Annotated in this window: 211 protein-coding genes, 1 tRNA gene, 1 pseudogene and 1 riboswitch (2 of these 214 cut by a window edge); of the genes and pseudogenes, 89 read left to right on the forward strand and 124 right to left on the reverse strand. The window is 56.0% G+C overall.

Annotated features, from left to right (window positions below; genetic code table 11):
• Both OSH04_RS12035 and OSH04_RS12040 read left to right on the forward strand, forming a co-directional pair.
• On the forward strand, positions 1 to 370 hold the final stretch of the coding sequence (locus OSH04_RS12035) for a YggS family pyridoxal phosphate-dependent enzyme (RefSeq protein WP_009454526.1). The gene continues 434 nt to the left of window position 1, outside the view; the window shows 370 of its 804 coding nt (coding positions 435-804); its start codon lies beyond the left edge, outside the window; its stop codon occupies positions 368 to 370.
• Entirely contained in the window at positions 367 to 636 is a 270-nt protein-coding gene (locus OSH04_RS12040) for a hypothetical protein (RefSeq protein WP_035267915.1), read from the forward strand. Before OSH04_RS12035 ends, OSH04_RS12040 begins: the two co-directional genes overlap by 4 nt.
• Before the next feature lie 141 nt (positions 637 to 777).
• On the opposite strand, the gene OSH04_RS12045 is transcribed toward OSH04_RS12040, so the two are convergent.
• Together OSH04_RS12045 and OSH04_RS12050 are read right to left on the reverse strand one after the other, a co-directional pair.
• Positions 778 to 2094 carry an MFS transporter gene (locus tag OSH04_RS12045; protein ID WP_266108540.1) on the reverse strand — a complete coding sequence of 439 codons (1317 nt, stop codon included), beginning with the start codon at positions 2092 to 2094 and terminating at the stop codon, positions 778 to 780.
• Between the two features lie 268 nt (positions 2095 to 2362).
• Positions 2363 to 3502 carry an FAD-dependent monooxygenase gene (locus tag OSH04_RS12050; protein WP_009454531.1) on the reverse strand — a complete coding sequence of 380 codons (1140 nt, stop codon included), beginning with the start codon at positions 3500 to 3502 and terminating at the stop codon, positions 2363 to 2365.
• A gap of 413 nt (positions 3503 to 3915) precedes the next feature.
• Between OSH04_RS12050 and OSH04_RS12055 the strand changes: the two genes are divergently transcribed.
• The 7 genes from OSH04_RS12055 to OSH04_RS12085 all read left to right on the forward strand — a co-directional run bounded on the left by OSH04_RS12055 (position 3916) and on the right by OSH04_RS12085 (position 12023).
• On the forward strand, positions 3916 to 4395 hold the full coding sequence (locus OSH04_RS12055) for a MarR family winged helix-turn-helix transcriptional regulator (RefSeq protein WP_035267922.1): 480 nt from the start codon (positions 3916 to 3918) through the stop codon (positions 4393 to 4395).
• Positions 4396 to 4474: 79 nt separating this feature from the next.
• Entirely contained in the window at positions 4475 to 5638 is a 1164-nt protein-coding gene (locus OSH04_RS12060; protein ID WP_009454535.1) for an NnrS family protein, read from the forward strand.
• A gap of 167 nt (positions 5639 to 5805) precedes the next feature.
• Positions 5806 to 7728, forward strand: a complete 1923-nt coding sequence (locus OSH04_RS12065; protein WP_266108541.1) for a PIG-L family deacetylase — start codon at positions 5806 to 5808, stop codon at positions 7726 to 7728.
• Positions 7729 to 7973: 245 nt separating this feature from the next.
• Positions 7974 to 9407 carry a hypothetical protein gene (locus tag OSH04_RS12070; RefSeq protein ID WP_239055540.1) on the forward strand — a complete coding sequence of 478 codons (1434 nt, stop codon included), beginning with the start codon at positions 7974 to 7976 and terminating at the stop codon, positions 9405 to 9407.
• A gap of 303 nt (positions 9408 to 9710) precedes the next feature.
• Positions 9711 to 10190 (forward strand): hypothetical protein, encoded by a 480-nt coding sequence (locus OSH04_RS12075; RefSeq protein WP_021446677.1) that lies wholly within the window; start codon positions 9711 to 9713, stop codon positions 10188 to 10190.
• A gap of 53 nt (positions 10191 to 10243) precedes the next feature.
• On the forward strand, positions 10244 to 10855 hold the full coding sequence (locus OSH04_RS12080) for a superoxide dismutase (RefSeq protein ID WP_266108543.1): 612 nt from the start codon (positions 10244 to 10246) through the stop codon (positions 10853 to 10855).
• Between the two features lie 232 nt (positions 10856 to 11087).
• Positions 11088 to 12023, forward strand: a complete 936-nt coding sequence (locus tag OSH04_RS12085; RefSeq protein ID WP_009454544.1) for a helix-turn-helix domain-containing protein — start codon at positions 11088 to 11090, stop codon at positions 12021 to 12023.
• Between the two features lie 46 nt (positions 12024 to 12069).
• Here the strand turns inward: OSH04_RS12085 and OSH04_RS12090 are convergent, their stop codons facing one another.
• The 12 genes from OSH04_RS12090 to OSH04_RS12145 form a co-directional block, all read right to left on the reverse strand.
• Positions 12070 to 13179: a class II histone deacetylase gene (locus OSH04_RS12090; RefSeq protein ID WP_009454546.1), complete on the reverse strand. Its 1110-nt coding sequence runs from the start codon at positions 13177 to 13179 to the stop codon at positions 12070 to 12072.
• Between the two features lie 108 nt (positions 13180 to 13287).
• Positions 13288 to 13902: an ABC transporter ATP-binding protein gene (locus OSH04_RS12095; RefSeq protein ID WP_247966873.1), complete on the reverse strand. Its 615-nt coding sequence runs from the start codon at positions 13900 to 13902 to the stop codon at positions 13288 to 13290.
• 291 nt (positions 13903 to 14193) lie between these two features.
• Positions 14194 to 15036 carry a ZIP family metal transporter gene (locus OSH04_RS12100; RefSeq protein WP_371477530.1) on the reverse strand — a complete coding sequence of 281 codons (843 nt, stop codon included), beginning with the start codon at positions 15034 to 15036 and terminating at the stop codon, positions 14194 to 14196.
• A 365-nt stretch (positions 15037 to 15401) separates the two neighbouring features.
• Positions 15402 to 16943, reverse strand: a complete 1542-nt coding sequence (locus OSH04_RS12105; RefSeq protein ID WP_239055539.1) for a GTPase — start codon at positions 16941 to 16943, stop codon at positions 15402 to 15404.
• On the reverse strand, positions 16943 to 18205 hold the full coding sequence (locus OSH04_RS12110) for a GTPase (protein ID WP_009454555.1): 1263 nt from the start codon (positions 18203 to 18205) through the stop codon (positions 16943 to 16945). Before OSH04_RS12110 ends, OSH04_RS12105 begins: the two co-directional genes overlap by 1 nt.
• A 17-nt stretch (positions 18206 to 18222) precedes the next feature.
• On the reverse strand, positions 18223 to 19386 hold the full coding sequence (locus OSH04_RS12115; protein WP_266108545.1) for a benzoate/H(+) symporter BenE family transporter: 1164 nt from the start codon (positions 19384 to 19386) through the stop codon (positions 18223 to 18225).
• Positions 19387 to 19483: 97 nt separating this feature from the next.
• Positions 19484 to 19759, reverse strand: coding sequence for a muconolactone Delta-isomerase (gene catC / locus OSH04_RS12120; RefSeq protein ID WP_009454559.1), 276 nt, complete (start codon positions 19757 to 19759; stop codon positions 19484 to 19486).
• 33 nt (positions 19760 to 19792) lie between these two features.
• The gene (gene pcaD / locus OSH04_RS12125; protein ID WP_035267943.1) at positions 19793 to 20596 is read right to left on the reverse strand and encodes a 3-oxoadipate enol-lactonase; all 804 of its coding nucleotides are present in this window, start codon (positions 20594 to 20596) and stop codon (positions 19793 to 19795) included.
• Positions 20593 to 21261, reverse strand: a complete 669-nt coding sequence (locus OSH04_RS12130; RefSeq protein ID WP_035268747.1) for a 3-oxoacid CoA-transferase subunit B — start codon at positions 21259 to 21261, stop codon at positions 20593 to 20595. The genes pcaD and OSH04_RS12130 overlap by 4 nt, the downstream gene beginning before the upstream one ends.
• 26 nt (positions 21262 to 21287) lie before the next feature.
• A complete protein-coding gene (locus tag OSH04_RS12135) occupies positions 21288 to 21983 on the reverse strand; it encodes a 3-oxoacid CoA-transferase subunit A (RefSeq protein WP_009454565.1) in 696 nt (231 codons plus the stop codon).
• A gap of 125 nt (positions 21984 to 22108) precedes the next feature.
• Positions 22109 to 23044 (reverse strand): catechol 1,2-dioxygenase, encoded by a 936-nt coding sequence (catA, locus tag OSH04_RS12140; RefSeq protein ID WP_009454566.1) that lies wholly within the window; start codon positions 23042 to 23044, stop codon positions 22109 to 22111.
• Positions 23045 to 23112: 68 nt separating this feature from the next.
• Complete coding sequence (locus tag OSH04_RS12145; protein ID WP_026482747.1) at positions 23113 to 24288, reverse strand: muconate/chloromuconate family cycloisomerase; 1176 nt, start codon at positions 24286 to 24288, stop codon at positions 23113 to 23115.
• Positions 24289 to 24431: 143 nt separating this feature from the next.
• Between OSH04_RS12145 and OSH04_RS12150 the strand changes: the two genes are divergently transcribed.
• From OSH04_RS12150 to OSH04_RS12160, 3 genes are all read left to right on the forward strand, one after another.
• A complete protein-coding gene (locus OSH04_RS12150; RefSeq protein WP_060185892.1) occupies positions 24432 to 25304 on the forward strand; it encodes a LysR family transcriptional regulator in 873 nt (290 codons plus the stop codon).
• A 107-nt stretch (positions 25305 to 25411) separates the two neighbouring features.
• Positions 25412 to 26287, forward strand: coding sequence for an alpha/beta hydrolase family protein (locus tag OSH04_RS12155; protein ID WP_266108546.1), 876 nt, complete (start codon positions 25412 to 25414; stop codon positions 26285 to 26287).
• Between the two features lie 33 nt (positions 26288 to 26320).
• Complete coding sequence (locus OSH04_RS12160) at positions 26321 to 26791, forward strand: MarR family winged helix-turn-helix transcriptional regulator (RefSeq protein ID WP_266108547.1); 471 nt, start codon at positions 26321 to 26323, stop codon at positions 26789 to 26791.
• A 195-nt stretch (positions 26792 to 26986) separates the two neighbouring features.
• Here the strand turns inward: OSH04_RS12160 and OSH04_RS12165 are convergent, their stop codons facing one another.
• Positions 26987 to 28657 carry a 2-isopropylmalate synthase gene (locus OSH04_RS12165; protein ID WP_266108687.1) on the reverse strand — a complete coding sequence of 557 codons (1671 nt, stop codon included), beginning with the start codon at positions 28655 to 28657 and terminating at the stop codon, positions 26987 to 26989.
• 285 nt (positions 28658 to 28942) lie between these two features.
• Between OSH04_RS12165 and OSH04_RS12170 the strand changes: the two genes are divergently transcribed.
• Positions 28943 to 29779, forward strand: a complete 837-nt coding sequence (locus OSH04_RS12170; RefSeq protein ID WP_247965493.1) for an AraC family transcriptional regulator — start codon at positions 28943 to 28945, stop codon at positions 29777 to 29779.
• 221 nt (positions 29780 to 30000) lie between these two features.
• Here OSH04_RS12170 and OSH04_RS12175 read toward each other — a convergent pair whose 3' ends face one another.
• From OSH04_RS12175 to OSH04_RS12190, 4 genes are all read right to left on the reverse strand, one after another.
• Positions 30001 to 30189 (reverse strand): hypothetical protein, encoded by a 189-nt coding sequence (locus tag OSH04_RS12175; protein WP_009454580.1) that lies wholly within the window; start codon positions 30187 to 30189, stop codon positions 30001 to 30003.
• On the reverse strand, positions 30182 to 30730 hold the full coding sequence (locus OSH04_RS12180; RefSeq protein WP_009454582.1) for a zeta toxin family protein: 549 nt from the start codon (positions 30728 to 30730) through the stop codon (positions 30182 to 30184). The genes OSH04_RS12175 and OSH04_RS12180 overlap by 8 nt, the downstream gene beginning before the upstream one ends.
• A 186-nt stretch (positions 30731 to 30916) precedes the next feature.
• Positions 30917 to 31114 carry a YgaP family membrane protein gene (locus OSH04_RS12185; protein WP_009454584.1) on the reverse strand — a complete coding sequence of 66 codons (198 nt, stop codon included), beginning with the start codon at positions 31112 to 31114 and terminating at the stop codon, positions 30917 to 30919.
• Between the two features lie 87 nt (positions 31115 to 31201).
• Positions 31202 to 31513 (reverse strand): ArsR/SmtB family transcription factor, encoded by a 312-nt coding sequence (locus OSH04_RS12190; RefSeq protein ID WP_009454586.1) that lies wholly within the window; start codon positions 31511 to 31513, stop codon positions 31202 to 31204.
• A gap of 119 nt (positions 31514 to 31632) precedes the next feature.
• Between OSH04_RS12190 and OSH04_RS12195 the strand changes: the two genes are divergently transcribed.
• Positions 31633 to 31977: a carboxymuconolactone decarboxylase family protein gene (locus tag OSH04_RS12195; protein WP_266108548.1), complete on the forward strand. Its 345-nt coding sequence runs from the start codon at positions 31633 to 31635 to the stop codon at positions 31975 to 31977.
• A gap of 21 nt (positions 31978 to 31998) precedes the next feature.
• Positions 31999 to 32373 carry a DsrE family protein gene (locus OSH04_RS12200; RefSeq protein WP_266108549.1) on the forward strand — a complete coding sequence of 125 codons (375 nt, stop codon included), beginning with the start codon at positions 31999 to 32001 and terminating at the stop codon, positions 32371 to 32373.
• 105 nt (positions 32374 to 32478) lie between these two features.
• On the opposite strand, the gene OSH04_RS12205 is transcribed toward OSH04_RS12200, so the two are convergent.
• From OSH04_RS12205 to OSH04_RS12255, 11 genes are all read right to left on the reverse strand, one after another.
• Positions 32479 to 32940: a GNAT family N-acetyltransferase gene (locus OSH04_RS12205; protein WP_266108550.1), complete on the reverse strand. Its 462-nt coding sequence runs from the start codon at positions 32938 to 32940 to the stop codon at positions 32479 to 32481.
• Positions 32941 to 33076: 136 nt separating this feature from the next.
• Entirely contained in the window at positions 33077 to 34117 is a 1041-nt protein-coding gene (locus tag OSH04_RS12210; protein ID WP_266108551.1) for a hypothetical protein, read from the reverse strand.
• 4 nt (positions 34118 to 34121) lie between these two features.
• The gene (locus OSH04_RS12215) at positions 34122 to 35312 is read right to left on the reverse strand and encodes an MFS transporter (protein WP_021446681.1); all 1191 of its coding nucleotides are present in this window, start codon (positions 35310 to 35312) and stop codon (positions 34122 to 34124) included.
• Positions 35309 to 36502 carry an acyl-CoA dehydrogenase family protein gene (locus tag OSH04_RS12220; RefSeq protein WP_137430953.1) on the reverse strand — a complete coding sequence of 398 codons (1194 nt, stop codon included), beginning with the start codon at positions 36500 to 36502 and terminating at the stop codon, positions 35309 to 35311. The genes OSH04_RS12215 and OSH04_RS12220 overlap by 4 nt, the downstream gene beginning before the upstream one ends.
• Positions 36499 to 38160 (reverse strand): AMP-binding protein, encoded by a 1662-nt coding sequence (locus OSH04_RS12225; protein ID WP_137430952.1) that lies wholly within the window; start codon positions 38158 to 38160, stop codon positions 36499 to 36501. The genes OSH04_RS12220 and OSH04_RS12225 overlap by 4 nt, the downstream gene beginning before the upstream one ends.
• The gene (locus tag OSH04_RS12230; RefSeq protein ID WP_266108552.1) at positions 38157 to 39974 is read right to left on the reverse strand and encodes a CoA transferase; all 1818 of its coding nucleotides are present in this window, start codon (positions 39972 to 39974) and stop codon (positions 38157 to 38159) included. The genes OSH04_RS12225 and OSH04_RS12230 overlap by 4 nt, the downstream gene beginning before the upstream one ends.
• Positions 39975 to 40057: 83 nt before the next feature.
• Complete coding sequence (locus OSH04_RS12235) at positions 40058 to 40330, reverse strand: MoaD/ThiS family protein (protein ID WP_003801260.1); 273 nt, start codon at positions 40328 to 40330, stop codon at positions 40058 to 40060.
• A 74-nt stretch (positions 40331 to 40404) separates the two neighbouring features.
• Positions 40405 to 40812, reverse strand: coding sequence for a Mov34/MPN/PAD-1 family protein (locus OSH04_RS12240; protein ID WP_009454601.1), 408 nt, complete (start codon positions 40810 to 40812; stop codon positions 40405 to 40407).
• 19 nt (positions 40813 to 40831) lie between these two features.
• A complete protein-coding gene (gene moeB, locus OSH04_RS12245) occupies positions 40832 to 42004 on the reverse strand; it encodes a molybdopterin-synthase adenylyltransferase MoeB (protein WP_266108553.1) in 1173 nt (390 codons plus the stop codon).
• A gap of 160 nt (positions 42005 to 42164) precedes the next feature.
• Positions 42165 to 43400: an MFS transporter gene (locus OSH04_RS12250; RefSeq protein WP_266108554.1), complete on the reverse strand. Its 1236-nt coding sequence runs from the start codon at positions 43398 to 43400 to the stop codon at positions 42165 to 42167.
• Positions 43401 to 43405: 5 nt separating this feature from the next.
• The gene (locus OSH04_RS12255; protein WP_203144804.1) at positions 43406 to 44440 is read right to left on the reverse strand and encodes a class I SAM-dependent methyltransferase; all 1035 of its coding nucleotides are present in this window, start codon (positions 44438 to 44440) and stop codon (positions 43406 to 43408) included.
• Positions 44441 to 44615: 175 nt separating this feature from the next.
• On the opposite strand from OSH04_RS12255, the gene OSH04_RS12260 reads away from it, so the two are divergent.
• From OSH04_RS12260 to OSH04_RS12305, 10 genes are all read left to right on the forward strand, one after another.
• A complete protein-coding gene (locus OSH04_RS12260; RefSeq protein WP_021446683.1) occupies positions 44616 to 45593 on the forward strand; it encodes a helix-turn-helix domain-containing protein in 978 nt (325 codons plus the stop codon).
• A gap of 316 nt (positions 45594 to 45909) precedes the next feature.
• Positions 45910 to 49077 carry a TonB-dependent receptor domain-containing protein gene (locus OSH04_RS12265; RefSeq protein ID WP_266108555.1) on the forward strand — a complete coding sequence of 1056 codons (3168 nt, stop codon included), beginning with the start codon at positions 45910 to 45912 and terminating at the stop codon, positions 49075 to 49077.
• 64 nt (positions 49078 to 49141) lie between these two features.
• On the forward strand, positions 49142 to 50017 hold the full coding sequence (locus OSH04_RS12270; protein ID WP_266108556.1) for a Slam-dependent surface lipoprotein: 876 nt from the start codon (positions 49142 to 49144) through the stop codon (positions 50015 to 50017).
• Positions 50018 to 50132: 115 nt separating this feature from the next.
• Complete coding sequence (locus OSH04_RS12275; protein WP_266108557.1) at positions 50133 to 51620, forward strand: surface lipoprotein assembly modifier; 1488 nt, start codon at positions 50133 to 50135, stop codon at positions 51618 to 51620.
• A gap of 454 nt (positions 51621 to 52074) precedes the next feature.
• Positions 52075 to 52677: an ATP-dependent Clp protease proteolytic subunit gene (locus OSH04_RS12280; RefSeq protein ID WP_009454612.1), complete on the forward strand. Its 603-nt coding sequence runs from the start codon at positions 52075 to 52077 to the stop codon at positions 52675 to 52677.
• Between the two features lie 21 nt (positions 52678 to 52698).
• Entirely contained in the window at positions 52699 to 53319 is a 621-nt protein-coding gene (locus OSH04_RS12285) for a glutathione S-transferase family protein (RefSeq protein ID WP_009454614.1), read from the forward strand.
• A gap of 110 nt (positions 53320 to 53429) precedes the next feature.
• Positions 53430 to 53837 carry an NUDIX hydrolase gene (locus OSH04_RS12290; protein WP_266108558.1) on the forward strand — a complete coding sequence of 136 codons (408 nt, stop codon included), beginning with the start codon at positions 53430 to 53432 and terminating at the stop codon, positions 53835 to 53837.
• Positions 53838 to 53998: 161 nt separating this feature from the next.
• The gene (locus OSH04_RS12295; protein ID WP_336972337.1) at positions 53999 to 54424 is read left to right on the forward strand and encodes a DUF2946 family protein; all 426 of its coding nucleotides are present in this window, start codon (positions 53999 to 54001) and stop codon (positions 54422 to 54424) included.
• A 51-nt stretch (positions 54425 to 54475) separates the two neighbouring features.
• Entirely contained in the window at positions 54476 to 55012 is a 537-nt protein-coding gene (locus OSH04_RS12300; RefSeq protein ID WP_083053694.1) for a YcnI family copper-binding membrane protein, read from the forward strand.
• A gap of 47 nt (positions 55013 to 55059) precedes the next feature.
• The gene (locus tag OSH04_RS12305; protein ID WP_266108559.1) at positions 55060 to 56682 is read left to right on the forward strand and encodes a copper resistance CopC/CopD family protein; all 1623 of its coding nucleotides are present in this window, start codon (positions 55060 to 55062) and stop codon (positions 56680 to 56682) included.
• Between the two features lie 16 nt (positions 56683 to 56698).
• Here the strand turns inward: OSH04_RS12305 and OSH04_RS12310 are convergent, their stop codons facing one another.
• Complete coding sequence (locus tag OSH04_RS12310; RefSeq protein ID WP_266108560.1) at positions 56699 to 56827, reverse strand: hypothetical protein; 129 nt, start codon at positions 56825 to 56827, stop codon at positions 56699 to 56701.
• A gap of 27 nt (positions 56828 to 56854) precedes the next feature.
• Complete coding sequence (locus OSH04_RS12315; RefSeq protein WP_266108561.1) at positions 56855 to 58084, reverse strand: glycosyltransferase; 1230 nt, start codon at positions 58082 to 58084, stop codon at positions 56855 to 56857.
• A gap of 100 nt (positions 58085 to 58184) precedes the next feature.
• On the opposite strand from OSH04_RS12315, the gene OSH04_RS12320 reads away from it, so the two are divergent.
• Positions 58185 to 58790, forward strand: a complete 606-nt coding sequence (locus OSH04_RS12320) for a TetR/AcrR family transcriptional regulator (protein ID WP_203144809.1) — start codon at positions 58185 to 58187, stop codon at positions 58788 to 58790.
• Positions 58791 to 58955: 165 nt separating this feature from the next.
• Here OSH04_RS12320 and OSH04_RS12325 read toward each other — a convergent pair whose 3' ends face one another.
• The 4 genes from OSH04_RS12325 to OSH04_RS12340 form a co-directional block, all read right to left on the reverse strand.
• Positions 58956 to 59498, reverse strand: coding sequence for a TetR/AcrR family transcriptional regulator (locus OSH04_RS12325; RefSeq protein ID WP_137430943.1), 543 nt, complete (start codon positions 59496 to 59498; stop codon positions 58956 to 58958).
• On the reverse strand, positions 59495 to 60031 hold the full coding sequence (locus OSH04_RS12330) for a dihydrofolate reductase family protein (RefSeq protein WP_266108562.1): 537 nt from the start codon (positions 60029 to 60031) through the stop codon (positions 59495 to 59497). The genes OSH04_RS12325 and OSH04_RS12330 overlap by 4 nt, the downstream gene beginning before the upstream one ends.
• 188 nt (positions 60032 to 60219) lie before the next feature.
• On the reverse strand, positions 60220 to 60606 hold the full coding sequence (locus tag OSH04_RS12335) for a hypothetical protein (protein ID WP_031232143.1): 387 nt from the start codon (positions 60604 to 60606) through the stop codon (positions 60220 to 60222).
• 156 nt (positions 60607 to 60762) lie between these two features.
• Complete coding sequence (locus OSH04_RS12340; protein WP_257113317.1) at positions 60763 to 61017, reverse strand: hypothetical protein; 255 nt, start codon at positions 61015 to 61017, stop codon at positions 60763 to 60765.
• 93 nt (positions 61018 to 61110) lie between these two features.
• On the opposite strand from OSH04_RS12340, the gene OSH04_RS12345 reads away from it, so the two are divergent.
• Both OSH04_RS12345 and OSH04_RS12350 read left to right on the forward strand, forming a co-directional pair.
• Complete coding sequence (locus OSH04_RS12345; protein ID WP_035267993.1) at positions 61111 to 61899, forward strand: AraC family transcriptional regulator; 789 nt, start codon at positions 61111 to 61113, stop codon at positions 61897 to 61899.
• 81 nt (positions 61900 to 61980) lie between these two features.
• Positions 61981 to 62904, forward strand: a complete 924-nt coding sequence (locus tag OSH04_RS12350) for a LysR family transcriptional regulator (protein ID WP_266108563.1) — start codon at positions 61981 to 61983, stop codon at positions 62902 to 62904.
• Positions 62905 to 62961: 57 nt separating this feature from the next.
• Here the strand turns inward: OSH04_RS12350 and OSH04_RS12355 are convergent, their stop codons facing one another.
• Together OSH04_RS12355 and OSH04_RS12360 are read right to left on the reverse strand one after the other, a co-directional pair.
• A complete protein-coding gene (locus OSH04_RS12355) occupies positions 62962 to 63894 on the reverse strand; it encodes an NAD(P)H-dependent flavin oxidoreductase (RefSeq protein ID WP_266108564.1) in 933 nt (310 codons plus the stop codon).
• A gap of 3 nt (positions 63895 to 63897) precedes the next feature.
• Positions 63898 to 64443, reverse strand: coding sequence for a cytochrome b (locus tag OSH04_RS12360; protein ID WP_266108565.1), 546 nt, complete (start codon positions 64441 to 64443; stop codon positions 63898 to 63900).
• A gap of 591 nt (positions 64444 to 65034) precedes the next feature.
• Here OSH04_RS12360 and OSH04_RS12365 point away from each other — a divergent pair.
• Positions 65035 to 65412, forward strand: a complete 378-nt coding sequence (locus tag OSH04_RS12365) for a globin family protein (protein WP_266108566.1) — start codon at positions 65035 to 65037, stop codon at positions 65410 to 65412.
• A gap of 6 nt (positions 65413 to 65418) precedes the next feature.
• The gene (locus OSH04_RS12370; RefSeq protein WP_266108567.1) at positions 65419 to 65808 is read left to right on the forward strand and encodes a tautomerase family protein; all 390 of its coding nucleotides are present in this window, start codon (positions 65419 to 65421) and stop codon (positions 65806 to 65808) included.
• Positions 65809 to 65823: 15 nt separating this feature from the next.
• On the opposite strand, the gene OSH04_RS12375 is transcribed toward OSH04_RS12370, so the two are convergent.
• The 5 genes from OSH04_RS12375 to OSH04_RS12395 all read right to left on the reverse strand — a co-directional run bounded on the left by OSH04_RS12375 (position 65824) and on the right by OSH04_RS12395 (position 71530).
• On the reverse strand, positions 65824 to 67257 hold the full coding sequence (locus OSH04_RS12375) for an efflux transporter outer membrane subunit (protein WP_266108568.1): 1434 nt from the start codon (positions 67255 to 67257) through the stop codon (positions 65824 to 65826).
• A 9-nt stretch (positions 67258 to 67266) separates the two neighbouring features.
• Entirely contained in the window at positions 67267 to 68196 is a 930-nt protein-coding gene (locus tag OSH04_RS12380) for an efflux RND transporter periplasmic adaptor subunit (RefSeq protein WP_266108569.1), read from the reverse strand.
• Entirely contained in the window at positions 68189 to 68383 is a 195-nt protein-coding gene (locus tag OSH04_RS12385) for a DUF1656 domain-containing protein (RefSeq protein WP_035268004.1), read from the reverse strand. Before OSH04_RS12385 ends, OSH04_RS12380 begins: the two co-directional genes overlap by 8 nt.
• Positions 68376 to 70481, reverse strand: coding sequence for an FUSC family protein (locus OSH04_RS12390; protein WP_266108570.1), 2106 nt, complete (start codon positions 70479 to 70481; stop codon positions 68376 to 68378). The genes OSH04_RS12385 and OSH04_RS12390 overlap by 8 nt, the downstream gene beginning before the upstream one ends.
• Before the next feature lie 116 nt (positions 70482 to 70597).
• Positions 70598 to 71530, reverse strand: a complete 933-nt coding sequence (locus tag OSH04_RS12395) for a LysR family transcriptional regulator (protein WP_115635198.1) — start codon at positions 71528 to 71530, stop codon at positions 70598 to 70600.
• Positions 71531 to 71662: 132 nt separating this feature from the next.
• A riboswitch (TPP riboswitch) is annotated at positions 71663 to 71781 on the forward strand.
• A gap of 44 nt (positions 71782 to 71825) precedes the next feature.
• Here OSH04_RS12395 and OSH04_RS12400 point away from each other — a divergent pair.
• Positions 71826 to 72299: an NUDIX hydrolase gene (locus tag OSH04_RS12400; protein WP_060185924.1), complete on the forward strand. Its 474-nt coding sequence runs from the start codon at positions 71826 to 71828 to the stop codon at positions 72297 to 72299.
• Positions 72296 to 73120: a bifunctional hydroxymethylpyrimidine kinase/phosphomethylpyrimidine kinase gene (gene thiD, locus OSH04_RS12405; protein ID WP_266108571.1), complete on the forward strand. Its 825-nt coding sequence runs from the start codon at positions 72296 to 72298 to the stop codon at positions 73118 to 73120. Before OSH04_RS12400 ends, thiD begins: the two co-directional genes overlap by 4 nt.
• 78 nt (positions 73121 to 73198) lie before the next feature.
• Here the strand turns inward: thiD and OSH04_RS12410 are convergent, their stop codons facing one another.
• Positions 73199 to 74416 carry an MFS transporter gene (locus OSH04_RS12410; protein ID WP_266108572.1) on the reverse strand — a complete coding sequence of 406 codons (1218 nt, stop codon included), beginning with the start codon at positions 74414 to 74416 and terminating at the stop codon, positions 73199 to 73201.
• A 61-nt stretch (positions 74417 to 74477) separates the two neighbouring features.
• On the opposite strand from OSH04_RS12410, the gene OSH04_RS12415 reads away from it, so the two are divergent.
• The 5 genes from OSH04_RS12415 to OSH04_RS12435 all read left to right on the forward strand — a co-directional run bounded on the left by OSH04_RS12415 (position 74478) and on the right by OSH04_RS12435 (position 79969).
• The gene (locus OSH04_RS12415) at positions 74478 to 75476 is read left to right on the forward strand and encodes an AraC family transcriptional regulator (RefSeq protein ID WP_338150066.1); all 999 of its coding nucleotides are present in this window, start codon (positions 74478 to 74480) and stop codon (positions 75474 to 75476) included.
• 301 nt (positions 75477 to 75777) lie between these two features.
• Positions 75778 to 76497 carry a response regulator transcription factor gene (locus OSH04_RS12420; protein WP_035268013.1) on the forward strand — a complete coding sequence of 240 codons (720 nt, stop codon included), beginning with the start codon at positions 75778 to 75780 and terminating at the stop codon, positions 76495 to 76497.
• Positions 76490 to 77884 (forward strand): sensor histidine kinase, encoded by a 1395-nt coding sequence (locus OSH04_RS12425; RefSeq protein WP_266108574.1) that lies wholly within the window; start codon positions 76490 to 76492, stop codon positions 77882 to 77884. Before OSH04_RS12420 ends, OSH04_RS12425 begins: the two co-directional genes overlap by 8 nt.
• 111 nt (positions 77885 to 77995) lie before the next feature.
• Positions 77996 to 78445 carry a tripartite tricarboxylate transporter TctB family protein gene (locus OSH04_RS12430; RefSeq protein ID WP_081251521.1) on the forward strand — a complete coding sequence of 150 codons (450 nt, stop codon included), beginning with the start codon at positions 77996 to 77998 and terminating at the stop codon, positions 78443 to 78445.
• A gap of 3 nt (positions 78446 to 78448) precedes the next feature.
• Positions 78449 to 79969, forward strand: coding sequence for a tripartite tricarboxylate transporter permease (locus OSH04_RS12435; protein ID WP_021446689.1), 1521 nt, complete (start codon positions 78449 to 78451; stop codon positions 79967 to 79969).
• A 108-nt stretch (positions 79970 to 80077) separates the two neighbouring features.
• Here the strand turns inward: OSH04_RS12435 and OSH04_RS12440 are convergent, their stop codons facing one another.
• Positions 80078 to 81619 carry an MFS transporter gene (locus OSH04_RS12440; protein ID WP_266108575.1) on the reverse strand — a complete coding sequence of 514 codons (1542 nt, stop codon included), beginning with the start codon at positions 81617 to 81619 and terminating at the stop codon, positions 80078 to 80080.
• Between the two features lie 171 nt (positions 81620 to 81790).
• Here OSH04_RS12440 and OSH04_RS12445 point away from each other — a divergent pair, with 171 nt between their 5' ends.
• Positions 81791 to 82672 (forward strand): LysR substrate-binding domain-containing protein, encoded by an 882-nt coding sequence (locus tag OSH04_RS12445; protein ID WP_035268022.1) that lies wholly within the window; start codon positions 81791 to 81793, stop codon positions 82670 to 82672.
• Between the two features lie 67 nt (positions 82673 to 82739).
• Here the strand turns inward: OSH04_RS12445 and hisI are convergent, their stop codons facing one another.
• The 7 genes from hisI to zigA form a co-directional block, all read right to left on the reverse strand.
• Positions 82740 to 83216 (reverse strand): phosphoribosyl-AMP cyclohydrolase, encoded by a 477-nt coding sequence (hisI, locus tag OSH04_RS12450; RefSeq protein ID WP_235332420.1) that lies wholly within the window; start codon positions 83214 to 83216, stop codon positions 82740 to 82742.
• Positions 83217 to 83244: 28 nt separating this feature from the next.
• Positions 83245 to 83703, reverse strand: coding sequence for a ferric iron uptake transcriptional regulator (gene fur, locus OSH04_RS12455; RefSeq protein WP_115635190.1), 459 nt, complete (start codon positions 83701 to 83703; stop codon positions 83245 to 83247).
• Between the two features lie 25 nt (positions 83704 to 83728).
• On the reverse strand, positions 83729 to 85123 hold the full coding sequence (locus OSH04_RS12460; protein WP_266108577.1) for a dihydroorotase: 1395 nt from the start codon (positions 85121 to 85123) through the stop codon (positions 83729 to 83731).
• Positions 85120 to 85677: a SufE family protein gene (locus OSH04_RS12465; RefSeq protein ID WP_266108579.1), complete on the reverse strand. Its 558-nt coding sequence runs from the start codon at positions 85675 to 85677 to the stop codon at positions 85120 to 85122. Before OSH04_RS12465 ends, OSH04_RS12460 begins: the two co-directional genes overlap by 4 nt.
• Positions 85574 to 85849 carry a membrane protein insertion efficiency factor YidD gene (yidD, locus tag OSH04_RS12470; protein WP_266108580.1) on the reverse strand — a complete coding sequence of 92 codons (276 nt, stop codon included), beginning with the start codon at positions 85847 to 85849 and terminating at the stop codon, positions 85574 to 85576. Before yidD ends, OSH04_RS12465 begins: the two co-directional genes overlap by 104 nt.
• Positions 85850 to 85978: 129 nt before the next feature.
• A complete protein-coding gene (gene folE2 / locus OSH04_RS12475) occupies positions 85979 to 86911 on the reverse strand; it encodes a GTP cyclohydrolase FolE2 (protein ID WP_266108581.1) in 933 nt (310 codons plus the stop codon).
• Positions 86912 to 86977: 66 nt separating this feature from the next.
• A complete protein-coding gene (zigA, locus tag OSH04_RS12480; protein ID WP_277614458.1) occupies positions 86978 to 88201 on the reverse strand; it encodes a zinc metallochaperone GTPase ZigA in 1224 nt (407 codons plus the stop codon).
• Positions 88202 to 88739: 538 nt separating this feature from the next.
• On the opposite strand from zigA, the gene OSH04_RS12485 reads away from it, so the two are divergent.
• Positions 88740 to 90452, forward strand: a complete 1713-nt coding sequence (locus OSH04_RS12485; protein ID WP_266108582.1) for an anti-phage dCTP deaminase — start codon at positions 88740 to 88742, stop codon at positions 90450 to 90452.
• Between the two features lie 199 nt (positions 90453 to 90651).
• Here the strand turns inward: OSH04_RS12485 and OSH04_RS12490 are convergent, their stop codons facing one another.
• Positions 90652 to 91353 (reverse strand): helix-turn-helix transcriptional regulator, encoded by a 702-nt coding sequence (locus tag OSH04_RS12490; protein WP_266108583.1) that lies wholly within the window; start codon positions 91351 to 91353, stop codon positions 90652 to 90654.
• A gap of 71 nt (positions 91354 to 91424) precedes the next feature.
• Here OSH04_RS12490 and OSH04_RS12495 point away from each other — a divergent pair, with 71 nt between their 5' ends.
• Positions 91425 to 91790 (forward strand): VOC family protein, encoded by a 366-nt coding sequence (locus OSH04_RS12495; protein WP_266108584.1) that lies wholly within the window; start codon positions 91425 to 91427, stop codon positions 91788 to 91790.
• 108 nt (positions 91791 to 91898) lie between these two features.
• Here the strand turns inward: OSH04_RS12495 and OSH04_RS12500 are convergent, their stop codons facing one another.
• The 3 genes from OSH04_RS12500 to OSH04_RS12510 form a co-directional block, all read right to left on the reverse strand.
• Entirely contained in the window at positions 91899 to 93611 is a 1713-nt protein-coding gene (locus tag OSH04_RS12500; RefSeq protein ID WP_266108585.1) for an acyl-CoA dehydrogenase family protein, read from the reverse strand.
• A gap of 21 nt (positions 93612 to 93632) precedes the next feature.
• On the reverse strand, positions 93633 to 94280 hold the full coding sequence (locus OSH04_RS12505; protein WP_035268038.1) for a TetR/AcrR family transcriptional regulator: 648 nt from the start codon (positions 94278 to 94280) through the stop codon (positions 93633 to 93635).
• A 295-nt stretch (positions 94281 to 94575) separates the two neighbouring features.
• A complete protein-coding gene (locus OSH04_RS12510) occupies positions 94576 to 95121 on the reverse strand; it encodes a TetR/AcrR family transcriptional regulator (RefSeq protein ID WP_266108586.1) in 546 nt (181 codons plus the stop codon).
• Positions 95122 to 95225: 104 nt separating this feature from the next.
• Here OSH04_RS12510 and OSH04_RS12515 point away from each other — a divergent pair, with 104 nt between their 5' ends.
• On the forward strand, positions 95226 to 95828 hold the full coding sequence (locus OSH04_RS12515; protein WP_266108587.1) for a DJ-1/PfpI family protein: 603 nt from the start codon (positions 95226 to 95228) through the stop codon (positions 95826 to 95828).
• 241 nt (positions 95829 to 96069) lie between these two features.
• On the opposite strand, the gene OSH04_RS12520 is transcribed toward OSH04_RS12515, so the two are convergent.
• The 3 genes from OSH04_RS12520 to metE all read right to left on the reverse strand — a co-directional run bounded on the left by OSH04_RS12520 (position 96070) and on the right by metE (position 100638).
• Positions 96070 to 97098, reverse strand: coding sequence for a methionine synthase (locus OSH04_RS12520; protein ID WP_009454664.1), 1029 nt, complete (start codon positions 97096 to 97098; stop codon positions 96070 to 96072).
• Between the two features lie 29 nt (positions 97099 to 97127).
• The gene (locus OSH04_RS12525) at positions 97128 to 98105 is read right to left on the reverse strand and encodes a DUF1852 domain-containing protein (protein WP_035268048.1); all 978 of its coding nucleotides are present in this window, start codon (positions 98103 to 98105) and stop codon (positions 97128 to 97130) included.
• A gap of 241 nt (positions 98106 to 98346) precedes the next feature.
• The gene (gene metE, locus OSH04_RS12530) at positions 98347 to 100638 is read right to left on the reverse strand and encodes a 5-methyltetrahydropteroyltriglutamate--homocysteine S-methyltransferase (protein WP_266108588.1); all 2292 of its coding nucleotides are present in this window, start codon (positions 100636 to 100638) and stop codon (positions 98347 to 98349) included.
• Positions 100639 to 100749: 111 nt separating this feature from the next.
• On the opposite strand from metE, the gene OSH04_RS12535 reads away from it, so the two are divergent.
• The gene (locus OSH04_RS12535; RefSeq protein WP_247965530.1) at positions 100750 to 101664 is read left to right on the forward strand and encodes a LysR family transcriptional regulator; all 915 of its coding nucleotides are present in this window, start codon (positions 100750 to 100752) and stop codon (positions 101662 to 101664) included.
• A gap of 35 nt (positions 101665 to 101699) precedes the next feature.
• Here the strand turns inward: OSH04_RS12535 and OSH04_RS12540 are convergent, their stop codons facing one another.
• Positions 101700 to 102266: a MarR family winged helix-turn-helix transcriptional regulator gene (locus tag OSH04_RS12540; RefSeq protein WP_338150067.1), complete on the reverse strand. Its 567-nt coding sequence runs from the start codon at positions 102264 to 102266 to the stop codon at positions 101700 to 101702.
• A 157-nt stretch (positions 102267 to 102423) separates the two neighbouring features.
• On the opposite strand from OSH04_RS12540, the gene OSH04_RS12545 reads away from it, so the two are divergent.
• From OSH04_RS12545 to hpaI, 4 genes are read left to right on the forward strand one after another with little or no spacing between them, the layout of a single operon-like run.
• Positions 102424 to 102876, forward strand: a complete 453-nt coding sequence (locus OSH04_RS12545) for a VOC family protein (RefSeq protein ID WP_035268061.1) — start codon at positions 102424 to 102426, stop codon at positions 102874 to 102876.
• Between the two features lie 24 nt (positions 102877 to 102900).
• Positions 102901 to 103611, forward strand: a complete 711-nt coding sequence (locus tag OSH04_RS12550; protein ID WP_266108589.1) for a flavin reductase family protein — start codon at positions 102901 to 102903, stop codon at positions 103609 to 103611.
• Positions 103595 to 104398 carry a 2-oxo-hept-4-ene-1,7-dioate hydratase gene (gene hpaH, locus OSH04_RS12555; RefSeq protein WP_254003058.1) on the forward strand — a complete coding sequence of 268 codons (804 nt, stop codon included), beginning with the start codon at positions 103595 to 103597 and terminating at the stop codon, positions 104396 to 104398. Before OSH04_RS12550 ends, hpaH begins: the two co-directional genes overlap by 17 nt.
• A 24-nt stretch (positions 104399 to 104422) precedes the next feature.
• Positions 104423 to 105187 carry a 4-hydroxy-2-oxoheptanedioate aldolase gene (gene hpaI / locus OSH04_RS12560; protein ID WP_266108590.1) on the forward strand — a complete coding sequence of 255 codons (765 nt, stop codon included), beginning with the start codon at positions 104423 to 104425 and terminating at the stop codon, positions 105185 to 105187.
• 899 nt (positions 105188 to 106086) lie between these two features.
• Here the strand turns inward: hpaI and OSH04_RS12565 are convergent.
• The 4 genes from OSH04_RS12565 to guaA all read right to left on the reverse strand — a co-directional run bounded on the left by OSH04_RS12565 (position 106087) and on the right by guaA (position 112465).
• A complete protein-coding gene (locus tag OSH04_RS12565; RefSeq protein WP_266108591.1) occupies positions 106087 to 108510 on the reverse strand; it encodes a TonB-dependent siderophore receptor in 2424 nt (807 codons plus the stop codon).
• A gap of 132 nt (positions 108511 to 108642) precedes the next feature.
• Positions 108643 to 109803, reverse strand: coding sequence for a FecR family protein (locus tag OSH04_RS12570; RefSeq protein ID WP_266108592.1), 1161 nt, complete (start codon positions 109801 to 109803; stop codon positions 108643 to 108645).
• Positions 109804 to 109877: 74 nt separating this feature from the next.
• The gene (locus OSH04_RS12575; RefSeq protein WP_060185943.1) at positions 109878 to 110375 is read right to left on the reverse strand and encodes an RNA polymerase sigma factor; all 498 of its coding nucleotides are present in this window, start codon (positions 110373 to 110375) and stop codon (positions 109878 to 109880) included.
• Between the two features lie 503 nt (positions 110376 to 110878).
• Positions 110879 to 112465 carry a glutamine-hydrolyzing GMP synthase gene (gene guaA, locus OSH04_RS12585; RefSeq protein WP_083053949.1) on the reverse strand — a complete coding sequence of 529 codons (1587 nt, stop codon included), beginning with the start codon at positions 112463 to 112465 and terminating at the stop codon, positions 110879 to 110881.
• Positions 112466 to 112626: 161 nt separating this feature from the next.
• On the opposite strand from guaA, the gene OSH04_RS12590 reads away from it, so the two are divergent.
• The gene (locus OSH04_RS12590; RefSeq protein ID WP_088452648.1) at positions 112627 to 113517 is read left to right on the forward strand and encodes an alpha/beta fold hydrolase; all 891 of its coding nucleotides are present in this window, start codon (positions 112627 to 112629) and stop codon (positions 113515 to 113517) included.
• Here the strand turns inward: OSH04_RS12590 and OSH04_RS12595 are convergent.
• The gene (locus tag OSH04_RS12595) at positions 113514 to 114320 is read right to left on the reverse strand and encodes an AraC family transcriptional regulator (protein WP_247965559.1); all 807 of its coding nucleotides are present in this window, start codon (positions 114318 to 114320) and stop codon (positions 113514 to 113516) included. The two genes, OSH04_RS12590 and OSH04_RS12595, sit on opposite strands and share 4 nt — an antisense overlap.
• Positions 114321 to 114405: 85 nt before the next feature.
• Here OSH04_RS12595 and OSH04_RS12600 point away from each other — a divergent pair, with 85 nt between their 5' ends.
• Positions 114406 to 115311: a DMT family transporter gene (locus tag OSH04_RS12600; protein WP_266108594.1), complete on the forward strand. Its 906-nt coding sequence runs from the start codon at positions 114406 to 114408 to the stop codon at positions 115309 to 115311.
• A 491-nt stretch (positions 115312 to 115802) separates the two neighbouring features.
• Here the strand turns inward: OSH04_RS12600 and guaB are convergent, their stop codons facing one another.
• The 9 genes from guaB to OSH04_RS12645 all read right to left on the reverse strand — a co-directional run bounded on the left by guaB (position 115803) and on the right by OSH04_RS12645 (position 129642).
• Positions 115803 to 117263 (reverse strand): IMP dehydrogenase, encoded by a 1461-nt coding sequence (guaB, locus tag OSH04_RS12605; RefSeq protein ID WP_009457979.1) that lies wholly within the window; start codon positions 117261 to 117263, stop codon positions 115803 to 115805.
• 43 nt (positions 117264 to 117306) lie between these two features.
• A complete protein-coding gene (gene purL, locus OSH04_RS12610) occupies positions 117307 to 121368 on the reverse strand; it encodes a phosphoribosylformylglycinamidine synthase (protein ID WP_266108595.1) in 4062 nt (1353 codons plus the stop codon).
• A 232-nt stretch (positions 121369 to 121600) separates the two neighbouring features.
• On the reverse strand, positions 121601 to 122194 hold the full coding sequence (gene greB / locus OSH04_RS12615) for a transcription elongation factor GreB (RefSeq protein WP_009457980.1): 594 nt from the start codon (positions 122192 to 122194) through the stop codon (positions 121601 to 121603).
• A 17-nt stretch (positions 122195 to 122211) separates the two neighbouring features.
• On the reverse strand, positions 122212 to 123060 hold the full coding sequence (locus OSH04_RS12620) for a 3',5'-nucleoside bisphosphate phosphatase (RefSeq protein ID WP_060185962.1): 849 nt from the start codon (positions 123058 to 123060) through the stop codon (positions 122212 to 122214).
• Positions 123061 to 123066: 6 nt separating this feature from the next.
• Positions 123067 to 123963, reverse strand: a complete 897-nt coding sequence (locus OSH04_RS12625) for an alpha/beta fold hydrolase (RefSeq protein ID WP_266108690.1) — start codon at positions 123961 to 123963, stop codon at positions 123067 to 123069.
• 121 nt (positions 123964 to 124084) lie between these two features.
• The gene (locus OSH04_RS12630) at positions 124085 to 126553 is read right to left on the reverse strand and encodes a DNA internalization-related competence protein ComEC/Rec2 (protein ID WP_266108596.1); all 2469 of its coding nucleotides are present in this window, start codon (positions 126551 to 126553) and stop codon (positions 124085 to 124087) included.
• A 200-nt stretch (positions 126554 to 126753) separates the two neighbouring features.
• Positions 126754 to 127587 (reverse strand): TatD family hydrolase, encoded by an 834-nt coding sequence (locus tag OSH04_RS12635; RefSeq protein WP_266108597.1) that lies wholly within the window; start codon positions 127585 to 127587, stop codon positions 126754 to 126756.
• A 74-nt stretch (positions 127588 to 127661) separates the two neighbouring features.
• Positions 127662 to 128375: an ABC transporter ATP-binding protein gene (locus tag OSH04_RS12640; protein ID WP_009457989.1), complete on the reverse strand. Its 714-nt coding sequence runs from the start codon at positions 128373 to 128375 to the stop codon at positions 127662 to 127664.
• Positions 128368 to 129642 (reverse strand): lipoprotein-releasing ABC transporter permease subunit, encoded by a 1275-nt coding sequence (locus tag OSH04_RS12645; protein WP_266108598.1) that lies wholly within the window; start codon positions 129640 to 129642, stop codon positions 128368 to 128370. The genes OSH04_RS12640 and OSH04_RS12645 overlap by 8 nt, the downstream gene beginning before the upstream one ends.
• A gap of 42 nt (positions 129643 to 129684) precedes the next feature.
• Here OSH04_RS12645 and OSH04_RS12650 point away from each other — a divergent pair, with 42 nt between their 5' ends.
• Positions 129685 to 130632, forward strand: coding sequence for a hypothetical protein (locus OSH04_RS12650; RefSeq protein ID WP_266108600.1), 948 nt, complete (start codon positions 129685 to 129687; stop codon positions 130630 to 130632).
• A complete protein-coding gene (gene recJ / locus OSH04_RS12655) occupies positions 130614 to 132323 on the forward strand; it encodes a single-stranded-DNA-specific exonuclease RecJ (RefSeq protein WP_266108601.1) in 1710 nt (569 codons plus the stop codon). The genes OSH04_RS12650 and recJ overlap by 19 nt, the downstream gene beginning before the upstream one ends.
• A 177-nt stretch (positions 132324 to 132500) precedes the next feature.
• Here the strand turns inward: recJ and OSH04_RS12660 are convergent, their stop codons facing one another.
• Positions 132501 to 133424, reverse strand: coding sequence for a DMT family transporter (locus OSH04_RS12660; protein ID WP_266108602.1), 924 nt, complete (start codon positions 133422 to 133424; stop codon positions 132501 to 132503).
• A 347-nt stretch (positions 133425 to 133771) separates the two neighbouring features.
• Between OSH04_RS12660 and OSH04_RS12665 the strand changes: the two genes are divergently transcribed.
• A complete protein-coding gene (locus OSH04_RS12665; protein ID WP_035268109.1) occupies positions 133772 to 134704 on the forward strand; it encodes a bile acid:sodium symporter family protein in 933 nt (310 codons plus the stop codon).
• Between the two features lie 119 nt (positions 134705 to 134823).
• On the opposite strand, the gene OSH04_RS12670 is transcribed toward OSH04_RS12665, so the two are convergent.
• The gene (locus tag OSH04_RS12670) at positions 134824 to 135735 is read right to left on the reverse strand and encodes a DMT family transporter (RefSeq protein WP_035268110.1); all 912 of its coding nucleotides are present in this window, start codon (positions 135733 to 135735) and stop codon (positions 134824 to 134826) included.
• A gap of 694 nt (positions 135736 to 136429) precedes the next feature.
• Between OSH04_RS12670 and infA the strand changes: the two genes are divergently transcribed.
• The 5 genes from infA (at position 136430) to lysS (ending at position 142013) form a co-directional block, all read left to right on the forward strand.
• A complete protein-coding gene (gene infA / locus OSH04_RS12675; RefSeq protein ID WP_009458008.1) occupies positions 136430 to 136702 on the forward strand; it encodes a translation initiation factor IF-1 in 273 nt (90 codons plus the stop codon).
• 111 nt (positions 136703 to 136813) lie between these two features.
• Positions 136814 to 138523, forward strand: coding sequence for a methyl-accepting chemotaxis protein (locus OSH04_RS12680; protein WP_266108603.1), 1710 nt, complete (start codon positions 136814 to 136816; stop codon positions 138521 to 138523).
• 111 nt (positions 138524 to 138634) lie between these two features.
• Positions 138635 to 139739, forward strand: a protein-coding gene (gene prfB, locus OSH04_RS12685; RefSeq protein WP_115635138.1) for a peptide chain release factor 2 whose coding sequence is annotated in 2 segments (ribosomal slippage) — positions 138635 to 138715 and positions 138717 to 139739 — 1104 coding nt in all. Because the reading frame shifts where the segments join, the coding sequence is not laid out codon by codon here.
• Between the two features lies 1 nt (position 139740).
• Positions 139741 to 140478: an SDR family NAD(P)-dependent oxidoreductase gene (locus OSH04_RS12690; RefSeq protein ID WP_266108604.1), complete on the forward strand. Its 738-nt coding sequence runs from the start codon at positions 139741 to 139743 to the stop codon at positions 140476 to 140478.
• A gap of 11 nt (positions 140479 to 140489) precedes the next feature.
• A complete protein-coding gene (gene lysS / locus OSH04_RS12695; protein ID WP_035268111.1) occupies positions 140490 to 142013 on the forward strand; it encodes a lysine--tRNA ligase in 1524 nt (507 codons plus the stop codon).
• A 163-nt stretch (positions 142014 to 142176) separates the two neighbouring features.
• On the opposite strand, the gene OSH04_RS12700 is transcribed toward lysS, so the two are convergent.
• From OSH04_RS12700 to uvrB, 8 genes are all read right to left on the reverse strand, one after another.
• Positions 142177 to 143193, reverse strand: a complete 1017-nt coding sequence (locus OSH04_RS12700) for a Bug family tripartite tricarboxylate transporter substrate binding protein (protein ID WP_266108605.1) — start codon at positions 143191 to 143193, stop codon at positions 142177 to 142179.
• A 289-nt stretch (positions 143194 to 143482) separates the two neighbouring features.
• Positions 143483 to 144361 (reverse strand): methylglyoxal synthase, encoded by an 879-nt coding sequence (locus OSH04_RS12705; RefSeq protein WP_026482837.1) that lies wholly within the window; start codon positions 144359 to 144361, stop codon positions 143483 to 143485.
• Between the two features lie 6 nt (positions 144362 to 144367).
• The gene (locus OSH04_RS12710) at positions 144368 to 144691 is read right to left on the reverse strand and encodes a HesB/IscA family protein (RefSeq protein WP_003801383.1); all 324 of its coding nucleotides are present in this window, start codon (positions 144689 to 144691) and stop codon (positions 144368 to 144370) included.
• Positions 144692 to 144745: 54 nt separating this feature from the next.
• Positions 144746 to 145129 carry an iron-sulfur cluster scaffold-like protein gene (locus OSH04_RS12715; RefSeq protein ID WP_035268113.1) on the reverse strand — a complete coding sequence of 128 codons (384 nt, stop codon included), beginning with the start codon at positions 145127 to 145129 and terminating at the stop codon, positions 144746 to 144748.
• Positions 145126 to 146319 (reverse strand): IscS subfamily cysteine desulfurase, encoded by a 1194-nt coding sequence (locus OSH04_RS12720; RefSeq protein WP_035268115.1) that lies wholly within the window; start codon positions 146317 to 146319, stop codon positions 145126 to 145128. Before OSH04_RS12720 ends, OSH04_RS12715 begins: the two co-directional genes overlap by 4 nt.
• A gap of 33 nt (positions 146320 to 146352) precedes the next feature.
• Complete coding sequence (gene iscR, locus OSH04_RS12725) at positions 146353 to 146829, reverse strand: Fe-S cluster assembly transcriptional regulator IscR (RefSeq protein ID WP_021446710.1); 477 nt, start codon at positions 146827 to 146829, stop codon at positions 146353 to 146355.
• Positions 146830 to 146970: 141 nt separating this feature from the next.
• Entirely contained in the window at positions 146971 to 147462 is a 492-nt protein-coding gene (locus OSH04_RS12730) for a low molecular weight protein-tyrosine-phosphatase (protein ID WP_026482840.1), read from the reverse strand.
• A 297-nt stretch (positions 147463 to 147759) separates the two neighbouring features.
• Entirely contained in the window at positions 147760 to 149781 is a 2022-nt protein-coding gene (gene uvrB, locus OSH04_RS12735) for an excinuclease ABC subunit UvrB (protein WP_009459107.1), read from the reverse strand.
• A gap of 84 nt (positions 149782 to 149865) precedes the next feature.
• On the opposite strand from uvrB, the gene OSH04_RS12740 reads away from it, so the two are divergent.
• The 3 genes from OSH04_RS12740 (at position 149866) to lexA (ending at position 152465) form a co-directional block, all read left to right on the forward strand.
• Positions 149866 to 151068, forward strand: coding sequence for an amino acid aminotransferase (locus tag OSH04_RS12740; RefSeq protein WP_009459106.1), 1203 nt, complete (start codon positions 149866 to 149868; stop codon positions 151066 to 151068).
• Between the two features lie 71 nt (positions 151069 to 151139).
• Complete coding sequence (locus OSH04_RS12745) at positions 151140 to 151700, forward strand: GNAT family N-acetyltransferase (protein ID WP_266108607.1); 561 nt, start codon at positions 151140 to 151142, stop codon at positions 151698 to 151700.
• A 105-nt stretch (positions 151701 to 151805) separates the two neighbouring features.
• Entirely contained in the window at positions 151806 to 152465 is a 660-nt protein-coding gene (gene lexA, locus OSH04_RS12750; RefSeq protein ID WP_009459104.1) for a transcriptional repressor LexA, read from the forward strand.
• Positions 152466 to 152909: 444 nt separating this feature from the next.
• Here lexA and lon read toward each other — a convergent pair whose 3' ends face one another.
• From lon to tig, 4 genes are all read right to left on the reverse strand, one after another.
• Positions 152910 to 155375, reverse strand: coding sequence for an endopeptidase La (gene lon, locus OSH04_RS12755; RefSeq protein WP_009459101.1), 2466 nt, complete (start codon positions 155373 to 155375; stop codon positions 152910 to 152912).
• A gap of 273 nt (positions 155376 to 155648) precedes the next feature.
• Positions 155649 to 156950 carry an ATP-dependent Clp protease ATP-binding subunit ClpX gene (gene clpX, locus OSH04_RS12760; RefSeq protein WP_009459099.1) on the reverse strand — a complete coding sequence of 434 codons (1302 nt, stop codon included), beginning with the start codon at positions 156948 to 156950 and terminating at the stop codon, positions 155649 to 155651.
• A gap of 100 nt (positions 156951 to 157050) precedes the next feature.
• Positions 157051 to 157704: an ATP-dependent Clp endopeptidase proteolytic subunit ClpP gene (gene clpP, locus OSH04_RS12765; RefSeq protein WP_021446711.1), complete on the reverse strand. Its 654-nt coding sequence runs from the start codon at positions 157702 to 157704 to the stop codon at positions 157051 to 157053.
• Positions 157704 to 159014: a trigger factor gene (gene tig / locus OSH04_RS12770; protein ID WP_009459092.1), complete on the reverse strand. Its 1311-nt coding sequence runs from the start codon at positions 159012 to 159014 to the stop codon at positions 157704 to 157706. The genes clpP and tig overlap by 1 nt, the downstream gene beginning before the upstream one ends.
• Before the next feature lie 173 nt (positions 159015 to 159187).
• Between tig and OSH04_RS12775 the strand changes: the two genes are divergently transcribed.
• Both OSH04_RS12775 and OSH04_RS12780 read left to right on the forward strand, forming a co-directional pair.
• On the forward strand, positions 159188 to 160399 hold the full coding sequence (locus OSH04_RS12775) for a CaiB/BaiF CoA transferase family protein (protein ID WP_266108608.1): 1212 nt from the start codon (positions 159188 to 159190) through the stop codon (positions 160397 to 160399).
• 123 nt (positions 160400 to 160522) lie between these two features.
• A tRNA-Leu gene (locus OSH04_RS12780) sits at positions 160523 to 160607 on the forward strand.
• A gap of 1444 nt (positions 160608 to 162051) precedes the next feature.
• Here the strand turns inward: OSH04_RS12780 and OSH04_RS12785 are convergent.
• The gene (locus tag OSH04_RS12785; protein ID WP_266108609.1) at positions 162052 to 163485 is read right to left on the reverse strand and encodes an MFS transporter; all 1434 of its coding nucleotides are present in this window, start codon (positions 163483 to 163485) and stop codon (positions 162052 to 162054) included.
• Positions 163486 to 163598: 113 nt separating this feature from the next.
• Here OSH04_RS12785 and soxR point away from each other — a divergent pair, with 113 nt between their 5' ends.
• Positions 163599 to 164087, forward strand: a complete 489-nt coding sequence (soxR, locus tag OSH04_RS12790; RefSeq protein ID WP_083053739.1) for a redox-sensitive transcriptional activator SoxR — start codon at positions 163599 to 163601, stop codon at positions 164085 to 164087.
• Positions 164088 to 164244: 157 nt separating this feature from the next.
• On the opposite strand, the gene OSH04_RS12795 is transcribed toward soxR, so the two are convergent.
• The 3 genes from OSH04_RS12795 to OSH04_RS12805 form a co-directional block, all read right to left on the reverse strand.
• Complete coding sequence (locus OSH04_RS12795; protein WP_026482851.1) at positions 164245 to 164781, reverse strand: AmiS/UreI family transporter; 537 nt, start codon at positions 164779 to 164781, stop codon at positions 164245 to 164247.
• Positions 164782 to 165160: 379 nt separating this feature from the next.
• A complete protein-coding gene (locus tag OSH04_RS12800; protein ID WP_407066159.1) occupies positions 165161 to 166069 on the reverse strand; it encodes an arsenic resistance protein in 909 nt (302 codons plus the stop codon).
• 104 nt (positions 166070 to 166173) lie between these two features.
• Positions 166174 to 166416 carry a hypothetical protein gene (locus OSH04_RS12805; RefSeq protein ID WP_009455761.1) on the reverse strand — a complete coding sequence of 81 codons (243 nt, stop codon included), beginning with the start codon at positions 166414 to 166416 and terminating at the stop codon, positions 166174 to 166176.
• 131 nt (positions 166417 to 166547) lie between these two features.
• Here OSH04_RS12805 and OSH04_RS12810 point away from each other — a divergent pair, with 131 nt between their 5' ends.
• Entirely contained in the window at positions 166548 to 166973 is a 426-nt protein-coding gene (locus tag OSH04_RS12810; RefSeq protein WP_251197139.1) for a hypothetical protein, read from the forward strand.
• Positions 166974 to 167007: 34 nt separating this feature from the next.
• Here OSH04_RS12810 and OSH04_RS12815 read toward each other — a convergent pair whose 3' ends face one another.
• Positions 167008 to 167931, reverse strand: a complete 924-nt coding sequence (locus tag OSH04_RS12815) for a DNA/RNA non-specific endonuclease (RefSeq protein ID WP_266108610.1) — start codon at positions 167929 to 167931, stop codon at positions 167008 to 167010.
• A gap of 186 nt (positions 167932 to 168117) precedes the next feature.
• Complete coding sequence (locus tag OSH04_RS12820; protein WP_083053741.1) at positions 168118 to 168516, reverse strand: DUF1090 domain-containing protein; 399 nt, start codon at positions 168514 to 168516, stop codon at positions 168118 to 168120.
• 350 nt (positions 168517 to 168866) lie between these two features.
• Between OSH04_RS12820 and OSH04_RS12825 the strand changes: the two genes are divergently transcribed.
• Complete coding sequence (locus OSH04_RS12825) at positions 168867 to 169205, forward strand: DUF202 domain-containing protein (protein WP_230940604.1); 339 nt, start codon at positions 168867 to 168869, stop codon at positions 169203 to 169205.
• Positions 169206 to 169301: 96 nt separating this feature from the next.
• On the opposite strand, the pseudogene OSH04_RS12830 reads toward OSH04_RS12825, so the two are convergent.
• Positions 169302 to 171089 (reverse strand): annotated as a pseudogene (locus OSH04_RS12830) (SLC13 family permease); the annotation flags it as partial.
• A gap of 154 nt (positions 171090 to 171243) precedes the next feature.
• Positions 171244 to 172050 carry a sulfite exporter TauE/SafE family protein gene (locus OSH04_RS12835; protein WP_009455740.1) on the reverse strand — a complete coding sequence of 269 codons (807 nt, stop codon included), beginning with the start codon at positions 172048 to 172050 and terminating at the stop codon, positions 171244 to 171246.
• Between the two features lie 106 nt (positions 172051 to 172156).
• On the opposite strand from OSH04_RS12835, the gene OSH04_RS12840 reads away from it, so the two are divergent.
• On the forward strand, positions 172157 to 172924 hold the full coding sequence (locus OSH04_RS12840; RefSeq protein WP_226349275.1) for an AraC family transcriptional regulator: 768 nt from the start codon (positions 172157 to 172159) through the stop codon (positions 172922 to 172924).
• Positions 172925 to 173044: 120 nt separating this feature from the next.
• Here the strand turns inward: OSH04_RS12840 and OSH04_RS12845 are convergent, their stop codons facing one another.
• Positions 173045 to 173950 (reverse strand): hypothetical protein, encoded by a 906-nt coding sequence (locus OSH04_RS12845; protein ID WP_009455739.1) that lies wholly within the window; start codon positions 173948 to 173950, stop codon positions 173045 to 173047.
• Between the two features lie 274 nt (positions 173951 to 174224).
• Between OSH04_RS12845 and OSH04_RS12850 the strand changes: the two genes are divergently transcribed.
• The 5 genes from OSH04_RS12850 to OSH04_RS12870 all read left to right on the forward strand — a co-directional run bounded on the left by OSH04_RS12850 (position 174225) and on the right by OSH04_RS12870 (position 179616).
• A complete protein-coding gene (locus tag OSH04_RS12850; protein WP_266108611.1) occupies positions 174225 to 174443 on the forward strand; it encodes a hypothetical protein in 219 nt (72 codons plus the stop codon).
• Between the two features lie 376 nt (positions 174444 to 174819).
• Positions 174820 to 175638 (forward strand): 2,3,4,5-tetrahydropyridine-2,6-dicarboxylate N-succinyltransferase, encoded by an 819-nt coding sequence (dapD, locus tag OSH04_RS12855; RefSeq protein ID WP_026482863.1) that lies wholly within the window; start codon positions 174820 to 174822, stop codon positions 175636 to 175638.
• Positions 175639 to 175640: 2 nt separating this feature from the next.
• Positions 175641 to 176777 carry a succinyl-diaminopimelate desuccinylase gene (dapE, locus tag OSH04_RS12860; protein ID WP_266108612.1) on the forward strand — a complete coding sequence of 379 codons (1137 nt, stop codon included), beginning with the start codon at positions 175641 to 175643 and terminating at the stop codon, positions 176775 to 176777.
• A complete protein-coding gene (prmB, locus tag OSH04_RS12865) occupies positions 176771 to 177694 on the forward strand; it encodes a 50S ribosomal protein L3 N(5)-glutamine methyltransferase (protein WP_088452598.1) in 924 nt (307 codons plus the stop codon). The genes dapE and prmB overlap by 7 nt, the downstream gene beginning before the upstream one ends.
• Entirely contained in the window at positions 177691 to 179616 is a 1926-nt protein-coding gene (locus OSH04_RS12870) for an ABC-F family ATP-binding cassette domain-containing protein (protein WP_088452596.1), read from the forward strand. The genes prmB and OSH04_RS12870 overlap by 4 nt, the downstream gene beginning before the upstream one ends.
• A 327-nt stretch (positions 179617 to 179943) precedes the next feature.
• Here OSH04_RS12870 and OSH04_RS12875 read toward each other — a convergent pair whose 3' ends face one another.
• Positions 179944 to 180585, reverse strand: a complete 642-nt coding sequence (locus OSH04_RS12875; protein WP_137430897.1) for a TetR/AcrR family transcriptional regulator — start codon at positions 180583 to 180585, stop codon at positions 179944 to 179946.
• Between the two features lie 85 nt (positions 180586 to 180670).
• Between OSH04_RS12875 and OSH04_RS12880 the strand changes: the two genes are divergently transcribed.
• Entirely contained in the window at positions 180671 to 181885 is a 1215-nt protein-coding gene (locus OSH04_RS12880; protein ID WP_266108614.1) for an arabinose transporter, read from the forward strand.
• 117 nt (positions 181886 to 182002) lie between these two features.
• On the opposite strand, the gene OSH04_RS12885 is transcribed toward OSH04_RS12880, so the two are convergent.
• Genes OSH04_RS12885 through OSH04_RS12895 form a run of 3 tightly spaced genes read right to left on the reverse strand, consistent with a single transcriptional unit; the run spans position 182003 to position 185100 of the window.
• The gene (locus OSH04_RS12885; RefSeq protein WP_266108615.1) at positions 182003 to 182386 is read right to left on the reverse strand and encodes a DUF4148 domain-containing protein; all 384 of its coding nucleotides are present in this window, start codon (positions 182384 to 182386) and stop codon (positions 182003 to 182005) included.
• A gap of 42 nt (positions 182387 to 182428) precedes the next feature.
• The gene (locus OSH04_RS12890; RefSeq protein ID WP_035268147.1) at positions 182429 to 183955 is read right to left on the reverse strand and encodes an MFS transporter; all 1527 of its coding nucleotides are present in this window, start codon (positions 183953 to 183955) and stop codon (positions 182429 to 182431) included.
• A 2-nt stretch (positions 183956 to 183957) separates the two neighbouring features.
• Complete coding sequence (locus OSH04_RS12895; RefSeq protein ID WP_060185989.1) at positions 183958 to 185100, reverse strand: HlyD family secretion protein; 1143 nt, start codon at positions 185098 to 185100, stop codon at positions 183958 to 183960.
• A 98-nt stretch (positions 185101 to 185198) separates the two neighbouring features.
• Here OSH04_RS12895 and OSH04_RS12900 point away from each other — a divergent pair, with 98 nt between their 5' ends.
• The 3 genes from OSH04_RS12900 to OSH04_RS12910 all read left to right on the forward strand — a co-directional run bounded on the left by OSH04_RS12900 (position 185199) and on the right by OSH04_RS12910 (position 188263).
• Positions 185199 to 185846 (forward strand): TetR/AcrR family transcriptional regulator C-terminal domain-containing protein, encoded by a 648-nt coding sequence (locus OSH04_RS12900; RefSeq protein ID WP_266108616.1) that lies wholly within the window; start codon positions 185199 to 185201, stop codon positions 185844 to 185846.
• A gap of 23 nt (positions 185847 to 185869) precedes the next feature.
• Positions 185870 to 186247, forward strand: coding sequence for a hypothetical protein (locus tag OSH04_RS12905; RefSeq protein WP_266108617.1), 378 nt, complete (start codon positions 185870 to 185872; stop codon positions 186245 to 186247).
• Between the two features lie 69 nt (positions 186248 to 186316).
• On the forward strand, positions 186317 to 188263 hold the full coding sequence (locus OSH04_RS12910; protein WP_266108618.1) for an alkaline phosphatase D family protein: 1947 nt from the start codon (positions 186317 to 186319) through the stop codon (positions 188261 to 188263).
• Between the two features lie 32 nt (positions 188264 to 188295).
• On the opposite strand, the gene sorU is transcribed toward OSH04_RS12910, so the two are convergent.
• The 6 genes from sorU to purN all read right to left on the reverse strand — a co-directional run bounded on the left by sorU (position 188296) and on the right by purN (position 195984).
• Positions 188296 to 188604, reverse strand: a complete 309-nt coding sequence (sorU, locus tag OSH04_RS12915) for a SorU family sulfite dehydrogenase c-type cytochrome subunit (RefSeq protein ID WP_052159170.1) — start codon at positions 188602 to 188604, stop codon at positions 188296 to 188298.
• A 53-nt stretch (positions 188605 to 188657) separates the two neighbouring features.
• Positions 188658 to 189878, reverse strand: coding sequence for a SorT family sulfite dehydrogenase catalytic subunit (sorT, locus tag OSH04_RS12920; RefSeq protein ID WP_277614459.1), 1221 nt, complete (start codon positions 189876 to 189878; stop codon positions 188658 to 188660).
• A 391-nt stretch (positions 189879 to 190269) separates the two neighbouring features.
• Positions 190270 to 192564, reverse strand: a complete 2295-nt coding sequence (locus tag OSH04_RS12925; protein ID WP_266108619.1) for a UvrD-helicase domain-containing protein — start codon at positions 192562 to 192564, stop codon at positions 190270 to 190272.
• Positions 192561 to 193787 (reverse strand): DesA family fatty acid desaturase, encoded by a 1227-nt coding sequence (locus tag OSH04_RS12930; protein WP_026482877.1) that lies wholly within the window; start codon positions 193785 to 193787, stop codon positions 192561 to 192563. The genes OSH04_RS12925 and OSH04_RS12930 overlap by 4 nt, the downstream gene beginning before the upstream one ends.
• Before the next feature lie 101 nt (positions 193788 to 193888).
• Positions 193889 to 195154 carry an RsmB/NOP family class I SAM-dependent RNA methyltransferase gene (locus OSH04_RS12935; RefSeq protein WP_042488026.1) on the reverse strand — a complete coding sequence of 422 codons (1266 nt, stop codon included), beginning with the start codon at positions 195152 to 195154 and terminating at the stop codon, positions 193889 to 193891.
• A gap of 173 nt (positions 195155 to 195327) precedes the next feature.
• Positions 195328 to 195984 carry a phosphoribosylglycinamide formyltransferase gene (gene purN / locus OSH04_RS12940; protein WP_009455720.1) on the reverse strand — a complete coding sequence of 219 codons (657 nt, stop codon included), beginning with the start codon at positions 195982 to 195984 and terminating at the stop codon, positions 195328 to 195330.
• A gap of 49 nt (positions 195985 to 196033) precedes the next feature.
• On the opposite strand from purN, the gene OSH04_RS12945 reads away from it, so the two are divergent.
• The 6 genes from OSH04_RS12945 (at position 196034) to rlmF (ending at position 203227) form a co-directional block, all read left to right on the forward strand.
• A complete protein-coding gene (locus OSH04_RS12945) occupies positions 196034 to 196999 on the forward strand; it encodes a bifunctional riboflavin kinase/FAD synthetase (protein WP_266108621.1) in 966 nt (321 codons plus the stop codon).
• A complete protein-coding gene (gene ileS / locus OSH04_RS12950; protein ID WP_266108622.1) occupies positions 196989 to 199829 on the forward strand; it encodes an isoleucine--tRNA ligase in 2841 nt (946 codons plus the stop codon). The genes OSH04_RS12945 and ileS overlap by 11 nt, the downstream gene beginning before the upstream one ends.
• A complete protein-coding gene (lspA, locus tag OSH04_RS12955) occupies positions 199822 to 200355 on the forward strand; it encodes a signal peptidase II (protein ID WP_035268158.1) in 534 nt (177 codons plus the stop codon). The genes ileS and lspA overlap by 8 nt, the downstream gene beginning before the upstream one ends.
• 20 nt (positions 200356 to 200375) lie before the next feature.
• The gene (coaBC, locus tag OSH04_RS12960) at positions 200376 to 201560 is read left to right on the forward strand and encodes a bifunctional phosphopantothenoylcysteine decarboxylase/phosphopantothenate--cysteine ligase CoaBC (protein ID WP_266108623.1); all 1185 of its coding nucleotides are present in this window, start codon (positions 200376 to 200378) and stop codon (positions 201558 to 201560) included.
• A gap of 73 nt (positions 201561 to 201633) precedes the next feature.
• Positions 201634 to 202095, forward strand: coding sequence for a dUTP diphosphatase (dut, locus tag OSH04_RS12965; RefSeq protein ID WP_042487854.1), 462 nt, complete (start codon positions 201634 to 201636; stop codon positions 202093 to 202095).
• A 136-nt stretch (positions 202096 to 202231) separates the two neighbouring features.
• Positions 202232 to 203227, forward strand: a complete 996-nt coding sequence (rlmF, locus tag OSH04_RS12970) for a 23S rRNA (adenine(1618)-N(6))-methyltransferase RlmF (RefSeq protein ID WP_266108624.1) — start codon at positions 202232 to 202234, stop codon at positions 203225 to 203227.
• 118 nt (positions 203228 to 203345) lie between these two features.
• Here rlmF and OSH04_RS12975 read toward each other — a convergent pair whose 3' ends face one another.
• Together OSH04_RS12975 and OSH04_RS12980 are read right to left on the reverse strand one after the other, a co-directional pair.
• Positions 203346 to 203990: a DJ-1/PfpI family protein gene (locus OSH04_RS12975; RefSeq protein WP_266108625.1), complete on the reverse strand. Its 645-nt coding sequence runs from the start codon at positions 203988 to 203990 to the stop codon at positions 203346 to 203348.
• Between the two features lie 32 nt (positions 203991 to 204022).
• Complete coding sequence (locus tag OSH04_RS12980) at positions 204023 to 204178, reverse strand: SDR family oxidoreductase (RefSeq protein WP_407066160.1); 156 nt, start codon at positions 204176 to 204178, stop codon at positions 204023 to 204025.
• Positions 204179 to 205071: 893 nt separating this feature from the next.
• Between OSH04_RS12980 and OSH04_RS12985 the strand changes: the two genes are divergently transcribed.
• Positions 205072 to 206001: a S1 family peptidase gene (locus OSH04_RS12985; RefSeq protein ID WP_266108626.1), complete on the forward strand. Its 930-nt coding sequence runs from the start codon at positions 205072 to 205074 to the stop codon at positions 205999 to 206001.
• A gap of 155 nt (positions 206002 to 206156) precedes the next feature.
• On the opposite strand, the gene OSH04_RS12990 is transcribed toward OSH04_RS12985, so the two are convergent.
• From OSH04_RS12990 to clpS, 11 genes are all read right to left on the reverse strand, one after another.
• On the reverse strand, positions 206157 to 206894 hold the full coding sequence (locus OSH04_RS12990; RefSeq protein WP_266108628.1) for an ABC transporter ATP-binding protein: 738 nt from the start codon (positions 206892 to 206894) through the stop codon (positions 206157 to 206159).
• On the reverse strand, positions 206891 to 207727 hold the full coding sequence (locus OSH04_RS12995) for an ABC transporter ATP-binding protein (RefSeq protein ID WP_266108629.1): 837 nt from the start codon (positions 207725 to 207727) through the stop codon (positions 206891 to 206893). The genes OSH04_RS12990 and OSH04_RS12995 overlap by 4 nt, the downstream gene beginning before the upstream one ends.
• Positions 207724 to 208830: an ABC transporter permease subunit gene (locus OSH04_RS13000; protein WP_021446748.1), complete on the reverse strand. Its 1107-nt coding sequence runs from the start codon at positions 208828 to 208830 to the stop codon at positions 207724 to 207726. The genes OSH04_RS12995 and OSH04_RS13000 overlap by 4 nt, the downstream gene beginning before the upstream one ends.
• The gene (locus OSH04_RS13005; RefSeq protein WP_021446749.1) at positions 208827 to 209759 is read right to left on the reverse strand and encodes a branched-chain amino acid ABC transporter permease; all 933 of its coding nucleotides are present in this window, start codon (positions 209757 to 209759) and stop codon (positions 208827 to 208829) included. The genes OSH04_RS13000 and OSH04_RS13005 overlap by 4 nt, the downstream gene beginning before the upstream one ends.
• A 128-nt stretch (positions 209760 to 209887) precedes the next feature.
• Positions 209888 to 211045, reverse strand: coding sequence for a branched-chain amino acid ABC transporter substrate-binding protein (locus OSH04_RS13010; protein WP_009455707.1), 1158 nt, complete (start codon positions 211043 to 211045; stop codon positions 209888 to 209890).
• Between the two features lie 129 nt (positions 211046 to 211174).
• Positions 211175 to 214948, reverse strand: a complete 3774-nt coding sequence (putA, locus tag OSH04_RS13015) for a trifunctional transcriptional regulator/proline dehydrogenase/L-glutamate gamma-semialdehyde dehydrogenase (RefSeq protein ID WP_266108630.1) — start codon at positions 214946 to 214948, stop codon at positions 211175 to 211177.
• Between the two features lie 111 nt (positions 214949 to 215059).
• On the reverse strand, positions 215060 to 215674 hold the full coding sequence (locus tag OSH04_RS13020; protein ID WP_009455706.1) for a PqiC family protein: 615 nt from the start codon (positions 215672 to 215674) through the stop codon (positions 215060 to 215062).
• Entirely contained in the window at positions 215671 to 217323 is a 1653-nt protein-coding gene (locus OSH04_RS13025) for a PqiB family protein (protein ID WP_115635109.1), read from the reverse strand. The genes OSH04_RS13020 and OSH04_RS13025 overlap by 4 nt, the downstream gene beginning before the upstream one ends.
• A gap of 10 nt (positions 217324 to 217333) precedes the next feature.
• On the reverse strand, positions 217334 to 218623 hold the full coding sequence (locus OSH04_RS13030) for a paraquat-inducible protein A (protein WP_031232230.1): 1290 nt from the start codon (positions 218621 to 218623) through the stop codon (positions 217334 to 217336).
• Between the two features lie 3 nt (positions 218624 to 218626).
• The gene (clpA, locus tag OSH04_RS13035; RefSeq protein ID WP_035268183.1) at positions 218627 to 220948 is read right to left on the reverse strand and encodes an ATP-dependent Clp protease ATP-binding subunit ClpA; all 2322 of its coding nucleotides are present in this window, start codon (positions 220946 to 220948) and stop codon (positions 218627 to 218629) included.
• A gap of 93 nt (positions 220949 to 221041) precedes the next feature.
• A complete protein-coding gene (clpS, locus tag OSH04_RS13040) occupies positions 221042 to 221365 on the reverse strand; it encodes an ATP-dependent Clp protease adapter ClpS (RefSeq protein ID WP_026482895.1) in 324 nt (107 codons plus the stop codon).
• Between the two features lie 165 nt (positions 221366 to 221530).
• On the opposite strand from clpS, the gene OSH04_RS13045 reads away from it, so the two are divergent.
• Together OSH04_RS13045 and OSH04_RS13050 are read left to right on the forward strand one after the other, a co-directional pair.
• Positions 221531 to 221776, forward strand: coding sequence for a cold-shock protein (locus OSH04_RS13045; RefSeq protein ID WP_003801483.1), 246 nt, complete (start codon positions 221531 to 221533; stop codon positions 221774 to 221776).
• 46 nt (positions 221777 to 221822) lie between these two features.
• Positions 221823 to 222293, forward strand: coding sequence for a DUF192 domain-containing protein (locus OSH04_RS13050; RefSeq protein ID WP_026482896.1), 471 nt, complete (start codon positions 221823 to 221825; stop codon positions 222291 to 222293).
• On the opposite strand, the gene pcaF is transcribed toward OSH04_RS13050, so the two are convergent.
• Both pcaF and OSH04_RS13060 read right to left on the reverse strand, forming a co-directional pair.
• Positions 222294 to 223499 carry a 3-oxoadipyl-CoA thiolase gene (gene pcaF, locus OSH04_RS13055; RefSeq protein WP_266108631.1) on the reverse strand — a complete coding sequence of 402 codons (1206 nt, stop codon included), beginning with the start codon at positions 223497 to 223499 and terminating at the stop codon, positions 222294 to 222296. It lies immediately after the preceding gene.
• Between the two features lie 383 nt (positions 223500 to 223882).
• A complete protein-coding gene (locus OSH04_RS13060; RefSeq protein ID WP_266108632.1) occupies positions 223883 to 224704 on the reverse strand; it encodes an acid phosphatase in 822 nt (273 codons plus the stop codon).
• A gap of 254 nt (positions 224705 to 224958) precedes the next feature.
• Here OSH04_RS13060 and bfr point away from each other — a divergent pair, with 254 nt between their 5' ends.
• Complete coding sequence (gene bfr / locus OSH04_RS13065) at positions 224959 to 225423, forward strand: bacterioferritin (protein ID WP_026482898.1); 465 nt, start codon at positions 224959 to 224961, stop codon at positions 225421 to 225423.
• A gap of 139 nt (positions 225424 to 225562) precedes the next feature.
• On the opposite strand, the gene sodB is transcribed toward bfr, so the two are convergent.
• Together sodB and xseA are read right to left on the reverse strand one after the other, a co-directional pair.
• Positions 225563 to 226141, reverse strand: coding sequence for a superoxide dismutase [Fe] (sodB, locus tag OSH04_RS13070; protein ID WP_009455685.1), 579 nt, complete (start codon positions 226139 to 226141; stop codon positions 225563 to 225565).
• 54 nt (positions 226142 to 226195) lie between these two features.
• The gene (gene xseA, locus OSH04_RS13075) at positions 226196 to 227542 is read right to left on the reverse strand and encodes an exodeoxyribonuclease VII large subunit (protein ID WP_239055459.1); all 1347 of its coding nucleotides are present in this window, start codon (positions 227540 to 227542) and stop codon (positions 226196 to 226198) included.
• Between the two features lie 425 nt (positions 227543 to 227967).
• On the opposite strand from xseA, the gene OSH04_RS13080 reads away from it, so the two are divergent.
• The 5 genes in view from OSH04_RS13080 to kdsB are tightly spaced (at most 1 nt apart) and all read left to right on the forward strand, a layout consistent with a single transcriptional unit that may run on beyond the window.
• Positions 227968 to 228573, forward strand: coding sequence for a MotA/TolQ/ExbB proton channel family protein (locus tag OSH04_RS13080; protein WP_035268192.1), 606 nt, complete (start codon positions 227968 to 227970; stop codon positions 228571 to 228573).
• Complete coding sequence (locus tag OSH04_RS13085) at positions 228573 to 228977, forward strand: ExbD/TolR family protein (RefSeq protein ID WP_083053770.1); 405 nt, start codon at positions 228573 to 228575, stop codon at positions 228975 to 228977. Before OSH04_RS13080 ends, OSH04_RS13085 begins: the two co-directional genes overlap by 1 nt.
• Positions 228974 to 230053 carry a tetraacyldisaccharide 4'-kinase gene (lpxK, locus tag OSH04_RS13090; RefSeq protein ID WP_266108634.1) on the forward strand — a complete coding sequence of 360 codons (1080 nt, stop codon included), beginning with the start codon at positions 228974 to 228976 and terminating at the stop codon, positions 230051 to 230053. The genes OSH04_RS13085 and lpxK overlap by 4 nt, the downstream gene beginning before the upstream one ends.
• Entirely contained in the window at positions 230053 to 230238 is a 186-nt protein-coding gene (locus OSH04_RS13095) for a Trm112 family protein (protein ID WP_266108635.1), read from the forward strand. The genes lpxK and OSH04_RS13095 overlap by 1 nt, the downstream gene beginning before the upstream one ends.
• Before the next feature lies 1 nt (position 230239).
• Positions 230240 to 230686, forward strand: partial view of a 3-deoxy-manno-octulosonate cytidylyltransferase gene (kdsB, locus tag OSH04_RS13100; protein ID WP_088452562.1) — the 5' portion only. It continues 318 nt past the right edge of the window; the window shows 447 of its 765 coding nt (coding positions 1-447); the start codon lies at positions 230240 to 230242; its stop codon lies off the right edge, out of view.

Here is a 230686-nt window from a genome sequence, read left to right on the forward strand (position 1 = left end):
GCAGGTAAACACCTCCAACGAGGACAGCAAGTTCGGTTTACCCCCGGAAGAAGTCCATGCTTTTGTGCGCGAATTACCACAGTTTTCTGCTTTGAAAGTCAAAGGCCTGATGACCTTGGCCTTGATGGACGCTGACCCGGAACGGGTACGGCCTTGTTTTGCCCTGCTGCGCAATTTGCGCGATCAATTGCGCAATGACATTGCCCACGCGGAAAACATCCGTGAGCTATCCATGGGTATGTCGGGTGACTATGAAGTCGCTATTTCCGAAGGCTCCACGATTGTGCGCGTTGGACAAGCCATTTTTGGTGCACGCGCCACGCCCAATAACTTTTACTGGCCCGTCTCCGATACGGCAACAACATCATGAATCCACTACGCCTGATCATCCGCCAAAACGGTAAAGAAATCGGACACTTTGAGTCCAGCCCCTGCTGCCCGCCCGAGCAACTGATTACCGTGGCTCGCCACCTGATGACGCTGCCTGACAGCGAACTGGAACTGCAACAAGCCAAAGGCGAACACCGCATCCTGGATAGCGGGCCGCATGGCTTGCGCGTGCTCAGCGCACAGGTTCTGTACGAAACCGTTGATTTGCAAGCCTGGTTACAGCAAGGCAGCAAAGTTACTGCCTGAATCTGATCGGTACCCGGCCATAAGCCTGCTACCCTGATTCGGCAAAGCGGCGTACCCAAGACGCCGCAACCATAAAAAAACATACCCGGCTATTCGCCGGGTATGTTTTTTGTGTTTCAGACAACAGGAGCGAACGGAGACTTAGCGGTTCACCTGTTTGGCTGGCAAGGCGAATGCCAACAAGCAGCTCACCATCAAGCTACCGGCAAACAGCCACAAAGCGGCGCTGCCCGAGCCTGTCAGGTCGGTCACCCAACCAATCAGGGAGTTGCTGACCAGACCGGCGATATTAGCCAAGGAACATGCCAGAGCAAAACCGGTCGCTGCGGCAGTGCCTTTCAGAAACGTCGCTGGCAAGCTAAAGAACACAGGCACAGCACCCATAATCACAGCCGAAGCCACGGTAAAGGTCAGAACGGTCAACCAGGCATGATGAGCCACAAAGGTACTGGCAACCAGCGCAACCGCACCGATAGTCAGCGGCACGATCAAGTGCCAACGGCGTTCACGGCAACGGTCCGAGCTGGCACCAATCATCAGCATGCCCACCACACCGGCCAGCGATGGAATCGCCGTCATCAAGCCAATCTGGAAAGGATCCTGCACACCTGCCGCACGGATAAAGGACGGCATCCAGAAGCTGATGGAGTAGGTACCCAATAGAATGGAGAAGTCGATCCCGCCCAGCATCCACACCTTCAGGTTGAAGAAACCATCTTTAAAGCTGTGCTTGACACCCTTGCCTTCGGCATCGTCGGCAGCCAGGTCAGCAGCCAGACGAGATTTTTCATCATTACTCAGCCATTTCGCAGACTGATAGTTGTTTGGCAAGGCCCAGAAAGTCAGGAAACCGAGCAGCACGCTAGGAATCGCCTCCAGAAGGAACAGCCACTGCCAACCACGCCAACCGTTCATGTGATCAAAGTGACCAATAATCCAGCCGGACAAAGGACCACCAATCACGCTGGACAAAGGCAGGCCAATCATGAACAAGGCAATGATCTTGCCGCGTCGGTACGTAGGAAACCAAAGGGTCAGGTAATACAACACACCTGGCAGGAAACCGGCTTCTGCCGCACCCAGCACAAAACGCAGAATGTAGAACTGCGTCGGCGAGGTGACAAACATGGTCAGGCCAGAGAGCAGACCCCAGGTGATCATGATGCGGGCAATCCACAGCTTGGCACCCACACGTTCCAGAATCAGGTTGCTGGGTACCTCAAACAGGATGTAGCCCAGAAAGAACAGGCCAGCACCCAGACCGTAAGCCGTTTCACTCCACTGCAAATGATCGAGCATCTGCAGCTTGGCAAAACCCACGTTGATGCGGTCCAGATAAGCAGCCAAATAACAAAAGCACAGAAAGGGGATCAGACGCCAGACGATCTTCTTATAGAGATCTCCGTTTCCGTCCCGACCTGCAGGCACAGCCGTGGGACTTTGGATGGATGAATGCACCTTGTATATCTCCAGATAATTATTGGTATGCCTGGTGAACCAGAAAACTGCCTAAGAACAGCGCCTGACAGAACACAGCAGGGCCCTGAACGCGTCCGCATTCCCCCCATTGGGCTGCAGACCGTTTACAGATGAAGAATGATGTATCAACGGTGACTCCCTGCTGGACATGCCTGCTCTATCTATAGAGACAGGTCAGACACAACGGGACCCGATCAGATTGATGCGCTGAGCCCGGATCGCTCCCGGACTCAGCACCGGGCACTGCTTAGCTGGACTTCAGGTCCTGACCGTACAGGTCGTAGCCGTAAACCCAGGCCGGATCTTCTTGCGTGCGCAAGAAGGTATTGGCGTTGGAGACAGACTGAACACGAGTCGCACGCTCTTTGCGGTTGAGCTCGTACAGATCAAAAGCCGTACGGAAATCCGACAAGCCGGTCTCTTGCAAGCAGCGCGTCAACATGGCGGCATCTTCAATCGCCATGCAAGCACCTTGAGCCATGTGAGGCTTCATGGGGTGACATGCATCGCCCAACATGACCAAACGACCACGGCTCCACAAAGGCAACGGATTACGGTTACGCAATGGCCACTTGGTAATGCTTTCAGTCGATTTGATCAGGTTCTGAACCGTGGAATGATAGCCTTCAAATGCGGCCAGCATCTCTTCTTGCGAGCTGTCTACGTAAGCGCCCTGGAAATCCCAGGCAGGATGTGGCACGCCAGTCACAAAATAGTATTCATCACGTTTGCCAGTGGTGTAGTACACCATCATGTGACGGTCGTCTGTCCACCATTTCACACAGTCCTCGAACTCGTCGGCAAAGCGGGCCAGGTTTTCGCCACGGATCAGGGCACGGTGTGCCACCCAGCCGCTGTAAATCGGGTCTTCTACACCCAGCAGGGTTTCACGGATCTTGGAGTGGATGCCATCGGCACCAATCACAATGTCAGCCGTTACGCTGGTGCCATCGGCAAATTCCAGCAAAACGTCGTCACCACGGTCCACCAGATTTTGCAACCGCTTGCCAAAGTGCACGGTGCCCGGCTTGATGCTGTCAATTTGCAAAGCGTGCATATCGCCACGGTGCACGGTGATGTACGACGCACCGTATTCTTTCTTGGCAAATTCACCCAAAGGGATACGGGACAGGTAGTCACCCGTTTCGCCATCACGACTGAACCAGAAATCCGGGTGCGAACCCATATCGTCCAGCGCTTTTTCCAGACCCATGCGGCGGAAGATCTTCATCACGTTGGGGCCCACGTGGATACCGGCACCCAAACGCGAGAATTCTGGCGCCTGCTCAAATACTTCTACCTCAAAGCCAGCTTGCTGCAACAGAGTCGCCGCAGCGGCTCCGCCAAGACCGGCCCCTACAATCGCAATCTTGACTGTTTTTTCCATCGTTAGCTCCAAATCACGGCACTCATCAAAAGTGCTCACCACATGTTTTTTAGTAGTGTACACACTAAGTTTAAGCATGAAAACAGGTGATTGAGCTAGGGTTTATACCTATCCAAAGGGGATTTAAACAGCCTATAAAGAAGCTTTAAACAAGCTATTAAAACAACAATATCAACAAGTTAATTAAAAAATCAAAAACAAAAACGAGCCTTGAATATCCATACTTCAAATTTATTTAATTTTCCGATTTAACAGTGTGTAGACTCATTTATTGCGGTGCACACCCTGAAATAACAGATGCTTTAAACGCGAAATAACTGATCTGGATCAGACGTGAACCGGTCCTCGGGAAGGTATACTTGCTCAGTTGTTCTTTAACTGGCCTGCCCATTCCACAACAAGACAGAAAGACTATGCAGCCTACCTCCCCCGTTTCTGAGCCTCAAACCTTGTCCTACGATGTCACCGAACAAATCGGCCACCTGCTGCGCAAGGCGGGCCAGCGGCATACGGCCATCTTTCAGCATTACGTGGGCGACAGCCAACTAACTGCGATTCAGTTCGTGACGCTCTGCGCTCTGCGCGACCATGGACCCAGCTCGCAAACCGAGCTGGTCGAAGCGACGGCGGTCGACCAGGCCACCATACGGGGGATTATTCAGCGCCTGAAATCACGCAACCTGATTGAACTGGCACCGGACAAGGACGACAGACGCAAGGTCATTGTGGAGCTGACCCAGGAAGGGCTGAACCTGCTCGATCGTGTCATCCCTCGCGCCCATACCATCAGCGAACTGACCATGGGCAATCTGAACCCCGCAGAACGCGTGGCCATCGTCTATCTTCTGCGCAAAATGATAGACAGCACCCTGGATATGAGCGACAAAGAATAAGGCTGAACATCACTTGAAGAGACTATGTTTTATTCGGCCTTTAAGATATATTTAAAATACATCTTATAACTGATCTGCCATGACTCCTTTGACTGCCTCCCCCGCCTCTACCCGCCCAGAATGGCGCGCATTCCTGGAACTGGGATTTCGTCCCCTCTATCTTTTAGCCACGCTTTGGGGCGCTGCCAGCATTGCGCTCTGGCTCTATACGCCCGGCTGGCTGGCCAATGCGGCCATCCCTTCCCTGTACTGGCACGCCCATGAAATGCTCTGGGCCTTTATCGGCACCATTGCCGTGGGATTTTTGCTGACTGCCAGCGCCACCTGGACGGGGCAACCCACCTTGCGTGGCCCCTCTTTAGGGGCCTTGTGTCTGATCTGGATTCTGGCGCGCTTCAGCCTGCTACTTCCCCATGGCATGATGGCGGCATTGCTGCTCGATGCCCTCTTCTTTGCCATTGCCGCAGCTGAACTGGGGCGCGTCATCCTGATCGCCCGCAACAAGCGCAATTACGGTATTCCGCTCGCCATGCTGGCTTTGGGTCTTAGCCATGCTCTGTTCATGTACAGCCTGATGCAAGGGCAAGACCCCATGCCCTACTTCTACAGCGGCTTCTGGACCATGGGCTTGATCACCTTGCTGATTGCCCGTCGCATCATCCCCTTCTTTGCCATGCGCGCCTTGCCGGGCCTGAGCCTGCCTGCTCAAACTCGTAGCGGCCATTGGCAAATGGGCTTGAGTGCCATCGCCATTGCCTTGTCGCTAAGCCCCTGGCGTTTGCCTTTAGCCCTGGTTCTGGCCGCTTTGGGCTTGATCGCCTGCTTTCAATGGGTACGCTGGAAACCCTGGGCCAGCCGCAACACGCCGCTGCTGTGGATTCTGTACCTGGGCTATGCCGGTCTGGCACTGGGTCTATTAAGTGCTGCGGCGTATGAGGCAGGCTGGATTCTGCGCGCAGCCTGGCCGGTACATATTGTGGGTCTGGCAGGTTTCAGCGTGATGATTATTGGCATGCTGACCCGTACTGCCCTGGGTCATTTAGGCCGCCCCTTGCGTGCCACACCCAAAGTGGTGCTGGGTTACGGTTTCCTGATTGCCGCCTGCGTCTTGCGCTTGCTGGCCCTGATCCCAAGCAGTTGGAGCCTGCCCTTGCTGCATGCGGCTGGCCTATGCTGGATTCTGGCCATGCTCAATTACCTGCATCAGTTTGCCCCCATGTTGATTCGCCCCAGATTGAACTGATCGCAGCGTCGGCGCCACACTTTAAAAAGCAAAGTCCCTGGCACCGTTTATCTTTATTTTCTGCCTGACCGTGCCTGCTTATACTAAGCAGGCACGTTGTTTGCACCCTCTGCAAGCAACGCGGGACGGATCGTTCTGATCCTTGTTTATTCCGCGCTCTCATCCTCATGTATCTCGCCTTTTCGGCTGGTCCTTCCCTGAAACACAGGCTGCTTGGCGGACTGTGTGCTTTGCTCTTGTCGTTTTCTGCCCAGGCCGCCGACGCTTGTCACGGCAGCCGGGATCTGGTCGTCGTGGGCCATATGGATGACGATCTGCTGTTCATGAACCCGGACCTGTCCAGCAATATCCAGGCAGGTGGCTGCATGCAGGTTCTGTATCTGACCGCCAGTGAACGCAAAGGCGGGCTGGAATATATGTACAGCCGCGAGCAAGGTGTGCGCGCCGCCTATGCCTATATGGCCGGGCTGGTCAATGAATGGCAGCAAACCCGCTTGATGGTCGGCAGTGCCTCGATCGCGCAATTTACCTTGCGAGCCAGGCCGGGCATTCAGCTTAGTCATTTACGTCTGCAAGACCCTTGGCTGGGCCCCGGCTGGGGAAGCCTGACTCCCTTGAGCCGTGCAGAATCCGTACCCGGCCAAACCGTACAAACACTGGATAGTCCTCAACAAACATTGAACCGCGAGCAACTGGTTCAAACGCTGGCGGCCTTGATACGACTGTATCGGCCTACCAGCGTTCGCTATCTGGATGACACCAATCCCGTGCCTTACACCCAGCTGTGCTGGCGTTGTAGCGGACACGGGCACCCGGACCATATCGCCAGCGCCCGACTGGTTCGGGAAGCCATGCTGGCCGCCCCCGGCAATTACGCGCAAATTGGCTATGTGGACTACCCGATTCAAGAACAGGCCCGCAATCTGACCTTGAATGAAATCCACAGCAAAACCGAGATTTTCCGGCGCTACGCCTGGCATGATCAACACGCCTGCAAAGGCCCCGCTGTGTGCCAGGAACCCGCTGGTCCTGCCGCCGCCTGGGTACAACGTAGTTACTACACCAGCCGTGCCGACTATCCGGCCAGCCTGTTAAGTGACAAGGAAGGCAGGCTCAGCTTTTTCGTCTCGGGTGAACAAAACGACGCCATCAATCAATGGGATGTGCAAGAACAGCGCTGGACCACCCTGGGCGGACGCACAGCGGATGCCTTGAACGCCTTCCAGTATGCAGACGGCAGCCCCGGCCTGTTTGCACGCGATGCAAGCGGGCAAGTCTGGTTCAGCCGTGCCCCCGATGAGGACGACTGGCTCGCCTGGCAAAAAATACCCGGCCCACGCGTACTGCACACACCGATGGTCAGCCGCCGTGACAGCCAGGCTTTGGCCATGGGCACCGATGGCCGCTTTTACTGGAGCGCCGCCCGTCAGCCTGATTACGGCTGGAGTGCCTGGAAAGCCCTCCCTGTACTGGAACAGCCCGCCTACCCCGCCACTCTAAGCCTGGATAAACAGGGACGCACCCATGTCTTTGCCAGCAATCTGCAAGGCCAGCTTTTCCAGACCTCTCAGCAAAATGATTCGAAATGGCAGGCCTGGCAAGCGATTCCGGTCCCTCCCATCAGCGGCGGACTGGCTTCTATCCTGAATGCGCAAGGTCAGATTGAGCTGTATATGCGCGATCGCCAGAGCCAGCACTTGCAGCGCCTGAGCCAAGACAGCCAGCAGCGCTGGTCTCATCCGCAAGATCTGGGTTTGAACTACGTAGGCACGCCCGCTCTTAGCCTGGGCGAAAAAGAACAGGTTGTTGTGGCGATTCAAAAGAGTCCGGGTGGTGCCATTGTGCTGCTTGATCAAGAGCAGGAACAGGAAGTGGACAAGCAATCCGCGTCCCAGCCCGTTCTGTACAAACAAAACGGCACCCTTTACCTGGCCAGTCGTCCGATTGGTCCCGAGCAGCGCTATCGATTATTGGAACGCCGTCACGGCAAATGGGTGCAAGTAGCACTGACCCAGGCTCCACCACCAGGAGGTGGACAGTCCTTTAGCGAGGCCCCTGCCTTCATCAGCCAAGACTATGTGCAGCCTTGAGGAGCGAAGCATCCGCTTAAAACGTAACAAAGTACGCAGGCATGCGCCGGGCTTTCAAGACAAAGCCGGGCCAGGAAACGAATCCAGTTATTGATCCAAGCCCCAACCATAAACCCGGAATCCAGGGCCATATCGTAGTATCTTGTTGCAACAGTGTGCGCTGGCTCTCTCAGCTCCAGTACAATCGCCCGCTAACGGCTGCCGGCTTATCGGTGCCTTACTCTTTTAGCTACTCTTCAGAGATCATGAAGCCAACTACCTTATTTGCAGCCCTGTTGGGCGTCGTCATCGGCGCCGGTGGCGCGATTTATTACGCCAAAAACGTACCCGTACCGGCCAGCGGCCCGGTCAGCAGCGCCCCCAGCAGCATAGGTGCTGCTCAAACCCTGGTATTGGGCCAATCCGTCTCCGGCGAATTGACCAGCAAGAGCTTCTTGAACCTGAGCGATGGCGTACGCAGCAGCCTGTTTGATGTGAAGGCTGAAGCCGGCCAGATCATCAAGATCAGCGTAAGTGGCCCCCTGCGCCCGCAAATCAGCGTGCTGCGCAACGGCGAACTGGTCACTCGTACTCAGCGCTGCGAAGACTGCCCCGATAGCGAAACCAAAGGCCAGGCCACCACACTGGGCTTCAAGGCGGATTTCAACGACACCTACCAAGTGGTTGTCAGCGGCTTCAACACCAGTTCCTACGGTCCGTTCCAGGTCGTCGTCGATACCCTGAAAGCCTACACCGGCGAGCCTTTGACTCAAGACCAGACCATTCATGACTGGGCACTGGGCGGCCAGAAGCGTTACCGCTTGAATATCGACAAGGACGGCTTGTACAGCCTGGCCATGAAGGCCGAGCAAAACAGCATGGACGCCTATCTGAAGCTGATGGATCGTCGCGGCATGGAATTGGCCTCGGACGATGACAGCGGTGGCGGTACCGATGCACGCTTGCAGGTGTACCTGAAAGCCGGTGAGTACATTGTTCAGGCCAGCTCGGCCATGGGCGCACAAAACTTCCAGGGCGGCTTCTCGCTGGAGATCAAGCCCGAAGAAATGACCGGCGAGATCGAGCTGAAAAACGGCGACAGTCTGACTCTGGACGGCGATGGCAAAACCGGTCTGTTCACGGGTGAAACCCAAACCTACAGCTTCACCTTGTCCGAACCCAAACTGGTCACCGTGCAAATGGACGCCCAAGGCTTCCAGGCCACGATGGAAGTAGACTCCACCAGTGCCAACCAATACGGTGATGAAGCCGGCCAACAACGCGTCCGCGGCGTACTGGCTGCAGGCGAACACCAGGTGAAGATTTCTGGCTCCAACCAGGCTGGTCTGTTTGCCCTGTCCGCCTCGGCTGATGAAGTCCCTGCCAATGCCGGCGGCGGAACCATCCGTGTGGGTGAGCCTCGCCAGGCTCTGATGCTGCAAGGCATCACCAGCGACAGCTACCAGTTGACCGTACGTCAACCTGGCAGCTACGTCATTGACATGACCTCGCCTATCTTCGATACCTACCTGGTGCTGCGTAAAGACGGTCAAACCGTTGCTGAAGACGATGATAGCGGCGGCGACATGAACGCACGTCTGGAAGTCCAGCTGGAAGCGGGCGAATACGAAGTCAAAGCCATGTCCTTGGGTAGTTACGACCAGGATATGGAATATGAGCTGTCGGTAAAACGTCGTTAAGACGGTTCAGACAAGCGGAAATCAAGGCTGAAAGCTCCCGGGCTTTCAGCCTTTTTTCTTGTCCTGCAGCCAACTGGGGCTTGATCTGAAACAAGAATATTGACGCTACAGGGTATACACCTAAGCACGCTCACCCTGCCCACAAAGCCGCACTGATATTGGCTTTAAGAAGTGCTCCCCCTCCTTTTTTGCCTGACGTTTGATCTGCTTACGATTTGCTTTTGGGATTACCTTGATAATATAAATGCAAATCATTATCATTAATTTCATTATTGATGCGCTACCTTTTATCAGGAGCAATGCATGCAGACACTCGCCCAACAGTCCCAACACGCTCTTACCCAACGCGACGAACTGGCCTCCTGGCGCAATTTGATCACACAGGGCAACCAGGCCTTTCAATCCCACAATTACACCGATGCCATCACGCACTATCAGCAAGCTCGTGCGTATGTGAAACCGCTGCTGTTTGGCTCTTGCGAAGGGGCCGACGCCACCATTGCCGCCTGGGTCATTGCCCATTTGAATCTGGCCGATGCCTGCGAGCAACTGGGTCAAAGTGACGAACAGGGTCTGCACCTGTGCACAGCTCATGAAACCTTGTGCTGCGCCGCTGCCAATACCCGTCTGGCGGACGACTGGCGCATGGCTGCCTGGCAACACAGCCGCCGCACTTATGCCGAACTGGCCCGCTATGCGCGACGCTACCCCCATCATGTCCCTACCTGCTCTGCCCTGTTCTTAGGGGCGGTCAGCCCGCAGGAACGCTCTTTTTCTCATTAGTTTCATTCTGTCCCCCAGGCGCCACCGGCCTGGGGTTTATCGAGGAGTGCGTCTTGTCTTACACCTTACCTGCCCTGCCTTATGCCTACCATGCTCTGGAGCCGCATATCGACACCCAGACCATGGAGATTCACTACAGCAAACATCATCAGACCTATATCAATAATCTGAATGCGGCACTGGAAGCGGCCAACTTGCCCTACCCGCCTATTGATGAGCTGGTAGCCGGGCTGGACACCTTGCCTGAATCCCTGCGCAATGTCGTGCGCAACAATGGTGGCGGTCATGCCAACCACAGCTTGTTCTGGACCGTCATAACGCCCGATGCCGATAGCACCCTTCCCAACGATCTGGCTTATGCCATAGACCGGGATCTGGGCGGTTTCGAGTCATTCAAGGATGCCTTTACCAAAGCGGCGATCTCACGTTTTGGTAGTGGCTGGGCTTGGCTCAGTGTCACCCCGGAAAAGAAGCTGGTGGTAGAGAGCACCGGCAATCAGGACAGCCCGCTGATGCACGGCAACACACCCATACTGGGCCTGGACGTGTGGGAACACGCCTACTACCTGAAGTATCAGAATCGTCGGCCTGAATACATTGCGGCCTTTTTCAATGTGATTAATTGGCCCGAAGTGCTGAGAAGATACCTGGAAGCCGTTAAATAAAGCGGTTTTACGCCCCGTCAAACCCTGTCACCTTACTCGGAGACAGGTAGCAACAAGCACTTTAGCTTGTCGCCTTTCCAAGCAACCCTCCACTTTCGGAGGGTTTTGGCTTTAGGGGCACATCCCTACACAGTCCAGCATCCACGCCTGGGTTTGGCCCAATTGCGCAGTGCATCACCAAACGCTATGTTGATTGTTAGCGCCCTTACCACACACATCCCCAGGCCCCCACATGTTGAGTCTCTGCGATCGTATTCAATCCCTACGTTCCCTGTTTCACTTCGATGCGGTGCAGCTTCTGGGCTGTGCACCACAAAGCCGTACGCATCTGGAATTGCATTGTGAAGGCTATAACCTGAACTGTGCCTCTGCCTTGGGGACAGGCTTTCCGCAAATCTATCCACCCGGATTTACGGCGCAAGCCTCTCCCCACGATTTGCTACCCCCCTCCATTTCCGAGTGCTCGGACACCATGGATCCTCCTTTTCGCAGCACTGCTATCTATACCGATGCTCTGCTGCGTGGTGGATTTCAGGATGGCATGACGGTAGAACTGCAGCGAGGGGATTCCTATCTGGGGATGATTCACTTTTCTTCCCAACAGGCCGGCAGCTTCAATCGCCACGTCCGCACGCTGGCGCTGGGCGCAAAAATCCTGCTGGAAGAGGCCATGCAAAACATGGTCGCGCAAAACGGCATCGTCTTGCATTTGGTGCCACAGGCAGGCAGCCTGATCATGCGTGAAGACATGCTCTCCAATGCCTCCCAATTCAGCCCCGCACTGGCTAAAGCCTTGTCCTTCATGGGCCAGGAGACCTCAACCTTGCAAGCGTTCTGGTTGGAGGGCAAACGAAGCTATCGACTGCAAGCACAGCGTTTTCCCAAGGGGGATGTTCTGGTTCGACTGGTCCCCGCTCCCTTGCCCGCCGCGCTCAGTGCCAAGGAAATGCAAGTACTGGGCTGGCTGGTAACGGGCTATACCGACCGGGAAATTGCGGCCAGTCTGTTTTTAAGCGAACGCACTGTGCATTCGCATGTCACGTCCTTGCTGCGCAAGCTGGGCATTACCAGACGCACAGAAGCCGCTGTTAAAGCGGCTCTGAATCACTGGTATGTGCCGGATGCGCATGGTGCTATCCTGGCTGCCGTGCCCGGACTCTGCCATTAAACGACAAGGTCCGGGGTAGCGTTCAAACCATGAACATCACAGCGTATTAGCGTAGACCGCTCAACAAGCCTGCGGCTTCGTCCACGCAAGCACGTTCCGCATCCAGTAGCGTATCGCCGCCCATCCCGCCCAGAAAGTCCGCGTAAGGATCAGCCAGCGTACGTACACCGGTCAGCTCCTCGATGACAGCCTGACCGCAGAATGGCAAGTAATGCGGGCTGTACCCCCCTTCCTGCACAAAAGCGATACGACCTTCGCACACTTCCTCGGCGCAGTCGATAATTTGACGCGCCATCTGACGGAAACCGGAAGCCGTCACCATCATGCGTGCCAGCGGGTCCATCATGCTGGCATCAAAGCCCGAGCCCACGATAATCAGCTGCGGTTTATAGGCGCGCAGCGCAGGCAACACCACTTTTTCCATGGCATAGAGGTAAGCGGCATTCCCACCACCGGGAGGCAATGGGATATTCAGGTTGTAGCCCAAGCCTTCGCCCTCGCCGCGCTCAGTCGTAAAACCGCTATTGGCCGGGAAGCAAAGATGCTGGTGCAGGGAAATGGTCAAAACCGAAGGGTCATTCCACCAGATATCCTGCGTACCATTACCGTGGTGCACGTCCCAATCCAGAATCGCGACACGATCCAGGCCCAGTTCTTCGCGAGCGTACGCCGCGGCCACCGAGGTGTTATTAAAAATGCAAAAACCCATCGCACCAGCACGGGGTGCGTGGTGGCCGGGTGGGTTTACCAGTGCGTAGCCATTACTGACTTCACGACTGACCACTTTCTTGACCATCTCAATGGCGCCACCGGCAGAAAGCATGGCAATTTCAAGGCCGCCATTACCCATGGTGGTGATGCCGTCGCCGGTGTCGCCGCCGGTTGGCAAGGCACTGACACGCTTCATGTTTTCCAGATGCTCTGCCGTATGCACACGCAAAATATCCTTGTCGCGTGCAGGCTTGGCCTGGATGCTAGTCAGATGATCAATTTGCCCGGAGGCGCAAACCAGCTCGTGAAAGCGGCGCTTCGTATCGGGATGGGCCAAGTGGTGGCTGATCGGTTGTAAACGGGCCCCCAGATTGGCCGAGGCAAGACTGCCCGTCCCCGTATCTACCCAGCCGTAAAGAGTGTTCCAAATATATCCTGTTGCCATGTCGTCTCCTTTCTTTTGGTTTGTTTGGCAGAACCATAGTAGGGATCTGAACGGCGGAAAGAATCCGTAGGATTGCCGAATTTATGGGCTGACGGCCCCCCCCAAGGTCTAAACCAGCTCGGCAATATTGATTATTTCTGCTCCGCAAGCCTCAACCAACTCGGCATCGTAGCTGGCGAACAGCACAACACGGTCTTGCGACCAGATCTGGAACTGCTCCGCCAAAGCGGCACGAGCCTGCGTATCCAGGCCATTGCTGGGGCCATCGGCAATGATCACTGCCGGGTCACCCAAGGCCGCCGCCGTCAGAAATACCTTGCGGCGCGTGCCTGTCGACATCTGCTCAAAGCGCTTGTCCAAGTGTGGCTCCAGCCCTAATCGGCAGGCCAGATCCAGCGCATTGTCATCCACATGGGTGTTCTTTTCTGCGGCGATTTGCGCCAACAGTTCACGGCCCGTCTGGGACGGAAACAGCATGCAGTTGTCGGGTACATAAGCCATACGAGCGCGGGCTTGTCGGGGCGTTTGCATCAGCGAGTGCCCGTCTATCCACACTTCCCCCGCATCCGGTTCGAGCAAGCCTGCAATGATGTTCAGCAAGGTAGATTTGCCGGTACTGTCTTCTTCACAGAGCGCCACGCAGCCAGGCTGAAATGTATGAGTCAGCCCCTTGAAAACGGGGTAGTCGCCATAGTTTTTACTGAGATTGTCTATGCGTAGCATGCTGGAAGTCACTGCCAAAGAAGCGCCTGGGCAGACAAAAGATGCTCTGACGAGGCGGGATAAAAAAACAAGTACGGGACTGCCCCGAACAGGGGCCTTAGTATAGGTCTTTATGGGCTGATGTTTGGACTGCTTGCTGTGCTGTGGCCATGCAGGGTTCAGCAACTATGGAGCAAAAACCTTGTCGGGCACAGCCTTGCCAGGCATTCATGCGCGGGTCTACAGCCAAAACCAAAAAAATAGCCTGAAACAAGACAAGCTTGTTCAGGCTATTTCTCCGCGTGGACTTGCTTATCCCAAGGCCGTATCCAGCAACATCATCAAGACAAAACCGATCATCAAACCGCCGGTTGCAAAGGTTTCATGTCCTTGCCGGTGCGATTCGGGAATGATCTCGTGGCTGATCACAAACAGCATGGCACCCGCTGCAAAGCCCAGACCAAAAGGCAGAAGCACCAGCGAGCTGCTGACGGCCACCGCACCCAGCACGGCCCCAACCGGCTCAACCAGACCACTGGCCATACCCAAAACTACCGAGAAGGTACGGCTATAACCAGCAGCCAGCAAGGCCAGTGCCACCACCAAACCTTCAGGCACGTCCTGAATGGCAATACCCGTGGCCAGCGCATTGGCGCGCACACCTTCATTACCCACATAGCCCACGCCAATGGCCAAGCCTTCCGGGAAGTTGTGCAGCGTAATGGCGATCACAAACAGCCAGGTACGGCGCAGCTTGGTGGACGTCGTACTGCCAGGACCTTCACGCCCTTTGATGAAGTGTTCGTGCGGCAGGATGCGATCAAGCAGCATCAAGGCTGCAGCCCCCAACAAGATGGACAGGCCCACGGCGGAGCCCGCGCCCCAGGCACCACCGCCAAACACTTGCTGGTTCTGTGCCGCTTCCAGACCCGGCAGAACCAGCGAGAAAGCACAAGCGGCCAGCATCACCCCCGCCCCAAAGCCATACAGCGTATCTTGCGTACGCTGCGACATGGTTTGAGAAAACATGACGGGCACGGTGCCCAGTGCTGTGGCCAGTGCCGCGATGGAGCCGCCCACCAGGGCCTGCAAGACCACCGGGTGATCTTGTGCGTACAGCCAGAACTGATGACAGAGCGCCCAGACGCCCCCCATGGAGATGATGAGTCCAACCCACAGGCGCAGGTGTTGGCGCCAGTTAGGCGAGCTTCCCTTATTGGGTGAAAAGTAGTGGCTTGTTTTCGGTTTCATAGCCGTGCGCCCCCAGAAAATTACGCAATCCAGGTTTGCCTGATACAGACGCAAAGAGCCGTAAAACGGCTCTTGCAAAGGCATGGATGCTGTACAAACCATCATAGCGACTTCATCTTCGATTTAAAACATAAATATCGAAATGCTAACAATTCTCATTAGCGTTTCAACAAATAAGCCACAATCCATGAAATCAGCTTGGGGTTTGACAGCCATCCAGCCTGTTATCTGCGCTTTGCATGGCGATGCAAAACCGAATGAATACTAGCTCAGGCAGTATGCAATTGATGCTTGATTGCCTCCAAAGCCTGGGCCTGTTCAGCCACAGCATTTTCCAATTGAATCAGCTCTTGCTGGAGCTGTTCCAGACTTTGCTCGGCCTGCTCCACGACCTGTTCCGCCAGCTCCTGGGCACTATTCATCACCCCATCACTCAAGCTCATGTACAGACGGTTGTAGTCGATCAACGGCGCTTGCCCTTCCCCCTGCTCCTGGAACACTTCATAGCCAATATGCGCAGGCAGATTCAGTGTCGGCACGTCTGGCTGCATCAACTGGAAATTCGCCAGGATAGTCTGGCTTAACTCCGCAAACGCCTCGCTCAAGTTCTGGCCAAGTTCGGTACGCACAGCGGCAACATCTTGCTGGGCGGCATGTTTTTCCAGTACTTCGGGCAATTGGGGCACCACTCGCCGCCAGGTGCCTTCTGTCAGAGCTTGCACGGCTCCTTGCAGCACCAGCGTTTGCTCTTCAATACGCTGACGCAATTGGGTAGCGGCCTGCTCCAGCGTTTGCGTCAAGGGACTCAGAATCACTTCTTCTATATGGTGCAATTGCAGCTCGGCAGGTTTACGCTGCTTGTATGCCAAGGCAGGCTTCAGCAGGTTCTGCACTGCCAGATACAAGCGCTCGAAGCCCGCCTGCTCCAAGCCCTGCTCTTCATCCTGCTGACTGCGCGCCATATGCACGGACAGGGACAAGGCCGGTTTGAGCAAGTCACTGCTCAAGCCCCAATGGTTCAGGGCCTGCGCTGCCCGCGTCATCACGTCCTCTTCCTGCAACTGGCGGTTATCGGCCGTCTTGTTGCAAAGCACTTTGACGATCTCGTCGTCGATCTCATCTTCCTCGATGCGATCGCTGCGGGTAATCACCGGCAGCAAGGGCTTGTTGCGGCGCAATTCCACCAGCAAATCGCCCAACTCCTGTACTTGCCCCGGTGCGCTGGAACTGCTCAGCCACAAGAGCGCATCCGTGCTTTCCAGAAACTGCTGTGTCAAAGCGGCGTTGTGAGCATTAGCCGAGTGCAGGCCGGGGGTATCCAGCAACACCAGCTTCTCGCCCAGACACACCCCTTGCAAAGCAACCGTGGTTTCCGTTGCCCCTTCCTGAAAACCCTCAGGCATGGGCTGCATCTGCCCATCGGCCAGACGGAAGAAATCCACGCTATGACCCTGACGACGAAAGCGGTCCGCCAGGAAATTACACAAGGAGCTTTTACCGGCATTAAAGGAGCCAAACACCAGCAACATAATGCGATCGCGGAAACGATCCGCCAACTCCTGCGCGGGTGCCAATGCAGACCAGGAAGCCGCCCAGGCCTCTTTTTGTTCTTGCAACTGCTGATTCAGTTGTCGAGCACTGTGCGCCAATGTCCCCTGCTCGGCCAATGCCGTGCAGGACAAGGCTTGCGCCACGGTCGTCTGGCCCAAATCCGCCAGCCACTGCTCCATCTTGGCAATAGCGGGCTGCATATCCTGACTGGCAGGATTGAGCTGCGCAACCGCCTTGATAAACGTGCTTTCCACCGACATTACGCATGCTCCAATGTGGACAGACCTTCCAAAGCCTGACGCGTTTGCTCAAGCTGATTTTCAGTCGCCTCGATCTGCTTCTCCAAAGCAACACGGCCATCCGAGACTTCAAAATAATGGGTGAAATCCTGAACCAGCTTGTCGCGACCCGCCTGCTCGCAGAAAATACGACGCAGATCATCTCGGTACTTCACCGACACACCCATCACCGCAATCATGACGGTATCCATGCTGCGCACCGAGGTACGTTGGGCCGCTGGCAAGCCTACGGCACCGTATTCCACCAGATGCCCATTGATCGCAATACACGCACGCGAATAGGCAATCTGCAAACGGGCACGCTCTTGCTTGCCTGCCGTCATCTTGAAACCAAACTCGAAGGTATCCGGCACCAGGGAATGATCCACGCCGGGGGCATTGACTACCGGCTCCAGATCCTTCTCGATGCCTTCCAGAATCGTGCGCAGACCGTCCACAAAATCAATGTGCTGCTGCTTTTGCGTCTGCTGCAGGCTATGCAGGCTTTGCTCTTGCGTTTGCTGCAAGGCGTTCAGTTCTTGCGTCAGCTCGGTCAGCAAGGCTTCACGCTCGAACTCGCGGGCTTGCGGCACACGTTTCAAGGCCGCTTCCAAAGAAGCCTGCAAAGCGGGAATTCCGCTTTTCTCCAGCATGCGCTGCTTGCCCCCATCACGGCCCTGGCGATAGCGGGTGCTGGACACGGGGTGCAGTGTCACACCGGCACACTGCTGCTGAATCGCGCCCAGCACTTTCTCTTGCTGCTCGTCATCGGCCAACTGGTCAATCTGGCTGATGACCATCAGGTTCTGACGCTGGGAGCGTTGATGGTCTGCGGCCAGCTCTTGCAGCAAATTGTTTTCCAGCGCGTCCAGCTCGCCCTCTTTGGCCGCGTGGACGAACAGACGAATATCCGCCTGCAAACCCATGGCTTCACGCGCCAGAGCATCGTCCTGCAAGGCCACGTCTGCGTACAGACCGGGCGCATCCAGCCAGCGCACCCCTTCATGCACATGCTCGGCCAATGCGACAGTTTCACGGCGATCAGCCACATTGAAAACATCACTGCCCATCAACTCATTAAGCAGACGACTTTTGCCGTGATTGTATTTACCGACTACGGTCACCGTTGGCGGCACGTTCAATTGCAAGAGAACGCGCAAACGATCCAGATCCCAGCGGCGCTGTGGCAACACGGCCAACACAGGCTCCAATACTTGATCAAGGGATAGTGCCAACTGATTCATAGTCTCTTCCTTTTGTTTCACTTATGTTTGGACCCAAGCAGGCGATAAGCCACCAAGCCAAACACCACGCCCCAAAATGCAGCGCCCAGTCCAAACAAGCTCATTCCTGATGCGGTGGTTAAAAATGTGATGACAGACGGCTCGATATAGCCGCTTTCACTGACCATCACCCGCACATTGGCCACAATGGCCCCTATCAACGCCAGACCCGCCAGGGCTGCAATCAAGGAGGCGGGCAAAGCCGTAAACAAATACACAATCGAGCCGGCAAAGGTGCCGCCCAAGAGATAAAACACGCCATTGGCAATACCAGCCACATAGCGCTTGTCGGGATCAGGATGGGCATCCTTGCCCGTACACAAAGCGGCGGTAATGGACGACAGCACAATGGTGATGCCCCCAAAACAGGCCACCAACATCGAGGCCAAACCGGTGCCAGCCAACACGGGGCGCGATGGCGTGGGGTAACCCGCCAACTGCAAGACCGCCATGCCGGGCAGATACTGCCCCGTCAAACTGACCAGCACCAAGGGCAAGGTCAGGCTCAACAAGGTCGCGATATTGAATTCCGGAGTAACCCACACCGGGCGGGCCAGCTCCAGCTGGAACGCTTCCATATGCACTTGGCCGCTGGCCATGGCCATCACAAATCCGGACAAGGCCACCAGCACAATCGCGTAACGCGGCAAAAAACGCTTGCCCAGCAAGTACACCGCCAACATCACCAATACGATGGCGGGCATGTCGCTGCTGGACTTGAACGCCGCCATACCGAACTGGAGCAAAATACCGGCCATCATGCCCGCAGCAATGCCCTTGGGGATGAAGGAAAGAATCTTTTCAAAACCGCCTGTCAGACCAATGACGACGATAATCAAGGCAGCGCTAAGATACGCCCCCACCACTTCAGGCATGGTGATGCCTGGAAACAGAGTCAGCAGCAAAGCCGTTCCCGGTGCGGACCAGGCTGTAATAATGGGCAGCTTTAAATACGCGCTCAGGAGCAAACCGCTCAAACCAGCGCCTATGGAAATCGCCCAAATCCAGGAGATCAACTCCGCGTCAGCAATTCGGCCCACTTGTGCGGCCTGAATAAAGATCAGCAAAGGACCGGCATAGGCGATCAACACCGACAAAAATCCGGCCACCCAGACCGACGCCGATCCACTTTTTAATCCCATCGTTTTGTCTCCCCAGTCTTTTTGTTTGAATTCTCAACTTTACTCGGTGCTCAGGCTGCGCTGGGATCGCAGCCTGAGTTTTTTACTGCTGCGTAACTTAAATAGCCGACGGGTGCGTCGCCAAGGGAGTCACGGAAATCTGCATGTAAGGGAACAAGGGCAAGGCGCTGAGCAGATTGTGCAGCTCTTCATTGCTCTCGACATCGAATACGCTGTAGTTGGCGTACTGACCCACCACGCGCCAGATATGCGGCCACTTGCCCGAGCGTTGCAGATCCTGCGAGTAGGCTTTTTCTTCAGCCTTGATACGGGCAGCCTCTTCGGCTGGCAGGGAGTCAGGGATATCAACAATCATGTGAACCAGATAAAGCATGGTGTTCCTTTCTAAAAACAAGCGCTCGGGCACTCAGGCCTGGGCTAAAAAATTCAATACGGCGCGCTCGAAGGCTTCGGGCGCTTCCAGATTGGACAGATGCGAGGCCGGTACGACCGCCACTTTGGAGCCAGGAATATTGGCTTGCATGGCCTGGGCATCGGCCACCGTGGTGACCGGGTCCCACTGGCCAGCGACCAGCAGGGTCGGTGCCGAAATACGGCTGATCTGATCACGCAGATCCGACTCGGCCAAGGCATCGCAGCAGGCGGCGTAACCCAGCGGGTCCAGCTTGGCCAGACTATCCTGCATCGCTTTTACCAGCTCCGGCGATTGCCGGATGAAGGCTTCGCCAAACCAGCGCGAAGGCGCCGAATCCGCCAAAGTACGCATCTGGGCGGCGCCGCCTTGACGCAAGGCTTCGGCACGTTCCTGCCAGGCTTGAGCGGTACCAATCTTGGCAGCGCTATTACACACGATCAGCGCATTCAAACGCTCCGGGGCATTCACCCCCAACCACAAGCCGGTATGACCGCCCATGGACAGACCACAAAACGCAGCCCGCTCAATATCCAGCGCATCCAGAATCGCCAGCACATCACGCCCCAAGTCCTTGAAGCGGTATGGGCCAGGCGTGACCGGACTGCCGCCATGACCACGGGTGTCATAACGGATCAGACGATAGGACTGGGCGAAACCTGCCACCTGCGGGTCCCACATCTCTTGCGTGGTGCCCAGGGAGTTGCTCAGAATCAGGGCCGGGGCCAGCGGATCACCTTCCACGCTGACGCGGAACATGCCCCGCTCGGTATTCAAGGCGCTGGGGCTGACCGTCATTGGCCCTCTCCCTGCTTTGCCGCGGCAATGGGCAAACCAATCATTTCTTCCAGCGCTTCATGCGTCAAACCAGGCACCAGATCAATCAGCTGCAAACCTTCTGGCGTGCAAGCCAGGGTGGCCAAATCGGTATATACGCGCTTCACGCAAGCCAGGCCGGTCAAGGGATAGCTGCATTGTTCAACCAGCTTGCTGACGCCTTGCTTGGTCAGCACATCCATCATGACCCAGGTTTGCTTGGCACCAATGGCCAGATCCATGGCACCGCCTACGGCGGGAATCGCGCCGGGCTCACCCGTGCTCCAGTTGGCCAGATCGCCGGTTGCCGACACTTGGAAAGCGCCCAGCACACAAATATCCAGATGGCCGCCACGCATCATGCCAAAGCTGTCGGCATGATGGAAAAACGCGCCACCGGGCAGCAGCGTCACCGCTTGCTTGCCCGCATTGATCAAATCGTAATCTTCCTGCCCGGCGGCCGGTGCCGGGCCCATGCCCAGGATACCGTTCTCGCTGTGCAGTACCACTTCCACACCAGCGGGCAAATGGTTGGCTACCAGAGTTGGCATGCCAATACCCAGATTCACATAGGCGCCGTCATGGATGTCCTGGGCGACGCGCTGCGCCAATTCGTCTTTACTGCGGCGCTGATAATTGAGCGTCATGCTGTCCCCCTTCATGCTCTGTCCGTTCATGCCTTGAACCCACCTGCTTCTGTGCGACTGCGTGGCACCACCACGACGCGACGCACATGAATGCCGGGCGTCACAATGGTTTCGGGGTCCAGTTGACCCAGTTCCGCCAGCTCAAACACACTGGCAATGGTGGTACGAGCTGCGGTCGCCATGACCGGACCAAAGTTGCGCGCCGCCATGCGGTAGGTCAAATTCCCCCAACGGTCCCCCCGCTCGGCCTTGATCAGGGCGACATCTCCATGAATGGGCTCTTCATAGACATGCCAGCGACCATTGATCAAACGTGTTTCCTTGCCCTTGGCCAGTTCTGTGCCATAGCCTGTCGGGCAGAAAAAGCCACCGATACCCGCACCGGCGGCGCGCAATCGTTCGGCCAGATTGCCTTGAGGCACCAACTCCAGCTCGATCTTGCCGCTGCGATACAAGTCATCAAATACCCAGGAATCAGCCTGACGGGGGAAGCTGCAAATAATTTTGCGTACCCGGCCTGTTTTAAGCAAAGCCGCCAGCCCCACATCGCCATTACCCGCATTGTTGTTGACGATAGTCAGGTCGCGAGCACCTTGCTCGATCAGACCGTCGATCAACTCTGTGGGTATGCCAGCCGTTCCAAAACCACCGACCAGAATCGTGGCGCCGTCCTGCACATCATGCAAAGCCTGTGCAACACTGCTTACCTGTTTATCGATCACTCCGTTCTCCGTATAAAGCACTGACGCTACGGATGGGCTCAGCCCTTACGTCAGGCACAGCAAAAACAAGTCAGCCCAGGGCCTGGTTTGACTTGGCAAACACAGGCCCTGGACTGAAGCAAGACTTAGGCAGCCAGACGTGGACGATTCACGATCTGGTTGTCCTTGCCATCGACCAAGGGGGTCAAGGAAATATCAAACACGATCTCTGCAAAAGGACCATCCAGGTTTTCGGCAGCGATGCGGGCAGGATCCGTGTGCTCGGTCAGCGGTGGCACCAGACCATCGCGAGTAGCGTAGGCGAAGTCGTCGTACACCAGCGGATCGCCGTCGATATTGATCTGCGTGGTCAGCTTGCGGTGGCCAGGAGCCGTCACAAAGAAGTGAATGTGCGCAGGACGGTTCCCGTGGCGGCCCAGCTCGTTCAGCAGGCCTTGGGTAGGACCATCCGGAGGACAGCCGTAGCCCTTGGGCACAATGCTCTGGAACTTGTAGCGACCGTTTTCATCGGTAATGATGGTGCGGCGCATATTGAAGGGTTGTTGCTCGCCGGTGGGGTCAAAGTGCGAGTAAAAGCCTTTGGTATTGGCATGCCAGACTTCAACCTGAGCACCCGCAATAGGCTTGCCGTCCGCACCAGCCACGACGCCGTGCATGATCAGGGTTTCGCCAGCGGTATCGGAACCGTCATCCAGGCGAACAAAACCTTGCGCCACAGGAGCGCCCGACACGTACAAAGGACCTTCAATGGTGCGTGGCGTACCGTTGTCCAGACCCAGTTCCTTGTCCATGGCGTCCATGCGCATGTCCAGAAAACGGTCAAAGCCCAGACCGGGAGACAGCAAACCGGCTTCGCTGGCCGTACCCAGACGGTTCAGGTAAGCCACGGCTGCCCAGTACTCGTCGTTGGTGATTTCCAGATCTTCAATGGTCTTGAACAGATCGCTGATGATGCGGTACATGATCTGCTTGACGCGTGGATTGCCACCGGGCTGATCCAGGCCAGAGGCCAAACGCAGGAAGTCTTGTACATCGGGGGTGTCAAAAATTTTAACGCTCATTCTGTGTCTCCTAATATCCTGAAAAAAGTGTTCCAAGCAAAGCCGCTACGACTGGCTTCTTATTGCGCCTAGGCAGCCGAGCCAACACTGACTTGTGTCCTGTCGCGGCGGAAATACTGGACACGATCCTCGTCCAGTACGATACCCAAACCCGGCCCTTGAGGTATCTGTAATTCAAAATTGCTGTAATTCAGTGGCTCTGCCAGGATTTCCTCGGTCAAGAGCAAGGGCCCGAACAGTTCCGTGCCCCACTGCAATTGGTTCACTGTGGCAAACACATGGGCTGCGGCAATCGTGCCGATCGCGCCTTCCAGCATGGTGCCACCATACAATTCAATACCAGCGGCTTCGGCAATCGCTGCTACTTGCAAACCTGCACGCAACCCCCCGGACTGTTCAATCTTGATCGCGAACACGTCGGCGGCACCATCACGAGCCAGTGCAAAGGCGGAGGCCGGGCCGGTCAGGGATTCATCGGCCATCAAGGCAATCGGGAAGCGACCTTTCAGATCGGCCAGAGCATCAGCACGACGCACTGGCTGCTCCACCAGCGAGCACCCGGCATCGACCAGGCCAGCCATACCATACTGAGCCTGCAAGGGGCTCCAGGCCATGTTCACATCTACGCGAACATCGGCGCGATCACCCATCGCTTTCTTGATAGCCGCTACATGCGCCACATCGTCCTTTACCGGGCGGCGACCAATCTTGAGTTTGAAAATACGGTGACGAGCCTGCGCCAGCATGCGCTCGGCTTCATCAATATCCTTGGCGGTGTCACCCGAGGCCAGTGTCCAGGCAACAGGCAGGCTGTCGCGCATGCGGCCACCCAGCAGGTGCGAAACCGGCAGACCGGTGCGCTTGCCCAGGGCATCAAACAGCGCGGTTTCTACCGCACTCTTGGCAAAACGGTTATCCTGAATCGCCGTGTTCAAGCGAGCCATCAAAGCCGGCACGGCGCTGGCATTGGCGCCCAGCAGCAAGGGAGTGAAGTAGGTGTCGATGGCCAGCTTCATACCTTCGGGCGACTCGGCACCGTAGGCCAGACCACCAATGGTCGTGCCCTCGCCTACACCCACCGTACCGTCCGAACAGTACAAGCGCACCAGCATCAAAGTCTGGCCTTGCATGGTCGTCATCGCCAATTGATGAGGACGGATCGTAGGCAGATCCAGCAGCAAAGTCTCCACCCTTTCGATCAGGGCTGGAGCTGCTAATAGTTGAGAAGATCGCGTGTGTTCCATGCCTTGATTGAACACGAAGCAGGCCCGTTATTTCCAAGACTAAATAGGTCTAGTTCTATACCTTTAGAGTATAGTTTCTGATATAAATATTAAAAATCAAGAAACTAAACACCATCAATTCAGCCTAGGTATGGTTTTCCCTTATGGATCTACGTCAGCTCAAATATTTTGTGGCCGTTGCCGAAACCCGCAACTTCACACGGGCGTCCGAGCGCCTGCACATGGCCCAGCCCCCGCTTAGCCGACAGATCCAATTGCTGGAAGAGGAGCTGGGCGTCACACTGCTGCTGCGCAATAACCGCCCCTTGCGGCTGACCGAAGCCGGACGGGTATTTTATGAGCAGGCCTTGCAGATCTTGAGCCGGGTCGATCAACTGGTGCATACGACACGGCAAATCGGACTGCATCAGCGACAAACCCTGTCGATAGGCTTTGTGGCTTCTACCCTGTACGGCGGCCTGCCCGCTTTGATGCGCAAGCTGCGACATCAATATCCGGAAGTGGATATGCAAACGGTAGAGCTCACCTCCATGCAGCAGTTGGAAGCCTTGAAGTCAGGACGGATTGATGTGGGGTTCGGACGGATACGACTGAATGATGCGTCGGTGCAAAGAACGGTGTTGCGGGAAGAACAACTGGCCCTGGCCATTCCCCCCAGCTCGGATCTGGCCAATTCAGACAAGCCATTGAGCCTGAAAAAAGTGCAAGGCCAAAAGCTGATTGTGTATCCCAAAGAACCCAGACCCAGCTTCGCGGACCACGTTCTGCACCTGCTGCACGATCACAGCGTGCGCCCAGCTGAAGTTTATGAGGCCGGGGAAATTCAAGCGGCCTTGGGATTGGTGGCTGCCGATTCTGGCTTGTGCTTGATCCCAACCTCGGCTCGTCTGCGCAACGATCTGCACTACCGCTTGATCGAAGAACCGCAGGCGACTTCACCGATTATCTTGACGCACAGGATGAACGATCAGGCTTGGTATATCGAGGCGATCAAGGGGTTGGTCGCTGAAATGTAAGGTCTGACTGTCGTCACTAACAACCCCCTTCCCCTTTGGGCCCGGATTGACTCACTTCTGAAGCCACTCTAATATCATTAACACGTTAACCAAAACTAGAGACAAGCATGCAACAGGTGACGATTCAGCAGGCTGGAAGAGACCCGATCAGCGCGACCTTATGGCCAGCTCCTGATGCCAAAGCGTCCATCATCATTCACCCCGCCACCGGCGTCCCACAGGATTTCTATCGTCCTTTTGCAGAACATCTGAACAGCCTGGGATTCATTGTTCTGAGCTACGACTACCGGGGTATCGGCCGATCTCGTCAGAAGGATATACGCCAATGCGATGTTTCCATGTCCGAGTGGATGCTGGAGGATGCGGTTTACGTCACAGACTGGGTCGTCCATCGTTTTAACGGCTTGCCCATGTTGGCTGTTGGTCATAGCGTTGGCGGCCATGCGATTGCTATCTCCCCCGCGACTCGCTCCGTGAAAGCTGCCGTGATGATTGCGTCACATGCGGGGGTTACCGCTTTAATTGAAAAGCCCATGGAGCGCTTTCGGGTGGGGCTGATCATGCGGGTACTTACTCCCGTACTGTGCGGCCTTTACGGCTATATGCCGACCCGGCGTTTGGGCTTTGGCGAGGACCTTCCACGTGGCGTCATGCAGCAATGGAGCCGCTGGACGCAAAAGCCCCATTATTTTTATGACGATCCACAGCTGGATGCCAAAGAACGCGCTAGCCAGGTCGATATTCCCTTGCTGGTTCTGGGTTTTGATGATGACCCCTGGGCCAATCCGCGAGCTATTTCCCGGCTGTTGGAACCACTAGGCAAGGCCCGTATAGAAAGGCATCAACTGGAGCACAAGCAGCTGGGTTTGGCGCATATTGGTCACATGGGCTTCTTTCGTAAACGCAACGCCGAGGCACTTTGGCCTATAGTGGTCGACTGGCTGATCGCACAAAGCGAATCCGGCCCCGCATCGAATTCCTGACGTCTAACCGATATCTATCCAGCCATCGCCACAATGAGCCAGAAATCACAGCCACGTTTTGTCTTTTTGTTGAACCATGCCCACAAGGCTTTGCAGCGCTGGATTCAGAAGCAGCCCTCGACATGGACAGATATCAGCGCGGCCCAAGTTGGCATGCTGTTCTTGATTCGCTCTCAAGGCTCGGTCACGGTGGGAGAAGCAGCCAGCGCCTTGCAAGTCGCACCGGCTGCGATTACCGGACTGTCCAAACGCATGCAGGCAGCAGGCCTGATTCAACGCCTGACGGACGATGTGGATACACGCAAGATTTGCCTGACGCTGACTCCCGCCGGAGAAGAAGCCAGCATCAAGGCCAAATCAACCTTGCAGGACTTGAATCAGCAACTATCCGACGGCTTTACGGAGGATGAACTGAAGGTGGTGGCACGCTGGTTAAGCCAGGTGGTGAATCTAGACCTGCCCACAGACAAGAATGTTGATCAAAAAGACGAACTGCCTGCTTGATCGCATTTACTTGAATGTAAAGAGTGTCCGTTTTTCGTAAGCCAGGGACGTGAATGCGGTTTTATCCGCTCGCTATGTGAAGCAGTCTTCAAGCAGAGTCGCCCCCTGACTCAGAGCCACTTAGCCGTCAAAAGTGGCCCGCGCTGTTGTGTTACACACAGGAGCTAGCGCGGCCCACCGCAGCTTGATGGCTGCTTAAGCCTCGACCTCCTCAAAACGTGCCGCCACATTCATCACCGCCATCACGCTGGCCGTAATGATATTCGCGTGCTTGCCCACACCAAATTTCGAGCCAGGCACACCGGGCATGACCGCTTCCACAATCGCCATCGCGCAAGCGTCCGCTCCTGAACCCAGGCTGCGCTCCTCGTAACTATCGATACGCAAAGGCAGGTTCAAGGCCGCCACTGTCGCCGCAATCGGGCCATTGCCCGTTCCGGTATAGATTTCAGTCTCGCCATTGGCATTGACGCATTGCAGCTCTATACCCTGCTGCCCTTGTGCCTCATCGAACAGGCGATGTGCTCGGTAGCTGTTGTTCCCCTGGCGCTGATTGGCTTGCAAATAGGTGGTCTCAAACAGTTCCCAAATCTGCTGGCTGTTCAGCTCCGTTTCGCTGGAATCGGCAATCTGCTGAACAATGGCACTGAACTCCACCTGCATGCGGCGCGGCATCACAATGCCGTAGTCGCGTTGCAGCAGAAAAGCGATGCCTCCTTTGCCGGACTGGCTGTTGACACGCACGATACTGTCGTAGGTGCGGCCCAAATCCTTGGGGTCGACTGGCAGATAAGGTACACGCCAGGGGGCATCTTCTTTCTGCACCGCAAAGCCCTTGGCAATCGCGTCCTGATGGGAACCGGAAAAGGCGGTAAAGACCAGATCGCCCACATACGGGTGACGTGGGTGAATGGGCAAGGACGTGGCCTCTTCCGCGATACGCGCTACTGCCGAGATGTCAGAGAAATCCAGATTCGGAGAGATACCCTGGGTATACAGATTCAGGGCCAAGGTCACCACATCCAGATTGCCACTGCGCTCGCCATTGCCAAACAGACACCCCTCGACACGCTGTGCGCCGGCCAGCATGGCTTGTTCAGCGCAAGCAACGCCCGTTCCGCGATCATTATGCGGGTGTACCGACAGAACGATATGTTCGCGCCTATTCAAATGGCGATCCATCCATTCAATCTGATCAGCAAAGACGTTCGCTGTCGTCACTTCCACCGTGGTGGGCAAATTGATAATCATGGGCCGCGCTGGACCCGCGTCCCAGGCATCAATAGCCGCATTGCAGACAGCCAGCGACACCTCCAGCTCTGCCATGCAGAACGTTTCAGGTGAGTATTGCAGCACCCACTCCGTTTCCGGGTGCTTGGCCGTCAGGCGCTTGAACACCTCCACATGGTGACGCACCATCTCGATGATTTGCGGCACCTCCATCTTGAAGACGATTTCCCGGAAAGCGGGGGCAATCGCATTGTAGAAATGCACAATCACACGACGCGCGCCCGCCACGCTGCGTACCGTGGTCTCGATCAAATCCTCACGCAGTTGGGTAATGACCATAGGCGTGACGTCGTTCGGGATCATGCCCTCGTCAATCAGTTGCCGGACGATATCAAAATCGGTTTGCGAGGCAGACGGAAAACCCACCTCGATTTCCTTGAAACCAATGCGGACCAGCTCCTGAAACAGGCGCAATTTGCGGTCGCGATTCATGGGTTCGAACAGGGCCTGGTTGCCGTCGCGCAAATCGGTAGACAGCCACACGGGCGCTTGGCTCAGGGTGCGCTGCGGCCACTGGCGATCGGGCAAATTGACGACAGGAAAGGGACGGTATTTGTGGGAAGGATCAGTCAGCATGGGAACCTCGAATATAGGGAATGACATACCTGGCTTCCCTACTCCAAGGAGCTGGCTACAGTCGGGGTCTGGGGAAACCAGGATAGGACCATTCGCACACACAGGCGCACGGACCCCGACCGGATGTCAGGGCTAGTAGGCCTAGCGATAGCAAGTGCAAATGAGTCACGACAGGTTCAATCCCAAAGTGCTTGATGAAGACGATAAAAGCACTTTAGACTGCAAGACACTTAGCCTTCTATCAAAAAATAGTCATTTGTTTTATTTTTTTGGACATTCCTGAATATGGGCTACGCATCCCCTGAACGCGGTGGGCGAGCACTGGACTTGTCTCACTCCGATACGTCGCCCTTGCTGGTCAGCGGGGTAATCGAGCATTACCCTGCCGGCCATGAAGTCCCCCGCCATCGCCACCACCGGGGGCATCTTTTGTATGCCACGGAAGGGGTGCTGCTGGTACAGGCCGACACCGGCCAGTGGCTGGTGCCCCCGACCACCGCCGTCTGGTTGCGACCCGGCGTGCCGCATCAGCTCAATGCCACCACCGCCGTGAATGTGCATGGTTTATTTATTGATGAAATTCTGGCCGCACAATTACCGGACCACGATTGCGTGATCCATGTCACACCACTGGTGCGTGAATTGATTGCAGCACTGGTGCGGGTGATTCCGCAAGAGAACCCACCGTTACGAGACGCCTTACTGGGACAGCTATTGATAGAAGAGTTGCGCGTGCTGCATCCCCTGCCTTTTCATTTGCCCTGGCCGGAAGAGGAATTGATGCGACGGATTTGCGAAGACCTGGTGCGCTCGCCAGCCCAGCAAAAAACGATGGATGAGGTGGCGCAGCAATACGCCTTGACGCCGAAAACCTTGCATCGGCGTTTCCTGAAAAGCACGGGGATGAATCTGGGGAAATGGCGGCAACAGATGCGCTTGATGGCCTCGATCCAGTTTCTGCTGCAAGGCAGGTCCATCACGCAGGCGGCGCTGGAAAGTGGCTATGAAAGTTTGAGCGCTTATTCAGTAGCCTTTAAAAAGACCTTTGCTTATCCGCCTTCGGAGTTTTTGGCGACCTTGAGCCAGTACCCTGATAGGGAGCATGATGCGGGCATGGTCTGAAGCCAATCTCGACGACAAGGATGTCTGGCAGATTGGAGTAACTACTTAGTCTGCCAGCCTGCTTTCTGGCTGATTCCATGCGCTATATAGATATTCATGCGGCCATCTCAGGCCTGCCTACAAGACCCATCGCCCTCTTGAGTTCCTCACAACACCAGATGTTCAGCAGAAACAAAAGTACGACGCGAGCAGGCTAGGACCGCGATCGCAGCCCAGCGTCGTCAACTCTTGCAGACTTCCTGCCGCAGTTGCTCTGCCGAGAGCTTGATCATCTTGCCGTTCTCTACCAAGACCACCGAGGTATTGGTTTGCATGGCCACAAAACGTGCCGACTGCGCTGCACGCTCCAAGGCGGCCAACGAAGCCCGCAAGTCCGGGTTTTTTGCTTTGGAAATATCTTCTTTATTCATCTTTCTCTCCCCACTCCAACAGGACTGGCACACTGCCTGCGTTATCGTACAAAACCCAATCATCCACGGTATCCCGATAATGATGCAGGAAGTTCTTCATGCCAGCCGCAAAGCGGCGACGAATGACGGGCTCAGGGATGTTATGGCCACCCTGACGTACCCGTTCTGCCACCCGCGCGATCGCCATATCCGCATCGGGCAGACTTAAAAAATACAAGCTGACGCGATAGCCCTGCGCCTGCCATTTTTCAATATGGCGCACATAGCCTTGGCCAGACAAGGTCGTTTCCAGCGCGAAGCTCTCGCCCAGGCGAACTGCTTCTTTCAATTCGTCCAGCATCAAACGCCCCGCTTTGATGGCCGCGCTCTCTGGCGCAAAAGGCGACAAACCTGCAGCAATCAGATCTGCATTGATAAAGCGCAGCACCTCCGCCTCGGCCGGGAGGAAAGAGCGCGCAAACGTCGTCTTGCCTGCCCCGTTCGGGCCAGCAATGATCAGAATCTTTTTGCTCTTGCCCGTGTCAGCGTTGTTGCCAGACATAAATACACCTAAACAATGTCCACATTAAACAGATTTGTATCATACATTGGCGAAAAGGCCAGCCAAGCACCTTGCTTTGGCCGCCACGCATCCGCGAGACAAGGCTGTTTTTCAGGCGATAAAAAGGCTCCTTGAGCATACAAGGAGCCGGCGGGAAACCCCTGCTACCAGGCAGTAGAGCTTGCTTTACTGACGCTTTTTCAGCGGGCAGGTGCTCAGGCCCAGCATGGGGTACAGCGGGCAAAAACCGACCAGCCCCGTGATCAGAGGAATCAGGCCCAGCCAGCCCCACCAGCCGATGACGTTCGTGACTGCCAGCGCAATCAGCACCACACCCACAACGATACGAGCAATACGATCCAAACCACCTACATTGCTTTTCATGGCGAATCCTTTTAACAAAGAAGCAAGGGGAAAACGGGTCGGGCGATGGCCTGCAGGCGATGCGCCCCGCCCCTGATGCCATCAGGCTCAGGGACAGAAAATATCTTTCAAGGTGCCAATCAAGGTGGCGACATTCGGGTCCTCAATGCGGTAATACAGGGTTTGCGCCTCGCGCCGGTAGCTGACCAAACCTTCCTGGCGCATGCGCGCCAAATGCTGCGACAGGGCCGAGGGGCTTAACGCCACCATCTCGTTCAGTGCTCCCACACTCATCTCGCCTTGCTGAATCAAGAGACACAGAATCACCAGGCGTTTGGGATTGCCCACCGCCTGCAACAAAGCGGCCGCTTGATCAGCGCTCTCTTGCAACAGCTCGATGTCGGATTTGCTTTGGATCATGGTTTATCCAGCTTTTCTTGCGCATTAATTTAGATAAATCTTAATTTAGCATATACTGAATTAATACAGTCAACAATTTCAGCATTCCTTTGCTTTTGTTAATACGACAGGAGTCATGCATGAGTGAAACTAGCTACAAGCAACTGACCCAAGGCATTTCCAGCAATCTGGCGCAGCTACGTCAGACCCAAGCCGACGTGATGAAAGGGTTTGGAGATCTGGGCAAGGCCGCCATGACAGGCGGCGCCCTCGATGCCAAAACCAAAGAATTGATAGCCTTGGCAATTGGCGTAGCCACCCATTGCGAGGGCTGCATAGGCTTTCATGGCAAGGCCTTGGCGCAGATGGGAGCCAGTCTGGAAGAAGTACATGAAGCCTTGGGGGTTGCGATCTATATGGGCGGTGGTCCATCCGTGATGTACGCGGCCAATGCCGTTGCCGCATTCAATGAATTCAAGTCTTGAACCGAAACAAGGAGAATTGTGATGCCTAAACCCGCTGCTTTTGTATCGACGCTGTTCCATGCCCAGGGCAATCCCGACAAAGTAACCGTGGCCCTGACCATGGCTGTCAATGCGGTTCAGAAGGGACATAGCGCCTGCCTGATTCTGATGGCTGAAGGAGTCACGCTGGGTGTACCCGGTGCCGCCGACCCCATCAGTATTGGCGCCCCCTTTGAACCGGCAGCAGAGCTGTTGAAGAAATATCTGGAGCAAGGTGGACGCGTGGCCGTGTGCAAGTCCTGCATGCTGCATAACGGCCTGAGCGCCGAGCAGATGGACCCGCGCTTTGAAATCATTTCCGCGCCGGATGTGATCGACCTGCTGATGGGCGCAACAGGCTCTTTGCAGATTTCCTGATACGCTGCTTCCTCAGATGCAAAACAGGCCAAACCATTTTTGTGTTTTGGCCTGCTTTTTCAATACAAAATACTGGCATTCAATTCAGCAAGTCTGCCTTGGCCCCTATGCTTCTGGCTCTGTATTAGCCAGAGAAACGTACACAATCTCCGGGTCGCCTTCATCCAGATTTTCAATCACGCCGCTACGTCGAAAGCCCAATTTCTGAAACATGCCATGCATGGCCTGATTGGATTGGTTGGTAGAAGAAAACAGCTTTTCTGTCTGACTAATCTGCCGGAAATATCGCAGCAAAGCCGAGCCAATCCCCTGCCCCCGACCAGACTCCCCCACCATCAGCATCTCGACAAAGCCGTGGCCAAAGAAGTGGTAATTCAAGACGCCATAGCCCAACAAGATGCCTTCTCGCTCAGCCACATAACACTGCGATTTCTGAATCCAGCCCTGAATCTGCAAGGCACGCTCAGGCTCCTGCGACGCTACCGTGTCAAGGGCCAGCAAACCTTCATAATCTGCCTGAATGGCGGATCGGATCTGTATAGAAGTTTGTTCTTTTACGACTGCCATAGGAAGAAAACCCGCTCCTTGTGTTTGATGCTTTCCTGCATTGAAAGGCCATCAAGAACACTCAAGCGCACATCATACCGATAGAGCTTCCCCCTTGAGCATCCAAGGGGGCATACAAGCTATCTATGGCCGCTCTTCAAGCCGAATGCGCCAACAAAGCTTCCAGCAAAAAGAAGCTGGCGCAGGCCGATTCCACCAGTTCAGACTGCCCCGGCGCAACTTTGTAAAGATGCCCCACAAAACGCCCTGTTTCACTTAACTCAGGGGTCAGCAAGGCATCCAGATACAAGCGCGATTGCTCGTGCAGCCATTGTTGTTCCGGCAGAATCTGCCACAGCTCATACATAGCCAAAGAAGCAATCGCCCAGGCTGAACGGTCTACCGGACTTAGTGGGGACTCCTGTGTCAAAAAGCCATGCGCAAATCTCCCCCAACGCTCGTGCCAATATCGGCAGGCATTCAGGGCTGCTTGAGCATAGGACTTTCTGTCATACAAGCGCGTTGCGGTTGCCATTCCCAACATGGCCCAGGCCTGCCCTCGTTGCCAGGTTTCAGCGCCCTGCTCGGCCAACACATCGTTCCCGCGTAGCAAGACCGTATCCCGCCAGGCTCCGCTGCGCTTTTGCAGATAACGCAGGCAGGCATCCACATGCCATTGCCCAAACTGACGCGCCACCGGCCCGCCCTGCGCATCCAGCACTAAAAGCGTAGGGGCCAGAGCATCCACATTCAACATGTGATTGCCCGCCTCCCCGCCCCCCATCCCGGAACCCAAAGGCCAGAAGCCACTGGAGGCATCAAAGCTGTTCAGCAGAGCTTGTGCAGCCTGATCGACATGGGCTTCGGCCTCTCTATCCCCATGCCAGATGCTGCCCAGGCCGGAGCCATACCAGAACACAAAGCTTCGATTGATGCTGGGCTCTTCCAGCCAGACTTGCAGCTTCTGACTCCAGTTCAGCGCCTGCTCCTTATCCTGCTCCTGACCGCTGATCAAGGCGCGTCGCCACCACAAGCCCGCCCAGAAGCCCCCTAACCAGGAGCCACGTCGCGACAAGGTCCATTGCTCGGATGAGGACTGTCTGAACAAGGGAAACTGCTCCCCACATTGCTCTGCAACCTGGTCCATATTCGCAAAAATGGACTCGATGCTGGCTGATCCCAATACCTCTACAGACATTCCATCATTCCCCTTTCGCCATGCGACGAACCTGGTACAAAATCAGGCACAACAAGCTGGCGCATACCAGAATACCCATCAGGAAAGGCCAGGCAGCGGCAAAGCCTTCGGGCGAGCGCAGCAGCACACCAAACAGTGGCGGACCAAAGGCAAAGCCACCAAAAAACCCGACGGACAACAGCCCTGCGGTACGAGCCGGCGCCCCAAAACGGGCATCCCGCAGCAACATGCTCATGGCAATGGCATTGGTGGCAACCAGGGTCAAGCCAATGGCTAACACCCCGGCTCCCAGGGGCCAGAGTCTGTCCGGCGCGGCCATCATCATCAGCAACAAGGCCACAATCGGGATGACAAACAGGATGCCCAGCAACAAGGTTTCATCCCCAAAGCGGGCAGCGATAGGCGTCAAGAGCACTCGGGACACAATCCCCATTACCCCAAAGCCACTGACCAGCATCCCTATCCAGTACGGCGACACGCCCAGTTGCTGCGCAAATACGCCCAGAAAAGTGATGAAGGACGATAGCACCAGACCCGCGCACAGCTGAATGGCCATTAACAGCCAAAGTTGTTGGCTGGGCCAGGGCAAGCGCCAGGACATGCTGCCGGCTGCGGTGCTGGCTCTGGCTGGCAAAAGCTGCAGGGCAAAGTAGGACAGGCACAGCATGGCAGGTACCCACACCACAAACGCCCCCCGCCACCCCAGTTTGTAGGCCAGGGTGGGTAGGACCAGACCGGCCAGCAAGGCCGACGCCTGCACGCCGGACTGCTTGATACCAACCAGCCCCGCCTTGCGCTCTGCCGGTACCAACTGGGCAATGGCCTGATTGGTCACCGGGTTGGCCAAGGACTGCGCCAGGCCGCACAAGAGCAAGGCCGTCAGCACACCCCAGAAACCCGGCAACACCGCAATCAGGCTAAAGGACATGGCCACCAGCAGGAACAGCAAAAACAAACCGTGCCGATTGCCCATGCGCTGCACCAAGGCCCCCGCCCACGGCGAAAGCAAGGCAGCCAGCCCAAAGGTGCTGGTGGTCAACCACCCCAGTTGCTCGCGCGAGATGCCCAGATCCTGAATGATTTGCGGACCCAACACGCCGATGGCGTAAAACACCATCATGGGCATGCCCATCGCCAGAGTCATCAAACTGGCCAGCACCCAGGGTGAACGACTTGCCCGTGTCGATAGCATCATGCGACTGCCTTGTTCATATCTGCCATCTCTTGTGTGGCGTAGTGGGCTTGCAGCAAGTGCTTGCCAACGGTACTGATCAAGGCGTCGTCCGCCCCATCCAGAATATGCGTGGTACGTGCTGCCCGGTAGATGCCAGACAAGGGACTCCAATCCGCCAGCCCTTCTGCCCCCATGATCTGGATAGCGGAATCTGCCGCCTCGCTGACCGCATCCGACGCCGCCAGCTTGGCCACATTCACCTCCACCGCATTGGGCAAACCCGCGTCGAACTTGACAGCCGCTTCACGCAGCAAGCAACGGGCCGAGGTAATGGCCCGGTACACCTGATAGACCCGCGCCCGAACCAGTTGCTTGTCCGCCAGACGGGCCAGTTCTCCGCGCTCCGAATGAATGCGCTCGCACATGATTTCAAAGCTGCGTTGCGCCAAACCCAGCCATTGCACGGATCGCAAAATACGACCCAGGGCCAGACGCTTTTGCATCAGGGCAATGCCCTGCCCGGCGCTGCCGAGAACATAGTCCTCCGGCACGGTCACATTGTTGAACAGCAGCTCGTTCTGCCCTTGATAACGCCCCAGCAAAGGCAAGGGACGCACGACTTTAAATCCCGCCGCATCCGTGGGCACGATCACCATGGACAAGGACTCATTCACGGGACCGTCCGCGCTGCGCGCCACCACGGTCGCGAAGCTGGCCTGTTGCGCCCGACAAATAAACCACTTGCGGCCATTCACATGCCATTGCCCGTCTTTCAGGCGAGCCTGACATTGCATGGTGGCCGGAATCGAACCAATGCTGTCCGGCTCGGACATGGCGTAGCTGGACACCGCATCCCCCTTGAGCAAGGGCGTCAGAAAGCGCTGTTTGACGCTGGCCGAGCCATGATGGCTCAACATATACGCATCCAGCGTGGCATCTGCCCCGAAAATGCCAGGGCCATATTCAGAGCGTCCTTCCTGTTCGGCCACAGGCAGGTACTCAACCAAACTGGCGATCCGACCACCACGATGCATGGGGTAGAAACTGCCGAACAAACCCGCCTGTTGAGCACGACGTGTCAGGTCCAGAGTCAGCTCGCGGGCCAGATTATCCCCCTGGGCCAGAATGCCCTCGTTGGGGATGATCTCGGTATCCACAAACTGCCGCAGCTTGCGGCTCAAGGCTGCGCTGGAAATGGCAAGGTGGTTCATGCTGCTATCCCCGCTGCAGTCTTGGCCCCAGAGCCCAATGCAGCAGCATCAGCGGCCAAGGCGCGCTTGTCGATCTTGCCTGCAGGCGTCAGCGGCAGGCTGCGGTAAAAGCGCAGATACTCCGGCAGCTTGTTCACTTCCAGCCCCTGCTCACGCAAGAAGTCGGTAATCTCTTTCAGGGAGAAACGTGGCACGCCTTCACGCACCGTCACGCACAAGCAAATACGCTGGCCCAGATCCGCGTCGGGAACCGGCACGCAAGCCACAGTGACTACATCCGGGTGAGCCATGACCAGGCCTTCAATTTGCACCGGGCTGATGTTCGCGCCACCACGAATAATGATGTCTTTCTTGCGACCTGCCAGCACCAACTGCCCTTGGGCATTGATATAGCCCAGATCGCCCGTTTTCACCCAACCCTGTTCGTCCCGATACTGGGCATCCAGTTCCGGGGCGTTCACATATTGCATGGGGCTCAAGGGACCACGAGCGGTAATTTCGCCTACTTCGCCTTGCGGCACTTCGGCACCCTCATCGTCAATCAGGCGGATCTCGCACACTTGCGGATTAGGGGTCCCCACACTGCTCAAGACCACGTCGATGGGATCGTCCAGCGTGTTGTGGCAGTTCACCCCATCGGCCGAGCCGTACAGACTGATAAAGCCGCAATCAAACGCTTCCACGCAACGACGCACCGTGGCTTCATCAATCACTGAACCACCCACAATCAAGCCGCGCAAGCTGGCTTTATCGGCCTTCTCCAGCTCAGGCGCTGCCGCAATACGCTGGAACATGGTGGGCACGCCCAGAATAAAGCTGGGTTTGAAGGCATTGATGGCGGCAATCGCGCTAGGCACATCAAACTTGGGCAAGACCACCAAAGACCCCCCCAACCAGCACAGCACACCGAAGGTGGCCGTAGAGCCAAATGAAGAACCCAGCGGCACCAAATACATGCCCCGGAACTCCACATCATTAGGGGAAATGCGTTGCAGGAATCGGCCCCGCCCACCCACCAGCGCATTATGCGAATAGGCCACCAGCTTGGGCTCGGACTCGGTGCCCGAGGACACCAGCAAACGCACTGGCGAATTGGGGGACACCACCGGCAATTCGGACAAGGCCAGGGGTTCGCCCTCGAACAGAGAATCCAAAGTCATCCAGCCCGGACGCGATGGGCCTTGCACAATCAGGACACGCAAGGACAGCAGCGTAGGCCGCAAGGATTCGATCACTTCGCACAAATCAATGCCTGCATATTCATGCGGCACAATCACCGCCCGTGCATCGCAACGACGCACCAGCGACTGAATATCCAGCTTGCCCCGTCCGGGTGGGAAAGGCGCGACAATCGCCCCCAAAGCCGCGGCGGCCAGGTCAATGGCGCAGCAAACCCAATGGTTGCTGAGCTGATACGCCACCACGTCGCCCGCCATAATCCCTGCACGACGCAAGCTGCCTGCCAGACGCAAAGCCGCGTCCATCAAGGCGCTATAGCTGATATTGCCTTGCGGCGAGAGCACCGCCAGTTTGTCCGGATGAGCCTGAGCTTTTTCCGCAAACAGCGTAAAGACCGGCTTGTTCGGGTAGGTACCGTCCTCTATCCAGCGTTGGCGCAATGACGCAGGGACCAGATCGATGATGCCAGCGTGATTCATAAAAACCTCCAGGGAGAATTAACAGACGAATAGCCCTTGTCATGGAAATGGGACGCCAGGCGTGGATCAGCACGCAGTTGCGCCAGATTGCTATGGACGCGGCGGGCCGGTATGCCCAGCACATCCAGTTGCGTTTCCAGGCTACGGGCAGACTGGGACAGAAGACGATCCGGCAAGGCCGTCCAGACAGCATCGGGCGACACATTCAGCCACCCGGCCAGGGCATGCAGATGCGCTTGATCCTGGCAGTCGATGACGATGAAGCCCTCGCCCGTCTGGAACACCGCCGACACGCCAGTTTTACTGATGGGAGAAACGGCCTGGGCCAGATGATCGGCCGTGGCCAACAAGGAGCTGTCTACCCGCAAGCCCGAGCCGCTCAGGCCCCGGCGCAGCAAGGCGGCACTGATACCCAGCGCGGCCATCACCCCGCCCAGCACATCCAGCACCGTAAACAACGACCCGCCCCGTGCATCCGAGGTTTGAGATATGGTGTGAGCAATGCCCGACCAGGCTTGCACCGTGAAGTCCGTCCCCGGCGCATCCACTTGCTCCTGGCCCCAACCGCCCGCATAGGCGTAGACCAGATCCGGGCGCACCGCGTGCAAGTCCTGGGCATCCAGTTGCAGCTCGGCCGCCTTGCCCGGCGCCCAGTTATGCAGGAACACATCGGACTCGCTCACCAGCTCGTAAATGGCCTGGCGGCCTTGAGCCGACTTGATGTCCACTTCCTGCACCGTCTTGAATTGATTGAGCGCATCAAAGCGCACCGAGCAGCCATCCACGCACGGGGGCATGGCGCGCAAGGGATCGCCACCGGGCGGTTCCAGACGAATCACCTCCGCCCCCAGCAGCGCCAGCAAGTGACCGGCAATAGGCCCTTGAATCCGACGGCAGGACTCCACCACCCGCAAACCACGCAGGGGCAAATCGGCCTTGGACGGCAAGGTGCTCAATGAGCCGGGCGCGGCATGAATCTGATGCTGCCACAGACCGGCCAAGGCCGCGTAATCACTATCGCTCTGGCGTTGAGCCGGTGTACGTACCGGCAAGATGGCCATGCCGGTCTGCAAGGCCAGTTCCTGCAAACGGGCAAAGTTCAGGGCTTGCAGACTGCTTAAACATGCCGCTGGCATAGGGCACACCGCCTTGGCATAGCGCAGCAAAAACGCTTTCCAGGCCTGACCGGCCAGATCGGCCGGTACGCCCACTGCTTCCCAAAAGGCGCGCCAGGGTCGCGGGTCCAAGGTTTCCAGTTCAAAGACCACGCCGTCTTGCGAAACAAAGGGGGGCCGCAAGCCGGGATCGTAACTACCCGCCAATAACTGTTCGGGATCTTGAGCCGCCGTTGCCCCGGCCAGATACTGCCCGATACTGAGCAGGCCGCAGCCCAAGGGCGAAACCGACACCGTAGAAAAACGCCCGCCGCGCAATTGGCCCAAGGCCGCCGCCAAGGTCGCTTGCAGGGTCATGGCTGAACTGAGCACGGCCAGATAATCCAGGCCCAGCGTGCCCGAAAGCCCACTGGAGCGTCCATGCACGGACAAGATACCGCTGGCAGCCTGCATGCTCAGCTCGCTGATCGCGGCTTGCGTCATGCCGCCCGCCTCGGCTTCCAGATGCGTGCTAATCGTTCCAAAATCAGGCGAATACAGACTGAATGCTGCTTCGTCTTGATGGCCTGCGGATTGTCCTTGTTCAGATAAACCCAGCAATCGAGCCTGACGGCTCAAGGCAGCAGGCAAGCCCGGCCAATATGGGGGCTGTGAGCCCATCTGCCAGCGTAATCCGCAGCCATGTAGTAATTCAGACATAGTTCCAAACCAGAGTGATGCGCACGCCAAGCGCTGATTGCAGAAACCAGCGCTTGCACCATGAAAATCCAGACCAGATGGTCTTAGCCCCCTGCTACGGCAGGCAGTACGGTCAGGCTGTCGCCAGCACGAGTGGCGGTTTTCAGACCATCACTGAAACGGATGTCCTCTTCGTTCACGTAAATATTCACGAAACGGTGCAGGTCTTCGCCGCTCATCAGGCGCGCCTTGATGCCGGGAAACTGGCCTTCAAGATGCTCGATCACTTCGCCTACCGAAGCGCCCTGGGCCTGGACTTTCTTCTCGCCGTTCGTCAGTGGACGCAGCAAGGTCGGGATAGAGACTGAAATGGACATGCTTAAAACTCCTTTGAAATAGTGGTTTCCAACAGCCGGGACGCACGCCCCCCTTGGGGGAGCGACGCTGTTCCCTAGACAATCACGATGGTTTCTTCGGTCACACCGCCGTCGATAATCCGGAAGGATCGAACCGGCACGGTGGCCTGATCCCAGGTGGACACGATCAGGTAATGCAGTTCGGGATGGCCCGCAAAATCGATGTCATCCTTGCTCGGGAAAGCCTGGCTGGCGGTATGAGAGTGATAGATCACGCAGCACTCCTGATCGTCCTCATCCAGACGGCGGTAGACCTGAAATTGCTCGCGCGAATCGAACTGATAAAACACCTCCGAGGCCGCCCGGTTTTGCATGGGCAGCACACGCTCGGCCACCAGCGAACCCTCCTTGGCGGCGATCAGTCCGCATGCCTCGATGGGGTGATCCTGCTTGGCATGATTCAGAACTTGCTCCAGAGCAGAGCGACGAATCTGCAAGGCCATGATGTGCTTCCTCCCGAACTTAGTAAGACGCCAATTCGGGAGCGACCTGCTCCACCCAAGCCAGCACGCCGCCTTCCAGATTGCGCACCTTGGGGGCCTTCAACTTGATCAGCTCTTCGCACACCGTCTTGGAGCGCGCACCGGAGCGGCACGAAATCACCAGATCCGTATTCGGACCAAAGGCAGCCAGAATCTCGGCGGCGACGGTGGGCGATTTGGGCATCAGAATCGCGCCAGGAATATTCACGATTTCCCATTCATTGGGATCGCGCACGTCCACCAGGACAGGGGCCTGCTCTTGGTCCAGCCGTTCTTTCAGCTCCAGCACAGTCATGACAGGCACGGGGATGGCCATGGCATCAGCCGGTGGATTCAGGCCGCAGAAGGTTTGGTAATCGCCCAGCTCGGTCACGGGCTTGCGATTGGGCAGGCGGCGGATGGGCAGTTCGCGGTAGCACATATCCAGTGCGTCATAAGCGATCAGGCGGCCGATCAAAGGATCGCCAATGCCGGTAATCAGCTTGATGGCTTCGGTGGACATGATGGAGGCAATCGAGGCGCACAAGACACCAAACACACCGCCCTGCGCGCAAGACGGAGCCAGCTCGGGCGGTGGGGGCTCGGGGTACAGGTCGCGGTAGTTCAAACCTATGCCACCGGGCGCGTTTTCCCAGAACACCGAGACTTGGCCTTCAAAGCGGAAGATCGAACCCCAGACATAGGGTTTATCGGCCAGCATGCACGCATCATTGACCAGATAGCGGGTCGCAAAGTTGTCGGTGCCGTCCAGAATCAGGTCGTAGCGCGAGAACAGCTCGACCGCCATGTCAGGTTCCAATCTGTCGGTATACGTTTCTACCTTGATATGGGGGTTGAGCTTGTGAATCGCACGCTTGGCGCTTTCCACTTTCAGCTCGTCAATGCTGTCTACGGTGTGAATGATCTGGCGCTGCAGATTGGATTCATCCACCCGGTCAAAGTCGATGATGCCCAGTGTGCCCACCCCGGCTGCGGCCAAGTACAGCAAGGTGGGCGAACCCAGCCCCCCTGCCCCGATAACCAGCACTTTGGCATTTTTGATGCGGCGCTGGCCTTCCATGCCCACATTGGGAATCAAGAGGTGACGGCTATAACGGTTAACCTCTTCGCGGCTTAAAGGCTCACCGGGCTCAACTAATGGGGGCAAGGTCATAATGACTCCTGGTTAAATACATATGAATACGAACAAGACTTATTCTCAAATATGACTGAAAATGACACAATAGCCTTTGGGTTCTAATTTCTATGCGAAACGGAGCAAAAACGATGAACGCCAGCGCAACCTGCACACGCTGGCGTTTTCAGACCCTGACTTACTGGCTACGCAGCAAAACTTCGGTGCTGGCACCGACGCTGTGGCGAACGCGCCAAGCCAGTACAAAGGCGAACAGAACACCCAAGGTGAGCACGCCCAGCATGACAACCTGACCGAAACGGTCCAGCACGATGCCGGCGACAATGGGAACGGCCATACGGGCCAAGGTGAAGATGGTCGACTGCAAACCGTAGTCCGATGCATTGCGCTGTCTACGGGTAAAGAACATGGTCAGCCCAAAAAGCAATGCCGACACAGCCCCCATGCTGGCCGCAATCAACAGGGCGCTGCTGATCAGCCACACCGGCCCCAGCTTGGCCCAGACGGAAACCATCAACAGAATCAGAGACAGCAAGGCCGCCAGCAGATAAATCGGAATGGCACGCGCGGCACCCAGAAATGACGCCAAACGTCCGCCAATCAGGCTGAACACGGCACCGGTAATGCCACCGGCAATCCCGACCGTCCAGGCCACCTCTTCCAAGGGCATGCCTTGGTCCAGCATCAAGGGTTTCAGGTAAAACCAGACAGCGCCAATAAAGGGAAAACTGGTCAGTAACAAGCTGGTCCATTGCTTGGCTCCCTCCTGCCCGAAAAAGCTGACCCAATCGGCAACAAAACCGGGCGGTGCCTGCTCGGTCTCAGCCGCTTGCAAACCGGCTTTGGAACGCAAGAAGACAAAGGGCAAACAACCAATCACCAGCCCCAGGCCCATCAAGGCGAACGGTGCCTGCCAACCCCAGCGGGCCTGCACCAGCACCATCACTCCCGCCCCGACAATCGCGCCCAGAAACAAGGCGGCAGAACGAATACTGCCCGCACGCAACTGCTCGTCACGCGGCAGGTATTGCACGGCCAAGGCATTCAAGGGAATGTCCATCCAGGTCGCCACAATGCTGATGGCAAACGTCAGGGCAAAAAGCAGGGTCCGCTGATCAATCAGATTCTCGCGGCCTATGCCCACATACAAAGCCAGCAACAGCACAGCCATCAACCACAGCCAATGCACAAAATGTCCGCCACCCAGGCGGACACGCTGCACCGGCATGGCCAGCACCAGCTTGAAAATGGCGGGCAAGGCCGCCAGCTGGAACAAGCCTATCTCGGTGCCGGACCAGCCATGCTGTCGCATCACCAGGGGCATACCCAGCATCAGGTAAATACTGGGGACGGCCAGCACCAGATTCATCCAGCCAAACAGCAACTGCGCCTCCCATGCTTTCCACGTCTTCATTCTCATCACCCTTTGCACGCCTTGCGCGCAATCAATGCAGTGACGGGCGCAACCGGAAAGCGCACCTCATCAAACTGCTGAACATCATCAAATCCGGCTTGTTCCAGCAACTGGGCCAACTGCCCTTCCGGCAGCACGTGGCGGCCTTGCATGCGCATATGCAGGTAGTAATGCAAAATCCGTTTGGCCTTGCTGACCTCGGTATGCACTTCGGCGTGACAGCACACCAGCACCCCACCGGGGCGCAGCGCGCGATACAGACGGGCCAGCAAAGCAGGAATATCCGGTACAAAATGCAGCACGGAAGAGCACCAGATCAGGTCATAATCCGCCCCGAAATCGTCCACCAGCAGATCACCGGCCAAGGTGCTGACACGCGCTTCCAGACCGGCACCAAGAATTTTTTGCTGGGCGACAACCGCCGCCGCTTCGTACTCGAACACCACGGCATTCAAGTCCTGCTGCTGTTGCGCCAAGGCGATGGCTACCAGTCCTGGCCCACCGCCCAAATCCAGCAAACGTTGCGCCTGCCAGAACTCCGGCACGGCTCCAAAAATTTCACAGGCCACCTCGGCCGTCACCGCCGTTTGTTCCTGGGCAATTTGTGAACGTGCCGCCGCTGCCCAGCCTTGCTGAATCAATGCCGGATCCGCTGGAGGCGATTTGCCATTACGCAGCAGCTCATCGAGCTGATTGCCCACCTGACGCAAGACGCCATGCCGAAACAGCAAGGCATCGCCACAATATTGCGCCGAACCCGGATTCAGATAACGCGCCGTTTGCGGCAGGCTGCGATAGCGTCGCGGACAGGTCCACTGACACTCCAGCAGCTCCAGACTCCACAGCAACTCCAGCAGGTAGGCGGTGTTGTCGGCGTCCCACTTGAGCACAAGCGCAAGTTCCTCCGCAGCGATAAACTTATCCAGATGCGCAAACACGCCATACCCCAAAGCCAGGTTCAAGGCATCTGCACTTAAACCCGCCAATTGCGCGTCCCAACAGGCTTGCAGAGCATGCGACTCCAGCAATTGCTCCGACAAAACGACTTCTCCTAGCGATCGATCCAGCACTGTTTTTTACCTCCGTGAATTTCACAATGGCCCTTCCCTCTGCCATCACAGCTAGAAATGATATATATTTAATGAGAATTATTTGCATTAAGATCTATGCTGAACGGAGCAATTCATATGCGAGGCGCTTTTAGCAGGAGAAATGATGAACACGCGCAAATTTGGCTATCGCTTAACCACGGATGAACCCAGGTCATGCCGCGCTCTGAGCGATGGCCGAGTCCGGCTGCAACTACCCGAAGAACTGGGCCACTGCTATTCCGAATGCGTGGAACTGGAACAAGGGTTCTTGTTGGGCCGCTTGCACTATCACCCCAGCCGATCGCTGGTTGAAGAGAGCAACGGCCCCCATGCGGGCCGTGTCATTGTGGTGACGGTGGGTCTGCAAGGACAGTCGGCCTATCAGGGTCGGGAGAGCTCAGATCTGCTGTTCAAGGCAGGCCATACCACGGTGACGGCTTTTCGATCCCTGCGGGGGGAACGCCACTATCAAGAGGACCAATCCGTATCGCAATTACGACTGGTCATCAGCGAGGCGGCCTTGAACAAATACGTGGGCCCGGAACGCGCCACCCAGTTGATGGATTGCGTGGGACTGCACCGTCTGTCCTTTCATGCCAGCAGCCAGGCCACCATGGCCCATGCGGCGGCACTGGCACGCTATATGCAGCCGTGCACCCCGGAGCAGCCCATTCATCACCACAGGCTGAACCTGCAAATCCATGCACTAAGCTTGCTGGCCGAGCAGTTCAACCGCCTGGCTCCGCCCGACGCCCCCAACAGCGCCCCGCTGTCGGTGGATGATATTCAGCGGGTCGAGCGAGCACGCGATTTGCTCAGCTCGCAACTGGACCAGCAAATCACGGTGGAGTATTTGGCGACGACGGTGGGCATTAACGAGCACAAACTTAAAGAAGGTTTTCGCTATCTGTACGACAACACGCCTATCGGCCTGCTGCTGGAACTACGTATGCGCAAAGCCTATACCTTGCTGGAGTCCGGCCAACAAGTGGCCCAGGCCGCCTGGCAAGTCGGCTACAAATACCCCAATAATTTTTCCGTCGCCTTTACGCGCTACTTTGGCCGCTCACCCAAATCCATTTTTGGCAACAAGCGCGCCTAAACCTTTGTATTTCCGCTGTTTTCGGCCTCTGCATTCATAGAGGCCCACCCTTCTTTCGGGCCGCCCCCTGCGGCCCTCTCCCTGAAAAGTTCCCCTCCTGCTTTGACAAATTCCTGCAGTTGCCGCGGATTTCCGGTCCTGCATAGGAATTGCTCCGTCCTGCATATCAATCTAAGTGATAATTATTCTCATTAATGTGAATAATATCCCCGTGCCTTTCCTCACCTTTTGAGACAAGGGGTGAGCCTGGCCAGCAAACGGGAAGTACTTCCCCACGACAGATTGTTATTTTTCGCACGGAGCCCTGGTTCGTTTTATGTCCGCTACCCTTTCACCCTACACAAAAAAACACGCGCTCAAGCCGTTGGTGTATGCCTTGATTCTGGCCTCCTGGGCCGGGCAGACACAGGCCCAAAGCGTGGGCAGCGCCCCACCCTCCTCCCGTCAGGACGAGAGCCAGGAAGACACGGACAGAGCCACTCGTCTGGACACCATTACCGTCGTGCGTGAAACCCGCGATGAGGCCGGCAAAACCGATGTATTCGAGAAAGACGTCTCCAATGTGTACGCCGGCAAGGAAGAAATCGAGCTGTACAAGGGCAGCTCCGTGGGGGATTTATTCAAGGGCCTGAACGGTGTGTATGCGGGGGACTCGCGCAATAGCGGCGCGCTGGACCCGAACATTCGCGGTATCCAGGGTGAAGGCCGTATTCCCCTGACGATTGACGGCACGGAACAGGCAACATCAGTCTGGCTGGGACCGGCCGGGGTGGCCAACCGCAACTATGTTGATCCCAATATGATCAGCAGCATTCTGGTGGAAAAAGGCGTGTCGGCGACCTCGGGCGCCAGCGGGATTGGCGGATCGGTGCAGATTCGGACGCTGCAGGTAGAGGATATCGTCAAACCGGGCGAGAGCTTCGGGATTGAGCTGAAGGCGGAGACAGCGACGAATTCGACCAAGCCGAATGAGCGGGCATTTGGGATATTCGGAAAGGACTATCGCGATATTCCGGGGGCAACCTTTCATAAAGGCGGCACGAATGGGGTTGTTCTACCTGACAACATCTCGCCAGACCGTATGCCGAAAGTCGGAAATAGCGGCAAGAACTTCAATTTTGAAGACCACTCCTATCGCCTGGCCATCGCCACACAACAAGAAAATTTTGACCTGCTCGCCGCCTACAGCTACCGCAGTCGCGGCAACTATTACAGCGGTAAAAAAGGTAGCAACAAGTACGAGAACGACACCTGGCGAGAGGATGCAAATAGCGACTACAACCCGTCGTATTCCTTCCCCAGAGTAAGTTACATCGCCAAGTACTACCGTCCTGGTGAAGAAGTTCTGAACACATCCAGCGAACTGGAAACCACGCTGCTGAAAGGCACGTTGCGCCTGCCTCACGATCAAGCCATTGATATGAGCTATATGCGCAGCAACCATACCTTTGGCGAGAACGTGCCCTGGAACGTGGTCTGGGCCATCCACGCCCTGGATGGCCAGGGTGAAAAAAAGCTTCTCCAAACCGAAAACCCCTATAGCAAGGTCAAACAAGACACCTGGAACCTGAACTACTCCTGGAATCCCGAGGGCAACCGTTTCATCAACTTGAAGGCGGGAGCCTGGATTACCCAAAGCGATAGTGAGCGTCATCAGAATGGCGACATCATTTATGGGATTCAAGGCCAAGGTCTTAATTACGGACGCGATGGGGACTGGGACAACTACACAAATTGCCATGTCCTGGGCACAAATGGTTCTGAATGCGCTTGGGTACCTCCTACCGCTCCAGAAAAGCTGCCCAATACAGATGGGCGTTTCAACATCATCCCCAGAGCTTTGCAAATTACCGACCATAGGCGTAGTGGGCTGAACCTTAGCAACGCCATGACTTTGCACCCAACTCTGGATCTAAGCTTATCGGCTGATTTCACACGAGAAAAGCTCAAGCAGCATGACGCTTCGGAGAAGCTCGAGAATCTGAACGAACTGACCTGGGGTGTGAACCACATGGGGCCTCGATCAGGCACCCGGCAGCAATGGAATTTTGGTTTTAACTTCGACTGGCGGCCTGTGGACTGGCTTCAGGTGAATGCTGGTGCACGCTATAGCGACTACTGGTCGTACGACGACAAGCTGGCCGAGATGCGTAGCCAGCAACATAAGGACTGGGCTATTCAGCCTGCCCTGAAAGGCTATAACTACCAGGTTCAGCGCCTGATGACTGATCAGGAAGCTGCTTCGGTTGAGAACAAGATTATTCAAAACCTGACCCCTTTGTATGAACAATACAAAGAAGACTGGCAAACCATGTACGACTTCGATCCAAGCATGGTTGACGGCCCCCTGATCCCTCCAGAAGAGTTCATGAGTGACCAGCTTCAACGCGGAAAGATCAACGGGTATCGCTACACCAACGAAGATATCTATGTTCCGTCTGGAACAACGCACAAAGGCTTCACAGCCAACAACCCATTTACCAATGGCTCGATCGACGTCACAGAACAAGTTACGGATGCTCAAGGCCATACGGGTCCCGTCGATAAATATATTGCTTCACCCAGCAATCGCAAGCCGGTATATCAAGACGAATCTGAAATACCCAATAAATGGGAAAAACCCAAAAAACAAAAAGACCATGCTTGGGTTCCTCACATTGGGCTGACAGCCTTCATTACAGACGATATTCGTCTTTATGCCCGTTACAACGAATTTGTACGCTTTCCAAGCCTGTTCGAGTCCTCCATGGCCTTGGCTGGCGGCAGCAAACGCTCGACCGGAGCAGCGAATCGTCCTGAGCATGCCTACAACTGGGAAATCGGCTATGTCCACAATCTGAGCAGCTACTTCCCAAGCCTGGAATATGCAGACGTCAAGATCAATTACTTCAACAACCGGATCAAAGACTATATAGACCGGGACTGGGACTTCAATACCGTGCAGTTTGACGAGAAAAAGATGTCCGGTATTGAACTGCAAGCTCGCGTGGATAGCGGTAAATACTTTGCGAACTTTGGCGGCACATACCGCTTGAAGCAACAGCTCTGCGACGCCGACTACGCCCAGACATTTATGCCCATCCCTGGAGCCGCAGGAAGCGACACCATTCCTGCCTGCGTTGATGGAGGCTTCCCTCGCACCTTTGCCAGAACCAGTCTGCAACCGCAGTACTCCCTGAACCTGGATGTCGGTGCACGCTTGCTGGAAAAGAAACTACTGCTCGGAGCACGTGCGGTATATCACAGCGCTGCGAAAAACAAAGATGAAGCCCACTTTGGCCTGGGCTGGGGATTGAATAGAGCGAACTACTGGAACCCCATTCTGGTCTTGGATGCCTACGCCAGCTATCAGGTGCAGAAGAACCTGAATGTAGACGTGGCGATCAGCAATCTAACCAATCAGTACTACCTGGACCCCATGGCCCGCACCTCTCTTCCGGCCCCTGGACGAACAGTGCGCGTCGGTATGACAGCACGTTTTTAAGTCAATCGGTTTTTTTGGTCGTTTTCGTAAAAACGCCCTTTTTCTTCACTTAATGGAGTTCGTAATGAAAGCAAGTCTGAATGTACAAAAACTGGCTATTGTTTCGGCTTTCCTGCTGGCCTCCGCCAGCAGCTTCGCAGCCCCCGTAGCGGGTGGTTCCTCAAAAGCATTTGTAGTGGCTGATAAGCCATCCACAATGATGGCTCAAGGCGAAGCTGGTATCTCCATGCCAGGTACTGACCCATATGACGCCACCAAACAATCTGGCGTAGTGAGCTTCAAAAGCGGTCCCATTTGGCAAACCAATACCGTACTGGGCAATGTAGATGGGCATGGTTACATTGAAATGCCCGTTGGTATCAAGATCTCCGAGACTTGGCGCCACACTATTAGCAGCGGTGTAGGTGCTGGCACCCAAATCTACGCCTACCGCCAAATGAACACCCCCTTGGAGAATTACCCGCACTTCGGTGGTGAAGTCGTTGCCAAGGTTCCCGGGCAAGAAGTGTATTTTGGTGAGTGGGCTCCACGTGTAGCCAACCCAAGCCAAGGTAGCAGCACCGATCTGAATATGAACCATGCTGATCGCACCGTCTTCTACACCGGCGAAAATCCAACCACAGCCATGCCTAACCTGGTTAACGTGAAATACGACGTAGTGGGTGTACGCAAGTTTGATCCTGCTACCAACGGCGGTGTATCCACCGGCACGCTAACAGCGAACTACGGTGGCGGTAGTGGCACGCTGGCAGGGGCACTGGGTGGAGTCAACTTCAATGGCACAACCATCGCCTCCAACGGTACCTTCGACAAGACCTTCAGCAACTCGGCAAAAATTGAAGGCCAGTTCTACGGCGCAGCCGCTGACGCCTTGGCAGGTATTTACTACAACCCAGCCAACGGTACCAATGACATGGCCTTCGGCGGTGCAAAACAGTAATCCGCCTATGACAACACGCTAGTTTTGCCATAAGAAAAGGGGGATCGACAAGCTCGATCCCCTTTCTCTCCGGACCCTGCGTCCATCTCCCCTTTTTCTTGCAAGGTTTTCATTCATGCATGGGCGAGCCCTTCCCCTTTTGTGCCTGCTGCTGGCCATGGCATCCAGCGCGGTGCAAGCCAACGACGACGATACGCGCCGACTTCTGAATCAAATCGACCGCAATCTGAACGAACGCGAACGCTCCCATTTAGTGGAAGAAACCCCGCCCGATGTGGACCCGTCGGCCCTGATCACCATCAACGGCACAACCTATAGCGTCGATGCCACGCTGACCGATCTGGAACCGGCCATTTATGTCGCCATCAATCTGCAACAGTGGGCCAAGGTGGATCAGTTTGTAGAAAAATATCAGGAGCTGCCCGGCCACAACCCTGCCCTGGTGCTGATGGCTCAAGGAGTGGTGGCCCGTAGCAAGGACAATCACAGCCTGGCGATCAGCAAGCTGCGCCAGGCTCAGGAAAGCGATCCCACTATGATGCGCGCCAAGCTGGAGCTGGCCCGCGTACTGTTCGAGGACTATCAATCCAGCGAAGCCAAGGAGCTGTTCAGCCAGATTTCCTCTGCTGGTATCCCAGAAGAAGTACGGCCCGTGATCGAAGGCTTCCAGGGTGCCCTGCAAGACCGCAATGCCTGGCACGGTTCCGCCTCGATTGGCTTGGGCTACAACAGCAATATCAACAAAGAAAACGGCCAGCAAGACACCTTCTTTACCTGCTATTTCTTTGGGTGCTTTCCGTCAGTGCGCAAGATGCCGGACCCGGTCAAATCCACCGCCATGGTCTACGACCTGACCTTGAACCGGCGTTTCCAGCTAAGCGGCAACCACAACCTACTACTGCGCGGCCTGAGCTACGGCAATCTCTACGACAAGCACAAGGAAGCCGAGCCCAAGAATATTTATTACAGCGACAACACCAGCATTATTTACGCGGGCTACAACTATCAGGACGCTAAAAACGATCTGTCGATTACGCCCTTGTTCGAGAACAATTACACCAACCGTCGCACCAGCTATCAGTCCTGGGGCGGGCGCGTGGACTGGAAGCACAATCTTAGCGACAGGCTGCAAGTAGGCGTGAATGCCCAGCACAAGAGCCTGTCCTACAAAGGCGATTTACGGCAGTACTTTGAAGGCGTCAAAGAGAACCAGATAGGCTTGTACGGCTCGTATCTGATTGATGCCAAAACCGTGGTCTACGGGGGCCTGAATTACAACCGTAATCTGCAGTCTCAGCAAACCGCGCAAAGCCGCAGCTATATGGCAAACCTGGGAATTTACAGGGCCTTTGATGCGGGTTTCAATATCAACGCCACGGCACTATACCGGCAGACCCGACACGATGCCGAGGACTTGTTCCTGGGCGGGCTGCGCAAGGACCGTCAGCAGATTTATATCCTGAACGTAGGCATGCCGCGCTTTGCGTTCAAAGGCATTACGCCCAATTTGTATGTGAAACACACTTTCAACAACAGCAATATCGACTGGGCTTTCAAATACAAGCAAACCGAAGTCGCGCTGAAGCTGGAAAAGCGTTTTTAAGCAAGGACTTCTTCGACCTCGGCGGCTGATCGGGTGCCGTCCCTTTTTAGCATCAAGCGCCTGAAGCGACAGGTATCTTTTTTAGTGACAGGGAGCGTCGTGCCACTGTTGAAAGAAGCGTTTTCAATGAGGTATCGGGGTTCTGTGGCAGGTCTCAAGGCCCAGTGGCCGCGTGTAGATCAGCCCTTCCCGTGATGCTGCTCCAGGAGACAGGGCGATAAGGTCTTATTCCCTGGATCAAACACTTAACAAGCATGAGACTATATGAACTTGCGGGGCAGACCGCCCTGCATTTGCTTTGTCTGCTTGCGTTGCGCCCTATTGCGCCCCCAGCGCGGACAAAAAAAACCACAAAAATTGCCAAGTGAAAGCCCGGTTGACCATCAGTCGGGATATAGTCGAGCAATCGATTTTCCTTAGCAGACAGAATACTTATCCCTTGGAGTCTTTCCCCATGCTTGGCCAAGAAAAAGAAACTCGCTCTGATACCAGCCCTCAAGACAGCGCCTTTCTGGAAGAAAAAGCCTTCCGCGCCCGTACTGTGCTGGTCTTTGGCACCATCACGGATAAGCTCGCCTCGGAAACCGTGCGCAAGCTGCTGGCGCTGGATGCCGAATCCACCGCCCCTATCACCATGATCGTGTCCTCGCCCGGTGGTCACCTGGAGTCCGGCGACGCCATCCATGATGTGGTGCGTTTTATTTCCTCGCCCGTCACCATGGTGGGTACCGGCTGGGTGGGCAGTGCTGCTACCCACCTGTTCCTGGGCGCCGCCCGCGAGCGTCGTGTGTGCCTGCCTCAAACCCGTTTTCTGATTCACCAACCCAGCGGTGGCGCCGGTGGTCAGGCCAGCGATATGGCCATTCAAGCCCAGGAAATCATGAAAGCGCGTGAACGTATCGCCCAGGTGATTGCCCGTGAAACCGGCCAGCCTATCGAGCGTGTGCGTGACGATATCGAGCGCGACAAATGGATGAGTGCCGAGGAAGCCATTGAATATGGCCTGATCTCACGCATTATCGAACGCCGTGACGAACTGCTGCCTGCCAGCAAGTAATGACCATTTGAGGGCCCCATCATGCTGACTATTCTTGGCAGAGAATCCTCCATCAATGTGCGCAAAGTCATGTGGACCTGCGCGGAGTTGAATCTGGAATTTGAGCGGCAGGATTGGGGCATAGGCTTCAAGGACGTCAACACGGACGAATTCCGTGCGCTGAACCCCAACGCAAAAATCCCCGTCCTGCTGGATGGGGAACGTGTGCTGTGGGAATCCCATACCATTGTGCGTTATCTGGCCAACCGCCAGGCACCGACGGCCTTGTATCCGCAAGATGCCTGGCAAAGAGCCAAGGTGGATCAGTGGCTGGACTGGCAGGCCTCCGAGCTGAACCCGACCTGGACATATGCGTTCTGGAGTTTGGTGCGTCAATCGCCCAAGCATCAGGACGCCGCACAGGTTCAGGCATCCTTGGCTGCCTGGACCCAGGTAATGGGAATTTTGGAAAGACACTTGGCGCAGACCCAGGCCTATGCCGCCGGAACGGAATTCACCCTGGCCGATATCATTCTGGGCCTGTCCATTCACCGCTGGCTGAATACGCCGTTTGATCGCCCGGTACTCAAGGCAGTCGAAGACTACTACCACCGCCTGGCCGCGCGGCCTGCCTTTATAAAGCAATGTGCCGGTTTCCCCTAAGCGGTACTTTGCCTTAGCTGACCAAAGCCGCCCACTATGTTCGCGGCTTTTTTATGTGTCATTGACGCTCGAGGCCACTTGACGCCCTTTTAAAAACTAGAGATGTAGACATGGACGAAACCATACGAGTTGGCTGCGGTGCAGTCATTATGCAAAACGACAAAATCCTGCTGCTCAAGCGTGTGCGTGCACCAGAAGCTGAGCACTGGGGGATACCGGGCGGCAAAGTGGACTGGCTGGAAACCCTGGAGCAAGCCGTTACACGGGAGATTATGGAAGAAGTGGGTTTGCGTCTGGAGACTCTGGAGCTACTGGTCAATGTGAACCAGATTGATGCCGACAAGGGCGAGCACTGGGTGGCGCCAGTTTATTTGGTCAAATCCTTCACCGGCCAGGCCGTGGTGCAGGAGCCTGAGAAGCACAGCGGCATGGACTGGTTTACATTGGATCAACTGCCAGAACCCTTGACGGTGGCGACCCAGGTGGCGGTGGCTGAAATCAAGAAACGTAGGGAGTGAAACTGCCAAGTCAGAAGCAGCACTGATACCAAGGTGGGCGGCAGGATCAGGAACAAAGACAAAGATAAACCAGCCAGATCAAGATCCACGTGTAGTTTGGTGCCAGATAACTGGCGAATGCCTCATCAGTCGGCCCCCACTTTTGTAATATACTTTTCCGCATGCGCGCCCTGGGTCCCCGTTTCGTTTCCCGCGAAATCCGAGTTTGGCAACTTCTATTTTGCCTGGCTCTGCTGGCCTACGTCTGTCGCGCCATCGTCCCGGCAGGCTACATGCCTACCCGCTCAGGACAAGACAATGGCTTTGCCATTACCTTCTGTACGGCTGGCAATGCTGCCAATACGCTCTGGATTGATCTGGTCGGCCAGGATGGCCAGGCGGATTCCGATACGCATCACAATCAACAGGACTGCCCCTTTGGTATCGCGGCCTCCCCCGCCTTGTTGCCGACCCTGGATGCGCCTGTTCTGATCAGCCTGATCAGGTACCGGCCGGTTTTGTTAGCCCAGAGCAACCAAACCCTGCCACCGCTGCCTGCACAAGGCCCTCCTTTAGGTTCACGCGCCCCGCCTTTATTCCTCGCTTGATGTGTTCCCGTCCTTTGACGGTTTCTCTTTTTTATCTAGCCGAGGTTTTCAATGTCGATTTCTTCTACGTCTTTCCGTGCCACTCTGGGCATGGCTGCCGTGCTGTTCGCGTCTTCCGCTGTGGCACACGTTTCCCTGCAAACCAAGCAAGCCCCGGTGGGCAGCAGCTACAAGGCGGTTCTGTCCGTGCCGCATGGTTGCAAAGGCTCTGCCACCACCAAAATCCGTGTCCGTATTCCTGAAGGTGTGGTCGGTGTCAAACCACAACCCAAAGCAGGCTGGACGCTGGAAACAGTAAAAGGTGACTACAAGCAGGCTTACACGCGTTGGGGTGCCAAGGTCAGTTCCGGTGTTCAGGAAGTGGTCTGGGCTGGCGGCCCTTTGCAGGACGAGCACTATGACGAGTTCGTGTTCATCAGCTACCTGGCCGATGAGCTCAAGCCCAATAGCACGCTCTACTTCCCGGTTGTTCAGGAATGCGAACAAGGCGTGGAGCGCTGGATTGATCAAGCAGCTCCGGGCACCAAGGAAGCGGCTGACCATTCCGACGCCCCTGCTCCTGCGCTGCAACTCTTGCCCAAGCCTTAAACACCCAGGCGGCTGGTGCCCTTGGGCATCAGCCTGAAGGAGATCTTATGCAAACGCAGACCCTGCGTAGGCAGGCAGCTTGCCACCCACTGCTCGTGCTACTGCTTGCCTTGCCGTTGCTGGTCTGGGCGCCGGTGCTGTATGCCCATGCCTCCTTGGTCGCCAGCAAACCCGATAGCAGCACGGTGCTGGCCCAGGCTCCCAGTACAGCCAGCCTGAGCTTCAATGAGACCGTATCGCCCTTGCTGATGAAGTTGATTCGTCCGGATGGTTCCTCCAAGGAGCTGGAGGACGTTCTGACACAAGACCAGCGACTGGAACTGGCCTTGCCGCCCATGGAAACCGAAGGCACGTACGGGCTGAGCTGGCGGGTTATTTCTGCTGACGGCCATCCCGTAGGCGGAACGCTGACGTTTTCCATTGGGGCGCCCAGCTCAAATCTGGTGGACAGCACCCACAGCAATCCCCTCAGAAATGGACTGATCTGGCTTGCCCGACTTCTGGGCTATGTGGGCCTGTTTACGGGGATAGCTTGGGTGGTCTACCGCGCCCTGGCTCCAGCATCAAACAACACATCAGCGAGTCAAGCTCATATCGCGCCACGCATGCTGACTTTAGGGGCCGTCGCCTTATTGCTGAACCTGGGCTTGGTGGGTGTCGATGCCCTGGACTTGCCTCTGTCCGCCCTGTTCGGCACGGCCGCCTGGCAAACGGCTGCATCGACCTCCATGGGCCTGGCGGTGCTGCTGGGCTGGCTAGCTCTGGCCTGTGCCGCCTTATCCTGGAAAGCGACACACTCCGCTAGCCAGAAAGGGCTGGCTGCTTTGGCGCTGATTCTTCTGGGAGCTTCCCTGGCGTCCAGCGGACATGCCAGCACAGCAGATCCCGTCTGGCTATCTCGGCCCAGTGTCTGGCTGCATGTCGTGGCGCTGACACTGTGGATTGGTTCCTTCCTGCCTTTGGTTTATGCACTTCAGCATGCTCAAGAATGCCGCTTGCTGACGCTGTTCTCGCGCTGGATTCCCGCTGTCCTGCTGGTTCTGGTCCTGAGCGGAGCCGCGCTGATCTACGTGCAATTCGATCAACTCGCTTCGCTATGGGAAAGCCGATATGGACAAGTGCTCAGTGCCAAGCTGATTCTGGTCCTGCTCTTGCTGGGTTTGGGAGCCTACAACCGCTATCGTCTGACTCAAGCCGTCTTGCAACAGCGTAGCGATGCCCGACAGGCTCTGCGACGTGTGGTTCGTCTGGAATATGTGTTGGCGGTGCTGATCCTGGCCGTGGCCGCATTATGGCGCTTCACCCCGCCCCCGCGCGCCCTGGCCCAACTAGTTCCACCCAGCGTTTCCAGCCATATTCATACCGAAGCCGGTATGGCAGATCTGTTGTACATCCCGGCCTCCACCCAGCACCCAGCCATTCTGACCGTCTCTTTATACGAGCCGGATTTCAGTCCTCTGAAGGCTCAAGAAGTGGAGGTGATTTTCAGCAACCCGCAAGCCGGGGTGGAGTCCATTACCTTTCCGGCGGAACTCACGCGGCAGGATCAATGGGAAGTGAGTAATGTCGAGCTGCCGCATCTGGCCAGCTGGAATATTCGTATTCAGGTGCTGATTTCAGACTTTGAACGCATACACCTGGATAGCACGCTGGATTTGCAAGCCAATTAAACCCGGCGTCCCGGAATCAGAACGGCTTCATAAAACGTTTGGTGGCCTCAATAAAGGCGCGAACATTGGGATGATGTTTGCGCCCGCCTTCAAACAGTAAAGACACCGGCAAGGCAGGCGCTTCATCATCGCGCAGCAAAGGCACCAGGCGCCCTGAATCAGCTTGCCCTGACTAGCGCATCAAGGCTTCGATCGCCTCAACGGCCACCGCGACCCCATCTTCCTGCGCCATATCCCGCGCGATCTGTTGAGCGCGTGCTCGCACCGAGTCTTGCTGAGCAAAGGCCAAAGCCGCTTGCAGTTGAGCGCTATTGACCCGTTTGCCCGATAAAGGCTCCGGCGCGACACCCAAGATCGCCAGCCTGTGCGCCCAAAAAAACTGATCACCGGCAAAGGGCAAAACAATGGACGGCACACCCGCTCTGGCTGCTGAATGCGTGGTTCCCGAGCCGCCATGATGAATAACAAGGGACATGCGGGGGAATAAATGCTGATGCGGCACCTCGCCCACCTTGAAGAAATTGTCTGGCAAGACCGCCTCTTGCATACCACTCCAACCGGGGCTGAACACCACGCGGCGACCTTGCATGGCTTCAATCATCATCTGGATAAAGTGCGCGCGATCAAACCCGGCCATGCTGCCAAAACCTATATAAATCGGTGCCTCCCCCGCTGCCATAAAAGCTTCCAGCTCCGCATCCATCGTCCAGTCCCCAGACGGCATGATCCACTGACCACACAAGCGCGCATTGTCTGGCCAGTCCCTGGGCGGAGCCAGCAAGCTGGGAGAGACACCGTACAACATGGGATGGTCGGACCAGACCTTGTTCTGGGCGGGCAGCCCACAGATTTGTTGCCGTGCCTGATTGGTAACTCGCTTGAACGCCCGCCACAGTAGTGCATTTACCCACTCATGACTGCGTTTGTTCAAAAAGCGCGGCACCTTGGTCGGTGGCAAGAAGGGAGAGGGAAAGGCGGCGGTGGGAGTGATGGGTATCAGCCCGGTACCAATGGCCTTAATGCCGCGACGCTCTGCCACGGACAGCCCCACAAAAGCGGCCAAACCCGAAACGATAATCGCGTCACAACCCTCGCTGGCATCCAGCACGGTTTGCATCCAAGCGGGTGTGTTGACATTGGCAATCGCCGACAGCGCCTTGGCCGTTTGTTGAAAACCGCCCTTTTCCTGCACCGCACTGGACAGAATCTGCCCAGGCATCAGGGCCTGCCGTATATCACCGGCCAGAGGCAGACATGGCATACCCAAGGTTCGAGCAGAGCTTAAAGTACCACCGTCCGCCAGCAGGCAGACTTCGTGCCCCGATGCCATCAAACCCGCCGCCAAGGTGGCAAGCGGACGTACATCCCCCTCGGTACCATAAGTCACAAGCGCAAATTTCATGATCTGGCCTTGATAGCGATAACAGCTCGCGATAACAGCAATGGCATCATAATATTGCACGTCGTATACTTATGCAATTCGTATACTTTTTTAAACTGACATGACTACAGACCATGATCCGGGTCGCCGGGAACGCAAACGCCTGCTCATGCTGGAACAGATACGCCAGACAGCGGCCACTCTGTTTGAGCAGCACGGCTACGAGGCTGTGACCATGGAGCAGATTGCAGACCGGGCCGATATCGCCAAGCGCACCTTGTACAAACACTTCCCCAGCAAAGAGGCGGTGCTGGCGTTTCATGTGGATGCGCAGCTAAAGCAGGATCTGGCCTATCTGCAACATGAGGTGGCTCAGTGCCCTACGTTTCAGGCACAGGCTTTGTGCATTCTGCGTGCCTCGGCAGACTGGTGCACCGAACACCCAGAGTTCTTGAGAGCCTATCTGCGCCATCAATTGCTGAATACAGGCACAGCCAGCAAGGACAGTGACATCACTCAAACCTGGCAGGCATTGATTGCCTTAGCCCAAGACTCGGGGGAGTTGAATCCGTCACTAAGCCCCGAGCAATTGGCCCACTGGTTTCATCACCTGTACTTCGGAGCCATGCTGCGCTGGCTGAATCAGCCCGAGCTGTCCTTGCATCAGGAATTCGAGGACATGACCCAGTTGTTCTTGCAGGGTGCGGCAGTAAAAGGCACGGGATAAAAAAGGCAGGAAGGGCCCCTGCTTTTTCGTGACTGACCTGACGAATCAGAATCAAGTCACGTCATCGTAAATAGCGCGGCAAATCAGAATCAAGCCGCACTATCATGACTAAGCAGGCAAATCTGAATCAAGCCATGCCATCGTGACTATCCAGGCGAATCAGGTTCAAGCCGTACCATTCAGCGCCATCAACAAGCGATCCAAAGCCTGCTCATAAACACGTTGCGCCGCTTCATCTTTCGTAATAGAAGCAGGCAGACCGCTACCATGGGCATGGTCGATCAAGATGCCCAGCCATAGTTCCGGCTCCTCGGTGCAGTCCGCCAGTAAGCTCCGCAAGCGCTGGGTAATCTCCTGCGTCACCCCGGCAAAGGCAGCTGGATCACTGAAGATGGCCACGGTCAAATGCGGATGACGGCTAACCGCCTGGTGATAGCGCAGCAAAATCCGGCGCAGTTCCGAGCCTTCCTGCTCATCCAGACCTTGCAGCACCTGGGCATACACCCGGTCGGACAAGACGCGCAACAAGCCTGCCCGATCCGGCACGTGGTTGTACAGACTCATGGGGGTCACGCCCAGACGGGCGGCCAAAGCACGCATACTCAAACCTTGCTCACCGCCCTCGTCCAGAAGCGCCAGCCCAGCGTTCAGAATATCGTCCAATGTCAGGCCGGCGCCTCCAGCCGGACGTCCTCGCCCCCGGCTCATGACTTGAACTGATAACGAGACTGTACCAAGCCGGAAGGAAAGCTCTGGCTGGACAGCAAACGCCAATCCATATCCTGATTCACATCGCCAAACAGTCGGCGGCCTTCACCAATAAGAACCGGCATGGTGGAAAGAATCATCTCGTGCACCAGACCAGCCCGCAAGAAGGACTGGATAAGCTGGCCGCCGTCTACATAAATACGTTGCAGATTTTCCGCTGCCAATTGCTCCATCAGTTGCTCGGGAGTCTGGCGGGAGAAACGGACTTTGCCTTGCAGATGCTCAGGAACCGGCGTATCGGCCAGTTGTCGGGACAAGACCACCACAGGCAGCTGGTAAGGCCAGACGTCAAAAGTCAGGACTTTCTCGTACGTCCCGCGCCCCATGACCACCGCGTCCTTGTCCGCAATAAAGGTCATATAGCCGTGATCTTCCGCAGGATCGCTGCGCTCCAGTAACCAGGCAATGTCGCCGTCCGGTTTGGCGATGAATCCGTCCAGGCTGGTTCCGATGAAAACGTATGCAGTGCTCATGATCTACCCTTTATATATACGGTGTATATTTTATAGATAAATCTGCAACTGGAAATAAAAATCTGCGCTCAGCTCTCTCCCGCTCCAGCGCTGTCTGCCTTAGCGCACAAAAAACAGGCCGCATCACACGGCCTGTGGTCCCTCTTTTAATCGAATACCCTCTTTCTGGCAGCCATGCCGCCCGCAATTTAACGGGCCAGCAAACGGCTGGCCTCAAGCCTGGCTTCGCCTTCATCAACGACAAAGCTGAATTGCAGGCCCAGCACCCGGCCCAAGGTCTGCTGTGCCAGGCGTGCGGCGGCAGGAATGGCCCGCCCCTTGCTGATCACCACCATGCCAGCGCACAAATCCTTCAAGCGCTGCTTGTTCTGCTTGAAGAACAAGGCGCGTTGCTTGCGATCCTCGTGGCTTTCCTCATGGGCATGGTCCCCACCGCCCAACCTGTCGGTCAGCAAGACAAAACGTTGGCCCCGATTCAACAAGGCCTCCAATTGATCCTGCGCCTGTTGCGGCGTTTGCTGCGAGCTGTGTTCCCTTAGAAACACCAATGGAAACTGCGTGTCATCAACTTGCATAAGCGGCTCCTTGCCATCAATAAAGACAGCCAACATCGAAGCGGCGCACGCCCAGATGCGGAGGGCTTCCGAAAGCATGCATCAAGCCGCTAGGTAAATACAGCCAAGCGGTATCGCGCAACAAATACGGTCGAACCGTTGCGCCTTCACCTCTCATCACAGTCTGGACTCCACAAAATCGCGCAGTTGGGGATCTCGAATCTCCAAGGCATCAAACAAGCCTAGTGCTTTCAGAGCCGGCAAGGCCGCCACAATATCGTTCAAGGCGCGCTGGCGTTCAGCGTCGCTGACATCAGGCTGGCGCAAGGCGGCAGCATTAGCCAGAAACGCGCCTACCGTGCCTTTACGAATGGTGGTGCCATCAATCTGAACTTCACTGGCGTGATCGGGAAGAATGTCATGGGCTTGCATGTGTCACTCCTTTATTCATCAAGGTTTTCAGTGTAAGCAGAAAGGTTTTGGCAGCTGTACACTATATCGGTCAATAGATAACAAAATTACGCCATGCCTGAACGCAAGATTGGTTTGCATGATTTTCTGAACTTTCCCGAGCACCCCGTCCTGTTCGCCGTCACCGGCAACCATGACTCGGAGCTGTCCTCGCGCCCCCATCAACACGCTCGCGGGCAGTTGTTCGGCTCCCTGCGCGGCCTGCTTTCCGTTGGAGTGGAGGACGCCGTTTGGGTAGTACCCGCCATCCATGCCGTCTGGCTGCCGCCGCACGTCCTGCACTCGGGCCAATCGCATGGCCCTTTTCATGGCTGGAGCGTCTATATAGACGAAGCGGCCTGCGCCGATCTGCCTTCCCAGGCCTGCACCTTGCGCACCTCCGGCCTGCTGCGTGAAGCCGTGCTACGCGCCTGCTCCTGGGATTTGATTCCCGCCGCGCCCTTGCCCCAAGCCCAGGCTCATATTGCCTCCGTCATTCTGGACGAAATCCGCAGTCTGCCCATCGAACCTTTTGGGCTGCCACTCCCCCAGGACCCGCGCTTGCAACGCATTGCCCGTGCCCTGATTGCCGACCCCAGCAACAATCAAGGCATGGAACATTGGGCGGACTGGGCGGCTGTCAGCCTGCGCACCTTGAGCCGCCGTTTCGTGACAGAAACCGGCTTTAACTTCACCGCCTGGCGTCAACGCGCCCGCCTGATGCGCTCCCTGGAAATGCTGGCAGCCGGTGCCCCTGTCGCCACCATTGCCTACGATCTGGGGTATTCCAGCCCCAGTGCCTTTATCAGCCTGTTCCGACGCAGCTTTGGTCACACCCCGGCGAACTACCGCAATCAACTGTAAGCCCCTCAAACCGCTTTACGACTCATCAGGAATGCCATAAAGTGATTGAGTAGAAATCCACGCATCACTTTCAGACATGGGATGGCCGAGATGGAAATGCGCCAATTACAGATTTTTTGTGCGGTTGCAGAGCATGGCAGCTTTACTGCCGCTGCCCAGAAGGTGCACACTGTGCAATCGAACGTCACCATGCGCATCAAAGAACTGGAGGCCGAACTGGAACAGCCATTGTTCATACGCCAGAAAAGTGGTGTGGTGCTGACTCCGGCTGGCCATACCTTTCTGGCCTACGCCCGCCGTATCTTGCAACTGACCGAAGAAAGCCGTGCCGCCCTGCAAGACACCGGCACTCCCAGCGGTCTGCTGCGTCTGGGCTCCATGGAGACCACGGCCGCCATCCGTCTGCCCCAGGTTTTGACCCAATACCGCGAACGCTATCCCCAGGTTCAGTTGTCCTTGCAAACCGGCACCACGGCCGAGCTGATCAAGGCCATTGAGACCCACCAGTTGGACGGTGCGTTTGTCGGGGGCTTTCATCAAAATGCGGCTCTGACTCAGGAAGAAGTGTTTGAAGAAGAACTGGTGCTGGTCAGCAGCAAGGCGGTGGAATCCCTGCCTGCCCTGATTGAAAAAATTCCCCAACAAACCGTACTGGTCTTTAGAACCGGCTGCTTTTACCGTTCCACACTGGAACACTGGTTTTATCAGGCCGGTCTGGTGCCCAATCAGATCATGGAAATGGGCACACTGGACGGCATTCTGTCCTGCGTGGCCTCGGGCATGGGTATTACCTTGCTGCCCAAAGCCATCGCCCAGAACGGCAGCTTGCGCCTGCCCGTGCAATGTCACGAACTGCCGCCTGAGGTTGCGCGTGTCAAAACCGTGTTTATCCGTCGTGCTGATGCCAATCCTGGCTCGGCTCTACGCAGCTTTGTGGCCCTGGCTCAAGCGCAGTTCGCCCAATTACCCAAACTGGATCAAGGCGAAGCCGCACTGTTGAGTTGACCGGTCAGCCTGTGGGTCTGTCCAGCCGCTCCGCACAGGCTATGCAGCTGTAAAGCGTCAGGACAAGCCCAAAACCAGCTCCTCGACCCGCTTTGCCGCAGGCACAATGCTGTGGATCTTGCCCACGCCCTGACCGGCATACAAAGACAGTTTCCTGGCCATTCTGTCCTTATCAATTGCCCGCGCCCCACCCCCGACCAGACGCAGCACATTCCACTTGTCACGGTTGGGAATCACGCGATGCGGCGTGCCATAGGTCCAGCCAAAAGAATAGCCGGTGCGATATTCCGTATCGTCCGTGCTGGCTTCCAGAATCTTTTGCTTGTAGAGCGGATGCGCGTTGGACTCCTCGCTGGCCAGAAAGGCCGTGCCCACCAATACGCCGGAAGCCCCCAGGCTCATGGCCGCCCTGACATCCTGGCGGGTCGTAATCCCGCCTGCCGCCAGTACGGGACGACCTTGCGCACAGTCCAGAATCGCGGGTAGCAAAGACATCAGGCCAATCGTGCCGCGATTCAGATGGCCACCACCCTCACTGCCTTGGGCGACGATGATGTCGGCCCCATGTGCAATCGCTTTGCGAGCCAAAGCCGCCGTGCCGGTTTGTACCATCACAATCATGCCGGCGTCTTTGGCACGGGGAATCATGTCGGCGGAATAGTCCTCGGCATAGAACAGCGACAGGATGCGAGGCCGCTCCTGCAGGATCACTTGAAACTGGGCCTCGAACACCTCCGGGCCACCAAACTGCGGCACTACATTCACCCCGAAAGGCTGGTCCGTCAGTGCCCTGGTTTCGCGCAGCCATTTACGCAGCATCAAAGGTGCCAGGCGCAAGCCGCCCAACACGCCCATCCCGCCCGCATTCGCTACCGCCGCCACCAATTGCGGCCCGGAAATCGCAGCCATGCCCGCCAGAAAAATCGGGTACTGCACTCCGCACATATCCGTAATGACATTGCCCGCATAGTCTCGATTTGCTTCGCTCATGATTTACAACTCCACCTGTTTGCCCAAGATGCGACGCAAGGCCAGATTCTTCAGTACAAAATGGTTTTTGAATGCCCCGAAAAGGTGCAAGACTAGCCCCGCCAAAAAAGCCGTGGCGCCAATATTGAACAGCACATCAACCACGGCCTTGACCTGCTCATTCGGGCTGATCACGGTCGGTAACGCCAGGCCACCGGGCAACTCCACCGCCACGCCAGCCGCCGCACGGGACAGCCAAACGGCGACGGGCAGCAGCACCATCGCCAAGGCCAGGGCTGTCGCCACGGAACGGGCCACTATTACCTCCACCTGGTTGGGCGAGCCCACCGGCAAGGGATGAAAAGAGGTCACACGTGCCCAGAAGCGGTAGATGGAGATCAGAAACAGCAGCGTCCCCAGCAGATTTTGCAGCTGCACCAGCCGCACCTCACCGGGGCTTTGGGCCATGGCCACCCCCAAGCCCAGAATGGAAAACAGCAAGACCGCTACAAGCCAGTGCAGCACAATAGTGATGGGCGAGAACCTGAGTCCGTTGTCGCGCAATTGCATGATTAGCTCCTTGAAAAGGTCACCGGGGGCAAGTCCTCTACAGTGCAATACCGAGAGTGATACGTCGTGAGCCACCTGCCCAACAGGTACAAGCGGCCAGTGTCGGCAGTCACCTTGTCGCCTGCAGGCCTGGGCCTGTGTCACAGTGGCCTCAGAGCCTTGGCTGTGCCAAGAACCGTCGTTTAGAAGCCCTGACGATAGGCGCAGCAACCAATCAAGTAAAATGATGAATACTGATTAATAAAATCTTTTTTAGTGATTTATAAACAGAAAGTTCTTCTCAGAACGCCAGGCGGCAGGCGTGCAACCTTCATCATCAAACCATCCAAGGGCAACAAGTAACACCCGCTGGTAGTTCGCAAGAAACCGCAGGCTCATCCAGGCCTCGCCTACATGAATCTCTTTTTGATCATTATTAGTGATTCATAAAATCATTATTCATCATTTTACTTGATTCATTCAGTCTTCTATCTTCCATATCGATAGCCCTGCTATCCCGCCCTCAAACCAGGAGACTGAAACCATGACTCGCCCAGCTGCCTATCTTGAACACTGTAAAAAAAGCCACGTCTTGCCCGGCTTTTGAATCTTATGGTGACGGACGCTCAACGCGACATCATCAAGACCGCTGCCCCGCTGCTGGCAAGCGGCGACAAAGCCCTGACCACCTATTTTTATGAATTGATACTGCGCGACTCCCCACCGATGAGCCCCTTGGCCAGCCAGATCGCCAACAATCACCTCGCTCTACAGATCCAGCCCGAGCATGACCCAATGATGGGCACTTGCCAGCTGCAAGCCGTACGCGAAGAGCTGATCGTGAGGATGAAAGGCAACAAGCTCATAGATGGATGGGTCGCCGCCTATCAACAGTTGTCGAATTTGCTAATCGAAGCCGAACGTCTGATTTACGACGATATGGCTATCACTTCCGGCGGCCTTGCAGACCGCAGTCCCAATCAAGAATGAACCATCATGCCACTACTGAAATTTGATCTGATTCAAGGCCGCAACGACAAAGAGCTGCGCCTGCTGCTGGACACCGCGCATCAAGCCATGGTGCAAGCCTTTGATGTTCCCGCCAGCGACCGCTACCAGTGCGTGACCCAGCATCGTCCCGGCGAGCTGATACTGGAAGACACCGGCCTGGGCTATCCGCGTAGCGACAAGGTGGTACTGCTGCACATCGTGTCCCGCCCCCGCAGCGAGAATCAAAAAATTCAGTTCTACCGTTCGCTGGCAGAGCGGCTGGAGCAGAACTGTGGCGTCTCGCCCAATGATCTGATCATCGCTCTGGTCGAGAACAGCGATGCAGACTGGTCCTTCGGGCGTGGACGAGCGCAGTTTTTGACGGGGGAGCTGTAATGCGATTGCTGCGTCTCAGCTTTCCTGCCAGCCTGCTCCCAGGGATTTATACAGAGCAATGGCAGCCAATACCTCGTCCCACTGGCTAAGCGTCAAGGCATCTCGTGCCTGATTGGCGCTACGCTGTGCCACCAGGATCGGCAAGTAGGCGCTTAAGCCTGCTTTATACAGTTGCGTCGCGTGCTCCAAAGCCTGTTCGCTATCGAGCAGTGCGGCCTGCAAGGACTTCTGACGTTGTACCTGGCTATGCAGAGAGGTCAAGGCATCTTCCACCTCCCGCAAAGCCAGATGCACATCACGCTCATAAATCAGTTCAGCGGCTTGCGCCTTCGCTTGTGCCGCTTCGATGCCCGATTGCGCAAGGCCACCATCGTACAAGCTGTGCTCCGCTTGCAGCCCTGCCGCCCACAACAGACTGGCACTGGAAAAGATGTCGTGAATCACGCTGACGGCAGTCCCTATTCCCAAGGGAATCCGGAACGTCGGAAAGCGTTGTGCCTGGGCTTGACCTATATGTGCCGTGGCCGCAGCCAAACGCCGTTCATCTGCTCGCAAGTCTGGCCGGGAGCGAATCAGATCCGAGGGCAGGAACGCGGGCAATTGCGGCGGCACGGGCAAGGCAGGCGCGGGTTGCGTCAGAACCGCATGCCAGTCGCCCGGAAAGCCGCCCGCCAACACACCAATGCCATGACTGAAACGGGCAATGTCGGCTTCCAGTATCGGGAGCTGCGCCTGTGCCATTTCACGCTCGGCTCTGGCCTGCAAAAGTTCAGACTGACGAGCCAACCCGCGACGTCGGGATTGCTCCACCAACTGTTCGGTATCGCGCAGATTGCGCACATTGTCCCTGGCAATATCCAGCCGTCTTTGCGTCGCCCGCAAACCGGCGTAATGGCTGACCAACTCGGCAATCAAGCTGACCTGCAAAGCACCGTGGTCCTGCGCCAACGCTTCAATACCGGCATCGGCGGCCTCTATCGCCCGGCGAGTGCCACCAAACAAATCCAGCTCCCAACTGACATCCAGCCCCAACTGCCAATTTCGTAACTCCCCTCCAGGTGGCGAGTCCAGAGCTTTACTATTGCGGCGCGCCTGCCCCGACGCCCCGGCTGATACCTGGGGGCCAAGATCGGCTGCAATCTGGCCGCGTTCCGCCTTGGCCTGCTTCAAACGAGCCACAGCAATATCCAGATCCTGATTACGGCTCAACGCTCTTTCCACCAGCGCATCCAGCGTCGGGTCCTGGAATTGCTGCCACCAGCGACGCAAGCTGTCCTGATCCTGCCTGGCAAAGCCTGTTTGTTCATGTAGCCACGTCGCAGGAAGCGGCTGTTTGGGCTCCATATAATCCGGGCCTACCGTCGTGCAAGCTGACAAACTCAGGAGCAGCAGCACATAGGGTAAAAAGCGGCGTGCGCGGTGACGTTCAGGCATCAAAAAATTATCCATGCCTGCCTCTTAAAGCCAGCGCTGCAAAAAGGAACTGATGCGGCCCTTTGCACTGCCCGCATCCAGCGCGGGGCCGACAGCCACACTGCCTGTCATCCCGGCCGCCAACAGCACATCCGCCGGCAAATCATCAAACTCCACCCGTACCGGAATCCGTTGCGCTAAACGAATCCAGCTGAAGTTGGGCTCCACGCTGGGCAAGCCCTGCGCATCCGCTTGCTGATTGGCATCGGTAATTCCGCGCCCGATGCTGCTGACATGGCCTGCTATCAAGCCTTCATAGCCCATCAAACGAATGCATGCCTCCGCTCCCGGCTCAATACCTTGCAGCTTGGTTTCTTCAAAATAGCCCGTCATCCAGAAGCTATGGGCATCCAGCAAAGCCATATTGGCCTGCCCCGCCACCGCATAATCACCCGCGTTCAAACGCAGGCGAGTCACATAGCCATCAACAGGCGCGTACAGTACCGAACGCTCCAGGTCCAGCTTGGCTGCGTCCACAGCCAATTGCCGACTGCGCTGCTCGGCCTGGGCAATACGCACTGCGTGCTGGGCTTGCTGAATTTCTTCAGCAGGCAGCAGGCTTTCCATACCGCGACGGCGCTTGGCCTCTGCCGCCCTCTGGTTCAGGATGGCTGTTGCCGCCGCCAGTTCGGACTGCGCCTGCTCCAGCGCCAGCTGAAAACGCTCGGGGTCCAGGCGATACAAGACATCCCCCTTGTGAACCCGCTGATTATCAGTAACCGCCATCTCCCGCACCGTCCCCGAGACTTCGGGCGCGATACGCACAATTTGTGCGCTGACCCGGCCATCCCGCGTCCAGGGCGCCCGCACATAGGCGTTCCACAAAGCCATCAGCAAATAGGCTGTTATCAACAGCAAGAAGGCCGTCAGCACAAACCGGCTGACTGGCTTGATCAAAGCAGGAAATTTAGACATACAGAATCAAGGCCGAGACAAGGGACAAGGACAAGGCAAACTCAAACAAGGCCGGGTGCCAAACATGGCGCAACACGCCTGTGTGCACCAGCACGTAACGCAACCCTAGATAAATAGGCACCGCCAGGCAGACGTAGACAAAAAAAGGCGGGACATACATGCCCGCCAGGGCAACTTCACTAAGCATGAACAGCACTTCCTGATTGAAGGGAAACAGACGCCGGGTGGCGCTCCAGCAGCATCGCAATATCCAGCAGCACAGCAGCCAGACGCAGGCCATCATGTTGCGGCTCAGCGTCCCGGCACTGCACGGCCTGAGCAAGACGCCGGGCATGGCGCGCTGCCAAACGGGGTCGATCAGCCCGGCGAGCCATATGACGCAAGGTAGTTTTCAGGGGCTGGGACACATGGGCAGGCACCTGGGCTTGTCGTACATACGACTGCAAGCGCAGCAGTTCCCAACCCAGATGCACGCTGTCCAGAGCCTGCGACAAGGCTTGCTGCATTTGCGCAGGCTGCGCCTTTAATCCGGCTCCCAATTGCGCAAGGCGATGTTGCTGTCGCCAGCGCCAGATCTGCGGTTGGAAACGTTTGCCCCGCAGAACCGCCAGACTGTTGGCGCGAATACGCATTTGCAGACGGCTTAGATCCCGACTCAGTTTGCGAGGCCAAAACAGCTGAAAACCCAGCAAGGTAAAGAAAGTGCACAGCAACCAGGCCACAGAACCATTCACGAACAGTTCGAAGTCGTAGTGCATGGGGTTGGATGGCGCTGCCAAGGTCGTAAACGACACCAGATAGGCCACACCGACCATGGCGTATTTGGGCACCGTGGTGGCATAAATGGCGGGTAACCAGAACAGCGCCAGCACAATCAGCAGCAGTGGCAAGCCTTCGATCAAAGGCAGGACCACAAAGGTGCATAAAAAGGCCGCCACAATCGAAAGCGCAATGCCCTTGATAAATGCCATCGCCGCCGCAGGTGGGTTAGGTGCCGGGGACAACAAGGCGCAGGCTGCCGCCAGACCGGCCAGCATCATATTGCCGTCCGTCCAGCCCGTCAGAATCCAGAATGTGCCCCCCAAGAGCACCGTCAGCATGGCGCGAACCCCGTTTTCCAGTGCCAGCGAAATATCCCGATAAAAAGGAATGGCGGGATATGTGCTTTTCGTGGGCAAACGATATAGAGCACGCAGACTATCCAGGGCCGCCAGATAATCATCCAACTGCTCAATCAGACGATCTCCGGCAATCAGAAACGGGGCCGGTTCTGCCAGGCGCTCCAGAGGGCCGGTATTCAAGATTTCCTGCAAGCGGGCACGCAGCGGCATCAACACTGCACGGGCTCGCTCCAAACCGTCCGGGCCCTGTGAAACCAGTTGGGCAGCCTGCTTCCAGGCCTGCTCCCATTCTTGCCGCAAAGCCGCCAGTACGGGCATGGGAGTCAAGGTTTGCGGAAGCGGGCCCGCACCTCCCAACATGGCGGAAAACAGGCAGGCAATGGCATGCCGCAAAGCGGTCGCCCGGGCAGCCAAATCGGCAGACTCCGCCTTGCCAACCGACAGCAAATCATCCGCCCCGTACACATCCATCATCAATTGATGCCGTACACGCTCCTGGTCACTCTCTGTCGTCGTGCACGCATGAAGGGCCGGCTGTCTGCGCGCCAGAACACGGGCTGTTTCCGAGGCCAGGCGCAATAACTGGGCCTGCAAGCGACTGCGTACGCTACGGGTACTGAACAAGGCAGACACCACGCCCAGGCACAGCACGCCCACCAGCACCGAGGAACCCCGCCCAATAACATGATCAAAGCTCAGTTGCGCTTGCCCCATGGCGCCGTATACCGCCAGGCCAACCGTATAACCTGCCAAGGCCGCCCCGTAAGACTTGTAGTGGCGCAGCAAACCCATGGCCATCACACACAGGCCCAGCCAGAACGCAAAGCCCAGCAAGAACAGCCAAGGTTGCTGCCCGAAGGCACTCATCAACACAAAGGCGGCCAGCATTCCGACCAGCGTGCCCAGCACCCGCCAGGTCCCCTTGCCTATCACCGCGCCTTGCACCGGATTGATCACCAGTAGCACGCTGGATGCGGCGGAAAAAGGCGCATGCAGATCCAGCAAATAGGCTACTGACAAGGCCAGCCACGCGGCCAGAATGGAACGCAGGATGTAGCCTGCACGAGGGCTGGTGATATCCACGGAACTGAGGGCCAGACCCATCCGACCAAGAAAGGCTTTCAGCCCGGAGGCAGACTGCGGTGAGGGACTGGCAGACGACACAAGAGGACTCTTTACAGTGATGAATGAAAATCACTATAAAAGTCCCCAATGCGTCCGAAAAGTGAATTTATTGCACTCATTCAAGTGCGTGAAACGCACTTGAAAACCAATTTAAATTACAGCTTGCTGCGTTTGGCCGTCTGCGCATCGTCCTCGGTACACAAGCGATGGATGGTCGTGCGTAACCATTGGTGGGCCGGATCTGTCTGCAAGCGCATGTGCCAGGCCTGCACCAACATGGCTGTCTCCATGGGCACAGGCAAATCAAACACTCGGATCGCCAAGCCCGCCGCTTTGGCACTGCTTGCCAGATGCTTGGGCAGCGGCAGCAAAAGATCGGAGTCATGCAAGGCAAACAGCGCGGTGTAGGGATTGGATACCACCAGGGCCACATTGCGCTGCAAGCCACTGGCCTGCAACAAGGCATCCAGGTTGGATCGGCCCTTGCCCCGCCGCGACACATTGATATGGTCCCAGCGCACAAAGCGTTCCAGCGAAATGTCTTTGTCGAAGATAGGATGGTGCTCCCGCGCGACACCCACAAAATGCGTCGTGAACAAGGGCTGTACGTGAATATCCGGCGCCAGCTTGCGTGAGGCGCTGATGAACAGATCAATACGGCCACTACGCAAGGCGTCGTCATCCATATCGTCCTCTTCGGGAGACAGGCGCAGCATGGCTTTGGGCATTTCCTTGGCCATGGCCTCCAGCAAATGGCCCAGATGCACATTCACAAATTCGTCCGTCGCACGCACATTGAAACTGCGCTCCAGGGACAGCAGATCAATCTCGGTATTGGAACTTAACACCTGGGTTGCCTGCTCCACCGCTGCCCGCACTTGCTCGCGCAAGGCATAGGCTCTGGGTGTAGGCAACAGCTTGCGCCCCACTTGCACAAACACGGGATCATCCAGCGTATCCCGAATGCGGCTCAAGGTTCGGCTCATGGCAGGCGGGCTCAGATTCATGCGCCGTGCCGCTCCCATGACGCTGCCCTCCTCCAGCAAGGCATCCAGTGCGAACAATAAATTCAGGTCAGGGCGAGCCATAGTCGAAGCCTTTCAAGGTTGCGTCAAACGAAATCGTAATGCCATTCAGATGATACTCAAAGCATGCACCCGCCTGCCATGTCTGGGTACGAAGACAGGTATACTCGCCCAGACCGTTTTTACAGGGACGGTCTTTTCACCGAGGGGAGCCTGGCGAGCAGGCTGAGAAACTGCCCGAGCAGATTGCACCGCAGTGACCCGTTGAACCTGATCCGGGTCATGCCGGCGAAGGGACGGGTATGTACCTGCTCGCCGCTTGCTGCCGGATGGCTATCCTTGACTAGGAGTTGCTATCTTGTCTTCTGACCACTCCCCCTCCCCCGTCGGCCCGGTTGCCGCCACCCTGGCTGCCGTCATCCATCAAGACCGGATTTTGCTGATACGTCGCGCCAATCGGCCCGATGCAGGACGTTGGGCCTTTCCCGGCGGCAAGATTCGCGCGGGCGAAACCATCATGGCGGCGGCCCACCGGGAACTGGCCGAAGAAACCGGCGTACAAGGCCAGGCCCTGCAGATCTTTGATGCGCTGGATGTATTTGACCGCGAACCCAGCGCCACACCTTTGGCCTATTCGCATTTCATTCTGATTGCCGTGCTGTTCCGCTGGCAGCAAGGCGAGCCACAAGCGGGCGATGATGCGCTGGACGCACGCTGGTTCAGCAATGCGGAACTGGACAGTCTGGATGTGGCACACAGCTTTGATGTAGTCCGAGTTGCCCGTCGGGCACTGGCATTGGCTGCCACTCAAGATCAAGCAGGCCAAGCATGATTCCCAATGTCTTGAGTATTGCGGGCACGGACCCGACCAGCGGTGCCGGTATTCAGGCTGATCTGAAAGCCATGTATGCCTTGGGCGCTTACGGCATGAGCGTGATTACCGCCGTGGTCGCGCAAAACACCCAGGGTGTGCGGCGTTTTGTGGCGCTGGAGCCGGACTTTGTGGCGGACCAGTTGGATGCGGTGTTTGAGGATGGGCGCGTGGATGCCATCAAGATCGGCATGATCGCCACTGCAGGGATTGCGGAAGCAATTGCAGACCGCCTGCACCATCACGGCCTGGACTGCCCGGTTGTGCTGGACCCGGTCATGGTCGCCAAAAGCGGGGATCGTTTGCTCAGCCCCGAAGCCGTGTCCATCGTGCGCGACAAGCTGCTGCCCATGTGTACCCTGCTTACCCCCAACTTGCCCGAAGCGGGCGATCTGCTGCACAAACCGGAACCCGCCTCGCTGCAAGAGATGCACAGCACCTTAAGCGAACTGTGCTTGCTAGGCCCTGAGTGGGTGCTGCTCAAGGGCGGTCATCTGGATGGCCCGGACAGTGTGGATTTGCTGCAAGGTCAGGGGCAAAGCCATGTTTTTCAGTCGCCTCGCATCCCGACACGCAACACGCATGGCACGGGCTGTTCGCTGTCCTCCGCCATTGCTGCCCTGCTACCGGGCCGCAGCGTGCCGGCTGCGGTAGGCTTGGCCAAGGAATATTTGAATGGCGCTTTGGCCGCGGCTGACCAATTGCAGATCGGCCTGGGGCAAGGTCCGGTCCATCACTTCCATGCTTTGTGGCCAAAGCTGGAACCCCTCAAAACATCTTGAACTCAAAAGCCAGGCCGATTTCAACCTGTGGACCGCAGCACATCAAATCGGCCCGGCTCTCTGGCCCAGGCTCCCCTTTTAATGTGCCCGCTCCCCACTGGGGTAGGCCGGCCAGTCCGCTGTAACCCGTAAAGCAATCAAAAGCGCAGCAAACAGCATCACCCCCCCGCCCGTGAGGAACACCATAGGAACACCGCCCAGGCCGAACATGAAGCCACCCACTGCCGCCCCCGCAGCAATCGAAGATTGCACTGCTGCCACCACCATGCCGCCTGCGACTTCCGCCTGATCGGGCATGGCACTGGCCACCCAATTGGACCAGGCCACTGGCACACCTCCGAAAGCCAGTCCCCACAACGCCACCAGCCACATCAAGCCCATATTGTGCACCGGCAGCCAGACCATGCCCCAGGCCGCCAAACCCACCAAGGCGGGCATCACGACCAAAGTCACCCGCAAGCTGCGTTCCATCAGCCAGCCCGCCAACAAGGTGCCTACGAAATTCGCCAGTCCGAAGCCCAGAAGCATCAAGGCCAAGCCATCCATATCAATAGAGGCAAAGCCTTCCAGCGCCGGACGAATAAAGGTGAACAAGACAAACTGCCCGCCATGGGCCAGCACACAGGCAAACATACCAATCGCAATACCGGGTCTGCGCAGCAAATCCAGTACCGTTGCGGTGCGTGCATGCTGACGCGGTGCCATGCTGGGCAAGGTCAGCCACTGAAACACCAAGGTCAAAACACCAACCGCCGCTGCCGCAAAGAACGCGCTGCGCCAGCCGAACAGGCTCCCCAGATAACTGCCTAAAGGGACCGAAACCACCGTCCCCACGGCAATCCCGCTAAAAATAATCGACAAGGCACGCGGCACTAATGTGTTCGGCACCAAACGCATGGCAACGGCTGCCGCCATGCTCCAAAAGCCGCCCAGGGCAATCCCCAGCAAGACCCGCATCAAGAGCAACACTGTCAGGCTGGAGGACAGCGCCACCAGCAAGTTCGATGCAATCATCAGCAGCGTAAAACCAAGCAACACATTACGCCGGTCAAAACGACGGGTCAGCGCTGGAACCAGCAGGCCCGAAAACAAAGCGACCACCGCCGTTACTGTGACGGCCTGCCCTGCCAAGCCTTCCGATACACCCAAATCTACGGCCATCGGTGTCAGCAAGCTGGCGGGCAAATACTCCGCCGTCAACAAACCAAACACACCCATGGCCAATGAAAATACAGCCACCCAGGCAGGTTCCATGACCGGGGCCCGCAAACTGGCATTACACACATCACGACTCATCGCTACTTCCCTGGAGAAACAAAAACAGCTCCCAGTCTAGAGATCAGAAACCGGATGATCTATGATGATCAGTCTTGAAAATTTGATCGAAACGCCGAACATGACCGAGCAAGAACAATTCGCCCTGTCCTCCGACCTGATCAGTGAACTGCTGACCGGTATGCGCTTGCGTGGGGTGCAATACCGCCGGATTCAAACTGGGCCTCATTTTGGGCTGGGTTTTGAAGAACGACCCGGTCATGCCTACTTTCACTTTCTGGCTGTAGGTTCGGCATTTCTACGTACCCGTGATGGCAAGATTCACAAGCTTTCAGCAGGCAGCACCGTGTTTCTACCGCAAGGTGAAAGCCATCAAATCCTCTCCAAAGAAGAAGTCTCGGTTCAACACATAGACAGCTTTGAGGCCGCCCCACTGGGACAAGCCGTCAGCGGTGTCAGCACATGCCCTAGTTCCTACCCCACCCCTAGCGCAATTTTGTTCTACGGTTGCATGGAGTTTGATCTGGGCGGCATGCACGGACTGGGCAAACTCATGCCCAGCGCCATGATTGCCAATACTGGGGCCCAAAACTACCCTGGCCTGCTGCCCATTCTGGATTCCATGAAAGGGGAAATCTGCGCGGGCCGCATTGGCTATGCCGGCATCATGGCCCGCTTGGCCGAAGTGGCGGCCGCCATGATTGTTCGCGGCTGGATTGAATCCGGCTGCGGCAATGCTTCCGGCCTAGTGGCTGCCTTGCGCGATCCTCGCTTGGCACGTTCCATTCTGGCCCTGCACCGCCAACCTGGCTACGAATGGACAGTGGCAGAGTTGGCAGCACAATCTCACCTGTCTCGTTCCGTCTTTGCCCAACGCTTTCAGGCCACCTTGGGCATGTCTCCACTGCGTTACGCCACAGAATTACGCATGGGTCTGGCCAGCCAATGGCTGAGTCAGGAAAAACTGTCTATTGAAACGATTGCCCAGCGTTTGGGCTATACCTCGCAGGCGGCGTTCAGCCGGGCCTACAAGCGTCTGAAAGGACAGGCTCCCGGTGCCAGTCGGCAGTCCAGAACCTGACCCGCCCCCTCCTTCCCGGACAGACGCTTTAGCCACCGGACAAGCATCCCAGACAATTTCCGGCGCATTTCTGGATTTCCAGCCCGACAGCCCTGAGATTTTTATTAGAATAATGTGCTGACTAATTACTCCTATAATTCAGAGCACATGACGGCGTTAACAGGATGAATCAATATTTATATTTCCTGACATCAAACATTACCGTTTTGTCATGTTCACCTCATAGTCGGCATTAGCCTTTTTGATCAATCCATTTCTGGAATGGATGAGTCTGCCACTTCATAAATCTCCGAGAAGCCAAATGTGGAATTGTTTACTGATTGAAGACGACCGGGAAAATGCTCGGTATTTAGTGAATGGCTTATCCGAGCTGGGCTATTCGGTGGTAACCAGTCATGATGGCGTTTCCGGTTTGGAAAATGCCATGAAAGACGTATGGGATGTGATTATTCTTGATCGCATGCTTCCCAATAATGTCGATGGCCTGTCCATTCTTTTTACTTTGCGATCTTTAGGTAAAAAAGTCCCCGTACTGGTATTAAGTGCCTTATCCGGTGTGGACGATAAAGTTGATGGTTTGAAAGCCGGTGGCGATGATTATTTAATCAAGCCCTTTTCCTTTCAGGAATTGGCCGCCCGCCTGCACGCCCTGATACGCCGCAGCAGTGACAATGCAGAAATCAAGAATCTGCAGGTGGATGATCTGGTCATGAATATCCGCAACCAGAAAATCTCCCGTGGCGACGAGGTGCTGGAACTACAACCTCGCGAAATCAAGCTGCTGTCCTACCTGCTGATGAACAGCCACAAGATCGTTACCCGCACCATGCTGCTGGAAGTGGTCTGGGGCTACAACTTCGACCCCCAATCCAATGTGATTGATGTGCTGGTCAGTCGTTTGCGGCGCAAGGTGGACAAGGAAGGCGCCACGCCCCTGATCCATACCGTGCGTGGCCGTGGCTATGTACTTAGCGACAAGGACAGCATCGACGGTTTCAAGCTAAAGCGCTGCGATGATTGATTTCATCAAACGCCTGTGGGAGTCCACCTCCTTCCGGCTGACCTTGAACTACAGCATCCTGGCCATCTTCACCACGCTGTTTTTAATCGGCTTCTTCTACGTTCAGGTGTTTGGAGCCTTGCGCGACGAGCACCTGCGGCAAATCAACGTCGCCGTACAGCGGCTTAGCATTGCCTACGAAGTCGGCGGGCGCGAAGAGATCCTGCGCATGATCGAGCTGACCCTATCGGACCGGATTGATTCGGGCCAGGAAATCTATCTGCTGCTGGACGAATTCAATCACACCCTGGTGGGCAATATCAGCGAGATCCCCGGCCTGAACAACCTGCCAGAACGACAAGTGGTGGAAGTGCAGATCAAGCATATCGACGCGCTATCCGAAGGCAATGTCCGCGTCACCAAACTGTCCGGCGGCGAAACCCTGGTGGTCGGCCACGAGCTGGGCACCTTGATCGAGCTGCGCGCCATGCTTAGCCGCATCATCGTAACCTCCATGATCCTGGCCTTGATGCTGGTAATTCTGGGCGCCTATGTCTTTAGCAATGAGCTGAAATACCGCGTGGGCCGCATCCGCCTGCTGACCGAACAGGTGGGTGCGGGGGATATTTCCAAGCGCATCACCTCCGAGAGCGAGGACGTCTTTGGTCTGATCCACCACGACATCAACCGCATGCTGGACAAGATCGAGAGCCTGATGCAAGGCGCGCGGCATATCTCCGATACCGTGGCCCACAATATCCGCACCCCGCTCACCCGCATCGTTGGCAAGCTGCGTGAAACCCAGAACCTGCCTGGCGTCCCGCCCCATGTCCGGGAGGCACAACAAGACGCGATTGAAGAAGTAGAGAACCTGAGCGTGCTGCTGGGCAAGCTGCTACAAATTGCCGAGCTGAATGCCGGTGTGCAAAGACAGAACTTCAAGGCCTGCAATCTGGAAGTGATTGCCGAAGACGTACTGGACCTGTACAGCTTCTTTGCTGAAGAGAAAGGCGTCACGTTGCAGAAAAAAAAAATCGACAGAGTCATTATTAATGGCGACAGCAATTTATTAGCCAGCGCTTTAGCCAATCTGGTTGATAACGCCGTTAAATATGCTCATAGCCATGCCAGCGTAGAAATTAAAAAGCGCTTTGACAATAAAGTCTCCATCATTGTGGAAGATGATGGCCCGGGATTACCAGAAAGCGAATATGAAAACGTAGGCAAGTATTTTTATAGATTCAATAATGATAGTGAAGGATTTGGATTGGGATTAACCAGCGTTGCCGCCATTATTGAATTGCACCGGGGCGAGCTGATTTTCTCCAAAGGAGTATCCGGCTTGAAAGTCACCATTGTGCTGCCTGTTCAAGCCTTACCAAACCATTCAAACATGACCAAAAGGTAATGAAACTGTCACCCTAAGCCCTCTCCTGCTCCGCTAAGCTAGCCTCATTTTTAATCGCTCTTTTTCAGGGTTTATAAAAATCATGCTTGCTTTAGGGGAATGAGGAGATTCATGAGCAGACAAAAATATTATTCAGCCGGCCTGATGGTGGGAGTAGGCGTATTTACCGTCCTGATGGGACAGAAATACTCCTTGGGCACCATGGCCCGCATGGGACCGGGCTACTTCCCGTTTCTGCTGGGCATCGTGATGATTGTGCTGGGCGCTCTGTACCTGTTTGTAGAGACCGCCGCACACGATGATGAGCAGGAGGAAGACTACGGCCCGCCGCAATGGCGTGGCTGGCTGGCCATTGTGGGCGGCATCATCGCCTTCATTATTCTGGGTCGCTACGGCGGACTGGTTCCCGCCACCTTTGCCCTGGTGTTCATCTCTGCCATGGGCGACAAGGAACATTCCTGGCTCACCGCCCTGCTGCTGTCCATTTTCGTGACGCTGCTGGGTGTGGTTATTTTCTCCTGGGGGCTGGAGCTGCAATTCCCCCTGTTCACTTGGGGCTAAGCCATGGAAATTCTATCTAACCTGATGCACGGCTTTAGCGTTGCCTTTCAACTGGACAACCTGATGTGGGCCGTGTTTGGCGTGTTCATGGGGAACCTGATCGGGGTGCTGCCCGGCATGGGTGTGCTGGCAGCCATCTCCATCCTGCTGCCCCTGACCTACGCCATGACCCCGACCGCCGCCCTGATTATGTTGGCCGGTATTTACTATGGCTCCCAGTACGGTGGCGGTATTACTTCCATCATGCTGAATCTGCCCGGTACCGCCTCGCACGCAGTGGCGTGTCTGGACGGCAACCCCATGGCCCGCAACGGCAAGGCCGGATCGGCCCTGTTCATGTTGATGTTGTCCTCCTTTTTTGGAGCCACCATCGGCATTCTGGCCATGATTCTGTTCTCGCCCGCGCTGGTCGATATTGCCTTCAAATTCGGCCCGGCTGAATACTTTTCCATGATGATGCTGGGCCTGCTGGCCGGCGCCACACTGGCCAAAGGTTCTGCCATCAAGGGCGTGGCCATGGTCGTCATGGGTTTGATCTTTGGCGTGGTCGGTACGGATGTGAACAGTGGTGTATCGCGCTTTGACTTCAATATTCCGGAACTGCAGGACGGCTTGCAGATTGTGGCGCTGGCCATGGGCCTGTTCGGTATTGCGGACTTCCTCAAGAACATCAATCGGATCAATAGCGGCCACACCAAGGCCATTGGTAAAGTCTCCACCCGTTCCCTGCGTCCGGAAAAAGGCGATATCAAGCAATCCAAAGGCGCTCTGGTGCGCGGTACTGCGATTGGTGCGGCTTTCGGGATTCTGCCCGGCACCGGCCCGACCATTGCGTCTTTCATTGCCTACGCCACGGAAAAGAAAGTGGCCAAGAACCCCGAGCGCTTTGGACGTGGTGCGATTGAGGGCATTGCTTCGCCCGAAGCCGCCACCAGTGCCTCTACCCAGACCAGCTTCATTCCTACCCTGAGCCTGGGTATTCCCGGCGACCCGGTCATGGCCTTGATGCTGGGCGCGCTGATCATTCACGGCATCCAGCCTGGCCCGCAAATGGTGGTCGAGCATGCCGATATGTTCTGGGGCCTGATCGCCAGTTTCTGGGTGGGCAACATCCTGCTGCTGGTGCTGAACCTGCCCTTGATCGGCATGTGGGTGCGCCTGCTGTCCGTGCCCTTCAAGTACCTGTACCCCGCTGCCCTGTTCTTTGTGTGCGTGGGTGTCTATAGCACCAACAACAACCTGTTCGATGTGAATATCGTGCTGCTGTTTGGGGTGCTGGGTTACTTCTTCATGCGCCTGCGCTTTGAGGCGGCCCCCTTGCTGCTGGGCTTTGTCTTGGGACCGATGGTAGAAGAAAACTTCCGCCGCGCCCTGCTGCTCTCGCGTGGTGATCCGATGATCTTCCTGGAGCGCCCGATCAGCATGGTCTTTATCATTGCGTGCATCTTGCTGATGCTGGGACTGAGCTACTCGTTCTGGCGCTCGAACAGCCAGAAGAAGCTGGGAGCCCTGGCCAAGGCTTGAAGCGCTGGCAACCACTAGTCATGGAAAGGTCGGCTAAACGCATTGCTTTTACCGCAGCCTCCATAAGAAAAAGCCGGGCTCATTTGCCCGGCTTTTTTGTGCCTGCCCCTATCCAGGACTGCAACACGCCTGTGCACTCATCCTGGCGGAACCAAACACCAGATGACTTAAGGCCGCCAAAGCAAAGGCAGTTAGCGCACCGTACACCATGACCCAGCCAAAACCAGCAATCAGGGCTGCATGAACCGCCTCGACAGGATCGGCGGCATTCGCCAGCAAGGCGCTGCTTTGCGACACGATATTGATGTCGCCAGAGGCTACTTTTTCAGCCAGATGACGCAGTTCGCCATCAACAGCAATACCCAGGCGAGCACGCAGATCACTCATGATGCCTTGCACCAGCACAAACCCCATCACGGCGATATTGAAGGCCAGGGAAATCATGCGGGCACTGGTATCCGCCCCCGACGCCATACCGGCGCGTTCAGCCGACACCGAGGCGGTAATTACATTGGTGGTCGTAGTATTGGCCATGCCCAGACCAATCCCGGCCAGCACACAGCCTGGCAGAATCAGCCAGCCCGGTTCATCGGAAACACTGCCTATCTTCATCACTACAAAGCCCAGGCCAATCAAGAACAGACCTAGCGTAATGACTCCACCCGGCTGCCAACGCTGTGCCAGACGCTCGGCAAACGGAGGCACAAACAAGGTCGGCAAGGTGTACGCCAACAAGGCCAGGCCAGTTTGCACACTGTCATACCCCAGCCCCACATGAAAGTAGATGGGCAAATAGATGATGAAGGGCCAGAAGCTGAAGTTCTGCCCCATCGAGCCCAACAAGGCACCGGAGAAACTGCGGATACGAAATACGGAGAACTCCAGCATGGGCCTAACACTGCGCTGCTCCACGATTACAAAGGCAATCAGGCTAAGGACGGACAGGGTAATAATGCTCAAGGCTGGCAGGCTGGCAAAGCCCAGCACCGGCCCCTGAGTGACAAACAGCACCAGGCAAAACACGGCCAAGGACAAGGTGGCAATACCGGCTACGTCCAAGGTGCTGGCGCCCGGATCACGCGACTCCTGTACGCCAGCGCGCGCCAGCAGCAAGGTAATAATGGCCAGCACGGCGTGAATCAAAAACACCCATTCCCAGCTGGCCAGAGTCAGAATCAGGCCACCCACAATAGGCCCAAAACCCAGCCCGGCACCAAAGACCACACCCCACCACGCAAAGGCCTTGCCACGCTGTTGTCCGTCCCGAAACTGGTTCGACAAAATCGCGATCTGGCAGATCAGCATCATGGCAGCGCTCAAGCCTTGCAGAAAACGTGCGCCAATCAGAACAGCTGCACTTTCCGTCAGTCCGCACACCAGGGAAGTGATCCCGAACGCCACAATCCCGATCGTAAAAATGCGCTTGCGGCCGTAGCGATCCGCCAAAGTGCCTACCCCCATCAGAATGGTCGTCATGGCAATGGTGTAGGCTGCCATCACCCATTGCAGTTGCCGGAAACTGGCCCCCATGACCTGTTCTATGGTGGATAAAATCGGCGGCACGCTGGAGATCTCCAGGCCCAGCATCAAGGCTGACAAGCACACGGCAGCCAAGGCGTAGCGGCCCTGACTCGAGATAGAGGGAGTCATCGTTATCTTTCCAAAAAGTCGTCAATACACGTCGCCGTCCCGGCGAGCCAAAGTGCGGACACCAAAACCCAAAAGCTCGGGACCGCTCAGTCAGGAGAGATAGTAGGGACGGGCCAGCCATTCATCAATGCTATGATCGGGCATATCAGAAACAACAAATATGGATAGATCATGAGCCGCCCTGTTCTGGATGTGGAATCCGTACAAGCTTTTGTGAGCATTGCCGAGTTCCAAAGCTTTACCAAAGCCGCAGAAGCCTTGGGCACCACACAAGGCGCGATCAGCGTGAAGCTGAAACGCCTGGAAGAGCGCCTGGGTTACAAGCTGATCGAACGCACTCCAAGGCTGGTACGGCTGTCTGCTCAAGGTACGGTTTTCATTAATCCCGCACGGGAATTCATTGCTGCACACGACCGCGCCAGAGCCGCCCTGCTCTGCGATTGCCGCCGCTTTCGTTTGGGAATTGCCCAGCACGTTGCCGGGCCGGAAGTCCCTACTTTGTTGTCCCGTTTGAATGAACGAGACCCTGCCCTGACGATTGAAGTTCGCCTGGAAAGCTCGCATCGCTTGCTGGAAGATTTTGACAAGGGAGAGCTGGATGCCGTCATCGTGCGCCAGGAGGATCATCGCCGTGACGGAGAGGACCTGGGGCCTGAACACTTTGCCTGGTTTGCGGCACCCTGCTTTCATCAGCAAGAAGGCAAACCTTTACGGCTGGCCGCCCTGGCTCCCTGCTGTGGCGTGCGGGATATTGCAACACACGCGTTAAGCACTGCCGGGATTGAGTGGAATGAAGTGTTTGTGGGCGGTGGCCATGCGGCCGTAATGGCGGCGGTCTCTGCCGGTTTGGCGGTCGCGGCATTTTCATGCCGCCTGGCGCCGCCAGATGCAATTGATGTGGGCCAACGTCTGGGACTGCCAGCCCTGCCCCCTTCCCGGATTGTGCTGCACTCAACACTGACGGATCAACGCTCGCGGGAAGCCTTGCGGACCTTGGCAGCGGCGTATCGGGAGCATCGCTCTACCCGACTGACGGGGGCTGCATCGTCCTGATCAGCACAGGTTCAGGCGGCCAGAAGTAAACGTGAAATTCGCCCAGCCCCGCCAGCATGAGCACCCTTTAAAGCACAGTGGGATTGGGCACATCCCCATACACGTCTTTGGGATCAAAGGTCTTGGCGGACTCCACAAAGACCAGATCCTGACCCTTGCTATGCTCGACACCAACCGGCACCTGTCTGTAGAAACAGGAGTAATAGCCTACGTGGCAACTGGCCCCGGAACCGGCTACCCGCACACGTAACCACACCGCATCCTGGTCGTCGTCGATACGCATTTCCTCTACCGTCTGCACCAGTCCACTGCTGGCACCTTTATGCCAGAGCATTTGACGCGAGCGGCTCCAGTAATGGGCTTCACCGGTCTGTATGGTTTTTTCCAGGGCTTCCCGGTTCATGTAACCCAGCATCAAGACCTCGCCATTGTTAGCGTCTGTCGTGATGCAGGCAATCAGGCCCTGTTCGTCAAATTTGGGGGCCAGTTCGTGGCCCTCCTCCACCTGCTCTACCGAGATTCGGCGGTTTATTTGTACTGCCATATTGTCAGCAGATCTTGTGTCTTGTCCTTTAGCCTTCATGTTTTCTCCTTGTCATCATGGGTTCCGGGCGATATTCACAATCCGGATTCAGGCAGCGTCCGTACACCACATGACTATGTTCCATAACCTGAAAGCCCCGCTCTTGAGCAATCATTTTTTGCTGCTGCTCGATCGTCTGATCATGAAACTCCTGCACACGCCCGCAGTCCGTGCAAATCAGGTGATCATGGTGTTCGCCATCGTCCAGCTCATACAGCGCCCGGCCGGATTCAAAATAAACCTGCTTTAGCAAGCCTGCCTGTTGCAGCTGGGTCAGTACACGGTAGACAGTCGCCAGGCCAATCTCACTGCCTTGCCGGATCAGTTGGCGATACACATCGTCTGCCGTCAAATGACGAATGCCGGGGGCCTGGAATATCTCAAGAATCTGGATACGAGCCGTCGTCACCTTCAGGCCTCGCTCTTTAAGCTCTTTTGAATCCGTCACGACGTACTCCTTGCTGAATGGGCGGTTAAGGGACTTCCAGAAAACGCAGCGGCCTGCCTTGCGCCTGCCCTTCCAGGACTTCATCACGAACAACACAATGACCGCGCACAATGGTGTGAATCGGCCAGCCCACAACTGGCATGCCGTCGTAGGGAGACCAGCCGCTGACGCTGGCAATCCAGTCATTGCGGACGCGGCGGCGTGCCTTCAAATCCACAATACTGAAATCCGCATCAAAACCCAGGGCTATGCGTCCCTTGCCTTCCAGTCCAAAAATCCGGGCAGGTCCGGCACTGGTCAAATCCACCAGTCGCTGCAAACTCAGGCGGCCTGCGTGTACATGGTTCAACATCACGGGCAGCAAGGTTTGCACGCCAGTCATGCCACTGGGTGAGGCGGGATAGGCTTGAGACTTTTCCTGCAAGGTATGAGGTGCATGATCGCTGCCAATGACATCCACCACGCCCGAACGAATCGCCTGCCACAGCGCGTCTTGATGAACCTGCCCGCGCACCGGGGGATTCATTTGCGCCAGGCTGCCCAGACGCTCATAACAGTCGGGAGCTTGCAGACTGAGATGGTGTGGGGTGACTTCCACCGTTACGCGATCTTTGTGCGCGGCCAGAAACTGCATTTCCTCTGCGGTAGACACATGCAACACGTGCAATCGGCGCTTCTCCTCTTCCGCCAGACGAACAATGCGTTGGCTTGCCTTCAAGGCACTTTCCACATCACGCCAAACCGGGTGTTGGCGCACGTCGCCACTATCCAGGGCGATATATTTTCGTTCACGCAGCCTGGCCTCATCCTCGGCGTGTACTGCCAGCCGTCTGCGACCATGACGCAAGATGCGACGCAGCACGTCGTCCTCATCCGCTAATAGGTCTCCAAAGGAGCTGCCCATAAAGACCTTGATGCCTGCACAACCTGGGAGCTGTTCCAGTTCCTGCAAGGAATCGGCATTCAAGGCAGAGCCACCGATATAAAAGGCATGATCACACCAGCTTCGGCCTTGAGCAGCATCCAGCTTGGCTCGCAAATCGGCAGCACCCAAGGTCAAGGGATAGGTGTTGGGCATTTCAAAAACCGCCGTCACGCCGCCCAGGACTGCGCCCCGTGTACCCGCTTCCAGATTCTCTTTGTGCTCCAGCCCCGGCTCTCGGAAATGCACCTGACTGTCGATCACCCCTGGCAAAACATGCAGGCCATTAAGGTCCAGCACACAGTCTGCACTCCAGCCGGGCAACAAATCACCAAGAGCCGTAATCCGGCCTTGCGCACAGGCGATGTCGAGACGCTCGGCCCCATTAGGTGTCATTACCGTAGCGCCACAGAGCAGCAAATCGGCATGACGCCGATCACGCTGCTTCGCTATCTCTGCGGTCTGGGCGTTAAAAGCCTGAGGAGTTTCTGGAATCATGTTTGTGTCTTTGCTGCTTCTGCATCCAGAGCATCTTGTGCCGTCAAACGAATCCGCTCCATCATGTGAAACAGGCCATTGGCGCGATTCGGTGACAAATGCTGCTCCAGCTCGATTGCCCGTAAAAAGTCGGGGGGATGGGACAGGATTTCTTGCGGCAAACGCCCCGAATACACCTTCATCAATAAAGCCAACAAGCCGGTGGCAATGGCGGAGTCACTACGGGCCTGAAAGAACAACTTGTGATCACGCAACTCAGACACCATCCAGACCTGTGCCTGACAGCCATGTAAACGGTTCGTCTCGGTACGCCATTTCTCCGGGAAGTCCGGCAAGGAGCGGCCCAGATCAATCAAGTATTCGTAGCGCGCCACCCAGTTACCCAGGCACTGGAAACTGTCCACAATGGCTTGCTGGGTTTGGGCGATGGACTCTTCTGGTGCTGCTTCCTTATCCACGGCCGTCTCCTGTTTGCTTGGGCTCTTGGCGGCCCCGATCACCAAAAGCCGGAACTGGGTCGTGTCCGCCCGGATGCCAAGGGTGACAACGGACAAGGCGCCGCGCAGCCAGCCAAGTTCCTTTGAGAGGGCCATGCGTCTGCAAGGCCTGAATCGCATATTGGGAACAAGTTGGATAAAAGCGGCAACGTGGCCCCAGCAATGGGCTCATAAAAAGCTGATAGCCGCGAACAAGCAGGACCAGAGCAGAGACAAGAAAGGTTTTCATCGCAGCTCCGAAACACGGGGGCGAAGCACAAGGTCAATCGTGATCTTGCTTGCCTGCTCCAGCAGCAAGAAAGTTTGACTCTTGGGCTGTGTCTGGCACGGAGCAACAAGGGCTAAAACACTCATGGCATCACGCCCCACTCAGTCGCGAAAAAGGCATCCCTTCTGACAAGGGGGTTTTGAACGCCACCGCATCATGGGGATGCAAGCTCTCCAGATGTCGGACCTGAATATCAGGATTCTGATAGTCCACCAAGGCCGCTTCTATACGACGCGCCGCGTCTTCCACAAACATCAGGTTCTGACCATTCAAGGCGGCAAAGGCTTGCTCGTCTGCTCGTTTGACGGCGGTTTGCAAGGGTGTCGCCAATGACTCTTCAATACGATCGATCAGCGTCAAAAACCCAAAGTCCTCACTGTCTTCCGATACTTGAATCTGAACCAAAGCCTGACTTCGTTGGCTATGGGGAGTGGCTAGGCTGGCGTGATTGTGCAACCAGGCAGCTACCTCATCTGCATGCAAGACAGGTTGCTTTCCAAAAGCCTGCATAAAGCCCTGTTCAATCAACTGCCGAGCCAGCGCAGCCGAACAAGGACAGGTCGATGAATAAGCTATCTGAACCTGCACCTTGCACACAAAGATACCGTCCAAAAGTCTGGCTTCCAGCACAACGGGATAGGACTTCCAGCCGGCCAGCCCCTGCGTGACCAAGGCAGGCCGTCGCACCAATAAATCAAAGCGAAAACACAGTCGTGCACTGCGCGTGCCACAGTCCTCCTGGCTATCCACCATGCTTTGCAAAAGACACCGCAGCCCCAACGGTGACAAGACTTCCTCTGGCGGCAAGTCATTCAGCAAGCGGTACAGCCTGGACATGTGTATCCCTTTCACATGCGCCAAGGGCAAATCAACCTGAGCATCCACCCGCGCATGCAGCTGCTGCTTATAGCCTGGTTCGAACACGGTAATGGGTAAATCGATTCCCTCCATACCCACCCAGGAAAGCGGAGTCAGGCTATGGGAGGAATCATTCAGGGCCGGGTCGGGAAGTACAACAGTCATACTCAAGGTCCAATCAAAAGGGCTTGCTCACGCCGGCAGGGGCCTGGCAAGACCTCAACAACGCCATCAAGGCCAGTCTGCAAACGAATTCGTCCATGTTGTCCAAGTACTGGGGCCACTGGCCATTTCTTCATCGCTTAACAGGCAGGCGTCGAAACGGGCGCGCAGTGCCGTCTCGTCCATATCCATGCCAATAAGAACCAGCTCCTGACGCGCGTCCCCGACTCGCTCATCCCATTTTTCCTTGATCAGCGCTACCGCTTCGGGATCCTCCGGCCAGCGTTCAGGCGGCATGGACGCCCACCAGTAACCCGCCACGTGATAGCGAGCCACCGCGCCAGCCTGTGACCAGGAGCCCGCCAGAGTCGGGAAGTTCGCCAACCAGAAAAAGCCTTTGGAGCGCACCACCCCAGGCCATTCGCTTTCGACCAGTGCCTTGAAACGCTGCGGGTGGAATGGACGGCGGGCGCGGTAAACAAAATTGCCTATGCCGTACTCTTCGGTTTCCGGGGTATGAGTACCACGCAATTCCTGCAGCCAGCCTGGCGCTTTGGAAGCCTCTTCAAAATCGAACAAGCCGGTGTTCAGAACGCGGTCCAAAGGCACCTGGCCGAACTCGGCTGTTTCAATACGAGCACGGGGATTCAGACTGTTCAGAATGGCCATCAGGCGCTCGCGTTCTGGCTCGCTGATCAAATCAATCTTGTTCAGAACCAGCACATCACAGAACTCGATCTGCTCAATTAACAGGTCCACAACGGTACGCGCATCTTCTTCACCCAAAGATTCGCCACGGGACTGGATGCTGTCTTGCGAGCTGTAATCGCGCAGAAAGTTAAAGGCGTCCACTACCGTGACCATAGTGTCCAAGCGCGCGACTTCACCCAGGCAGCGGCCATCCTCGCCCTCAAAGGTGAACGTTTCAGCCACGGGCAGTGGCTCTGAAATGCCGGTGGATTCAATGACCAACTGATCAAAACGCCCTTCCTTGGCCAGACGGTCCACCTCCAACAACAAGTCCTCGCGCAAGGTGCAGCAAATACAGCCGTTGCTCATTTCCACCAGTTTTTCATCGGTACGCGATAGCTCGGCACCACCGTCACGAACCAAAGCGGCATCAATACTGACCTCGCTCATATCGTTCACGATGACGGCCACGCGGCGGCCTTCGCGATTGTTCAGGATGTGGTTCAGCAAAGTCGTCTTGCCCGCCCCCAGGAAACCGGACAAAACCGTTACGGGAATGCGGGCTGCGGGATCGACTGGCGTGTTATCGAGGGTCATCGTCATTTCTCTTCTTCCTTGAGGCATCAATGGGCCGTTCCTTGCAGAGGACTTCTGTCAATTTTGTGATGTTATAACATAACAATAATTGACCAAGAAAAAACCCTCTTGCAAGGAGGGCTTGATCGCCTTAGAGACAATTTGCCCTTCTCTTTGTAAACAACATCCAGCTGCTAGAGCTGAGCCACTTGTGGGCCAACACATAAGTCCGTTAACTACCCGCACCCTTCAAGCCCAAACTCTCTTCTGTTGGTGCTTTGAGGTCCGATAAAACCAATAACAATCCACGCAACATAAACGTCGCGCTGACATTCGGCCTGCGAATCTTCCCTATCAATCCCCCAGCTCTCTAAGACAACTAGAAGTTAGAAGTCTCGAAGAAAGAGAAATGGTGAGGGTTTAAAAATGATACAAAGATTTTTGATCCATACCCAATATAAAATCGCCAGAAACCAAAAAAATACAACCAATAAATTTCATTTGACTTATAAAAAAAAATAAATTATATATGGGGCTAGTAAAAACACCTTAAAAGGAAGAGGAAATGAGAGACCAGAAATTCATAAGTGAATTATTTTCTGAAAATAGTGAGTTTATCTTAGTAGGTTTAACAGGTAGAACAGGCTCTGGATGCACTACCACCGCTGATATACTAGAAAACAAGAAAATATCACTTCCCGAGTTAGAGGACATAGATGATTTTTATCAAGGATTAGACAAAAAAAGATACTCAATAGTAAAAAAATTTGCGGAGGAAAACTGGCATGGATTTCACTCAATAAAAGTAAGTGATTTAATATCCATGTACCTAATAAACATGGGAGAAAAAAAACTATCTGAATTTGTATCTAAAAAAATAACTACCAAGAAAAACAAAACAAATGAAATAAGATTAGAAACAATAGAAAAAAACAAAGAGAAAATAAAAGACCAAATAGGAAAAATACTAAATCACAATGAAAAGACAGAATCTATAATATCGGAAAAAGAAGATTTTTCTGAAACCATAAAATTAACCAGAAAAATAACTGAAAACATAAAAAATGAGCTAAACAAAATCGAAAAAGGTTTATATGTATCAGTCTACCAATCAGCAGGAAAATCGATAAGAAGAATAGGGAAAGTAGATATAGACTATGAAAAACAAAAATTCATACCAAAATCAGTTTTCCATCTACCAGAAACAATTAACAGAGCAATAAAAATAATAAGAAAAAAAGAAAAAAAAGCATACATAGTAATAGACGCAATAAGAAACCCATACGAGGCCAAATTCTTCAAGGATAGGTATGCAGCATTTCACTTGATTTCAATAAATGCGCCAGATGAGCATAGAACAAAATACCTTCAAGCACTACATAAATTCTCTGCAGAACAAATTGAAGCAATCGACACTGAAGAATCAGGAAAAGGGAATGGAGAATACAAACACCTAACCAACCCAGATGTAAAAAAATGCATTGAACTATCAGATATTCATATATATAACCCAAAAAATGAATTTGACAACACAAACATACTAAAAGCGCAACTAGCCTGGTACATATCGCTCATGCAGCATCCAGGCCTCATTTCGCCTACATCCATGGAGAGAGTAATGCAGGTCGCCTATTCCGTCAAACTCAACTCAGGATGTATATCTAGACAGATTGGAGCGACAGTGACCGACAAAGAAAACTCAATAAAATCGGTTGGCTGGAATGATGTCCCCAAAGGCCAAACTCCTTGCTCAATGAGATCATTAGATGGATTAATGAGCAAATTCGATAAAAAAACATATAGCTCATACGAAAGAAACAACAAAGATTTTAGAAAAAAAGCAAAAGAAAAACTGGAAAAATTTGAAGCAAAAGAAAATAAAATAGAAGTATTTAAAGGAAGAACCCTATCCTATTGCTTTAAAGATATTCACAACAGCATAGACAACAAAGGAAATCAAGTCCATACTCGAGCCTTACATGCAGAAGAAAATGCTTTTCTACAATTAACAGGAAGTGGAGTAGATGGAATAAAGGGTGGAAAACTGTATACAACAGCCAGCCCTTGCGAACTCTGCGCAAAAAAAGCTTACCAACTGGGAATATCAGAAATAGTTTTTATAGACCCATACCCGGGAATAACAAAAGATCATATTATAAATATTGGAAACAACCCTCCAAAACTAATTCAATTTAGAGGATCAATAGGAAAGTCATACCATAGACTATACGAGCAAGTAATTCCAATAAAAGATGAATTAGAAAACATGCTGGACTAAAATATACCCCCCTTTAAAAAAAGGGGGGTTAAAACAATAGCAAAATAATAATATCTGCAAAATTAGGTTTTCACTGCATCTTATTATGATTTATTCCATAATAAGAAAATCAGGAAAAATTAATTTTTATAAATTTAAATCAGATTTGATTCGATATAAAATTAAAAAATTATCAAAAAAAACAACAATAAATAGAATTTTAACTATCAAACACGTAGCGTAGCTCTGTTTGTGTTGCGCGCCACTGCTTGAACAAATCAACCCGATGCCGGGGATAAGACTCCTCCAGACAGACCAAGCGCTGTATCCTGTCCGTCCGGAAATGCCGAAAATCCCCTTTCAATTCGCACCAGCCCACCAGAATCCGGAAGTGCTGAAAGTAGCCCAAGGAAAAAGGCCAGATCACTCTCTCCGATTCCTGATCTGCCCCGTCTATATAAGTGATGCGCAGCTTGCGCTGCAAACGAATCGCTGTACGCGCAATGCCGAGATCAACAAGCTCAGCATCCTGAATCACTCTAGGCCCAACCCGTAAAGCGGTGCTGTCCAGGCTGTCTCTCAAGCTATCGGGCAAGACCGCAGAGATCTTGGCCATGGCATCGCCAGCCGCTTTGGTCAGCGGCTCGTCCGCAAACTTTTCTACCCAGCGAAAACCCAGTATCAAGGCCTCCAGCTCTGCTTGAGAAAACATCAAGGGTGGCAGCATGAAACTAGGTCGCAGCACATAACCGACTCCCGGCTCCCCTTCTATATCGGCACCTTGCGCCTGCAAGGAAGCAATGTCCCTATATAAGGTCCGAATGCTGACGCCCAACTCTTGGGCCAGCCGCGCACCACTCACCGGACGTTTGTGCCGGCGTAGCACTTGTAAAAGGGAAAGAAGTCGTTCTGCTCGGGCCATGCCAGATACTGCCATTTTTTGGCAGTATGGTCACCCATAATGATCTGCTCAATCACCTTGTTGGAGCGATCATGAATCACCCAAACCTTTTGCTGCTCTATGTCCAAGACCCCACCGCAAGCAGCCTTTTCTATGAAAAGCTGCTTCAAAAAGAGCCCGCTGAATCCTTCCCCACCTATGTCGCGTTTGAACTGAACAAGGGCCTGACCCTGGGTTTGTGGTCTACCCAGGCAGCCAGCTTTGTCTCATCCGGAACTGGGCATCGCTCCGAGCTCTCTTTTTTAGTGGACGATGATGCGGCTGTTGATCAGCTGTATCAAAACTGGGTGACAGCGGGTATCACCATAGAGCAAGAGCCCATGACAGCCGTTTTTGGGCGCACATTCGTTGCACTGGACCCGGATGGACACCGATTAAGGGTCTGCACAGCAGCGTAAGACTGACGCTGCATTACTTGCAAAGCCGTCGGACTCCAAAGAACAAGGGCTATCCCGGACTTGATACAGATAGCCCCTGCTCACTCCAGGCTCTACAAACAGCACAAATCAATCTGTCACCATCGCTCTGCGCATAATTTTCTGCGCGACTGACGAAGATGCCATCGTTCCCAAGGTACCGTAATGCGCTCCCCAAGCCCCCACTTCCCCGCCGCTACGCGTACTTAAAAACACATCCGCCACTTCTTGAGAGCTATAGCGCAGCAGCTCGGCCGCCTGCAAGACGCGGGCGACGGCTTCGGTCATGGGGCGGGCCAGGAACTCATCCTCGATTGCCGCCCGAACCAAACGCTCAGTGTGCTGTACCAGTGCATCGAATCGCTTGTCTTGCCCGGCCAAGGGTCTGATTTCATTGAAAGCCGCCTCCACCGTAAGCGGATCTCTGATCATGGCGCGCCGCACATCCATGCACATCATATTCGCCGTCCCTTCCCAAACACTGTTCAAGGGGGCCTCTCGATACACACGGGCCATGGGGTTTTCTTCAATAAAGCCATTGCCGCCGTGACATTGCAAAGCCTCATTCGCAATGGAGGGGGCACGCGAGCAATTGAAGTACTTAGCCGCAGGCGTGGCCACCCGAGCCAGCAGCCTTTCGTGGTCACTGCTTTGCATCAGGTCAGTGGCCTTGGCCACGCGCAAGGACATCAGCGTCGCTGCTTCCACTTCTACCGCCATATCCGCCAGCACATTGCTCATCATGGGCCGATCGGCAATGGAGGTTCCAAAAGCCTTGCGTGATGTCGTGTGACGCAGGGCCAAGGTCAGCGCCTGTCGCATCAAACCCGCCGAGCCAATCGCAAAATCCAGACGTGTCAAATGCGAGTGCGACAGAATTTCCCGAATACCGCGCCCTTCTTCCCCAACCCGAATTGCCAGCGTGCCCGCATACTCCACTTCACTGGACGCGTTGGAACGATTGCCCGCCTTGTCCTTCAGGCGTTGTACAAAAAAGCGGTTATAGCTGCCGTCCGGCAAGGTACGGGGCAAAAAGAAACAAGTAACACCGCCATTGACTTTAGCCAGCGTAAAAAAGCCATCAGACTGCGGCACTGAGCAAAACCACTTATGCCCCGTCAGCTCATACCAATGCGCTGTAGCGCCGTGATAATCCGCGCTATGGGAGAAGCGCGCAGTAGTCTGCGTCTCACGCAGATCTGAACCGCCCTGCTTTTCTGTCATCGCATAGCCAATGACCACCGAGGGTTTATCCCCCACTTCGCGACGACTGTATTCGTAGCGCGTCCCGTTGAGCTTGTCCGCCCAGATCGCCAAAGCAGGTTCAGCCTCGAAACCGGCATACGCCGCATACGCCATGCCGGTCGGGCAACCCGTACCATGCTCCACCTGATTCCACAGATAGGACAAGACCGCACGAGCGAAGTGGCCGTTTTTCTCTTGCGTACGCCAGCTTAAATTCGGCACCTCGTGCTGCCAGGCCAGGGTCATCAATTCATGCCAGCTGGGGTGAAATTCCAGCCAATCAATCCGGTTGCCGAAACGATCATGCGTTTTAAGTTCAGGGATATGACGGTTCGCCAAACGGGCCAACTCCTGAACATTGTCATCACCAGCCACCGCCCCCAAAGCCTGACAACGCGATTCGGCCCACGGAGCTTCGCGGCGAATGGCCTCAGTTAAAACCTGATCGCCCGTAAAAGCATTGAAACCACTGGCGGGCAGAGCCTGATTCAAAACCTGATGCGTGCTGTAACGATCCTCGGGCGCATTCAAAATGCTGGGGGGAAGCGCTTGGTTCATGGTTGTCTCCGAACTGTTTTTCTAAGGCGTGGCAGAAAGGACTGCCACGCTGGCGCACGCCATCTGGGCAATCTGGTCAGCCAGCGCAGCCACTTGGCGCTGGTAACTGTCCGTGCCATCGTGCTGCTGACGGCTTAAAGGAGAAAGCGGGCCAATCAGCCCTTCCATGAAACCGCCCACAATGACGGTAGCCGCAATATCGGGCTGCACATCCTGGCGCATTTCCTGGGCATCTTGCCCCATGGAAACAATGGAGTGAATGACCTGGCTGATCGCGGCGCGATACACCAGACGAGCCGCGTCGATTTCCTTATCGCATGGCTCGGCAATCAAGGCATACGCCAGACGAGGATTACGCATGGCGCGTTTTACGAATGTTGAGACTGCGGCATGCAGGCGCAGCATAGAGGCTCCGTCAGCCTGCGCAATGTCTGTGAGTACATCCACCTCCCGCTGAGACACCTGCGACAGCACTTGCGCGAACAACTCGGCCTTGGACGGGAAGTAGCGATAGACCGTCCCAGTGGCCATACCCGCCGCAGCCGCCACACTGGCCACCTGGGCTTCCTGCCAGCCACCTTCACTGACCAAAACACGAGCGGCTTCCAGGATACGGCTACGATTGTCTTGCAGACGAGCTTCAACGGCGGGGGTTTGACGATAGGCCATAAAGAAGTGAACCTCGATTCATTACATGAGTGAATCCTAGTTCATTTCTTTATGGTGGACAAGAATTTCTTTACTCTGGGGAATCTACAGTCGCAGCGACTGGGCATTGCCGGCTGCTTGGAGAATTCGTTACTTGAGGCCTAGGGCCTAAGACTTAGCGTGCAGGTTTGGCGGTTGGCGGTTGGCGGTTGGCGGTTGGCGGTTGGCGGTTGGCGGTTGGCGGTTGGCGGTTGGGCATTAGTGTTATTCATCGCTCTGCCCTTTTTCCCGCCCTCCCCCTTTTCTGCCCGCCCCCCTAAAACCTGGAGCGCGGGCGAAACAAAGCCAAGGCATCGCCCAGCAAGTTGGCGAAACGCGCCGCGTTATGGCGTACACCCGATTGCTGTCCGCCTATAAAACACAAATGCACCATCTCACCCACAATCTCGGAATGCTTGGGCAAGAGAAAAGCGCTTTTCGATGTGCTGATCGCAAAAGCCAAACGCCTGGCATCAACACGCGTCTGATACTCGGCAACCACGGGATCATGCAAAGCCCATGCACGGATAGCAACTTCACGATTGGGCTGCTTATCTGCTGCGATGTGAATGTAACGCTTCAAGACCTGCGTAGGCCCCGCCCCTTGCGCTGCATAGTCCAACATGCGCTCGGTATAATCCTGCTCCCAGGCCGAGAGCAGCGCCCGTACAAAGTCCTCGCGGCTACAAAAATGGTGGTAGAACGAGCCGCGCGTCACATTCAAGCGGCGGGCCACCCGTTCCGCTGAAACCCCGCTATGGCCTTCCAGGTCCAGATTGTTTAAACCGGCCTCAATCCAATCGTCTCTCGTCAGCTTTCTCATCGCGGGAACATACAGGCTGTGTATGGTGATTAGTGGATAAATAGACTACGAAGCCTCACGATGACCGCCCCGGCACAACGGCGGTCCTTCTCATGGAGCTTGTAATGAAAGAAATAGCACTGATTGCCTTTGACCAATTCACGGACATAGACCTGTTCTTGATGTGGGACCTGCTAGGTCGAAACACACAGGACTGGCGTGTCAAAATCTTGGGCACGACGCCTATTTTACGGTCTGCGCATGGTTTGGAAATACAGACGCACGGCCCTGTATCCGAAGCGAGCCGTGCCAATGCCGTCCTGTTCAGCAGCGGTAAAAAGGGAGTGCCTGCGGCTATGAGTAATCCGGACTTTTTGCCCAATTTGCATCTGGACCCAGAGCGGCAATTCATAGGTTCGATCTGCGCAGGCGTGTTCTTCCTGGAGCGCTTGAACTTATTGCCCCAGCGTCGGGCTACGACACATCCAGATGCACGCGCTTTATTAAATGGTGTCGATCTGGAGCCGGTCGACCAAGCCTTGGTTTGCTATGGCAAGGTCGCAAATGCAGGCGGATGCCTGGCATCTTTATATCTTGTGGGTTGGCTGGTGGAATCGCTATTTGATAAGCAGAAGCGAAAAGAAACCCTGCTGCCGGTCTATCCGGTAGGGCAAGAGGCGCTTTATGAAGCATTAGTGGAGCGGAGTATCCAGGAAGCACACATTTAATAGCGTGGGAAGGTACTGAGCAAACCGGTCAAACTGTCCCAGCGAGCCAGCATTGCTGCTCAATAGCAACCACTACCAGCCCCGATCCACTCAATCTTCGCCCTGATGCCTGCATTAAAAACGACCTATCTCTCCTTCATCTGCGCCAATAAAACTGCCCCCAGCAACAGCAATGGCAAAGCCATCAATACTGTTTGCTGGGGGCAGTCTGAAACTCGCTAGCGCGAAGGTATCAAACCAATCAGGCCGACAGTTCCTTGCGAACGATTTCAGCACCGGCGCTCAGGGCGTGCAGCTTGCCACGAGCCACGGCGCGTGGCAAAGGTGCCATACCGCAGTTGGTGGAGGGGTACAGCTTGTCAGCGTCCACAAACTTCAGCGCCTTGCGCAGTGTGTTGGCCACTTCGTCAGCGGTTTCAATCACGTTGGTGGCCACGTCAATGGCGCCAACCATCACTTTCTTGCCACGGATCAGTTCGATCAAATCCATAGGAACGTGGGAGTTCTGGCATTCCAGAGAAATGATGTCGATCTTGGATTGCTGCAGCTTCGGGAAGGACTCTTCGTATTGACGCCATTCCGAACCCAGGGTCTTTTTCCAATCGGTGTTGGCCTTGATGCCGTAACCGTAGCAAATGTGCACGGCGGTTTCGCATTTCAGACCTTCAATGGCACGTTCCAACGTAGCAATACCCCAGTCATTCACTTCGTCAAAGAACACGTTGAAAGCAGGTTCGTCAAACTGGATGATATCCACGCCTGCGGCTTCCAGCTCTTTGGCTTCCTGGTTCAGGATCTTGGCAAATTCCCAAGCCAGTTTCTCACGACTCTTGTAGTGGTTGTCGTACAGCGTATCGATCATGGTCATGGGGCCAGGCAGCGCCCATTTGATCGGCTGCGAGGTTTGCTGGCGCAGGAACTTGGCATCGTCCACAAATACGGACTTGGGGCGATTCACAGCACCGACAACGCTTGGAACGCTGGCATCGTAACGGTCACGAATACGCACGGTCTCACGCTTTTCAAAGTCCACGCCTTCCAGATGTTCGATGAAGGTAGTGACAAAGTGCTGGCGGGTTTGCTCGCCGTCGCTAATCAGATCGATACCGGCGTGCAATTGTTCTTGCAAGGACAAGCGCAGTGCATCTTTCTTGCCTTCGACCAGGTCCTCACCTTCCAGTCTCCAGGGCGACCACAGTTTCTCGGGTTCAGCAAGCCAGGAGGGTTTAGGCAAACTGCCAGCGGTGGAGGTGGGTAGCAATTTTTTCATAATTAAATAACCTTGTTGTTTTTGATGAATCAAAGCGCGTAACTGGCTGCCCATTGATCAAGAATAACTTTGTATGGCTTGATAAAACTCTCTTCGGTAAACCGGCCCTGCTCAACCGCCAGACGGCTACGTTCTTCACGATCGTAGACAATTTGCGTAACCGAATGATCCGCATTTTTCAGGCTGGGCTGATAGCGCATTCCTGCTGCCGAATTGGCATTGTAAATCTCGGGGCGGTAGATTTTCTGGAATGTCTCCATCGTGCTGATGGTACTGATCAATTCCAGATTCGTGTAGTCACTGAGCAAATCACCACGAAAGTAAAAGGCCAAAGGCGCAACGCTATTTGGGGGCATGAAATAACGAACCTGCAAACCCATTTTCGCGAAGTACTCATCGGTCGGCGAGAACTCATTTTGCTGGTATTCGACGCCCAATACCGGATGCTGATTACCTGTACGGTGGTAGACCTTGCTGCTGGATACGCTCAGGCAAATCACGGGGGATTTGTTGAAGTTTTCCTGATACAGCGTGGAGTTCACGAAAGCCTTGAACAACTTGCCATGCAAGTCACCAAAGCCTTCCGGGGCGCTGAAACCGTTTTTGTTCTTGTTGTGCTCCAGCAGAACCACACTGAAATCGTAGTCACGCACATACGAAGAGAAGTTGTTACCCACAATCCCTTCAATACGCTTGTTTTCCTTGTGATCAACGATACTGGTTTTCAGAATTTCGATGGTCGGAAACGTAGAACCATTGCCTTCAACATCAATATCAACAGAGACGATATCCAGTTCAACTGAATAACGGTCCCCATTCGGGTTGTCCCAATGCGCCAAACTATTGAAGCGATTGTCGATCATCTTCAGAGTATTGCGCAGGTTTTGCTGACGGCTTTCACCACGGGCCAAATTGGCAAAATTAGTGGTGATACGTGTGTTATCAGCTGGACGGTAGTTTTCATCAAAACGGATGCTTCTGATGCTGAACGCGAATTCTTTATTCATTTTTATGTATGCCCTAATTTCTGATTTCAATCTCGAATTTATTTTTGAGCCAAGTCATTGATCTTGAAAAATAAATTCATCTTATTTATGTACACTCTGTGCTGATTGTCTGAGCTGCTTCGGGGGGCTGCACTGCTTACTCTCTTCTTCCTGGTGAAGCCAGAAAACAGGTTTGAATCAGCCTCAAAAAAAGTCCCGGCATTTGGCCGGGACTTTCCGCCAAACTCAGCTCATGACCTGATCAGGCACTTGCCCGCAAAACTTTCGCTGCGGCCACCATATTGGTCAAAGCGGGAATCACCTCAGCCCATTGACGTGTCTTCAAACCGCAGTCGGGGTTCACCCACAAACGTTCTGCTGGCACGCGCTCGGCGGCTTTTTTCATCAAATTCACAATGTGCTGCTCGGTCGGAATATTGGGCGAGTGAATGTCGTACACACCAGGGCCGATCTCGTTGGGGTACTGGAAGTTCTCGAAGGCTTCCAGCAATTCCATGTCCGAGCGGCTGGTTTCAATGGTGATCACGTCCGCATCCATATCGGCAATGGAAGAAATGATGTCGTTGAATTCCGAGTAACACATATGTGTGTGGATTTGCGTCTCATCGCCCACGCCGTTGGCGGTGATGCGGAAGCTTTCCACGGCCCAGTCCAGGTAGCTTTGCCATTGCGATTTACGCAGAGGCAAACCTTCACGCAAGGCGGCTTCGTCAATCTGAATCACATGCACACCGGCTTTTTCCAGATCCAGCACTTCTTCGCGAATGGCCAGCGCCAGTTGCAGGCAAGAAGCCGAGCGAGGCTGGTCATCACGCACAAAGGACCAGTTCAAGATCGTCACGGGGCCGGTCAACATGCCCTTCATGGGTTTTTGAGTCAACGACTGGGCGTAGGTGATCCATTCCACCGTCATGGCTTGAGGACGGCTGATGTCACCAAACAGGATGGGTGGTTTCACGCAGCGCGAACCGTAGGACTGCACCCAACCGAACTGGCTGAATGCGTAGCCGTCCAGCTGCTCACCAAAGTATTCGACCATGTCGTTACGCTCGGCTTCGCCGTGCACCAACACGTCCAGACCCAGTTTCTCCTGCTCACGCACGCTGCGCTCAATCTCGGCACGCATTGCGGCCTGATAGCTGTTTTCGTCCAAACGACCGGCCTTGAACTCGCTACGAGCACGACGGATTTCTGCCGTTTGTGGGAAAGAACCAATCGTGGTGGTGGGGAATGCGGGCAGTTTCAGGAATTCAGCTTGCTTGGAAGCACGCTGTTCGTAAACGCTCTTGCGCTTGCCCAGCTCGGCCGAGATGCGCGCCACCGCTGCTTTCACAGCAGGATTATTCACACGGGGCGAGTTGCGACGGGCAGTCAAAGCGGCCAGGTTATCGGCCAGCTCTGCCTTGACGGCATCACGCCCTTGGCTCAAGGCTTTACCCAATACACGCAGTTCATCCAGCTTTTGCAAAGCAAAGGCCAACCAAGACTTCACATCGGCATCCAGCTTTTCTTCGCTGTCCAGATCAACCGGCACATGCAGCAGCGAGCAGGAAGGAGCAATCCACAAACGATCACCCAGTTGCTTGGCGATGGGCTCAACCCAGTCCAGTACAGCGGTCAAATCTGTTTTCCAGATATTGCGACCATTGATCACGCCCAGGGACAAGACCTTGTCGTCACCCAAAAGCTTGAGCAGTGCATCCACACCATCACGATCATTAATGGCATCCACATGCAAACCGGCAACAGGCAAGCTGGCGGCCAAAGCAGCATTTTCCAGCAACTGACCAAAGTAAGTGGCTACCAGCAACTTCACGCCAGCAGCTTTCAGTTGCTGATAAGCGGTCTTGAACGCTTGCTGCCAATCGGCATCCAGCTCGGTAACCAGAATAGGCTCGTCAATCTGCACCCACTCAACGCCGGCTTTAGCCAGCGTCTCCAGCAATTGGACATACACGGGCAGCAAGCGATCCAGCAGAGCCAGCTTGTTGGATTCATCCTTGGCCTTGCCCAGTGCCAGATAGGTCACGGGACCAATAATCACAGGCTTGGCTTTCACGCCTTGAGCCTTGGCTTCAGCCAGCTGCTCCAGCAAACGCGAAGCGTCCAGCTTGAACAGGGTGTCAGCCGTAAATTCGGGGACGATGTAGTGATAGTTAGTGTCGAACCATTTGGTCATTTCACCAGCCGCCACACCACCGCAGCAAGCGCTATGATCTTCCAGACCTTTGGCCGAACGACCGCGCGCTACGCGGAAATAGTTATCCAGCTCGTCACCATGAAAGCCCTGCACACGCTCGGGCAAATTGCCCAGCAAGAAGCTGGCATCCAGCACCTGATCGTAAAAAGAGAAATCTCCAACGGGCACCAGATCCAGACCCGCCTGGTTTTCCCAGTGACGCTGACGCAGTTGTGCGCCCAGAGCCTTGAGTTCGTCACGCGAAGATTCGCCCTTCCAGTAAGACTCCAAGGCGAACTTCAGTTCCCGTTTGGCGCCAATGCGCGGAAAGCCAAGATTATGAATCGTCGTCATGTGCTGCTCTCTAAAGGCCAGTGGATGAATGAATGACTTGCATTGTAGGAAGCCGTATCAATGAAGTAAAATGGTCTTATCTCACCAACCCATGAATATCATTCACGTATCATGTTAGAGCGCATCCACCTGGCCGTTGTGCAGCAAGTTGACAAGCAAGGGTCCCTGACCGCCGCCGCTGCCGTGCTGCACGTTACCCAATCTGCCCTTAGCCACACCATGCGAAAACTGGAGCAGCAACTGGGCACAGAAATCTGGCGTCGCGAAGGCCGCAGCCTGCAACTGACTCAAGCCGGGCAGTATCTGCTGGCCGTCGCCAACCGCGTCCTGCCGCAGCTGGATCTGGCAGAAGAACGCCTGGGCCAGTTCGCTCAAGGCGAGCGAGGATCACTGCGCATCGGCATGGAATGCCACCCCTGCTATCAATGGCTGCTTAAGATCGTCTCGCCGTACCTTAGCGCCTGGCCAGACGTGGATGTGGATGTGAAGCAGAAATTTCAGTTTGGCGGGATCGGTGCGCTATTTGGGTATGAAATTGATCTGCTGGTCACCCCCGACCCGCTTTACAAACCCGGCCTGAAGTTCGAGCCCGTATTCGACTACGAGCAGGTGCTGGTAGTGAACAAGGCCCATGCCCTGGCGAATGTGGACTACGCCAAGCCTAAGGACCTGGACAGGGAAATACTGATTTCCTATCCGGTGGACATAGACCGGCTGGATATCTACAACCAGTTTCTGCTGCCTGCTGGTATCGCCCCCCGACGTCATAAAACGATTGAGACGACGGACATCATGATGCAGATGGTTGCCAGTGGCCGTGGCGTAGCGGCGCTGCCGCGATGGCTGGTGGAAGAGTATGCGGAGAAACTGGACGTAGTGCCGGTCAAGTTGGGCAGGCACGGCATCGCCAAGCAGATCTTCCTGGGGATGAGGGAGACGGAAACGGTGATTGATTATCTGCAGGCGTTTATGGAGCTGGCTCGGGGGTCTGGGCCGGGTGGTGGACACAGCGATAATCGGCTTTAAGCACTAGATTAAAAGCCTGTCTGCCGTACTGCTGCTTAGCGACGGCCCGTTTTAGCGCCGGACTTGAGCTGGGTCCAGAGTTTGGCGAGCAGCTTTTGTAGTACCTCGCACTCCTCTTCATCCAGACTGCTGGTTAGCGATTCGCACATTTGCCAAAACGCCGGCAGTGCTTCGTCCACCAACTTACGGCCTTCATCCGTTAACTCCAAGGCAAAACTGCGTCGGTCCTCGGTACTTAACTTGCGGCGCAGCAGATCGCGTTTTTCCAGCCAGTCCAGTAAGGATGTCACTGTGGAGCGCGTCACACCGAAATACTCCGCGATGTTGGACGGAGTGATCGCCTGGCTCTCCACCAATCCGCGCTCTGCCAGACTGAAAAACATCAGCACATCGAATTTGTTCTCTGACAGCCCGAATGACGCAAGGCGGCTGTTAGCGCTTTGCTCAATATCGTCACACAGCCACAGCATCAACAAGCCTAGCCCTGCACGGCTTGGGTTGGTGGTTTCGTCAGCACTTGCTCGCATCAGCTCCAAGTGCGGACGTACTGCCTTAAGAGCGGTGAAAGATGGCGTAGAAGCAGATGTTTTGGGCCGTTGCATGCTGGATCAGGATCAATACCAAAGGGAAGGTGGGGAATCATAGCGCATAGAAATAGTACCACTTGCGTATAATACGATAGTCGTACTATATTTCCATTGCTTCACCACAATCAAAGGCCAAGCCTCAATTAAAAAATCCCGAAGGAGCCTATACACCATGAAAGTAATTGAACTGCACCATGTTGGTTTCGGCGTCAATCATGCGCAGGCCGATGCCATGCTTGATTTCTATCGCAACGTGCTGGCTTTGCCACAAGACCCGTCTCGCTGGAAGATTCCTGGCATTTACGGTTCCTGGTTCAACCTGCCCAATGGCACCCAGCTGCACATTCTTGGCTGCGAAGGTGTTTCCCAGTACGCCAAAGGACCAGATCAGGACCCAGTCTCGAATCACTTTGCCCTTGCCGTCGAGGACATACTCGCCGCCGAACAAGAACTGGTGGAGCAAGGCATCGAGTACTTCACTCTCGACAATGTTGCCTCTCCCAACCTCAAACAGTTGTTCCTGCGCGATCCTGCAGGAAACCTGATCGAGCTGCATCAGGCCACGGCTCGCAGCGCAGGTGTCGCAGAAAATGAGCAGCAAACGGGCCCCATCGCCAATCGCTAAATGTATAGCTAGCAGGAGTGAGACATGTATTTCGATATGGAAGCTTTAAGCAGCGCGCAACGTAGCAAGCTGGTGCACTCTACGGTGATTCCCCGACCCATCGCATGGGTAAGTTCGTGCAGTACCTCAGGTGCGGTCAACGTCGCGCCGTTTTCGTTTTTCAATGTGATGTCCGGAGATCCACCGCTGCTGTGCCTTTGCATCGGTTCGCGCGCGGGTGAACTCAAGGACACAGCACGCAACATCGTCGACCAGGGCGAATTTGTGGTCAATCTGGTCTCGGAAAACATGGCCGGGCGCATGGCCATCACCTCCATAGACTTTGAGACCGGGCTTAATGAAGCCGAAGAGGCGGAGCTTGAAATGCTCCCGAGCCAGCAGGTGGCCGTACCAAGAATCGGATCGAGTCCATGTTCGATGGAATGCAAGGTACGCCAGTTGATTGATATCGACGGTATACGCACCTTTGTACTGGCAGACATCGTGGGCGTACACCTGTGCGATGAGGCCGTTACCGATGTCACAAGAATGTTCATCGACCCCTTGCCCATGGCCTTGATCGGGCGTCTTCACAGTCCTGGCTGGTACTGCAAGGTATCAGCCGATTTCCAGCTTTTAACGCCCTCTCCCCTGCAATGGCAGGCCCTGAAAGACCAGGGGCAGGCGCAGCAGTTGTTGAGCTGGCAAGCCCCCGCCCCGACACATTCCGGAGGCCCAGATGTTGAATGCAAATGAAGTGCGCCAAAGCGCCGAATACCTGGATAAGGCCGAGCGCTCTCGCGAGCAGATACGTCAGATTTCGCTGAGCTATCCCGAGATGAGCATCACCGACGCTTATGCCATCCAGCATGCCTGGGTACAGATGAAGCTTGCCCGTGGCCAGCGCATCGTCGGCCACAAGATCGGCCTCACCTCAAGGGCGATGCAAATGGCTTCACAGATTGATGAGCCAGACTACGGTGTGCTGCTCGATGACATGCTCTGGGGCGATGGCAGTGAAATCCAACGCGATCAGTTAATCCATCCCAGAGTGGAAGTGGAACTGGCTTTCATCCTGAACCGCCGCTTGGCGGGCGAGCAGGTAACACTGTTAGATGTGCTGGACGCCACCCGCTACGTGATGCCTGCACTGGAAATCATTGATGCGCGCTCCGAACAACTAGACCGTGAAACCAGGCGACCTCGACGAGTGGTCGACACCATTGCCGACAATGCGGCAAATGCAGGCGTGATCCTTGGTGGCCGTCCAGTGCGTGTGGATGATCTGGACTTGCGCTGGGTGGGCGCATTGCTGATGCGTAATGGCGTGATCGAAGAAACAGGCCTGTCGGCAGGTGTTCTAAACCACCCCGCCAACGGGGTTGCATGGCTATGCCACCGCCTGGCGGCATTCGACAGTGGCCTTGAACCGGGACACATCGTGCTCTCGGGCTCTTTCACCCGTCCCGTGCATGCCAACACGGGCGACACCTTTCATGCGGACTTCGGACCACTGGGCAGCGTCGGCTGCCACTTCGTCTGAACCATCACTCTTCAAGATTCAGCTATGCATAACTCCTTCAAACAAGCGCTTGACAAGAACGATCCGGTCATTGGCCTATGGCTGGGCCTGGCCAACGCTTACACCGCCGAATTACTCGCAGGTAGCGGATACGACTGGCTGGTGATCGACAACGAGCACGCCCCCAACACCGTGCCCTCCACCTTGGCGCAATTGCAAGCCTTGGCGGGCACACCGGCGCACGCGGTTGTCCGTGCCGCGAGTGATGACACCGTAGAAATCAAACGCTTACTTGATGTGGGGGCCCAGACCCTGCTCATCCCAATGGTCGAAAGCGCCGAACAAGCCACGCGTATCGTCGCCGCCACGCGCTATCCCCCGGTTGGGGTACGCGGCGTCGGAGCAGCCCTGGCGCGAGCTTCACGCTGGCAACAAATTCCCGATTACCTGGCCCAGGCGGATGCCCAGATTTGTACGCTGGTGCAGGTTGAAAGCATGGCGGGTCTGGCAGCCCTGCCCGAGATTGCACAGGTCAGCGGCGTAGACGGAGTCTTCATCGGTCCCGCTGACCTAGCGGCGTCGATGGGACATTTGGGTAATCCTGGACACCCTGAAGTGCAGCAGGCAATAGCCACCGCTATCGGTGAGATTCGTAAAGCAGGTAAAGCGGCAGGTATTCTTAGTGGCGACGCGGCTCTGGCTCGCACTTACTTGCAACTGGGGGCCGTGTTTGTCGCGGTAGGGTCGGATGTTGGGTTGCTGACAAATGGTGCGCGGGCTTTGCGGGAGGCGTTTCGGGATATTGCGTAATTTTCTGTCTTTGAGTGTTTGTGGAAAAGCTGCTTGGAGGGGGTAGGCTCGGGGTAAGGGGGCCTGCCCTGCAGGCTGTGTTTACGGCACTATGTGTTCAAACAGTCGAATGAGCTTGAATAGCGTATAGCGTCGCTGATGCCTGTTTATAGGTCTGCTCGACTTGTTCAACTTGTTCGGTCACATGCAAAAAAGCCATAATTTAATTACGTTAGGCACGTCTAGCGCATTGCCGAGCCTGTCCGTATTTCTGTGGGCGAGGCGTTTTAAAAGTTGTTATCCCCGTGCCGCAGTAAACCGTTCGCCGAACATGATAGCAAACTGGTTCATAGCAGCTTTCCAGTCGAAGGTTGCTCTGACGAACTTGGCCAGCACGTTGCGTAGCGCCAGACTGTTTGGGAGTGCTGGCAAGTCAACCGACGTTTGATGGCGCCAGTGCTGAAGGTCGGTACTAAGACTTTGCCAGCATCGGGATCGATGGCCAGAATTTCGTTCTTACCCCTGCCTGACCTATCTCATACTGGTAACAGTGTCATAAGTGGCACGGGCCGTCCAGATGCCTTCGCTGAGGATGTGGTGTATACGAGCATATTCGCCGCAGCATCGACGATCCAGATCAGACCACGTTAGACAGGGTGGGGAACGGAAAAGCGGTTGTGCGGGTCATCGACGATGGCCTTGCGTATGTGGGCAAAAATTTCTTCGCCTTTGACGTTTGTTTTCGGCTGCGCCAACTAAATCTGGTCTTTAGGGATGGCATGTGTGGCATCCGCCGCTGAGAACGATCCCTCCATCAGGTTGTCTAAATAGAGCGTAGAGGTAGTGTTATTCAGGCCAGGTGCAAAACAATGCCGTGCCACCCAGGGCGAACAACGGCGGACGCTATTCCACCCTACGAACTAGAACTTGTATTGCGCCGTTAGCATGAAGCTACGCGGCTCACCCAGCAGATTGCCATTACGAGGGTAACTAACAGTGCGGTAATAGTATTTATCGAACAGGTTATTGACGTTCAAGCGCAAGTCAAGATGAGAGTTCGGGCTGTATCCGATCATGGTGTTGACAATACCATAAGCGCCTTGTCTGACCGCTGGCCCCTCCCCAGCAATAGAGCTGTGCACCGCACTCTGAAAGCGCGCCGATGCACCAACCCGCCAATTGGCCAGCGCCCCAGGCAGTTGGTACACCGTGGATAAGGTCAGCAAGTTGCGAGGCGTCGTCGTGGCATAAGCATCACCCGCTTTACCATTGACCGAATCCTTACGGTATTCGGCCTGCTGATACGCATATCCGGCAAACACGCTCCAGGCGTCTGTCAGATTACCGGAGACTTCCAGTTCCACCCCACGGCTACGAATTTCACCCGCTGCCGCGTAGCATGATTGCCCCGAGCGACACAGCAACAAAGGCAGGCTTTCCGGCAAATTACTTTGGTTAATCTGAAAAACGGCCAGACTGGCATTAAGCCTGCCGTCTAGGTATTCGCCCTTGATGCCCAGCTCATAATTGGTACCCTCAACGGGGTCAAGCAAAGCGCCTGAAGTCGAACTGTAATTCTGTGGCCTGAAGATACCGGTGACCGAGCCATATACCGTGTGCTGCTCAAACAGATCATAGGTCAAGGCAGCATAAGGGGTAAACTCCCCTTTAGCCTCATAGGCTGTCTTGCCAAGGTAGGTGCCGCTTTTGAGAGTCTGATCCAGTTCATACCAACTGAAACGCCCGCCAGCGAATAGATTAAGCCCATCCAGCAAATTGAACTTGCCCGTGAAATACGCACCATACTCTTTCACATCTCCGTCACTCGACCACATCCAGTTCATTTCGGGCATAGGTGGGGCTACGGTGTCCTGCCAGTGCATCGGGTCAAAGCCATACTCATAGGCGCTCGGCCAACCGCCGGGGCCGTCGCTATCGACGCGATGGCGATAGTTGGCACCCACGGCCAACTGATGAGATCTTCCGAACAAAGTGAAAGGCCCTGTCGCACGTAAGTCCAACGAGGTATTCTTATGGTGGTAGCGATACTGCCCGATGTTATAAAGAAACGTATCCTCCGCACTACGCCCCAGCAATGAAGTACCTAACATATCCAGCTTGCCATCTAGGTACTGTCCCTTCAAAGACACATCCCAATCATTCTCAAACGTGTGCTTGAGCTCACCGAAGAAATTCACATTTGTCTTGTTCCAGTATGACCAGGTCGGGCTGGCGCGCACCGAACGATCAAAGTCATAAAAGCTACCGTCAGCACGCGTGGGCAAACCGTTCCAGTCAGCGCCAGGGTTGTCTTCCTTGTTGTAATACCCCCCCAAGGTCAGCAAAGTGCGGTCGGTCAAATCCGCCTCTACGATGCCATAGAACAGCTTGCGCTTGTGGCCATACCCTTGAGTGAACGTATCGGCATCCTGCAAAGAGGCCACTACGCGGCCGCGCAAGGTGCCACTGGCGTTCAGGGGACCGCCTGTATCCACGCTACCCGAATAATCATCCCAACGCCCCAGTGCCGCCGTCAAGGAGGTCTGCCAGGTCGACGTCGGCCGTTTACGTACCAGATTAATGGATGCCGACGGATTTCCTGCGCCTTCCAGCAGGCCCGCCGCCCCCCGCACAACCTCGATACGGTCGTACATAGCCAAACTGGCTGATCCCAGGGTATCCGAATCGTGATCAACCGTCAGACCATCCACCTGGATATTGGATACATCAAAACCTCGAGCACTATACGTATTGCGTTCACCACCCGTGGCCTTCACCGTCATCCCTGTCGTAAAGGCCAAGGCATCCTCCACTGAGGTCATGCCCGCATCCGTCATACGCTCGCGCGTCACCACACTGACCGACTGTGGAGTTTCGCGGATGGACAAGGACAAGGGAGTGGCCGTGTTCATGCTGCCAGTCGTATACGAGCCGGTGCCTTCGGTGGTAGGGCCAAGCTGACTGGCACTGACCGTCACAGCGTCCAGGATTGGCACGTCATCGGCGCGCGTAGCGGCTTTTATGACAATGCCGCCACCCTCCTGCGTGGCAAGCAGTCCGCTGCCGGAAAGCATCTGATCCACCGCCTGCTGCGCCGTCAGCTCGCCTCTGACCGCGCGCGCAGTTTTACCCGACACGAGTGCTGGAGAAAAACCAATTGCTGTACCAGTAGCTGCCGACAGTTCGTTGAGCGCAGACGATAAGGGTTGCGCAGCAATGGAAAGCGTAACCGCTTGTGTGCTGCTTACGGTAGCCTGTGCATAGGTGATGCCCGGCGTAGCCAGTGCAAACGTGATGGCCAACGCAAGCGGGGCCAGACGGAAATGAGGGTGCGCCAACGGCATAGAAACGTCCTTTACAAATCGAGTAATGAATAAAAATACGACTCACTACCCTTAAAGACGCACCAGCCCACCCGAAACTACACCTGTGTCACGATCTTTTTTTTTTGCCCAGCAGATGTAGGGTCAACAAGCCTAGCGCTGCAAGGTGATTTCAAACTTTCCGGCTTCGCGGGGTACCAGCCTGACGGGCAGGATCTGTCTCACCATCCGGGCAAACTCATCGGGGCGGGTCACCTGAAAACTGCCGCCGATGGGCATGGCGGCGACAGCCGGATCACGCACTACCAGCCCCGTCGAGCCGTAGCGCTCCAACTCCACCAAAGCATCGCCCAGTGATGTATTCTCGAAGTGCACCAGCCCTTTGCGCCACAGTGCAATGCTACCTGGTGCAACTGCAGAGACCTTGCCCATGTGGCCATCCGCCGCCATGCTCAGACCTTGCCCTGCTACCAAGTTGACCTCGGCACCGGCCCCTCTGCCAAACCAACCACCCACGTCAGCCACTCGCACATGCCCTTCTTCCACCGCGACGTTGACAGTGTCGGCATCCATGCCCGTCTGGCGATAGCGCACGGAGAAACGTGTCCCCACAACGGTGACTCGCGCACGGCCCACCAGTACCTGAAAGGGGCTGTCACGATCAGGCGCGACGGAAAACATGACTTGCCCCTCTTTAATACGCACCTCACGCCGATCACGGTAAAAGATGACCTTCGCCTGCGTTTCTGCATCGAGCACTAGCACGCTGCCGTCGGGCAAGGCAATCGTCTGGCTTTGTCCGCGCTTGACCGCGTACTGCGTCGAGAAGAACCGACCCTGCCCCCATTGGTGCCAACTGATACCAACGGCCAAAAACGCCACGAAACAGAACGCGAACCAGTTTCGGCGTGATGACAGGCCAAAGAGTGATGACCACCTGCCCAAGACGTTAACGGATTTTTGGCGCCGGGCCGTATTCCTATCAACATGCTCGAACTGGCCCGAGGCATGATTGAAACAAGATGGACGCCCCTGAGCCATGTGCTGCGTCTGCTGTGCTGATGCGCTATGCAGCACCATCATGCCGTCATCAAGATGGGCATAGGCAGCGGCATGTGCCGGATCCGTATTCAGCCATAGCTGGAATTCTGCCTGCTCGGCAGCGCTCAAGCCCCTCTCCCAGCGGGTATGCCAATCCACGGCGGCAACATGCACAAGATCTTGCTGACGAAAGAACTCTTCATACTCGCGCGCCTCCACAGCCTCATCAAATGGGACTGAAGATGCATGCGAGGATGGAGAAAAACGGCTCATATTATTGGTATAGACGCACTATCAGGGGCAAAACCACACCCCCACCGGAAATGTTGGCCACGGAAAGCATGTACTCAATTGTCACTATCGAGCTCCTCCCGGCAAGCCATGCAAGCGAGTTTACCGCGCTTGATGTAACGATCCACCATGCTGACCGACACGCCCATACGGTCAGCAATCTCCTGATTGGTGATATCTTCGAACAGATACAGGAAAAAGGCTTCGCGGCACCGGGGCGGCAAGGCTTCGATAGTGTCGAGGTAGGCTTGCACGGTTTGAGACGCAGCATAGGCCTGCTCGGGCTGCAGCGCTTGCGGGCCGCGCGGCTGATCTGCTTCCAGCAAGGCATGAATGTCGTCGTGCTGGCGGATGCTGGCACGGCGTTCCCAGTCGATTCTGGTATTTAACGCCACCTGACGCAGCAATGCGCCGGGCTCGCGAATGGCCTCACCGGTCTGCTGCATGGCCAGCACGCGCGCATAACTTTCTTGCGCCAGGTCAGCCGCGATGTCACGGTCACGCACCTTGCGCATGCAAAAGTTCAGCAAATCTCTGTAATAGCGGGCTAACACGGCTCAGTCAAAGTCACATCCATACGACGGGCCCCGTCGTACTATGCATGTGCTGCGGCTGGCTCTATCGCACCAGAAGAAGCGGACGAACGAAGGGTTACTTATTGTACGCCACAGATGTTAATAATTCTCATGTAGATATAGAATATCGAGCACTTTCTGCTTACAACGCTCTCGCGCATCGGATTGACACTCCGCATTGACGGCCTATCTCTCACAAGTCACCGTTGCCCCACACCGTGGCGACAAGCTCAAATCCGAACTGTTCTATTTGCATTGCTTCCTGAGCATCGAGCAGCTAGGAAACAGCATCCGTCAATACATCCACTATTACAAACATCACTGCATCACACTTTACGCAAGGCTTATGAGGTCGCGGCTCGGTAGCTATTTGCATCTTAGCGGCCTAGGAATGCCAGACAGAATTGCGCAAAAAAGCCCGCAATTACGCGGGCTTAGCGGATTTTTATGCCATCAGGAGCCTGGCCGTGCCAGACGCGGGATCACTCCCACTCAATCGTCGCTGGCGGCTTGCTGCTGACGTCGTACGTCACACGGTTAATGCCACGCACTTCATTGATGATGCGACCAGAGGTACGCTTCAACAAGGAGTATGGCAATTCAGCCCAGTCAGCTGTCATGAAGTCGGTGGTCTGCACGGCACGCATGGCAACAACGTACTCATAGGTACGAGCATCGCCCATTACGCCTACGCTTTTCACTGGCAAGAAGACGGTGAAGGCCTGGGAAGTCAGGTCGTACCAGTTCTTGCCGGTTTCTTCGTCAACCGTGTTGCGCAGCTCTTCGATGAAGATGGCATCGGCTTGACGCAGCAGATCTGCGTATTCGCGCTTGATTTCACCCAGAATACGGACACCCAAGCCTGGGCCTGGGAAGGGGTGACGGTAGACCATTGCTGGCGGCAGGCCCAGGGCTACGCCTAGTTTGCGCACTTCGTCCTTGAACAGTTCGCGCAGGGGTTCCAGCAGTTTCAGGTTCAGCGTATCTGGCAGGCCGCCCACGTTGTGGTGGGATTTGATGCCAGTGGCTTTACCGGATTTAGCGGCGGCGGACTCGATTACGTCCGGGTAGATTGTGCCTTGGGCCAACCAACGGGCGTTGCTGAGTTTGGCGGCTTCTTCCTGGAAGATTTCCACAAATTCACGGCCGATGATCTTGCGTTTGGCTTCTGGGTCAGTCACACCGGCCAGTTTGCCCAGGAAGCGGTCGGAAGCGTCGATATGGATGATCTTCAAACCCATATTGTCAGCGAAGGTGCTCATGACTTGCTGGGCTTCGTTCAGACGCAGCAGGCCGTGGTCCACGAATACGCAGGTCAGCTTGTCACCGATAGCCTGGTGGATCAGAGCGGCAGCGACGGAGGAATCCACACCGCCGGACAGAGCCAGAATAACTTCTTCGTCGCCGACTTGTTCGCGGATATTGGCAATAGCCTCTTGCACGTAGTCGGGCATGTTCCAATCGCCCACGCAGCCGCAGATGTCGCGCACAAAGCGCTCGAACAAGGCGCCGCCTTGAACGGTGTGGGTGACTTCGGGGTGGAACTGAACCGCGTAGAAGCCGCGATCTTCATCAGCCATACCGGCGATGGGGCATGTAGGCGTGGAAGCCATCAGCTTGAAGCCGGGAGGCAAGGCGGTCACTTTGTCGCCGTGGCTCATCCAGACTTTGAGCATGCCGTGGCCTTCTGCCGTAGCGAAATCCTGGATACCATCGAGCAGCTTGGTGTGGCCATGGGCGCGGACTTCGGCGTAACCGAATTCACGCTTGTCCGAACCTTCGGTAACGCCGCCCAGTTGGCGGGCCATGGCTTGCATGCCGTAGCAAATGCCCAGAACAGGTACGCCGGCTTCAAACGCGGCGGCAGGAACTTGCAGAGCGTCTTCGGCGTAGACCGAGGCGTGGCTGCCCGACAGAATGATCCCTTTCAGGCCTTCTTGGGAACGGATGAATTCATCGCTGACATCACCGGGGTGAATTTCACAGTACGCACCGGCTTCGCGTACGCGACGCGCAATAAGCTGGGTGACCTGGGAGCCGTAATCAAGAATCAGAATTCGCTGGTGCATGAAAGTATCGAGCCAATAATAAAGCGGTAAAGGATCTATTTTACGCTGTGTAGCGCCGCTTAGGGAGTCGCAGAAATACTCCAGGCCGAAATTGTCCTGCATCACTGGCATTCATGCGGCAAGGCAGCTACAGTACATGCAGCCATTTTGGGAGTTTCAGCATGTCTTCGAGTCGTACCCCTCGTCCGAGCGAACTTAATGAACACCAGGAATCCCGACCTGCACAGGCCACACAACAACAAGGCGGCGGCAGCTATATCCCTGCTCCCGGCCCCTCCGGTGCCCGCTCGCACAGCTTTGCCTACGAATGTCAGGAAGATACGGACGAAGTCTCCGACAGCCTGACCTTTGTGCTGGTTCACGGTGCCTGGCACGGTGGCTGGTGCTGGTCCAGACTGGCTGCCCGGCTACGGGCCAAGGGGCATAAAGTCTATACCCCCACACTGACAGGCCTGGGCGAACGCAGCCACTTGCTTAGTGCGGACATCACCCTGAATACCTTTGTAGATGATGTCGCTAATTTGATACGTTGGGAGGAACTCTCCAACGTGGTTCTGGTGGGCCACAGCTTTGGAGGACTGGTCATTAGCGGCGTCGCCGACGTCATGCCGCGCTGCATTCAACAACTGATTTACCTGGACGCCTTTATCCTGCCCAGCGGCACCAGCACCTTCGACACCCTGCCAGAAAAGATTGTCGACAGCATGGTGGCCTCTGCTGGGAAAAGCGCCATTCCTGCCGTCCCCCCTCCTCCACTGAGTGCACTGGGCCTGCATGCCACAGAAGATCTACACTTTGTCGGTAACCGCCTGACACCACAGCCGCTTAGCGTCTACCGCTCTTCCCTGCGCTTACAGAACCCCGTCATCGGCAATGGCCGCCCTTGCTCCTATATCTCCTGCATACAGCCTACGTTCAGAGGGGTGGATACCTCGCGCGAATGGGCCCGTCAGCAGAAAGACTGGGAATTCCGAGAGTTGGAAAGTGGGCACTGCGCGTTGATGACACACCCCGACATGCTGGCCCGGCTTTTACTAGAGCTAGCGGACTAAACTGCGTCGCCCGCGCTGTCTTTAGAGCGATAAAACTCTCTGGGAGTGACCCCAAAATGCCGCCGGAACACGGCGGCATATGCGCTTTGGCTGGCGTAACCGTGCTGCAGAGCCACTTGCACAACAGGCTCACCGGCTGCCAAGCCCTCCAAAGACCCCAACAAGCGAGCGAATTGACGCCATTGCCCAAAGCTGATGCCGGTATGGCGACGAAACAGGCGGTGGAAAGTTTTGACGCTCATGGCCAGTTGCCTGGCCCAGGCATCTGCATCTCTATCATCATCGGGGCTAGCCTCCAGATGTCGACACACCAGTAGCAAGCGCGGCTCTTCGGGCCAGGGCAGATGAAACGGCAATACAGGCAACTCACGCAGTTCATCCAGCAATAAACGCATCAAGCGGCCATCGCGACTGTCTTGCGCATACACCAAAGGAATTCGGCTGGCCTCCAGAATCAGCTCCCGTAGCAAAGGGCTGACATCCAGCACGCAGTTACGCGCCGGCAAGCCCGGAGCAGCATCCTCATCCACAAAGATCGTGCGCATTTTGACCTGCCCGCGCATGCGAACCGTATGAGGACGACCCGGTTGCAGCCAAACGCCACGGCTAGGAGGAACCACCCAGCGCCCTTCCTGGGCATCAATCACCATCACCCCTTGCACGGCGTACAAGAACTGCGCACGTACATGCTGATGTTCGTGAATAAGATGGCCGTCCGGATAGTCTGCTGCCAAACCACTAATAGGCATCTTGGCCAGCTCAACCGGAATATGAATAAGAGGATCAAGCACAAGCTGTCCCATTTGCGCTAATTCAAGTCAGTTTAGCGAAAGACAGGCAAGTCGGTCTACAGCGAGCATACGTCTTCCTTATTGATGGATGCTTCCAATGCGCAACTATGCTTATCCGCTGGTGACCATGCTGTTGTGGTCCGGCAATGTCATTGTTTCCAAAATGGCGCACGGCCTGATCGCCGCACCTGCCATGAGTTTTTATCGAGTCGTGCTGGCGCTGGCCATCATGAGCCTGTTTGCCGCTCGCCCTGTCTGGCGACACTGGCACTCGATCCGTCCTCAACTACCCAAACTGCTGTTTCTGGGATTTCTGAGTATGGCGTTTTATCAATGCCTGTCTTATTGGGCAGCAGCCAGCACCAGTGCCACCAATATGGCCGTGATTACCGCACTGACACCCCTACTGACCCTGTTGACCACACGTCTGCTGCTGCCAGGCTCTGGCCCTCGCGGCATGCTGCCCGGCGCCCTGCTGGCCTTGTTTGGAACAGTCTGGTTGATTAGCGGCGGCCATCCCATGCAACTGCTAAGCCAAGGAGTCCGCTCTGGCGACTTGCTGATGCTGACAGCGGCATTGAGCTACGCCTTTTACAGTGTTTTTTTGAAGAAATGGCATATCACTGTGCCAGCCTGGCAATCGACCTATCTTCAAGCCTGGGGAGCCTTGATCACCCTGCTGCCCGTCTTCTTCTGGCTACCGGCTGAACGAACTCAATTGAATGAGCAAACAGTCCCCCTGATCCTGTACGCAGGCATCCTGGCCTCCGTCCTGCTGCCCTACTGCTGGATCCAAGGCATCACACGCTTGGGCCCGGCCCGATGCAGCCTGTTCCTGAACATCCTGCCCTTCATGACCGCCATGCTGGCCATCCCATTGCTGGGCGAACAACTGGGCGCACACCATGTGAGCGGTGGACTGCTGACCCTGGCGGGGGTGATCCTGGCTCAATGGCCGCCTCAACAATGGCTGTTCAAAACCAAAGCAGCCCCTGCCAAATAAGAAATATGGGAGTTTTATACCCAACTCCTGCTATGAACTGATTTGCCAGCTATCGGCCATTAGTTTGCGAATTAACCCAACACACCAACACACCAACACACCAAAAAAAATCCTAAGCACAAAAATCAGGCGGGGATAAGTATTTCTCGATCTGAGCCTCTTGCGGCCTGAGTGGGGGCGTGGGGCGAGTCAGACTGCTTGCCGCGGGCGGTGTCGAGATACGGGATGCAAGCACTCTGCTGTTTGAACCCGACGCTTGTGATTGGTCCGGGGGACCAATCACCGGGTGAGTTCAGAGTGCGCCCGTATCCCGACACCGCCAAGGGCACCGGTGCGCAGCACCGGCAAGCGGTCCGCCCCACGCCCCCACTCAGACCGCAAGAGGCGTCTATCCTGAGACTACCCCCTACCCCACAACACAAAGGCGATACACAAAAAAAACCGCCAACCCAAAGGCTGGCGGTTTCTGGCATGCAAGAGACTGGCTAAGATCAGTCAGCGCGGTAGTTAGGCGCTTCCTTGGTGATCTGCACATCATGTACGTGAGACTCACGTACACCCGCAGCCGTAATCTCCACGAACTCAGCCTTGGCGTGCAATTCCTCGATGGATTTGCAACCGCAGTAGCCCATGGAAGCACGGATGCCGCCAACCAATTGGTAAATAATGGCAATCACACTGCCCTTGTAAGGCACGCGGCCTTCAATACCTTCAGGAACCAGCTTGTCCGCGTTGTTCGAAGGATCCTGGAAGTAGCGATCAGCCGAACCATCGACCATGGCGCCCAAGCTACCCATACCGCGGTAGGACTTGTACGAACGGCCCTGGAACAGCACAACTTCACCCGGAGACTCTTCAGTACCGGCAAACATACCGCCCATCATGCAAGCGGAAGCGCCAGCGGCCAAAGCCTTGGACACATCGCCGGAGAAGCGGATACCGCCGTCAGCGATCAAAGGTACGCCTGTACCTTCCAATGCCTTGGCAACGTCAGCGATCGCTGTAATTTGAGGTACACCCACACCGGCCACGATACGAGTCGTACAAATAGAGCCAGGGCCAATACCAACCTTGACACAATCTGCACCGGCCTCGACCAGAGCGCGAGCGGCATCAGCGGTAGCAATGTTGCCACCAATAACCTGAATGCGAGGGAAATTTTTCTTGACCCAGCGAACGCGCTCGATCACGCCACGGGAGTGACCGTGGGCAGTGTCCACCACCACCACGTCCACACCGGCTGCGGCCAGTTTCTCGACACGTTCTTCAGTACCATCACCCACACCGACCGCAGCGCCAACGCGCAATTGACCGTGGCTGTCTTTGCTGGCCAGAGGGTGCTCGGTGTTTTTGACAATATCCTTAACCGTTGCCAGACCACGCAGCTGGAACTGATCGTTAACGATCAGCACGCGCTCCAGACGGTGGCGGTGCATCAGGGCCTGAGCTTCGTCCAGCGTGGCGCCTTCGTGCATGGTGATCAGACGCTCTTGAGGCGTCATGACATCACGCAAAGGCAGATCCAGGCGGTCTTCAAAGCGCAGATCGCGGTTGGTAACAATACCCACCAGCTTGCCGGCTTCAACTACAGGCAAACCGGAAATACCGTGTTGACGCTGCAGGTTGATGGCATCGCGCACCTTCATGGTGGGCGTCACGGTAACCGGATCAATCACAATACCGAACTCGTGACGCTTCACACGTGCAACTTCACGTGCTTGAGCATCCGCCGTCAGGTTCTTGTGGATGATCCCGATACCGCCTTCCTGTGCCATGGCAATAGCCAGACGCGCTTCGGTTACCGTGTCCATGGCAGCCGAAACCAGCGGGATATTCAGGGTGATGTCCCGCGTAAAGCGGGTGAGCAAGGATGTATCGCGAGGCAGAACCTCGGAGTAAGCGGGAACCAACAACACATCGTCGAAGGTCAGTGCTTTCTTGATGAGACGCATGCTTTTATAACTCCGTCCAAAAATCGATTATACGCGTAAGCAATTACGCAATCCAGACCCGAGCGTTGCGAAACATCCGCATCCAGGGAGTAAATCCACCATTTGCCATCTGATCAGCACCCTGATCGGCGGCGCCCCACTGCTCTGGCGTCCAGGACATCATGACGTTACGCGTCACGCGTTCCGGGTGAGGCATCATGATGGTGAAGCGGCCATCTGCCGTGGTTACGCCGGTCAAACCGTAAGGGCTGCCGTTGGGGTTCAGCGGATACTGTTCGGTGCGCTGACCGCGATGATCCACAAAGTGAACCGCAGCGGCGACCTTGGACGCATCGCCTTGACGCTGGAAGTTGGCAAAGCCTTCACCGTGAGCCACGGCTACTGGCAGGCGCGTTCCTTCCATGCCCTTGAAGAACAAGGATGGCGAAGAGGCAATTTCCACACTGGAGAAACGAGCTTCGTATTTTTCCGACTGGTTACGGGTAAAGCGTGGCCAGAATTCTGCACCTGGAATCATGGGAGCCAAAGCGGCCATCATCTGGCAACCATTACAAATACCCAGACCGAAGGTATCGCTGCGACCGAAGAAGGCAGCAAACTGATCCGACAACTGGTTGTTGAAACGAATGGTCTTGGCCCAGCCTTCACCCGCGCCCAGAACGTCGCCGTAGCTGAAACCACCCACAGCCACCATGCCCTGCATGCCTTCCAGCGATGCGCGACCCGACAGCAAATCGGTCATGTGTACGTCAACGGCTTCGAAACCGGCCGTGTCAAAGGCCCAGGCCATTTCGACCTGGCTGTTGCAACCCTGTTCGCGCAAGATGGCAACGCGTGGGCGCTTGCCGGTAGCGATGAAGGGAGCAGCAATATCTTCTTGCGGGTTGAACATGACACGCGGCGAGATGCCTGGATCTTGCACGTCTTCCCAGCGATCGAATTCAGCCTGTGCGCAAGCGGGGTTATCGCGACGCTCCATGATGCGGCGGCTAACTTCACTCCACTGTTGCGCCAGTTCCACACGAGGGGCTTGGTAAATGCAAGCACCATCGCGATAGAACTCGACCTGATCAGTCTTGTTCAGACTACCAATCACGTGGGAGTGAGCCGACAAACCTGCTTCACGCAGAGTTTGCATGACCTGATCACGCTGGGCCAATGGCACCTGGATAACAGCACCAGCCTCTTCGTTGAACAAGGCGCGCAAGGTGATTTCATCACGCTGCACGGAAACCTGTTCGGCACGAATCTTGTAATCGCCCCAATCGGCAGCATGAGGGTCGATGGTCAGCATGTCCAGATTCACGGACACGCCGGTGTGACCCGCAAAGGCCATCTCGGCCACGGTCGCGGCCAGACCACCGTCGGAACGGTCGTGGTAGGCCAGGATCAGATCCTGGTCGGCCAATTGGCGAATCACCTTCACAAACGCCAGCATGGCTTCGGCGTCCTGCATATCGGGCACGGACTGGCCAACCTGATTGAAGGCGTGAGCCAATACGGACGCACCCATGCGCTGCTTGCCCTGCCCCAGATCAATCAAGACCAAAGCGGTATCGCCCACATTGGTTTGCAGTTGGGGGGTCAGCGTGCGACGCACATCCGCCACTTGAGCAAAAGCGGTCACCACCAGGGAAACTGGCGAAATCACCTGACGGGACTCACCGTCCTGCTCCCAGCTGGTACGCATGGACAGGGAGTCCTTGCCCACAGGAATGGACAGGCCCAGGCTCTGGCACCACTGGCTAACAGCCTGAACCGTGTCGAACAAGGCAGCGTCCTGGCCATCCACGCCGCAAGCGGCCATCCAGTTGGCGGACAATTTGACGTCTTTCAGGTCACGCACATCGCTGGCGACCAGGTTGGTCAGGGCTTCAGCCACAGCCATACGGCCCGAGGCTGCAGCGTCGATCATGGCGCTAGGACTACGCTCGCCCATGGACATGGCTTCGCCACGTACGCCTTCAAAGTCAGCCAGGGTCACGGCGCAGTCGGCCACAGGCACTTGCCATGGGCCAACCATCTGATCGCGACTGCACAGGCCACCCACGCTACGGTCACCAATGCTGATCAGGAAAGTCTTGTTGGCCACAGTGGGGTGACGCAGCACCCGGTGCATGGCTTCGGTCAACGGAATAACGGTCAGGTCCAGCGGTTCGGCCACGCCGTCCAGACGCTTGACGTCGCGTTCCATGCGTGGGGCTTTACCTAGAATCACATCCATAGGCACGTCAACAGGACGTTCCTCGATGCTCTTGGGGGTGTGCACTTCGTCCACGCCAGGCAGGCCTTCGCCGAAAGTCACGCGCAATTGGCGCTCTTCAGTCGCCACACCCACGACGGCAAAGGGGCAGCGCTCGCGCTGAGCAATGCGCTCGAAACGCGGCAGATCCTTGGGCAGAATGGCCAGGACGTAACGCTCCTGGGATTCGTTGGACCAGATTTCAGCAGGCGACAGACCCGACTCTTCCAGAGGAACGCGAGTCAGTTCAAAAATAGCGCCACGCTCGGCATCGTTCACCAGTTCCGGGAAGGCGTTGGACAGACCGCCCGCCCCCACGTCGTGGATGGCAATAATGGGGTTATTCTCGCCCTGCTGCCAGCAGCGGTCGATCACTTCCTGGGCACGGCGTTCCATCTCCGGGTTACCACGCTGCACGGAGTCAAAGTCCAGTTCAGCACGGTTGGCACCCACGCCCATACTGGACGCAGCACCACCACCCATACCAATACGCATACCAGGACCACCCAGCTGAATCAGCAAGGCGCCCACTGGCAAAGGATCTTTGTGAGTCAGGCGATCGTCAATCGAACCCAGACCACCAGCAATCATGATGGGCTTGTGATAGCCCCAGCGCTGATCGCCAGCCGTTTGCTCAAAGGTACGGAAGTAACCCAGCAGATTAGGACGACCAAATTCGTTATTGAAGGCGGCACCACCAATCGGGCCTTCAATCATGATGTCCAGCGGGCTGGCGATACGGTCAGGAATGCCGTGGGAATCTTTTTCCCAGGGTTCCATTTGCTCAGGGAAGCACAGATTGGACACGGTAAAGCCGGTCAAACCTGCTTTGGGCTTGGAACCACGGCCTGTTGCGCCTTCGTCACGAATCTCGCCACCGGCACCGGTAGATGCACCGGGGAAAGGAGCAATTGCGGTTGGGTGGTTATGAGTTTCCACCTTCATCAAGGTGTGAACCAGTGCTTCGTGGCGCTGATACACAGGCTCGTTGGCCTGATCATCAATACCGGCATGGAACAGAGTAACGGGGCCGCCCGTCATGATGGCGGCGTTATCCGCATAAGCCACCACAGTGTTTTCAGGTTGAGCCGCGTGGGTTTCGCGAATCATGCCAAACAAGGTCTTGCCCTGGTTTTGACCGTCAATTACCCACTGTGCGTTAAAAATCTTGTGACGACAGTGTTCGCTATTGGCTTGCGCGAACATCATCAATTCCACATCGTGCGGGTTACGACCCAGACGCGTGAAGGCATCCATCAGGTATTCAATTTCGTCCTCGGACAGCGCCAGACCCATTTCCTCGTTGGCCTGCTTCAAGGTCGCCACGCCACCACCCAGAACATCCACGGTCTGGATGGGCTTGCCTTCCAGTTGGGTGAACAGCGCCTGACCGTCAAACTCCAAACCAACCACGGTTTCGGTCATGCGGTCGTGCAGCAAGGCAGCCAGTTGCTCCAGCTGAGCCTGATCCAGTTCCTTGGCACCCAGCAAGCCACGCTTGGGGGTGATGATGTAACGCACGCCACGCTCGATACGACGTACCGCTTGCAAGCCACAGTTATGAGCGATGTCAGTCGCTTTACTGGCCCAGGGTGACACGGTCCCCAAACGAGGAATGACACGCAGAACCAAGGCGCCTTTAGGCGGCTGAGGGTCCAGCGCAGGCAGACCATCATCCAGCAGGTCGCTGAGGTGCTGACGCGCACTGGCATCCAGGCCGGACTCTTCAGTCCAGACATAGTATTCGTGCAAGGCAAGAATGTCGGCAACAGGCAGTTGACGCTGCTCGACACGCTCTAGCAAACGCTCACGACGAAATGCGGAGAGCACGGACGAACCGGGAAAGTACAGGATTTGGCTCACGATACGGGAGGGGCAAAAAAGGTGGGAGAAATAGAAAACACGCCATTTTAACCGGAAGCGACACAAGAGGTCACATCGGTAAATGGCGTGCACAAAAAGGGAAAATTCAGTTCAAACAAGGGGGCCGCAAGCGGGGCTGGAGACACAGCAAACCCGGCAAGCTCGACAAGACGTCTTGAGGGGCCGGAGCGATTCGCGCCCCGTAATCTCCAATACGGACCCGGTACGGCGTTCAAATCGGGCTGTCTCCATCCAGATCAGGAGCTGGTGCGGGTTCGGGATAGGACACTTCCAGAATATCCAGCTCTTCCTTGCCGGCGGGGGTGCGCAGCACCACGGTGTCGCCTTCACGCGCCTTGATCAGGGCCCGGGCCACCGGCGAAATCCAGCTGATACGGCCCTGCAAAGGCTCGGCCTCGTCCACGCCCACAATGGTGATGGTGAACTCTTCACCCTGGCTGTCGCTATAAACAACGGTTGCACCAAAGAACACCTGATCGGGATTGGGCTGCAAGCCGGGATCGACCACTTCGGCAATTTCCAGACGCTTGGTCAGGAAGCGGATACGGCGGTCGATTTCCCGCAGGCGTTTTTTACCGTACAGATAATCGCCGTTCTCGGAGCGATCACCATTGGATGCCGCCCAGGAGACGATCTGCACCACCTCGGGACGTTCCTTGTTCATCAAATGGCTCAGTTCGCCACGCAAACGGCGATACCCCAGGACCGTCATGTAATTCTTGGTCCCACTGGGTAGCGCACTGGCCGGGGCGTCCAGATCGTCGTCATCGTCCTGATCGGACTCTTTCACAAAGGCTTTATTCATCGTTTTCAAGGCTCCTGCTAGAGCCACTCCTGCCAAACGGGTTTCAATCCAGAGGGCAAAGGCGGTAAACCGCCTAAATCAACACGCCCTTCGCTGGGACCATGAAAATCCGAACCACAGGACACTTCAAAACCATAGCTGCGTGCTACCTGGGTATACACGCTGTATTCCTGCGGAGTGTGACTGCCCGTCAGCACTTCAATCCCCACACCACCCAATTCCAGAAACTGGGTATACAAGGCATGGCTGCGGGTGCCGTCCAATTCGTAACGTCCGGGGTGGGCAATAATCGCCTTGCCGCCGGATTCACGTATCCAGCCCACCGCCTCTTCCAGGCTGGCCCAGACGGTTTCCACAGCGGCAGGCTTGCCATCCGCCAAGTAGCGGCGAAAGGCCTCATTCATATCAACGCAGTAACCTTGCTGCACCAGAAACCGCGCAAAGTGCGTGCGGCTGATCAGTTCAGGATTGGCAGCAAATGGAACTGCACCTTCATAGGCATTGGGAAAACCCAGTTTTTCCAAGCGGTCACCCATTTGACGGGCGCGTTGCTCGCGGCCAGCACGCACATCATGCAGCGCCTTTTGCAAGGCAGGATGGTTCGGGTCCACGCCCAGGCCCACAATGTGGATAGTCTTATTCGCCCAAGTGACGGAGATTTCTACCCCGTCCACAAAGCGTATGCCCAGATCTTCGGCGTATTGCCGGGCCAATTTCAAGCCACCGATTTCGTCATGATCCGTCAGGGCCCACAGTTTCACACCGTTAGCATGCGCACGCGCGGCAAGTTCCGCGGGGCTGAGCACACCATCTGAGTAAATGGAATGGCAATGCAAATCAACGGGTAAGCGGGCCTGAACACTCATAAGGGGCTATCCAGCTAGAAAGTAGTCGATATGGTCGATTTGCTCGGCATTGCGCAGCATGGGCGCATGCCCCACATTGGGAATAGTCACCAATTGCGAATTGGGATTGCGTCGCAACATTTCCTGGGCCGCTTCTGGCTTCAAGAGATCGGACTCTTGGCCTCGCACGATCAGAACCTTGTCCGGCAAACCCTCATAGGCGCCCCACAACAAAGCCTGTGCCGCTTGCAAATCCACATCCGCTTGCTGAGCAAAGGCTTGCGACAAGCGCAAATCGTAATGGCGACGCCATTTGCCTTCATGTTCCACAAAGACGTGGCGGGACATATCGGCCCACTCTTCAGCGGAATGCTCCCCGAAGGAAGCCGAGACGGAACGTACATACTCCACCGCCTGCTCGAAGGTATCAAACAGCACGGATTGCCCAACGTATTCACTGATGCGTTGCAGCCCTGTCATATCCAGCGCCGGGCCTACATCGTTCAGAACGACTCGACCCAAAGGCAGTTGCAAGGGCTCGACACCCAGACCTGGTCCGGGGCGAGCCGGACGCAGCAAGGCTGACATGGCTTGCGCGCCTTGCAAACCCAAGGCAATCAAACCGCCCATGGATGTGCCCACCCAATCCAGCCGTGCCGGCTGCAATCGGGCAATCAATACCAACATGTCGGCAACGTATTGAGGAATGGCGTAAGCGGCTGGATCAATCAGCCAATCAGAGCGGCCACGTCCCACAACATCGGGGGCTACCACACGGTAGCGTTCGGACAGGCGCTGAGCCAATTGATCAAAATCCCGGCCAGTACGTGTCAAACCATGCACGCACATCAAGACCTGATCGTTACCGGGATCGCCCCACTCCCAGTACGCCATGCGGTGCGTACCGGAGGCACTGGCACACATAACCCAATTAAGGCGCGGCTCCTGAAGATCAGTTGTCATGAACGCTCAGACCAGAATTTGACAGATAAAGGACTATTGTAGCCCAGCCCGAGGGCTTTACTATGCCGTTTCTGTCCTGCCGTCAGGGCGTTGCTGGGGACTGCCAGTAGCGGGCGTGACGATCACGCTCGCCAAAGTAATACAGGGCCGAAGGACGCGACTCCACAGTCAAAGCGCCCCAATGATCGGTACGCAGGAATAAAGCGCCGGAGCGTTCCCAACGCGTTTGCACCTGCGCATGTGGATGCCCAAAGCGATTCCACCATCCTAGTTGAGCAATCGCCAACCCCGCTTGCATGTGTTTCACAAAATGCGCCCCCGAGGAGGTCCGGGAACCGTGATGCCCGACTACAACGACATCAACAGGCCCCAAGCCCGCCGCCACAATGGCTTGCTCCTGCGCCACACCGGCATCGCCCAAAAGCAAGGCGCTGTGTCGGGCACCTCGAATTTCCAGCACACAGCTGATGGCATTCTTATCTTCCTCGCTACCATAGGCGGCCTTGAATCTGGCTTCATCCGCAGGGGGCCACCAGAACCGGAAACGTACGCCGTCTACCTCCCAGTGCACATCCTGCTCACAGCGCAGGGCCTGCTCCGGGCGAACAGTGGAGCCAGCAGGCACAGCCAGCAAACGCTCCTCCCGATTCAGATGCGCGTCCAGATCAAAGCTGCTATAGGAGCGGCTAACCGGTACCGCCTGCAATACGCTGCGCGTCCCGCCCACATGGTCCATATCGGCATGAGACAACACCAAAGTATCGATCCGCCCTATTCCCTTGGCTTTCAACCAGGGCGCAATGCTGCGTTTGCCTTCATCGGAATCAGGGCCGTAGCGGTTTCCCACGTCAAACAGCAACACCTGACTGCGAGTACGCAGCACCACCGCACTACCCTGGCCTATATCCAGGGCAAACAAGTCCCAGTCCCCTTCCTGCAATAAAGAAGGTCGCAAAGCCAAGGCGGGCACCAGCAGAGACAGGCCGCTCAAGCGGGACACAAAGCCTTTGGGCAAAAGTAATAGCAGCACCCCCAGCAAAGCCAGAACTGTCCAAGCCCAGTGCTGGGCAGGCACTGGCACACTGGCAAGGCTACGCTCCGCCAGCCAGATCGTAGGCTGCATGGTGAAATCCAATACAGCATGAGCAAGATTAGCGACAGACTCGCACCAACTTGACGGAGCCTGTAGCGCCGCCAAAATCAACAAGAGCAGCACCAGCGGCGTCACAACTGAGCCGATCAAGGTGATGGCATACGCATTCGCGGGCAAGGAAGCCAAGGATATTTCATGGAACAAGGGGGCCAGAGCGGGCAACAAGGCCAAGGTAATCAGCACCTGCAACTGAGTCGCAAACCAGATCCGCCGCCCCCAGCGCTGCCACCAGGAGCCTGGCTGCGGCACCTGCCCCATCAAAGCGCCAAACGCGAACAAGACCGAAACAGCGGCGAAAGACAGATAAAAGCCGGTGGTCAGCCCCGCCCATGGATCATGCAAAACCACAAACAGAGCTGCAATCAGCAAAGTCCGGCTGGCTCCCAAATGTAAACCCCGAATACGGCAGACACCCAGCACCAGCAACATCAAAAAAGTACGCTGGGCAGGAACACCCCAGCCTGCGATGACGCAGTAAGCACCCGCCCCGGCAATACCTACCGAGGTCGCAGCAACCTGAGCAGGAACTTGTTCGGCCAATACCCAGCGCCCCCAACGAACACGTCGCCAACACCAGGACACTAAGGCAGCCAACAACACGGCCAGGAACGTAACGTGCGTGCCGCTGATGGAGACCAGGTGCGTCAGGCCACTGCGATTGAAGATCAGCCAATCCGCTGCGGCGATACTGGCCTGATCTCCCAAAGACAAAGCCAGCATCACCCCGCCCCAGCGTTGTTCTTGTACGTAGGGCATCAGGACGTTGCGCAAATGATGGCGTAGACGCTCCGTCCATGTGAACCAGGACTGCGCCGGATCGAAGTCCAATCGTTGTGGCTGACCCCGCACACTGCCCACAGCCCGCCAGCCTTGAGTCATGGCATGACGTTCTGCGTCAAAGCCATGAGGGTTACGGGCTCCTTGAGGTGGACGCATCAATAAAGACATGCGCCAGCGCTGACCGGGCATCAGCTCGGGGAAGCTTTGTACAGACGGCTCACGGTACAAGGAGCGATGGCCTTGAGCCGCATTCCAGCGAACCAGAATCTGCTCGGGCAAACCGGGCGGCTGGGAGTTCAGGACGCGTGCCTGAAACTGTCTGTAATTCGGCCCTACCTGTACCAAGGACTGGATTTCCAGCTCTACCCGACTGACTTTATTGATGTCAGTGACCGGGACGGATTGAGCCAGCCGGCCCTGTATATGCCAAATGCTGTAGCTGGCTCCCAAGCAGGCAAAGACCAGAACATAAGCAAAAGAAAAACGCTGCGCCAGCAAGATGCTCACAACCACAGCACCCAGCCACGGCCAAACAGGCAAGGCCAGATACGAAGGCTTCAGGAAATGGGTGAATGTGGCTGCGGCCACAAAAGCGGCTAAACACGCACGCCCTGTCATGGGCTCTGCCCTGCCATCGTGATCTCCACGCAAATCTATAGCGTAGAGTTCAGGCGTGCCTCAAAGGGTCGAAACAAGGACACTTTGCTCATATCGGCTTGTACCGATAGGCAAAACGCGCCTCTTACCTGACAGATAAACCAGGAGTGAAAGCCCAGTGAAAAAGCAGTTCTGGCAACATCAAAAAGCCTGCCCCCAGCCTAATACCCCTGGCTAGACAAAAACGCATCCAGCCTTGGCAAGACTCGTCGTGCCGTGGCCCCGGTCTGGCGAATGACATCAGCCACGCCCGTCCCCCGCAGCTCTGCAAGACTCTCCGCGACTCCTTTCACCTCAGCCGGCTCATTGCGAACCGATGCCAAGGGAGTCCCCGGCTCCACCAACCAGGACGGCGCCAAATCCGGCGCATCGGTCTCCAGCACAATATCATCAAGACTCATATCCTGCGCCAGACGGCGAATCTGCTTGGCTCGTCCAAAGGTCATGGCCCCACCAAAACCCAGCGCACAGCCTTGGCGTACGAACATCTGCGCCTGCTGCTCACTACCGTTAAAAGCATGGGCGATTCCGCCTACTCCCGGAAATTGCCGCAGATATTTCAGTACCCGGTCTTGAGAGCGACGCACATGCAGGAGTACAGGCAAGCCATAGCGTTGCGCCATGGCCAATTGAGCTTCATAAAGCCATTCCTGATGACGACTAGCCTCTTCGGTTTTCAGCTCTGGCACAAAGTAATCCAGACCGATTTCACCCAAGGCGACAAAACGAGGGTCGTCCAGACGCAGCTGGATTTCCTGCTCCAGGGCTTCCAGATCTACTGCCCCCGCTTCAGGAGTAAACAGGGGGTGAATCCCTAGCGCATACACGCCCCCGGTTGCTGCCATCGCGGTCTCACGGGCAGTTTGAAAGTCAAATACACCTACGGACGGCACCACAATCGAACGTACACCCGCCACGCGGGCACGCTCAATCACCTGCTCTCGGTCTTGAGCAAATTCGGGAGCATCCAGATGACAATGCGTATCGATAAGCATAACGAGACTCCCCACAAACCTCAGCCCCTCAAAGGGAAGGACGCGGTATGACAGCCCCACGCCCCTGCCAGGTATTAGACCCGGCGCTCGGACCTGATTTCCTGGGTCAGATAGCCCTTGTCCATGACCAGCTGACGATGGGCCAGGGAGGCCAGGGCCTGGTCATGGGTCACGATGACAAAAGCCGTGCCGAACTCTTCATTGACCCGGCTTAACAGTTCAAACATGCCTTCAGCGGTGTAACGGTCCAGATTACCGGTCGGCTCGTCCGCCAGCACGCAGGCAGGTCGTGTGACCAAAGCACGCGCCAAGGCCACTCGCTGACGCTCGCCCCCGGACAACTGACCCGGATAGTGATGCACGCGCTGGGACAAACCCACTTGTTCCAGAACCTGCTGAGCCTGCTCGCGCGCCTCTGGACGCTTCATGCGACGCACGATCAAGGGCATGGCCACATTGTCCAGCGCATCAAACTCAGGCAGCAAATGGTGGAACTGGTACACAAAGCCCAGCACCTTGTTGCGCAGCTGACTGCGTTCGCTTTCATTCAGACTCTCTGTCTGGGTGCCGTTAACCTCGATGCTGCCTGTATCAGGCTTATCCAGCAGGCCCAAAGCGTGCAGCAAGGTACTTTTACCCGAGCCGGAAGCGCCGATAATAGCCACCATCTCGCCACGACACACTTCCAGATTCACCCCGGAAAGCACTTGAATGCTGTTGCCACCTTCCTCGTAGTGGACGCTGACATCGCGCGCGCGCAGCACGGTTGGAGCGATAAGATCAGTCATGACGCAGCACCTGTGCAGGTTGAAGCTTGGAAGCACGCCAGCTTGGGTACAGCGTGGCCAGGAAGGACAGAACCAGCGAGACGATAGCAATCAGCACAATGTCATAGACCTGCGGATTGGAAGGCAATTCGCTGATGAAGTAAATCTGCTGAGGCAGGAATTTACGACCCATCAGGTTTTCAATAAAGGGCACGATCACGTCGATATTGTAGGCAATCAAGGTACCCAAACCGACGCCCAGCAAGGTACCCACAACGCCAATCAAAGCACCTTGCACCAGGAAAATACGGGCAATCTCGCTGGGGGTGGCACCAATAGTGCGCAGAATCGCAATATCCGACTGCTTGTCTTTCACGGCCATCACCAAGGAAGACAGCAGGTTGAAAGCCGCCACGGCCACAATCAAGGCCAGAATCAGAAACATCATGCGTTTTTCGGTTTGCACAGCTGCAAACCAGGTACGGTTATTGGCCGTCCAGTCCGACACCAGCACGTTGCGCGGCATTTTGCCGGCCAACTCCTGAGCCACCATGGGGGCCTGCTGCATATCTTTAATACGCAGACGCACACCACTATTGCCACTGTCGCGGAAAATCTTGGAAGCATCATCCACGTTCACAAAAGCCAGGCTGGCATCGTATTCGTAATAGCCGGAGGAAAACACGCCGGTTACCGTGAACTGGCGCATGCGCGGCGAAAAGCCGGCTGGCGAGATCGAGCCTTGCGGGGCCATCAGCATGATCGTATCGCCCGTACTGACACGTAACTGATTGGCCAACTGCTCGCCCAGCACAATCCCGAAAGTGCCTGGCTGCAGATTTTCCAGTCGGCCCATGACCATTTGCTGGGCCAGCTCGGACACCTTGCTTTCCTGATCAGGCTCAATGCCACGTACCTGCACGCCCATCAATTGATTACTGCGCACCAGCATGCCCTGACCGGCCACATAGGGGGCCGAGCCCACCACCGCCGGATTGGTCTGGGCTTTTTGGGCCAGCGACTTCCATTCATTCAGGACTTGCTGATGATCGGCATTGCGCACAATCAGTTCAATATGCGGCAAGACCGACAGCATGCGATCACGCACCTGGGTCTGAAAGCCGTTCATGACAGACAGCACGACAATCAGCGCGGCTACCCCCAGGGCAATCCCCGCCATCGAGCTGCCCGCAATAAAGGAGACGAAACGGTCTTTTCGTCCCCCACGCCGTTTGCGGCCCTTGGCCAGGCCGGCATACCGCGCTCCAATCCAAAATTCGTATCCCATGCGAGCTGCTATCGCCTCAAAGAAAACACTACAATCGCTGTCATGCAGATCGTAATCAACGGTGCGCTGCCGGAACCGGCCATCGCGCGCGAACTCATCAAACACTTGCCCCAGACGGCCCCTTCACTGGTTCAGTTACTGACTCAGGGCAAAGGCACGCTGTCGGTACGCGACCCGTCCGAGGACCTGTGCACGCCAGCACAAGCCTGGCTTTTGCACGCCCACGGCTTTACGGCGCACCAAGCCCAGCATCTTAGCGCAGGTCTGGCCCCTTTGCGGCTACGCCAGTTGAAACAAATCCACTCGGTGGCACCTGAAGAAGCTGTCTGGCTGGCAGAGCTGGTGCACATTGCCCCCTCTCGCGAGGGCGCCATGCTGATACCCAGCGAGCAACTGGCCTTGACTGAGTCCTACAGCCGCGCCTTGCTGGAGGCCATTCGCCCTTATCTGGACGAAACCGGCTTTCAATTCGAGTACATCAGCCCGGCCTTGTGGCGTGTCACTCCACCGGCTGATTTTACGGTGCAAGCGGCCTCCACAGAACTGGTCAGCCAAAGCAATTTGAATAATTGGTGGACTCAGGATGTGCAAACTCGCCCCTGGCGTCGTCTTATCAATGAATTTCAAATGCTGGCCTTTGCCCTGCCGGACAATCAGGAGCGCGAACAGGCGGGTCTGCCCAACGTGAACAGCTTGTGGCTGTTTGGCGGAGCGTCCTGCCAGCAATTAGGCCCCGAGCCCGCCGAACTGCGCATTATTGATGACTTGCAAGACAGCCTGATACGTCAAGACTGGGGGCTTTGGCTGCAACAACTGGCCGAGCTGGATCGTACTGTGCTCGCCCCCCTGGCCGCAGGGCCCATGCCAGAACTGGTGCTGACCGGACTGGACCGCTATGCTCACGTCGGTCCTGCCTCGCGCCGCATCTGGCCCTTGTCCCTGTTCAAACAAACCTCTAACTGGAGTCAGTGGTGGTCACCCCTATCCTGAAAAACCGTCCCGCTCAAGAAGCCGCCAGCCACGCCCTGAAACAGGCCGGGATTCACGACTTAATGGCCCGTCTGCTGGCCTCCCGGGGAGTGACCGATGCCACCCAGATCGATCCGGCCTGGCGCAACATGATTCCGCCCAATATGCTGACCCAGGCTCGTGAAGCCGCCGTCTTGCTGGCCGATGCCATTGCCCGCCGGGACCGCATGCTGATCATTGCCGACTACGACTGTGACGGCGCTACCGCCTGTGCAGTCGGCCTGCGCGCGCTGCGCAGCATGGGCGCAGTCGTGGACTTTCTGGTTCCAAACCGTTTTGAAACCGGCTATGGCCTGTCACCCGCCGTGGTCGAACTGGCAGAGCAACATCCCTCGGGCAAACCGGATCTGCTGATTACCGTGGATAACGGCATTGCCAGTATTGATGGTGTGGAAGCCGCTCATATGGCGGGCATGAAAGTTCTGGTCACAGACCACCACCTGCCCGGCGATGAGTTGCCCGATGCCCTGGCGATTGTGAACCCCAATCAGCCCGGCTGTGAGTTCCCCTCCAAGAACCTGGCCGGTGTGGGCGTTATTTTTTACCTGATGCTGGCTTTGCGTGCCGAGCTGCGTCAGCGCGGGGTATATGAGGCCAATGCAGGCCCACGCCTGAACGAACTGGCCGATCTGGTCGCCCTGGGGACCGTGGCCGACGTAGTCAGCCTGGATGCCAATAACCGCCTGATCGTCACCCAAGGGCTGGAGCGCATGCGCAAGGGCCAGATGCAGGCTGGGCTGCGCGCCCTGTTCCAGGTTGCTGGCCGCGATCCTCGTCAGGCCAGCGCCTTTGATCTGGGTTTTGCCCTGGGGCCACGCATCAACGCCGCCGGTCGACTGGCCGATATGGCCTTGGGCATACGCTGCCTGATCACGGATGACGAAGACGAGGCCGCTAATTTGGCTCGCGAACTGGAGGACATGAACCAGGATCGCCGCTCGATTGAGCAATCCATGCGCGAAGAGGCCCTGCGCGCAGCCGAACTGGCCGAACCGGACACCAGCGCCACTGTCTGCGTGTTCCACCCCGAATGGCACCAGGGCGTGGTCGGCCTGGTCGCCTCGCGTTTGAAAGAAAAGTACTGGCGCCCTACCCTGGCGTTTGCCCAAGGTGACGAAGGCGAGATCAAAGGTTCGGGCCGCTCTATCCCCGACGTACACCTGCGCGATGCGCTGGATTTGGTATCCAAACGCTATCCCGGTCTGATTCTGAAGTTTGGCGGCCACGCCATGGCGGCCGGCCTGACGATTGAAGAGGACAATTACGATGTGTTTGTGCAGGCCTTTGAAGAAGCCGTACAGGAACTGACCGGCCGCTATCAGTTTGATCCCGTCATCGAAACCGACGGTTCGCTGGAGCCCGAGCACATCAATATTACGGTGGCCGGAATGCTGCAAAAACAAGTCTGGGGCGCCGGTTTCCCGGCTCCTGTTTTCCGCGACAACTTCTTCGTGCGTCAACAACGTCTGCTCAAGAACAAGCACCTGAAGTTGAGCCTGGAGCGCAACGGCGAATACTTCGATGCGATCTGGTTCAACCGCGATACCTTACTGCCGGAAAATATCGAAGCCGCCTATCGCCTGGATCAGAACGAATGGAACGGGAACGTCAGCGTGCAATTTATTATTGAATATGCACAGGGGCAGGATTAAGCACTATCACTATCGCTATCGCCCAGTGTCCCTTTCCCGGAACCGCTGCTTATGCAGCGGTTTTTTTAATTACGACTAGCTTTGAATAGAAGCAGCCTTGGCATCCCAGCTACGCATGGCTTCTGTAATAGCCGCATCCAATACAGTCCCAATACGGCCATCCCGCGCCTAACCTTCTTAAGGCGTTTGAGACTTCGACCGAGTCGGCAAGGTCGCCAGCACCAAGCCCGCCAGAGCCAGAATGAAGGCGTAAACATGCACGGTGGTAAAGCTCTCGCCCAGCACCAGCACACCTACTGCTGCGGTGCCTAAAGGCATCAAGACCATAAACACCGCGGCTTGCGAAGCGGGAACGGAACGCACTCCCGTCATCCACAGCCAGACCGTCCAGACACTTGCAGCCAAGGAATAAAACACCAGCAAAGGCCAGATCCAGCCTGCCGGTGCCGTGAAATCGAAATCCCAGGCGGCGTATAAACCTAGGGGCGTAATCAGCGCCAGGCTACACAGATTGATGATTGCACTGATGCGCTTGGGGCTAAGCACGGCGGTCAGGCGCTTGCCTATGACCGCATAAGCCGACTCGCACAGGACGGCACAAAAGATCAGCGCATTGCCCAGCCACATTTTTCCTGGGTCCAGTTGATCCACACCGTGATCATCCGCCTGTACCAAGGCCAATAAGGCAATCCCGCCCATCCCCAGGGCCAGTGACACCCAGGTGCGCGGCCCTATGCTTTCTTTCAGGAAGTACCAACTGAACAAAGCCACCATGCCGGGAATGGCAGACAAAATGACGCCTGCAGATACCGCACTGGTCATGCTGATGCCCGTCACCATGCACAGCGTGAACAGGAAATTACCCAAAAAGGATTCCAGAAAAATCAGGCCACGGGTACGCAGGTCCAGTGCGGGTTCGGTCGCCGGTTTGCGCAGCCAGCGCAGCATGGCTATCGCGCCAATGCCGAAACGCAGCCAGGCCAGCAAGAACACCGGCAGTGCCGCCACCAACGGCCGTGTCAGGGCGATATAACTGCCCACCAAGGACATGGACAAGGCCAAACAGGCGTATGCCGCCAGACGTGATCCCGCTCTATTCACCCACCCTCTCCTAATACACACATTTGCAAGGCAGCTAATCAAAATACCACGGCGGCCAAGGTCTACAATACGCCCGAGCTCGGCCTTCCAGGATAAAAAACATGGCCTGCCATGTTGTCCGTTTCGCTCACCACCGCCTGTACCCCTGACCTTACCCAGATCTGCCCGTACAGCCCCGTGTTGCCAGCGCTTTATCCCACCCCATCGGAAAGTCGCGTCGCCAGCCCTTAAGCAGGTCTGCGATGGACGGCCCTACACCCGGCCCGACCCATGCTGCTCCCCGTAACAGACTAATCCGCACCGCGCCGGCCCACCGGCCAGCCGTGCTCCTTGAAGGATATTTCATCATGCAGGCTATCGCCCGCCTGAGCCGTTTTGTTGGCAATACCTTTGCCATCTGGGTTCTACTGTTTGCCGTTCTGGCCTATTACTTTCCCGACCACTATCGCTGGTTAGGCGCTTATATTGTTCCACTTCTGGGCATCATCATGTTCGGTATGGGGCTGACCTTGTCGCGCCAGGACTTTGCAGAGGTGTTTGTACGCCCTGGCCGTGTGGCTATTGGTGTATTGGGACAATTCATCATCATGCCCGGTCTGGCCTGGTTTCTGACCTACGCCTTTTCCCTGCCACCCGAATTGGCCATTGGCGTGATTCTGGTGGGCTGCTGCCCCGGTGGCACCTCGTCGAACGTGATGACTTTTCTGGCCCGTGGCGACCTGGCCCTGTCGGTTGCCATTACGTCGGTCACCACCTTGCTGGCTCCCATCGTCACCCCTGCCCTCATTTACTTCCTGGCCAGCCAATGGCTGGAAGTCAGCGCCTCGGCCATGTTCTGGTCCATTGTTCAGGTAGTGATTCTGCCCATTGCCCTGGGCATTATTGTGCAATCCCTGATGGGTGAAAAGATCAAAGCCGGTGTGGCGGCCCTGCCCCTGGTATCTGTGGTGGCCATTGTGGCTATCGTGGCCGCTGTTGTCGCGGGTAACCAGCCCAAAATTGCGACCAGTGGCTTGTTGGTGTTCTCGGTTGTCGTTGTACATAACACCCTGGGCTACATCCTGGGCTATGTACTGGCACGCTTGAGCGGCATGCCTTTAGCACAGCGCAAGACGCTGGCTATTGAAGTGGGTATGCAAAACTCCGGGCTGGGTGTGGCCCTGGCCAGCGCCCACTTTTCGCCATTGGCCGCCGTGCCCAGCGCAATCTTCAGCGTCTGGCACAATATTTCCGGTCCCTTGGTCGCGACAATTTTCCGTCGCATGGGTGATGGCAAGTAAACACCTGCAGCCAGGTGCAAGGGCTTAAACCCAAGTCCACAAAGTAAAAAGGGACGCTCTACCGGGCGTCCCTTTTTTTGCATCCAGAGTGTCGCAAGACACCCACATCCGCTCAAGCCTCAGCTTTTACGCGAAGACACATAAATCCCGCCTACGATCAGCAAGAAAGCCGCTCCGTGGTAAAGCTTGGGGGTATCGCCCAGAATAAAAACCGACATCAAGGCGGCAAATACGGGCATCAGATTGACGAAGAAACCGGCCGTGGCAGCGCCCACTCGCTGGACAGCCACGCCCCAGCATCGCAAGGCGATCAGAGCCGGACCAGTCCCCACATACAGAATGGCCAGCAACAAGCCCCAGGACCAGTCGATATGCCAATCGGTGAACTTCCACTCCATGGCGGCAAAAGCACCCGACCAGATCAAACCGAAAAACACTTGTGCCATCACTACAGTGGCCCAGGTTTCTGCGATTGCACCCTCATGGCGGCGCGTACTGAGCATCCAGCTATAGATCGCCCAGGCGATAGTGGCAATCACCATGTACACATCACCCGGCACAAAACGGAAGGCCATCAGCTCCTGCCAGTCCGCACGCGTCAGCACCAGCACCACACCCAGCAAGGACATCAAGCCCCCCACCAACTGACGCCCATTGACGGTAGATTTGAAGAACAGGCGTCCAATGACCAGCATCCAGAACGGCAAGCTGGCGTTGACCAAAGTCACGTTAATGGGGGACGAGCTTTGTAGTGCCAGGTATTGCAAAGCGTTATAGATCCCTATGCCCAGCAAACCCAGAATCGAGTAGCGCTTCCAGTTGGTCCACAAATTACTGCCGCGTCGCAGCACTTGCCGTCCTACAAAAAGCAGAATGGTGAAAGCTACCAGCCAACGGAAGAAATTCAGGGTAATGGGCGGAACCTGATCATGAATCAGGCGCCCCACAATAGCATTACTTGCCCACAAGATCGTGGGTAAAACCAGTAAAGCCGTCGTGCCAGGGGTCAGTTTCTGAGTGCTCACAAGCATGTCCTAAAAAACGGCAACGGCGCATGTGATCCCTCCTCAGGTCAACTCTGCGCCGTTACGATTGGCCTAGTATATAGGCAAGCATGCTCTGCCCTCTACGCCTTTACCTGCCTGCTTGTGACGATGAGAACTGGTCAATCTTTGACCAATCCATAAATATTATTTATAATCATACAATTGTCACGTCATGGCGCTGATTGAATTGTATTGGCCCATCCCATCCACGCTCGTCTGACTTTAGCAACATCAGATGCAGCTACCCAGGGTAAATCGACCTTGAAACACCCCCACTTTTGGGAATAAAGCTTGACCCGATCAAGCGCCCCAAGTGCATTACTTGGCACCACAACCAGCACCTTTAACCGCAAGGGCCTGTCCCGCGCGTCGTTATGCAGGTCTCTGTTCCTGGCAAGTATTCGTGTTTGTGCCCGTTTTTCAGGTAGGCAGACCTTGTCTGCCCCGGCTGGATCCCCCTATGAACGGCGGGCGTGTTTTCAATTTGATCCACCTGACCCTGTCTGGAACCAACCATTCCTGACAGACACAGATTCACCCCGATTTTTATGGGCCTAGTGCAAGGCTGGGCTCCAGACACCGCTTGTCCGGTTTGTCGGTCTGCCTTGTTTCCAAGCCCGTCCCCGTCCCGCCCAGCAAGGCCAGACGGGAATTATTATTTTTAAAGGAGTCCCGATTTATGGCCAAAGAAGAGCTACTTGAAATGCAAGGTTCCGTCACCGAAATCCTGCCTGACTCGCGCTTTCGTGTCACCCTGGACAACGGTCACGCCGTTATCGCCTACACCGGCGGTAAAATGCGCAAGCACCATATCCGTATTCTGGCTGGCGACAGCGTCACCCTGGAAATGTCGCCCTACGACCTGAGCAAAGGTCGCATTATCTTCCGCCACCTGCCCAAGCGTATTGGCGCGCCGACCTCTGCCCCTCGTCGCACTCCCCACCGCCGTTAAGACATATCGCCACACCCCTGTCACAATTAGATGCAAAGATAGGCGCGCCTGACAGGGGTGCGACAAGAGCCATCAGCGCTCGGGCGCACCCCACATCTTGTGGGAGTCGCCTTGAAAAAATTACTGACGCTCAAAACTGGCTTCATCGCCTATTTTGCAATTCTGAGCCTGTTTCTAATCCTGATGCTGATTGCCCTGCAGCATTTGAGCAGCAGCATCGAACAGCGCAAGCACCTGGAAGCCCAGCGCCACCAAACCACGGCGCTTAGCAAAGACTTCAAACGCATCAGCGAATTGCTCAGCCGTCAGGCCATCGCGTTTGTCTCCAGCGAGCAAATCGAATTTCAGGATAATTTCCGCCACCTTCTGGCGGTGTTTACCGGTGCCCAGGCGGATCAGGACGGCGTCACTCTGGCGATGCTGGAGCGGTTCAGGGATCTGGAGCTGGAACCGACCGAACAGGACCTGCTGCGCTCTGCCTACGAGCAGACCTTGGCACTTAGCCAGGTTCAGTCCGAGGCCATCCAAACCGCCAGCGGCCAGTTTGAAGATGGTAACGGCGCTATCCGTATCGCCCTCCCCAATGCCTTGATGGCCAAAGTGCTGGTATTCAGCCAGCAATACATTCAAGCCTCGGCCCAAATCACCAACACACTGGATCAGTTCGAGCACCAGTTCAGCGGGCGCCTGGACAGTTCCCTGGATCTGGCTGGTCGTAGCAGCGACCGTGCGTTCAGCCTGGCATTAGCGGCACTGGCCCTGTTCTTCATGGCCAGCACCATTGCGCTACGCCTCTTGTATCGCTCCATCAAGCAGCCGCTGGATCAAGGGGCTAATCTGGCCAAGGAACTGGCCCAGGGCAAGCTCAATGCGCAGCTCAGCGTGCGTCGCCATGATGAGTTCGGGACCTTGCTTACAGCACTCAATGGCATCGGCCAGGGCGTACAAACCGTAGTGCATCAGATCCGCGAACAAACCGGCCTGATACGCGACGGCTCGCATGCGATTGTGCTGGGCAGTCAAAACCTGAGCGAGCAAATTCTGGATCAATCCGCCGAACTGAATCAGACCGTCAAGGCCATGAATCAACTGGCTGACACCGTGCGCCAGAACGCGGAGCAGGCCCAAACCGCCGATCATCTGGCGCAAGACACCTCCAGCCAGGTGGCCCTGGGCAATCAAGCTGTACACAGCCTGCTCGATACCATCGACGCAATTGCCGACAGCTCGAACAAAATGAGCGAGATCACCAAACTGATCCGCAACATTGCCTTCCAGACCAATATCCTGGCCCTGAATGCCGCGGTGGAAGCCGCCCGCGCCGGAGTCCATGGTCATGGCTTTGCGGTTGTTGCTGCCGAAGTGCGCAACCTGGCTTTGCGCTCCACCGACGCCTTACAACAGATTTCCACCCTGATTTCCAGCTCAGTCGAACAAACCGAGCAAAGCTCGGCTGCCGCCCGAGGTATGGCGCAAGTCATGGCCAACACACAACACAAGGTCAATGAAATGCGCAGCATTGTGGCCGATATTGCCCAGGCCTCTCAGGAGCAGGCGACGCATATCGACTACGTGAACCAGGTCATGACGCGCCTGAACCAGCAAGGCCAGTCCAACCGCCAACTGCTTGAACACAGCGCCCACACCGCTCAGGAGCAGTTGGAGCAAACCACTTTGCTGGCCCAGGTGGTGGCGCATTTCAGTCTGGATAGCGATCTTTCCGGGCCCGATGCTCCCGCCCTGCCCGCCGCCCCCACGCAGCCTTCTTACCGATCCGTGCCCGCCTATCGCACAGCCACGTGCACAATGTCCGGTTCCTGAGCGGCCAATACGTGCCATAGACCTCCGATAAGGGTAAAATCGGAAGTTTGCCGCGCGCCGCCTTGCTGGCTGGCGTGGGTGGCACATCAAATATAGGAAAGCCGCTGAATCATGGAATCGGAACGACTTAATCAACTGGAAGCCCGCCTTGCCGATTATTCGGAGCGGGAAAATGCCTTACGGAGGTATCTTTGACTACGATGACAAAGCTCATCGTTTGCACGTAGTCAATGCCGAACTCGAGGATCCCAACGTCTGGAACGATCCTCAGCACGCTCAGGATCTGGGCCGCGAAAAGAAAAGTCTGGAAAACGTGGTGCATGTGCTGGACGCCTTGCACACGGGTTTGAAAGATTCGCAGGACCTGTTTGAGCTTGCCGCGATGGACGATGACGATGCCACTATCGCCGCCATCGAAGAAGATTGTGCCGCCATGGCCAGCCGTATTGAAGAGCTGGAATTCCGCCGCATGTTCTCCAACCCTGCCGACCCGCTGAATTGCTTTATGGATATTCAGGCCGGTGCGGGTGGTACCGAAGCCCAGGACTGGGCCTCCATGCTGCTACGCATGTATGTGCGTTATGCCGAACACAAGGGCTTCAAGGCTGAGATCCTGGAACAGTCTGACGGCGACGTGGCGGGTATCAAATCGGCCTCCATCAAGATTGAAGGCGATTACGCCTACGGTTTTCTGCGCACTGAAACCGGCGTGCACCGTCTGGTTCGCAAAAGTCCCTTTGACTCCTCCAACGGCCGCCACACGTCTTTCACCAGCGTGTTCGTCTACCCGGAAATCGACGACTCCTTTGAAGTCGAAATCAACCCGGCCGACTTGCGCATCGACACTTACCGCGCCAGTGGTGCCGGTGGTCAGCACATTAACAAAACCGACTCGGCCGTTCGTATTACGCACGAGCCCAGCGGCATTGTGGTGCAGTGTCAGAACGACCGCTCGCAGCACCGTAACCGTGCCGAAGCCATGCAAATGCTGAAGTCCCGCCTGTACGAGCTGGAAATGCGCAACCGTATGGCTGAGCAGCAAAAACTGGAAGACTCCAAGAGCGATGTGGGTTGGGGTCACCAGATCCGTTCCTACGTGCTGGACCAAAGCCGCATCAAGGACTTGCGTACCAACTACGAAAGCTCCAATACCCAGAAGATTCTGGATGGCGACCTGGATGCCTTTATTCAAGCCAGCCTGAAACAAGGTATTTAATATGCACACTTCCACGCTGACTGTTCTAAGCGGTGCCTCTCGCGGTCTGGGCTTGTCCCTGGCACGTCAGGCACTGGCCGCTGGCCATCAGTTGATCACTTTGGCCCGCAGCGAACTGCAACTGGATGCGCCCCAAGGGGCTCATCAACATCTGCAAGTGGATCTGGCCAGCGCGGAAGGCGCACAACAGGCTGCCAAGGCTCTGCAAGCCTTGATCAGCCAGACACAGGCTCAACGCTACGTCCTCATTAATAATGCGGGCACGGTTGATCCCGTTGGGCAGGCCAGCCACCTGCTCGATGCCCAGGCCATTACACAGGCGCTGCAATTGAATGTCGCCAGTGTCATGAGCCTGACCGCCGCCTTCTTGCAAGGCGCCCCCAAGGATGCCCAACGCCAGGTGCTCAATATATCCTCTGGTGCTGGCCGCAAACCCGTCTCGGGCTGGGCCGTGTACGGCTGCAGCAAGGCAGCGCTGGATTTTTATACGCAAACCCTGAAGCTGGAGAATCCCGAGCTGGCCGTTTGCTCTCTGGCCCCTGGCGTGGTCGATACCGATATGCAAGGCCATATCCGTAGCCAATCCCGCGACCAGTTCCCGAACCTGAGCCGCTTTATCGACCTGCATCAACAAGGTCAGCTAAGCAGCCCGGACGATACGGCCGAGCGCATTTTGCGCCACCTGAACAGCCCGGATTTTGGCCAGCACGTCCTGGATGACATCCACCACTACGAATAAGTACTGACACAATGACTGAACCGCTAGACACTTCCGCCCCCGTCGTAGACGAAAACCGCCTGATCGCCGAGCGTCGTTCCAAACTGGACCGCCTGCGCGAAAACGGCATCGCCTACCCCAACGATTTTCGCCCTGACGCCCACGCTGCCGAGCTGCACAGCCAGTACGGCGAGCAGGACAAGGATGCCCTGGCTGCAACCAATAAAGTCGTGAAAGTAGCTGGCCGCATGATGCTCAAGCGTGTCATGGGTAAAGCCAGTTTTGCCACACTGCAAGATGCTTCCGGCCGCATCCAGATCTACCTGGACAAAGCCGCACTGGGCGAAGAAAACTACGCGGAATTCAAGGGCTGGGATATCGGTGACATCCTGGCCGTGGAAGGCACAGTCTTCAAAACCAATAAGGGCGAGCTGTCCGTACATGCTTCCAGCGTGCGCCTGCTGGCCAAGTCCCTGCGCCCCCTGCCCGACAAATTCCACGGTCTGGCTGACCAGGAATTGAAGTACCGTCAGCGCTACGTAGACCTGATCATGGGTGAAGACACCCGTCAAACCTTCCTGGCCCGCAGCAAGGTCATGAGCAGCCTGCGCCAGCACATGGCCCAGGCCAACTTCCTGGAAGTGGAAACCCCCATGCTGCACCCCATTCCGGGTGGCGCATCGGCCAAACCCTTTGTGACCCACCACAATGCGCTGGACATGGAAATGTACCTGCGTATTGCTCCCGAGCTGTACCTGAAGCGTTTGATCGTGGGCGGTTTCGAGCGCGTGTTCGAGATCAACCGCAACTTCCGTAACGAAGGCGTCAGCCCTCGTCACAACCCTGAATTCACCATGATGGAGTTCTACGCGGCCTATACGGATTACCAATGGCTGATGGACTTCACCGAAAACCTGATACGCGAGGCCGCGATCAGCGCCCGTGGTACCGCTACCCTGCAGTACCAGGAACGCGAACTGGATCTGAGCCTGCCTTTTGATCGCCTGACCATTACCGGCGCCATCATGAAGTACGCTCCTTCCTACCAGATCGAGCAACTGGAAGACATCCAGTTCTTGCGTACCGAACTGGCTCGCCTGAAAGTGGACGTGAACTCGCCGCCACTGCGTGATGCCGGCCTGGGTGCCCTGCAACTGGCTCTGTTTGAAGAAACTGCAGAATCCAAGCTGTGGCACCCTACCTTCATCGTGGACTACCCCGTGGAAGTGTCGCCACTGGCACGCGCTTCGGACACCCAGGAAGGCATTACCGAGCGCTTTGAGCTGTTCATTACTGGTCGCGAAATTGCCAATGGTTTCTCGGAGTTGAACGATCCTGAAGATCAAGCCGCACGTTTCCAGGCCCAGGTTCAGGCCAAGGACGCTGGCGACGAAGAAGCCATGTTCTATGACGCGGACTACATCCGTGCGCTGGAATACGGCATGCCCCCTACAGGCGGCTGCGGTATCGGTATCGACCGACTGGTCATGTTGCTGACCGATAGCCCTGCTATCCGTGACGTGATCCTGTTCCCGCACCTGCGTCGCGAGGACTGATCAGTCTCAAGACAGAAAAACGCGCGGTCAAGACCGCGCGTTTTTTTATGCATCCTCGCCCCCGCATACACATACACAGATACGCAGCTATTCTTCCCGGTCCCTGAACAAACCCCCGCTCCAATCTCATCATTAGCCAGCCCTACCCCTGTAAGGGCAGACTTCATTCGGGCTTGATGCCAGCAGTTGCCGCCACTTTACGAAACAGGGCAATATCACGTGCCACGATCTGATCTAGAGACTCAGCCGAACCAGGCGCGATCACAAAGCCCTGCTCCTCCAATGGCTCAGCAAATTCGCGCGAATGCAGTACAGCCGTAATATCGCGATTTAACACCTCAACCACCTCATCCGGCGTGGCACGTGGCACAAAGACGCCCTGCCAGCTTTCGATCACGAAATCAGAAATACCCAACTCATGAAAAGTGGGAACATCCGGTAAAACCTTCGAACGCTCCGGCGAGGTCACCGCCAGAGGGATGAGTTCACGCTTCTGAATGTTCTGGATTGTCCCAGAGATATCAATAAGCGCCCCGTCCACATGCCCACCTAGTATGTCCAACATAGCGGGGGCCCCTCCCGCGTAGGGAATGTTATTGGTTTGCGTACCCAAACGCTGGTTAAGCATCTCGACGGCCAAATGATAAATACTGCCGTAACCAATCGGCAGCGCTGCAGATACTTCGCCAGGCTGACGTTTAAGAAGTGCCACGTAGTCATCAAAGTGCTTAACGCCCAGCCCTGGCCGCACTACCAGCACCTGCGAATTAACAATAGTGCGGGTCACACCACGGACCTCCGTCTCGCTATAGGGCAGCTTGCGACCGAGGGCAGCGTTGATCGCAAGCTGATCCCCGCTAGACAAGAGCGTATGCCCGTTTGGGGCTGCACGAACTACCCGGTTGACGCCAAGGCTGGTGTGAGCGCCGGGCACATTATCCACAATCACCGTTTGTTGCCACAATTTGGCAAGATTTTGCGCGAGCATCCGTGCGATACGGTCAGCGTTGCCGCCCGGATTCACCGGAACAACAATACGCACAGGCCCGAAGGGAAACGTATCGGCCTGCTGCGCACGTGCCGGAGCCGTGGCAAACATAGCACCCAGAGAAGAAACAGGAACACCAAGCCGGGCGGCGATACCCGCACCGGTCGCTTTCAAGATCATGCGTCGATTCAAGCCTACCTCCAGTATCCACAGACTGCCCATTGATCAGGCGACATTGTGTTTGCAGTGCTTGCCAATCACGAACTGTAGTCTAGAGAGCCCCCATGCGCGAATCAAGCAGCCCCCGTCCCGACCGCTGCTAAAGCAGCTATCAACGACTTTCGCGCAGTCTGAAAACTTGCTCAGCAACACGTCATGCCGAAACAAAAAAGGACGCTCGAAAGCGTCCTCTTTTTATTGCGAATCCAGGTTCATAGCTTCACCGTGTTGCACCTGTGCTGCGAGTACAATTTGCAGGCAATTAATCCACCGGCAAACGCATCACCGCCTGTGCCCATTTATGAGCCACTTCAGGCGAAGAAAAACACGAAGCCTTGTCTGCCACCACGCGCACCGCACGCTCCAGCAGCTGGATGTCAGCCTCGTGCTGACGCGCAACGTGCGGGTCTTCAAAGAAGATGACGCGTTGGCAACGATTTTCCAGCACCAGCTCGGCAATTTGTGCATCGCCGCCCAAAGGTCCACTTAGATATGACTGAATCCAGGGTGTGTCCTTGGGCCAACCTTTAGACCAGGCCAGCTCATTCAACAAGCGGCTTGTCGTCCCAGTTCCCACGCGTTGGCCAAAGCGAGACAGCAGATCAAAGTGCTTGTCGGCAAACTCAATCATCTTGTCCTTGAGTGCATCGTGCGCAATCATGGCCAAGGTTTGATTAGGGAAGTCAAAAATACGTTTGCAGCTGGAATCGGGCCACAAACCGCGGCTGACACGCTCCACTTCAATCCATTCAATTGCACCCATCAAGGTAGAAATGAAAGGACGGCCATGCGTGATGCATTGGCGCTTGAGCGCCAGTGCTTCCGGAAAAATGGAGGAAGGGTCTACCGGGTCAATCAGGTAAATGGCGCCATCAAAAGGCGGTGTACCATCCGGGCTTTGCGTGACCCGGGCCACCAGCTTCATCAAGCCGCCATCACGACCATAGGGATAGCGAACCAGGCCGCCATAGCCTTCCAGCAGGCCCGACCGCTCGATGGCATTACAGGTACGACCGACCGTGTAAAGCTCAACTTCCAATTCGCGAATACCGCTGGCTGAGCGCCGCAACCACTGAAACAAAGCCGCATCTGCCGAATCATGGTGCAATTGATTGGCCGCCAAACCGAAACGTAATGACATGAGTTCCTACACGGTAAACGATTCGCCACACCCGCAGGAGGCTTTCTCGTTTGGATTGATGAACTTGAAACCTTCATTGAGGCCATCACGGCCATAATCCAGACGCGTGCCGTCAATAAAGGGCAGGCTTTTAGGATCAACAAACAGTTTAACGCCGTGCTCTTCAAACAGTTGATCGCCTTCAACCGGCTCATCAACAAAATCCAGCTTGTAGGCCAGACCCGAGCAACCGGTCAGACGTACACCCAAACGTAGCCCCAAACCGCCCCCGCGTTTTTTCAAATGACGCTGGATATGTTCTGCGGCGGGCTGAGTAAGAGAAATAGACATAATCTTTTCCTTTCTATAAACCTGAAAGAATATTCAGCCTTCAGGCTTGGACAACTAAAACGCGCCTTTGTTCTGTACCGAGGCAATAGCGGCCTGAACCGCCTCCTGGGCCAACAAAGCACAATGCACTTTGACCGGCGGCAATTCCAGCGCTTGCTGCACATCTGTAGACGAGAACTGAGCTGCCTGCTCCAGACTGCGACCTTGCAGCCACTGTGTCGCAAACGAGGCGGAAGCGATGGTACAGCCACAGCCATAAGCCTTGAAACAGCTATCCTGAATCTGGCCCTGCTCCGATACCTTGAGCTGGATGCGAATCAAGGCCCCGGTTTCGTGACTTCCCGCTTCCCCTGTACCTACGTCAGCATCACTGCTGTTCATGACACCCACATGACGCGGGTGCAGGAAATGCTCCATGACAGCGTCACTATATATCATTGCGCGAACTGCTCCGAAGCAGGCTCGCTCCACAAGGGAGAGATGGCCCGCAATTGTTCAACCACACGACGGATGGCCGCAATCGTGTCATCAATATCCTGCTCGGTCGTGAAACGGCCCAGACTCAAGCGCAGGGAACTGTGCGCCAACTGATCACTACGACCCAGAGCCGTCAATACGTAGGACGGTTCCAGGCTGGCCGAGGTACAGGCCGAGCCACTGGACACTGCCAAATCTGTCAGAGCCATCATCAGAGCTTCGCCCTCGATGTGATCCACGCTGATGTTCAGGTTGTGGGGCACGCGCTGATCCAAGGTGCCATTCAGGAACAGATCAGGGATAGACTGCAGGCCGGCCCATAGACGATCTCGCAGCGCGGTGATGCGCTGATTGTCTAGGTCCATTTCCTGCGCAGCCAGTTCAAAAGCACGCCCCATGCCCACGATCTGATGAGTGGCCAGCGTACCGGAGCGAAACCCGCGTTCGTGACCACCACCGTGAATCTGCGCTTTCAGGCGCACCGCCGGTTTACGACGGATATACAAGGCACCGATTCCCTTGGGACCATAAGTCTTGTGGGCAGACATGGACATCAAATCCACCGGCCACTCCTGCAGATTGATCGCCACCTTGCCGGTGGCCTGGGCGGCGTCCACATGGAACAGCACCTTGTGCTCCCGGCACATTGCCCCCAGAGCCTGCACATCTTGAATCACGCCAATTTCGTTATTCACCAACATGACCGAGGCCAGGATGGTGTCGGGGCGAATGGCTTGTTCAAACGCCTGAGGATCAATCAGACCACTGGGCAGGACATCCAGAAAGGTGACTTCAAACCCTTCGTCCTGCAAGGCCAGACAGGTATCCAGCACGGCCTTGTGTTCCGTACGGACGGTAATAATATGGCGGCCCTTGGACTGATAAAACTGCGCGGCACCTTTTAACGCCAGATTGATGGCTTCGGTAGCACCGGAGGTCCAGACAATTTCACGCGGCTCTGCCCCTACCAAAGCGGCAACCTGACGGCGCGCCTGGTCCACGGCCTCTTCCGCATCCCACCCATAGGGATGGCTGCTGGAGGCCGGATTGCCAAATCGTTCCGTCAACCAGGGAATCATGCTGTCGGCCACACGCGGGTCTACCGGTGTAGTGGCGGCATAATCCATATAGATACGCTGAGCGCGACTCATACAAAACTCCGGGTCAGTAGCGGATCTTGCCCACTACAAAGTACATTCTTCTGGCTGGCCGGCTTCCTGAGCGGCCAACTTGAGCTGACGCAGACGCTGCTGATCAACCAAGTCCTGTAGCGAGACAGAATCCAGATAATCGACCATTTTACGACTAAGCGTCGCCCAAAGCTCGTGAGTCATGCACTCGCCTTTCTGCCCGTTTGTGCCCTGCTTGCAATTACCCTTGCCACCGCATTGGGTGGCATCAACGGGCTCATCGACCGCAAACACAATGTCAGCAACGGTGATGTGGCGAGCCAGACGCGCAAGCGTATAGCCACCACCCGGACCACGCACACTATCGACCAGTTCATGGCGGCGCAACTTGCCAAACAACTGTTCAAGATACGAGAGCGAGATACCCTGTCGCTGGCTGATGCCTGCGAGCGTCACCGGTCCACTTTGCTGGCGCAGCGCAAGATCGATCATCGCGGTTACGGCGAAACGCCCTTTTGTCGTCAAACGCATGATAGTTTCCTTGCCAAAGGCGAAAGCGGCCGGACTGCCAACGGCAAATCCGACCAATTTGGTCCAGTATAGCAAATACAGGGGAAACTACCGTGCTTGAGCGTGTGTTTTTACACTTATACTGAAGTGTTATATAGCCACTCAGGCAGCACGGTAATTGGGGACGCGCTTGCGAACCAGTTCGAACACGCCCTGGCAGGCATCTTCGATATAGTCCATGACCTTATTAAAGCCATCCTGGCCGCCATAATAAGGATCGGGCACGGTAGCCGCTTCATAGTCAGTGGCAAAGCGCATCAGCAGCATGAGCTTGTGACGATAAATGGGAGGACACATTTGCTGCAAGGCAGCGTGGTTTTCCCAGTCCATGCTCAAGATAAGGTCGAAGTTGCGAAAGTCCTCGCGTTGGACCTGTCGGGCCTGATAGGTAGAGATGTCATAACCGCGTTTACGAGCGGCTATCTGTGCGCGTGTGTCAGGATGCTCGCCAACATGAAAGCCATGCGTGGCGGCTGAATCCACCAAAATAGCCTCCGACAAACTGGCCTGGTCGACCAGTTGGCGCAAGACACCTTCGGCGCTGGGGGAGCGGCAAATATTCCCTGTACAGACAAACAGAACCTTACTCATAATGCGTCAAAGTCTGCGGGAAAACCCCAAATAAGGCAAGATGAAACCGGGGTGAAAACAGACCCCGAAAATCGCCTTGAAAACAGCAAATCCGTATCGTTTGGGAGCTGCCAATAAGAACCGGTCGCAGCTGCTTGAAGTTTGGAATAAACCAAAGGCGCAGCAACCTTTGCTTAGCGGATACACCACTTTCTCGAGATGAGATAAATCAAGCAATACACCCGAGTGATGAAAGCCGGTAGCAGAACGGTGTTTTTTCTGAGCTTTCGTCCAGCTTTAGTTGCAAATACACAACAACCATCAAGCCATCAGCAGTTTGGCCTTCAGTCTTTGCAACTTGTCGCGCGCAGCTGCCGCTTGCTCGAACTCCAGGTTGCGGGCGTGGTCCATCATCTCTTTTTCCAGACGCTTGATCTCGCGTGCAGCGGCCTTCTCGTCGCGAATCAACTCGTCCGGCACATCCTCGCGCAAGCTGGCAGTTGGATCCGAGGCAACAACACCATCAATCAACTCACGGACGGCCTTGTTCACGCCGCGCGGCGTAATACCGTGCTCTTCGTTAAAGGCGATCTGCTTGGCACGACGGCGCTCGGTTTCTTCGATAGCGCGGTGCATGGAGTCCGTCATTCTGTCGGCATACAGAATGGCTTTACCGTTCAGGTTACGCGCTGCCCGACCTATGGTTTGAATCAGGCTGCGCTCCGAACGCAGGAAGCCTTCCTTGTCCGCATCAAGAATCGCCACCAGAGACACTTCGGGCAAATCCAGCCCCTCACGCAGCAGGTTGATCCCGACCAGCACATCGAAGACGCCCAGACGCAGATCCCGGATAATCTCGGCCCGTTCCACCGTATCAATGTCCGAGTGCAAGTAGCGCACGCGAATACCGTTCTCTGACAAGTATTCGGTCAGATCCTCTGACATGCGCTTGGTCAGCGTCGTCACCAATACACGGTCTTCCTGCGCAGTACGCAGCTTGATTTCACCCAGCAAGTCATCGACCTGCGTGGTAGCCGGGCGAACCTCGATTTCCGGGTCCACCAGTCCAGTAGGTCGCACCACCTGTTCAACCACATTGTCTGCATGCTCTTGCTCGTAGGCAGCGGGTGTAGCCGACACGAACACGGTTTGCGGCATACGGCGTTCGAACTCTTCCAGTTTCAAAGGCCGGTTATCCATGGCCGAAGGCAGGCGGAAACCGAACTGCACCAGGGTTTCTTTACGCGAGCGGTCACCGCGATACATGGCGCCCAACTGCCCGATAGTGACGTGGCTTTCATCGATAAACATCAGGGAGTTACGCGGCAGGTAGTCGATCAGTGTCGGCGGCGGATCGCCAGGCGCGGCTCCTGACAAGTGGCGGGAGTAGTTCTCGATGCCTTTGCAAAAGCCCAGCTCCTGCAGCATCTCCAGATCAAAACGGGTGCGCTGCTCCAGGCGTTGAGCTTCAACCAAATGCCCTTCCCGTGTCAGAAATTCCAGACGCTCGCGCAGTTCGAGCTTGATGGTTTCAATCGCCCTCAACACGGTTTCGCGTGGCGTCACATAATGCGAGCTAGGGAACACGGTAAAGCGGTTCAGCTTCTGCACGACCTTGCCTGTCAGCGGATCGAACAACTCCAGCTCTTCAATCTCGTCATCAAACAGGCTGACTCGCAAGGCCAGCTCCGCGTTTTCTGCCGGGAAGATATCGACCACTTCACCACGAGCGCGGAATATCCCACGCTGAAAATCCAGATCGTTACGCTCGTACTGCATGGCGACCAGACGCGCCAGCAGCTCCTGCCGGGCAATACGGTCGCCCTTGCGCAACGTCAGCACCATCGCATGGTAGTCGCCGGGATTACCGATACCGTAAATGCAGGACACAGTACCCACAATAATGGTGTCCGGCCGCTCCAGCAGGCTTTTGGTGGCCGACAAACGCATCTGCTCGATGTGTTCATTGATGGACGAGTCCTTTTCAATAAACAGATCGCGCGATGGCACATAGGCCTCGGGCTGGTAGTAATCGTAGTAAGACACGAAGTACTCCACGGCGTTGCGTGGAAAGAACTCGCGCATCTCGGCGTACAACTGCGCCGCCAGGGTTTTATTGGGCGCCAGAACAATGGCCGGACGCCCGGTGCGAGCAATAATGTTCGCCATCGTATAGGTCTTGCCCGAGCCCGTTACCCCCAAAAGGGTCTGGTACATCAAGCCATCATCAATCCCCTCAACCAACTGCTCAATCGCCGCAGGCTGGTCGCCAGCAGGCAAATAAGGTTGGAAAAGTTTGAAGGAACTCCCCGGAAATTCTTGAAAGGCAGGCTCAAATTTCATGCTAGACACACTTTAGGGTAAGCCCGTATTATCACATTAATGCTTTGTTTTTCTACCTTTCTGCACTAACGCCCCCATATCATCATGACATCGCTCTTCGAAACCGTCGAACTGGCTCCACGCGACCCTATTTTGGGTTTGAACGAACAATACAATGCCGACGAACGCAGCGGCAAAGTTAATCTGGGGGTCGGTGTTTACTACGACGATCAAGGGCGTATCCCGATTTTGCAGGCTGTTCAAAAGGCTGAGGAAGCCATGATGAGCAAAGCCGCCGCGCGCAGCTACCTGCCTATCGAAGGAATCAATACCTACAACCTGGGTGCTCAAACCCTGTTGCTGGGTGCCGATTCCCCCATCATTGCCGAAGGCCGCGCCTTGACCGTGCAATCCCTGGGCGGTACCGGTGCGCTGAAAATCGGTGCTGACTTCCTGCAGCAACTGCTGCCCCAGTCCGAGGTTTACATCAGCGATCCAAGCTGGGAAAACCACCGCGCCCTGTTCGAGCGCGCCGGCTTCAAGGTCAACACCTACGCTTACTACGATGCCGCTACGCATGGCCTGAACTTTGACGGCATGATCGCCTCGCTGCGCGCCATGCCGGCCCAGTCCATCGTGGTCCTGCACGCTTGCTGCCACAACCCGACCGGCGTGGACCCCAGCATGGAACAATGGGCCCAGATCGCCGAGCTGATCAAAGAGCGTCAACTGGTTCCTTTCCTGGACATCGCTTACCAAGGCTTTGGCGCCGGTCTGGAAGAAGACGCCAGCGTAGTGCGTCTGTTTGCCAAGCTAGGCCTGTCCATGTTCATCAGCTCCTCGTTCTCCAAGTCCTTCTCGCTGTACGGCGAGCGCGTTGGCGCCCTGACCCTGGTTACTTCCAGCAAGGACGAAACTTCCCGCGTACTGAGCCAGGTCAAGCGTGTGATTCGCACCAACTATTCCAACCCACCCACACACGGTGGCAAGGTTGTGGCCACAGTACTGAACTCGCCTGAACTGTTCCAGACCTGGGCGACTGAACTGGCCGGCATGCGTGATCGCATCCGCGAAATGCGCGCTCAACTGGTTGCCAAGCTGAAAGAGCACGGCGCTACCCAAAACTTTGACTTCGTGCTGCAACAGCGCGGCATGTTCTCCTACTCCGGCCTGACTGCCGAGCAAGTCGAACGCCTGCGCCAGGAACACGGCATTTACGCTGTCAGCAGCGGCCGTATTTGCGTTGCTGCATTGAACAGCCAGAATATTGACGTCGTGGCCAAGGCCATCGCTCAAGTCCTGAAGTAAGCTGTCCCTCAGTACAGCCCCAACGCCCTTCTTCGGAAGGGCGTTGTCGTTCCAGCCCTTGGAGCACTACCATGACAGACACTATTTCCCTGAACACCGAACGCCTACTCCTGCGCCCCTGGAAAGCTTCCGACCTGGAGCCCTTTTTCCGCTTGAACAGCGATCCCCACGCGCTGCGTTTTTACCCGGCCACCCTGGACCGTGAGCAAAGCGATGCCATCGCCCACCGCAGCCAAAGCCTGATTGACGAGCATGGCTGGGGCCCCTGGGCAGTCGAGCTGAAAGAAAACGGGGCCTTCATTGGCATGGTGGGCTTGAACCGCCCGACCGCCGATCTGTACTTTCAGCCTTGCGTGGAAGTTCTTTGGCGTTTGCTGCCTGAGTACTGGGGCAAGGGCTATGCCACCGAAGCGGCACGAGCCTGCATGGACTTTGGTTTTGACGAACTAGGCCTGGATCAAATTGTGGCGTACACCGCTCAATTGAACTTGCCTTCGCAGACCGTCATGCAACGCCTGGGCATGACAGAGCAAGCTGGTACCTTTGATCACCCCGGTGTAGCGGCGGGCCACAAACTCGTCCCCCATGTGCTGTACACCCTGGACTGCAAGGATTGGCCCCAGTCTGCCTGAGCAGCCCGAAGGGTCAAAAATTAAGCCTTTAGGGCCCTCACCGCTTGCAAAAACGCCAACTGTAACGCACAATCTTTACTGTATATATATTCAGCAGACAATACTATGACCGCCAAGCTCACTGCACGCCAACAACAAGTGCTGGACATCATTCGTTCTGAAATCGAACGGACGGGTTTCCCTCCCACTCGAGCAGAGATTGCTCAGGTGCTGGGTTTCAAATCCGCCAATGCGGCCGAAGATCATTTGAAAGCTCTGGCCCGCAAAGGCGCTATCGAGCTGACTGCCGGCGCCTCGCGCGGCATACGCCTGCTCGGTACGGATACCCGCGAAAGTGCTGCTCCCAGCAGCAACGCATTGGCCAATCTGGCTGACGCCCTTTTGCTGCCCATTATTGGTCGCGTGGCTGCCGGTAGCCCTATTTTGGCCACCGAGCATATCGAGCGCGAGATTGGCGTCGCCCCTACCCTATTCACCCAAACGCCTGATTACCTGCTGCGCGTACGCGGCTTGAGCATGAAAGACGCGGGCATTTTTGACGGCGACCTGCTGGCCGTCAAGAAAGCCAGTGAAGCGCGTAATGGGCAGATTGTGGTGGTACGTATTGGCGACGATGTCACCGTCAAGCGCCTGTCGCGCTCCAGCAATCAAGTAGTCCTCTTGCCCGAGAACCCGGACTTTGAACCCATCATCATCACCGACCCGGACTCCCTGTCTTTGGAAGGCATTGCTGTGGGTCTGATTCGTACCAGCCCGCTGCATTAAGCCTTGCTTCCCTGAGCCACCAGAACTGCTTTACAGACTTGGTGCAGCTGACAAGAGAAAAACCCCATATACCGTTTGGTGCATGGGGTTTTTTATTGGTCCGAGTGCATGCTCGCTATACAGGTTTGAACAGATTAACGGCGATAAGCACTTTGACTATGACTGTCGCGATATGTCTGCAGTTGCGGTCATGGCTGCGATCGCGGGTATAGCCATACCCAGGCATGCCTACATGCCTACATGCCTACAGCACGAATTGAACAAACGTAAACCTCTCGCGCAAGCTTGTATCACCACCCGCGTCACCATCATCACCCAAAAGTCTGGCTCTCGTTGCAGTCACTATGACTGACTTCAAACGCACGATCAGTCTGGCCAAAATGTAAACAGGCTACCTTGAATCCAAGGTAGCCTGTTTCACTGCTTGCTTACTACTGCTGATGCTTAGTGCTTGAAAGACTCAGAACCCGCCCCAGCAGCACGCGTGGCTGCCAAGGCCTCAGCGGCCAGGCGAGCTACTTCTTCGTCGCTCAGGGGCGTTACAGCGTCCTGCAGGGCCACTTCCAGTACACGATCAATCCAACGCACCGGGATAATCTCCAGCGTGTTTTTCACGTTATCTGGAATATCGGCCAGGTCCTTGATGTTTTCTTCCGGGATCATCACGGTTTTGATGCCGCCGCGTTGCGCTGCCAACAGCTTCTCTTTCAAGCCGCCGATAGGCAGAACTTCGCCGCGCAAGGTGATTTCACCCGTCATGGCCACATCAGCACGAACCGGAATACCCGTCAGGCTGGACACGATAGCGGTCGTAATGGCGATACCGGCCGATGGACCATCCTTGGGCGTAGCGCCTTCTGGAAAGTGCACGTGCAGGTCACGCTTTTCAAACACGCTATTGGCAATGCCCCACTTCTGAGCACGCGAACGTACGACTGTGCGAGCCGCTTCGACCGATTCTTTCATCACATCGCCAATCGAGCCGGTGCGCAGCACATTGCCTTTACCGGGCATATCCGCGACTTCGATGGTCAGCAATTCACCGCCCACCTCGGTCCAGGCCAGACCCGTCACCAGGCCAACCTTGTTCTCTTTTTCGGCCAGGCCGAAGGAGAAACGACGTACGCCCAGATAATCGTTCAGATTCGCCGCATTCACGACCAAGGTTTCCTGGGTCAGTGTCTTGTTGCGAGCCGCACGCGTACCGGCTTGTGGATTGGCCACCAGCAGCTTGCGAACGACCTTGCGGCAGATCTTGCTGATTTCACGTTCCAGCGAACGCACACCCGCTTCACGGGTGTAGTAACGCACGATGTCGCGCACGGCATCTTCGGTCACTTCCAGCTCGCCATCGCGCACGCCGTTGTTCTTCATCAGCTTGGGCAAGAGGTAATCGAAAGCAATACGCACCTTCTCATCTTCGGTGTAACCCGACAGACGAATCACTTCCATACGGTCCAGCAGGGCCGGTGGAATGTTCAAGGTGTTGCTGGTTGCCACGAACATCACATCGGACAAGTCATAGTCCACTTCCAGGTAGTGATCCTGGAAGGTGTGGTTTTGTTCAGGGTCCAGAACTTCCAGCAGTGCCGAGGATGGGTCGCCACGGAAATCCGCGCCCATCTTGTCGATCTCGTCCAGCAGGAACAGCGGGTTACGTACACCCACCTTGCTCATGTTCTGAACCACCTTGCCCGGCATGGAGCCGATGTAGGTACGACGGTGACCGCGAATCTCGGCCTCGTCACGTACACCACCCAAAGCCATACGAATGAACTTGCGGTTCGTTGCCTTGGCAATGGACTGTCCCAGCGAGGTTTTACCCACGCCTGGAGGGCCAACCAAACACAGGATTGGAGCCTTCAGTTTGTCAACGCGTTGCTGCACAGCCAGGTACTCGACAATACGCTCTTTGACCTTTTCCAGACCAAAGTGATCCGCATCCAACACTTCCTCGGCATTGCTCAAGGAGTTGTTGATACGGCTCTTTTTGCGCCAAGGCAGGCCAACCAGCGTTTCAATGTAGTTACGCACCACGGTTGCTTCGGCTGACATCGGCGACATCAGCTTGAGCTTCTTCATTTCCGATTCGGCTTTCTTGAGCGCTTCCTTGCTCAATTGAGCCTGCTCGATGCGTTTTTCCAGCTCTTCAACATCAGCGCCGTCTTCGCCTTCGCCCAGCTCTTTCTGAATCGCCTTGACCTGCTCGTTCAGATAGTAGTCGCGCTGGCTCTTTTCCATCTGCTTTTTCACACGGCCGCGAATGCGCTTCTCGACCTGCAAGATGTCAATTTCGCCTTCCAGTTGCGACAGCAGGCTTTCCAGACGCTCCAAAGCCTTGGGCGTTTCCAGCATGCCCTGCTTTTGTTCCAGCTTCAAAGGCAAATGAGCGGCGATGGTATCGGCCAGACGGCCAGCATCGTCAATCCCGGTCAGGGAAGTCAGAATTTCCTGAGGGATTTTTTTATTCAGTTTGACGTACTGCTCGAACTGACCCAGCACCGCACGACGCAGGGCTTCGGTTTCAGCAGCATCACCGGAGTCGCCGGGCACTTCGACCACCGAGGCCATGAAGTGGGTTTCGGCATCCTGTACCTGGGTGATTCGAGCGCGCTGCAAGCCTTCCACCAGCACTTTTACCGTGCCGTCGGGCAGCTTGAGCATTTGCAAAATACTGGCCGCACACGCAATTTCGTAGAGATCCTCGGGAGCGGGATCGTCCTTGCCTGCGGACTTTTGCGCCACCAACATAATGTTGTTGCCGGACTCCATTGCCAGCTCAAGGGCTTTGATCGAGCGAGGCCGGCCAACAAAAAGCGGAATCACCATGTGAGGGAACACCACTACATCGCGCAAGGGAAGCAGCGGCAGCTCAATAGGTTCCGTAGAAAGAATCTGGCTCGCAGACATAGTCATTTCCTATAAATGTCCTTAGACGCAAAAGGGAAGCCTGGGCTTCCCTTTCACGGTTTAACCTGTTGTAGCTCAGATTGTGGCGAATTTTGATATTTCAAGTAGGCCGAACGAACATTAGAACAGAACTTTACAGAGTTAAAGAGAGACAAGCCCTTATGCCTGGTGGTCTTCATAGGTCCACTCCTTTCTCTTTACCTTCGCCTGTCGCCCTGTCCCGCCTGCGCCTGTCCGACCAAAGCCAGACAGTGCACAAACGAGGAGATATCTCTAAGCTACTGCGTTTTTCAAGGGCGACTCAGTGTCACTGGCTTCACTATCGGACAAAGGACGACCCAAAATCAATTCGGGTTTACTCTTTCCGACAATGGCGTCCTCGGTCAGCACCACTTTGCTGACGTCTTTACGCGAAGGCAGTTCGTACATGGTGTCCAGCAGCGCTTGCTCGACAATACTGCGCAGGCCGCGAGCGCCGGTACGACGCTTGATGGCGCGCTGGGCTACCGCACGCAGGGCTTCGGGCTGAACTTCCAGCTCTACGCCTTCCATGCTCAGCAGCTTCTGGAACTGCTTGACCAAGGCATTGCGCGGCTCGGTCAAAATGCGGATCAGTGCGTCTTCGTGCAGCTCTTCCAGAGTGGCGACCACAGGCAAACGCCCCACCAGCTCGGGAATCAGACCAAACTTGATCAGATCCTCGGGCTCGGCCTCAGAGAATAGCTCACCCACGCCTCGTTCGGACTTGGCTTTCACGGAAGCAGAAAAACCGATACCGGATTTTTCTGTACGGTCGCGAATCACCTTTTCAAGGCCATCAAAAGCACCGCCCACGATGAACAGAATGCTGGTGGTATCCACCTGCACAAAGTCCTGGTTCGGGTGCTTGCGACCACCTTGCGGAGGAACCGAAGCGACTGTACCTTCGATCAGCTTGAGCAGCGCCTGTTGCACGCCCTCGCCCGACACGTCGCGGGTGATCGAAGGGTTATCCGACTTGCGGGAAATTTTATCGATTTCATCGATGTAGATAATGGCGCGCTGCGCTTTTTCCACATCGTAATCGCAGTTTTGCAGCAGTTTTTGAACGATGTTCTCGACGTCCTCACCCACGTAACCGGCTTCGGTCAGTGTGGTGGCGTCTGCCATCACAAAAGGCACATCCAGCATGCGGGCCAGTGTTTGGGCCAGCAGCGTTTTGCCCGAACCCGTAGGCCCGATCAACAAAATATTACTTTTGGACAGTTCCACATCGTCACGGCCTGCCTTACCGCTACGAATTCGCTTGTAGTGGTTGTACACCGCTACGGCCAAGGTGCGCTTGGGCATTTCCTGGCCAATGACATACCCGTCCAGAAACTCTTTGATTTCCTGGGGGGTGGGCAATTCTTTACGTTCACCATCAGGAGTGGCGCCCGCAGCTTCGTCACGAATGATATCGGTACACAGATCAATACATTCGTCGCAGATGAACACGGACGAAGGTCCAGCGATCAGTTTCTTGACCTCATGCTGGCTTTTATTGCAAAACGAGCAATGCAGAACTTTCTCGTCGGCCGATTTCTTTTCGGACATAAATTTAAATTTCACTTCAGGATGGTAAAAGGACGGGAACAAGTCCCGCCCCCGAACAGCCATAGTACTGCGTCAGATCGATCCCTGGCGGGACAGATGATTACTCGTCACGAGTGTTCATCACCTTGTCGATCAGGCCATAGGCCACAGCGTCTTCAGCTGCCATGAAGTTGTCACGCTCGGTATCCAGCTCGATACGCTCGACAGGCTGGCCGCAGTTTTCGGCCAGGATCTTGTTCAAGCGTTCACGCAGGCTCAGGATTTCCTTAGCCTGAATCTGGATATCGGAAGCCTGGCCTCGCGCACCGCCCGAAGGCTGATGAATCATGATGCGCGAGTTAGGCAAGGCAAGACGCTTGCCCTTGACGCCCGAAGACAGCAAGAAAGCGCCCATGCTGGCAGCCATGCCGGTACACAATGTCGAGACTTCCGGCTTGACGAACTGCATCGTGTCGTAGATGGCCAGGCCTGCATAGACCGAACCACCGGGCGAGTTGATGTAGAGCGAAATATCCTTTTCAGGATTTTCCGACTCCAGAAACAGCAGCTGGGCCACAATCAGGTTGGCCGAGTTGTCATGAACCGGGCCCACCAGAAAGATGATGCGCTCGCGCAGCAGGCGGGAGTAGATGTCGTAAGACCGCTCTCCACGACCGGACTGCTCGATCACGATAGGCACGTAGCCCAAACCCGTAGGGGCAACGGATTGCCCCCCATGCATTGAGGCGTAGAAGTCGACAAAGGTTGACGACATTAGTTGGTTCCCATGATTTGGTCGAACGCCACCTCCTCGTCGGACACCTTGGCCTGGGACAGTACGTGCTCGACGACGTTATCTTCGAGTACCACTGCCTCAATCTCGGCGCGACGCTGGCGATCGGACAAGTAGTAGGCCACCACTTGGGCGGGCTGTTCGTAGTTCTGGGCAAATTCTTCGATGCGGGCACGAACCTGTTCGGGCTTGGCTTGCAGTTCAGCAGCCTTGACCAGTTCGGAGACCAGCAGACCCAGACGCACGCGGCGAGTGGATTCTTCCTTGAAGGCCTCGGCAGGGATAGGCATCTTGTCTGCGTCAGGCACGCCGCGCTCTTTCAGTTCGGCGCGAGCCGAAGCGATGCGACCTTCCACGTCGTTGTCCACCAGAGCGTTAGGCACGTCAAATTCGCTGGCAGACAGCAAGGCGTCCATCACAGCGGATTTGTTACGGGCGTGCACACGAGCCTTGATTTCGCGTTCGATGTTGGCACGAATGTCGGCCAGCAAAGCGTCCACATCACCTTCAGCCTGACCCAGGGACTTGGCAAACTCAGCATCCAGCTCGGGCAGAACAGGCTGGGCCACGTCTGTCACGGTGATCTTGAATTCGGCAGTTTTGCCAGCCACTTCCTTGCCGGTGTAGTCGGCAGGGAATTCCAGAGGGAAGGTTTTGGTTTCGCCTGCTTTCATGCCGGCAACGGCAGTCTCGAACTCGGGCAGCATGCGGCCACGACCTTGCAGGTACTGGAAACCTTCAGCGCTACCGCCTTCAAAGGCGACGCCGTCAATGGTGCCCACAAAGTCCAGAGTGATGCGGTCATCTTCCTGAGCTTGGCGATCAGCGCTGGATTCGTAGTTGGCGCGTTGCTTGCGCAGCACGTCTACGGTGCGCTGGATGTCTTCGTCGGTCACAGGCGTGTTGGCACGCTTGATTTCCAGTTTGGACAGATCAGGCAGGGCCACTTCTGGGTAAACTTCGAAAGTTGCGGTAAAGGCCATGGTGCCTTCAGCAGGCTCGCCTTCTTTGGCTTCCAGATTAGGAGTGCCGGCTACGCGCAATTTGGAGTCCTGGATCACTTTGTCCAGGGCTTTGCCGATTTCTTCGTTGATGGCGTCGTAACGGATACCAGGGCCGTGGCTGCGCTCGACAACGGACAAAGGCGCTTTACCGGGACGGAAGCCCTGTACCTTGGCCGTACGAGCCACACGCTTGAGCTGGGCCTGGACTTGTTTTTCTACGTCGGCCACCGAAACGACCACATCGACTCGGCGCTCCAAGCCGGACAGAATTTCAACCTCGGGCTGCATTGAAGACCTATATTAAATTGAGTAATTGATAAGAGTAATCCGGCATTTTACCGGAAACTGGCACGGTAAATCCAAACAAACGTATTTTGAATCATAATTTCCTGTCAAGACAATACAGCCGTGCCGGACTATGATCCCTTACTTTACCTTCCCTACGCAAGACTGATATGCACATGAACACCCCTTTAGGCGGCATCCGGGTCCTGGAACTGGGCCAATTGATCGCCGGCCCCTTTGCCGCCAAGATCCTGGGCGAATTTGGCGCGGACGTCATCAAGATCGAATCCCCCAAAGGCGGTGACCCCTTGCGTAAATGGCGTTTGCTGCATGACGGTAACTCGGTCTGGTGGGAGGTGCAATCCCGTAACAAGAAGTCTCTGGCCCTGGACCTGCGACAGGCGGAGTGTCAGGACGTGGTGCGCGCACTGGTAAAAGAATGTGACATTCTGATCGAGAACTTCCGCCCCGGCGCCCTGGAAGAATGGGGGCTAGGCTGGGAAGACCTGAAAGCCATCAACCCCGGTCTGATCATGTTGCGTGTATCGGGCTACGGCCAGACCGGCCCTTACAAGGACAAGCCCGGTTTCGGCGTGATTGGCGAGGCCATGGGCGGCTTGCGCCACCTTAGCGGTGAGGCCGGACGGCCCCCGGTACGGGTTGGCGTGTCCATTGGAGACTCTCTGGCAGCCTTGCATGGTGTCATCGGCATCATGATGGCCCTGCGCCAGCGTGAACAGAACAAGGGCGAAGGTCAATATATTGACGTGGCCCTGTATGAATCCGTGTTCAACATGATGGAAAGCCTGCTGCCCGAATACTCCGCCTTCGGCGCCATTCGGGAGCCTGCCGGCAGCAGCCTGCCCGGCATTACCCCCAGCAATGCCTACGTCTGCAAGGATGGCAAGTACGCCTTGATCGCCGGCAATGGCGACAGCATTTTCAAGCGCTTGATGAACGCCATTGGGCGCGCTGATATGGCTGACAATCCCGACTACGCGCGCAATGATGGTCGCGCCCGAAATGCAGGCGTGATCGATGCCGCCATTGGCCACTGGGCCAGCGCTCTGGAACTGGACAAGGTACTGGAAATTCTGGACCAGGCTGGCGTTCCCGCAGGGCGGGTTTATGACATTGCCGATATCGCAGCAGATCCCCACTATCAGGCCCGTGACATGCTGCTGGACAGCAGCCTTCCAGACGGCACACCGCTTAAAGTACCCGGCATCGTTCCCAAGCTGAGCCACACCCCTGGCGCCATTTACCGCCCTGCTCCGCACCTGGGCCAGGACACCCAGGAAATCCTGGATAACCTGGGGATCAGCGCCGAACAACAAGCCGACTGGCAAGCACGCGGCCTGATCGCCAAGAACCCAAAACGCAAGTAAAACAAAGCAGTACAAAAGCACCTGGGGGCCAGTACAAGATGGCCCCTAATCTATTTGTTTTTCATACGGAGCAAGCACTTGCCGAGGATGAAAATCCAAGCTAGAATCTACTTCTTTCGTGCTGCGAACGTGGCGGAATTGGTAGACGCACCAGATTTAGGTTCTGGCGCCGAGAGGTGTGAGAGTTCGAGTCTCTCCGTTCGCACCAGAGCATGAAAACCGTTGATTCAGAAAAATCAATTTTAAGCAAAATCAACGGCTTAACTTTCATACCCTAACAGCTTTTAATAGCCTGTTTTCAAGTATTCAACATCGTAGGCCCCATAAAGGCCCCACGAATTCCTCAAAAAAACAAAAATAGCCACATCGCCTAGGTATTGAGTCCAGTTCAATGCTGTGAGCGATGCACATGACTGCGAGTGCGTCTATTGATTTGGTTCCCTTGTTATTGTTTGGCCGCTAATAATTGCCACTCAATCAACTCGCTGCACGTCTTGTATTGTTGCGTACGAAAGCTAGCCCATTCTCACAATCATTAGTTAAAGCTTGTCCGCGCTAATAAAGTTATTTTCAGGTAACAGCCCACCAAAGCTGCGCTATATAGATCTGATAAATCCAACGGTATTTACTGAAATCGACCTCGAGACTGCTGAGAAAAAGCACGTGCCGGGGGGGGGCAGAATCGCAAGACCCCCGCTGGGCACTGTGCTTTTCTCCTGAACACCTCTACTTAAACATCAGTTGTAGCGATCGTGCTTTCCAGGAAAGTCACTGGGCCAGCGCATGGGTTGCGGCTCGGGCTTGGGAGCCGGATCAGGACTTGGCTTTGGAGTGCGATTCATCCCCATCTTTCCTTTATAAAAAATCAATAATGACAATCATTCGCAAGTAATTATATTACCTAGTCACATTTGACAATAAATAACATTTATTCCTGTTTTTTACTCGATAACTACATTTTTCGTGCATAAAGAGGTCATAAATTTGCCTGAAAGACCAATAAACCGAAGAATATTTGTTACTTTATACTACATTGATGAGCTGAAAGGGAGTATGGACATCGTTCTATAGACGTAGGTCAAAGCCGGTTTGAAACCGGCCCAAGAGGAAGGGATTTTGTCGTCAGGGAGTCTCAGGGAGGACTTCAACACGGCCAGCCAGACAAGACGAAAACCATGCCCTGCATAGAGAGAAAGTCGGCACAGAGATGGCTGGGCCACAACAAACAGCTTAGTGAAGCAGCAAGAGCAACGGGCACGTCACCTGATATCCCTACTATCAAGCCCGAAAGATTCCCCCCACCCCCCCTCATTTCCGAGCCCCACAAAAGGAAGCCTTGAAGCGCAGACACAAAAAAGCCGCCCTTGAAGGCGGCTTCCCGATTAAATCCGGAGCTTATTCCTGCCGATCGTGTTTACCCGGAAAATCGCTAGGCCAGCGCATGGGCTTAGGCTGCGGATCGGGTTTGGATACCTGATTAGTAAAGGGGGCACTATTCACAAGGCAACCTCCTTCATGAAAATTAAAAATATAGAACCAGGCTTCAATTGCACTAAATCTTATATCAATAAGAGCTAATTAATGGACGCTCTAGTATTAACCCTAGCAGAATGCTGAACAAATTAGCTGGCTCATAATTAATCAGACAGCATTCACGCCCGACAGTTCCTTGCCACTCCTATCCCTAACAGCGGTGCCACAGCAAAAATTCCAAATAAATAATAAGCCGCTTGACGCGTTCCCTCCACGCCACCGGGATCAATGAGTCCACCCGCATTGGCAATCATTCCAGCCAAGGCTGCTCCGCTTGCGGTTGCAAAGAGCTGAATGGTTGTAATCGATGCCCCCGCCAGTTCCTGCTCTTGGGCTGGCACTGCCTTGAAAACCCGCACCAGCAAATGGGGCCAAGCTACCCCTACTCCCACGCCTATCAAGGCCAGAGCCAGACAAATCGGTGCCAGAGCCAGGACGGAACCCGTACTGGTATCTGGCAGTAAAACAACAAGCCCCACCATACCCAGCAGTCCCAGGATAGGCCCAGCCATGATCGCCCGCGTAATGGCTTTTCCCCCCAGGCCCGAGCTGATAATTGCCCCTACCGTCCAGCCCGCCCCCATCAGCGCCGTCAGGTACCCCGCTACTAACGGGGACTGTTGATGCAAGACTTGCAGAAAAAGCGGTGCAAAAACTTCACCACTGGTCACCGTCAGCACTAACAAGGACATCAAGGCATAGAGTTTGGCAATAGCAGATCTGAACTGAAACGCCCCCGATGGCAGCAACTTGGTAGACGAACGTTTTTCCACTACCAGCAAAGCGACGGCCAACACCCCCGCCAAGCCCAGGCCAAGCGCATTTTGCAGTACATCTGCCGAGGTACTACCGGCAGAGATCGCCAACACCGCCAGCGTCAACAACAGCAGTTGAATCACAGGAATAGCCACCTTGCTCACCGCCGCGGCATGTTGCTCGCGTTTGGGGAGGACTACTAATGCCAAAGCGGCAAAAAGCACGGCAATCAAGGCGACCGATCCAAAAGCCGCACGCCACATTCCCCACTGCGCAAACACGCCACCGACTGCCGGCCCGGCCAACGTTGCCACGCCCCACATCGCTGATACCAACGCCATGGCTCGAGGCCACAAGGGCTCTGCAAAAACCAGACGAATCATGGCGTACGCCAGAGCAAAGAGAAAACCACCGCCAATCCCCTGGACGAAGCGCCCGAACAGCAAAAGGGACATATTCGGCGCCAGCGCGCAAACAAGCGCCCCCACCGCAAAGATCAAGGCCGCGACGACATAGCTGCCTTTAGGGCCCGTCAAGGCCAGCAACTTGGGTGACAGAGCCGAACCCAGAATAGACGCCACGACAAACAGGGTCGTATTCCAGGCATATAAATCCAGCCCACCAATATCCTGCACAACCGTGGGCAAAATGGTGGTCACAATGTAGACATTGACGGCATGCAATACCACTCCACCGGCCAGGACGAGGGCACGCATGGCATTGGCCCCCGACAACAAAGCGCCCCACCCGGTCTGTACCCCTTGCCCGCTACGCGCGCAAGCTTGCTGATTCTTCATAAGATCTCGACTCATTCTTTTAAAAGTAGCCCTGCCGCTTGAAAAGCTTGCATAGGCAAGAGTGGTCTTTTATAAAACCTCATGTATAGATGAGGTCAAGAGATCCGAACACCATGAGAATCGATACCAGCATCCCTCTGTCCGTGGGTGAAGTCGCCCGCCGCAGCGGGGTCACCATTGCAACCGTGCATCACTACGAAACCAAAGGTCTCATTCATGGCTGGCGTAGCGATGGTAACCAGCGCCGCTATCACCGGGATGTTCTACGGAAAATTGCGGTCATCAAAATTGCGCAGCGCGCCGGCATTCCACTGGCTACCATCAAAACAGCCTTGGATGAATTACCTACTGGCCGGCCACTGAACGCAAAGGACTGGGCGACCTTGTCCACGAGCTGGCGGGATATGTTGAATGAGCGGATTCTCAGCCTGACACAGCTACGCGATGAGCTGGATGGCTGTATAGGCTGTGGGTGTTTGTCCATGACGGACTGCCCACTTAGAAACCCGGGGGATCAGTTATCCCTGTCAGGCGCGGGTGCTGTGCTGCTTGATGCCGGACGACACAATCAGAAGCGGAAGAAAAGAGCGGGGCAAATCTGATCGCTGTGTGTGAAATCCAGGCTGAACACGCAGCGCATCAGGGTTGGAAATCAGCGAAAACCGACTCTTACTTCACTATGCCAGAAGGCATCAGGCAGCAAAAAGGCCCAGTTTTCACACCAGGCCTTTTTTACTTTCCAAGAAACGCCCTGCTCTCTTAGATCACTCCCCAGAAATACAGCAGCGCGGGGAGCAAGGCTGTCAGCACCCCTTGCACGGCAGACACCAGCCCAGTCAGGCGGGCAATGGGTTTATTCAGCACCAGCAGCAAGAAGAACATGAACCAGAGCACTGCCCAGGACAACCAGCTCAGGACTTGCCAGTAGTCAAAAATCCGCTCGGCTACGCTCAAATTTGTAAGGGCGGCGGGAACAGCGATGCAGGCGACCACCAGGGAATACCAGCCCAAGGCACGCCCATCACTTCCTGTAAACGCGTTCACCCCTACCCAAAAATAGGTCAAGGCAAACAGGCCCAGATAAATGGCCGACAAGGGAGAGTACACGGTGCTATTGGCAGGGTTCAAGATATGGGACATGCAGATGAATCCCAGTACGGCCGTGAACAAGTTGACGATAGCAGCATCTTTGGCATCCACCAGCCTGCCAGCATGATGACCTTCAGAGTAAAAGAGACGAACACCATTAACGAACAGGCACAGGCCTGCAAACGCCAGAAAAGCGGCAACTAGCATTTTGAAGATATCCTAAGTAATAGAAGGCGGACACAGAACATGCCCGCAACATGATGTTGCACTCAAGGCTGAGGCGGAGCAGATCATAGAGCTTGGCTACACAATTGCCATGTGATTTTTTTTATAAGCTCTATAAGAAAAAAACGCGCAATTTTGCGGCGGTTTTCCAGTGAAAATTCTTGCTGAAAAGCGAGCGGTTTGCACAGGCATTAGCAGACAAACGCCCCCTTCTCCATTTTGGAAGCAGACTCAGTCCAGGGACAAACAAAATCCCTTTTAATCAATGAGTTAAAAAATTATCGGAGCCTGGGCAAGGCCGCTACAAATGAGGTCTGGCAACTGACCAAACAATAAAAAGCGTGCCTGCTCAAGAACTCGCTCAAGCCTGTTCGTTTTGGCCCCAGCGAGCCAGCACACGCACATAGGCCAACTGTGCCAGTAGTTCCACCAAAGTCTGCGTCAAAATGATGGCTGGCAACAACGGCAAAGCCCCCGGAATCGCCAAAGCCAGAGGCAGCACCACCAAAGAATTGCGAGTTGCACTGCTGAAAGCCACCGTACGTCGCAACGGGACGGCCAGCTGCGCTTGCCGTGCCAGCGCCCAGCCGATGACAGGAGCCAGAATGGCAAACAGCGCATACACCGGCAACACTCGCCACAAGACATCCAGTGCAGGCTCCAGTTGTCGCAGAACAGCCGCCACGACGATGAACAAGACCAAAGCAGTGGCTGGAACGGGGGCCAAGCCCAAACCCGTTTTTATCTGCGCCCAGCTATGACTTTTACCCGCGAGATACTGGGTGGCCCCCGCCAGCAGCAGCGGAATCAGAATCAGGTAAAAGAAAGCATTCAGAAACGGCCCGGCTTTGATGTACAAACCGAACTGTTCCCCCAAGGCCAATTTCAAAAACAAGGGCAGGAGCAGCATTTGCACAAGCAGCAGTACCGGCGTAGCGGCTAGAAGTGCGCGGGCGTCGGCACGACCTAATTGAGCAAAGGTCACGACGTAATCAATGCAAGGAGCCAGCAAGACCAACAGCACGCCCAGGCGCAACATGGTGTGGTCTGGCAGCAAGGGCACCAGCGCAAAGACCAATAGAGGTATCAGGAGAAAATTGGCCAGAAGCAAAACGGCCAGAAAGCGCAGCTGGGTCAGCGCTTTGCCTAACTGGGCAATAGGCACCTGCACAAAGGTGACATACAACATGAAAGCCAGCGCTGGATTGATCCAGTCGACCAGACTAGCTGGCATCACCCAGACACTGGCCATCCAGGCGGCCAGCAACATCGCCACACAATAAATAGCGGTTTGCCGGCGCTCTAACACATCACGAATCACGGCCAGCACCTCGTTTGGCTGAACAACTCCGGCACTGCCGTGAGAACTCCCTTTTACAGACCGCTACGGCGCAAACGTGCGGCGGACTGACGGTTCAAATCTCGAGCCTCACGCTCGGCATACTCGCTTTCTCCGGCTTCGTAACGGCCCTCGTGCATGCAGGACTCACGGTCCCAGGTGCATTCATTAAAGAGTTTTGACACGGGGCCACCACCGGGCTTCGCGGAGGAACAAGCTGCCATCAAAGCGGCCAGACCGAGCACCGCGCAACTTTGAATCAGACGTCGAACCATCATTGTGTTTTCCCTACAAAAAATCTTTATTGCAATTACCGCGAATCGAAATCAGAACCGATCGCGGACAATAGGAACACTGTACCCTGAGCCTCCAAAGCCCGTCGATTCCCTTTCCTGATAATTTGCAATTTATGACTCACGAACAATTTTTGCTATTGGCCCAAATCTTGAATCTGACGCCCAATCCCGAACTGGAGCAGGAAGTCCGACATCCGGGCGCGCAAATCAGCACACAAGCACAACAGATCCTGACTCTACATCTCCGGCTGAAGGAAGCCTATGTCATTCACAGGCCCACTGCATTTCGAGTTGTAGTCAGCCATGACGATCTGGACCGTTTCCCAGGCGCCCTGGATTTGAAGCAAGGTATGCATGTACAGCTGGTTTCTTACACCAGCGAGCGCTACATCAGTGTTCGTATCACCCAACTGCCAGCCACCCCCAAGGCGTATTTCAGGGGCGTCGTCAGCGAGCAGAACATCAGTTACCACGTTTTTGAGGTCGGGGACAGCGTGTATTTTTCTGAAGATCAAGTCCACGCCATACTCAATAAATAAAACGGGCTAGTGCCCACACGCCAAGGTGTCTGCTTCAACCCGATCTTTTCAGACTGGTGTCAGGCAGCAAGTGCAAGCCTGTCCGTCTTACAAACTCCTCGTAGCTGATGGGAGGCCCAACGCGGGTGGAAGCCTGGTTAGCCTGCCAATGTACCCAGGAGCGTCCTGTGGTGGCGTCATACACCAGCTTGAACAAATGACTGGGAACGGCAACCTGGCTGGAACCTATCGTCGCGGCATTGCGCTCGTACACAGGTCCGGTGAACACATACACATTGCCTGCGGCACGCGCCACGTATTTACGGGTATCGGCTTCGATCTTGTTCCAGGGGCCAGCGTTGTGGACCTGATTTTGCGGCACCATATTGGCCAGAGAAAAGCTCTGCGCCATGCTCTGCTCCGACGCCATATCCCCTGCCGGAGCCATATGTCCGCGCGAAAAGCCCGAGCCTCTATAGTCATTCAGCTCGGCTCGCTCTGCCTGCGGCAAACGGCCTTCAGCATAAAAACGATCCGTGCGCTTCAAGCCTTTGGCGGACTGAATCTGCTGACGGTTCAGACGCTGGACGACAAACACCGGCGTCTTGGTTTGGCCGCTATGCAAAATCGCAAAAGAGCTGAAGCACAACTCTCTTTGCGTGTAAGCCATGGGCACGACAGGTCGCGAGCCGGGAAAGAACTGGGGGCAATGTGCAAAAGAGGTTTGAACATACCCCTCGACCGAGGCCGGGACAGGCGCACTATCCTGCTGCGTCGCGCCTGGCCAACCCAAAGACACCAGAAACGGTTCAAGACTTTGCCAGTTCAGCCCTTGGGGATGAAGCCAGGCCGTTGCAATCCCGAAACTGGTCAGGGCCGCGGCAAGGACGGACTTCAGAAATCGGGACGGGTTTGCCTGCCCTGTCTTTTTTCTACTACTGGTTTTTTTAACGCTACGACCTGTACTTTTTCTGCTCATACCACTCTTGTTTTATGCTTGGTCGGCTTACATCATTGCGCCGACTGCACCTGTGATTATAAGCAGTCCTTTCAGATTCAAAGGAACGTGCCCCCAGTGGGAGCACGTATTTATTTCTGACTCCGGCTTTTTTAACGCGATCAATCGCCAGAACAGGAAAAGACTCAGGACTTGCGGTGACGCTTTTTACTGAGCACCCAGAGCCTGCAATTCTTTCAATTCATCTTGCAGTTGTGCCAATTTGGCACGATCACGTTCCAGTTTTTTCTCCAGCTTTTCCACCTTGTCTTGTCGCCCTTCAGCCCGTTTCTCGGCGATTTCATCCAGGCGCTCCTGGATATCCTCTTCCTGCTCGCGGATATCTTCCTGTACATCACGCAGCAAATCCGCGTCCCGGCAATGCATCTGCACATTGGCCAAGGCGCGCTCCAGGCCACGCTCTCGATGAACATTGCCATGCTGGCGAGCATAGTTGATCTGGTTCTGAATTTCGGCAGCCCGATACTGGCAAGCCGGGTTATCAGCCCAGGCGGGCAAGGCCATCACACTTAATACAGCACTCAAGCACCATACGGAACGTTTCATCCTTGTTACTCCTGCAGTGTTCATCCAGATAGCCATCATACAATCCAGACTCCAATTTACCTCAGGTGGACGATTGGAATAGACTTCGTCAATTTGTCACGAAAACGTGATTAAATTCGAAAATTCTTCTGTTTATGTCATATTCAAGTAACAAAATTGTCGCAAATTGTGCCGAGAAATTTACACAACTTGTCTTTAAGCATAAAACAGTTCAGTTACACTCGAAATCCTCATAAAGCAAACTTTTACTTTTAATCGTGTTCAACATCACCACCAGGAAACTGATTTTTTTCCTGTGCGCTGCTTTGATTGTGTTGTGGCTCTTTCCCTTTGCGCACGTCAACGAAAGTTTGCTCAACTCCTCCCAGGCGTATTCAGCCTGGCATACCAGTGTGCTCAACTCCTTGATGCCCTTGTCCATTCTGGCCGTTGCCAGTCTGATCTGGGCAGAACGGGCGGTGTCCGCTTGTCTGGCCATGGCCGTCAACACCGTCTTGTTTGTACTGGCGATCAAGAATATCTGCGATACCGCGGACCGCTTCTCGCGGGTCTGCGGTATTGATATTTCTGTTTCCTATGGAGCCATGTTGTACGGACTGGGCATGGCCACCCTGTGGGTGCTGCTGCTGAGCTATCGCTGGAAAGGTCCTAAGGAACAATCCGGCCCCTCGGGTGATGCAAGCCTGTAATCAGGTTCCTCTCGTCCCTGCATCATCCGGATGGTCTGCGGGGCCAGTCAGGCCATGACCAGGGTCTCCTTTATTCTTGTCGTATAAGTAGCGGGTTCAAGCCGGATTGAAGGGCCAGAAAACGGGGATCAACAACACGCCCAACACCCAGAAAATCAGATTCAAGGGCAAACCCACTTTCAGGAAATCCACAAATCGATAGCCGCCTGCGCCATAAACCATGGTGTTGGTCTGATAACCCACAGGCGTGGCAAAACTGGTGGAAGCCGCGAAGGTAACGGCAATCAGGAATGGAGTGGGATCGACGCCCATCATTTTCGCCGTGGACATTCCTATCGGTGTCAGCAAGACAGCAGCAGCGGCATTGCTCATGAACTCCGTCAGCATCAGGGCCATCAGGTAGACCACGGCCAACACGGTCAAAGGTCCAAAGGACTTCACCAGACCAACGGTATTTTCGACCAGAAACTGGGCCGCGCCGGTCTCGCTCATGGCCATACCCAAAGGCAGCAAACCCGCCATCAAGATGATGATGCGCCAGTCTATGGCGTCGTACACATCATCTGCTTTCAGACAACCGGCCAGTGTCATGGCCACGGCACCGAACAAGGAGGTGATGCTGATAGGCACCCAGCCCAAGGCAGGCAGCAAAATCACCAGGGCCATGGTGACCAGTGCAAACGGCGCACGCCAGCCCATTTCCTTTTCGGCCTCGCGCTCGGACAACACGATGATATTGCTGTCAGCCCGCAAATCGGCCGCCTCTGCGGCCGGAGTCAACATCAACAAGATATCGCCCACCTGCAAACGCACAGCACGCAATTGCTCACGCAAGACCTGACCACGGCGATGAATGCCCAGCACGGTGGCGTTCTTGTGCCAGCCTGCTCCCAAACTGCCCAAAGTACGACCACTGATACGCGAACGCGGCGCAATCATGACCTCGGTCAAGACCTGATCAACCTGCTCGAAAGACTGCTGTTCCAGCTTGAACTGGGGATCTACTTCCAGACCCGCTTCTTTGCGCAACTCGTCCAGCTTGGTCCAGTCTCCGCGCGCCAACAGCACGTCGTCCTGCTCGATCTTCTGCTCTCGCGGGCCCCACACTTTGGTATCGCCGCGCAACAGCTCCAACACAAACACCCCGTATTGCTCGCCCAGCTTGGCATCGCCCACCGATTGGCCAATCAGGGAAGAATCGGGCATCACCCGAAGCTCGGTAATGTATTTTCCCAGCTCATATTGCTCGACCAACTCGCCGCCACGGGCATCGGGCAGTAACCAGCGCCCTATCGTCAGCAAATAAAGACACCCCACAGCCATACAGATCCCCCCCAAGGCGGTGAACTCGAACATGGTGAAACCGGGATGGCCCAGATCGCGGGCAATGGCATTGACCAGCAGGTTTGTAGAGGTCCCGACCAAGGTACAGACCCCGGCCATTTGCGAGACATAGGACAAGGGGATAAGCGCTTTGGAAGCCGACATGCCTATCCGTGCGCAGGCGGCCATGACGATGGGAATGAATACCGCTACCACCGCCGTGTTGTTCACGAAAGGAGCAATCACCGCCAGAACCAGAAACAACAGCAGCAGAAACTGCACAGGGGAGCGTGCCTTGCTCAGCAAATCCCCAATCCCGGACAGCGCCCCGCTATTTTGCAGCCCGGCAGCCAGCACAAACATGGCCGCGACGGTAACCGTGGCCGGATTGCTGAAACCACCCACGGCCTGCTCGGGAGTCACCAAACCCAGAACCGCCAAGGTGCTGAGCACCAGCAAGGCGATAGCATCTATTCGGAGTTTTTCTGTAGCAAACAAGACAATCGCGATTAAAGCCAGACCCAAGACCACTGCAATCTCTGTTGTCATGTTGCCCCACTCCTGTTTGTGCTGTGCTGCTCAGTATAGGGAAAAATGCAGCACAGCAAGCACTGCATGTCGCCGCACTCAACAAAAAAACACACGTTTTCAAAACAGGAAAAGTGAAGCCTTCAAGCTTGGAAGGATCGGTGGCGCAAGGCCACCCCTGCAACGCTTAAACTAGCAGCATCACCAAAAACACCAGCCCCAACAAGGCGATATAGGCTTTGGCATGAATGCTGTCCGGGATCTTGCCGATCCAGCGCGAGGTGAAGCGAATCCCCAGCCAGGAGCCAATCACCAGCACCAGACATGCCCGCAAGTCGATATAACCTGCATGCCAGGCCCCCAAGGAATCGGCATTCCAGGCCAGCATGGCGTAGGTCAGGCTCCCCACCACCGCCATCGGCAAGGACAAGGGGTTGGCTGCGGCCGTGGCAGCGGTCATGCTGGCACCGCGTCGACGCATCAGGGGGACGGTGATCACGCTACCACCGACACCCAAAAAGGCGGCAATCGCACCAATAATCACCCCGGCCCCAGCGCTACTGGCCTTGCTTAAAGGGCGCATGGTATTGCTGGACTCTTGGGTGAAGCCGGAACGAAACAGGCTATCCAGAATCGTCAGGCCCAGATACACCACAAAAACCCAACGTACCCAGGACCCGCTCAAGGCCATGGCTGCTGCCGCACCGGGAATCGCCCCCAAGGCGATGAACAGGAGCAAAGGACGCACTTGCCCCCAAGGCACAGTGCCCGCCTTGTGGTGGCGCCAGGTAGACAGGCCAGCACCAAAAATCATGACGCAGGTGGAAGTGGCCACCGCAATATGCATGGCGGCCTGCCCCATCTGACTGTCCACGCCATACATGCCAATCAGCACCGAATACAGCACGGGAACCACCACAAAACCGCCACCGAAGCCAAACAGCACGGTGGTCACGCCAGCCAGCAAACCAAAAAACAGCAATAGAAAATACATAGCCGCCCATCAACACAGATGACAAAACCCAAGAATAGGTCGCCCTGCTTTGGCTGGCATGCTAAAACCGGTCAACAATACTTTCGTTTCGGCCAGAGGCTTGCTTATGCACAATGTACGACTGGATAGCGTAGATGCCACCCCTCGCCCCTTGCTGGCGATTGGCACGGACTACGCGCCGGGCACGCTGCTGGACTTTCATGTGCACCGACGGGCGCAAATGCTCTATGCCATGACCGGGCTGATGGAAGTCGAAACCGACGATGGCGCCTGGGTAATTCCACCTTATAGCGGCGTGTGGATTCCAGCTGGCAAACGCCATCGCGTACGCATGCAAAGCGCCAGCACCCGAAGCTTATATATAGAGCCGGAAGCAGCACCTCGCAGCAGCACACACTGCGAAGTGCTGGTCATTACGCCCTTGCTGCATCACTTGTTGCTGGCCTCCCTGGCCTTGCCCGCTCTGTACGAGGAAGATGGCCGCGACGGCGCCTTGGCTCAACTGCTTCTGCATGAAGTCGGTTTGGCGCAAACCATGCCGCTCTTTGCCCCCATCCCTCAAGACCCATCCCTGGCCAAGCTCTGCAAAGACTTTTTAAGTCAGCCCAATATTCAAAGCACGCCAGAACAGTGGGCCGGGCAAATCAATAAAAGCCTGCGCAGTTTTACGCGCCTGTTCCGGCAACAAACTGGCATGAGTTTTAGTGAATGGCGTCAACAAGCCTGTCTGCTGGCGGCTCTGGCCAAGCTGTCTGCAGGCCAATCCGTCACACAGATTGCACTGGATCTGGGTTACGACAGCTCCAGTGCCTTTTCCACCATGTTTCGGCGCCGCTTGGGGCAAGCACCCAGCAACTTTATTCGTGTTCCTTGAAGGAACTGACAAGACAGCAACTTGATGGAAGCAGAAACAAAAAGGCCCCCGGAGCTCTGACATCCGGGGGCCTGCACTGCCCGCCTCAACTTATAAGCGGCCTGGCATCATGACTGGGGCTTAACGCGTGATACGCGCCCGTCCACCAATCGTTGCAGCCAGACTGGCCACGAAGGCACCTACCAGCAAGGACGCAAATGCCCACAGCGCGAAAGCAGCGGCAGCCTTGCGAGCGGTGTCAGCCGCTTCACGAGCTTGCTGCTCCAGCTTGTCGGCTGTTTCCTTGGCTTGCTTTTGCACGGAGTCCAGGCGCTCCTTGGCTTGCTCGGGCGTCAAGCCGGTACGGTTGGCCACCAAACGCAGCAAGTAATCCTGATCCTGCTGGGACACCTCCCCTTCTTTGAGGCTGCGAGCCAGAATCCGGCTGACCTCACGTTCCGGGTTGCCAGTCTGAGCAGGTGCATTGGCAGGATCTGCCGGACGTAACAAGGTGTCGGTGAAATAGCCCAAACCAGGGCCTTGCGCCTGATCCTTGCCTGCCTGGCCTACGATGGCCGATGCCGCTCCCACTCCAGCCCCGGCCAGATTCGCCCCCGCCTGAGCCGTACCCGAGACCAGCGAGGCGACACCCGAGCCCAGCAAGAAGACGCTGACAACCGCACTCACGGCCCAGACCAGAAAACCATGTGCCGTATCGCGGAAATGAACTTCGTCACCGTGAACACCTGTCCAATTGGTACGCAGACGTCCAGTGACATAGCCCGCAATACCGTAGGCAATGATCTGCGTGACAAAAAGCCAGATAATCGTCCCGATAGCCATCGTGGTGCCTGAGGCCCCGTCATTACTCCACGGGGAGATTGCCATGAAACCCAGGCCGGTCCCACCTACCAGCAAGGTCACCGTCATGGCAGCGGCAATAACCGCGCCCCCGATGACAGCGCCCCAAGACACAGCGGAGTGCGAAGACTCCGCCACGGCTTGCGTCCCCAAACCTGCATCCGAACCAAATTGCGTTGTAGCCATGATGATTCCTTATTTCAGATTGTGATCGCACGCACCTTAGTGCCAAAACAGAGCCAGCAAAATGATGATAGGGATAGGAACACCCAGAAGCCATAAAAGGATCGATCGCATAAGCCCTCCGTTTGAATGAAAAACAAGAACTGAATGCAGCAAAAAAACACTTCACGATCATTCTAGGCAGATAAAAAATCGATAAATTTTATAAAATGTAAAAAGAGAAACCGAATCAAAGCGCATGGCTGCAGGCCACCTCATTCTCAACATGGATAGACTCATGACCCTGGACGAAAAAGGGTTAAACCCTTTTTACATAAGCCCTACAGAGACAAGCGAGAAAGAAGTAGGCTATACGATCAGGCAGCACACACCCGCAAACCAGGCCTCGCCCAAGAATTTCACACAAAGCTTGTATGGCAATACATGCTTATTTTTTATTATCTTGAAATACTTGATTACGCAGCTGATTGAATTGAGCAGCAGCAATAATAAATAAACAAAATAGCTGCGATAAGAAAAACAAGGGTAAGTAGAAAAATAATTATCGAACCACAAGAAAAAAGAAAAAAACTTCAGAAATAAAGTAAACAGAAAAAATCCAATACAGATATTGCAGACCTCCGCATTCACATCTGCACATGAAGTTCACTTGGCCAACACACCACCTTCCTGACCTTGCTGACAGACTGCATTCCACACGCATCTGTCCTCAAAAGCGACAAAGAAAGCCACAAAACCGTGCATGGAAGGGGCAGACTCGGTTATCCTGTTGCCTCCATTCAAGCTCGGCCGCTGCGGTGGTAAACCGCGCATCATGCGCCTTCTGTATCCCGATACTGCCAAAGACGGCCTGCATTCACAGAGCCTAGCCTATGAGCGACCTCCAAAGTCTGATCGAATCGGCGTGGGAACAGCGAGCTTCCCTCTCCCCCCAAGAACACAGCATTGAACTGCGCACGGCCATCCATACCGTGATCGAAAAGCTGGATTACGGTTCCCTGCGTGTGGCGGAAAAAATCGACGGACAGTGGCAGGTCAACGACTGGGTCAAGAAAGCGATTCTTCTGTCCTTCAGGATCAACGAAAACCGCGTCATGGCCAGCGAGCCCGCTCCCTTCTATGACAAGGTGCCTCTGAAATTCGAGCAGCACGACCAGGCTGCGTTTGCCCAGGCAGGCTTTCGCGCCGTTCCCGGTGCTGTGGTACGCCAAGGCGCCTATGTAGCACCCGATGTCGTGCTGATGCCCTCGTTTGTGAACATCGGCGCTTATGTCGGTGAAGGCACCATGGTGGATACCTGGGCCACCGTTGGTTCCTGCGCCCAGATCGGCAAGCATGTTCACCTGTCGGGTGGCGTCGGTATTGGCGGGGTATTGGAGCCTCTGCAGGCCAACCCCACTATCATTGAGGACAACTGTTTCATCGGTGCCCGTTCCGAAGTGGTGGAAGGGGTCATCGTAGAAGAGAACTCGGTGCTGGCCATGGGCGTCTTCCTGTCGCAAAGCACCAAAATTTACGAGCGCGAAACAGGCAAGATTTACCAGGGCCGTGTCCCTGCCGGTTCGGTAGTGGTCCCTGGTTCCCTGCCTTCGGCCGATGGGCTCTACAGCCTGGCCTGCGCCATCATCGTCAAGCGTGTGGATGCCCGTACCCGCGCCAAGACCAGTATTAATGATTTACTTCGCGCCTGAACATGAGCACTGATAATTCTGTACTAGACACCCTCAAAGCCCTGATTGCCCGCCCCTCGGTCACCCCTGAGGACGCCCACTGCCAGCAATGGCTGGGCGCAAGGCTGGAGCAAGCGGGCTTTAGCCTGGAACATCTGCCCAGCGGCCCGGTGTCCAATCTGTGGGCCCGCCGTGGCACCCAGGCGCCCTTGTTTGTTTTTGCCGGTCACACAGACGTGGTTCCCACCGGGCCGGAAGCGGCCTGGGATTCGCCCCCGTTTGAGCCCACCGTGCGGGACGGACAGCTGTATGGCCGTGGTGCGGCGGATATGAAAGCCTCGATTGCGGCCTTCATCCACGCAGTTGAGGAATTTACCCAGGCCCATCCTGAACACAAAGGCTCGATTGCCCTGCTGCTGACGTCGGATGAAGAAGGCCCGGCCACCGACGGCACGGTGCATGTTTGCCGAGTGCTGAAAGAACGTGGCGAACAGCTGGACTACTGCATCGTGGGCGAACCTACCTGCTCGCGCCAATTAGGTGACACCATTAAAAATGGCCGTCGCGGCTCCCTGTCCGGCCACTTGATCGTAAAGGGTCGCCAAGGCCATGTGGCGTACCCGCAATTGGCCATCAACCCGCTGCATGTATTCGCCCCTGCGCTGCACCAACTGACAGACCGCATGTGGGACGCCGGCAATATCGATTTCCCGCCCACCAGCTTTCAGATTTCCAATATTCATGCCGGCACCGGCGCGGGTAATGTGATCCCCGGTCAGCTGGATGTGCATTTCAACTTCCGCTTCTCCACCGAGCAGACACCTGCCGGTCTGCAAGCCGAAGTGGAGTCCATCCTGCGCCGCCATGGTGTGGATTTCCAACTGGAATGGACACTGGGTGGCGAACCCTTCCTGACTGAGGCCGGACCGCTAAGCCAGGCTCTTGCCAAGGCCATTGAAACCGAAACCGGCGTGGAAACCGATCTGTCCACGACAGGCGGCACCTCGGATGGTCGCTTTATCGCTAAAATCTGCCCTCAAGTGGTCGAATTTGGCCCGCTCAACGCCAGCATCCATCAAATCAATGAACACGTTGCTGTGGCTGATCTTGAGCCTCTTAAAAACATTTATCGCCGTACATTGGAATCCCTGCTTTGTTAAGCCCTTGCATCGATCATTCCTCCCTGCTGGAAGCCCAGCAGGAACTGCGCACCGTGCGCGACTTGTTGCGCTGGTCTGTCAGCCAGTTCAACCGCTGTCAGCTGGCCTTTGGCCATGGCAGTGACAATGCCTGGGACGAGGCCGCCTATCTGCTGCTGCACACCCTGCATTTGCCCCTGGACACGCTGGACCCGTATCTGGATGCCACCGTGCTGGAGTCCGAGCGCGCTGCCTATCTGGCCCTGGTCGCACGACGCTGCAACGAGCGCGTGCCCGCCGCTTACCTGACTGGCGAAGCCTGGCTGCAAGGCCATCGCTTCCGCGTCACCGCCGACACCATCGTGCCGCGCTCTCCCATTGCTGAATTGCTGGCAGAGCAGTTGCAACCCTGGATTGCGGACCCCGATGCCATCTACAACGCCCTGGATTTGTGCACTGGCTCGGGCTGTCTGGCTATTTTGACGGCACTGGCCTTCCCGCAAGCCCAGGTCGATGCCGTGGATCTGTCCGACGCCGCGCTGGAAGTGGCCCAATCAAACATCGATGCCTTCGAGCTGAACGATCGCATGAGCTTGTACAAGAGCGATCTGCTGGATCAATTGCCGCCAAGCGCTTACGACCTGATCATTTGCAACCCACCGTATGTGAATGAGCAGTCCATGCAAAACCTGCCCAAGGAATACCAGCACGAGCCACAACTGGCCCTGGCTGGCGGCGACGATGGTATGGATCTGGTGCGTCGCATTCTGGAAGCGGCCCCCAACTTCCTGGCGCCCGAAGGTGTGCTGGTATTGGAAATCGGCAATGAGTACGACAATTTCATCGCTGCTTTCCCGGAGCTGGAGCCGATCTGGCTGAGCACGGAAACCGCTGAAGACCAGATTCTCTTGTTAAGCCGGGAGCAACTGGCTCTGTGATACGCGCAACTGGAATTACGCTGCGTCGCGGCGTCAAAGTCCTGCTGGACAATACTGATTTCATCGTCAACCCGGGCGAGCGCCTGGGCATTGTGGGCAAGAACGGTGCGGGTAAATCCTCGCTGTTTGCCTTGCTGCAAGGCGAGCTGGATCTGGACGGGGGTGACCTGAGCATCCCCGAAGTCTGGGAAGTGGCCAGTGTGCGCCAAACCATTCCAGACCGTGACCGCCCTGCCCGCGAATTTGTTATCGATGGCGACGAGCGCTTGCGTGCCTTGCAGGAAAAACGTGCCAATACGCCCGACAGCGATGGCCAAGCCATTGCCGAACTGGAAAACGCCCTGATCGAAGCCGATGCCTGGTCCGCCCCCTCGCGTGCCGAGCAACTGCTGGCCGGTCTGGGTTTCCGCCCCGATCAGTGGATGCTGCCCGTGCGCGAGTTCTCCGGTGGCTGGCAAATGCGCCTGTCCCTGGCCCGCGCCCTGATGGCACCTTCTGACCTGCTCTTGCTGGACGAACCTACCAACCACCTGGACTTGGACGCCATGCTCTGGCTGGAACGCTGGTTGGGCTCCTACCCCGGCACGGTCCTGCTGATTTCGCACGACACCGAGTTTCTGGATGCCGTGGCCCGTTCGATTCTGCACGTGGATCAAGGCAAGCTGGTTCGCTACAAAGGCGGCTACAACGACTTTCTGGTGCAACGTGCCGAGCGCGTTCAACAAAGCCAGATCGCCTACGAGCGTCAAACCCGTGAAGCCGCGCGCCTGCAAAGCTTTATTGATCGCTTCAAGGCCCAGGCCACCAAAGCCAAGCAGGCACAAAGCCGCGTCAAGGCGTTGGCCCGCATGCAGACCGTGACGCTCTTGCGCGACGACTCAAGCGTTTCCATTCGCCTGCCCTCGCCCGAATACACACCCGATCCCTTGCTGACATTGGATCAAGCCGATCTGGGTTACCCCGGTCAGGACAAGGCGATTTTGAGCCAGGTCCGTCTGATGGTACGCGGCGGTGCCCGTGTGGGTATTTTGGGGATGAACGGTGCGGGTAAATCCACACTGGTCAAAACCCTGGCCGGCAAGCTGGAACCTATCAAAGGCGAACGCCTGGAATCCAAAGGTCTGGTAATCGGCTACTTTGCCCAGCACCAGCTGGACTCCATTGACCCGGACTCCACTCCCCTGCAACATCTGGCGCGCCTGGCTCCGGATGTGCGCGAGCAGGAACTGCGCAATTACCTGGGCTCTTTCGGTTTTAGCGGTGATATGGTCACCAGCCTGACCGCTCCCTTCTCCGGGGGTGAAAAGGCGCGTCTGGCCCTGTCCCTGATTGTCTGGCAAAAACCCAATCTGCTTCTGCTGGACGAGCCAACCAACCACTTGGACGTGGATACCCGTGAAGCCTTGGCGGCAGCCCTGGCTGATTACGGTGGCAGCGTACTGCTGGTATCGCACGATCGCCATTTGCTGCGTTCTACCGTTGATTCGTTCTGGATTGTGGCCGATGGCCAGGTTCAGGAATTTGATGGCGACCTGGAAGACTACCGCGACTGGCTACTGGCCCGCAGCGCGCAATCGCGCTCGGAAGCTCGTCAGGAAGCGCGTGCGGATACAGGTGCTGAAGGCACAGACCGCAAGACCCAACGCCGTCAGGAAGCCGAACTGCGTCAACGGCAAGCCCAACAACGCAAGCCACTGGAAAGCCGCTTGAAGAAAGTGGAGTCAGCCATGGAGAAAGCTCAGCTGCGTTTGCAGGAACTGGATACCTTGATGCAGGACCCCGACTTTTACTCCGACAGCTACAAGGACCAACGCCCCGCCTTGATGACCGAACATGGTGAGCTCACCAAGACGCATCAAACGCTGGAAGAAGAGTGGTTGGAAATTCAGGAAGCAATGGAAGAAATCGGGCGACAGGTCTAGGCCTATCGACTCCGTTCCGCTCGTGAACTCCTGAAAAAGAAGGCGCCATATCCACAAGGATTGGCGCCTTTTTGACGGAAGCTCTTGATGGTCTGTAAAACACACATTGAGACCTTGCGAGACTGCAGGCACCTGATTGCTGCCACCTGGGGATCTGAGACAGGACCATGAGCACAGGGGGTATACACTCGTAAAGCTGGCTATGCTCCCCCCATCCTTCGTGTTGCTGCAATACATCGTCCACTGCATGCCTTAGCTAAGGTGATTCCGGCCAGCAAACAACAAACTCATATGAGCCAAAACTCACTCGAGAATCGGCTCGACAACTCAGCTCCCTTCACCCCCATTCCCACAGCCCGCACAGCCCAAATATCCACACAGCAAGTCCACAATGGCCTCTTCCACCTGCTCCGGTGGATACGGCACACCGGGCGGAATGATCGCACCATGAATCAGGGACTCCAGACTTTGCATTACTACCCAGGTGGCTAAATCCAGATCCTGCGGGGCAACCTCGCTACGGTGCTCTTCCAGCAGTTGACGAATGCGGTCACGAATACTTTGATCAGCCTGGCTCTCGCTGGCTGGCGCATCAAAGAAAGGAAAATCCTTTTCCAGTACCCGATGCAATTCCGGGTCCACCCGATGCGCGGCCAACCAGGCTTTGACCAGATCACTCAAACGCCCCCGCAACCCCAGGGACTGCGTATCGGCCAGACTGCTTTCCATAGCCTGGTTCATTTGCAAAGCATGGCGTTCATGCAAGGCGGCAATCAGTGAGTCCTTATTCGGGAAGTACTGATACACCGAGCCCACGCTGACTCCAGCCACCTCCGCGACCACATTGGTATTGGTGCCAGCATAGCCACGCTCGGACAAAACGCGAGCCGTTGCCTCCAAAATCGCCTCCACCAAAGCTCGGGAACGGCTTTGACGCGGGATACGACGGGCTTGAGGGAGCGTTTGCATAAGAACTCCGAATGCGAGTTTTCGATGTGAGTAATTATTCATATTATCTCAAATATCGAGCAATTACTCATGTTTGGAGTGTTTCATGTCTGTACCCAATTCGGCGCAAGCCACCTCGAAGGCGCAGTCGCCACCTGCCGCCCATGTTTTTCTAACGCTACTCCCTATCACGCTGGCCGTGTTCGTCAGTTTTCTAAGTATCGGGCTGCCCCTGCCCATACTGCCCTTGCATGTACACAATGTGCTGGAGATGAGTACGCTGGTCGTGGGCCTGGTTATCGGTGTTCAATTCGCAGCCGCTTTGCTCTCCCGTGCCTGGGCCGGGAATCTGGCTGATACACAAGGCTCCAAGCACGCCGTCATGCTGGGTTTGATGGTGATGTGCTTGTCCGGCCTGGCCTATCTGGCTTCGTTGAGCTTTGTCAGCACACCAACCCTATCGGTCTGGGTGCTGGTGATTGGCCGTATCTTGCTGGGTTGCGGTGAAAGCCTGATTGTGACGGGTGCCTTGAGCTGGGGCATCGGCCTGGTTGGCCCGCAAAATGCAGGCAAAGTCATGGCCTGGGTGGGTGTGGCCATGTACGGCGCCTACGCCGTCGGCGCCCCTCTGGGTGTTGTGGTGAACCAGGATTACGGTTTTAACGGTATCGCCGTCGCCGTCACGCTGTCGCCTTTGATTTCCCTGGTGATGCTGCTTAAGACCCGCGCCACCGCCCCCACTGCGCTGCGTCGTACCCCTTTCTACCAAGTCCTGGGATTGGTCTGGGGCGCCGGTATGGGCTTGCTGCTATGCAGTGTCGGTTTTGGCAGTCTGACCGCTTTTATCGCCCTGCTCTTTGCTGATCGCAACTGGGGCAATGCTTCGCTGGCATTCACTGCCTTTGGGCTTGCCTTCATTGCTGCGCGCATGTTCTTTGGTCATCTGCCTGACAAGCTGGGCGGGGCACGCGTCGCTTTGCTGTGCGTGCTGGTGGAAGCAGTGGGTCTCTTGCTGATCTGGGGTGCCCACAGCCCTGCGATTGCGTACCTGGGTGCAGCCTTGACCGGATGGGGCTATTCCCTGGCCTTTCCTGGTTTTGGTGTCGAGGCCGTACGCCGCGCACCACCCGAAAGCCGAGGTGTCGCCATGGGCGCCTATGTCGCCTTTCTGGACATTTCTTTGGGCATCACCGGCCCTGCCCTGGGCGCAGTCGCAGGAACCTGGGGGCTGGAAGCGATTTATCTGTTCAGTGCAGTGGTCGTTAGCTTGTCTGTACTGGTGGCGCTGCGTTTGATGCGTCATCCTATAGCCCAGGTTTGAAACCCGTTCCCGCAAAAGCAATTTCATAAAAGCAAAAGGGACTGAGCTTGCCGTTAGGCAGTCTCAGTCCCTTTTTAAACCTTAAACAAAATACCGCAAAGGCAGCTCAAGACAGCCTTATGGGGCTACATACAAAAGGCGGCCCTGTTTTCTGGCTTGTTCCAGCTCCTGCACAACCTGCTGACGCGTCTTATGAACACTGCCCGCAGGCAGGACTGGATATTCATCGTCTGCAAAATTCAGCAAACCGGCTTGTTGGGCCTCTTGCAACTCCTGAACCACCTGAGCGCGCGTTTTAGCCGGGCCTTGTGGAACTTTGGGGTAACCATGCGCAGCGACACTGATCAATCCCTGTTCCCGAGCTTGCTCCAGTTCCTGCACAACCTGGGCGCGACTTTTGCTGTAGCTCTGGCCCTGCACCTGTGCAGTTCCGTCAGCCGCCCAAGCAGAGTTTGAAGCGATCAAAACCGTGCAAGCCACTGTCCATAAACCTAATTTCATAATGAATCTCCTTGATTAAAAAAACCGCCTCTCCGCCAGGACCTAAACAGGTCGAGCAAAGGGAGGCGCAATGGGATTGGGGGGTGAAGAACGCAGCAGCACGGCCAGACACAAGGCCAGCAAGCTGCACCAAAACACCAGGTTGTAGGCGCTGATCTGTGCAGCGACCTGTGATTCACGAGCAAGAACGCGAGCCAAGGCGGCCACGCCGTCCGAAGCCCGCTCCATAACCAGAGGGTCACCCTCTACAAGATGGCTACTCAGACTGCTGCGGCTGATATCGCCTGCCATGCGCAGCCAGGTAGACACCAGCGTGGCGGCGGCAACAGGCGTAAAGACACGAGCAATGGGGACATACACACCCAAAGCCACTCCATGTTGAGGATTCAGATTGGTCACAAAAGCAGCAATCAACCCGATCAACATGGTGCTCTCGCCCACAGACTGCAAAATCAGGATCGAAACAAACTGCTCCACACGCCAGTCGTGGCTAATATGAGTTCCCAGCCAGGCGGTGAAGGCGATGATGCTTAGGCCGAGAATCATCATCAGGCGTGGCTCAAGACGTCGGGCCAGATAGATCGCCAGCGGAGTCGAGGCCAGGTAAGCCCCAAACGCAATCCAGGTGGCAGCACCCGCTTGCAGGGGTTTCAAGTCCCCCATCTGGGTCAGAAAGCTGGGAATCAGCAAAGACGTCGGTGTCATCAGCACGCCGAACAGGCAGGCAATAATCAGGCACACACGGATATTTCGATTGCTCAAAGCCATCAGGCTGGCAAAGGAGTTCTGCCTGCGCATGCCACGTCCTATGGCGGCCGCCACAAGCACCACGCCACCGAGCAGAGCAGAAACAACCAGACCGGAATCAGTCCAGCCCAGCCGTTCCGCGGACTCTATCCCGACAAAGGCCAGCACCAAACCCGTACAAAACAAGGCCATCCCGCCCCAATCGGCGTTTTGCAATTGGTCGCGATCTATAGGCGTCAACGGCATGGCTTTCCAGGCCAGAAACGCAATCACTGGCCCCACAAAAGCAGTGGGCCAATACACCCAATGCCAACTGAACTCCTCCAGTAAAAAACCGGATGTGCCATAGCCCGCATCCATGCCGGTTGAAACACGCAAGCTGTACGCTGCCATGACAGCCAGCCAAAGCCGAGGATGCACACTGCGCAAAGCCAGGGACATCGTCAGTGGCAGGTAAATCCCCAGGCAAAGTCCGGCCAGTCCGTGCAGGCTCAACAAGACGGGGTAATGATGGGCAAAGAAAGGAATCAAAAAGGCGGCCAAGCCCAACAGCAGGCTGGGAACCAGCAGTACCCGGGTCGGCCCGATTACAGTTGCCAGCCAAGGCGCAATCGGCATGGAGATCAACTGCGCCGCATTCAAGGCCGTTCCCAACCAGGCCGCCTCCAGCACATCCAAGCCAAACTGGCCGCGCAAGTCCGGCAAGGCTGCGGAAAACAGGCGCCCTTGCACGGTGGTCAAGACCGCGCCCAGGAAGATCGCCATCACGGTCAGGATGGGGCGTGCGGTTTGCGTATTAGCCATCAGCCTGGAGAACGGCATGGTCAGCCCTCCTGAGCCCGAACGACGGCCAGTTGACGAGTCTGTTTCAAACCCGGCATGTCATAAGCCGCAACGTGGGAACCCGCCGTGTCGATTCTGGCCTGTGCCGACATACCAGGGCGCAGACGCTCCAACTGTGCCTGGCCCGGCTCCAGCTCAATACGCACCGGTATGCGCTGCACCACTTTGGTGAAATTTCCGGAGGCATTATCGGCAGGCAATAAGGAAGACTCAGCCCCGCTCATGGGTGCAATCTCTACTACGCGCCCCCGCCAACTGCCACCGGGCAAGCCATCCACGGTCAACTCCACCGGCTGCCCAGGCTGCACATGCGCAAGCTGCGTTTCCTTGTAGTTTGCAATGACGTAGGCCTGCTCCAGGGGGACGATGGAAACAATCTGCGTGCCCTGGTTCAACAAGCTGCCTACTTGCACATGACGCTTGTTCAAGACCCCGTCAAAAGGGGCCACAATCCGCGTATAGCCCAAATTGCGACGAGCAGACTCCAAGGCAGCTTCAGCCGATTTCAAATCAGCGGTACGAATCGCACGCTGCCCCTGCAGAACCTTCAGGGAGTTTTTCGCCAGCTCCACTTGCGCGGTAGCGGCCTCCCCTTGACTGATTGCCTCATCCAGATCGGCCTGGGCGTTTTCATAGCCTTGCCGTGACAAGGCACCTTCCTTGACCAGCCTTGCCTGACGCGAAGGATTATTACGATATTGCCGCACGCGCACCTGCACGGAGCGCAGCTTGGCTTGCGCCTCTTTAATACGCGCCTGTTGCTGTGCAATTTCACCGTCCAGATTGTCCAGATGGGCCTGCGCCTTGGACTGTTCCGCCCGCGCTGCCGCCACGGCAAGCTCGTAATCGGCCGGATCAATCTGCGCAATCAGATCCCCCGCCTTGACCTGCTCATAATCCCCCAAGGGCAAGGCTTTCACGTAGCCCGAAACCTTGGCACTGAGCACCGCAAAGTCGGATTTCACGTAAGCATTCTGAGTGCTCTGTATACGGCGGCTACTGGTCCACTCGTTCCACTGCGTGGTCGCCAGAATCAGCAGCCCAATCATGGCCAGGCAGCCCAGCCAAGGAGCCAGCCGCAGGCCCAGCGCTTTGCGTTCCGTTGAAGTTGTTGAGGTGCTCATAACCGTATCCCTGCTCAATCAAAAATCGCAACCTAACACTGTTAGTCTATGAGCGAATGATACACTAACAGCGTTAGGTTGCAAATATCGGAGAGAACATGGCAACAAAAGCGCCCCGTATTCAACGTGAACACATCATCCAGACAGCGCTGGACTTGCTGGACCAGGAGGGGCTGGAAGGCCTGACTTTGCGCAAACTGGCTCAGGCCCTGAATATCCAGGCCCCCTCGCTGTATTGGCATTTCAATGCCAAGCAAGCCTTGATTGATGGCATGGCTGACGCGTTGGTAGAAAACGTGGCGCGACACAGCCCAAGCAACCAAGCCTGGGATGAACAAGTTCGGCATCTGGGTCTGGAGTTCCGGCAGGCCCTGTTGCAAAGACGAGACGGCGCTCGAGTCTTTGCGGGTACCTATGTGGTCACCGACAATGTGCTGCGCACCAGCGAAGCCTTTTTGTCCGCTTTCATGGAGGCAGGCGCAGACAGCCAATTTGCTGCCGAGGCCAGCTTTAGCCTGATTTACTACATTCTGGGTTTTGTCATGGAAGAACAGGCTCTGGGGCCTGGCAGCACATTGGACCTGTCTTTACGCAAACAGGCTTTTTTAGAATTGGCTCAAGAAAAGTACCCCAGCAACTGGCAGGCACGTGAGGCGATTTTTTCCGATGACTTTACGGGCCGTTTTATCACTGGCCTGAACCTGTTGATTGATGGTACAAAGCAGCGCATTCAAAACAAATCATAAACAGACATTCTCAGGACCCGCACATGCACGTTGCTACACAGGAATTCCCCCGTATCTGGATCTCGAACAGCGCCCCATCCAATTGGAAAGCGGAACTGGAAGCCTTGCTGGATCAAGGACAACGCTTTGTCTTGCTGACCCGCGAGCTGCCCGGTGCAGAGGAAGGCACGGGCAAGGAGGAATTCTCGCAGTGGATCAAGGCCAACCGCAGCCGTCTGAGCGTGTCCTGTGCCGCCAGCCTGGTAGTTGTCAGCAATGCCTTGATGGCCTTTTCCTTGAATGCCTTTGTCGCCCCTTTGAGCGAAAAATTCGGCTTTCCAGTCCGCGTAGTGCATGCGGACGATCTGGACGCGCAAGTTACCGCTTTTCTGGCTGCCAGCCCGGAAGTCGCAGACAGCTAAGCAGTACGAGTTGCAACTTTATAGGCCCTACACTGTCCATTATCTTTTCTGATTTTGGCTGTCACCCGTTTGAGTCTCTCCCCACTTCCGTCCACACTGCCGCCTGTACTGGCAGGCCCTATTTTGCGTCGCCTCGATCCCCAGCGCCTGGTGCTATGGCTGGTTGGCAGTTCGGCCTTGACCCTGGACCTGGTCCTGCAAGCAGAGGGTGCCGCTCCCCAGCGTATTTCGCTCAGTAGCGAGCACTGTCGCATCGTACAACTGGGCAAGCATGCCTTTATCCATTTCCTGGATGTACAGCTGACCACAGCCCTGCCCCAAGACACGCTTGTTCACTACGATTTGCTCGCCTCCATAGACGGTGGACCGGAGCAAGGGATTGCTGATTGGGCTCCCCATCTGCTGCACCAGGGTCAAACCCGGCCCAGCTTTGTGCTGGCCAGCCGCGCTGACAATCTGATGTTTGGTTCCTGCCGCAAGCCTCATCACGCCGCACGCGATGGTTTGGCTCAGGCAGACACAGTCTTGAGCGAGCACATTACCCAGGCCCATGCCCGGCCTGCCTTGCTGATGCTGTCCGGAGATCAGGTTTACGCCGACGATGTGGCCGGTCCCATGCTGGCGGCCATTCATGCCTTGATTGAGCGGCTAGGCTTGTATGGGGAATATCTGGAAGGCGCCGTCGTCTCGGATAGCGAATCGCTTTACCGGCACCCCGCCAGCTACTACCGACGTGCGGATTTGCTGCCTGCCTTCAAATCCAACGAAGATCTGCGTGAGCGCTTTTTTGGTGGTGTGGAAAAACCGATTTTCACCACTGCCAACGCACACAATCACTTGGTCACGCTGGCCGAAGTCATGGCCATGTATTTGCTGGTTTGGTCCCCCATCCCATGGCAAATCATTCCAGAGCCTGAGCCTCCCCAATTGGAGCCCAAGCATCAGCAACGCTGGCAACGCGAGGCACTGGCATTGGAAGGTTTCCGTCAGGACCTGCCCCAAGCAGCACGCCTTTTGGCCCACGTGCAAACCTTGATGATTTTTGACGACCACGACATCACCGATGACTGGAATCTGTCCGCCAAATGGGAAAGCGTCGCCTATGGCCATCCTTTTTCACGGCAGATCGTAGGCAATGCCCTGATCGCCTATATGTTGTGTCAGGGTTGGGGCAACCGGCCCGAGGTGTTTGAGTCGGTGCTGAATACGGTGACCGCCTGGACCAGCCAGCCGGATGAACATCAGCGTCTTGAACATGAAGCTCAAGATGCGCTGATCAAGGAACTGCTGGAGTTTCGCCAATGGGACTATGTGCTGCGCACCCAGCCTACGCTGATCGTGCTGGATACACGCACGCGCCGCTGGCATAAACGCCGTTTGCCCAGTCGCCCGTCCGGACTGATGGATTGGGAGTCTTTGACTGAGCTTCAGCACGAACTGCTGGATGAGCGCGCCGCCATCATTGTGTCGCCCACGCCCATGTTTGGCGTCAAGCTGATCGAAGTCATACAAAGCATCTGCACGTACGCGGGTTTTGCCCTGACGGTGGACGCCGAGAACTGGATGGCCCACAGAGGGGCTGCCAACACCATGCTGAACATCTTCAGGCACTCACGCACACCCGGAAACTACGTGATTCTGTCCGGCGATGTGCACTATTCCTTTGTCTACGATGTACAGGTACGCCATAGCGGGCACATTCCACATATCTGGCAAGTCACCAGCAGCGGCATCAAGAACGAATTTCCGGAAGCTTTATTGAACTGGCTGGATCGGCTGAACCGCTGGCTCTACTCGCCGCGATCCCCTCTGAACTGGTTTACGCAACGCCGTGACCTGAGCATCAGCCCGCGTCTGCCGGATCAGCGCAAACAGGGGGAACGGGTATGGAATGGTTCCGGAATCGGCCAGATCTGGCTGGATGAGGAAGGTCGCCCCGCCCGCATCCTGCATCACAATGCCAACAAAAAGCCGCCTACCGAATTTCTGCCTCCGGATCAGGAGAAGAAAGGGTAAGGCGGCTAGCGTCTGGCTACAGCAGGTGGAACTTACTGACCCGCTACAGAGCTGACATAGGTGGCGACAGCATCACGCTCTTCGTCACTCATGGTTTGTGCAAAAGAAGGCATGGCGCCCATGCCTTCTTTCATGACCTTCAGGATCTGTTCCTTGCCTGGCTTGAGTTCATCCAGATCCGGACCAATGGCCCCGGCTGAACCAGCATCAGCCAAGGTATGACAGACCGCACAGGCAATGGGTTTGGCACCTGTCAGAAACAGTTCCTTGCCTTGCTCCTGAGCGTAGGCTTGAGTACTAAAAACAAATACAGATACTGCAGCAACTAGATATTTCTTCATGATTCCCTTCCATAGCCGCCCCGAGCTGACGGGGCGGGTACAACATTCAAGACTTAAACGACCGTGACAGCCAGCATGTGGTCGCGCCAGCTGTTGTTCAGATAGCCACGGTTATTAGGTACGCGCTCTTCAGGCTGTACCGTGCCTGCTTCGCTGGTAGCGCGACTGGCAATCTCATACTTGCCTGGTTTCAAATCCACGCCTGCAACGAACTGACGCCACGCATACTTGCCCAGATCAGGGCCTACAAACGTCGCTTTCACCCAGTTCTTGCCACCATCCACGGACACTTCCACTTCTTTGGCTGCCGACATGCCTCCAAAAGCCAAGCCCTGGATCTGTACCTTGCCGGCCTTGAGTTCTTCGCCAGGCTCACCACTCGGGCTGGTCACCCAGGACTTGACAGGCATTTCCCAAACCGACTCCTGATTGGGGTTGGACTTCTCACCCACAGGCGCCAAACGGTAGCTGTTTTGCTGAATGTTGGCAGCAGACTGCTCTTTGGTAAACGCCAGTTGCTTGATGTACTTGACGTTATTGACCCCGGTGTAACCCGGCACGATCAAGCGCAAGGGGCCGCCGTGAGCCAAGGGGATGGGTTGACCATTGATTTCCCAGGCCAGGATAGCGTCATCAATGGCTTCCAGGGGAATCGAACGCTCTACCATAATGGTGTTCGGGTCCAGCCCTTGAGGAATTTCCTCGCCGCCCTGACCGGTCATGTACTTGGCGCCCTCCTCCATGCCGCCCACAGCCTCCAGCACGGCCTTGATCGGCACGCCGGTAAAGACCACACAGCCAGCGGCACCTACCGTCCACTGAGTACCACTGGGTTTTTCAGGGAAAAAAGCACGACCATTACCCGAACACTGCAGCACCATGGGCACAGCCACCAGACCCAGGCGTTTCAGCTCGGCGACGCTCATGTCTTTCGGGTTCTTCACGCCCTTGATCGACAGCACCCAGGCGTCCGGATCAGCCACGATCTGCTCGGATGGGGGGGCCACGTTATTACGCACGAACAAGCGATCCAGCGGCGTGATCAAACCCGAGCCAAAAGCGCTGCGTTTGGTTTCAATAGTGTTGGCACTGTGCACGATCAAGCTGTCGGCATGTTTCCAGGATGCATAGGCTGGCAGGGCCTTGGCCTGCGTTTTTGCCTTTTCCTGAGCCAGTGCCGCTGACAAAGGAGTCAAGCTTGCTGTACCGGCCAGGGCCATCACCCCGCCCGTCGACAAAAGCATACGCCGGCGTGAGAGATTGCTAGGTTTCATGATCGCCTCCATGTGTATTTGTTATCTGTAATTAATTTAGGCTTCGATTTTATGGGGGCACCAGCTTTATAACTAGAATCTATAACCCTTATATATAACGATCATATAGAGCTTTAAAGAAGGAAGGCAAAAACGGGAAAGTCGCTTGAAACAAGGGTTTCCCTGCAATCTCTGTGTTTATCCAAAACGTGAAATAAGGTGAGAAATTTTTCCTGGGAGGCATCCGCGTCGAGCACGATGAAGAGTAAAAATGAAGGGCTTGAAATAAAACGGCTGTAAAAACTGCGGCTGTTTGAAAATTTCCATGACATAGGGCAGGCCATAAAAAAGCCCCCGGAGTTTCCGGGGGCCTTCAAACTGCGATTAACTGATTCAGTCGTTGCTTCGCTTTTTAGCTAACAGGATCCAGTTTGGCAATGGCCAGGGCCAGAGTCTTGCTGCCGACTTCACGAAACTGAATCAAGGCCTGGGCATCGTCACCCTGACCCGTCAGATTAATAATCGTGCCTTCACCAAAGCGGTTGTGATGCACACCCTGCCCCACACGGAAGGTCTGGCCATTCACTTCCAGCACGCTGGTGTGACTGCGACCGCCGTAAGGCTGGGCCGAATAGCTCTTGTCCTTGGACTCCCAGCTTTGACCACGACGGAAGGCACCCGAGCTGGCCTCTGACTGCATGGGCGTACTGGTATAGCGAGCCGACAACCATTTGATGTGTTGCTCCGGCAGCTCTTCCAGAAAGCGCGAACGCATGGCGTAACGCGTCTGGCCATGCAACATGCGGCTTTGCGCCAGAGTGATGTACAAACGCTGACGCGCCCGCGTAATCGCCACGTACATCAAACGACGCTCTTCCTCGATCCCACCGGGGTCGAACAAGCTGTTCTCATGCGGGAACAAGCCCTCTTCCAAACCGGTAATGAAGACGGCATCGAACTCCAAGCCTTTGGCTGCGTGGATCGTCATCAACTGAATGGCGTCCTGGCCAGCCTGGGCCTGATTGTCCCCTGCTTCCAGAGAAGCATGAGTCAGGAAAGAGCCCAAAGGCGACATGGGGGCCAGCACAGAGGCAGCCGGTTGATCCGGGTTCTGCATGGCCTGCTCGGACTCGCCCGCCACTGCTTCGGGGACTCGACCTGCGGGTAGCTCGGCAAAACCTTCTTCACCCACAAAAACCGTGGCCGCGTTGACCAACTCCTGCAAGTTTTCCAGCCGTTCGGCACCTTCGCGGTCGGCCTGGTAATGGGCCAGCAAGGTACTGTCATGGACAACGTGCTCAATCAGCTCGGGTAAGGACAGGATCTGCGCCTGGCTGGCCATATCCTGAATCAGGTTCGAGAAACGCATCAGGCTGGCAGCCGCACGCCCTTGCAGGTAAGGAATGGCACGCAGCAAGCTGGTACCACGCTCACGCGCCAGATCAGCCAGCTGCTCCACAGAGCGAGCACCAATCCCACGAGTCGGGAAGTTCACGACGCGCAAGAAAGCGGTGTCATCATCCGCGTTATCCATCAACCGCAAGTAAGCCAGTACGTGCTTGATTTCCTGACGCTCGAAGAAGCGATGGCCGCCATACACTTTGTAGGGCAAGCCTTGGGAAAACAGCCTGTGTTCAATCACCCGAGACTGGGCATTACTGCGATACAGAATAGCGATTTCACGACGCGGCTTGCCTTCGGCAATCAGGGCGCGGACTTCGTCCACAATCCACTGAGCTTCCAGGGCATCCGAGGCCAGTTCGCTGATGCGTACTAGCTCGCCTTCGCCACTATCGGTCCATAAATTCTTGCCCAGACGGCCGCTATTGTTCTCGATCAGCGCGTTGGCCGAATCCAGAATATGGCCGCAGGAACGGTAGTTCTGCTCCAGGCGTATCACATTGCCACGGGCATAGTCGCGCTCGAAGTCGGCCATATTGCCCACGTTCGCGCCACGGAATGCGTAGATGGACTGGTCATCGTCGCCCACGGCAAACATGCAGGCCTGATCACCGGCCAAAAGACGCAACCAGCGATACTGCAGCACGTTGGTGTCCTGGAACTCGTCGACCAGAATGTGTTTGAAACGGCGCTGATAATGCTCGCGAATCGGGGCATTGCGGGACAACAGCTCGTAGGCACGCAGCAGCAGCTCGCCAAAGTCCACTACTCCTTCACGTTCGCACTGCTCTTGATAAAGCTGATAGAGCTCGATCAGGCGGCGGCGGTGAGGGTCGTGCTCTTCCAGGTCGCCAGGACGTTGGCCATCTTCTTTACAGGCGTTGATGAACTTCTGAATTTCCTTGGGCGGAAATTTCTCGTCATCCACATTATTGGCCTTGACCATGCGCTTGATGGAGGCCAACTGATCTGCCGTATCCAGAATCTGGAACGTCTGCACCAGACCGGCATCACGGTAATGCATGCGCAGCAGGCGATTGCACAGGCCGTGAAAGGTCCCGACCCACATTCCGCGGGTATCGATAGGCAATAAAGAAGTAAGCCGCGTCAGCATTTCGCGCGCGGCTTTATTGGTGAAGGTAACAGCAGCAAGGCCATGTGGGCTGACCTGCCCGGTCTGGATTAACCAGGCCATTCGGGAGGTCAGTACACTGGTTTTTCCGCTACCCGCTCCGGCCAGCACCAGGGCATGGCCAGAGGGTAAAGTAACGGCGGCTCGCTGTTCCGGGTTTAAGCGATCCATCATGCCGCGTAGCGGCGCAGACGCAAGGCGAACTGCTCAAGACTTTCAATACCACTTTGCTGAGCGCGCTGGCACCAGGTGCGCAGGTCGGACAGCAACTGCTCGCTGGAGGCACTGGAGCTTTCCCAGATACCGGCCAGTTCACGCTGCATGCGAACCAGGATGGACAGGCGTGAATCGCCAGCCGCTACGGTTTCCAGTTCAGCGCGCTGCTCGGGAGCCAGAACGTCGTCGCCGCGACCGATCCAGTCGTTGCAGCTTTCCAGCAGGGACCAGGAGCAATTCGGGTTGTCTTTGTTCACTTGTGGCTTCAGACGAGCGATTTCTTCCGAGGCCGTGGTTTTGATGATGTCCGCATAGCGGGCCAGAATTTCGTAGCGGTGAGTAATCACGCCCTGCAAGGTTGCCAGGCTAATGCCTTCCAGCGGAGCATTCGAAGGCACGCTAGGCTCCAGACGCAGCTTGGGAGCGACCTTCTTGACCTTGGCCAGACCCAGTGCCTTGAACACCGAGATGTAGCACCAGCCCAAGTCAAATTCGTACCATTTGCTGGAGAACTTGGCGGACGTACCGTAAGCGTGGTGGTTGTTGTGCAGCTCTTCACCACCAATGATGATGCCCCAAGGGAACACGTTGGTGCTGGTATCAGGGCTGGCAAAGTTGCGGTAACCGATAGCGTGACCCAGACCGTTCACCACACCGGCTGCCCAGAAAGGAATCCAGGCCATCTGGATAGCCCAGACAGTCAGACCCAGCAGACCGAACAGGAACAGATCAATACCCAGCATGATGGTAATACCTAACATGCTGTATTTGCTGTACAGGTTGCGCTCGAGCCAGTCATCGGGCGTGCCGTGACCGAAACGCTTCAAGGTTTCAGGGTTGGTGGCTTCCTGACGGTACAGTTCTGCACCACGGAAGAACACCTGGCCCAGACCAAAGACCACAGGGGAATGGGGATCGCCTTCACGTTCGCATTTGGCGTGGTGCTTGCGGTGAATCGCAACCCATTCTTTTGTGACCATACCGGTGGTCATCCAGAGCCAGAAACGGAAGAAATGCATCAGCGCAGGGTGCAGGTCCAGCCCGCGGTGCGCCTGACTGCGGTGGAGAAATACGGTAACTGACACAATAGTGACATGCGTCACCGCCAGAATGACAAGAGTGAGCTGCCACCAAGACAGTTGCAGCCATCCGTCAGCAAGAAAAGAAAGAAACGATTGCATAGACCCTTTTAGACCTGATCTTTGTGTTAAGGGAAACCGGAAAAGTGTAGCCCACCTAACCAGTTAACAATAACACTATTTAAGGACGAACTTGCTTTAAATCAAGCACTTTCCGTGATTCGTTCAAGTGCCGCACCAAAGAAACAGTCGGTTTGGTGACGGTCCGTGCGCAGATTCAAATAAGGCCCCTCTAGCGCGAGGGCCGGACATTTGTCCTTCAAGATTTCCCGGGCGTCCAGCAGTTTGAATTCGGGATGTTTGTCCAAGAATGCCTGCACTTGCTGCTCGTTTTCTTCAGGCAAGAAACTACATGTTGCATAAACCAAACGACCTCCTGGTGCGACACAAGCCGCGGCTTGCTCCAGAATGTCGGCCTGCATCTGAGTGTACTGCTCCAGAGCTTGGGGGTGTTGACGCCACTTAAGATCAGGATTTCGACGCAAAGTTCCCAGTCCACTGCACGGAGCGTCTACCAATACACGCTGTGCCTTGCCATGCAGGCGGCGAACACGCTGGTCGCCCGCTTCCTGAATCACGACAGGCACCACATTGGACAGACCGGCACGGGCAAAGCGCGGTTTGGCCTTGTTCAAGCGGGTGGCCGACACGTCAAAGGCGTACAAACGGCCTGTAGAGCGCATCAAGGCGCCCAGCAGCAAGGATTTGCCACCGGCACCGGCGCAGTAGTCAATAACCATCTCGCCACGGCGAGGCTCCAGCAAGGCGGTCAGCAACTGGCTGCCCTCTTCCTGAATTTCCAGCTCGCCTTTCTCATACTGTGGCCATACTGCGACAGATGGTCGACCTTCAATACGGATACCCCAAGGCGAAAACGGCATGGCAACCGGTTTGAAACGAGCCATAGGGCCGTTTTGCAGCTGACGCAACACAGCATCGCGCTCGGCTTTCATGGGGTTGACGCGCAAATCCAGCAAGGCCTGCTCGTTCATGGCGGCCATCAGCTTGTAGGAATCCGGAATCTCTTTCAGACGCTCTTCCAGCCACTCGGGCAGGCTCAGGCGCACGCCAACCGGCAGACCGTCCACATTCAGGGCGCGGATATGGCCCAGCCACTGGCGCTCTTCTTCCGTCAGCCCCAAAGACAGGGATTCCTGACCGATAGCCGTAGACAGGCCCAGAATGGCCAGACGACGGGTGGATGGGCCTACACCGCTTTCCGCCCAGTTACGGTACTGACGCAGGTGGCGCAGCACATCAAACACGGCCTCGCGGATCTCGGCACGGTCACGCGAGCCCATTTTGGGGCGTGTACGCGCCCAGCGTGTCAAGGCCAGGTCGGCGGGGTGCTTCCACTGCAAAACTTCACCCAGGGCGCTGGAGACCTGCTCCAGACGGCGCTGTGCCATCGCGCCCGGCTCGGGTGGGCCCGAGGGTTTGTCGCGGCGTGCTGCATAAGGGCGACCACGCGCTCCGGACTCGTTACGTTGGGCAGACGAGGACGGGCGCTTGCGGTCCGAGCGGCCGCGGGATTGTTGGTGATCAGACATGAATATTCAAAAATTCCAAATAGCCCGCTCAATCAGGCGGGGAAATAAAAGCCGCGATGCGCAAGTCCAGCAACCTCGACACGGCCATCAGCCAGCAAACGCACCCGTCCCTCGATCAGCCAGCGTACGGCCTCGGTATAGACGTGGTGTTCGGTTGCCAAAACGCGCTCTGCCAGAGTCTGTGCATCATCGTCGTGCAGGACGGGCACGATACTTTGGGCAATGATGGGACCATCATCGAGCACAGGGGTCACAAAGTGCACCGAGCAGCCGTGAAACTGCACGCCCGCGTCAAGTGCCTGTTGATGGGTATTCAAACCGGGAAAGCTAGGAAGCAAGGATGGGTGTATATTGATGAGCTTGCCTGCATAGTGCTGAACAAAATCGGTGCTCAGGATGCGCATGAATCCCGCAAGTAGAACATAATCTGGCTGGTAGCGGTCGATCACGCGTGCCAAAGCCTGGTCAAAGGCTTCACGTGTTGCAAATTCGCGATGCGAAACCGTCTCGGTAGGCAGCCCTTGACGCTGCGCCCATTCCAGTCCGGGCGCATCGCCCTTGTTAGAGATGACCGCCTCGATACGGCCATTTAAGCCCGCTGTCTTGATCAGTTCGCCTATGGCCTGCAAGTTGGAGCCCCGGCCTGAAATAAGCACAACAAGGCGACAAGGTAGGGTGGAATCGGTCAAAATCCTGTTTCCCGAGAAATAACGAATCCAAAATTGTAAACTCTCGCTTGTGAAATCTGATCTAAAACTCTATCGCTCTCTGCCGCGGCGCAACAGCACGGCCCGCAGCGCTGTCACCATTGGCAATTTTGACGGGGTCCATCTGGGCCATCAGGCCATCTTGCATCGCGTCAATGAAATGGCGCGCCAGCAAGACCTGAGCTCCTGTGTAATGACCTTTACGCCCCACCCACGCGCCTTTTTTGCGCAGCGCGGCCAACGGCCCGAACTGATCCCCACACAGATCAGCGGCCTGCGCGACAAGGTCGAAGCCCTGCATCAATGTGGCATTGAACAAATTTATCTGGCCCGCTTCAATCAGGCCATGGCCGATATGTCGGCAGCCACCTTTATTGACGAGATTCTGGTCCAGGGCCTGAATACGGGTTGGCTGCTGGTGGGCGAGGATTTCCGCTACGGCCACAAACGGGCCGGCGACATTGAAATGTTGCGCGAAGCGGGCAAGCGCCATGGCTTTAGCGTCGAGACCCTGCACGATGTGGCCGATGCCGATGGCCGCCGCATCTCCAGCTCGGAAGTGCGCACCGCCCTGGCCGTGGGCCAGCTGGACCGCGCCCGTGCCCTGCTGGGCAAGCCCTTTCATATTAGTGGTCATGTCATTCATGGCCAGAAACTGGGCCGGGACATTGGCTACCCGACCCTGAACGTGCGTGTTCCTGAACACTGTGCCGCCCGCTCCGGCGTGTACGTGGTCCGGGTGCACGGACTGATCGGACAGGCTCTGCCCGGCATTGCCTCCTTGGGGGTACGCCCAACCGTCATAGACCAGGGACGGCTGCTGTTAGAGGTGCATTTACTGGACCAACACCTGGATGCTTACGGTAAACTTGCCCGTATAGAATTTCTGGAATTTGTCAGGGACGAGGAAAAATTCCCGGACCTCATCACAATGATCGCCGCCATCGACAACGATGCACAACGCGCTCGCGACTACTTTGCTTCAAATGGACTATAAAAACTCTCTCAATTTGCCCGACACTCCCTTTCCCATGCGTGGTGACCTCGCCAAACGTGAGCCGGGCTGGATTAGCCAGTGGGAAGAAAACAAAGTCTATGCAGCAATTCGGCAAGCCAGTGCCGGTCGTCCCAAATTTATTTTGCACGACGGCCCTCCCTATGCGAACGGCGACATTCACATTGGCCACGCGGTCAACAAGGTTCTGAAAGACATCATCGTCAAAAGCCGCAATATGGCGGGCTTTGACGCACAATACGTTCCCGGCTGGGACTGCCACGGCATGCCCATTGAAGTTCAGATCGAAAAGAAATACGGCAAGAACCTGCCTGTAGCTGAAGTTCAGGCCAAGGCGCGCGCCTACGCGCTGGAACAGATCGACAGCCAGCGCAAGGACTTCAAGCGCCTGGGCGTGCTGGCCGACTGGGAGAACCCTTACCTGACCATGAATTTCAGTAACGAAGCCGACGAGCTGCGCGTACTGTCCAAGATCATGCAAAAGGGTTTCGTGTTCCGTGGCCTGAAGCCCGTGAACTGGTGTTTTGACTGTGGTTCCGCCCTGGCAGAAGCCGAGGTTGAGTACGCCGATCGCACCGACCCGTCCGTGCACGTGGCCTTCCCCTTCGCGCAAAAGGACAAGCTGGCCGCCGCCTTTGGCGTGGACAGCGTGGACGATGGCGCCATCGTTATCTGGACCACCACCCCCTGGACCATCCCGGCCAACCAGGCACTGAACGTACACCCTGAAATCAGCTACGCCCTGGTCAAGCTGGACAGCCCACGCGCCACCGGCTCCATGCTGATCGTGGCCGAAGAGCTGGTGAAGTCCTGCCTGGAACAATGGGGCCTGAGCGGCCAGGTCGTGGCCACCGCTACCGGCGAAGCCCTGAACCTGATCGAATTCAACCACCCTCTGGCTCACGTGGACGCAGGCTACCAACGCCGCTCCCCCGTGTACCTGGGCGACTACGTTACCCTGGACAGCGGTACTGGCGTGGTGCACTCGGCCCCGGCCTACGGTATTGAAGACTTTATCTCCTGCAAAGCCCACGGCATGAAGGATGACGACATGCTCACGCCCGTGATGGGCAATGGACATTACGCCGAGAATCTGCCCCTGTTTGGCGGCCAGATGATCTGGAAGGCCAATCCGCAAATCGTGGAAGCCTTGCAGAACGCCGGTACCTTGCTGAAAACCGAACAGCACCCGCACAGCTACATGCACTGCTGGCGTCACAAGACGCCCATCATCTACCGTGCCACCAGCCAATGGTTTGCCGGTATGGACAAGGAAAACAGCAGCGGCCGTAGCTTGCGTGAAATGGCCCTGGAAGCCATTGATAACACCGAGTTCTACCCCTCCTGGGGTCGTGCCCGCCTGCACGCCATGATCGCCAACCGCCCGGACTGGACTTTGTCGCGCCAGCGCCAATGGGGTGTGCCCATGGCTTTCTTTGTGCACAAAGAAACGGGTGAACTGCACCCCCGCACGCCCGAGCTGATGGAACAAGTAGCCGAGCGTATCGAAAAGAGCGGTATCGAAGCCTGGCAAAACCTGGACCCACGCGACCTGCTCGGTGACGAAGCCGATCTGTACGAGAAAAACCGCGACACGCTGGACGTGTGGTTTGACTCGGGCACCACACACGCTACCGTGCTGGGCGGCAAGGATCACACCACCCACGGCTCGCACGCTGACAAGCTGCAATGGCCTGCCGACCTGTACCTGGAAGGTTCGGACCAACACCGTGGCTGGTTCCACTCGTCCTTGCTGACGGGCTGCATGCTGTATGGCCGCGCGCCCTACAAAGCCCTGCTGACCCACGGCTTCGTGGTGGACGGCAATGGCCGCAAGATGAGCAAATCGCTGGGCAACATCATCAAGCCGCAAGAAATTGCCGACAAGATGGGTGCCGAGATCATGCGCCTGTGGGCCGCCTCCACCGACTACTCGGGCGAGCTGTCCATCTCCGACGAAATTCTGAAGCGTGTTGTGGAAGGCTACCGCCGTATCCGCAATACCTTGAAGTTCCTGCTGGGCAACCTGGCCGACTTCGATGTCACCCAACATGCTGTGCCTGTTGATCAACTGACCGAAATCGACCGCTACGCCCTGCAAATGACCGCCGACATGCAGGCCGAGTTGCTGGAGAACTACAAGCGCTACGAGTTCCACCCCATCGTGGCTCGCTTGCAGACCTTCTGCTCCGAAGACCTGGGCGCGTTCTACCTGGATATTCTGAAAGACCGTCTGTACACCACGGCTAAAGATGGCCAGCCACGTCGCTCGGCTCAAACTGCGCTGTATCACCTGACACAGACCCTGCTCAAGCTGATGGCTCCCATCCTGTCCTTCACGGCAGAAGAAGCCTGGCGCGACATGCACGGCGGTTCGGTTCCTAGCGGCACCATCTTCACCGAACTGTTCCATGTCCTGCCCGAGCAAGGCGAACAATCGGCACTGAGCAGCAAGTGGCAACGCCTGCGCGCCATCCGTGCCGACGTGATGCGCCGTATTGAAGATGTACGTAGCACCGGCGCCATCGGTTCCTCCCTGGCTGCCGAGATCGACATCTACGCCACCGGGCAGGATCTGGAATTCCTGCAATCCCTGGGCCAGGACCTGCGCTTCATGCTGATCGTCTCGCGTGCTGACGTGCACGCTGGCGAAGGCGACTTGCGCATCGACGTTACCCCTACCGAACAGGCCAAGTGCGAGCGTTGCTGGCACCACCGCCCTGACGTAGGCCAGAGCGCCGAGCACCCCACCCTGTGTGGTCGCTGCGAGGACAATCTGTTTGGCGAAGGCGAAGTGCGTCACCATGCCTGATAAGGACATGGCCCCTTCTCCCGGCCAGGCCCGACTGCCCTCGCGGCAGTTCTGGGCCTGGATTGGTCTGGCCGCCTTTATTGTCGGCCTGGACCAATGGACCAAACAGTATTTCGACAGCAACCTGTTCTATCAGGAACGTTGGAATATCCTGCCCTTTTTTGATTTCACCCTGCTCTACAACCCCGGCGCGGCGTTCAGCTTTCTGGCCGGTGGTCAGGGTTGGCAGCGCTGGTTCTTTGTCGGCATCGCAGCCGTTGCCACGGTATTTATCGTGACCATGCTGCGCCGCTCGGCCAAACAACCCTTGTTTTGCCTGTCGCTTAGCCTGATTCTGGGCGGTGCCATCGGCAACGTGGTGGATCGCCTGATGCACGGGCACGTGGTAGATTTTCTGCTGTTCTACTGGAATCAATCCTACTTTCCGGCCTTCAATATTGCCGACGTCGCCATCAGCTGCGGCGCTGCCCTGTTGGTGCTGGACGAGTTCATGCGCATGCGCCGCAACAAACGACAGCGCTCCTGAGTCTGTAAGGATCATGTCCTATGCTTAGCAATAAAAAACTGGTGTTTGGCATCACCGGCGGCATCGCTGCTTATAAAACCGCCGAACTCTTGCGTCGCAGCCAGGACCTGGGTGCCCGGATTGATGTCGTCATGACCGAATCGGCCACGCGCTTCATCAGCCCGGTCACCTTTCAGGCCTTGTCGGGCCGTACCGTCTACACCGATTTGTGGGATGCGCGTGTTCCCAACAATATGGCCCACATCCAGCTTAGCCGGGATGCGGACGCCATCCTGATCGCCCCCGCCAGCACCAACTTCATGGCCAAGCTGGCCAACGGTCTGGTCGACGACTTGCTCAGCACCCTTTGCGTAGCCCGTGGGCACTGCCCCCTGCTGATCGCCCCAGCCATGAACCGGGAAATGTGGCTGCACCCGGCCACCCAGCGCAATGTCGAACAACTGCGCCGTGACGGTGTACACATTCTTGGCCCCGGCAGCGGCGACCAAGCCTGTGGTGAAACCGGCGATGGCCGCATGCTGGAACCTGCCCAATTGCTGGCAGAGCTCACGTCCTTCTTTCAGCCCAAGCTGTTGGCGGGCAAACGCGTCCTGATCACCGCTGGCCCGACCAGCGAGCCGATTGACCCAGTGCGCGTCATCAGCAACCGTTCCTCCGGCAAGATGGGCTACGCCATTGCCCGTGCGGCTCAAGAAGCGGGAGCACAAGTAACTTTGGTCTCCGGCCCCGTTGCACTGGAAACGCCCTATCAGGTGCGTCGCATCAATGTAGAAACCGCCCGTCAGATGCACGCCACTGTCATGTCCCAAGTGGATGATGCCGATATTTTTATCAGCGTTGCAGCGGTAGCGGACTGGTACGTCAGCAATGCCAGCGACATCAAGATCAAGAAGACGTCCGAACAAGCCACGCCGGACCTGCAATTCAGCCCCAACCCCGACATTCTGGCCGAGGTTGCCGCCCTGAAGAACGGTCCTTTCTGTGTAGGCTTTGCCGCCGAGACAGACAACTTGATCGAGCACGCCCAAGCCAAGCGTCAACGCAAGAACGTACCCTTGCTGGTCGCCAACCTGGCCCAGCGCGCCATGAACGCCGACGACACCGAACTGGTGCTGTTTGACGAGCAAGGCCATATGCAATGGCCCGCCCAGGATAAACTGCTGGCCGCACGCCAGCTGGTGCAAGACATCGCCCAGCGGCTTTAATCCCTTTTCTCTTTTATGATGACGGGCAGCGCTAAAGCAGGTGCGCTGCCTCTTTTTTTTCAGGATACCGTCTATGCACCGCCGTATTGAAGCCCGCATCGTCAATGACTTGTTGGGCACCACGATTGAAGCCCCCAGCTACGCCACGGACGGCTCGGCCGCCATGGACCTGCGCGCCTGCCTGAGCGAAGCCGTTACCCTGCCCGCAGGCGGCCGTACGCTGGTTAAAACCGGCCTGGCCATCAATATGATGGACCCTGGCCTGGTGGCCATCGTCGCCTCGCGTTCGGGCCTGTCGCTGAAGCACGGCGTGCGTGTTGCCCAAGGCATTGGTGTCATTGATGCCGACTACCACGGCGAGATCGGTGTGATCCTGGCGAATGACAGCGATCAGGACTACGTGATCCAACCCGGCGAACGTATCGCCCAGCTGATGTTCCAGCCAGTGGTGCAAGTAGCGCTGCAGTTTGTGAACGAGTTCTCTACCGAGACCGAGCGCGGTACAGGTGGTTTTGGTAGCACGGGCAAGAACTAAGCATTAAAGCTAGGGAAAGATGCGATGCAAAATGCCTTGGTGCAGCAGGTATCGCTCCTTCCTTAGTCCTGACACTTTGCTTTAAAAGCGTACTAGCGCCACGACTCAGACTTACCCAGGCCAATTTCGGATTTCAATGCCCTCTCCCAAAAAAGGTAATTCCAACACTGAATTACCCACTTCAAACAAAACGGCGGCTCAGCTTCACCCGCGTAACCGCCATCAGGGCCATTACGACTTTGACGCTCTCATCAAAGAGACGCCCGAACTGGCATCTTTCGTTTTCTTGAATCCGTACGGTGATCAAAGCATCAATTTCGCAGATCCGAATGCCGTCAAAACTTTGAATCGCGCCCTGCTCAAAAGCTTTTACGGCATAGCGCATTGGGATATTCCGGCCAATTACCTCTGCCCTCCCATTCCAGGCCGTGCCGATTACGTGCACTATCTGGCCGATCTGCTGGCCAATAGCAATAAGGGAGCTATTCCCCGTGATGAGGCAGTACGCGTCCTGGATATTGGCGTGGGCGCAAATGCGATCTACCCATTGATTGGTAATACCGAATATGGGTGGCAGTTTCTAGGATCGGACATAGACGCCGATGCGCTGACTTCTGCACGAAGCATTATTCATGGGAATCCTGGCTTGTCGACTGCAATCAAGTTACGCCAGCAGAAATCGCCCAGACACATCTTCAAAGGCTTGTTGGGCGCAAACGATTACTTTGACCTGACGCTATGCAACCCGCCCTTCCATTCGTCGCAGGAAGAGGCAGCAAGCGGCAGTCAACGTAAATGGCGTGGTTTGGGCAAGGCTGCACCCAAGCACAATGCTCCTGTGCTGAACTTTGGTGGGCAGAATACGGAGTTGTGGTGTGAAGGTGGCGAGGCGCTTTTCATCCGCCGCATGATCGAAGAAAGCGTGACCGTAGGCGGGCAAGTGCTTTGGTTCAGTACCTTGGTGTCCAAAGCGTCGAATGTACCCGGTGTGTTGAATGCCTTAAAGAAGGCCAAGGCGATTAAGGTCAAAACCGTAGAAATGACGCAGGGACAAAAACAAAGCCGCTTCGTGGCCTGGACTTTTCTGGACGCTGCGGCACAAGAGGCTTGGCGCAAGGAGCGCTGGAAGTAGGCGCGTATCAAGTCGGGATGCTCGATACGCTGATGGCATGAGCTGCAATCAGCTACCGACGCCAAGACCCCGACTTCTAAACCCTTCACCAAACAACTATTCCCAGCGAGTATCGGCCCTAGCGCGCAAACGGATCAATCGTCGGATCACTGTTCCAGACATACTCGGTCCAATGCGCGATGCTTTCGGCTTGCTCACGGTTGTAAAGCTTCTCGACCAGAGCCAAAGCCATATCCGTCCCCGCCGATACCCCCGAGGACGTGACGTACTTGCCATCAAACACCCATCGGGCCTGCTTTTGCCAAAGCACATCCCCATCCTGAGCCACCGCAAAATCAAAGGCCAGCTTGTTGGACGTAGCCCGACGCTGCTTCAGAACACCCGCCTTGGCCAATAAAGCCGCCCCCGTACACACCGACACCGTCCACTGCGTTGCCTTGTCCTGCTTTTGAATGAAAGCCAGCATGGCAGGGTTATTAATTTCACTACGCGTTCCCATGCCTCCAGGAACCATCAGAATGTCGAACTGCGGAGCCGTCTCGAAACTATAAGCGGCCTGTGTCTCTATCCCCTGCGACGAGCAAACCAGCCCACCTTGCTGAGACACCATGACCATCTCGTACTCCGGCATCCCACCCCACATTTCGACAGGCCCGAATACATCGAGGGTTTCAAACTGATCAAACAGCACAATGCCGATTTGTTTTTTTGTTGTGTTACCTACTGTGCTGTTCGATGTAGCCGACGCTGCCTTACTGCTCATGGTGTGCCCCTTCATGGTTGAAACTTAATAACTTAGATCGTAGCTCGTACCAAACCACCATCAATAGATAAATTCTGACCCACGATAAAACCTGCGGCCTCGCTGCACAAGAAGGCGCATGCAGCACCAAACTCAGCAGGCGTTCCAACTCGCCCTGCAGGTACTGAGGCAATGAACGTCTCTGCCACAGGCCCCAGCTCCCGCAAGCGATCCGTCATGATGGTGCCTGACAACCCAGTATGAATTTACTCCACCACTGCCAGAAAAGTTTGTTCTAACGCAGCTTGCCAATGATAGGTCTCCAACTAAGCAAAAGGCATAGACAAGGGCCCACCCGCACTGGTATATCCGTGCAAGCGGCAACTACGACTTGCTGTCTGCTCCCTGAGAAAGGTCTGCGGCAATCCATTTAGCTACGACACTAGTCGATGCCTCAATCTGCTTGGCGGCCTCTTGTAGCTTGTGATCAGTGCGCGATCACAGGGTGACCTACACGCCTTCAGCGGCTAGTGCCTGAACACAAGCCAAGCCTAAACCACTCATTGCTCCACAGATCAAGGCTTCTCATCAAGTAATCTCTAAATCCATTTTTTGTCCGTGACGGGTTTAAACAACGGAGTCCTTCGCATAGGTAGCATTCTGAACTCGCTGCCTTTTTGGATGGCGCAGGTTAGCTTTATCGAAATAGCAACCTGTGTAGTTGCTATGGTAAAGGCTTGCAGCCCCCAGAACCCGCTTAAAACTTCTAACTGCTATTCGAACCGCATATATCTACCAACTAGTAGCTACCTCTATAAAAAATAAAACATTCTCTAATGCCACCGAAACATCAAAATACCCTCTTTAAAGGCTTTTAAAATCTCTCTGTAATTTCTGAATATTTAAATCAAAAAAACAACGAACGATTCAGTTTTCTATTTACTCGACGTCGAGACACATTTTTTTGTTACTATTTTTCCTACTTTCAGTTCGACGCAGCCATTGAAGAAAGAAAAATTCGCAGACTTCAGTACAGAACCTGTAAAGGCTTACAGTGAGCCTTTTTACCTGATACTTAAATGGATTGAGGATATACCACTATATGGGTGAAGCTAAAAGACGGGGAAATTATGCTACGCGTGTCGCGCTTGCGATCAAAAAAACGGCATCCCCTCATCTGAAAAGGCGTGAAGATGCACAGGAAGGGATATCCAATGTCACTTATTCAGTCATTGCGGAATCTGGACATAAACTCTCTACTTGTAATGCTGTTATGCCTATAGTGCTCAAGAGCCCGGATGAAAAAGAACTAAGTGTTATTGGTACAGGTTTTTTTGTTGGTCCAGATATAGTGCTTACCGCACGTCATATTTTTGAGGGCCAAGACCCTAGGAGAATGGCATGCCTTCAAATACAAACTGTGAGCGGTCAATACATTTTCCGTCAGTTCAGACAAGTAATTCCGCATGAGAAATCAGACATAATGCTCTGCGAACTCCATCCTATGAGGAATGGAATACACAACATAGATCTACTAAATTACGCTTTTCCCATTGGTGGTCCAGTTCCCTTGCTCGAGACTAAACTGACTACTTACGCCTATCCTGACGTGTCTGTTCGTCGCTACAAGGATGAGCTACACATGAGTATCGCCCCACACCACTACGACGGTAAAGTCTTGGATATTTTCCCAAAACAGCGGGATAGCGCTATGCTCAATTTTCCATGCCTGCGAACCTCAATTCATTTGCATGGCGGTGCCAGTGGAGGACCTGTAGTTAATCCATCCACCGGGGTAGTGGTAGGAGTCAATACTTCGAGCTTTCAAGGAGCTACGGACGAATCATACGTTGCGCTAATTCATCCGATTCTGGATATGCCAATTCACAACGTCCAATATATAGGTGGTATTTCGGTGGCTACTACGCTACGTGAACTTTCTTTGCGTGGATCAGCAAGAGTAGTGCCTGAAAATATATTGATCCAAGCCAAGGCCACTGCGACTAGAAGCAACGAGGTCACGGCTACGTAACGTAATACGGTGACCATGCTGCTGTATCAGGCCGCTTTGGTTCGAAAGCAGACACCGACACGTTAATCTGCGCTACTTAACAAGACTCAGCACAAAAAACAAAAAAGCCAATCAACCCAAAGCTGATTGGCTTTTTCTCTAACTCTGAGTCTTACCTACGCAGCAAAATCCTCTTCCCCCAGATACGCCGCCCTCACCTTCGGATCGTGCAGTAATTGCGCAGCCGGGCCTTCCAGGATAATCCGCCCCGACTCCATCACATATCCCCGATCCCCCAGTTCTAGCGCCAGTCGCGCATTCTGCTCAATCAGCAAAATCGTCACGCCTTCTTTAGCAATCGTCTGGATCAGTTCAAAAATCCGTTCAACCATAATCGGCGCCAAGCCCATGGACGGCTCATCCAGCAGCAACAATGAAGGCCGGGAAATCATCGCCCGTCCCATTGCCACCATCTGTTGCTCCCCGCCAGACAAAGTCCCTGCCGATTGTTTTTTACGCTCGGCCAGACGCGGGAACAGGGTATAGATACGCTCGACATCCTGGCGGACTTCGTGGTGGTCCTTGCGGGTATACGCCCCCATGGCCAGATTCTCTTCAATCGTCAGCTGCGGAAAAATCCCCCGCCCTTCCGGCACCATGACCACGCCACGTCTCACCAACTGATGCGACGGCAAGCCGACGATGCTTTCGCCTTGATGTTCGATCTGCCCTGCAGCGGCAGGCACAAGGCCTGTGATGGCTCTCAACGTGGTGCTTTTACCGGCGCCGTTCGCACCGATCAAGCAAACCAGTTCACCCTTACCCACCCGCAGGTCCAGGCCGCGTACCGCCCGGATGCCGCCATAAGCTACATCCAGACCCCGAATATCCAGCATTAACGGTTCTGTGCTCATGCCTTTTCCTCTTCAACGGTAATGCCCAGCTCTTTGGCTGCACCTGCGCCCAGATACGCTTCGATCACGCGTGGGTTATGTTGGACTTCGACGGGTTTGCCTTCGGCCAGTACCTTGCCGTACTCCAGCACCAGAACCCGGTCGCACAGGCCCATGACCAGCTTCATATCGTGTTCGATCAGCAGGACGGTAATGCCGTCGCCACGGATTTTTTCTATCAGCTGACGCAGCACTACGGTCTCGGACGGGTTCATGCCGGCGGCAGGTTCGTCCAGGGCCAGCAGCATAGGATCGGTTGCCAGCGCTCGGGCGATTTCCAGGCGGCGTTGGTCGCCGTAGGACAGGGAACGCGCAATCTCGTTGGCGTGCTGGGCAATGCCTACGTAATCCAGCAGCTCGTAGGCGCGGGCCTCGATCTGTTCTTCTTCCTGACGAGTAGCGCGGTTACGCAGCACCGCCCCCAACACGCCTGCACGGGTGCGTACGTGGCGGCCAATCATTACGTTTTCCAGGGCAGACAAGCTGCCGAACAGACGGATGTTCTGGAAGGTACGAGCAAAGCCGGATTCAGCGATTTGATGGGGTTTGCAATCGGTCAGGTTGCGGCCTGCAAAGGTGCAACGCCCCGACTCGGGGATGTACAAGCCTGTCATCACGTTGAACAGCGTAGTTTTACCTGCGCCGTTCGGGCCGATCAGACCGTAAATGTCACCCTTGCGAATGCTGAAGCTGACTTCGGACAAGGCCTGCAAACCGCCGAAGCGTTTGGACAAGCCTTCTGCCTGCAACAGCACCTCGCCGGCTTTTACTTGTTGGTTCATGGTCAGACTCATGCTTGCACCTGCTTCATTTTGCGTTCACGACGGCGCACTGCAGAGGGCCACAGGCCTTCGGGGCGATAGATCATGACCAGTACCAGGGCAAAGCCGAACAACAGCATACGGATGCCATCCGGGTCCAGAATCACGTCACCAAACACGCTTTGCTGCAGAGGTACGACGACGGAGCGCAGCAGTTCGGGGAAGACAGATAGCAGCAAAGCGCCAACGATCACGCCGGGGATATGGCCCATACCACCCAGCACCACCATGCACAGCACGGAAATGGACTCGGTCAGGCTGAAACTCTCCGGGCTAACGAAGCCTTGCATGGAGGCAAACAAGCCACCGGCCACACCACCAAACGTTGCACCCATGGCAAAGGCCAGCAGTTTGACGTTACGGGTATTGATCCCCATGGCCTTGGCGGCGATTTCATCTTCGCGGATCGCTTCCCAGGCACGGCCAATGCGGGAATGCTGCAGGCGTACGCAGATGAACACAATCAGCAGCGTGATCAGCAGGAGAAGGTAATAGTATTTTTCTGGCCCGGTTATCCGTATGCCAAAGAGGGTTTCCGCCTTGCCGAAGATGAAGTCGCCAATCTTGAAGGTATCAACCCGGTTGATCCCTTGCGGACCGTTGGTGATGTTGACCGGCGCATCCAGGTTGTTCATGAAGATGCGGATAATCTCACCGAAGCCCAGGGTCACAATGGCCAGGTAGTCGCCTCGCAAGCGCAGGACTGGAAAGCCCAGCAGCACACCGAATACGGCGGCCAGAGCAATACCGGCTGGCAGCACCATCCAGAACGGCAGGTGCAGACCAAAATGCGGCGATGCCAACATAGCCCAGACATAAGCCCCTACGGCATAGAAAGCGATATAACCCAAGTCCAGCAGACCGGCAAAACCCACCACGATGTTCAGGCCCAGAGCCAGCATCACGTACAGCAAGGCAAAGTTCAGGGTGCGGATCCAGCTTTGTCCCGCCATGCCCAGCACGAAGGGCAGAATAGCCAGCACCACACCAATCAGCAGCGCACCGACCCAGACTTTAGCGGGCGTTGCGGGGCGCTGTTTGGAGCCAGCGCCACTTAATGTTTGATTCAGACTCATGCGCGATCTCCCACACGTTCACCCAACAGGCCCGAGGGACGGAAAATCAGCACCAAGATCAGCACGATAAAAGAGAACACATCCTGATAGTTACTGCCAAAGACCCCATTAGTCAGGTCGCCGATATAGCCTGCGCCCAGAGCTTCGATCAAGCCCAGCAACAAGCCACCCAGCATGGCGCCACCCAAATTACCAATGCCACCCAGAACGGCGGCGGTAAATGCTTTGAGACCCAGCATGAAGCCCATCGTGTATTGGGCGACGCCGTAGTAAGTCACGATCATCACGCCTGCGACGGCGGCCAGGGCCGAGCCGATCACAAAGGCAGCGGAGATCACGGTATTGATGTTCACCCCCATCAAGCCAGCTACTTCGCGGTTCTGGGCGGTTGCACGCATGGCGGTGCCCAGACGGGTGCGGTGCACCAGCACCATCAGGCCGGACATGATCGCAGCGGCACCACCGATAATCAGAATTTGCAGCAAGCTGATGCGCGCGTCGCCCAGCTGGAACACCATGGGTTCAATAATGTGCGGGAAGCTCAGGTAATTGCGCCCCCAGATCATCATGGCCAGATTCTGCACAATAAAGGACACACCAATAGCAGTGATCAGTGCAGCCAAACGAGGCGCACGACGCAAGGGACGATACGCATAACGCTCGGCAGTCCAGCCTATGCCCATGCAGACGGGGATAGCGGCCAAGAGGGCCAGCCCCACCATCAACCAGGCGGACAGGCCTGCTGGGTCCGCGCCGACCAGCGATAACACCACTGTCGTGGCCAGCATCGCCCCAACCATGACTACATCACCATGCGCAAAATTAATCAGGCCAATAATTCCATACACCATGGTGTAGCCCAGCGCCACCAAGGCGTAGACACTGCCCACGGTCAGGCCATTTATTAGTTGTTGTATCAGGATTTCCATAGATTGGGACTCGTGGTCATTGCTCCCTGCCCCGGCGCACGGCGATAGAACAGGGAGCGTGGGCCTGCCAAACACAGGCCACGGTAAAGATGAGCCCCGAAGGGCTCAAACTGCAGGATCAAGCGTGCTTAGTTGGCCTGACTGACCATGGTTTTCACCATCGTCCACTTGCCATCTTTAACTTCGTAGATGGTGACGGCGATTTCTTTCAGGTCGCCGTTCTGGTCGTAGGCAATGTTGCTGCTGGTGGCGCCGTTGCGTTTCAATGCGGCCAGTTTGGGCAGGTAGTCTTCTGCCTTGGAAGAACCGGCTTCCTTCATGGCGGTGATCATGTTCCAGGCGCCGTCGTAGGCATACGGAGCGTAAACACCGGGTTCCGCCTTGAAGCGTGCCTGGTAGTCCTTGGCAAACTTCTCGCCAGCCGCCATGGTGGACAGAGGAACACCTGCCAGGGAGGCGTAGGTGCCGTCAGCGGCTGCACCGGCCAGACGCAGGAAGGTGTCGCTGCGTGTCATTTCACCCGAAACCAGCGGTGCCTTGATGTCCAGCGTCTGCATCTGACGCTTCATGGGACCGGACTGCGCATCGAGACCACCAAAGAAGATGGCATCGGGTGCCTTGGACTTGATGTTGGTCAGAATGGAGGTGAAGTCGTTGGCTTTGTCCGTGGTGTATTCACGGGCCACGATCTGGCCACCTGCTTTTTCTACCGCACGGGCAACCTGGTCAGTCAGACCCTGGCCGTAAGCGGTACGGTCGTCGATCAGTGCCACTTTCTTGGCTGCCAGATCCTTGACGATGAACTGACCCACAGCGGCACCTTGCTGGGTGTCGCTGGTCATCATGCGGAAGGTGTTGTCGTAACCTTGCTGGGTGTACTCAGGCGAGGTTGCCATGGCGATCTGGGGGATGCCCGCGTCGTTGTACACACGCGAAGCAGGAATCGTGGTGCCCGAGTTGAAGTGGCCCAATACGCCATCCACACCGTCATCCACAATTTGCTGAGCCACCTGAACCGCCGTACGCGGGTCAGCCTGGTCATCCTTGGCCACCAGTTCAAAACGGGCGGTTGCGCCATCAATTTCAATTTTCTGGGCATTGGCTTCTTCCAGAGCCAGCACCAGACCATTGCGCATGTCTTCACCGTAGTGAGCCTGCGGGCCGGTCAAGGGGGCGGAAAAGCCCAGCTTGATTACCTTGTCAGCGGCAAAAGCAGGACTCGCTGCCAATGCACCAAAAACCGCGGTCGAAACCAAGGCCAATTTAAAGCTCGTGATGGACTGCATATTGTTCTCCTTCGTTTTTTAATATAGCCGCGCTACATGTCGGCCCGTGCCGTGAGAATGAACGCAGGGCCGCCGCTCCAGGTGAAATGTGCGACCAAACGTGTGCATAGAAATGGGTGCCATCTGATGTCAACCGACCATCATCAAACTGGCATTGCCCCCAGCTGCCGCTGTATTGGTACTGACCGAGACTTCGCGCAACAAACGCTCGACGAGGTAAGTCGCGCCCCCCTCCAATTCCTGCGTCAACAGCCCTTGAACCCCAACAATGGGGCCACGGCGTTCAGCCACTTGTCCCAATACGTGCCGGAGTTCGTCGCTGTCGCCTTCAAACAAAACAGCATCATAATCTGCCTCACCCAAATCGGACATGGCAATTTGCTCGGCAGGCGCGTCCTGCCAGCCCCCCAGACCCAAACGGTCCAGCAAGATGGCCTGGTTACCGCTGCGTGCGCAGGCCTCGCGCTGAGCTTGCCAGCCGTGCACGCTAACAGGCATGCACAGAACGCGACCTCGTGGGTGCAACTGATAAATATTGGACTCGCCCGTCGGACCAGGCAAGACCGTGCCCTGCTCCTGCCAAGCTTGCAAAGGCAGGTTCTGCGGGCAACGGCTAAGCAGTCGGCGCAAATACAAGGGGCCGCCTGCTTTGGGGCCTGTACCCGACAAGCCCTCACCACCGAAAGGCTGTACGCCCACCACCGCGCCCACCATATTGCGGTTCACATAAACGTTACCAGCGTGAATGCGCGAAACGACACGCTCTACGGTTTCATCCAGACGGGTGTGCACGCCAAAAGTCAGACCGTAACCGCGTTCGTTGATCTGATTGATCAGGCTGTCCAGCTCGCTGCGCTTGAAACGCATCACGTGCAGAACGGGACCGAAAATTTCGCGTTCCAGATCCTTGACCTGCTCGATCTCGATAATGGTCGGCAAGACAAAGGTACCTGTCAGGCTGCGGCTTTGTTCACTTTGCGTGATACGGAAACCAGCCTCGCGCATGGCGCTGATGTGCTCTTCGATACCGGAGCGGGCTTCTTCATCAATCACCGGACCTACATCCGTGCTGAGCAGATCGGGATTGCCCACGCTCAGCTCCTGCATGGCACCGTTGAGCATGTTCAGCACACGCTCGGCCACATCTTCCTGGATGCACAGCAGCCGCAAGGCGGAACAACGCTGGCCTGCCGAGTCGAAAGCAGAATTCAGCACATCAAACACCACCTGCTCAGGCAAGGCCGAGCTGTCGACCACCATGGCATTCAAGCCACCAGTTTCTGCAATCAGCGGGACGGCCTGACCGTCTGCCGTCAGGCGTTTAGCCAATTGACGATTCAAGCCCATGGCAACGGCGGTCGAGCCGGTAAACATCACAGCATTAACCTTCTCACTGGCCGCCAAAGGCGCGCCCACGGATGGGCCATCACCAGGCAGGAGCTGCAAGGCGCCGGGAGCAATCCCGGCCTTGTGCAGCAGCTCGACAGCCGCCGCCGCAATCAGGCAGGTTTGTTCAGCAGGCTTGGCCAGGACGACGTTGCCTGCAGCCAGAGCCGCCGAGACCTGACCCACGAAAATAGCCAAGGGGAAGTTCCAGGGGCTGATGCACAGCACCACACCGACGGGACGATATTCGTCATTATCAAAGTCACGCAGAACCTGTCCGGCGTAATAACGCAGGAAGTCCACGGCTTCACGCACTTCGGCAATCGCATTCGCATAGGACTTGCCAGCTTCACGCACCAGCAGGCCCATCAAGTCCTGCATATTGTCTTCAAGCAGTTGGGCGGCTTGCTGCAGGGCAGCGGCACGCTCTTCTACCGGCGTAGCCTGCCAGATTGGTGCATAGTGGCTGGCGGCTTCCAAAGCCTGCTCCACATCCTGTGCAGTGGCAAACATGACCTGCCCCACTACATCCTGATGATTAGCTGGATTACGCACAATCGTTGCCTTGGACTCGTCCCAGACCGGATTGCCCTGCCCCAGGATAGGCTGAGCCTGACGTGGCAAGGCAGCGGTTTGCATCAAGGTAGCGGCCAAAGAACCCAGGCGGTGCTCGTTGCTTAAATCCAGGCCAGCAGAGTTCAAGCGCTGCTCCGCATCCCAGTACAACTGGCGCGGCAACGGAATCTTGTCATGTGGACGCCCCAAGGGTTGCAGGCTCAGGGCCTGAGCCACGGGGTCGGCAATCAGCTGCTCCATGTTCACATCGGCGTCGCCAATCTGATTCACGAAAGAGGTGTTGGCACCGTTTTCCAGGAGACGACGCACCAGATACGCCAGCAAGGTTTCGTGAGAACCAACGGGTGCATAGATACGGCAAGGACGGTTCAGCTTGCCGTCCTTGATCGGGCCGACTACCTCGTCGTACAGGTCCTCGCCCATGCCGTGCAGGCACTGGAACTCATATTGGCCGGTGTAGTAGTTCTGGCCAGCCATCACATAAATAGCAGCCAGGGTTTGCGCATTGTGTGTCGCAAACTGCGGGTAGACGGCTTCTGGGGCCTGCAAAAGCTTGCGAGCGCAAGCCAGGTAAGACACATCCGTGTGCACCTTGCGGGTGTAGACGGGGTAGTCTTCCAGACCATCAACCTGGGCACGTTTGATTTCCGAATCCCAGTAGGCGCCTTTCACCAAGCGCAGCATCAAGCGGTGACCGCTGCGGCGGGCCAGATCAATCAAGTAATCGATGACAAAGGGTGCCCGCTTTTGATAAGCCTGCACCACAAAGCCAATGCCGTTCCAACCTGCCAAAGACGGGTCAAAGCACAGCTTGTCCAGCAGATCCAGGGACACTTCCAGGCGGTCTGCTTCTTCGGCGTCAATATTCAAGCCCACATCGTAGTGATGCGCTAATTGTGCCAAGGACAACAAGCGCGGGAACAACTCCCGCATGACGCGATCACGCTGGGAACGGCTGTAGCGTGGGTGCAGCGCGGACAGCTTGATGGAAATGCCGGGGCCTTCGTAAATCCCACGACCCTGGCTGGCACGACCGATCGCGTGGATGGCCTGCTCGTAAGCCTGGTAGTAGCGCTGGGCGTCTTCCGCTGTCGTCGCGGCCTCGCCTAACATGTCGTAGGAATAACGGAAGCCCTGCTCTTCAAACTTGCGGCTATTGGCCAGTGCCGAGGCAATGGTTTGGCCAGTCACAAACTGTTCGCCCATCATGCGCATGGCAACGTCCACGCCTTTGCGGATCAAGGGCTCGCCACCCTTGCCAATCATGCGGGTCAAGGCGGAGGACAAATTCTTTTCACTATTTACACTGACCAGGCGCCCCGTCAGCATCAGGCCCCAGGTGGCGGCATTCACAAATAGCGAGGGGGACTCACCCATGTGTGCACGCCAGTCGCCGTGGCTGATTTTGTCGCGAATCAAGGCATCGCGTGTCGCGCGGTCAGGGATACGCAACAAGGCCTCGGCCAGACACATCAGGGCAACGCCTTCCTGGCTGGACAAGGAGAATTCCTGGATCAAGCCTTCTACGCCGCCACCACGGCGCTTGGCGCGCAAGGCTTTAACCAGACGAGCGGCCAACTCCTGGGCACGCGCACTTTGAGAAGAGCGCGCTGCACTTAACAGCAAGGGTAGACAGTCGGTTTCTGGACGGCGGTAGGCGGCGGTAATGGCAGCGCGCAACACACTTTGCGGTTGCACATCCTGCGCAAAACCGTAAAACGGGATGGAAGGCATGAGTACACCTTCTTCGGCAGCTTCGGAGTCCCCCCCGCTTAGCAGCGCCAATTCGCTGGGCAGCACACCGCGCTCGATTCCTTCGATATAAGACAGCAAGGCCTGCTTATGCAGCCAATGCGGGGTGCACTGCAACTGATCCGCCGCACGCCGCAGGCGCTCGCGCAGTTCTATATCGACTTTAATCCCTAAGGTTGTGCTCGCCATGCTTCTTATCCCGGTTACGCTTTGTTGACTGCGATAAGCCGAAATAATACTGACGGTTAACCCAAATTCGTATTCAGGTTAACCCGCACAGGAAAAAGTTAACCAAAAGGGTTAACTGACGCAGAGCATGGCTTTGCTCAGGTTAACCGGGACAGGTTTACCTTGCATTTGTGCGGCCAGTGCATCCGCCCAGCGCTGCTGCAATTGGCGATGCGCCTGCACCAGTTCTGGCACAGAGGACGCAGGCTCGGAGTCCAGCCAGCGGCATTGCTGGACTTTCCCCTCAAAGCCAACTGGCGTCAGTGTCCAGCTCAACTCCAAGGTAGCGCGTTCACCATAGACAGATTCGAAGCGCTGTACCAGCACATCGATCTGCCACAGCGGTGTTTTCGGAGCAGCGCTGGCCAACTGGGGAACGCCCAGGCGATCCTGCAAACCAGACGCCAAAGCCAGGGACATTTCATCAGGTAAAGGTGAGGCCCACTGGCTATCGTTGAGCAGGTTGACCTGCCCGCCCGCGGTCTGCGTCAGCACAAAGGATCGACGATCCAATTGAGCAGGCACATCCATGCGTCGCAACTGAAAGCCCTTCCACACTTGCGTGGAAGGAGCCGCAGCCGCCGGAGCGGCATTGGACGCTTGCAAGGTGTAGTAAGTGGGCGTGGTCGAGGCGCAAGCCGTCAGCAAACCGGCGAATGCCACGGGAATCAGAAAACGAGACATCATGGCGCAGGCTCCGGCAGCACGTCAGGGGAACGACCTCGCAGGACCGCCGAGGGCTGGCTTTGCAAGGTATCGCTTAAATCACGCAGGGATCGCAAGGAGCGTTTCAGTTCGCTCAGGGTTTGATCCACAGAGGTATTGAAGGAAGAATCCGAATCCAGCATGGCGCCCAGTTTCTGAACAGCGGCATCCATGGACTTGAGAGCGCCATTGAGCTGCGGCACCGTCGTCTTGTCCAGTTGCTTGAGCACCTGACCCAGCTCCGTGAGCCCGCTTTGCAGATTCTTGCCGATCTGATCGAACGGGATAGCAGCAATCTTGGTAACGATATCGCTGACCTGCTCCTGCAAACGATCAAAATCCCCGGCGATCACAGGCACCACCAAAGGTTTGGCGGTCTCGTCGAACTCGGCTTCAGGGGCCTTGTCGAAGAATTCCAAAGCAATGTACTGCTGGCCCGTAATCAGGCTGGCAGGACGCAATTGACCACGCAGACCACGCTCAACCATCGGTTTGAACAAGGCGCTCATTGGATCTTTCTCGTCCGGTCTAGCCTCCACCACCCGCTCGTACAGGCGACCAAAACGCTGCGGGTAGATACGTGCCTTCACCAGGGCAAAGAAGCGCTTGCGCTCAAAATCAAACTCCAGATCCACATCGTAGACCTGCCCCAGCTCCAGGCCCCGGAACTCCACCTTGGAGCCCGGCACCAGGCCACGCACGGACTGATGGAAATGGAAGCGCAATTCAACCGCGGGACCATCCGGCTCAGCCATCGCGCGCTCTTGTGTGGGGAACAGTTCGTATTGCGAATCGGCCTGAGCAACATCCGTAGGCTCGCCTTCCATCTGATCAAAGGCCAGACCTCCTGCCAAGGCAGAGACCAAGGAATGCGTACGCACATTAAATCCGGTGGAATCCAGCGACATATTGACGCCGCTGACGTTCCAGAAGCGCGAGCCCTGCGTCACGAATTTGTCGTTAGGAGCATCGACAAACACCTGCACACGCACCCCATTGCCTTCTTCGTTCAGTTCATAACTGCTGACTTGCCCAACCTGTATGCCCTTGTAGTACAAGGGCGAACCCAGATCCAGCGAGCCCAATTCAGGCGCAGTCAACACGTAACGCTTACCAGCACGGCCACTGGTTACTTCCGGCGGACTTTCCAGGCCCACAAAGTCCAGCTGCTCACCTTTTTTATTCACTTCAAAAGGCGCGTCCACACCGATATAAACACCCGACAACAAGGTGCCCAGACCGGATACCCCACTTAAACCCAAACGCGGGCGCACCACCCAGAACCGCGTGTCTTTTTGAGTAATGAACTCGGAGCCATCACGCTCCAGCTGCGCCGTAACCAAAACCCCTTTTCGATCCGGAGACACCTGAATGTCCGAAATCGTACCCACATCCACTTCGCGATAACGTAGCTTGGTTTGATCCACGGCCAAGCCCTCGGCTGAATCAAAGCTGATCGTGATACGCGGTCCGGTCAACATCCAGTTTCGCAGCACCAAAGACGCCCCCACCACGGCGGCGGCTATGGGCAAAATCCAGATCCAGGAGAATCGGGATCGCTTGGCAGGAATCAGTCTAGGCTGCGCGGGCTCGGTCTGACCGTCAGGCTGATTAGTTGTAGGATCGTGCACCTTGTTTCCTTCAGGAAGTCGCCTGTGAGGCAGGCGGAGACGGCGTAGTTTGCGGTTCTATTATTGGTTCTTCGTGGGTATCCTGGTCCCAGCCTTGGCGAGGGTCGTAGCTAAGCGCGGCCAGCATGGTCAAAACCACCACCATGCCAAAGCTCAAGGCCCCCGCCCCAGGAATAATCTGCGACAAGCCGGGGAAGTTGGCCAGTGCTGCCATCAGGACCACCACGAATACGTCCAGCATAGACCATTGCCCAATCAGCTCGACCATGTCGTAAATGCGATTGCGTTGACGCTGTACAGCATTGCCATGCCAACGACGCCCCAACAAAAGAATCATCAAAGCCAGCAGTTTGGTGATGGGGACCACAATACTGGCGATGAACACGATCAATGCCAAGTCCCAGGAACCCAGTTGCCAGAGTTCAATGACCCCACCCAGAATCGTATGCGCGCTACTGCCTAAAATGCTGCGCAGCTCCATGACAGGCAGGACATTGGCGGGAATATAGAACACGCAGGCCGTCAACACCAGAGCGGCCACCCGTGTGCGGCTATTGGGCTTGCGTTTATGCACAGTTGCACCACAACGGTCACAGTCCGGTTTCTGACTGGACTGCACAAAGCCACAGTGGGTACAGGCACTCCAGGTTGGATGCTCTTTCAAGACCTGCCGGGTCGAAACCGGCACCAGATCGCGATCCTCTGCCCAGCGCCACAAGCGCCCCGCCGTAATACGGCTCAAGCCGGTCAGCAGGAAGGTCAGAGCAAAAAAGGCGTACAGACCTGGCGCAATCGTCAAATGCCCGATCCCGGCAAATTTCACCATGGCCACAATCAAGCCCAGGAACAGCACAGCCGTCATGGACCAATGCTCCAGATGGCTCAAAGCACGCAGCCCAATACCGAAATCGCCCGGCAAGGGCTTTTCCCTGGCAATCAGGCCCAAGGCCCAGAATTGGAAAATCAGTTGAAACAGCGGCAGCCAGAAACCCACCAACCCCGCCATGACGGACAAGCCCCAATACCCCTGCTGCCAGATCAGCAACAGGGCTTTGGGAAACGTGGGCGACACTGTTTTACCCGCCATGCTCAGATAGACGACGGGAAACAGATTGGCAATCAGAAAAAGGATAAAAACCGCCAAGACCAGCGCTTGCCATTCACGTGGTGAAAAGCGGCTGTGGCGGTAAAGTTCAGTATCGCAACGCACACAACGAGCGAGCCCCGCTCCTTGAACGGGGACTCGCTCGTGTACGGTGTCACAGTGCGTACAGACGATTAAGGGGCGCGATGCCCTCACGGCTTAGTCGACTAATTCCGGCTCGGGACGCGAAGAGGCCTTGCTACCGGGCTCATCAGGTCCTGAAGAAGGATATTCCAGTACCACCTCGCCGTTCTCGTCCAGATCCACCTCGACCTGGCCACCATCGACCAGACGACCAAACAGCAGCTCGTCGGCCAGGGCACGGCGAATAGTGTCCTGAATAAGCCTGTGCATGGGGCGGGCACCCATGGCTGGGTCGAAGCCCTTGGCAGCTAGATGTTCGCGCAAGGCATCCGAGAAGGACACTTCGACGCGCTTCTCGTGCAGCTGGTTTTCCAGCTGCATCAGGAACTTGTCCACCACGCGCAGGATAATGTCGCGCGACAAAGGCTTGAAGCCAATGATCGCATCCAGACGGTTACGGAACTCTGGCGAGAAGTGACGCTTGATATCCTGCATTTCATCACCCGAGCGCTGGGGCTGGGTAAAGCCAATGCTGGTCTTGTTCAGCGCTTCGGCTCCGGCGTTGGTGGTCATGATCAGGATGACGTTGCGGAAATCAGCCTTACGACCGTTGTTATCCGTCAGCGTGCCGTGATCCATCACCTGCAGCAGGATGTTGTAGACGTCCGGGTGCGCTTTCTCGATTTCGTCCAGCAGCAGCACGCAGTGCGGCTGTTTGGTAACGGCTTCGGTCAGCAAACCACCCTGGTCGAAACCGACGTAACCAGGAGGAGCACCGATCAGGCGCGACACGGTGTGACGCTCCATGTATTCGGACATGTCAAAGCGCAGCAGCTCTACGCCCAGCACAAAGGCCAACTGACGCGCCACTTCGGTTTTACCCACGCCGGTCGGACCGGAGAACAGGAAGGAACCAATAGGCTTGTCAGGCAGACCCAGGCCAGAGCGCGCCATCTTGATGGCAGCCGCCAAGGCGTCAATGGCTACATCCTGACCAAACACCACCGATTTCAGATCGCGGGCCAGGGTTGCCAGCTTGTTGCGATCATCACTGGAGACCGTCTGAGGCGGAATGCGTGCAATACGCGAAACCGTTGCCTGGATGTCGGCCTTGCCGATAACCTTTTTCTGCTTGGAACGTGGCAGCAAGCGCTGCGCTGCACCAGCCTCGTCGATCACGTCGATGGCCTTGTCCGGCAAAAAGCGGTCGTTGATATAACGTGCGGACAACTCCGCTGCCGCCGTCAGGGCCGCTGCCGAGTAACGTACACCGTGGTGCTCTTCGAAATTGGACTTCAAACCACGCAGAATCTGGATGGTTTGCTCCACCGTCGGCTCTGCCACATCGATTTTCTGAAAGCGACGCGACAAGGCGTGGTCTTTTTCGAAAATTCCGCGGTATTCCGAGTAGGTGGTCGCACCCAGACACTTGAGCTGACCGGAGGACAGCGCAGGTTTGAGCAGGTTGGACGCATCCAGCGTACCACCCGAAGCCGAGCCGGCTCCGATCAGGGTATGGATTTCGTCGATAAACAAAATGGACTGTGCCGTTTCCTTGAGCTGCTTGAGCACCGCCTTCAGACGTTGTTCGAAGTCGCCCCGATACTTGGTACCGGCCAGCAAGGCACCCATATCCAGCGCGTAAACACGCGCTTCGCTAAGAATATCCGGGACGTCACCACGCTGAATGCGCAGCGCCAAGCCTTCGGCAATCGCGGTTTTACCCACGCCAGCCTCTCCGACCAGCAAGGGGTTGTTCTTGCGGCGGCGGCACAGCACCTGAATGACACGCTCCACTTCCTTTTCACGGCCAATCAAGGGATCAATGCGACCCAGGCTGGCTTCGGTATTCAGGTCTGTAGCGTACAGATCCAGAGGGGACTTCTGGGCGTCCGAGCGCGTATCGGCTTCCGCAGCAGCGGCGGCCTTGGGTGGCTCGGGGGCAGCAGGTTCCGGATTGGCCTTGGTGATACCGTGCGAGAGGAAATTGACAACATCCAGACGCGAGACACCTTGTTGCTGCAGGTAATACACCGCATGCGAGTCTTTTTCCCCGTACATCGCCACCAGCACATTGGCACCGGAAACCACATTTTTACCGGAGTTGCTGGACGATACGTGCATGATGGCACGCTGTATCACACGCTGAAAGCCCAGCGTGGGTTGGGTATCGACCTCGCCTTCACCAGGAAAAGTGGGCGTATTTTCGTTAATGAATTTACGCAGATTCTGGCGCAGTGCATCAATATCGGCAGCACATGCTTTCAACACTTCCAGCGTGGAGGCGTTATCGAGCAGGGACAACAGCAGATGCTCTACCGTGATGAATTCATGGCGCGCGGCACGAGCCTCGACAAAGGCCATGTGTAGACTGACTTCAAGTTCTTCGGAGATCATGCTTCCTCCTACACGGCAAGAGTAAAACTAGGGGTTAAAGCTATTCTATGACTAATTTGCCTGATCTGAACAATACGGTAAACCATTAAATGGTCAAGCATCAGGCACCGGCTCCATCACACACTGCAAAGGGTGCTGTCGCGACTGCGCCAGTTGTCGCACAATTTCCACCTTGGTGGCGGCAATGTCGCGTGGATACACACCACAGACCGCCCGACCCTCGTAATGTACTTTAAGCATAAGCTGTTCGGCCTGCTCCGGGGTCTTGGCAAATACCCGCTCCAGTATATTCACCACGAACTCCATGGGTGTGTAGTCATCATTGAGCAAGATGACCTGATACATGGGTGGTGGGGCAAGCCGCGCGGATTGGCGCTCTACCGTTGTGGCGCCTTGCTTATCGATCTCAATGGCCATAATACAGAACTAGGTGCTTTCCATAGGTTGACTGGGGGGAACAAAATTCAGCATCATCCGACTGATCGTGTCAACTTCACAATAAAAAGTGAGGTGCCGCGATCACAGGCCCAGGGAGGGGCCGAAAAAAGTATCAACCATACACTAAGTTGAGAGGCAGCAAGCATGTCGGAAACTACCACCACCGCAGGCACTGGAGACAATCAAAAACTATCCGGGACCGTTAAGTGGTTCAATGATGCCAAAGGCTTTGGGTTTATTACACCCGATAACGGCGGCGAAGATCTCTTCGCTCATTTTTCATCCATTCAGATGAACGGGTTCAAGACTTTGAAAGAAGGCCAGAAAGTTCTGTATGAAGTCGCCCAAGGCCCCAAAGGCAAGCAGGCACTTAATATTACTTCGCCTTAAGATCTCTTGCGCTCTCGATTCTAACAAAAGCAGGTTCGCAACACACATGCAGTATCGCACTACGACTACGGGGCCTGCGCGCCCTGTTTTTTTTGCCTGTCTTCTGGCAGCGCTTTGTATTAGCGCCCCGGTTCAGGCGGATGAGACTCTTCCCACCCTGACACTATCCCTGGGTTCCAAACAAATCCAGGCGGAAGTGGCCGATCGCGACGAGACTCGTGCACAAGGTTTGATGCATCGAGAAAGCCTGGCCCCCGATCACGGCATGTTATTCGTATTCGAGCAAAGCGGAATGCCTTGCTTCTGGATGAAGAATACGCCTCTGCCGCTGGATATCGCCTTCATTACTGAAGAAGGCACGATCACCAATATCGAGGCCATGCAACCCTTTGATCTTCAATCCCACTGCCCGGTGCGACCTGTGCGCTATGCCTTGGAGATGGAACAAGGCTGGTTCAAGCAAGCAGACAAAAAGGCCGGTGAGAAAATCACCGGCCTGCCTGCCCTGCAACCTTAGTTAGACGCGCTCAAGAATCAAAGCCACGCCCTGGCCGACACCAATACACATGGTGCACAGGGCGTAGCGTCCGCCTGTGCGATGCAATTGGTTGATAGCCGCAATCGCCAGACGCGCACCACTGGCACCCAGAGGGTGACCCAGCGCAATCGCGCCCCCGTTCGGGTTCACGCGAGGATCGTTATCAGCCAGACCCAGCATGCGAGTCACCGCCAGACCTTGAGCGGCAAAGGCCTCGTTCAGCTCGATCACATCCATTTGATCCAGAGTCAGACCCGCCAAAGCCAGCACCTTCTGGCTGGCAGGTGCCGGGCCAATACCCATGATGCGTGGCTCCACACCGGCAAACGCCATGGCCACCACACGAGCACGCGGAGTCAGGCCTTGGGCTTCGACGGTTGCCTTGTTGGCAACCAGCAGCGCGCAAGCACCATCGTTCACACCCGAGGCATTGCCCGCGGTCACGGAACCATCGGCACGCACGACAGGCTTCAAGCGAGTCAGGGACTCCAGAGTCGTGGCACGTGGGTGCTCGTCCTTATCCACCACAATGGGATCGCCCTTGCGCTGGGGAATGATCACAGGGGTAATTTCTTCAGCCAGAATGCCGGCTTCCTGGGCAGCGGCCGCACGCAGCTGGCTATTCAGGGCAAACACGTCCTGGTCTTCACGGGACACATTGAACTGCTGAGCCACGTTTTCAGCCGTTTCGGGCATGGAATCCACACCGTACTGCTCTTTCATGGCTTTGTTGATGAAGCGCCAGCCAATCGTGGTGTCATAAATACCTGCGCTGCGGGAGAACGCCGTTTCAGCCTTGCCCATGACGAAGGGAGCGCGGCTCATGCTTTCCACACCACCGGCCAGGATGAAGGAGGCATCGCCAGCGCGAATGGCGCGAGCAGCCGAACCAATCGCGTCCAGGCCCGAACCGCACAAACGGTTCAAGGTCACGCCAGGCACGTCCACGGGCAAACCGGCTAGCAGAGCGGACATCCGTGCCACGTTGCGGTTGTCTTCACCCGCCTGGTTGGCGCAGCCGTACATCACATCATCCAGCTTGCTCCAATCGATTTGGGGGTTGCGCTGCATCAGCGCGGCAATAGGCACCGCACCCAGGTCATCCGCCCTCACAGCGGACAGCGAACCGCCATAACGTCCGAAAGGCGTACGAATTGCGTCACAAATAAAGGCGTCCTGACTCATGAAATTCACCCTGATATCTTGAATAAAATCACGCGAGAGCACTATGTAGAGCGCTCGAAATCTACTGTTTTGATAGTAGCGCTTGAGTACAGCCGGGTTTTTTCTGGTGATTCAGCATGTCCGCAGTGCGGTCAGTTTAGCGCGTCCAGTCCCGAACGATCCGGCGGTCTATGCGCCAAAGCGCCTGGTACAGTGACAAGCCGAATCCGCAGCAGGAAAAGCTTATTCAATTCTCATACCCGCAACGCCAGGTAATCACGGCATTAAGAAAACAAGGCGCGTTCGCACAGGAACGCAGACGAAAGCCCTCTTTCCTGCACTCAAACCAATATGAGGACGCTCGTTTTTACAATCGCCAGCCGAACTACCCACTCAAAGCAGCGCTAGAACGGTTCGGCGCAATTAAGCGCTTGACCACTTGAAGCAACTTTCGCTTGTGCCAATTCTAGTCGGGCGGCCAGGATGTCAGCCTGGAAGGCCTCCTCACTCTGCACACGAGCCACCGCGGCGGCGCCTATCACACGCCCCGCCTCCACATCACTTTGCCAATGTACATTGCAAATGACACGGCTTTGACCGAAAGACAGGCCACGAGCCAGCAACTCATTACTTCGTTCGGGGCTGATCTGCGCCAACACTAGTGCCCATGCCCAGCCAGCAGCCGCATGGCCCGAGGGATAGGAACCATCATTGCGCAAAAACTCCTCATCCGCTGGCGTGCATGTATCTTCATTATGAAGATCGAAAGGACGCACCCGCTGATACTTGTTTTTGGCTCCGTAAGTGGATAGACCCGCATCAGGCAACAAGCGACGCATCATCTGATAAATAACCGGCGTGCTCTCTTGGTCGATTTGAACTCCCAATGCGCACGAATAATTCTGAGCGGGCCGTGGAAATACCAAGTCTGCATCTTGTTTAGCCAGTGCCCAGCGAGCTGACTCTTTTAACTGCCCGGCAGCCCGACGCGCTTCTTCATCCCGGGCAAAGGCCGCACTATCTGCAACCGGCGGCGGATCGAGGAGCATCACACTATCCGGCAGTTCAGTTTGGTCCAAGTAACCAGCCACCCGCTTGACGGAAGAGTGACTTTCCTTGACTTCCAAATGTGTAGAAGGCTGAGCGCTCAACTGACCCGCCGACAAAACCAAGACACCGCCCACCAGGCCCAACAAGACAGGACGAACACGCAAAGCAGCAGACATAGCAGACCTCGACTAAAGGAGCAAAAAGCCCCGGTTTCGGAAAACGCCAACGGCCGCGTGTGAAGCTCTTGACCCGGCTGAGACCGGTAAACACTGAAGCTGCATCCCGGCACGATTGGACGACAATCCGCGATCTTGCCATTGCAGCCGCCAAACTGAATAGAGTGCTTGCCATTTGGTGCCACAGATCAAGCACCCTCATGGCCTGCTCATGGCATACTTCCCCCGTTGACATCCTCTACAGGCTCATCACCATGCAAGGCAACCCCGAAGTCCTCGACTATCTGAATCAACTGCTGCGCGGCGAACTCGCAGCGCGCGACCAGTACTTTATCCATTCCCGTTTTTACGAGCATCTGGGTTTCACGCAGCTTTACGAGCGTATGAACCACGAAATGGAAGAAGAAACACAGCACGCTGACGCCCTGATACGCCGCATCCTGATGCTCGACGGTATTCCCGACATGCGCCCCAATGCGTTTGAACCCGGCAAGGACGTGGTCGGCATGTTGCGCAAGGATCTGGAACTGGAATATGAAGTTCGCGCCGCTCTGCAAAAAGGCATGGCACTGGCAGAATCCGCCAGCGATTTCGTGACACGCGACATCATTCTGGCCCAGTTGCGCGACACGGAAGAAGACCACACCTACTGGCTGGAGAAGCAATTGGGCCTGATCGAAAAAGTGGGCCTGGAAAACTACCAGCAATCCCAGATGTAAGGTCTTCAAAAACAAGGCATGGCCGCACACGCCCTATGACTTGTTTTCATTGAAGCCAAAAAAAAAACCGCCAGCATGCGCATGGCGGTTTTTTATTGGCGGGTAGCCCTCCAATGAGCGCTACCCTCAACCTGGACGATTAACCCAGGTTCTTGGCAGCAAAGTCCCAGTTCACCAGGTTCCAGAAAATTTCCAGGTACTTGGGACGGGCATTGCGGTAGTCGATGTAGTAGGCGTGTTCCCACACATCACAGGTGATCAGGGCGACGTCGTCGGAAGTCAGCGTCGTGCCAGCGTTGCTGGTGTTGACGATGTCCAGGGAACCGTCGGCCTTTTTGACCAACCAGGTCCAGCCCGAACCGAAGTTGCCAACGGCAGACTTGGTGAAGGCTTCTTTGAAGGCGTCAAAGCTGCCCCATTTGGCATTGATGGCATCAGCCACTTTGCCGGTAGGAGCGCCGCCGCCGTTAGGGGACAGGCTGTTCCAGTAGAAAGTGTGGTTCCAAACCTGAGCAGCGTTGTTGAACACGCCACCGGAGGATTTCTTGACCACATCTTCCAGGGAAGCGTTTTCAAATTCGGTGCCAGCAACCAGATTGTTCAGGTTGGTGACGTAAGCCTGGTGATGCTTACCGTAGTGAAACTCCAAAGTTTCCTTGGAGATATGTGGCTCAAGGGCGTTGAGTTCGTATGGAAGAGCTGGAAGAGTGAATGCCATTTCAATTCCTTCTAAAAAAAAACCGTGTTTGGTATCCAACAAGGACGACGCAGCCTAGAGCAGATCGTGCGTGCGCACCACATCCACCGACACATGACCGCGACTCAACTCGACATCGAGTCGTTCACCAATCTTTAAGTCTAACGCATTTTTTACAACTTTCCCCTCGCTATCCCTGACTATGGCATATCCACGATTGATGATAAGGCGCGGGGACAAGGCTTGCAGCGTTTGCTGGGCCGCGGCCAGGCGCTGGCGACGCAAAACCAGCGCATGATCCAGACCTTTTTCCAGCCGTTGGAAAAGCATATTCAGATTTTGCTGTCTTGACGTCAGCTGAGGAATGCTGCGCTCCAAACGCGCCCTCAAGGTAGTCAGGCGCAACGCAGCAGTATCGGGGACGCTGCGAGCCACACGTTGCAGTCTTTGGGTGAGATGATCCAGACGTTGCTGCTGCTGGGCCAGGCGTTGATGCGGAGAGACCAATTTGGCTACCGCCCGATCCAGACGCAGAGAGGCCCGATCCAGATGACGCTGCACACCGTGGCTCAGCGCGCCCATACGCGCAAACACCTGTTCCAGTAACTGATCGCGCCCCAGACAGGCCAGTTCGGCGGCGGCGGTTGGCGTGGGTGCGCGCAAGTCAGCTACAAAATCAGCAATGGTGAAGTCTGTCTCGTGCCCCACCCCACTAATAATAGGGATAGGACTGGACGCGATCAGACGCGCCAGACCTTCGTCGTTAAAAGCCCAGAGATCTTCCAGACTTCCGCCCCCACGTACCAGCAAGAGCGTATCAACCTCGGCCCGCTCAATCGCCGTTTCCAAAGCTTGCCGCAATCGCGGCGGTGCCTCAGCACCCTGAACCGGAGCCGGGTAAATAATAAGGCGAACATGGGGGGCGCGCCGTTCCATGGCAGTGAGCACATCACGCAATGCAGCGGCGGCCAGAGACGTGATAATGCCGATGCTGCGCGGCAAGGTGGCAATAGGACGCTTGCGTTCCGGCTCGAACAGGCCTTCGCTTTGCAACTGCCCCTTCAGACGCAGAAACGCTTCGTGCAAATCCCCCAGGCCAGCGCGGCGCATGCCTTCGACCTGAACCTGAAAGTCGCCACGTGCCTCGTACAAGGTGACCGAGCAGCGAAACTCGAAGCGCTCGCCCGCACGCGGCACAAAGCCGACGGCCTGGGCACGCCCCCGAAACATGACGGCACGAACCGCGGCCTTATCGTCCTTGATGGAAAAGTACCAATGCCCCGAAGCGGCCTGGGTAAAGTTCGACACCTCACCACTGACCCAAACCACGGGCATATGCTCATCCAGCAATTGGCTGACACGGCGATTCAACTGTGCCACGGTCCATACCGCAGGTGCTCTAGATTCTTGATAATGCATCATATTCTTTGTTTTTGACTCGCCCCGAACTAGTTTTCCACCGCTCCGTATCCACAACTGTCATGCTTTTGTCAAATAGACGCCAAGACAATGGCTTCCGTTGAACACCTGATGCAGCACTTTATCGAAAGCGGATAAGCCATTGAAATTAAAGACTATTTATAAAAACATCAAGATGGTCGAAAATTAGCCAGAGAACCTCTAAACCACCGCCCGAGCCACTATGGGATGTTTTATACACAGAATTATCCACAGTTTTTGTGGATAGTTTTAGCACTACACCTATTACTTCAAATACATCAGGGGTTTGGCCGTGCTTTGTGGGAAAAGACCGTAAAGTGTACCGCGCTCGCGCCGGAACATTCCCGCAATGCGGACAGGGGCTCTACAATAAGCGCTGATTTATTTCGTGACCGGATAATAGACTCGTGCTTACTTTGATCCATGCCGCTGGCTGGCCTGTCTGGTTCCTGCTGGCCTGCTCCATTCTTGCCCTGGGTTTGATCCTGGAGCGTCTTTTAGCCCTGCGCAGCAAACGAATTCTACCGGCCGGACTGGCACGCCAGATCAGCGAGCTGACGGCCCAGAACCGGATTCAGGACGAGTCCCTGCCCCGCCTGTACGATAACTCCCCTCTGGGTCGAGTATTAGCCACCGTACTGAAAAACCGCCACCAAACTTCCGCCGTGCGTGAGTCTGCGGTCGAGGCAGAAGGTAAAGACATCAGCTACCAATTGAACAAGTACATTCCGGCACTGGGCACCATTGCCGTGATCGCCCCTTTGCTGGGCCTGTTTGGTACGGTTATTGGCATGATCGACATTTTTGCTGCCTACGACCCCGCCGGTGGCGACCCCAGCCTGATTGCCCGTGGCATTTCCGTGGCCCTGTACAACACCGCCCTGGGGATTCTGATTGCCGTCCCGGCCATGATCTTTCACCGCTACTTTCGCAGCCGTGCCGACTACCTGCTGCACTGCCTGGAAACGGAAGCGGGTGCGCTGGATCGTCTGCTGGCTCAGAGGGCCGTCTAATGCGCTTTCGCCGAGCCCAAGACCAGGACACGCTGGAACTGAACCTGGTGCCCTTGATAGATGTTTTGCTGGTGGTACTGATTTTTCTGGCTGCCAGCAGCACCTTCGTGCGCTATCGCCAGTTGGATGTTTCCTTGCCCCAGGCTCAGGCCCAGGCCGCCCAGACCACTGAACTGTTACTGGCTATCAGCCAGGACGGGCGCTACGCCTTGAACGGCATGTGGCTGGATGCCAGCAGTAGCTCTCCCCTTAGCCAAGCCTTGTCGAGCGAAAAGACTGACGAAAACAGCAGCCTACTGATTCTGGCCGATGCCCAAGCCCCCCACTTCGCGGTGGTACAGGCTATGGAGGCCGCCCGTCAGGTTGGCATTCATCGCATTCACTTTGCAACCCAGGCCCCATGAGCGTGCGCGTCCGCCTGACTCATTGGCTTCACCAGCAGTGGCAGAAAAAAGGCTGGTTCAGCCTTGTGATGCGCCCGCTTTCAGCGCTGGCTGCGCTCTTCGTACAGCGCAAGCAGCAACGCTACGAGCAAGATCCCGCCGCATCCTACCGCAGCCCGGTGCCGGTGATCGTGGTGGGCAATATCATCGTGGGTGGCGCAGGCAAAACCCCCGTCGTCCTGGCTCTGACCGAGCAATTGCGCGCCCTGGGATGGACACCCGGCATTGTCAGCCGAGGTTACGGGGTAGAGATCGGCCCCAGCCCGCGCGTAGGCCAAGGCCAATTGGCCGCCGAGCAATTTGGCGATGAACCTGCTCTGATTGCCGCCCAAACCCGGGCCCCCATCGCCGTTCACCCTCGCCGTGCGCTGGCGGCCCAGGCTTTGCTCAAGAAATTTCCGGCAGTCGACCTGATTATTTCGGATGACGGCCTTCAACATCTGGCCTTGCAACGCGATATGGAAGTCGTGGTACAGGATGCTCGCGGTGTGGGAAATGGCTTGCTGCTGCCAGCCGGACCATTGCGTGAAAGCCCCGAACGCCTGCGTCGCGTGGACTGGCTGATCAGCCAGATTGTGGCCGACCAAACGCCGCCTTCCACCCCTCAACCCACCGAGCCTGGCCGCGCCCTGAGCATGAGCCTGCGTCCTTATCAGCTGGAACACCTGAGTTCGGGCCGTCGCCTGAGCTGGTCGGACTGGTATCAGGAATACGGCCAGCAAGAACTGCAGGCGCTGGCCGCCATTGGCCAGCCCACCCGTTTTTTCACGATGCTGCGCGCTTGTGGTCTGCATCTGAGCCAGACTTTCCCCCTGCCCGACCATGCCGCCTTGCAAGCTCAGGACTTTCAGGCCCTGCATGAGGGGCCGGTACTCATTACCCGTAAAGACGCCGTAAAATGCCAGCACCTGAACGACCCACGTCTGTGGGTTGTGGATGTCCAGCCCGTGTTTTCACGCCCGGACTGGATTGCTGAACTGGATAGCCTGCTGCGCGAACGGCGCTCAACCTTACCCACATTACCCGGAGTTCAATAATGGAAGCTCGCCTACTCGAAGTGCTGGTCTGCCCCTTGTGCAAAGGCCCGCTGCGCCACGACCGCGAACAGCAAGAATTGGTCTGCAAGGCCGACAAACTGGCCTTCCCCATTTTGGACGGCATCCCTACCATGCTGATCAACGAAGCACGTCAACTGGACGCGCAGGAACCTTCCAGCAACTGATATGACTTTTTCCGTCATCATCCCTGCCCGCCTGGGTTCCACCCGTCTGCCCAACAAACCGCTGGCCGACATTGCAGGCCAACCCATGATCGTGCGTTGCGCTCAACAAGCCGCGCAAAGCGGGGCGCGTCAGGTCTGGGTGGCGACGGACTCACCGCAAGTGCTGGAGGCTGTCCGGGCGCATGGTTTCAATGCCTTGCTGACCGATGCAGAACACCCGACCGGCACTGACCGTCTGGCCCAGGCCGCTCGCCTGCTGGAGCTGTCCGAGGACGAGATCGTGGTCAATGTGCAAGGTGACGAGCCCCTGATTCAGCCCGAACACATCAATGCCGCCGCCAAGCTGCTGGCACGCAGCGAACAGGCCGACATTGCCACGCTGGCCGCGCCCATCAAGAACGCCGAGACACTCTTTAACCCCAATGCCGTCAAAGTGGTTTGCGACCTG

The sequence above is a fragment of the Alcaligenes nematophilus genome, assembly GCF_026344155.1.
Lineage (GTDB): Bacteria > Pseudomonadota > Gammaproteobacteria > Burkholderiales > Burkholderiaceae_B > Alcaligenes > Alcaligenes phenolicus.

Bases quoted from the DNA above. Each gene is read 5' to 3' on its own strand.
- OSH04_RS12060 (WP_009454535.1), top strand. From the start codon at position 4,475: ATGACTCCTTTGACTGCCTCCCCCGCCTCTACCCGCCCAGAATGGCGC.
- OSH04_RS12205 (WP_266108550.1), bottom strand. From the start codon at position 32,940: ATGGCAGTCGTAAAAGAACAAACTTCTATACAGATCCGATCCGCCATT.
- OSH04_RS12195 (WP_266108548.1), top strand. From the start codon at position 31,633: ATGAGTGAAACTAGCTACAAGCAACTGACCCAAGGCATTTCCAGCAAT.
- infA (WP_009458008.1), top strand. From the start codon at position 136,430: ATGGCCAAAGAAGAGCTACTTGAAATGCAAGGTTCCGTCACCGAAATC.
- OSH04_RS12350 (WP_266108563.1), top strand. From the start codon at position 61,981: ATGGCCGAGATGGAAATGCGCCAATTACAGATTTTTTGTGCGGTTGCA.
- OSH04_RS12380 (WP_266108569.1), bottom strand. From the start codon at position 68,196: ATGTCTAAATTTCCTGCTTTGATCAAGCCAGTCAGCCGGTTTGTGCTG.
- OSH04_RS12075 (WP_021446677.1), top strand. From the start codon at position 9,711: ATGCAGACACTCGCCCAACAGTCCCAACACGCTCTTACCCAACGCGAC.
- OSH04_RS12460 (WP_266108577.1), bottom strand. From the start codon at position 85,123: ATGATTCCAGAAACTCCTCAGGCTTTTAACGCCCAGACCGCAGAGATA.
- OSH04_RS12810 (WP_251197139.1), top strand. From the start codon at position 166,548: ATGACTCACGAACAATTTTTGCTATTGGCCCAAATCTTGAATCTGACG.
- OSH04_RS12850 (WP_266108611.1), top strand. From the start codon at position 174,225: ATGACCCTGGACGAAAAAGGGTTAAACCCTTTTTACATAAGCCCTACA.
- OSH04_RS12995 (WP_266108629.1), bottom strand. From the start codon at position 207,727: ATGAGTCTGACCATGAACCAACAAGTAAAAGCCGGCGAGGTGCTGTTG.
- clpP (WP_021446711.1), bottom strand. From the start codon at position 157,704: ATGTCGTCAACCTTTGTCGACTTCTACGCCTCAATGCATGGGGGGCAA.
- OSH04_RS13045 (WP_003801483.1), top strand. From the start codon at position 221,531: ATGTCGGAAACTACCACCACCGCAGGCACTGGAGACAATCAAAAACTA.
- thiD (WP_266108571.1), top strand. From the start codon at position 72,296: ATGATTCCCAATGTCTTGAGTATTGCGGGCACGGACCCGACCAGCGGT.
- OSH04_RS12275 (WP_266108557.1), top strand. From the start codon at position 50,133: ATGCATGGGCGAGCCCTTCCCCTTTTGTGCCTGCTGCTGGCCATGGCA.
- zigA (WP_277614458.1), bottom strand. From the start codon at position 88,201: ATGACGATGACCCTCGATAACACGCCAGTCGATCCCGCAGCCCGCATT.
- OSH04_RS12110 (WP_009454555.1), bottom strand. From the start codon at position 18,205: ATGAATCAGTTGGCACTATCCCTTGATCAAGTATTGGAGCCTGTGTTG.
- OSH04_RS13095 (WP_266108635.1), top strand. From the start codon at position 230,053: ATGGAAGCTCGCCTACTCGAAGTGCTGGTCTGCCCCTTGTGCAAAGGC.
- OSH04_RS13010 (WP_009455707.1), bottom strand. From the start codon at position 211,045: ATGCAGTCCATCACGAGCTTTAAATTGGCCTTGGTTTCGACCGCGGTT.
- bfr (WP_026482898.1), top strand. From the start codon at position 224,959: ATGCAAGGCAACCCCGAAGTCCTCGACTATCTGAATCAACTGCTGCGC.
- clpA (WP_035268183.1), bottom strand. From the start codon at position 220,948: ATGATCTCCGAAGAACTTGAAGTCAGTCTACACATGGCCTTTGTCGAG.
- OSH04_RS12795 (WP_026482851.1), bottom strand. From the start codon at position 164,781: ATGCTAGTTGCCGCTTTTCTGGCGTTTGCAGGCCTGTGCCTGTTCGTT.
- OSH04_RS12565 (WP_266108591.1), bottom strand. From the start codon at position 108,510: ATGCCGTTGGCGCACCCTCATTTCCGTCTGGCCCCGCTTGCGTTGGCC.
- OSH04_RS12535 (WP_247965530.1), top strand. From the start codon at position 100,750: ATGTTAGAGCGCATCCACCTGGCCGTTGTGCAGCAAGTTGACAAGCAA.
- pcaD (WP_035267943.1), bottom strand. From the start codon at position 20,596: ATGACGGTCAGCCCCAGCGCCTTGAATACCGAGCGGGGCATGTTCCGC.
- OSH04_RS12145 (WP_026482747.1), bottom strand. From the start codon at position 24,288: ATGGAACACACGCGATCTTCTCAACTATTAGCAGCTCCAGCCCTGATC.
- OSH04_RS12440 (WP_266108575.1), bottom strand. From the start codon at position 81,619: ATGACTCCCTCTATCTCGAGTCAGGGCCGCTACGCCTTGGCTGCCGTG.
- OSH04_RS12925 (WP_266108619.1), bottom strand. From the start codon at position 192,564: ATGATGGATCGCTTAAACCCGGAACAGCGAGCCGCCGTTACTTTACCC.
- OSH04_RS12105 (WP_239055539.1), bottom strand. From the start codon at position 16,943: ATGTCGGTGGAAAGCACGTTTATCAAGGCGGTTGCGCAGCTCAATCCT.
- OSH04_RS13005 (WP_021446749.1), bottom strand. From the start codon at position 209,759: ATGGAAATCCTGATACAACAACTAATAAATGGCCTGACCGTGGGCAGT.
- OSH04_RS12690 (WP_266108604.1), top strand. From the start codon at position 139,741: ATGCACACTTCCACGCTGACTGTTCTAAGCGGTGCCTCTCGCGGTCTG.
- OSH04_RS12905 (WP_266108617.1), top strand. From the start codon at position 185,870: ATGCACGTTGCTACACAGGAATTCCCCCGTATCTGGATCTCGAACAGC.
- OSH04_RS12155 (WP_266108546.1), top strand. From the start codon at position 25,412: ATGCAACAGGTGACGATTCAGCAGGCTGGAAGAGACCCGATCAGCGCG.
- OSH04_RS12745 (WP_266108607.1), top strand. From the start codon at position 151,140: ATGACAGACACTATTTCCCTGAACACCGAACGCCTACTCCTGCGCCCC.
- OSH04_RS12070 (WP_239055540.1), top strand. From the start codon at position 7,974: ATGAAGCCAACTACCTTATTTGCAGCCCTGTTGGGCGTCGTCATCGGC.
- OSH04_RS12595 (WP_247965559.1), bottom strand. From the start codon at position 114,320: ATGGGACAGCTTGTGCTTGATCCTCTTATTCATATTCCGGTTGAGCTG.
- sorU (WP_052159170.1), bottom strand. From the start codon at position 188,604: ATGAAGAAATATCTAGTTGCTGCAGTATCTGTATTTGTTTTTAGTACT.
- hpaH (WP_254003058.1), top strand. From the start codon at position 103,595: ATGTTGAATGCAAATGAAGTGCGCCAAAGCGCCGAATACCTGGATAAG.
- OSH04_RS12805 (WP_009455761.1), bottom strand. From the start codon at position 166,416: ATGATGGTTCGACGTCTGATTCAAAGTTGCGCGGTGCTCGGTCTGGCC.
- OSH04_RS12875 (WP_137430897.1), bottom strand. From the start codon at position 180,585: ATGCAAACGCTCCCTCAAGCCCGTCGTATCCCGCGTCAAAGCCGTTCC.
- OSH04_RS12220 (WP_137430953.1), bottom strand. From the start codon at position 36,502: ATGAACCACCTTGCCATTTCCAGCGCAGCCTTGAGCCGCAAGCTGCGG.
- OSH04_RS12540 (WP_338150067.1), bottom strand. From the start codon at position 102,266: ATGCAACGGCCCAAAACATCTGCTTCTACGCCATCTTTCACCGCTCTT.
- OSH04_RS12515 (WP_266108587.1), top strand. From the start codon at position 95,226: ATGAAAGAAATAGCACTGATTGCCTTTGACCAATTCACGGACATAGAC.
- OSH04_RS12525 (WP_035268048.1), bottom strand. From the start codon at position 98,105: ATGAATAAAGAATTCGCGTTCAGCATCAGAAGCATCCGTTTTGATGAA.
- OSH04_RS12355 (WP_266108564.1), bottom strand. From the start codon at position 63,894: ATGAGCGAAGCAAATCGAGACTATGCGGGCAATGTCATTACGGATATG.
- OSH04_RS12240 (WP_009454601.1), bottom strand. From the start codon at position 40,812: ATGGCCTTGCAGATTCGTCGCTCTGCTCTGGAGCAAGTTCTGAATCAT.
- OSH04_RS12325 (WP_137430943.1), bottom strand. From the start codon at position 59,498: ATGAGCCGGGGGCGAGGACGTCCGGCTGGAGGCGCCGGCCTGACATTG.
- yidD (WP_266108580.1), bottom strand. From the start codon at position 85,849: ATGAAAACCTTTCTTGTCTCTGCTCTGGTCCTGCTTGTTCGCGGCTAT.
- OSH04_RS12305 (WP_266108559.1), top strand. From the start codon at position 55,060: ATGCAAACGCAGACCCTGCGTAGGCAGGCAGCTTGCCACCCACTGCTC.
- OSH04_RS12365 (WP_266108566.1), top strand. From the start codon at position 65,035: ATGGTGACGGACGCTCAACGCGACATCATCAAGACCGCTGCCCCGCTG.
- OSH04_RS12935 (WP_042488026.1), bottom strand. From the start codon at position 195,154: ATGGCACAGCGCCGTCTGGAGCAGGTCTCCAGCGCCCTGGGTGAAGTT.
- OSH04_RS12280 (WP_009454612.1), top strand. From the start codon at position 52,075: ATGCTTGGCCAAGAAAAAGAAACTCGCTCTGATACCAGCCCTCAAGAC.
- OSH04_RS12320 (WP_203144809.1), top strand. From the start codon at position 58,185: ATGACTACAGACCATGATCCGGGTCGCCGGGAACGCAAACGCCTGCTC.
- OSH04_RS13000 (WP_021446748.1), bottom strand. From the start codon at position 208,830: ATGAGTCTGAATCAAACATTAAGTGGCGCTGGCTCCAAACAGCGCCCC.
- lspA (WP_035268158.1), top strand. From the start codon at position 199,822: ATGCCTGATAAGGACATGGCCCCTTCTCCCGGCCAGGCCCGACTGCCC.
- OSH04_RS12885 (WP_266108615.1), bottom strand. From the start codon at position 182,386: ATGAAATTAGGTTTATGGACAGTGGCTTGCACGGTTTTGATCGCTTCA.
- dapE (WP_266108612.1), top strand. From the start codon at position 175,641: ATGAGCACTGATAATTCTGTACTAGACACCCTCAAAGCCCTGATTGCC.
- guaB (WP_009457979.1), bottom strand. From the start codon at position 117,263: ATGCGTCTCATCAAGAAAGCACTGACCTTCGACGATGTGTTGTTGGTT.
- lon (WP_009459101.1), bottom strand. From the start codon at position 155,375: ATGTCTGCGAGCCAGATTCTTTCTACGGAACCTATTGAGCTGCCGCTG.
- hpaI (WP_266108590.1), top strand. From the start codon at position 104,423: ATGCATAACTCCTTCAAACAAGCGCTTGACAAGAACGATCCGGTCATT.
- OSH04_RS12490 (WP_266108583.1), bottom strand. From the start codon at position 91,353: ATGGCCCGAGCAGAACGACTTCTTTCCCTTTTACAAGTGCTACGCCGG.
- OSH04_RS12550 (WP_266108589.1), top strand. From the start codon at position 102,901: ATGTATTTCGATATGGAAGCTTTAAGCAGCGCGCAACGTAGCAAGCTG.
- pcaF (WP_266108631.1), bottom strand. From the start codon at position 223,499: ATGAGTCAGGACGCCTTTATTTGTGACGCAATTCGTACGCCTTTCGGA.
- OSH04_RS12395 (WP_115635198.1), bottom strand. From the start codon at position 71,530: ATGGCTCGCCCTGACCTGAATTTATTGTTCGCACTGGATGCCTTGCTG.
- OSH04_RS13085 (WP_083053770.1), top strand. From the start codon at position 228,573: ATGCGCTTTCGCCGAGCCCAAGACCAGGACACGCTGGAACTGAACCTG.
- OSH04_RS12270 (WP_266108556.1), top strand. From the start codon at position 49,142: ATGAAAGCAAGTCTGAATGTACAAAAACTGGCTATTGTTTCGGCTTTC.
- catA (WP_009454566.1), bottom strand. From the start codon at position 23,044: ATGAGCGTTAAAATTTTTGACACCCCCGATGTACAAGACTTCCTGCGT.
- OSH04_RS12290 (WP_266108558.1), top strand. From the start codon at position 53,430: ATGGACGAAACCATACGAGTTGGCTGCGGTGCAGTCATTATGCAAAAC.
- OSH04_RS12500 (WP_266108585.1), bottom strand. From the start codon at position 93,611: ATGAACCAAGCGCTTCCCCCCAGCATTTTGAATGCGCCCGAGGATCGT.
- OSH04_RS12600 (WP_266108594.1), top strand. From the start codon at position 114,406: ATGCGCAACTATGCTTATCCGCTGGTGACCATGCTGTTGTGGTCCGGC.
- hisI (WP_235332420.1), bottom strand. From the start codon at position 83,216: ATGGCAGTACAAATAAACCGCCGAATCTCGGTAGAGCAGGTGGAGGAG.
- OSH04_RS12435 (WP_021446689.1), top strand. From the start codon at position 78,449: ATGGAAATTCTATCTAACCTGATGCACGGCTTTAGCGTTGCCTTTCAA.
- OSH04_RS12785 (WP_266108609.1), bottom strand. From the start codon at position 163,485: ATGAAGAATCAGCAAGCTTGCGCGCGTAGCGGGCAAGGGGTACAGACC.
- metE (WP_266108588.1), bottom strand. From the start codon at position 100,638: ATGACGACGATTCATAATCTTGGCTTTCCGCGCATTGGCGCCAAACGG.
- OSH04_RS12040 (WP_035267915.1), top strand. From the start codon at position 367: ATGAATCCACTACGCCTGATCATCCGCCAAAACGGTAAAGAAATCGGA.
- OSH04_RS12180 (WP_009454582.1), bottom strand. From the start codon at position 30,730: ATGTCTGGCAACAACGCTGACACGGGCAAGAGCAAAAAGATTCTGATC.
- OSH04_RS12625 (WP_266108690.1), bottom strand. From the start codon at position 123,963: ATGTGTGCCAGTGCCTCCGGTACGCACCGCATGGCGTACTGGGAGTGG.
- ileS (WP_266108622.1), top strand. From the start codon at position 196,989: ATGGACTATAAAAACTCTCTCAATTTGCCCGACACTCCCTTTCCCATG.
- OSH04_RS12425 (WP_266108574.1), top strand. From the start codon at position 76,490: ATGATTGATTTCATCAAACGCCTGTGGGAGTCCACCTCCTTCCGGCTG.
- OSH04_RS12160 (WP_266108547.1), top strand. From the start codon at position 26,321: ATGAGCCAGAAATCACAGCCACGTTTTGTCTTTTTGTTGAACCATGCC.
- OSH04_RS12640 (WP_009457989.1), bottom strand. From the start codon at position 128,375: ATGACTGATCTTATCGCTCCAACCGTGCTGCGCGCGCGCGATGTCAGC.
- OSH04_RS12095 (WP_247966873.1), bottom strand. From the start codon at position 13,902: ATGCTACGCATAGACAATCTCAGTAAAAACTATGGCGACTACCCCGTT.
- OSH04_RS12230 (WP_266108552.1), bottom strand. From the start codon at position 39,974: ATGTCTGAATTACTACATGGCTGCGGATTACGCTGGCAGATGGGCTCA.
- OSH04_RS12630 (WP_266108596.1), bottom strand. From the start codon at position 126,553: ATGACAGGGCGTGCGTGTTTAGCCGCTTTTGTGGCCGCAGCCACATTC.
- OSH04_RS12800 (WP_407066159.1), bottom strand. From the start codon at position 166,069: ATGTTGCTGGCCGCCTGGATGGCCAGTGTCTGGGTGATGCCAGCTAGT.
- OSH04_RS13050 (WP_026482896.1), top strand. From the start codon at position 221,823: ATGCAGTATCGCACTACGACTACGGGGCCTGCGCGCCCTGTTTTTTTT.
- OSH04_RS12340 (WP_257113317.1), bottom strand. From the start codon at position 61,017: ATGCAAGCCCATGACATTCTTCCCGATCACGCCAGTGAAGTTCAGATT.
- OSH04_RS12055 (WP_035267922.1), top strand. From the start codon at position 3,916: ATGCAGCCTACCTCCCCCGTTTCTGAGCCTCAAACCTTGTCCTACGAT.
- sodB (WP_009455685.1), bottom strand. From the start codon at position 226,141: ATGGCATTCACTCTTCCAGCTCTTCCATACGAACTCAACGCCCTTGAG.
- OSH04_RS12590 (WP_088452648.1), top strand. From the start codon at position 112,627: ATGTCTTCGAGTCGTACCCCTCGTCCGAGCGAACTTAATGAACACCAG.
- putA (WP_266108630.1), bottom strand. From the start codon at position 214,948: ATGGCGAGCACAACCTTAGGGATTAAAGTCGATATAGAACTGCGCGAG.
- soxR (WP_083053739.1), top strand. From the start codon at position 163,599: ATGAGAATCGATACCAGCATCCCTCTGTCCGTGGGTGAAGTCGCCCGC.
- OSH04_RS12165 (WP_266108687.1), bottom strand. From the start codon at position 28,657: ATGCTGACTGATCCTTCCCACAAATACCGTCCCTTTCCTGTCGTCAAT.
- OSH04_RS12815 (WP_266108610.1), bottom strand. From the start codon at position 167,931: ATGAGCAGAAAAAGTACAGGTCGTAGCGTTAAAAAAACCAGTAGTAGA.
- OSH04_RS12330 (WP_266108562.1), bottom strand. From the start codon at position 60,031: ATGAGCACTGCATACGTTTTCATCGGAACCAGCCTGGACGGATTCATC.
- OSH04_RS12420 (WP_035268013.1), top strand. From the start codon at position 75,778: ATGTGGAATTGTTTACTGATTGAAGACGACCGGGAAAATGCTCGGTAT.
- OSH04_RS12720 (WP_035268115.1), bottom strand. From the start codon at position 146,319: ATGAGTCGCGCTCAGCGTATCTATATGGATTATGCCGCCACTACACCG.
- OSH04_RS12715 (WP_035268113.1), bottom strand. From the start codon at position 145,129: ATGATATATAGTGACGCTGTCATGGAGCATTTCCTGCACCCGCGTCAT.
- OSH04_RS12645 (WP_266108598.1), bottom strand. From the start codon at position 129,642: ATGGGATACGAATTTTGGATTGGAGCGCGGTATGCCGGCCTGGCCAAG.
- OSH04_RS12090 (WP_009454546.1), bottom strand. From the start codon at position 13,179: ATGGCAACAGGATATATTTGGAACACTCTTTACGGCTGGGTAGATACG.
- OSH04_RS12100 (WP_371477530.1), bottom strand. From the start codon at position 15,036: ATGGGGGGCGTCTGGGCGCTCTGTCATCAGTTCTGGCTGTACGCACAA.
- OSH04_RS12820 (WP_083053741.1), bottom strand. From the start codon at position 168,516: ATGAAACGTTCCGTATGGTGCTTGAGTGCTGTATTAAGTGTGATGGCC.
- OSH04_RS12175 (WP_009454580.1), bottom strand. From the start codon at position 30,189: ATGAATAAAGAAGATATTTCCAAAGCAAAAAACCCGGACTTGCGGGCT.
- OSH04_RS12210 (WP_266108551.1), bottom strand. From the start codon at position 34,117: ATGTCTGTAGAGGTATTGGGATCAGCCAGCATCGAGTCCATTTTTGCG.
- OSH04_RS12635 (WP_266108597.1), bottom strand. From the start codon at position 127,587: ATGCTTATCGATACGCATTGTCATCTGGATGCTCCCGAATTTGCTCAA.
- OSH04_RS12300 (WP_083053694.1), top strand. From the start codon at position 54,476: ATGTCGATTTCTTCTACGTCTTTCCGTGCCACTCTGGGCATGGCTGCC.
- OSH04_RS12130 (WP_035268747.1), bottom strand. From the start codon at position 21,261: ATGACGCTCAATTATCAGCGCCGCAGTAAAGACGAATTGGCGCAGCGC.
- OSH04_RS12705 (WP_026482837.1), bottom strand. From the start codon at position 144,361: ATGTCATTACGTTTCGGTTTGGCGGCCAATCAATTGCACCATGATTCG.
- clpX (WP_009459099.1), bottom strand. From the start codon at position 156,950: ATGTCCGAAAAGAAATCGGCCGACGAGAAAGTTCTGCATTGCTCGTTT.
- OSH04_RS12520 (WP_009454664.1), bottom strand. From the start codon at position 97,098: ATGAAAAAATTGCTACCCACCTCCACCGCTGGCAGTTTGCCTAAACCC.
- moeB (WP_266108553.1), bottom strand. From the start codon at position 42,004: ATGACCTTGCCCCCATTAGTTGAGCCCGGTGAGCCTTTAAGCCGCGAA.
- OSH04_RS12545 (WP_035268061.1), top strand. From the start codon at position 102,424: ATGAAAGTAATTGAACTGCACCATGTTGGTTTCGGCGTCAATCATGCG.
- tig (WP_009459092.1), bottom strand. From the start codon at position 159,014: ATGCAGCCCGAGGTTGAAATTCTGTCCGGCTTGGAGCGCCGAGTCGAT.
- OSH04_RS12345 (WP_035267993.1), top strand. From the start codon at position 61,111: ATGCCTGAACGCAAGATTGGTTTGCATGATTTTCTGAACTTTCCCGAG.
- guaA (WP_083053949.1), bottom strand. From the start codon at position 112,465: ATGCACCAGCGAATTCTGATTCTTGATTACGGCTCCCAGGTCACCCAG.
- OSH04_RS12890 (WP_035268147.1), bottom strand. From the start codon at position 183,955: ATGCCGTTCTCCAGGCTGATGGCTAATACGCAAACCGCACGCCCCATC.
- lexA (WP_009459104.1), top strand. From the start codon at position 151,806: ATGACCGCCAAGCTCACTGCACGCCAACAACAAGTGCTGGACATCATT.
- folE2 (WP_266108581.1), bottom strand. From the start codon at position 86,911: ATGACTGTTGTACTTCCCGACCCGGCCCTGAATGATTCCTCCCATAGC.
- OSH04_RS12200 (WP_266108549.1), top strand. From the start codon at position 31,999: ATGCCTAAACCCGCTGCTTTTGTATCGACGCTGTTCCATGCCCAGGGC.
- iscR (WP_021446710.1), bottom strand. From the start codon at position 146,829: ATGCGTTTGACGACAAAAGGGCGTTTCGCCGTAACCGCGATGATCGAT.
- lysS (WP_035268111.1), top strand. From the start codon at position 140,490: ATGACTGAACCGCTAGACACTTCCGCCCCCGTCGTAGACGAAAACCGC.
- OSH04_RS12430 (WP_081251521.1), top strand. From the start codon at position 77,996: ATGAGCAGACAAAAATATTATTCAGCCGGCCTGATGGTGGGAGTAGGC.
- OSH04_RS12445 (WP_035268022.1), top strand. From the start codon at position 81,791: ATGAGCCGCCCTGTTCTGGATGTGGAATCCGTACAAGCTTTTGTGAGC.
- OSH04_RS12505 (WP_035268038.1), bottom strand. From the start codon at position 94,280: ATGGCCTATCGTCAAACCCCCGCCGTTGAAGCTCGTCTGCAAGACAAT.
- OSH04_RS12215 (WP_021446681.1), bottom strand. From the start codon at position 35,312: ATGATGCTATCGACACGGGCAAGTCGTTCACCCTGGGTGCTGGCCAGT.
- lpxK (WP_266108634.1), top strand. From the start codon at position 228,974: ATGAGCGTGCGCGTCCGCCTGACTCATTGGCTTCACCAGCAGTGGCAG.
- OSH04_RS12495 (WP_266108584.1), top strand. From the start codon at position 91,425: ATGAATCACCCAAACCTTTTGCTGCTCTATGTCCAAGACCCCACCGCA.
- OSH04_RS12185 (WP_009454584.1), bottom strand. From the start codon at position 31,114: ATGAAAAGCAATGTAGGTGGTTTGGATCGTATTGCTCGTATCGTTGTG.
- OSH04_RS12895 (WP_060185989.1), bottom strand. From the start codon at position 185,100: ATGAGCACCTCAACAACTTCAACGGAACGCAAAGCGCTGGGCCTGCGG.
- OSH04_RS12930 (WP_026482877.1), bottom strand. From the start codon at position 193,787: ATGCAATCGTTTCTTTCTTTTCTTGCTGACGGATGGCTGCAACTGTCT.
- OSH04_RS12985 (WP_266108626.1), top strand. From the start codon at position 205,072: ATGGGTGAAGCTAAAAGACGGGGAAATTATGCTACGCGTGTCGCGCTT.
- OSH04_RS12315 (WP_266108561.1), bottom strand. From the start codon at position 58,084: ATGAAATTTGCGCTTGTGACTTATGGTACCGAGGGGGATGTACGTCCG.
- OSH04_RS12150 (WP_060185892.1), top strand. From the start codon at position 24,432: ATGGATCTACGTCAGCTCAAATATTTTGTGGCCGTTGCCGAAACCCGC.
- OSH04_RS12415 (WP_338150066.1), top strand. From the start codon at position 74,478: ATGATGATCAGTCTTGAAAATTTGATCGAAACGCCGAACATGACCGAG.
- coaBC (WP_266108623.1), top strand. From the start codon at position 200,376: ATGCTTAGCAATAAAAAACTGGTGTTTGGCATCACCGGCGGCATCGCT.
- OSH04_RS12880 (WP_266108614.1), top strand. From the start codon at position 180,671: ATGTCTGTACCCAATTCGGCGCAAGCCACCTCGAAGGCGCAGTCGCCA.
- dapD (WP_026482863.1), top strand. From the start codon at position 174,820: ATGAGCGACCTCCAAAGTCTGATCGAATCGGCGTGGGAACAGCGAGCT.
- clpS (WP_026482895.1), bottom strand. From the start codon at position 221,365: ATGGCCATTGAGATCGATAAGCAAGGCGCCACAACGGTAGAGCGCCAA.
- OSH04_RS12990 (WP_266108628.1), bottom strand. From the start codon at position 206,894: ATGAGCACAGAACCGTTAATGCTGGATATTCGGGGTCTGGATGTAGCT.
- OSH04_RS12335 (WP_031232143.1), bottom strand. From the start codon at position 60,606: ATGCAAGTTGATGACACGCAGTTTCCATTGGTGTTTCTAAGGGAACAC.
- rlmF (WP_266108624.1), top strand. From the start codon at position 202,232: ATGCCCTCTCCCAAAAAAGGTAATTCCAACACTGAATTACCCACTTCA.
- OSH04_RS12485 (WP_266108582.1), top strand. From the start codon at position 88,740: ATGAGAGACCAGAAATTCATAAGTGAATTATTTTCTGAAAATAGTGAG.
- OSH04_RS12410 (WP_266108572.1), bottom strand. From the start codon at position 74,416: ATGAGTCGTGATGTGTGTAATGCCAGTTTGCGGGCCCCGGTCATGGAA.
- OSH04_RS12845 (WP_009455739.1), bottom strand. From the start codon at position 173,950: ATGGCTACAACGCAATTTGGTTCGGATGCAGGTTTGGGGACGCAAGCC.
- OSH04_RS12620 (WP_060185962.1), bottom strand. From the start codon at position 123,060: ATGAGTGTTCAGGCCCGCTTACCCGTTGATTTGCATTGCCATTCCATT.
- greB (WP_009457980.1), bottom strand. From the start codon at position 122,194: ATGAATAAAGCCTTTGTGAAAGAGTCCGATCAGGACGATGACGACGAT.
- OSH04_RS12665 (WP_035268109.1), top strand. From the start codon at position 133,772: ATGCAGGCTATCGCCCGCCTGAGCCGTTTTGTTGGCAATACCTTTGCC.
- OSH04_RS12235 (WP_003801260.1), bottom strand. From the start codon at position 40,330: ATGTCCATTTCAGTCTCTATCCCGACCTTGCTGCGTCCACTGACGAAC.
- OSH04_RS12740 (WP_009459106.1), top strand. From the start codon at position 149,866: ATGACATCGCTCTTCGAAACCGTCGAACTGGCTCCACGCGACCCTATT.
- OSH04_RS12570 (WP_266108592.1), bottom strand. From the start codon at position 109,803: ATGAGCCGTTTTTCTCCATCCTCGCATGCATCTTCAGTCCCATTTGAT.
- OSH04_RS12975 (WP_266108625.1), bottom strand. From the start codon at position 203,990: ATGAGCAGTAAGGCAGCGTCGGCTACATCGAACAGCACAGTAGGTAAC.
- sorT (WP_277614459.1), bottom strand. From the start codon at position 189,878: ATGAAACCTAGCAATCTCTCACGCCGGCGTATGCTTTTGTCGACGGGC.
- OSH04_RS12900 (WP_266108616.1), top strand. From the start codon at position 185,199: ATGGCAACAAAAGCGCCCCGTATTCAACGTGAACACATCATCCAGACA.
- OSH04_RS12650 (WP_266108600.1), top strand. From the start codon at position 129,685: ATGCAGATCGTAATCAACGGTGCGCTGCCGGAACCGGCCATCGCGCGC.
- OSH04_RS12670 (WP_035268110.1), bottom strand. From the start codon at position 135,735: ATGCTTGTGAGCACTCAGAAACTGACCCCTGGCACGACGGCTTTACTG.
- OSH04_RS12190 (WP_009454586.1), bottom strand. From the start codon at position 31,513: ATGATCCAAAGCAAATCCGACATCGAGCTGTTGCAAGAGAGCGCTGAT.
- OSH04_RS12375 (WP_266108568.1), bottom strand. From the start codon at position 67,257: ATGGATAATTTTTTGATGCCTGAACGTCACCGCGCACGCCGCTTTTTA.
- OSH04_RS12085 (WP_009454544.1), top strand. From the start codon at position 11,088: ATGTTGAGTCTCTGCGATCGTATTCAATCCCTACGTTCCCTGTTTCAC.
- OSH04_RS12360 (WP_266108565.1), bottom strand. From the start codon at position 64,443: ATGCAATTGCGCGACAACGGACTCAGGTTCTCGCCCATCACTATTGTG.
- OSH04_RS12285 (WP_009454614.1), top strand. From the start codon at position 52,699: ATGCTGACTATTCTTGGCAGAGAATCCTCCATCAATGTGCGCAAAGTC.
- OSH04_RS12170 (WP_247965493.1), top strand. From the start codon at position 28,943: ATGGGCTACGCATCCCCTGAACGCGGTGGGCGAGCACTGGACTTGTCT.
- OSH04_RS12050 (WP_009454531.1), bottom strand. From the start codon at position 3,502: ATGGAAAAAACAGTCAAGATTGCGATTGTAGGGGCCGGTCTTGGCGGA.
- OSH04_RS12775 (WP_266108608.1), top strand. From the start codon at position 159,188: ATGAACACCCCTTTAGGCGGCATCCGGGTCCTGGAACTGGGCCAATTG.
- OSH04_RS12835 (WP_009455740.1), bottom strand. From the start codon at position 172,050: ATGTATTTTCTATTGCTGTTTTTTGGTTTGCTGGCTGGCGTGACCACC.
- OSH04_RS12385 (WP_035268004.1), bottom strand. From the start codon at position 68,383: ATGCTTAGTGAAGTTGCCCTGGCGGGCATGTATGTCCCGCCTTTTTTT.
- xseA (WP_239055459.1), bottom strand. From the start codon at position 227,542: ATGATGCATTATCAAGAATCTAGAGCACCTGCGGTATGGACCGTGGCA.
- OSH04_RS12250 (WP_266108554.1), bottom strand. From the start codon at position 43,400: ATGAAGACGTGGAAAGCATGGGAGGCGCAGTTGCTGTTTGGCTGGATG.
- OSH04_RS12265 (WP_266108555.1), top strand. From the start codon at position 45,910: ATGTCCGCTACCCTTTCACCCTACACAAAAAAACACGCGCTCAAGCCG.
- OSH04_RS12510 (WP_266108586.1), bottom strand. From the start codon at position 95,121: ATGAGAAAGCTGACGAGAGACGATTGGATTGAGGCCGGTTTAAACAAT.
- uvrB (WP_009459107.1), bottom strand. From the start codon at position 149,781: ATGAAATTTGAGCCTGCCTTTCAAGAATTTCCGGGGAGTTCCTTCAAA.
- OSH04_RS12260 (WP_021446683.1), top strand. From the start codon at position 44,616: ATGAACACGCGCAAATTTGGCTATCGCTTAACCACGGATGAACCCAGG.
- OSH04_RS12370 (WP_266108567.1), top strand. From the start codon at position 65,419: ATGCCACTACTGAAATTTGATCTGATTCAAGGCCGCAACGACAAAGAG.
- dut (WP_042487854.1), top strand. From the start codon at position 201,634: ATGCACCGCCGTATTGAAGCCCGCATCGTCAATGACTTGTTGGGCACC.
- OSH04_RS12065 (WP_266108541.1), top strand. From the start codon at position 5,806: ATGTATCTCGCCTTTTCGGCTGGTCCTTCCCTGAAACACAGGCTGCTT.
- OSH04_RS12115 (WP_266108545.1), bottom strand. From the start codon at position 19,386: ATGGGATTAAAAAGTGGATCGGCGTCGGTCTGGGTGGCCGGATTTTTG.
- OSH04_RS13020 (WP_009455706.1), bottom strand. From the start codon at position 215,674: ATGATGTCTCGTTTTCTGATTCCCGTGGCATTCGCCGGTTTGCTGACG.
- OSH04_RS12840 (WP_226349275.1), top strand. From the start codon at position 172,157: ATGCACAATGTACGACTGGATAGCGTAGATGCCACCCCTCGCCCCTTG.
- OSH04_RS12225 (WP_137430952.1), bottom strand. From the start codon at position 38,160: ATGAATCACGCTGGCATCATCGATCTGGTCCCTGCGTCATTGCGCCAA.
- OSH04_RS12295 (WP_336972337.1), top strand. From the start codon at position 53,999: ATGCGCGCCCTGGGTCCCCGTTTCGTTTCCCGCGAAATCCGAGTTTGG.
- OSH04_RS12710 (WP_003801383.1), bottom strand. From the start codon at position 144,691: ATGTCTATTTCTCTTACTCAGCCCGCCGCAGAACATATCCAGCGTCAT.
- catC (WP_009454559.1), bottom strand. From the start codon at position 19,759: ATGCTTTATCTGGTTCACATGATTGTTGATATCCCTGACTCCCTGCCA.
- OSH04_RS13060 (WP_266108632.1), bottom strand. From the start codon at position 224,704: ATGTCTGCTGCTTTGCGTGTTCGTCCTGTCTTGTTGGGCCTGGTGGGC.